This is a genomic window from Nocardia nepalensis (assembly GCF_048910785.1).
Lineage (GTDB): Bacteria > Actinomycetota > Actinomycetes > Mycobacteriales > Mycobacteriaceae > Nocardia > Nocardia nepalensis.
In genome coordinates this window covers 677637-904247 of record NZ_JBKBET010000020.1, presented here as the reverse complement: position 1 = coordinate 904247, position 226611 = coordinate 677637, and the positions used below count along the sequence as shown (strand labels likewise).

Below are 226611 nucleotides of genomic sequence, written 5' to 3'. Positions count from 1 at the left end.
GACGTGCCGTTCGAGCGGGTTGTGGAGGAGTTGAACCCGGAGCGATCGGCGGCGCGGCATCCGCTGTTCCAGGTGGCCCTGGCGTTCCAGAACGTGTCGACGGTCGATGTGGCGCTGCCCGACGTCCGGATCGCGCGGGCGGATGTGGATACCGGGGCGAGCCAGTTCGACCTGCAGCTGGTGTTATCCGATTCATTCGGCAATACCGGTGTGGCGCAAGGCATCTCGGGCATGATGAGTTATGCGCGGGATCTGTTCGACGAGGCGACCGCGGCGGGAATCGTGCGACGGCTGGTGCGGGTACTGGAAGCCGTCGCCGATGATCCGGCCGTAGTGGTCGGGGATATCGACTGGCTGGAAGCCGACGAGCGCGCGATGCTCACGTCGCGGGTGGGGGCACATGCCGTGGCGGCGCTGGAGCCGTCCGGATTGCTGCCGGAGGTGTTCGCCTCGGCCGTCCGGGACAACCGCGACGGTATCGCCGTGGTCTCGGGGGCTGCCACGTTGTCGTATGCACAGCTGGACGAGCGATCGAACCGGCTGGCGAGGTTGCTGATCCGCCGTGGCGCGGGACCGGAGTGTCCGGTGCTGGTGGCGGCGGCGCGGTCGATGGAGTCCGTCGTCGCGTGGTGGGCGGTGGTGAAGTCGGGTGCGGCGTACGTGCCGGTGGACCCCAGCTATCCCGAGGGCCGAATCGAGCAGATGGTGTCGGATTCGGGTGCGGCGCTGGGCGTGACGGTGTCGTCGGCGCGGGCCGAGATGCCCGATTCGGTGGAGTGGATCGTGCTCGACGACGCGGCCGTCGCCGCCCGGATCGACGGGTTGGCGAGCGGCCCGGTCGGTGATGACGAGCGGCTGCGACCGCTGCGGGCCTCGAACATTGCCTACGTGGTCTTCACCTCCGGATCCACCGGGGTGCCGAAGGGCGTCGCCGTCACACATTCCGGCATCGCCGACTTCGTCTCGGCGCTACGCGCCGACCCCGAGCTCCGGCACACGTCCAGGGTGTTGCATTTCGCGTCGCCGTCGTTCGACGCCGCCCTGCTGGAGACCCTGATGGCGGTCAGCCGGGCCGGTGCGCTGATCGTGGCGCCGACGCGGATCTACGGCGGCGGTGAGTTGGCCGAACTCCTGCGCGCGCAGCGGGTTACCCACGCCTTCATGACCCCGGCCGCGCTCGCGTCGGTGGATCCGGCCGGGCTGGACGACTTGCGGGTGGTGATGTCCGGTGGTGACGAGGTCCCGGCGGATCTGGTGAATCGGTGGGCGGGCACCGACTTCGCCGGCGCCCGGACGTTCCGGGAGCTGTACGGGCCGACCGAGGTCACGATGGTCGCGACGGCGACGGGTGAGCTGCGGCCTGGTGACCGGCCGACGATCGGTGCCCCGCTGCAGGGCGTACAGGCGCTGGTCTTGGATGCCCGGCTGCAGCCGGTGCCCGTCGGGGTGGCCGGAGAGTTGTATCTGGCGGGCCCGGCGCTGGCGCGCGGGTACCTCGACATGGCGGCTACGAGTGCGGCGCGGTTCGTGGCGCATCCGTTCGGGGAACCGGGACGCCGCATGTACCGCACCGGTGATGTGGTGCGCTGGAATACCGACGGTGCCCTGGAGTTCTTGGGGCGCAACGATTTCCAGGTGAAAATCCGTGGCTACCGGGTCGAGCTGGGCGAGATCGACGCGGTGCTGAGCGCGCGGGCGGAGGTGGCATACGCGGTCACGATGCCGTGGCATGCGGGCACGGGTCCGGCGCAGTTGGTGTCCTATGCGGTACCCGAAACCGGGGCGAGTCTCTCGGGCGAGGAGTTGCGGGCGGCGTTGGCCGAGATGCTGCCGTCGTACCTGGTGCCCGCCGCGGTGATGATCCTCGACGCCATCCCCCTGTCGCCGAATGGCAAGCTCGACCGCGCGGCCCTGCCCGCACCCGTCGTCCAGGCCAAGCGATTCCGGGCCCCGGGGTCACCGGTGGAGGAAATAGTGGCCGGTGTATTCGCCGACCTCCTCGGCATCGGCGGTCCGGTGGGCGCCGACGACGACTTTTTCGAACTCGGTGGCAACAGCCTGGTGGCCACCCGCGTGGCCGCGCGGATCGGTGCCGCGCTCGACGCGACCGTCCCGGTGTCGATGATCTTCGAGGCGCCGACGGTCGCGAGGTTGGCCGCGCGCGCCGAATCGCAGGCCGACACCGGTCGGGTGGCGCTGACCGCACAGCCACGGCCGCAGCGAATTCCGCTGTCGTACGCACAGCAGCGGATGTGGTTCCTGAACCGGCTCGAGCCCGACTCGGCCGCCTACAGCATTCCGATCGTGCTGCGGCTGTCCGGACAGCTGGATCTGGACGCGCTGCGCGCGGCCATCGAGGATGTGCTGAACCGGCACGAGGTGCTGCGGACCGTATACCCGTATGCCGAGGGCGAGCCGTCGCAAGTCGTCCTCCCCGCCGCCGAGGCGATCGCGCCGATCACCGTGACCCCGGTCGCGGAACCGGAACTGGCCGAGTCGTTGTCGGCGTTCGTCTCGACGGTGTTCGATGTGACGGTCGAGGCGCCGGTGCGGGTGCGGTTGTTCGAACTCGGGCAGGCCGAGTGGGTGCTGGCCGTGGTGGCGCACCACATTTCCTGCGACGGGTCGTCGCTGGGCCCGCTGGCACGGGACATGATGACGGCGTACACCGCACACCTGCTCGGGCAGCCACTGAGCTGGCCGCTGCTGCCGATCCAGTACGCCGACTACGCGATCTGGCAGCGCACCGTGCTGGGGACCGAAGACGATCCCGAATCGCTGCTGCGCGCCCAGATCGACTACTGGACACTCGAATTGGCGGAGCTCCCGGTTTTGCTGGAGCTGCCGACCGACCGACCGCGTCCGCCCATGCAGACCTATGCGGGCGCGAGCGTGCCGATAACCGTCGGTGCCGATCTGCACGCGGGATTGCAGCGGGTCGCGCGAGCGCACAACACGTCGCTGTTCATGGTCTTCCACGCTGCGCTGGCGGCCACGCTGGCCCGGCTGGCCGGTACCGACGATATAGCGATCGGCACTCCGTATGCCGGACGCGGCGAGCCCGAACTCGACGATCTGGTCGGGATGTTCGTCAATACCCTGGTGCTGCGGACCCGGTTGACCCCGGGGATGACGTTCACCCAGCTGCTCGAGCACGTGCGCGGGACCGATCTGGCCGCGTTCGGGCACGCCGATGTTCCGTTCGAGCGGCTGGTGCAGGAGCTGAACCCGGTGCGGTCGCACGCCCACCATCCACTGTTCCAGGTGATGCTGGCATTCCAGAACGTCGCCAGGGCCCAGTTCGAACTTCCGGGACTCTCGGTGTCGGCCGTGACGGCCGACACCGACACCGCACTGTTCGATCTGCAGATCGCGGTGTCGGATTCCTACGACTCCGCCGGTGCCCCGGCCGGCATCAGCGGCGCGGTGACCTACGCGAGCGACCTGTTCGACGCGCCGACAGTGACCGCGATCGTCGATCGCCTGCTGCGGCTGCTCGACGCGCTGGCGACCGATTCGGCACAGCCGGTGCACGAGGTGGATCTGCTCGCCGCCGATGAACGGAAAGCCGTTCTCACACAGTGGAATTCGACCGACCGCAGGCTCCCTCCCGGCGAGACGCTCGCCTCGCTCTTCGCCCACTCCGTGCGGGCGCATGCGGACCGGCCCGCGCTGATATCCGGCGAACAGTCGCTGACCTATGCGGAATTCGCGTCTCGCGTATACCGATTGGCGCGCTGGTTGATCTCCCGTGGAGTGGGTCCGGAGTCGTTGGTGGCGCTGCGCATGCGGCGTTCACTGGACCAGGTCACCGCCGTGTACGCGGTGCACGCCGCCGGCGGTGGGTATGTGCCGGTCGATCCGGACCTTCCGGACGACCGCATCGCGTACATGATCTCGATCGCCGCGCCGGTGCTGGAGCTGTCGACCCTCGATGGGCTGGAGCTGTCCGGATTCGATGACGCGCCGGTCACCGACGCCGATCGGCTCGCACCGCTGCGACCGCACAACATCGCGTACGTGCTCTTCACTTCGGGTTCGACCGGGCGGCCGAAAGGTGTTGCGGTATTGCATGGTTCGGTGGTGAACCAGGTGCGGTGGGTCAACGAGACCTACGCGCTGACACCGAATGACGTAGTGCTGCACAAGTCCCCGGCCACATTCGACATGTCGGTGTGGGAGCTGTTCGCGACACTGGCGATGGGGGCGCGGCTGGTGATCACCCGCGCCGACCGCCATACCGACCTGGCGTATCTCGCGGAAACCATTGCCACCCAGCGGGTTACGATCACCGCGTTCGTGCCGTCGATGATGGCGGTATTCGCGGACGCGGCGGACGCGGAATCGGTTGAGTCGGTGCGGACGCTCCTGGTGGGCGGTGAGGCATTCGGCCCCGAGGTGGTGGCCGCGGTGCGGCGAATAGCGCCCGAGGTCGAGTTGCACAATCTGTACGGGCCGACCGAGTTCACCGTGTGCGCGACCGCGCATCGGGTGACCGAGGCCGACAGCGGGGCCATGCCGATGGGCACACCGGTGTGGAACGCGCGGGCATACGTCCTCGACAACCGGTTACATCCGGTACCGCCCGGTGTCGCTGGGGAGCTGTACCTGGCGGGCGCCCAGCTCGCGCGCGGCTATCAGTCACGTCCGGGCCTCACCGCGGAACGGTTCGTGCCCGACCCGTACGCCGACGGCCGGCGCATGTACCGCACCGGCGACTTGGTGCGCTGGCGCCATACCGGCGAATTGGAATATCTGGGCCGCACCGATTTCCAGGTGAAGCTGCGCGGCCTGCGTATCGAACTCGGTGAAATCGAGGCGGTACTCGCCGAGCACCCGAGCGTCGCCCGGGCGATCGCCGTGGTGCGCTCCTCCGGTGCGGTGGACCATCTCGTCGGCTACCTGGTGCCCGCCGCGGGCGCCACGGTCGACACTGCGGCGGTCTTGGCGTACGCGGCCACCGAACTGCCCGACTACATGGTGCCCACCACGGTGATGGTGCTCGACACGGTGCCCCTCACCGCGTCGGGCAAGCTGGACCGCACGCGGCTACCGGAGCCGGTGCTCGCGATCGGGGAGTTCAGGGAGCCCTCGTCGTGGCTGGAAGGGGAGGTTGCGCGGGCCTTCGGGGCGGTACTCGGCGTGGATCGGGTGGGCGCGGACGACGACTTCTACGCATTGGGTGGTAATTCGCTGAAATCGGTGCAAGTGGTGAGCGAGTTGCGCAAGGAACTCGACTACGAGGTTCCGATCAGCTGGATGATGTCGGATCCCTGTCCGGCCGATCTGGCGAAGCGGATCGAATCCGGAATGCGCTCCGGTTCCGCCGTCGACGGGACCGATATCGGCTTCGACGTGCTGCTACCGATTCGGACCGGCGGTGAGCGACCACCACTGTTCTGTATCCACCCGGCCTTGGGGCTGTCGTGGTGTTACCAGACACTCGACCGGTACCTGTCCGACGGTCGACCGATCTACGGCATTCAGGCGCCACAAATCGGCGGCGAGGTCCCCGGTCCGACGTCGATCGAGGAAATGGCCGAACGCTACTTCGATGAGATTCGCGCGGTTCAGCCACACGGCCCCTATCACCTCCTCGGCTGGTCGCTGGGTGGTGCGATCGCCCACGCCATTGCCGTCGAGATGCGCGCCGCCGGTGAACAGGTCGGGCTACTGGCACTGTTGGATGCTGAGGTCGGCGGTGTCGACGAGTCGACGCTCTACGCCGTCACGGCCGGAGAACTGATCAGCAATCTCGGCCCGGTGATGGGTGTCGATTTCGTGAGCCCCGATGCGACCGCCGAGGAGGCCGCCGACCTGATCGAACGGCATCTGGGGGGCAGCCTCGGCATCGACGCCGCAAGGATCGAGCGCCTGACCGACGCCTACAACCTGGCGATCCGGGCAGCCAGTGGGTGGCGGCCGGCGGTCTTGGACAGCGACATGCTCTATTTCACCGCGACACGTGAAAGGCGAGCCGATGCCGTGGGTCACGAGGGATGGGCGCAGGTGGTCCGCGGGCAGATTTCGAATTTCGACATCGATGCGGCCCACCTCGGGATGACCGAACCGGGTGCGGTTGCTCAGATCGCCCGGATTCTCAATGCCCGACTGGAGCGTTGACCGCGTCGTATCGCGGCGACGGGGTGGCCGCGCCGGACCCATCGGTTCGGCCGTCCGCTTGCGGCGGGGGCGTGTTGATGCCCACTATTGCCCCGACCGACGCCCCGAGCGCCCCACCGAGCAGGGCGGCAGGTATGGCAACGACGGCGACGCCGACGGCCGCGCCGAGGAGCGGGCCCACAACCCAGCCGGTCGGCAGGAATGGCGTACCGACGACGAACCCGGCGGCCGCGCCGATCATGGCGGCGCCAATCGCGACGGGCGCGGCCACTCCCGCGCCGATGCCAGCGCCGATTGCCGCACCGACGCCCGCGTCGACGGCGGTGATGATGCACGTGGCGGGATCTACCGGGACCTGCGCGCAGAACGCCTGGATCGGCTGCTGATCCGCGGCCGGGGGTGAGTCCGGCGCGTCCACCATTCGGATCCAATTTCCGGCGGTGAGCGGATTCGTCGGGAACGGACGTTGCGCCTGCTGCGTGAGCGATAGCCAGTCCACTGTCGTAGCTGGCGTGGCAGGTGCCCGCGCCGTATCACTCGGGGATGCGCCAGCTACTCCGGTTCCGAGAACGACCGCAAGTGGCAACATGCTCGCAATCAATATCGGACGTGATCCGCGCCAACGACCGGCTTCCGGCATTCCGCACCTCCTGGACGTCTACCTCAGCACTTCCGACCTCGAATATTTGTCGCATATTGCGGCGCAGACAGCTTAAGCGGCCGACGCGGGCGGAGCAGGGAGAACCGTCGAATTCTGTGCGCGTCGAGCAAATCTATGGCTATGCCTAACGCGGGCGATGATGTCGCGGGTTCAGTCGCCGACCCGCTGCATTTCGACGATCCCGCGGCTGGTCCCGCGACACGGGTCGTTCTTGTCGAGGCCCCTGGTGCCGGTCAGGGATTTGATGAGACTGGGCGGCGGATCGGACTACAAACCGCTGCCACACAGGTGAATCCATAGTGGTGTTGTTGATCGGACTCGTGCAGTATGGCGCCGGCGGCAGCTCTCTGACCACGATCCATATGCCGTCGCGATAGTCCGCGACGGCCTGGCTCGCGGGTTCCTCCGGCTTGGACGGGTACGGCTCATCGGTAGCTGGAGCGGTTCGCAGGCCACTTCGGTCGATCGCCGTGTGCTTCCAAGCGGGCTCGGTGATTGCGGTGCGGCTGGCGTTGCCCGGACTCCAGGCGAAAGGTGCGGCGGTCAGGTGCGCCGCGATCTGTTGTTCGAGGCCGCGTCCAGCGCAGCCGCGGCTTGGCTGATCACCGCGACCGCCATCTGCGGCGACATCGCACCGTGGCGGGTGATCAGGGTTTTCGCGTCCATGCCGTCGATCATCCGCATATCCAGGTAGAGGCGGCCGCGGATTTCGCCGTAGTTGTGGATCGGGATCACATGTGGTTCGCGCAGCCGGGCGGTGGCGTGCGCCTCGCGTCGGAATCGTTCCCGGAAGGCGGGATCGGCGGCAAAGCTCACCGCGCGGGGACGGTGGTGGTGAGATCGCCGAATGTCGTTGTAGCGCTATCATTTACGAATTCGCGTTAGTTGAACCAATTGATCGAGAGTTGGTGGTTGCCGGGGCGGGGGGATATCCCAGGTCGCCAGCACATTTCTGCCGGATGGCAGGGAAGGCTTGTTACGATGATCGAGGATATCGAGGGAGGTGCGGTGTCGGACGTCAAGCGAGTACCGGCGGGCGTCGATCCCTCGAAGCCGAATTCGGCCCGGGTGTACAACTATTTGCTGGGCGGCAAGGACAACTACGAGGCGGACCAGATGCTGGCCCACCGCATGCTGCAGATAGCGCCGGATACCCGGACACTGGCCTGGCTGGTTCGCAAGTTCATGCTCCGGGGCGCCGAGATAGCGGCCGAGGCGGGAGTGCGCCAGTTCATCGATATCGGCGCCGGAATCCCGGCCTCACCCAGCCTGCACGAGTTGGTCCAGCAGATCGATGCGTCGTCGAAGGTGGTGGCCGTCGACTACGACGCGGTCGTGTTCGCGCATAACAACGCACTGCTGACCGGCCTGCCCGGGGTGACTCCGATGCAGGCCGACGCGCGTCGTCCGGACGACATCATCGAGCGGGTGCAAGCCGAGGCGCAGATCGATTTCTCGCAGCCGGTCGCGATCGTGCTGGTCGGCGTGCTGCACTACATCATGGACGATGAGCATCCGGCCGAGATCATCGCGCGCTTGTACGACGCGCTGGCGCCGGGCAGCTACTTCATCTTCACCCACGCGTCCGACGACAGTGATCCGGACTTCATCGCGCAGTCGACCGCGCAGGCCGCAGGTAGTACGGCTCAGGTCCTTTACCGATCTCGGGCCGAAGTGACCAAGTATTTCGACGGCTTCGAAATGCTAGAGCCCGGCTTGGTGGAGGTGCAGAACTGGCTCGACGGTGAAACGCCGAAGACCGGTTTGGTGCTCATGGGCGGCGTCGCCCGTAAGAACTAGGGCCGCAACGGTATTCGGGCGGCGGGATTACTCCGCCGCGGCGATGGTATCGGCACGCACCACCATCGCGTCGGCGATCTCCCGGGGCCTGCGGCCCAGCCCGCAGGCGCTGGCGACGCCGTCGACCGGTCGGCCCAGCGCACTTTCGACCATGCGCAACGTCTGCACCTGCTGCGACTCGGTCGGGATGTCGTGCACCAAACCGGCATAGAAGGCGGTGCCGCCGCCCAGCCGCAGATCACGCAGTGGCGCGTAGAATTCCGGCCGCCTCGACGGTGGCACATCACCCGCCGCCAGCGGTCCGTGCACGTATTCCAGCACGCGGCCCGACGGCCAGTGCCGCGCAATGGAATTGGCCAGATCAACCAGCGGCCGGGTATCGCGCATCCTGGCGCGGGACTTGTTGTTCATGCTGCCCAGGCACAGGTGCACCCCGAATCGGGTGCCCGCCGGTGCCGCGGCGACCAGCGCGGCGATGCCGCGTCCGAATCCGAGCGCCGCCTCCACCTGTCTATGTGCCGGTTGCATTTTCGCCAACAGCACCAATTCGGCGGTCGCCTCCAACTGGATGACGACGTCGTCGCCGACCAGTTCGCGGATCGCCGCGATATCGCGCGCGGAGGCGTCGGTGAACGCCTGCTTGTGTGACCGCAGGCCGGTCGGGCCCAAGGCGATGAACGTCATGGTGAAGTCCGTCGGCATGCCCATCTGCAGCGAGAGGCCGGGCAGATCGCGTGCCTCGCGCAGTTTCTGGAAGACCGGCAACGCCTCCCTGGCCTCCCGGAAATAGCCGAGATCCAGCATGTCGCCGGTGAGTTCGACGCCGCGGGGGATGCGGTGGATGATCCGTTCCTGACTGGTGCGCCAGCTGCCGGGCTTCTTCACTTCCAGCACACCCTGGGACACCAGGTCCGCGATGATCGGCTGAATGTAGAACTCGTAGCGGCTCGTCTCGCCGGTCGGCAATGTCCGTAGCCGCGATCCCGCCCCGTCCAGCATCGCCCGCATCGCATCGTCCGTGCTCTCAGCCGGGTAACTGCCAACAAAGTGCACAGCTCGCGCGCCCATAGTCCGGATTGTAGATCGCAACCTTCCCGCATTCGGTACTAGATACGGCTTTTCGCTGTGTCGGATATGCCGCCGAAGTCGGATCCGGGCCCGCAGCGCCATCGAAACACGTTGTGCGGCAGCGTGATTCGCTAGAAAGTGGCGCATCACCAGCTACGGCACCGAGGAAGACCTGGCCAACGCCATGCGCGACGCCGACAGCGAATATCGGTATGCCAGCCTTGTCGAGCCGGGGTGCGCGCCGCTGGATGCGCGGACCGTGGAGGTGGTTGCGGGAGCGGTCGATCCGGACGCGCCGGAGGTCGACTTCGCCCAGCTCATACCGCGTGCGGGCGCCTGAGAGGCGAAGTTGATCACGTATTGACCTGCTGTGCAGTCGGATTCGAGCCGACGGTCCATTTTCCATGACGCCTGCAGCAGTTCTTGCGCGGCGGTGATACCGCGCTATAGCCTGCCTCACTGAACGACTGATCAGGATGTCAGGCTGGCGATTCTCACACATAAGCAAAGGGAGCGCGTCCCGTGCGAAGCTCGGTTCGGTCCATTGCCGCACTCGCGGCCGCAGCACTGCTCTGCCTCGCGCCGGGAGTAGCCGACGCCGATGACAACGCGCCGTCGGACGGTTGCCAGGCGATCACTTTCCCAGTGCCGCAGGGGAATCTGGTCGGGACGTTGTGCCTGCCGCAGCAGTCGACCGATGTCGTCATGGTGCTGATGTCGGGCTCCAACTACAACGCCACCTATTGGGACTTCGCCTACCGGCCGGAGACCTACAGCTTCCGACGGGCAATGAACAGAGCCGGTTTCGCGACGCTGACTATGGACCGCCTCGGTAACGGCGACAGCACCCACCCCCCGGCCCTGACCCTGACGGCCACCGCCACCGCGGACGCCCTACATGAGATCGTGCAGTCACTGCGGCGCGGATTCGCTGGCGCGCAGCCCTTCGGCAAGATCGTCACCGTCGGTCACTCGCTGACCTCCGGGACCTCTGTCATCGAGGCGACCGAGCACAACGATGTCGACGGTGTACTGCTCACCGGCTATTCGCACACCCTCAACATTCCCGAGGTGCTCGGCGTCATCGCCACCTACTACCAGGCTGTCAACGATCCCGTATTCGCGGGTCGCGCACTGGATTCGGGCTATCTCACCACCCGGCCCGGCACCCGGGCCAAGGACTTCTTCGGTCCCGACGCCGACCCGAAGGTGGTCGAGTTGGACGAGAAGACCAAGGAGGTCTTCTCGCTCAGCGAATATCCGGACGGCCTGACCTCCACGCTGCCCGGGATGTCCAGCTTCATCAAGGCGCCCGTCATGATCGCCAATGGCAGCTTGGACCGATTGTCCTGCGGCCCCGCGTATTCGATCTGCCAGGACGCCCCCACTCTGCAGGCCGCGGAGGCGCCGTTCTTCGCCCCCGCCGCGCAGCTGCACACCTTCGTACTGCCCGGCAGTGGACATTCGGTGAATCTCGCCCCGAATACCGTTGCGTACCAGCGCGCTGTTGTCGATTGGGTGAATACGACCGTCAAGTGATGGCCCGAGGCAGGTCGTCACGCAGCGATCTTCGCGCGAACCGGACGCGCAGTCGCGATCATCCGAAGTGCGGTGCTCGGCTGTTTGCGCAGTCCCATGGCGGCGGCGGCAAGGGCAGCGCCGCATGCGGTGATGGCGCTGAGCGTCGCGCCGAGATCGAGACCGGCACTGGCGATTCGGTGCTCACCGGGCCCGAGGTTCGAGCTCATGCCGTTGCCGAAGAGCCAGCTGAAAAGTCCGGCGTGCGAGGCGGATTCGGTGAGTCCGCGCAGTTCCGGTGCCTTGCTGTTGAGATACAGCAGGGTGATGAGCACAAAGAGAGCGGCCGCGGCGCTGGTGCCCATGACCAGTCGGGACAGTGCCTGGCTGCGGACTCGGAAATACAGCACGACCGAGAAGACCGTGCCAGCGACTGCCATGGTGGTGAGGACGGCCCATGCGCCGCTGATGCTCACCACATTCGACCCGCCCGATTGCCAAGTGCTGCTGGTGAAGCCGTCGATCCGGCCGAAGGCATTGGCGCTGACCGTGCCGTTCGGTCCCGTCGCCGAAACCCAGGGTTGGAATAGCAGTAGGAATGTGAGCAGACTCAGGCCCGCCGCGCACAGGTAGCCCCAGTCGGATCGTAGATCGAAACGTTGCGCGGCGAGTTCGCGAATGCGATAACCACTGTTCTCGGACCGGCCGAGCTGAACTTCATTGACTTGCCAAGGCGTTGCGTATGCCATTTCTAACCACACCTGCTGCGCCACTTCCTGATTCGCGGAAAGCGGGCGCTGCGGGGCATGTCCTCCTGCGGGACCGAATAAAAGGAATTGGTCAGGACGACATCGTCCTGTTAACGGGATGTTACGTTAGGCCGTCGCGCTCCGAAGGGGCAACGTGATCCCATGCACAGACAATGGCGAAAAACCGGCGTCGACGGCCGCGGTCCGGTCTCCGCCCGGCAGAATGGTTTCGGTGAATTCCGCACTCTCGTAGGTGTTTTCGCGGCTGGTGTGCTGCTGCGACAACCGAGCCGACGCGGCGACGGTGACCAAGGTGTCGGCTCGCCGGTTGTGACCCGATCAACAGCTCCGGCAATGGAATTGAGCTACTGACTACCCAGTAGTAACTGGTATCGGCCCTCGAGTCCGTCCAGCAGCGATTCGAGGCCGACCTCGAATGCGACCTGATCGATTCGCTGCTGCCGGTCGGCGAGTAGGTGGGCCTGGTTCAGGTGTGGGTATTCGTCGGCGTAGACCTCGGCGTCGGCGGGGAAGCCCGCGGCGAATGAGCCGAGGGACGAGCCGGTGAGGAAGTAGCGCATGAGCGTGCCCACGGTCGTCGCCTCCCGGCGCGGCCAATTCGCCGCGACCAGGCCGCCGAAGACGGCATCGGCCATGCGCAGCGCATTGGCCCGGTGGCCCGGTCCGCTCGCCAGCGCCGGGACGATGTTCGGATGTGCGGCGACCGCGGTCCGATAGGAATGGGCCCAGCGCCGCAATGCCGACCGCCAATCCGGATTGTCGGCCGTCAGCTCGCCGAACATCGAGGTGTCCACCTCGCCGAGTACGGAATCGACCACGGCATCGATGAGTTCGTCCTTGGTGCCGACATGGTTGTACAGCGAGGGGCCCTGCACGCCGAGTTCGGCGGCGAGGCGGCGGGTCGATACGGCCGCCAGCCCTTCCGCGTCGACAAGGGCCAGTGCGGTCTCGACGATGCGCTCGCGGCTGAGCAGTGGTCGGCGGGGTCGGGCCATGTATCGCCTCCTCTCGATGACTCGCATTCTTACAGCAGGCCGAAAAAAACTTGCAACGCTAGTTTCAATGCCCTACCGTTAGATCGAAACTTGCGCTGCTAGTTTTTGGAGAGCGATGACGAGATTCACCAGGCAGGCCTCATGAACGCGACACTGTCGCTGGCGAGCATCCTGGCCGAACAAGCGAGAAGGCGACCGGACCGGATCGCGCTGATCGAGGGCGCACAGCGGTTCACCTTCGCCGAGCTGTGGGCACGGGCGCGTGGCCAGGCTGCCGCCCTGATCGAACACGGTGTGCGGCCCGGCGACCGGGTGGCGCTGATGTGCCCCAATACCGCCGAGTTCCCGGTGGTCTATTACGCGATTCTCGCCGCCGGGGCGGTGGTGGTTCCGGTGCATCTGCTGCTGACGGCGGGTGAGGCCGAGCATGTGCTGCGCGACAGCGAGGCTCGCCTGCTGGTATGCCATCCGTGGTTCGCGGAGGTGGGCCAAGCCGCCGCCGAGGCCGCTGAGGTGTCCTGTATCGATCCGAATTCCCTTGATGCACAACCCATTGCGAACTTCGTGTCGCGACAGCCGGGGGACCCGGCGGTGGTGTTCTACACCAGCGGGACCACCGGGCGGCCGAAGGGGGCCGAGCTCAGTCATCTCAACATGGTGATGAACGCGACGGTCAATGCCTTCGACGCCAACGACGTGCGCAGCGATGACGTCGCGCTCGGCGCCCTGCCGCTGTTCCACGTATTCGGCCAGACGGTTTCGATGAACGCGACCTGGCGCGCCGGCGCCACGCTGGTGCTGTTGCCTCGGTTCGATGCCGCCGAGGCCATTCGGCTGATGATCGCCCAGGGCGTCAATACTTTTCACGGCGTGCCGACGATGTATGTCGGTCTGATCGCCGCGGCTCGCGAGTTGCCGGAGCCGCCGCGGCTGCGGCTGTGCATCTCGGGTGGCGCATCGCTGCCGGAGCCGGTGCTCGAGGCGTTCGGGGCCGCGTTCGGTGCGACGATTCTGGAGGGTTACGGGCTGTCGGAGACCTCGCCGACGTCGGCGGTGAACCAGCCGGATTTCGGTGTCAAGCCGGGAACGGTCGGGCATTCGGTCTGGGGTGTCGACGTGGAGATCGCCGATCCGTATGTGTCCGAACGGATTACGCTGCTGCCCACCGGTGAACTCGGCGAGGTGGTCATCCGTGGCCACAATCTTTTCAACGGCTACCTCGGCAACCCGGAGGCCACGGCCGCTGCGGTCGTCGACGGCTGGTTCCGCACCGGGGACCTCGGTGTCAAGGATGCCGACGGCTACCTGACCATCGTCGACCGGATCAAGGACATGATCATCCGCGGTGGGTTCAACGTGTATCCGACCGAGGTCGAAGAGGCGCTATTGCGTCATCCGGATATCGCCGCGGTCGCGGTCATCGGCCTGCCCGATGACACCTACGGCGAAGAGGTCTGCGCGGTCGTCGTGCCCGCCGGGGCGGTGACCGCCGAAGCGGTGATCGATTACGGGCGTGCGCATCTGGCGAAGCACAAGTATCCGCGGCGCGTCGAATTCGTCACCGAACTTCCGCTCGGTCCCAGCCATAAGGTGCTCAAGCGCGAGCTCAGGAAGCAGTTCATCTGAGGGGCCATTTTTTCTTGTTTCGGCCAGCCGCCGTGAGGTGAGAATTTCTCGGCGATACATAATTGGATATGTGCCGAGCGGCTCGGCTGAATTCGCGATCTCTGCGATCGCGAATTCGATTTGTGCTGCCCCGATTCTGGTTATCGGTATTTCGTGTATTCCGTGACAGACGGTCGACCGTTTTCTTTGTTCCATAAGTGCAGTGACATCGACGGATCGGGCAGTGATGATGAGTTGGCCGCTTTATTACGATTCAATCACGGGGCGGCAGGAAAGGTTTTTGCAATGAAGCACGGAATTGCTCGAAGAGCGCTCGGTACCGCCATTGTTTCGGGCGTGACCGCGCTTGCCATGAGTTTGGGTGCCGGGGTATCGGCCGCGGATCCGGTACCGCAGTTCACCCAGCAGGAACTCACCGACTACCTCAACGCGGGCTTGCGCCCCGCGACCAATGGCGGCCAGCCACGGGCGATCGTCGATACCGGCAGCAGTTCCGGATCCGGCGCGCGCAGCCACGCCACCGCCGCCGTCGGCGAGGGCCCGGAAGTGTCCGCCTATTTGGCGGCCTTCGGTTACGGCCTCACCCATCCGGACGCGGCCCCACCCGGCGCGAACCAGGCGAACTGCACCCCTTCGGCCGCACATCCGCGGCCGGTCGTATTGGTACACGGCACCTGGCTCAATGCCTATGACACCTTCGCGTACCTCTCGCCGCAGCTCGCGCGCGCCGGATACTGCGTCTTCGCATTCAATTACGGTCGATCGAACCTGCTGGAGGGCGGCGGCATCGGCCCCATAATGCCGGGGCGCTATGGCGTCGGGCCGATGGAGGATTCCGCACGGCAATTGGGTGCCTTCGTCGATCGGGTGCGCTCGGCCACCGGCGCGGATCGGGTCGATATCGTCGCGCATTCCCAGGGCGGACCGGTATCGAGCCAGTACCTCAAATTCGAGGGCGGCGCGGATAAGGTCGACAAGGTCGTCACTTTCGGCGCTACCCATCACGGCACCTCGCTGATGGGCATGGCGACCCTGGGCCGGTTGATCACCAATCTCGGCGTGAATATCCTCGGCTTCTACGAACCGATCGTCGGCGTCGCCAATATTCAGCAGGCGGTGGGCTCGAGCTTCTACTCCATCCTCAACGAGCACGGTGACACTGTTCCCGGAATCGAATACACGGCCGTCGGCACCCGCCACGACGAAGTCTCCAACCCCTACGAATGGACCTTCCTGCAGCCCGGCCCGGACGCAACGGTGCACAACATCACCCTGCAGGACGGCTGCGCCCAGGACATGTCCGACCACCTGACGATCATGTACTCGCCGCGGTCGGCCTCGATCGCATTGCACGCACTCGACCCGGATTCCGCGCCGAACCTGGAGTGCACCTTCAATCCCTGGATGATCGGCGGCAGCGGAAAGCTCTAGCCCGCAACGGGGTTCGCCCGAACGCGGGGGCGGCGCGGCCGATACCGCGCCGCCCGCCTTTGAAAGGCGCTGCGCGGCAACGTCACACCTCGAGATCCTCTTCGATGCCCTTGAGGCGGTGTCGTGCCAGCGCGAGGTTCGCCCGGCCGCGGTCCAGGGCGATATAGAGGAACAGCCCCTTGGACTTTCGGCCGGTCATCGGGCGAATGATGTGGTACTGGCCGGTCAGCGTGATGAGAACATCCTCGATATCGTCCTTGAGCTGGAGCTGCTCGATGGTCCGCAGCTTGGCGCGCACCACCTCGGTATTGCCCGCCGCGGCAATCTGCAGGTCCATGGTCTTGGAACTGCCGAGCATGCCGAGCGCCATGCCGCTGCCGTAGTCGACGACGGCGGCGCCGATCGCCCCGTCTATCCCCATCATGTCCTTCAGCGCCAGATCCATATTGGTCATATTCGTTCCTTTCGATCGGTTTTCTAGGTCCGGTCTTTTCCGGAGTCGGTAGCCGTCAGGTGATCGGCGATGGCGCGGGCCACCGGGCGCGACTCCAGATGGAGGCGGCCGACATTCACCTCGGGTCCGGCGAGCACCATCAGCGACGACCAGCCCGCGGCGTAGATCACCACGTGTCCGCTGGTGCTGTGCACCACGACCTCATGGAATCCGCCGCCGTGCGCGGTGGCGGCCAGCTGATACGACAGCGACAGTTGGGCCGAGGCCAGCGCGGCCATCCTGGTGGGCTCGATGTCGGGTGGCAGATCGTGCGCGACGAGCAGTCCGTCGCTGGACGCGACCAGTGCGCCGGTCACTCGAGGGAGGCGATCGCGTAGCGCCTTCAACTCCGCCAGCACCACCGCATTCGGTTCGGGTCCGGACATCGCCACCTTGGTCAACCTTCCCATCAGTTCGCCGAGCAGTTTCTTCCGCGCGGTCACGCAAGCTCCTCCAACGCCGCACGCAGACGGATGAGCAGGTCGCGGTCGACGGGTTCCCAGCTGTCCGGGTCCGGGGCCGGGGCCGACACCGGCTGCCGCACCCGGCGGGGCAGGACCTGCGGTGGCTCGGTGACCGCGACGGCCCTCGGCCCGGACGGCATCGGTTCGGACCACCCGGCCGGGACCGGCACCAGGTCGGGCGGCTCGATCAGCCCGGCCGCGGTCAGCTCCCGCACCGCGACCAGCGCGCCGTAGCTGGTGCGGCCGAGGTCGCGGGCGATCCCGGCAACGCTGCGCCGACCATCGGCGGCGGCGAGCACTTCGGTCTGGCCGCCGGTGAGCGTGACGCGTCGGCGGCGGACGCGTCGTACCGGCACGACGGGAGCGCGGTCGACCAGGTCCGCGGGCCATGGTTCGATCTCCGGATCGCCCCGCCGCGCGCATTCGTGCAGGAGTATCCGCGGCGGGATATGGCAGACCGGGGCCAGCCAGTGCGGCGGCGCCGGTCGGAATTCGGGAACGACGGCCGTGGCGAGCAGGAAGTAGGCGGCGTCGAAGACCGACAGCAACGCCAGGGTTTCCAGCCGCGGCCGGACCAGCACATCGCGCGGATCCCCGGCCGCGGCCCGTCGTAATTCCTCCGCGGTGGCCACCCCTGCCGCGACAACGAGTAGGTCCATATTGGCTGTGCGCAGGCAGTCGGCGGCGGTTATCGCGCCGTCGGCGAGGTGAAATGCGCCATCGCCCGCGCACAGCACCCCGGTGCTCCTTTCCTTTTCCAGTCGCCGCAGTTCGGCCGCGACGTCAACGCCCATGAGCGCCCTCGGCCAATTCGGCGAGAATTGCGCGGAGCCGGAATCTCGCGATGGCGAGATTTCCGGTGTCGTCGTCGAATAGCACGTGGACGAAAAGTCGACCGTCGAAGTCGCCGTTCACCAGATTCAATAGGTGATAGCCGCGGGTGCCGCAGGCGATGATCTCGGTGAGGTCGTCGTCGCGGCCGGTGGCCAGCGCCGGGCAGCCGAGCACCGCGCGGACCACGTCGGTGGTGGTCGCGGCGTCCTCATGTTGGTCGACGAGGTCGTGCTTGCCCGCCGCGGCGATCGCGAGACCGCTCGCGCTGTCCACCATCGTCACGCTGCGTGCACCGGGAATGTCCATGATGCGTTTCAAGCAGTCGTCGATACCGATCACCGCGCCCGGCCTGTCATTCGGGGATTCCAGCGGTCCAGACGCTACACACTGCGGGCGGGTGATGGAAGGTGAATTGTGCCCGAATTCGGGCGAGCGACGCATTTCGCCCGGATACGTCGCTAAGAATACCTTTTGGTATCAATACCTTTCGGTATCGAACGCATCGTCCAACCTGAATGCCATTCGGAATCAGTACCTTTCGGCAGTGAACGATCGAATACCATTCGGTATTAATAGCGTTCGGTTCCGGATCAGGACGGGCGCTGCGGCCGTGCGAAACCGGCATTCGGGTCAGCAAACGGGTATATCCAGCATGGCTATCGACTGGCGAACGATTATGGTGCTGGAGTGAGGAATTGGCGACTATCCCCGAGCTGTGGGTCGGCGATCGGGAGGTCGCGGAACCGGCGCAGCGCTTCGAGGACCAGGTCGCCGGCCGCGCGTGGGGGCGCGCCGCGGCGGATGACAGCGGTGATCGTGCGGTTGACGGGGCCGCGCGCTGCGGGACGATCGCCCCACCCCTGACCGCCACCGAAGACGAACTCGCCCTCGGGCTGTTCATCCTCGATCAGGCGATCGGTGACGCCGTCGCCCGCGGGGTCAGTTGATGCCGGTCGCGAGCCGCACAACCACCCTGTCGCCGGTGATCTCCTGCACCGTCGCATTCAGACCGTCGGCGGGCTGGGTCTGCCCCGCCGGGATGCTGACCTCTTGACCGCCCACCTTCATGGTGACCGTATTGCCGTTGACCGCAACGAGTTCCGCATCGATGCCGAGCACGCTGGCCTTGGCATTGACGCCGCGGTCGAAGGTGACCGTGCAGCCCTTGACCTCGCAGTCGGACTTATAACCCGGCCCCTGAGACGAGCACGACGCCGCTGCGAGCGGTGTGAGCAGGGCGAACGCGGACAGAGCGAGCATCCGTGGCACAGGCATGCGGGCCAGTGTAGGGGCTAACGCCGTCGAGAGCCCGGCTCGAGTCCGTGCCGAGCGGGCTATCGTGGAGGTGTGGGTGTGATCGGTGAACTGTTCCCGGGTCAGAAGCTGGCCGACGAGGGGAGCGAGGACAGCGATGGGCAGACGCACCGGCCGCGTGTCGAGATCGATCTCGATGCCGGCGTTGTGCGTCTGGGTCCCGCCGCGCCCTCGTCCGCCGACAAACCGAGTGAATAGGACTGCGCCGCAGCTCAATTGCGCGCGGGCAGCGCACATCCGTCCGGACCGCAGACCTCGGCTCCGCCGATCGTCGCGATAGCGGGTTCGCGATCCGCCCAGGCCTTATCCAGAACTTGGGCGAACACCTCGGACGGCTGGGCGCCCGAGACGCCGTATTTGCGATCGAAGACGAAGAACGGAACGCCGGTTGCCCCGAGTTGTGCGGCTTCCCGCTCGTCGGCGCGTACCGCATCGGCGTAGGCATTCGGGTCGGCGAGCACGGCACGCACCGCCGATTCGTCGAAACCGGCCGCGACGGCGATCCGCACCAGGCGCTCGTGATCGGCGAACAGCGACTGCTCTTCGGCGAAATTCGCACGGTAGAGAGCATCGAGCAGGTCGTCCTGCCTGCCCTCGGCCAGCGCGAAGTGCAGTAGCCGGTGCATATCGAAGGAGTTGCCGTAGTCGCGGCCTTCGGTCAGATAGGGCAGTCCGATCGCGGCGGCCTGCGCGCCGATGCCGCGCTCATTCGCCGCCGCCTGCGCCTCGCTGATGCCGTATTTGCGGGCGATCTTCGCGATGACCGGACCGGATTCATCGGCGGGCAGGGTCGGATCCAATTCGAACGAGCGGTGCACCACCTCGACGTCGGCGCGGTGCGGGAAGTCGGTCAATGCCTGCTCGAACCGCTTCTTGCCCAGGTAGCAGAAGGGGCAGTTGATATCGGTCCAGATCTCGACCCGCACGGTCATCCTCGCTCTCGTCCTTACCCCCCGGATTCGGCAACAGCTCGGCTACCGGATCTGTTCCCAGTTCAGCGGGTCACCGGCGCCTGCCAGATGCCGACGATCGCATCGATGAGGCCGGTGCCGCAGTCGTACCAGTTCGCGCGCGGTCCGGTCTTGCCGTCGGCGAGGGTGCGCTCATACTCGGCGCAGACGTGCACCATGAGGTGACGTGCCATATCGCGGCGTTCTCGGCGGACGTCCGGTGGCAGATCCGGCAGGCAGCGGTCCATGCCCTCGACGGTCTCCTGCAGTGACGGTGCGGTCAGTGACTCCTCGGCCATGATGATGCGCAGCGTCGGATCGGTCATCACCTGCGCGCCGAATCGCGCGTACCAGGTGGGCGAGCCGAGGTCGGCGAAGTGTTCGGTGACCGGCCGGACCAGGCAGGAAATCCAGTCGCGCAGTCGGGTGGAGTCGCGATGCTCGGCCAGCAGCCGCATGCGGTGCGCCTCGATCGGCTCGGCATGTTTGCGCACGATCGCCCGCACCAGATCGGTTTTGGTGCCGAAGTGATAGCCGACGGCGGCATTATTGCCCTGGCCCGCAGCCTCGCTCACCTGACGGTTCGATATCGCGAAGACACCGTATTCGGCGAAGAGCCGTTCGGCCGCCGACAAGATGGCTTCCCTGGTGGTGGCGGTCCGATCCGGCCGCGTGATGTTGCCGCTCATGTCATCGCCCATGGTAGCGGGACTGTTAAGTCAGTTGCATTAAGTCAGTCGCTTGATTTAAAGTCGTGCGAATGGCTAACGTTCTCGCCCCGCCCGGTGTCTCCGCGCCGCCGCGCACCAATGTCATCGTCGGTGTGCTCGCCGCGGGCGGCATCGTGGTGTCGCTCATGCAGACGCTGGTGATTCCATTGCTCCCGCAGCTGCCGAAACTGCTGGGGGCCAGCGCATCCGATACCGCTTGGGCGATTACCGCCACGCTGCTCGCGGCGGCCGTGGCCACGCCGGTGATGGGTCGGCTCGGCGATATGTACGGCAAGCGGCGGATGCTGCTGGTCAGCCTGGCGCTACTGGTCGCAGGGTCGGCGCTGGGCGGGCTCAGCAATAGCCTCGCGCCTATGGTGTGCGCCCGCGCCCTGCAGGGTTTGGCCGCCGGCGTCATCCCCTTGGGTATCAGCATCATGCGCGACGAACTCCCGGCCGAACGGCTCGGCGCGGCGACCGCGTTGATGAGCGCATCGCTCGGAGTCGGCGGTGCGCTCGGCCTGCCCGCGGCCGCCTTCCTCGCCGAACACGCCGACTGGCATGTGCTGTTCTGGACCGCCGCGGGTGCGGGCGTGATCGTCACCGCATTGGTTTGCACGCTGGTGCCGGAGTCGTCGCAGCGCTCCGGCGGCAGCTTCGACCTCCCGGGGGCGGTGGGGCTGTCGGCGGCGCTGATCTGCCTGCTGCTCGCGGTGTCCAAGGGGGCGGGCTGGGGGTGGACCAGCGGTCTCACGCTGGGGCTGTTCGCGATAGGCGTGGTGGCGCTTCTGGTTTGGGGTTGGTGGGAGTTGCGGGCCACACAGCCGCTGGTGGATCTGCGCACCACGGCGCGGCATCAGGTGTTGCTCACCAATCTGGCGTCGGCGGCATTCGGGTTCGCCATGCTCGCGCAGTCGCTGGTCATCCCGCAGGTGCTGCAGTTGCCCGAGGCCACCGGGTACGGACTCGGCCGGTCGATGATGGCCGTCGGCCTGGTGATGGCGCCGTCGGGTCTGGTGATGATGCTGGTCGCGCCGCTGTCGGCCCGGATCAGCGCGGCCAGCGGACCGCGCATCACGCTGATCATCGGTGCGATCGTGGTGGCCGCCGGATACGGTCTCGGCGTCGAATTGATGTCTGCCCTCTGGGGATTGGTGGTCGTGTCGTGCGTTATCGGCGCGGGCATCGGCCTGGCCTACGGCGCGATGCCCGCGCTGATCATGTCGGCGGTTCCCGTCACCGAAACCGCCGCCGCCAATGCGCTCAATACGCTGATGCGTTCCATCGGAACCTCCATCGCCAGCGCGGTGACGGGCGTGGTGATCGCGCAGTTGACCATGTCGCTCGGCGGGGCCGAACTGCCGTCGCAGGACGCGTTCCGGGTGGTGCTGGTGATCGCGGCGGGTGCCGCGCTGGCCGCCGGTGCGCTCGCCGCCTTTTTGCCGCGGACCGCGACCGCTACCGAGTGAATGCCTTCCGCAGTGCGGTCGCGGCATCGAGTCGGGCTCGCTTGCTGGCGTCGAAGGGGTGCCGGACGAATTCGTGGATCATCCCCGGATAACGGGTGACGGTGACCGGGACCCCGGCCTCGTCGAGCCGCTGGCCGTACTGTTCGCCCTCGTCGCGCAGCGCGTCGTATTCGGCGGTGATGATGAGCGCCGCGGGAAGGTCGGCCAGGTCGGTGGCCAGCAACGGCGAGACCTTCGGGTCGAGTTTCTCCGCATCGCGGTTGAGGTAGTTGTCCATGAACCAGTACTGGGCGTCGCGGGAGATATTGCCGTATTTGCCCGCGTATTCGCGGATGCTGAAATTCGTTCTGCGGAAATCGAGGTCGGGGTAGATCAGCAGTTGGAAGACCAGTGCCAAGCCGCTGTCACGGGCCATCCGCGCGACGACGGCCGCCAGATTTCCCCCTGCGCTGTCACCGCCGACGGCGATTCGCGTGGCATCGACGCCGATGCTCGCCGCCTGTTCGGCGACCCATTGGGTCGCGCTGAAGCAGGCGTCGGGTGCCGCGGGGAACTTGTGTTCGGGCGCCCGCGGATAGTCGACAGAGACCACCACGCATTCGGCGCCATTGGCCAGACTGCGGCACAGGCCGTCGTGGGTGTCCAGATCGCCGAGCATGAAGCCGCCGCCGTGGAAGAACACCAATGCGGGGAATGGTCCCTCGCCGTCGGGGGTGTAGACGCGGATCGGTATCGGTCCGTCCGCGCTCGGGATCGTCCGGTCCTCGACCTGGGCAATGGGTTCCGGTTCGCCGAGTAGGGCGATCTGCCGCCGCCACCCTTCGCGCGCCTGCGCCAGGGTAAAGGTGTGCACCGAGCCGAAATCGGCGCGGGCGAGACGGTCCAAATAGGCCTGAACCTGGGGGTCCAAGGCGATCTGGTCTTCTTTTGTTTCGCTCATGCGTCTATCGTCTGACTTGAAGTCCGCTTCAAGTCAAGGAGTAGATTTGATGGAGCTCGATATCGCCGAAGTGGCCGCGCGATCCGGGTTGGCGCCGTCGGCGCTGCGGTACTACGAGAAGCGCGGTCTCATCGAATCCGCGGGCCGCAATGGTTTGCGGCGCACCTACCTGCCCGAGGTGCTCGACCGCTTGGCGCTCGTATCCTGCGCTCGCGCGGCCGGTTTCACGCTCGCGCAGATCGCGCGATTCGTCGTCGCCACGCCCGCGGACACCGAAGTCCGTGGTTACATGGCCGCGAAGGCGGATGAGTTGGATGCGGATATCGCCCGCCTCACCCGCATGCGCGACAGCCTCCGCCATGCCGCCACCTGCACCCATCGGCCATTGGTCGAGTGCCCCGACTTCAAGCAGACCTTCGGCGAAACCCGGTCGGAACGGGCAGCGGCCATGGCCAGCTGAAGGGGCGGGTCGTAACCCGATATTCGCTGACGGGTGGGTGACACTGGGTCCGTGGCCGCCGACCCATCCTCGGATTCCGTCGATGCGGGCCCACCCGGCGATCGTGAACGACGTGATCACATGCCGAGTTGGCTTCCGCGCGCAATGGTGTTGGCCTTTGTCCTTCTCGGCCTGTTCGAGCTCGGGAACTGGGCATTCCATCGGCTGATCGGGCTATTCGTCATCATGCTCGTCGCCTTCTTCGTCTCGCTGGCGATGGAGCCCGCCGTCAACAAGCTGGCCGCGCGCGGTATGCCGCGCGGTCTCGCCACCGGACTGGTCTTCGTTTTGCTGTTCGGTTGCGTGGCAGGCTTCAGCGCGGCGCTCGGCACATTGCTGGTGGAAACTGTCGGCAATGTCGTGCGCGAATTGCCCAGGCTGCTCAATGAACTGGTCGACTGGGCCAACCGGACCTTCCATCAGAACTTCACGTTGGGCCAACTGCGTGAACGGCTGCTGAAGGATACCGACGTCATCACCGGATATGCCGAGCGAGCCGCGAACAATGCGTGGGGATTGTCCAATACGATCCTGGGCGGACTGGTCCGGTTCCTCATGATCGCGCTGTTCAGCATCTACCTGACCGCGGACGGGCCGAAGATGCGACGTGCGGTGTGCTCGCTGCTGCCGCCGCGCCGACACGACACCGTATTGCGTGCTTGGGATCTGGCCATCGTGAAGACCGGCGGATATCTCTACAGTCGCGCGGTGCTCGCGGTGATTTCCGCGGTGGCACACGCGGTTTTCCTCGCTTTGCTGGGACTGCCCGATGCGATCGCGCTGGGCATCTGGTTCGGCGTGGTGGCCTCGTTCGTGCCGACCGTCGGCACATATATCGCGGGCGTGCTGCCGATTCTGGTCGCGCTCACCGTTCAACCGATCGATGCGCTGTGGATCCTCATCTTCGTGGTCGTCTATCAGCAGTTCCAGGACTACATCCTGCAGCCGCGCATCACCGCACGGACGGTGGATGTGAATCCGGCCGTCGCGCTGCTCGCGGTGCTGGCCGGCGGGGCGCTACTCGGCGCGGTTGGGGCGCTGCTCGCGATTCCCGCGACGGCGACGGTGCAGGCGTTCCTGAGCCTGTATGTGCGGCGATACGAGGTCGCCGAGGATCCGCGGATCGAGCGATCGACGCGAAAGCCGCGTTCCACCAGGCGCTTTCGGCGTTCCCGCGCATGAAAACAGGGCCCGGCGAGCGGAACTCGCCGGACCCTGCTTCGGCGCGACGTCAGGTGGCGCCGACCCCTCCGCGGCGCCAACTGCCGTTACGCGGCCGGTGTGGTCGGTATCGCGATGCGGCAGTTGGCTCCGGCCTGGCGCCGGTCGCGTTCGAGGATGCGGGCGTGCAGCAGCACGACCGCCTGGGCCAGTTCGAGGCCGAGATCGGCGGCGCGCATGGCGGCGATTTCCATTGCCAACACGTAATCTTCGGGATCCGGATCGCTCAGGGTCTCGTCGAGGATCATGCCGGTGATGGCCTGCTCCCGAGTGAGCAGTCGGCCGGGCAGCCAGCTGAGGACCCAGCCGTCGCCGGTGTAGCGGGCGGTCTCGGGGGTGATGTCACTGGTGATCAACCAGTCGGTCGGTTCGAGCGTCATGACCCCTCCCTTGGTCGATCGAAACCACCTGTCCCGGAAGCGGTCTCCGAATCATGTGGCGCTGACAACAATGCTATGGATCGCCACTTCGGGATGTCAACTAAGCATAGATGCTATCCATTGATATATTTCAGTCAATATTGCTTCGATTAAGGCAAATTCAGCGACTGGTATCCGAAATATCTACCACGAGAGCTAGGTTGAGTGGCGTAACGCTACGGAGTGTGGAACTGCGCCGACGAGCGTGGAGCTGCCGTACGCAATATCTCTCTGCGCGTGCGGTTTCCAGCGACCATCCAGAAAACTCTCATCGTCTCAATCGGCGTCCTGCCTCGTAACGTGACTATGATGACGACGGATGACACATCGTGAGCATTGAAATCCGAGCGCAGGAGGAGGCGCGCCATGGCTGGCTCAGGGCCGGACGGTGAACAGGTGGGGGATCTCGTCCGTCGGCTCCGCACCGAACGTGGGTTCACCCAGGCCGCGCTCGCGGCCAAGGCGGGTTGTTCACGCAGTCTGATCCAGCAGATCGAGAACGGAACTCGGGTTCCACCGCTACCGCTGCGTGAACGTCTGAGCCTCGCGCTGGGACAGGAATTGCCGACCGCCGACGGTGTCGCCGACGATCTCGCCGGCGGCGCGTATCACGACCTGCGCATGCGCTTCAATGTCCTGCTCGGCAAGGACCCTGAACTCGTCGAGCGGGCCCTCGGCATCGCGGGCAGCCTGATCGACGCGACCGGCGCGCGCGATGAGATCGAACCGCTGCGCATGATCGCGGATCGGCAGTTGGAGCGGGCCGAGGAGATCCTGGCGCAGATCCCCTCGCGCAGCGCGACAGTCTGGGAATGGAATACCGTCAGCGACTGGCTGATGATCCTCGAACAGGCCAAACAGTCCGTCCGCGCGATCCACACCGCCGATCTCGGCACCATCGGCGGCGACGTCGGCGACGACTATCACGCCGCGATCCTGCGCCTGGCCGACAACGCCCATCCGCCCCGAATCGATGTGAGACGAATGTATGTCCTCGACACGATCGACGATGTGTCGCCCTATGCCGACAAATTGTGGAAACAGGCGCGTTCCGGCGTGGAGAGCGTGTTGGTCAAGCGCGAGCACGCGCGCAACGCGCAGAGCATGCTGATCGTCGACGAAAAGTACGTTGCCGTAGGGGAATACGACTATTCCCGGCAGGCGCGCGTCGCGACGCGGTTCTCGGCCTTGAAGCACGATGTCGCGTTCGCGGTGCGCCGGTTCGAGCGGCTTTACGAACTCAAGGTCGCCGGTTCGGGCATCGTCGTCAATGACATCGTCGCCGCACCGGCGCTGGCCGGTTTCGATCGCCTGACCGAGGGTGAGTGCCGTGGTCTGTTCCGTGCGGCGCTGGAACAGAGTTGGCGCGAGATGACCGCGCCTGGGGAGCCGCCCGTCGAAGGTGAGGTGCCGTGACTCGGCAGGCTGTCATCGATCGGCTGCCCTGGCGGAATCCGGCGCCCAGTCTCGCCGCCCGCACCAATCGCTCCGAGGAGCGCAAGCGGGAAGTGCGTCGGCACCTGGGCGCGCGACCGCGGTTCGCGGGCACCGACCACCGGATGTATTCCGATGTGATCGATGCCTATCACGGCGAGACCGGACTGCCGCTGGCCGAGAGTGCCGTCGCCGCACTGGATCTGGCCTGGCGCGAGCTGTTGCACACCCAGCCGCCGGACGAGTACGCGGACGGCACGCTGTATCACAAGCGGCAGCCGCTGGTACTGCGCGAGTTGGCCGCGCACAAGCTGTTCGGGCGATTGTCCGAGCCCGTCGACGGCGTGCCCGGAGTTCGGGTGTCGCCCGAGGAGGTGATCGTCTGCGCGTACTCGAGCACCGTGCTGCTCGAGGAGGCCGTGGCGACCCTTGCCCGTCCAGGCGGTGTCATCGTGTATCCGGAAGGGCTGTACAAGAGTTCGGGCATTCATGTGGAGAAGTACGGTCTGCGCATGCAGGCGTGCCCGGTCGCGCCGGATGACTCCTTCAAGATCGACCCGGAGCTGCTGGCGTCGTGCCTCGACTACTTCGCCGAGCGTGACGAGCTGTGCGGGGTGCTGCTCACACTGCCCGGAAATCCGGTATTCACCGAGTATTCGGCCGAGGAGATGCTGGAGATCGGCCGGGTGCTGGTGACGCGCGGTGTTCCGGTCATCTGCGATATGGCCTTCGATTGCATGGTGGCACAGCACATTCCGATCGCATCGCTGGAGATTCCAACGGCTGAGGGCTCGCGGCGACTGTACGACCAGGTGCTGACGATTACCGGTAACTCGAAGGGCTACAACGCTTTCGGACCGTGCAAGTTGGGCGCGGCGTGCTCGGGGAATGCCGAATGGCTGGCCGAGGTTCGGGAGCGGCTGACCATATCCTTCCAGCGTGAGTCGACGCATTTGGCGCGAGCGATCGTCGAGCACACGCCCGAGGATTACTTCGCGGAGAACCGCCTGCGGATGCTCGACCAGCTGGGTCGCGCGCACGGGCACATCGACGCGATCAATGCTCGGATCGGTGCGAAAGCCATTCGGCCACTGGGCAGTCGGCAGGGCATGTTCCTCACTGTGGTCTTCGACGATGCGCTCCTCGACCAGGCGGGCGTCGGAACCAGCGCGGAGATCGAGGATCTGCTGCTCGCCGGTGCCGGGATCGACAGTGTCGCACTGGATCGGACCGGATCCGATCGACTCGGCGTGCGGTTCAATGTGCTCGCGCCGCGCAAGGCGCCGGGGCGCGAGTCGACCGACCTGGTCGATGAGCTCTTCGACCGGCTCGAGCAGTTGATTCGGGAGATCCGGGGTGGGCTGACACATTCGAAGGTGTTGGCAGAGAGAGGCTTACCGGTACTCGAACACGTCGCCGCGCAATGATTGTCGGCGTACTACGCGAGACCGCGGCCGAGGAACGACGCGTCGCGCTGATCCCCGGCGATGTGCGCGGCCTCGCGGGTATGGATGTGATCGTGGAGCGCGACGCGGGTCGCTCGATCGGCTTCGACGATGCGGACTACCGCGCGTCCGGCGCACGGATCGCCGAGCGTGCGGAGGTTTTCGCCCGCTCCGACATTGTGGTGTGGGTGAAACCTCCGGCATACCCACTGGATTCGGTACGCCCCGATACGACCCTCATCGGATTCCAGGACCCCCTGCATCGTCACGACGCGATCGCCCGACTGCGCGCCCGAGGCATCGAATCCATTGGCTACGAGACCGTTCCGCACTCGTGCCCCGATATCGATGCGCTGTCCGCGATGAGTCGGATAGCCGGTGAGGTCGCCTATGCGCAAGGGCGACAGCTGCTCTCGGCCCAGGGCCCGGTGCGTGCCCTGATCCTCGGCTGCGGACAGGCCGGACTCTCCGCCATCGCCGCGGCGCTCGCCCACGGCGACGAGCCGACCGCGATCGGCAACCGACCGGACCAGGGGTCGGCGGCAATCCTGCACGGTGCCAAGACATTCCTACCGAATGCTGCCGGACTCCTCGATCACCTCGCCGCCGAGCCGCCCGCCCTGATCGTCTGCGCCGCCGTACACCGTGGCACGCGCGGCCCTGTGCTGCTCGATAGCGCGGCGCTCGGCGCACTCCGTCCCGGCACGGTGATCGTCGATCTCGTCGCCAAATCGGGCGGCAATTGCATCGCCACCGTTGTGGACCGCACCGTAACCCTCCCGAATGGTGTCATCGTCACCCACCGCTCCAACTACCCGACGCTACGTCCCCTGGAAGCGAGTCGCGCCTATAGCGCGGCCACCGCAGCCCTGCTGCAGGCCCGTTTCACAAGCGGGCTATTTCTCGAATAGCTGTCGCAGGACATCGAGGTTGGCCCGTACCGCCGACTTGATCCGCGCGGTGACGACGGGACTCGTGAGTCGCATGGGCCCGTGGAATCCGAGCTCGATCGTATTCCGCAGCCGGGTGCCGCTGGGGGCGGGCTCGAGATCGTAGGACACCACCGCGGGGAATGGACCCAACCGACCACGGATCCGTAGACGCCGCGTCGGCTGGAATTCCGTGACCTCGAACTCCTCGACGGCTGGCTGGGGAATCGATCGGGTCTGCAGATAGGTCGTTCCCACGCCGACCGGCCCAACGGAGGTTTTGCGGGTCTCGGTAATGGCGTAGTTCCAACGCGGGATGTTCTCGAACTCCGCTAGGTAGGTGAAGACCTCGGCGATGGGGCGATCGATGGTCAGTGTGTTCTCGAAGATTGCCATATCGTTATATTACACGACATACATGTCGTGTAACGTATCTGGCATGACGAACACATCGAAGAACTCGACTCTGGTTTTCATCCCCTGCATGTCCGGCGCTCCGTGGGACATCAGCAGGTTCGACTCCTTGGCCGACCGGCCCGCGCGACTGCTGAAACTGCCCGAGGCCGTGGACGATATGGAGGTCTATGCCGACTTCGTCGCCGACGCTGTCGCCGATCTCGACGACTACGTTCTGGTCGGCGACTCCTTCGGCGCTCAGGTCGGGCTGGCCTTGGCGGTTCGCCGACCGAAAGGTCTACGCGGACTGGTGATGTCGGGAGGATTCGCCGCCAACCCGGTCACCTCGCGGTTCTGGCGGATCGCGATGCGGACAATGGGCAAGATGCGCGGCGGCGCCTACCGGCACATCGTGCTGCGGGCGCACGCCCACCGGCTGGCCTCCCCGTTCGACGGTGCCGGGGAGGTTCCCTGGAGCGAGGCCGAGAGCCGTCGGATATTTCGGGAGAACACTCCCGCGCAGTCCTATGGCGCCCGTATCACCGCGGCCCTGTCGGCCTACTACGTCGACAAACTCGACCAGGTCGACGTCCCCACCCTGATCCTGACCCCCGAACACGACGTCCTAGTCGGCGAAGCTCCCGCGAAGGTGATGCGTGCGGGCATCGCTGATGCGACCGAGGTGGTATTGGCGCGGACCGGGCACATGTTCCGGTTCTCGCATCCGGGCACGTACGCTGCCGCAGTGGCGAAATTCCTGACCGATCGCATCGATCACCCTGAGGTCGTCGGTGCACGACGCTGAAGAATTCCGGTACCTCGTCCTGGCGGCGCAACGTGAAGGGGCCCGGCTCATCGGCCAGGAACTCAAACCCCTCGGTGTCACCACCGCCCAGGGCGAGGTGCTCCGGGTCCTGCAGAACCATCAACCGCTGACCCTCAACGGGCTCGGCGAACTGCTCGTCTGTGAAACCGGGACGAGTCCCAGTCGCCTGGTCGACCGACTGTGCGCCGCTGGACTGGTCGACCGGCGACCCGCGGTACACGACCGCCGCCACATCGAACTCACCCTCACCGCCGAGGGGCGCGAGGTCGCCGATCGCATCGCCGATATCGAACAGCGCTTCTACCAACGCATTCGAGACAGTGCGCAAGGCGACGACCTGCACCTCGTCAACAGCTATCTACGCGCTTTCGTCGGCGACCTCCCGACCGGTCGAGCACTCGCACGTCGCATTCAACTCGAACAACCGTGACGGCCACGCGACGTCAGCGGGGCACGGCGTCGCTACCGCGGAGATCGAGTCGTCGCGCTGGCCGCGGTGAGCGCCGCCTCCGCGACGGTGGCGAAGTTGCGCAGGAGTGCGTCGCGGTCGAGGTTCAGCGACCCGTCGATCCAGCCGAGGATGGATTCCAATAGTCCACCCACCACCATGAACGCGGCCGTGGCGACGGCCTGCTCGTCCGGATCGCCGGGGGAGCGGGCGATGACGGCGGCGGCGAGCAGATGTGCGCAGTTGTGCAGGGTCTGGACGCGATGACGCATCAGGGCCTCGCTGTTCCACGCCTCGATGAAACCGATGCGCATGGCCCGCGGTTCGTCGACGGTCATTTCGATGAAGGCCGATCCGAGGCCCTCCAGCAGGGTGCGCAGTGAGCCGTCGGCCGATTCGAGTGCGGGCAGCATCCGTTCGACCGTGCGTTCCATGATCGCGTCAAAGACCGCGAGCAACAGCGCGTCGAGGCTGTCGAAACTTTCGTAGAAGTAGCGCGTGGACAGTCCGGCGCGCTGGCAGATGGCGCGCACGGTGGTGCCCGCCATGCCCTCGGTGCCGATCAGGTCGAGACCGGCGGCGATCAGTCGCTCGCGCCGGTCCGCCTGTCGCTCGGCGGCGAGCTTTCCCGCGTACGGCCGTTCGGTCACAACTGACACCTTGACACACCCGCCCGGTGACCCCATTCTGAATACCATCGTTTCTAGAAGAAACCACTGTTTCCAGATAGCGAGGTCGACGATGACCACCACCCAGCTGTCCACCGAACTCGGTTCGACTCTCTTCGCGAATGCCCGCGAGGTGTCCGAGGAGGTGCGGCTCGAAGTCACCGGCACGCTCCCGCAGGAACTGCGCGGCACGCTGTACCGCAATGGACCCGGTCGTTTCGAGGCGGGCGGATTCCGCGCCGCGCATCCGTTCGATGGCGATGGCCTCGTGTCGAAGTTCGTCATCGACAACGGGGCGGTGCGTTTCCAGAGCCGCTATGTGCGCACGCCGAAGTTCCTGGCCGAGGAGCGCGGGCGCGGCGCTACCGTGCGTGGTCTGTATTCCGACGCAAAACGATTGCGGCACAACGTCGGTCGGTATCCCGCCGATGTGGCCAATACCCATGCGGTGGCGCACGGCGGCCGGTTGCTCGCGCTCAGTGATGTCGGCAGGCCGTGGGAGATCGATCGCGATGATCTGCGCACCATCGGGCCATGCGCCTTCGACGGACGGCTGCCGCGGCTGACCCGCTTCTCGCCGCATCCGAAGATCGACCCGATCACCGGGGAACTGTTCAACTTCGGGCTCGATATCGATCCGCGCCTCGGCGCGAAAATCCCTGCGGCACTGCACTGTTACCGCGTCGACCGGACCGGGAAACTGAGCACCGTCGGGAAGGTGCCGCTCGATCACGTGATCGTGCAGCACGATTTCGCGATCACCGAGCACTACCTGGTATTCGCGCTCGCGCCGATCATTGTCGACCCGGTGCGCGCGGCGCTGGCGCTGGCCGGGTTCGGTACCACCGGTGACGCGGCCGAATTCCGTTCCGAGGTCGGGATGAAGATCGTGCTGCTGCCGCGCGACGGCGGCAAACCCCGAGTGCTCGAATGGGATCCGCTGGTGTACGTGCACGTCGACAATGCCTTCGAGGACGGCGACGATGTTGTGCTCGACGTGGTCCGGCACCCATCCTTCGACCTACTGGCCGAGAAGCTGAAGCTGTTTCGCACGGAGTTCTCGCTGCGCATCGGCGATGACTCCAGCGCGCCGGTCCGTTTGCGCATCAGCCGAACCGGCCGGGTGCTCCGCGAAGATATGGACCTACCCGATATCGAATTCCCAGTACACGATGAGCGGCGCACCGGCCGCGAGCACCGCTACACCTATTTCGCCGCATCCGCCGCCGACTGCGATGACAACGCCGTCATCAAACTCGACCGCCACACCGGCCGCCTGCACCGCCATCCGATGCCCAACGGTGAACTGCCCGGCGAGCCGATCTTCGTCCCACGCTCGAACACCGCCGCCGAAGACGACGGCTGGCTGCTGTCGGTCACCTACCTCCCCGCTGAACACCGCACGGCCCTGATGATCCTCGACGCCGCCGACATCGAACGCACCCCGATCGCGGTCGCCCGCCTGGACGGCGCGATGTTCCCCGGCTTCCACGGCAGCTTCACCGATCGCGTCGCGGTATCGCGCTGATGTGAGGGGAGTTCCGCGAACGGAGTCGAATGGTCGTCGCCCACAGCGCATTCGGCCGTCGTATGACTACGCTCGGCGAGCAGCCTTACGGATTACGTTCCACCGTGTGGTGATCCGTGGTCATGGTCGTGGCCGGTGTGGTCGTGCTCGGTGTCGGGGGTGCCGCCCATCATGCGCAGCATCGGAATTCCGCCGGTGCGCACGAAGATCGCGACCAGAAGGGCGGCGAGGATGAGGAAGGCGATATTGAGCCAGGTGGTGTAGTTCCACTTGATTCCTTCTTCCATCACCATGACGTTGCGTTCGGCCGGGATGAGACTTGTCGCACCGAAGAGGATTTCGACCAGATATCCGGCGCCGACCATCGCCGCGTAAAAGGTGCCGAGCAGGGTCAGCATCATGCGCGTGCCGTAGTACTTGCGGTAGATATTCAGGATCGGCAGGATCAGCAGGTCGGCGTAGATGAAGGCGATGACGCCGCCGAAGCTGATGCCGCCGTTCCACAGCACCGCGGCCAGCGGCACATTGCCGATCGAGCAGACGAACGACGCGATCGCCACCAGCGGGCCGACGATCGGGCCCCAAATGGCCGATAGCAGTGGATGATCGGTGAGGAAGAAGTTCTGCCAGAACGTCTCCGGCACCCATGCGCCGATCGCGCCCGCGATGAGCAGGCCGATGACGAGGTCGCGCAGAATCGCCGCCCACTCCATGACGAACACATGCGAGATCGCGGTCAGCCCCGACCGCGACAGCAGTCGGTGTGCGAAGGAGCCTTCGGCCGCTACCGACATGTCCATGGCGGCATGGCCTTCCATCGATCCGGCGAGACCGCGGTCGGCTTGCCGACGGGCCTGGTCAACCAGCTTGGACCGCACGAAGAGCCGGAACAGCACCGCGAGCAGCACGATCATGATGGGCCCGCCGACGAATTCGGCGGCGGTGAACTGCCAGCCCATGAGCAGTGCCAGGATGACGCCGAGTTCGATGACGAGATTGGTGGACCCGATCTCGAAGGCCATCGCGGCGGTGAAGTTCGCGCCCTTGCGGAATAGCGAACGCGCCAGCGCAACGGCCGCGTACGAGCACGACGAGGAGGCCGCGCCCAGCCCGGCGGCGATGGCGAGGGTGCGCGGGCGATCATCGCCCATCAGTCGCAGGATCGTCGACTTGCGCACCACCGCCTGCACGACGGCCGAGAGCGCGAAGCCGAGAATCAATGCCCAAAGGATCTCCCAGGTCATCGACCCGGCCAGCGACAGCGCATGCCCGATAGCGTTCACCACAACCTCGTCTCGGTGCAGATCCGGGCGAGACCGCCCTACGCGGCAAGCTATACCCCCATAGGGTAATGGGTCAAGCCGCCACTCGGGCTATCGCTATGAGTCGGGTGCGCGCCGGCCCGATGCGGCGTCGATTCAGGCGCTGCGCAATACGAGCACGGTGATTTCGCTGGGTGCGAAGACGCGCAGTTGCGGACCCCAGAAGCCGGTGCCGCGGCTGGTGTAGAGCTGGGTGTCGCCGTGGCGGGACAGGCCGGCGACGACGGGTTGTTCGAGGCGGACCAGGTAGTGGAACGGCCAGATCTGGCCGCCGTGGGTGTGGCCGGAGATCTGCAGGGCGACGCCCGCGGCGGCGGCCTCGGTGACCTGCCTGGGTTGATGGGCGAGCAGGACGATCGGCGCGTCCGGGTCCGCGCCCGCGAGGGCGGCGGGGAGGTCGGGGCCGTGACCGGGCAGGCCGACGCCGGTGGGGTCGTCGATGCCGGCCAGCACCAGCCGGTCATCGCCACGGGTGAGCATTTCGTGCTGGTTGTGCAGCGGCTGCCAGCCGATCGAGGTCATATGTTCGATCCAGCCCGGCGCGTCACCGAAGTATTCGTGGTTGCCGGTGATGTAGAACCGGCCGAGCGGGGCCTCGATCTTGCCGAGCGGGTCGACCTGCGCGTGCCGCTTCGCCACCGAGCCGTCCGCGAGATCGCCCGCGTGGCAGGCGATATCGGGCTGCTGGGCATTGACGACATCGACGACCTTCTCCGACCAGCGCAACCGATCGAGCGCGGCGTAGTGGGTATCGGTGATGACCACCATGCGCAGTCCGTCGAATGCGGGCCCGAGCCCACGGATCGCGACATCGAGGGTGCGGACCCGCGGCACGCGGCGCGCCTCGATCACACCCCACACCGTCATCGCGGCGGCGACCACGAGTACGCCGACGGCAACAATCCTGGAACGAGCCGGATCGTCCACTCCGCCAACGGCCAATCCGAGCCCGGCGATATTGCCGAGCACCGACCAGCTGAACAGCACCCACATCACACCGAGCAGCGTGTCGCCGACAATGGACGCCGCATCCGACTGCCTCGGCCCATGACCCAGAAACATCGATGCGGGCAAACAGGCGAATCCGGCCAGGAAAACCGCCGAGCCGAACCAGAACAGCGGGCCCTCGGCAGTGGCGCCGATCAAGGTCCACCAAGGCAGCAGGAACAGCACGGCGGGAATCGCCAGAAACAGGGCGATACGCGGAACGTATTTCACGGAAAGATCATTTCTCGCGGGATGCGGTGCGACGCCCGGTCCCACCACCCGGCGCCATGGGCGCTATCGACGATAACAGCGTTAACCCAACTGCGTCGGCGACGGCCATCCGCGCACGTCAGCCAGGGCAGGGCAGTCCGATATAGGACGGGTCGAGTGCCTTCTGCACGACGTAGCCGACGGTGGGCGATGCCGGGAGCGCGCCATGGTTGAAGTCGTCGTCGGGGCACAGATCCTGCACCCAGATGTTGTCGACCTCGGCCCCGAATCCGGCGGTGAGAAAGGTGGCCTCGGGCGGGGTGACCACTCGATCGACATGGCTGGCGATGACCGTGTATTTGATACCGGGTTCGGTATCGCCCGCGGCATTGAGGCTGCGCATGAATTCACTGTCGATGAGTTGTTGCAGCGCGGCCGTGCCGAGATATTTAGCGACCAGGCCGAGGATGGGCGCTTGCGCACTTCCGGTCGGCAGCAGATAGCCGAGCCCCTCCGCGGTGGTGCCGTGATTGGTCGCCGCGATGGTGACCAGGTGGTCCACCTTGTTGTCGATGGGATCACGATGGTTCGCCCCGCCCTCGAAGCGCAGGAATTGCCGCACCAGCGGACCGCCCTGCGAATGCGCGACAATATCGACCTTCGGCGCGCCGGTCGCCCCGCGCACCTGATCGACGAATATCCCGACTTCCCTGGCTGAACTGCGAATGTCCGCGGTGCCGTATACGCCCGGTTGCGCACCTCGGATGCTGGTCGCGGCGCGACCGTAGCTCAGCGAAAATACGCAGTAGCCTTGCTCTTTCAGCTGCGGTGCGAGCACGTCCCAGGAATTCTGATTACCCCAGGTGCCATGGACCAGGACAACGGGTTCCGGATGCGCCGCCGATGGTCGGCACCCCCAATCATTGGCCCCGGCCGGTGGCGTGGTCCCGTCCGGATAGCCGTCGTCGGCGTGGGCGGGAGCGATCACACCGGAGAATGCGCCGACGAGTAGGGCGGACATGATCAATGGCCGGGGAACGGGCGAACCTTTCGCAAACAGCGCAACGCTCCTTTCGCTCACAAATCAGGACCTGCAAACGAAACACGCCATCGGCCCGCCGATCCGGGCCGAAGAGGCTGTCGATCGCCTGGTTCATAACATGTCAGCGAATTCAGAGCAAATATGTTGGACGCAATGGCGAGTCGCGGAAACCATGTCTCGGTAGTGCCACGATGGAGGAGAGCGCCGCTGTCCGCCGGTCCGTGTGGTCATTCGAGAGGAACCCGAATTCATGCTCAGCACACCGCGTTCGGTCATCGCAGTGTTCGTCGCGGCACTGCTGCTTTCGGTGGTGAGCGCCTGCGGTTCGGATAACGAACCCGCCCCGGCGGTACCGCGCGGCGAGGTGGTTTCCAGCACCCCGGTCGAGCAGCTGTCGGCGGAACAGACCACCGCCTATCTGGCCCAGATGAATATCGGTACTCCGGCGCGAAATGGCGTAGACGCCTACCGCGTCGTCTATCGCACCATCACCCCGGAGGGTGGCCCGACAACGGCGAGCGGCCTTATCGTCTTGCCGCGCACGGATTCTCGGCGGCTGCGCGTCGTCACCTACGAGCACGGCACGCTGGTGCTGAAGAGCGACGCGCCCTCGGTCAACGGCACCCGCCCCGATCGGGCCCGCACCATCATGTTCGCCGCGGCGGGCTATGCGGCCGTCGCGCCGGACTACCTCGGCCTCGGCGAAGGCCCGGGCTTCCATCCCTATACGCACGCGCCCTCGGAGGTCAGCGCCTCGGTCGACCTATTGCGCGCCGCCCGCACGCTGGCCACCGAACAGCGGCACGACCTCGACCAGGACATCCTGGTCACCGGCTTCTCCCAGGGCGGCCAAGCCGCCACCGCACTGGGCAAGGCGCTACAGGCCGGTGACGCCCCCGGCTTCGGACTGGCCGCCCTGGCACCGATCAGCGGGCCCTACGACGTCCAGCACGTCGAGACGCCCGGCGCCATCGAGGGCCGGGTCGCCCCGGCGATCGCGGTCTTCTACCTCGCCTACTGGATCACCTCGATGAACCGGATCTACCACCTCTACGACCAGCCCGCCGCCGCATTCTCCGAACCGATCGCCGATCGCATCGAGCAGCTCTTCGACGGACAGCAGAACGAGATCACCATCGGCACCGCGCTACCCGTGCGCCCGGAACTGCTGCTGACACCGAAATTCATCGATCAGACCCAACATCCGACCGGCACCTCGCGGTCGGCGGTGGCCGCCAGCGATGGCACCTGCGACTGGACCCCACGCGTCCCGGTCCACCTCTACGCCGCCACCGGCGACCGAAATGTGCTCTACCCCAATGCCGAACACTGCCTGCAAGCCCTGGGCACCGACCGCGCTACCCTCACCGACCTCGGCGATATCGACCATTCCGCCACCGCTCGCGTCGCGCTACCGCAGATCCTCGACTGGTTCCAGCGCGAAATCCCGGCCACCTGAACAGGTTCAGCGGATGCCGGGAGTCGGGTCGGGGCCGACGCAGCCGACGATGAAGCAGCCCGGTGGCCAGTCCGCGAACGGTGCGGCCGGGGACTTGCCCAGGCAGAGCAGCGGGCCGCAGCCCGGATAGGCATTGGGGCCGATGCCGAGTGCGTCGAGGACGGCATCGGGGTTGGTGATCATCGGATCGTCCAGGCTGATGCCCTCTTGCGGCTCATAGGGTCCCGGATCCGGTAGTCGCGGCTCGCGGAAGGCCGCATTGATGGCGCGCAGCGCGTCGTTCTGGAACGTCACGCCACCGCCGGGGACCGTGACGCCGGTCCAACTGACCACCAGGTCCAGACTCGGCACAATGTAGCTGTCCTGGCGCATCATGCCCGACATCTTGACGGCATCCGCTGGCAGGCCAGGGAATTCGGCCGCGCAGTCCGGTCCGTTGACGACGAAGAGGAAGCCGTAACACGGGCTGGTCTGTGACGGCTGACTCGCCTGCCGGAGGTAGTCGCTCGAAATGACTTGGGTGCCATGCCAATTCCCGCGATTGGCGACGAGCAGTCCGAGTTTGACGAAATCGTCGGGCGGCAGCACGAGATGGGCGTAGCCGTAGGTGTTTCCGCTGCGGTCGCGGCCCCAGTAGTAGTCGGTGCGCCGAATGCCCAACGGGTCGAACAGCTTTTGCTGCGCGTACTCCTGGAAGTCCACGCCGACGGCCTGTTGGACGACATAGGCGATCAGATCGACGGCACGCTGACTGTAGCGCCAGACGGTGCCCTGCGGATGCTCGACCGGCCGCGCCATGGCCTGCGCCACCACATTCGGATCGAGTTGCGTCAGCCCCGTGATCCCCTCGGCGAGTACCGAGACCTCGAGGCCCGAGGATTCGGTGAGCAGATTGCGCAGGGTGATGGCGCGGTGCCCGGCATCGCCGACGCCAGGCGGCAGATAGGCGTCGATCGGATCGTCTATCCCCAGCCGTCCCTCATCGACCGCGATGCCGGTGACCATCGAGACCACGCTCTTGGTCGCGCTCCACAGATTCCACGGCACACCGCCGGTCTGTGCGTTGTTCGGCCCGGTCGCGATCAGGCAGTTGTTACGGAACACCTGGATATTGCGTCGCGTCGGATCCGAGGCGAATCCGATCGCCGCCCGCAGCGCCGTCGAATCGAGGCCGACCTCTTCGGGTGTCGCCGTTTGCGGCGTGCGCCCATCGGTGAGTTCACAATGCTTCAACTCTGCGGATTCGGCGTGGGCGACCGCACCCGACAGACCGGTCAGCAGCACAACGGCCATGGTGATAGCGGACACCACAACACTTTTCGAACAACGACGCACTCGACCCTCCACACTCACGGCTTCGGTGGTGAGATCGAGTGGTTTCGCGCCCCGTTACGGCATAGAACGCCCCAAATCCCATGGTCAAAGGGGTTGGGGGCAGGCTCACAGCAGACTGACAGCAAATGCAAAGGCGGCCCACCGCTACGGCTGTGATACTCCCCGGGTGACAGTGACCAGTGCCCCGTCCCGGCCCGATACGACCCCGCCGGATACGACCGCGCCGTTCTCGACGACGGCATTGCCGCCGATCCGGCGGTGGGAGCGTATCGGCTTGGCGGTGCTGCTGATCGGGACCGCGGCGGCCTATCTGTGGAATATCACCGTCAATGCCATGGGCAACGGCTTCTACGCCGCCGCGGCGTGGTCGGGCTCGCGGGATTGGAAGGCACTGCTGTTCGGCTCGCTCGATCCCGGGGATTTCATCACGGTCGACAAGCCGCCGGTATCGCAGTGGGTGATGGGGCTCTCGGGTCAGCTGTTCGGCTTCAGCAGTGCGAGCATGCTGATTCCGCAGGCGCTGATGGCGGTCGCGACGGTGGCGCTGATGTACGGGGCGGTGACCAGGGCGACCGCGAGCCGTGGCGCGGGACTGCTCGCCGGTGCCGTCTTCGCGGTGACGCCGGTGGTGGCGTTGATGTTCCGGTTCAACAACCCGGACGCGGTCATGGTGCTGCTGATGACGGCCGGTGCGTACTGCACCATCCGATCACTGCGGCAGGCGAGCGTGCGCTGGCTGATGCTGGCGGGCGTCGCGCTCGGGTTCGCATTCCTGGCGAAGATGCTCGAGGGGCTGATGGTGTTGCCCGCGTTGGGCATCGGCTATCTGATCGTCGCGCCCACCGCACTGCGGACGCGACTGCTGCACCTGCTCGCCGCGGCGGGCGCGCTGATCGTCTCGTCCGGTTGGTTCGTGCTGCTGACCCTGCTGTGGCCCGAATCCTCGCGGCCATATCTGGCCGGGTCGACGAACAACACCTTCATGGATCTGGTGCTGGGCTACAACGGGTTCGCGCGCTTTCTGGGCCGGAACCATAAGGGCGGCAACCGCTTCGAGCTGCCACCCGGTTACGAGATGCCGCACAGTGCCGGACCCGGACAGGGCTTCGGCGGTTTCGGCTCGGGACCGGATCGGTTGTTCACCGGCGAGATCGGATATGAGATCTCCTGGCTGCTGCCCGCCGCGATCCTCGCCTTCGGATTGGTGCTGGCGTCCCGGTGGCGTGCGCCGCGCACCGACCTGGTGCGTGGTGCGGCACTGACCTTCGGGCTGTGGCTGATCATCGACGGCGTCGCCTTCTCCACCATGAAGGGCGGCATGCACGCGTATTACACCTTGGCGATCGGACCCGCCGTGGCCGGGATGTTCGCGCTCGGCGTGCACGAAATGTGGCGTCGCCGCGGCGACGCCTTCGGCGGCATCGGCTCCGCCGCACTCATTCTGTCCGCGGGTATATGGGCCTTCGTCGTCCTGCAGCGGAACTCGGATTGGCAGCCCTGGCTGCGCTGGACCATCCTCGCGATAACGGTGCTCGCGGCGGTCGGTCTGCTGGCGGCTTCGCTTCCGGCGGCCGGGCGACGCCGGATGCGGGACCGGGTGACCTCGGTGCTGGTGATCGCGGGTGTGTTCGCCGGTCTCGGCGGCTCGACGGCTTATGCGGTGGCGACGCTACCGCAGTCGCATACCGGCGGCAGTCCCACGGTCGGCCCGGCCCGCGCGCAAAAGAGCGGTCCCGCCGACGATGCGCAATCCGAGATCCGCCGGTTCATGAGCGGCGACTTCGCGCAACCGCGCGTGGTGACCATGCTGAGCGAGACGACGACGCGATGGTCGGCCGCCGTGGACCGCTCCTCGGCCGCCGCCACGCTCGAATTGGCCAGTCGCACACCGGTTATCGCGATCGGCGGCTTCACCTCCGACGATCCGGTGCCGACACTCGACCAGTTCCAGCAACTGGTCCGCGGCCATCAGGTCACCTATTACCTCGCGCAGGAGGTGAAGCTGCCCGATTCCTGGCGCGTGAAGGATGCCCCGGCACCGGAGCCCGACGACGAGTTGTGGCGGCCGATCGGCCACAAGGACATCGGTGACTGGGTGGCCGCGCATTATGAACCGGTCCACATCGGCAATGTCGCGGTCTACGACCTGACCGCGTCGCCACGCTGAGGAAAGCGCTTCGCCCAGGGTTCGAGTTCGATGCGGGCACTGTTGATTACGGTGCTGAGCAGGCGATACCAGCCCGCGATGATGATCAGTTCCAGGATCTGGTCCGCGTCGTAGCGTTCGGCCAGCCGGGTCCAGATCGCATCGGAGATATCGCCGGTGTCGTGGAGTTCGTCGGCCATGCGCACCAGCACGACGTCCGCGGCGGTCCACGCCGGATCATCGGCCGGACCGACCGCGGCGGCGTCGATTTGGGCGGCGGTGAGGCCGACCCGCGGACCCTGGAACGCGGCGTGCACTCCCCACTCGTACTCGGCCCCCGCCCGCGCGCAGGTGCGATGGATGACGATCTCACGCTCGCGCGGCGGCACGCGGCCGTGGCCGAGAATGCCCGCGCCGAGTGGGCGCATGCGCGAGAAGAGTTCATCGTGCACGGCCAGCGTGCGGAATAGGGTGAGCGGTTCGATCGCGGTTTCCGGCGGCATCCACTTCTTCAGTTGGGCGTCGATATCGGGTGCGTACGGCGGGCACAGTGGGGCGATTCGGGGTGTGGATTCGGTGGTCATGGATCGAACCTCGTTAGACTGCCATAGTGCTTCGAAAAACAGAGCAAGGACGGTCTCGATGGTAGCTTCGGAATCCGAAGCAGACAAGCTTCCGGTGGTCGGAAAACCCGTCCGGGGATCACACACCGGCCGCCCGATCATGGCGCTGCTGGATCTCCTCGGCCGTCGCTGGACGCTGCGGGTGCTGTGGGAGTTGCGTGACGGTGCCAGCGTCACCTTCCGCGAATTGCAGAGTCTGACCGGCGGGGTGTCGGCCAGCGTCCTGAACGATCGGCTGCGCGAATTGCGCGATGTGCGGATCGTCGAGACCGATTCGAAGGGGTACCGCCTGACCGTCGACGGCCTCGAATTGGTCGCGGCCCTTGGGCCGCTACAGGTTTGGGTCGGGCGCTGGGACGACCGCGCCTAGGCGCGGTCAACTGCTCGACAAGGCGACGGACAGTGCGCGGGCCGCCCCGGCCAATCGGCTGGGACCGCCGCGTCGCAGCACCGCATCGAGTCCGGGTAGCTCACCCCGCGTGCCCGATTTACGGGCGCAGTCGGCCGCCTCCGCCACCACGTCGGGCAGGCCGGGTGTGGGGTTGCTGGCGAACAGCACGGGCAGGATGGCCGCGAGCACAGGCCAGGTGCGGTGTGCGCCCAGCGCGCGCCGGACATCGCGCAGCGAACTGGCGAGTCGGCCGGTGGGTGCGCGCACGGGCAGTGCCCGCGCCAGCAGATCCGGCCGGAGTTCGTCGGCGCAGGCGAGTGCGACCAGTGCGTCGACGCCCGTGGTGCGGTCGCGGGCGTCGTCGCTCACGAGTGCGTTCATGACCGCACGGTGTACCTGCGGCCCCTTCGTGCCCGGCAGATTCACGATGCGCAGCAACCGATCTCGGTCCACCCAGGGCATCCACGCGGCCTGCACTTCCGGGATCGGTAGCTCATGCTCGGCAATCGGGCTGGAATACCAGCGCTCGTTGGCAGGCGGGCCACGCAACGCCGCGCTCAGGTACTGCGGGAACGCATCGGTTTCCGACCCGGAGTGACCATTGCGCAGCCAGGCGGCCAGGCGTGCGCCTTCGGGGGACCGAAGTGCGTCTGCCAGCAACAAAACCTCGGGTCGCGAGGTCGGCGCAACCCGCACCAGTGCTTGGGCGAAGTCGACCGGGCCGGGCCGCAGCCCTGAGTCGGCGTATTCGCGCAGTCGCTCGACGAGGTCGGCGGCATCGATCCGGCCATCGTCGAAGCTGGGTGTGGCCAGCGAGAACGGCGGTGGCACAGCGCCTTCCAGCAGCAGAGTGCCCCACTCGGCCATGCGTTCGGTCAATGGCGTGGAGCGGGTAGACCCGCGCGGCGGATAGCGCAGTGCGCCCGTGGCGATCGCGGCGAGGGTGCGCACCGACCACGGTTGCTTCCCGCACCAGCTGCGTTGCTGTTGACGCTGCCACCACGACGGATCCTGTTGCGCCGCAGGGACTTCGTGATCGACGAGCGGGCCGAGAGCCGCCGCCAACCCGTCGCGATCCTGGTAGGTGAAGCGGATGACGCCATCGAGGAACTGTTCATCCAGCGACCAGTCGTCGTGACGTCGCGCGGTCACCCGGCGGTACAGATCCACCGTCCCGGTAACCGTGCTCGGCACATCGAATGGTGCGAGCGCAGCCCGCGGCGGCAGCGGAAACCGCTCCTCGATCTCCCACGTCCGCGCCGCGTCCGCGAACTCCGCCCGCGTCTGCCCATCCGCCACCCGCAGCTGCCGGGTGATCATCCGCGCCATCCGCTCGCGCAGTGCGATATCCGCGGTCGTCTCGATGGCTTCCGCCAGCACCCGCACCGATGTCGAGGCGCACCCCGGCTCGCTCCGAACCGCCCGCGCCAACCAGCTCAACTGCGCGCGGACCAGCTTCTTCTCCGTCCGCGCCAGCACCGCCCGCGAGAGCGCCACCACCTCATCGCCCGCGAGCACCCCCTCCGCGTGCAATTCGACAAGCACGCTCTGCGCATGTGCGGCGGTGGTAGAGCGCCCCTCGACCAACATTCGCGAGTAGAACTCCACCCGCCCGGCACATTCCGCGACGCTGGCGTTCATCTCGGTGAGTTCCACCAGCCGCCAACGAATCTCGGACGGTCGCGCATCCGCCCGCAGCAGGCCCGTGAGCAGCCGCCCATGCTCGACCGCGCGCTCGGTATCCGCCATGGGCACACGGTAGAGGCAGGGACCGACAATTCGGGGGTTGACCGAAGCGGGCAGAGTGAGTGTATAGTCACTCACATGAGCAGGCGCGGTGTCTTACTTTCTACGTCGGAGATCCGGCGCGAGGCGGTGGTCGATGCCGCGATCGCCGAATTCGCGCAGGCCGGGTATCACGGCACGCCGATCAATACCGTTGCGGCGCGGGCGAATATCTCGCCCGCTTACGTGTTCAAACTGTTTCCGGGCAAGGTCGCCCTGTTCGTCGCGGCCCTGGATCGGTGCTACGAACTGGTGGAACGGGCATTGTCGGCGGGTGCGGCGCGGGTCGACGGCGCGGCTCCCGATGCGATCCTGCACGAGATGGGCGCGGCGTACGCGGAACTGATCGCCGACCGAAACCTGTTGCTACTGCAGGTGCACGCGCAATCGGCGGTCGATATTCCGGAGATCGCCGAGGCGGTGCGGCGCGGGCTCGAACGCGTGACGACCTTCGCGAAGACGCGATCCGGCGCAGCCGACGACGCGGTGCAGCGCTTTATGGCCTACGGCCAACTGTGCCATCTGATCACGACACTCGGGCTGGAGGGTCTCGATAGCGATTGGGCGCGAATGCTGAGTGCCGGTATCCGTCACGTCGATCCGAAGCAGTGAGGGTGGGGACTTAGCAGACGCTATTGCAGCCCTTGGGATTTCGATCTCTTGCCCCTCAGGGGCACTCTTTTTGACCAACGAGTGACTGTCCAGTCACTCACTCTCTTTACCTCGTAAATCACCAACCGAAAGGCCACCATCATGAACACCCTGGCGACCCAGATTCTCCTGCCCGGCCCCGTCGAACCGGCGGGCCTGCGGATCACCCACCGCGAGCTGCCCGAACCGGCCGACGGTCAAGCCATGGTGGCGGTCGAAGCCACCGGCATCTCCTTCGCCGAACAGCAGATGCGCCGCGCGAAGTACTACGACCAGCCGCCGTTCCCGTTCGTCCCGGGTTACGACCTCGTCGGCACGGTGACGGCAATCGGGGCGAATGTCGATCCGGCGCTGCTCGGCCGCCGCGTCGCCGCCCTGACCAAGATCGGCGGCTGGTCCAGCCATATCGTCCTGGACGCCGCCGACCTGGTCCCGGTCCCCGCCGGCCTCGATGCCGCCGAAGCCGAAACCTTTGTCGTGAACGGCATCACCGCATGGCGGATGCTGCATCGCATCGCCGAAGTGCGCAGCGGCGCGACGATTCTCGTGCACGGCGCCAATGGCGGCGTGGGCTCGACCCTGGTCCAGCTCGCCCGCAACGCCGGAATCCGCGTGCTGGGCACGGCATCCGCCCGGCACGCCGAAGCCGTCACCGCACTGGGCGCCGAGGCCATCGACTACCGCGGCGATGTGTCGGCGCAGGTTCGCGCCCTGGCGCCGGGCGGGGTCGACGCCGTCTTCGATCACGTCGGTGGTCCCGGGATCGTCGATTCGTTCCGCCTGCTCGCACCGCACGGCACGCTGGTTTCCTACGGCACCGCGTCCACCAAGGATGATCCGGGCAACTCGCGCCTCCCGGTGCTCGCGCTGGTGGGCCGCCTGATCTGGTGGAACCTGTTGCCCAACAAGCGGAATGCGCACTTCTTCAACGTCTGGGCCGGTAAGCGCAACCGCGCCCGATTCCGTGCCGAGATCGCCGCGGCTCTCACCGCGGTCTTCGACCTGGCCGCGGCCGGAACCCTGCACGCGCAGGTGGCCGCTCGTATCCCGCTGGCCGAAGCCGCTCGCGCAATGGAACTCGCCGAGTCCGGAACTGTCACCGGCAAGGTCGTGCTCGTCCCCTGAGGTCGAGGTCATGCCCCGGTCGTCGAACCGGGGCGGACGATCATCAGCACGGTGACCACGGTCCAGATGAGGTTGAACAGGCCGGTGAACATGGCCAGCTGGGCGGTGGTGGGAACCGGCCGGGGTGGTGAACCGGAAAGGGCGGCGAGGATGCGGGATTGATCGGGCAGGATTACCAGGGCGAGGATTCCGGCGGCCACTCCGGTCAGCGCGATGGAGATGGTGAGCCAGATATCGGTCAGGACACCGAGACTGGCCGCGGTGGCCAGACCGAAGACCGGGACCGCGAGGCCGATGCCGGCATAGACCCGGCAGATGCGGTGCAGGGTGCGGGTGGTGGCCAGGTGATGTGGATCGGTCGCGGTGGTGAACGCGCGACGGGCGGTCGCGGGAAACATGCTGGCGGCCACCGTCACCGGGCCGATGGCAATGATCGCGGCCAGAACGTGCAGCGAGAGTAGAAGTTTCGTCACGGCCCGGAACTCAGAAGGCGACCGTGGGGATGCGGCCAGCGCTGCGCCAGCGCAATTCCGCCAGTTCCAGCGGGTCGAATCCGTCGAATAGTACGAACTGGGCGAGCACCCGAATCAGCTCCTTCTCGTTGTCGGTGCTGCCGACGCTAGCGATCGGGAAGGAGTCCGGGAACTGGCGGAATTGCCATATATCAACGGATTCTCGCCATGCGGGCTGAGCTGGATAAACGAAGAATCTTCCAGGTCAGCTCAGTTGGCTGGAATCCGCTGGTGGCCTACGGTATCGGCATGCACACCGTGGCCGTCCTCGCCTTGGACCAGGTCCTGCCCTTCGACCTCTCCACGCCGATCGAATCCTTCACCCGCTGTCGGCTGCCCGACGGCCGCCCGGCCTACCGGGTCCGCGTCTGTGCCGCCACACCGACCGTCGAGACCGAACTCTTCACCATCCGGGCCCGCTGGGGACTGGAGGCATTGGCCGAGGCGGACACCATCGTCCTACCCGGCTGCGCGGATCCCAGCGTCGCGGTTCCCGCCGATGTCGTGGAAGCTCTGCGCGTGGCCGCGGCGAACGGCACCCGCATCGCCTCGATCTGCGTCGGCGCGTTCATCCTCGCCGCCACCGGACTGCTCGACGGACTGCGTGCCACCACTCACTGGCTGGCCGCACCGACCCTCGCCGCCCGCTACCCTGCGATCGACGTCGACCCCGATGTGCTCTATGTCGATAACGGCCAGTTCCTCACCTCGGCGGGCGCCGCCGCCGGAATCGACCTGTGCCTGCATATGATTCGTCGCGACCATGGTTCTGCGGTGGCCGCCGATGCCGCCCGCCTCGCGGTCATGCCGCTGGAACGCGAAGGGGGACAGGCGCAGTTCATCGTGCACGACCAGCCGCCGACGCCACAGGGCGCGTCGATGGAACCGCTGCTGCGCTGGCTGGAGGAGAATGCCGCCAAGTCACTCACTGTGGAAGATGTTGCGAACCAAGCGGGTATGAGCCCACGGACGCTCAACCGCCGCTTCCGCGAGCAGACCGGCAGCACGCCGCTGCAGTGGCTGCACCGAGCCCGCATCCGTCAGGCTCAATACCTGCTCGAAGCCACCAACCATCCGGTCGATCGCATCGCCACCCAGGTCGGATTCGGTTCGCCCACCTCGTTCCGCGACCGCTTCAAACGAGTCGTCGGCACCAGCCCGCACGCCTACCGCACCGCCTTCCAGAGCCTCGCCCGCTGAATTGCCGCCGCGCCGAGCGGCAAAGGCGACCGCAGGCCAGGCGGGCGGCCCGAGGCCGGGCCGGCAAACATCGCCCCAGGTCAATCTCGCTCGGAATCATCCACCCGGGCGGCGATCCCGTCGAGTACACACTCGAGTCCGAAGTCGAAGCGCTGGTCGGCGTCCGCATCGGCGGCATCGCGCACGCGGCGGGCGAAGTGGGGGTAGTCGTTGCCGGCGATCACTTCTCGAATGTAGGGCGCGACGGTCTCGCGCCACTGGTCCTCGGTGAGTCCGGTGCGACGTTGCGCTTGTTCCTCGGCGAGCTGGGCGGCGGTGGCGCCGAAGACGTAGGCGTGCACGGTATCGACGATGGCGGCCGCGTTCGTGATGTCCGGCGTCAGTTCGGTCGCCGCGGCGAGTGAAGTGTCGTGCAGGCGAAGGGAATTCGCGCCCAGAGTGGGTCGGCCGGTCAGCTCGGAGGCCAGCCATGGGTGACGGATCATGGTCTCGCGCAGATGTCGCGCGACGGCGGTGAGGTCGGCTCGCCACTCGCCGACGAGTTCGGGCGGCGCCACCTCGCCGCGGACCGCATCGATCATCAGATCGAGCAGATCGTCGCGACTGGCGACGTAGCGGTAGAGCGATGCCGTGCCGGATTCGAGTTCGGTGGCAATGCGGCGCATGGAAACGGCGTCGGGGCCCTCGCTGTCGGCCAGGCCGATGGCGGTGCGGACGATCTGCTCCACACCGGGAGCCTGACGCCTGGGGGTGCGCCGTTCCTTGCTCCAGACCAGCGCGGGGGTCTTCGCCGAATTCGTCACTGCCTGCTCCTTGACTGGCCGCCGTTGCGAACATCGTAGCAGTATGGCTACGGTGTTTCCGTAGTGAGTACGATGTAGCCATAAGGAGAGTTGTCATGCTGCCCACGAAGGTTCTGATCGCCGGAGGCGGCTCGGTCGGCCTGTTCATGGCGTTATTTCTGGCCCGGCACGGGGTCGAGGCGCTGGTCGTCGAGGCGCAGCCGGAGCCGTCGGCGCACCCACGTGCGACCGGCCTGGGCCCGCGCACCCTGGAATTCCTGCGCGAGGCCGGTGTGCTCGACGCGGTCGATGCCGTGGCCGTCGACATGTCGGTGGGCAATCTGGGCAAGCTCGCCGCGGTGACCCTCGCCGCGGCGAATCTGGCGGGACTGCCCGATGCCGCGCCCGCGCGTTCGGGGTGGCGCTCGGAACTGGTCACGCCGGCCGCGATTCGCGGCACCTGCCCGCAGCACCGGCTCGATTCGGTCCTGCTGCCCGCGGCCACCCAACTCGGCGCCACCGTGCGCTACGGGACCCGATTGCTGTCGTTCGAACAGGATGCCGATGGCATCACCGCACACCTCGATGACGGGCAGACCATCCGCGCCGAATACCTCGTCGCCGCCGACGGTGCGCGCAGCGGGGTGCGCGCGGCGCTCGGCGTCGGCACGACCGGTCCTGGGGCGCTCGGCAATCCGAAGATGAACATTCTCTTCCGCGCCGACCTGCGTCCGTATACCCAAGGGCGGCAGTTCGTCGCATGCGATATCACCACCCCCCGGGCGCCGGGCATCCTGATGACCATCGACGGTGCGAAAGAGTGGGTATTCCATAGTGATTACGACCCGGATCGCGGAGAATCCGCCGACGACTTCACCATCGAACGATGCGTCGAACTGATCCGTGCCGCGATCGGCGATCCGGATCTGGATGTGCAGGTGATCAGCAGATTGCCATGGCGCGCAAGGGGTTTGGTCGCCGAACGATTCCGCGAGGGGCGCGTATTCCTGGTCGGTGACGCGGCGCACGCGGTACCCCCGCTCGGCGCGTTCGGGTTGAACACCGGCGCGGCCGACGCGCACAACCTGGCATGGAAACTGGGCGCGGTGCTGGCCGGACACGCCGGTCCGGCGCTGCTCGACAGCTATGACGCCGAGCGTCGGCCGGTCGCGACGACCACCTTGACGCAAGCGCTGCTCCGCTTGAACGCCCCACGACTGCACTGGGATTCCAGCCCGGCCGCCGCCGCGGAGCGGGCGGTGCTCGGCATCATCAACGCCCCCGTCGTGCATTTGGGCTATCGCTATGACTCCGCGGCGGTGCTCGAACCACAGCCCGCGCTGCCCTCGACCGAGGATATCGACCTCGTTCTCGACGGCGCACCGGGATCGCGCCTCCCGCACGCCTGGGTGCAGCGGAACGAAACCCGGGTCTCCACACTCGATCTGGTGGCCTCCCGTTTCACGCTGCTGGTCGGACCGGACGGCGAATCGTGGCTGCGCGCCGCACAGGAGGTTGCCGACCGTCTGCTCGTACCCTTCCAGGCGGTAGTGATCGATGCGCCGGAGTGGCTACGGCAGGTCGGATTCACCGAGCGAGCCGCGCTGCTCGTGCGACCCGATCAGATCATCGCCTGGCGTGCGCCGATCACTCCGGATGATCCGGCCGACGCGCTCGCCCGAGCGCTCGCGCACATCCTCGCCCGTGCTGGTGCATAGCCCACCTGGCTGTTTCGGATCGGCGAGATGGGGGCACCCCACAGGCATCAGGCATCGAGGATCCAGCCTGACACCGAAATGTGAGGTACCACCATGACAGCGGAAGGGCCGTGGGAAATTCCCCCGCTCGACGACGCTCCGGATATCGCCCGGGCAACCGAGCCGCCGCCGGGAATCACGTTGGCGGACGCCAGAAATTGGCCCGGATTCGTCCTGCTGATCATCGGCGGACTGGTCGCGATCGCCGCCGCGGTGATCGGGGCGGTCGGCTTCCCCGGCGCGGCGTTCATTTTCGCGCTCCTGGCCATCGCCGCATCGCTGAGCGGCGTGGCGCTCGTATTGATCGAGCGCCGCGGCCACCGCCCGCAGCAGCGCGAGCCGGAGCAGTCATCGTCCTGGCAGCCGACCGTCCCGCCCGGCGCCTGATCGACCCTCGGTATTCGCCCATCAGTTCCTCGGCAACCATTGCCGTCGTCGGCGTCCGCCGGATCTCAGTGCTCAGCGCCGCGGCACCGAGGCGGGCGGCCGCGAGTCCGTCCAGGGTCGGAGTGAACAGCGCGGGCTGATCGAAGATCGGCACGGTGCCCACGGAGACGTAAACCGTTGGGTGGCCGCCGAGTTCGTCGATCGGGGGAGCGGATCGTCGGCGACATGCGGCTGAATCGGCCATGCGCAGCCTGACGCCGGTGCGCCCAGAAGGACGCGAAATGAGCTGTGTCAGTGACCTTTACAGGCGTCCTCGGCAATGTTCTTGGTGGCGTTGAACTTATCGATCGCGGCATTGAGGGTATCGGTCGGCGCGCGCCGATCGAGGGTGTCGGCAAGGGCGTTGGTGTCGTCGCGGTAGCTGCGCAGCGGGGTCGCCACGGCCAGGGGCACGTCAGAGGTCACCTTCGAATCGATGGTGCGTGCGTTATTGCGCAGCGTGGTGACGGCGTCATTGGCCTTGGTATTGGTCTCCGGGTCGTTGTTGCCCTTGCTATTGCTCGCGTCGATGTAATCGTTGAAGCTATGGATCGAGCTGCTGTTCGCGGTGGTGAAGGTGTCGCACGCGGTTCCGGTCGCCCGTTCGGCGGCGGCCGCGCGCGAGGAGGATGCGGCCACCGACGATGCCGTGACCTCGGAGGTGTACGCGGCGAGTTCGGTCTGGTTGACCTGCGCATTGCCGGTGATCTGCTTCGAGCACGCGCCGACGGTAAGGACACCCACCGCGGTCGCGGCCGCGGCGGCGACGAGGCCCGCACGTTCTAGACGTCGCATGTCGGTTTCCCCTCTCCTCCGAATACCCGGCCGCTGGAGGCGCGAAGGAGGCCGGACGTAAAAACCGTACTTGTTCGCGACCCGGCACGTCAGCCGACCGGACCCAGATCGATGACCAACTGATATCCAGCGGTAGGCGAAGTCGCACCGGTTGGCCGCACTGATCGCTCCGGGACGGCACCGGGCCCGGAGCGATCAGTGGTAATGCGTCAGCCCTGGCCGAGCAGGCCACGCATGGTGGCGATTTCAGCCTGTTGGGCGGCGATGATGGACGTCGCGAGGGCCTTCGCATCGGGGTTCATGCCGCCGGCGAGTTCGGTGTTCGCCATGGTGATCGCGCCGTTGTGGTGCTCGATCATCATTTCCATCCACTGCCGGTCGAAATCGGCGCCGGAAGCCGCGGCCAGGGCGTTCATCTGTTCGGTGGACATCATGCCCGGCATATTCGAGGTGCCGGGCATCGTGGTCATGGGCATCGATGTCATGCCGGGCATATGCATGGTGCTGGTCATGCTCGGCATCTCCATACCGTGCCCGCCGTGCCCCGTGCTGCTCGGCGCTGGCTTACCGAAGCTCTCCAGCAACTCGGTGATCTGTTGCATCTCCGGTGACTGTGCATTTTCGATATTCGCCGCGAGCGTGCGCACCTGCTCGTTCTGGGTGCGGCTCGGGACCAGCCGCGCCATCTCGACCGCCTGCGCGTGGTGCGGGTACATCATCTGCAGGAAGTTCACGTCGGCGTCGTTGAAATCGCTTCGAGTGGCGGGCTTTGCGGAGGTCACCTGGCCGCTCGATGACGTGCCGGAGGTGGATCCCGAGTTGTCGTTGCTACAGCCCGCGGCGAAAAGCGCTGCGGCGGTGGTGGTTACCGCGATGGCGAGGGTGATCCGGCTACGAGTGATGAACATGTCTGTGCTCCTGAAGAATTGCGAATGACTGGATTTCGGACAGGCGAAGGCCGCGACCGTGGTGGGCTACGGGCGCGGTGGGCCTGTCAGATCCGCAGAATCGACAATTCGGCCAGGGACGGCACGGTCCACGGTGGTGCGCGTTCGCGCACCGGCCGCCACTGGCGCGGCTTCGACACACCGCCACCCGGTCGATCGAGAGTGATCCAGTAGAGCAGGACGAGCAGCACAGCCGATGCCACGGCCGTGAGGATGAAGACGCAGGCGTGCATGCCGCCGTGGCCGGTGCCGCAACCGTCGCCGGTGCAGTCCGATCCGGCATGCTGATCGGCCGGCATGGCCATGGTCGGCATGTCGTCATCGGCCCGCACGGTATGCGCTGCGTGCGCAGGTGGGATCGCGAAAACCCCGGCGTGCATCGCCGCGATCCCCGCGAGCAGCACCAGCACGCCGAGCGCCCGGACGAGTCCGGTGGCGCGCGGAGGCAGGTGCGGTTCGACCACGCCGTCATTCTAGAGCGGGTCCTGCGGTCGAGCTCGAGATACCCCCATGCCGTATCGACACGGGTTATGCGGTCGCGATATCGATGACCAGCCGGGTGGGATTGGTCAGCGTGCTGACCGCGAAGGCCGGGCGATCGGCGTTCACCCCGATGAACGACTGGGTGGTGCCCTCGAAGACGCTGGTCCGGTAGACGCCCGCGATCATGGGCGCGCTCGGATCGGTCGCCGGGTCGGGACCGGAGTACGGCGTCACGCCGCTGTCGAACGGATAGGCCGAACCGGTGATCTGAACTGCCAGAATCGAGCGGCCCGCCACATCGACGACCTTTCCGCTGCCGTCTTGAATGGCCTGCTCGGTGTACTGCACGAGCCAGCCGGGCGTGCCGGCGCCGCCGAATTCGTAGACCACGCGGTCGAATCCGGGATGATGGCCGATTCGCAGGCCGGTCACGGTCACGCCCGCGGCACGGGATGGGGTCCCGCGCTTGGGCAGCGCATCGCGCGGGACATTGTCCGGCGCATCGGTCAGTGTGCCGGTCGTGGTGGTCGGGGTGGTCGTGGGGTTCGAGCTGGATCCGCCGTCGCCGCAGCCAACGAGCACCATCGCCGCGGCGGCGACCATCAGCACCATCCTGGTACGCATGTGGCTGATGGTATTGGCCAGCGAGCGCCCCGCCGGGGATTTGCGCCGACCCGGTGTTTGCCGCCGGAATGTCGCCGACACGCCGGGGCGCGCGCGATGTGTCGGCAACGATCTAGCACACTTGAGGTGTGGGAGATGTCGAGGACGTACTTGGCCGGCTGCGGCGGTATCCGGATGTAGAGGCGCTGAACCTCTACGCCGTCGATGCCGCCGACCGGCTGATTCTCGACGTGGCCGCGGATGCCATCGATGCCGCTGGCAGCGGGCGGATCGCGGTGATCGGCGACGCCTATGGTGCGTTGACTCTTGGCGCGATCGCCGGGCACGACCTGCGCGATATCCGGGTCCATCAGGACCTGCTCACCGGCGAACTCGCACTGGCCAATAATGCCCGCGCGCTCGGTCTCGCGGATCGCTATGCCGCGCATACGCTTTCCGAAGAGTTGCTCGCCGACGCCGAGGTCGTCCTGCTGCGATTGCCGCGCATGCTCGCCGGGCTGACCGAGGTCGCCGATGCCATCGCCCGCTACGCCGACCCGGCGGTGGCGGTTTTCGCGGGCGGCCGCGACAAATACCTGACCAAATCCATGAACGACGTACTGGCCGAATCGTTCGCGCAGGTGCGCGCGAGCCGGGGTCGGCAGAAGTCCCGCACGCTCTTGGTCAGCGGACCAAAACCCGTTGCCGCGCCGCCATTTCCGGTGCGTGAACGGATCGACGATATCGGCATCGAGGTGGTCGCGCACGGTGCCGCGTTCTCCGGCGCCAAATTGGATATCGGAACCCGATTCCTGCTGCAGCACTTCAAGTGGATGAAACCCGACGCCCGCGACGCCATCGATCTCGGTTGCGGCACCGGCATTCTGGCCGTGGCACTGGCCAAGGCGCGGCCCGGCATCCGCGTCATCGGCACCGATCAGTCGGCGGCCGCGGTGGCATCGGCGCGGGCCACCGCCGAGGTCAACCAGGTCGCCGATCGGGTGACGGTGGTGCGTGACGACGCCATGTCCTCGGCCGCCGACAACAGCGCCGATCTGGTGCTCTGCAATCCGCCGTTCCATGTCGGCGCGGCCGTGCACACCGGATCGGCGATCAAGATGTTCGCCGAGACCGGCCGGGTGTTGCGGCCGGGCGGTGAGCTATGGACCGTGTACAACTCACATTTGAACTATCGCGGCGTGGTTCAGCGGATGGTCGGCCAGACCGAGGTGATCGGCCGCAATCGGAAATTCACGGTCACGCGATCCGTGCGTGGGCTGCGTGACGTCCAGCGGTAGTAGAGTCCGATTTGTCCGTACCGAAGGGTTGCTCGGGAACTCGACCGGACCGACACACGTTGGACAACCTAGTTGGATATCGAGCGACCGGCTCGAACGGAACGGCTCGGCCACGGCGACGTGGATCACGACTCCAGAAAGGCATTCACGGTGCGCACCACTAGCAATCCGGTATTCCGTCAGCTTCCTCGGCAAGAGGGCGGTGGCTATGCCAACTTCGGATCAGGGGTGACGGGCGCGGGCCAGATGGGCCAGCAGTACGGCCAGTACCCCCAGTACCAGCCGTATCAGCAGGCCCCGACCACCCGTGCCATGACCATCGACGATGTGGTGACCAAGACCGCCATCACGCTCGGTGTGCTCGCGGTGTCGGCGATCGTCTCCTATGGCCTGACCAACGCCAACACCGCGCTCGCCCCGCTGTTCGCCGTCGGCGGTGGGCTGATCGGCTTCGTGCTGCTGATGGTCGCGGTCTTCACCAGGAAGATGGACAACCCCGTCGTGGTGCTCTCGTACGCGGTCTTCGAGGGTCTGTTCGTCGGCGCGCTGTCGTTCATGTTCACCAACATCGAATTCGGCGGCGTGGGCGGCAAACCGCTGATCGCGCAAGCCGTACTCGGCACATTCGGCGTCTTCGCAGGCATGCTCGTGGTCTACAAGACGGGCGCGATCCGCGTCACGCCGCGCTTCACCCGCGTTATCGTCGGCGGCATCTTCGGCATTGTGGTCCTGGGCCTCGGCAATGCGATCGCCAGCTTCTTCATCGACGGCGGCCTCGGCCTGCGCGACGGCGGCCCGCTGGCCATCGTCTTCAGCCTGGTCGCGATCGGTTTCGCGGCATTCAGCTTCCTGATCGACTTCGACGCCGCCGACCAGCTCATCCGCGCCCAGGCGCCGGAGAAGGCCGCCTGGGGCGTCGCCCTCGGCCTGACCGTCACCCTGGTCTGGCTCTACACCGAGATCCTGCGCCTGCTGACCTATTTCAACAACGACTGATCCGGCCAGCACAAAGGCGGTCACCGGTACTCCGGTGACCGCCTTCGTCTTTCGTGCGCACGGGGTGCGAATCCGCGCAGGAGCGCGGTTCAGTCGTGCACGGGCAACGCGCCGAGCACATCGGTGGCGAGGTGGTCGTCGTCGCAACGCTCGACCAGCAAGGTGGCACCTGGAGCGTTCCTGGTGCGCAGCGGCAGGATCTGCTGTGAACGACGAAGGCGGCCACCGGAATCCCGGTGGCCGCCTCGTTGTCCAGCGAACGCGGTGACTAGCTCAGGCGCTCGATGACCATCGCCATGCCCTGGCCGCCGCCGACGCACATGGTCTCCACACCGAACTGCTTGTCGTAGGTCTGCAGGTTGTTGAGCAGCGTGGTGGTGATGCGGGCGCCGGTCATGCCGAACGGGTGGCCGAGCGCGATCGCGCCGCCGGAGACGTTCAGCTTGTCCTCGTCGATCTTCAGCGCGCGAGCCGAGCCGAGCACCTGTACCGCGAAGGCCTCGTTGATCTCGAACAGGTCGATATCGTCGACGGTCTTACCCGCGAGCGCGAGCGCGCGCTTGACGGCCTCGATCGGGCCCAGGCCCATGATCTCGGGGGACAGGCCGGAGACGCCGGTGGACACGATGCGGGCCAGCGGGGTCAGGCCGAGTTCCTTGGCCTTGGTGTCGCTCATGATGACCAGCGCGGCCGCGCCGTCGTTGAGCGGGCAGCAGTTACCCGCGGTGACGGTGCCGTCCGGACGGAATACCGGCTTCAGCTGGCTGACCGCCTCGTAGGTGACACCGGCGCGCGGGCCGTCGTCCTTGGAGACGACGGTGCCGTCGGGCAGCGTGATCGGGGTGATCTCGCGCTCGAAGAAGCCCGCCTTGATGGCCTCCTCCGCGCGGTTCTGCGAGCGCACGCCCCAGCGGTCCTGCTCCTCGCGGGTGATGCCGGTGAACGAGGCGACATTCTCGGCGGTCTGGCCCATGGCGATGTAGGCGTCCGGGATCAGGCCGTCCTCGCGCGGGTCGTGCCAGATGCCGGCGCCGCCCTCGGCGGTCTTCGCGGTGCGCGCCTCGGCGTCGGCGAACAGCGGGTTCTTGGTGTTCGGCCAGCTGTCGGCGGAGCCGTTCTTGTAGCGGGACACGGTCTCCACACCGGCGGAGATGAAGACATCGCCCTCGCCGGCCTTGATGGCGTGGAAGGCCATCCGGGTGGACTGCAGCGACGAGGCGCAGTAGCGGTGCACGGTGGTGCCGGGCACGAAGTCGTAGCCCAGCTGCACGGCGACGATGCGGGCGATATTGAAGCCGCTCTCGCCGCCGGGGGAGCCGCAGCCGAGGATCAGGTCGTCGATCTGGGCCGGGTCCAGGGCGGGCACCTTGTCGAGCGCCGCGCGCACGATCTGGGTGGTCAGATCGTCGGGCCGCATATCGACCAGCGAACCTTTGGCGGCCCGTCCGATCGGGGAGCGGGCGGTCGAAACGATGACGGCCTCGGGCATGAGGACTCCTTTGTTGGACGGTCGGTGTGGCGCGGCCGGACGGTGTCCGAAACGCGGTCTTCGAACCGTTTGTTACTTGTGCGTTCTCATCGAATCTACGTCGCGTCCTAGTGGGCGGGAAGGCGGGGTCGCCTCGGCGAGCGCGTCGATCAGGACCGGGAGCAGCAGTGCGGCCGCGAGTTCGTAACCCGCCGCCGAGGGGTGGAATCCGTCATCGGAGAACAGCAGCTCCGGTGCCGCCCGGAACTCCGGAGCCAGCCGATCACCCATCGGCACCGGGATGCCACCGGCCACGGTGGTGGCGACGGCCTGGGCCCGGGCCAGGCGGATGCTCCAGTTCCGCACCACGGTCCGCAGCGGCTGCGGAATGGCCGCGACGGTGCCGAGATTCGGGCAGGTGCCGACCACCACGATGCTGTCGGCGCGGCGCAGCCGGGCCACCGCGGCGGCGAGCCTGCGCGCGGAGGCGCGGATGGAGTGCTTCTTGGTGATGTCGTTGGCGCCGATCAGGATGACCGCGGCATCCGGCGGCGGTCCGGCGATGAACATGGCATCGACCTGTCCGGCCAGGCCTTTCGAGGTCGCGCCGGAGATCGCCTTGGTACTCAACCGGATTCGCTGTCCGGTGGCCTCGGCAAGCCCGCGTGCGATCCGCACGCCGGGGACATCCTCGGCGGACAAGCAGCCGACCCCGCCCGCGGTCGAGTCGCCGAAGATCATCAGATGCACGTCGGCGTGCAAGCCGGTGCGCCACGGCTGCGGTGCCGAACGGCCCGCGGTGTAGACGCCGTCGGCCTCCGGCGGTTTCGAGGTGTCGCGCCCGATCACGCCGCGCGCGACACCGGCTTGCGCCATGAGCAGTCGATAGGTTGCCCACCATGCGGTTCCGGCTCCGGAACCGGCCAATACGGTCGCGGCCCCAGTAACCGCCGCAGTCTTCCACCCGATGCGAGGAGCGCTCACTCGAATGAATTTACCGACTTCACACGGCTACGGCAGCCGAGCCGGGCAGGTCTCGACGGTTCAGGCGGGCGGGCCGACCGGGCCGGGGACGTCGAACCAGCCGTGCGCCGGGACACTCGCCGTGTCGGTGGTGACGGTCACCTCGATGCGACCCGGTCCGGTGTCCTGGAACAGGGCGTATTGAATGCTGCCGTAGAGGCCGGTGACCACGTTGTTCTCGTAGGCGCCCGTCGCGCCGGTATTCAGGTTGCGCCACGCGACGGTGGTGCGGACCTCGCACAGCGGGGCCAGCGGATAGTCGCCGGGGCCGATGCCGGCCGCCGGATCCGCGCGCACATTGAGTATCGCCCGGCCCGGCCACTGCGGACCGGTATCGGCCCAGGTGCGGATGCTGGTCCAGCACAGGCCACCGTGGGCCAGCGTCGGCACCCTCGGGAATTCGACGGTGCCGGCATTGGCGGGGCCGGCCCCGACGAATCCGGCGGCCACTGCCGCCCCGGCCAGAACTGTCGCGGCGCGAGCGATGTTCGGCTGCTTCATGTTTGCGATCCTAGGCAAGTGATCGGCCGCAGGTGCGGTTTGCCGCGCAAGACGCTCCAGGGCGACGTGCGCGAACTCACACTGGGTACTTCTGCAACGATGGGGGCATGCGCATCGCTGATCACGTCGTTGACCTCATCGGCAATACGCCGCTGGTTCGGTTGAACTCGGTGGTGGGGCCCAACGCTGGCGTCGTCGCGGCCAAGATCGAATATCTGAATCCGGGCGGCAGTGCCAAGGACCGCATCGCGGTGAAGATGATCGAGGCCGCGGAGGTGTCGGGCGCCCTGCGGCCCGGCGGCACCATCGTCGAGCCGACCTCCGGCAATACCGGTGTCGGGCTCGCGCTGGTCGCGCAGCAGCGCGGCTATAAGTGCGTATTCGTCTGCCCGGACAAGGTCAGCGAGGACAAGCGCAACGTGCTGCGCGCGTACGGCGCCGAGGTCGTGGTGTGCCCGACCGCGGTGCCGCCGGACCACCCGGACAGCTACTACAGCGTCTCCGACCGGCTGGTCCGCGAGATCGACGGCGCGTGGAAGCCGGATCAGTACTCCAATCCGGGCGGCCCGGACAGCCACTACGAGACCACCGGCCCGGAGGTCTGGCGCGATACCGACGGCAAGGTCACCCACTTCGTCGCCGGCGTCGGCACCGGCGGAACGATCACCGGCACCGGCCGGTATCTGAAGGAGGTCTCCGGCGGCAAGGTCAAGATCATCGGCGCGGATCCGGAGGGTTCGGTGTACTCCGGCGGCACCGGTCGGCCGTACCTGGTCGAGGGCGTCGGCGAGGACTTCTGGCCCTCGGCCTACGACCCGGCCGTCCCGGACGAGATCATCGCCGTCTCCGACGCCGACTCCTTCGATATGACCCGTCGGCTCGCGCGCGAGGAGGGGCTGCTGGTCGGCGGCTCCTGCGGGATGGCGGTGGTCGCGGCCATCGAGATCGCGCGCCGCGATCCCGACGCGCTGGTGGTCGTGCTGCTGCCCGACGGCGGCCGCGGCTATCTGTCGAAGATCTTCAACGACCAGTGGATGAGCTCCTACGGCTTCCTGCGCGACCGTCTCGACGGCACCGCGGAGCCGCTGGTCGGTGACGTGCTGCGCGGCAAGTCGGGCGCGCTGCCCGATCTGGTCCACACCCATCCGTCCGAGACCCTGCGCGATGCGATCGAGATCCTGCGCGAGTACGGCGTCTCGCAGATGCCCGTCGTCGGCGCCGAACCCCCGGTGATGGCAGGTGAAGTTGCCGGCAGCGTCACCGAACGCGACCTCCTCTCCGCAGTCTTCGAAGGCCGAGCCCACCTAACGGATCCCGTAGCCCAGCATATGAGCCCCTCATTCCCATTGATCGGCTCAGGCGAACCCATCTCATCCGCAACCAAGGCCCTCTCCGAAGCCGACGCCCTAATGGTCGTAGAAGACGGCAAACCCGTAGGCGTAATCACCCGCCACGACCTCCTGGGCTTCCTCAGCACCTGATCAAGATCAGGTGGAATCTGTGGCGGCATCGGTCGAGAGGCCACCGCAACCAGTGCCACCTGATCTTGATTACTACGCGGAGCGCCGCGCGCGCGAGTTGTCTTGGGTGGCGCCGGTGATGAGGTCGGTCCACTGGTCGGCGAGGAGGGCTAGGCGGTACCAGGCGGCGTGGACGCGGTCGTCGGAGACCCGCTCGGCGGTGTGCAGCAGGTGGCTGGCGTGGGTGTACGCCGCGGCCATTCGATCCATGGTCGCGCCAATGGATTCGGCTCGGATATGCGCCGTTGATTGTCGCTGTGGCACTCGGGTGACGACCCAGGTGTCGATCGCTGAGACGAGCTCTGCTCGGCGGCAATCTATTCCGGCGGTGGCGAGTGGATCGTCGTGCCGCTTCCTGTGCAGTTCCGCGAGTACTCGCGCCAGCGGAATAAGCGGATGTTCCGGATCGGACTCGGGCGGATGGCCGCCAAAGGCGGCGACCAATTCTCGTTGGTCCGGCAGAGCTCTTGCGCCCTCGATGATCGGCGCGCGATTACGCACGAACATGATCAACCCCGAGATCGATCGAGCGACGGCATGTACATGGTGCACCTCCGAATAAGCGGTCGGTGCACTCGGATTCGCCGCGTTGATCCGGGACGCTGTAATGCCTCCCCTGTGAGGCCTTCCCGAAACCGAGTGCGATTACAGCTTGCGCATCTGCTTTGGCGAATCGGTGACATGAAGGTGGCACAGCGATGACAGGCAGTAACAATATTCTCCACCCGACGCGAACCGCGTTGTGAAATAGGGCGACCAGTTTGGGTCATCCGAATATGCCAGTCGCCCAGCATAATTCGACGGATCAGGGCTCGAACGCCGCCAGCATGGATTCCAGCGCCTGCTGATCCGGTCCGACGAAGGCGGGCGCGGTCGGCGCGGCCGAGATCGTCTCGAACATGCGGTCGTTCATGTCGATCGCGGGCGGCAGATGTGTGCTGAAGATGCCGGACGGATCGAGTTTCCGAATCGGATCCACAGTGGCCGAATATTTTTCGGGATCCACAGTGTGCACCCACGGACTGTCCACCGTTGCCCACAGTAATTGCGCCTGCGCCAGTTCCGCTCCGGCGGCGCGGACATCGGCCCCGGTGGCGATATCCGGGGTCGGCATGGGTGCGCCGAAGCAGTCCGAGCTGAACAGCGCGCCGGAACGAATGTCGAATACGCCGACGGTGGCGGGGTTGTCGAAAAGCGGCGGCCGGAAGCCGACCAGCGTGCGATCGCCGACGTCCAGGCGCTGGCCCGGATTGAGCAGATAGACCCGGTCGAGTGGAATCGTCCACTCGCAGGACATGATTCCGACACCGATGAAGGTGGTCACGATGCGAGCCCGCGGTGCGGCCTCGAGCAGCCGCCACAGTCCGCCGGTGTGATCGCGGTCCGGATGGGTCAGCCAGATCCAGCGCACCTCGGCTGGATCGAGGACGCGTGCGAGTTCGGCGAGAAAGTCCTTGTCGGAGTTGGCCAATCCGGTGTCGATGACGACCGGCTCGGCGGCGTGCAGGACGAAGGCGTTGACCGGGATGAACCCGAGACCGGGTACCTCGATGCAGTCGCTGAGCGCGGTGACATCGGCGCAGAGCTTGGGGATGTTCATGGTGTTCCTGCGCTTTGCTAGCGAGAAGTGTTGGTCCGCAGCGGGATTCGAACCACAGCGGTGCGGTCAGAACGGAACCTGCGTGCCGAGCAGGCCCGTTCCGCAACCGCGGCCGGACAGCGTCCGGCAGAACTCGATCGCGTCGAGTTCGAGCGAATCGCCCATGCCCTCCGGCGAGGACCAGGTGCCACCTGCGGGGCCGGTCAGCGTCAGTCGATACGACTTGCCGTGCCGCCCCGCCCATTCGCGCACCACATCGTCGACGAGCACGCCGTCGTGATCGGCGGTGAGCACCAGGTCCTGCCCGGTGGCCCGGCACAGGTCGATGCGGTGCATCCACGGGTCGCGGGTCAGGATGATGTCGATCAGATAGCCGAGGCTCCACTTTTCGGCGATGCCGTTGACCACCTGCTCGCCCGGCATCGGTCGCCGACGGATCAGCCCAGGTGTGCGCCGTCGTCCCGCTGCGGCGCGCGGACCGATTTCGGCGAGCATTTCGGTGAGTTCGGCGGGAGAGTGGGTCCCGAACTTGCGGACCTGCAGCGCGGTCAGCGCATCGATCATCAGCTCCGCACCGCCCGGCCGCTTCTTCGCGATGCGGTTCTGCCGCAGGTTCTCCAGCGGTGATGCCGCCATCGCGGCCATGCCGACCACGTGCGCGATCATCTGGTGCACGGTCCATTCCGTGCAGTCGGTCGGCTTCGCCCAATCGTCGGTGCCCAGTCGGTCCACCGCTTGCGCCATGCGTGTGTATTCCGCTGCCGCGAGCCGCATGGCCTCGGCTCGGTCCAGCGCGGGTTGTCGGAGGTCGGTCCGTGCACGGGTGCTCATCATGGTCATGGTCTTTTCCTTGTTCCGGTGTCATTCGGTTGTTTCGCTGTCGTCGGCCAGGCCGACGCCGTCGCACCACATGTCGACCGCGCGATCCAGCAGCCTGCGTCTGCTGTCGCCACCGGGATCGTTGGCCAATTGCTGATCGACCAGACCGCCGATCAGGGCAAACCAGATCTCGACGTCGCCGCGGTCGGTCACGCCGAGCTCGGCAAGCAGGGCGAGACCGTGTTGCAGCACCCGCACCGCGTGGGCATACGACTCTTCGGATGGTTCGAAGCCGGGGATGGTCCGCTGGTTCATCAACTGGTAGCGCGACAGGTCGGCGACCGCGAAGTCGAAGAAGACCCGCGCCAGCGCCCGCATCCGCGCGCGCGGGGCGGTGGGCAGTTCGGCCCGCTGGGTCACTCGCTCGTACTCCTGCCACGCGTGCCCGAACATCGCGTCGTAGATGGCGTTCTTCGAGGCGAAATGCGTATACAGCGACGGCGCCCGCATGCCGACCCGGTTTGCGATCTCGCGCAGCGTGATCTGGGGGAGCCCACGCTCGCGCGCCACATCCCAGGCGACCTCCAGGATCTCCTGCCGCGTCGCCTCACGCCGTTCGGCCTGCCTATTGCGAGTAGATTCACCTAACACAGTTAGGAGTGTGAGCTGGATCACGTCAATTGTCAATGGCTCGGACGTCAAATGTGATTGCCGGAGATCGGCAAATTCTTCGCAAATATCAAATTCGGGTGTTCGGAGCGGGTATAACCGGGCTGGAAGCCGCTTCGGCAAACCCGCCTCGGCGTAATCGAATAGCGAAGGGAAGGCCATGCACACCTCCAGTTCGGCTATCGATTTCCAGAAAGGGCTCTCGGACGCGTGGAGTTCGATCGCCACGTTCGTACCAAAGTTGGCCGGATTCCTGGCCATCATGCTCATCGGCTGGATCATCGCGAAGATGGCCGCCGCGATCGTGGTTCGAGTGCTCGATCGGGTCGGCTTCGACCGGCTCGTCGAGCGCGGCGGCATCCGGCAATTGCTTTCGCGCAGCCGCTATGACGCCGCGGATCTGCTGGCGAAGCTCGCCTATTACGCGATCCTGCTGATCGCACTGCAGCTCGGATTCGGGGTGTTCGGTCCGAATCCGGTGAGCGTGATGCTGAACGGCATCGTCTCCTGGCTGCCCAAGGCCGCCGTCGCGATCGTCATCGTGGTGGTCGCGGGCGCCATCGCGCATGCCGTGCGTGACGTGGTCGGCAATGCGCTCGGCGGCCTGTCCTACGGTCCGATGCTCGGTCGGCTGGCCGCGGTATTCATCTGGGGCGTAGGCATTGTCGCCGCGCTCGATCAGGTCGCAGTGGCGACCTCGGTCACCATGACGATCCTCATTGCCGTGTTGGCCACCATCGGCGGCATCCTGGTGGTCGGCGTCGGCGGCGGCATGATCCGCCCGATGCAGCAGCGCTGGGCGGGCTGGATGAGCGATCTCGAGGACGAGATGCCTGCGGTCAAGGGCCATGCGCAGGCCTACCGGCGGGGCCGTGCGGACGCGGCGCGCGAACGGTTGTGGATGGATCAGCAGGCGGCCCGCGGGCAGGGCTGGCCGCCGGAGCAGCCGATGCCGGACGGATATCCGGAGCGGGGCGGCTTCACGCAGTCGGGTGAATATATGCAGTACGGTGATCCGCGCGATATGCGCTGAGCACTACCGAAATGCGTTCGCGTCCGTGAGCACCTTTCCGAGCACCAACTGGTGCACCTCCGCCGTGCCCTCGTAGGTGAGCACCGACTCGAGATTGTTCGCATGCCGCAGCACCGGATAGTCCAGGGTGATGCCGTTGGCGCCCAGAATGGTCCGGCACTCGCGGGCGATCGCGATGGCCTCCCGGGTGCTGTTGAGCTTGCCCGCACTGATCTGCTCCGCCAGCGCCTCGCCACGATCCTTCAGCCGGCCGATCTGCAGCGCGAGCAGTTGTCCCTTGCCGTATTCGAGCGCCATATCGGCCAGCTTCGCCTGGGTCAGCTGGTAGGCGGCCAGCGGCTTATCGAAGACCTCCCTGGTCCGCGCGTACTCGATCGTCGCGGTCAGGCAGTCGCGGGCCGCGCCGAGCGCGCCGAAAATAATGCCGAAACGCGCCTCGCTCAGACAGGCGAGCGGGGAGCTCAGTCCGCGCGACCGCGGCAGCACCGCGTCCGCGGGCAGTCGCACATCGTCGAAGTCCAGTTCCGCGGTCACCGAGGCGCGCAGCGACAGCTTGTGATGCATCTCGCGGGCGGTGAATCCGGGCGTGCCCGCCGGTACCAGGAATCCGCGCACCACCTGTTTGCCCTCGTCCTCGGTCTGCGCCCAGACCACCGCGATATCGGCCACCGACCCATTGGTGATCCACATCTTCGACCCGTTGAGCACCCAGTCGGCGCCATCGCGCTTGGCCCTGGTCCGCATGCCGCCCGGATTGGAGCCGAAGTCCGGTTCGGTCAGGCCGAAACAGCCGAGCGCGCGCCCCGCCGCCATATCCGGCAGCCAGCGCTGCTTCTGCTCCTCGGAGCCGAACTTGTGGATCGCGGTCATGGCCAGCGAGCCCTGCACCGAGACCATGCTGCGCACGCCCGAATCGACCGCCTCGAGCTCCTGGCAGGCCAGACCGTATGCGGTCGCCGAAAGGCCAGCGCACCCGTAGCCCTCCAGGTGCATGCCGAGCAACCCGACATTGCCGAGTTCCGGGGCGATCTCGCGGGCCGGGAAGGTCCCCGCCTCGAACCACTGCGCGATATGCGGCCGCAACCGGTGGTTCGCGAACGTGCGGACGGTATCGCGGATCTCGCGCTCGTCCTCGGTCAACAGGCCATCGATCGCGAACAGTTCATCAACGCTCAGCATGAGCTCAACCTACCGCCGCTGGCGTGGCGATAGCGGTGATCGGGGCACAACCGATGATCCGCACCGCACCGGCCGATAGCCCGCCGATCGCCCGGGTTTAGGCTGACCCCCATGAGTGAGCTGGGATTCTCCACCAGAGCCGTGCACGCCGGATACGACCCCGAAGCGCGGACCGGTGCGGTGAACGTGCCCATCTACGCGAGTTCGACGTTCGCCCAGGACGGGGTGGGCGGGCTGCGCGACGGCTACGAATACGGCCGCACCGGCAACCCGACCAGGACCGCGCTGGAGGCGAACCTCGCCGCGCTCGAATCGGGCCGTTACGGAAGGGCGTTCGCCTCCGGCATGGCCGCCACCGACTGTGCCCTGCGGGCGACGCTGCGCCCCGGCGACCACATCGTCATCCCGGATGACGCCTACGGCGGCACCTTCCGGCTGATCGATAAGGTCTTCAGCCAGTGGGGCATCGAGCACTCGCCCGCCCACGTATTCAACGTCGACGAGATGCGCGCCGCGATCCGGCCCAATACCAAGCTGATCTGGATCGAGACCCCGACCAACCCGCTGCTGAGCATCGGCGACATTCCCGCACTCGCCGACGTCGCGCACACCGCGGGCGCGAAACTGGTGGTGGACAACACCTTTGCCACGCCGTACCTGCAGCAGCCGCTGCTGCTCGGCGCCGATATCGTGACCCATTCGACCACCAAGTACCTGGGCGGACACTCCGATGTCGTCGGCGGCGCATTGATCACCAACGATCCGGAGCTCGACGCCGCATTCGCCTTCCTACAGAACGGTGCGGGCGCGGTCCCCGGTCCGTTCGACGCTTTCCTCACCCTGCGCGGCACCAAAACCCTCGCGGTGCGGATGGATCGGCACTGCGACAACGCCGAGACCATCGCCGAATACCTGACCCGGCATCCGGCGATCTCGCAGGTCATCTACCCCGGCCTGGCCGAGCATCCGGGCCACCTCGTCGCCGATAAGCAGATGAAGCGCTTCGGCGGCATGATCTCGGTGCGGCTCAACGGCGGCAAGGACGCGGCGCACGACTTCTGCTCGCGCACCAAGATCTTCACCCTCGCCGAATCGCTCGGCGGCGTGGAATCGCTGATCGAGCATCCGGCCGCGATGACACACGCCTCCACCGCCGGCTCGCAGCTCGAGGTGCCCGACGATCTGGTGCGGCTCTCGGTCGGCATCGAGGACGTCAGCGATCTGCTCGCCGATGTCGAACAGGCACTGGCCAACTAGTCATGAACCGAACGAGCGGCCGCATCCGGGAGATCCGGATGCGGCCGCTCGTTTCGTATCGGAGATCAGCTGTGGTAGGGCTCCGCGCTGACCAGCGTCACCTTCATGGTCTTGCCGTTGGGCAGCGTGTACTCACGGGTGTCGCCGACCTTCGCGTCGATGAGCGCGCCACCGAGCGGCGAATTCGGCGAGTAGGTCTCGAGCTTGGAATCGTTGAGGCCCTCTTCGCGGGTCGCGATGAGGAAGGTCTCGGTGTCGGACTCGTCGCCGTCGTAGTAGACCTTGACGACCGAACCCGGCAGTGCGACGCCGGACTTGGTGGGCGCAACGCCGACCTTGGCGTTGTTCAGCAGCTCTTGCAGCTGGCGAATGCGCGCCTCCTGCTGACCCTGCTCCTCACGGGCGGCGTGGTATCCGCCGTTTTCCTTGAGGTCGCCCTCTTCGCGGCGCTCGTTGATCTCGGCGGCGATGACCGGACGATTGGCGATGAGCGCGTCGAGTTCACCCTTGAGCCTGTCGTGCGACTCCGGGGTCAGCCAAGTCACTTGCGTCTCAGTCATCTCGATCACTCCCTAGTAGTTGTTCCCGGCCAGGCCGGGTTCCCTGATCCGCTGCAGTGCCCACAGGGGGCGGGCACGCACCAGCCGACGGCTAGTGCCATCCTGGGGAAGTTCGTCGAACCCCGACAGGCTTCAGATCCGGCAAACTCGTAAACCCGGAACTGACAGCGCTGACCGCCAATGCAGCAAACACGGCTCCGAGCCCCGGAACCGTGTATCACGCCATTTTAGCATGAATCACAAACATGCAGGTCGGCGTTCGTTTTGTAGACGCCTCGGTGCGGTATTGCCGGGAATCAACCCGCCCGCAGGTACTTCGGCACGTCATCGCTGCAGCCGTAAATGCTGCTCGAGACCGGCCGGGCGGAGGCGCGCACGATGGTCGTCAGCTCGATGGTGCCACTGCTGGACGGCTCGATCAGCACCTCGCGGCGGCCCAATTCGGATCCGTCCCTGGCCATCGCGCGCACGAAACACACCACCGGCTGCTCCGGATCCTTGCGGGTGACCTTGAGATGTACCGAGATGGTGGAATCGTCGACGACGGTGTAGCCCAGCTGTTCGGCGTCGATATCGTCCGGGCCGTATTTCTGGAATCCGATATAGGCGACCCCGAGACCCGCGGCGAGCACCACCGCGCCGAGTGCGAGGGGAATCCAGCGGCGTGTCGGGCGTGGCGCCGTACCGTACCGGTCGGTATGTCGAGCGGCGGGCGCCGAAGCGGCGGCACCGGGCGTATCACTCATGGTGCATCACTCCCGGGGGGTACGTCGGAACAAAAGTCTGTCGAATGGAACTATAGGGACAGGCAGATCGGACCCCGGCGGCGGAGAGTACGAGGTATGACGGTGAGTTCTGAGGTGGACGAGACGTGAGTGGCTTTCGCCTCATGGCGGTTCACGCACACCCCGACGACGAGTCCAGCAAGGGTGCCGCGACGACCGCACGCTATGCCGATGAGGGGCACGATGTCCTCGTCGTGACGCTGACCGGCGGTGAACGCGGCAGCATCCTCAATCCCGCGATGGACACGCCGGGCGTGCTGGAGCGGATCGACGAGATCCGGCGCGAGGAGATGGACGCCGCGGCCGCCGCGCTCGGTGTGCGCCAGACCTGGCTCGGTTTCGTCGACTCCGGCCTGCCCGAGGGTGATCCGCTGCCGCCGCTGCCGGAGGGCTGCTTCGCACTGGTCCCGCTGGAGGAGGCCGTCGAGGCGCTGGTCCGGGTGGTGCGCGAATTCAAGCCGCATGTGATGACGACCTATGACGAGAACGGCGGCTACCCGCATCCGGATCACATCCGCTGCCATGAGGTGTCGATGGCCGCATTCGCGGCGGCGGGCGACCCGGAGCGGTTCCCGGACGCGGGCGAGCCGTGGCAGCCGCTGAAGATCTACTACGACCACGGTTTCACCATGGCGCGCCTGGATGTCTTCGCCGGGGAGTACGAGCGGATCGGTGAGCCGTTCCCGCTGCAGGAGTGGCTGGAGCGGATGCGGACCTACCGCCAGGGCCGCCCGGACGGGATGACCCGGGTGACCACACAGGTCGAATGCGCCAAATACTTCCCCCAGCGCGACGACGCCCTGCGCGCACACGCCACCCAGATCGATCCCAACGGCGCGTTCTTCGCGATTCCGATGGAGATGCAGCAGCGGCTGTGGCCGACCGAGGAGTTCGAACTGGCTCAGTCGCGGGTGCCGACCACGCTCCCGGAGACCGACCTGTTCGCCGGCATCGAAGACGGGCACCGATGATGCTCGCGCTGCTCGCCCAGGCACCCGGCACACCCACCGGACCCGAGTTCGGCAAGGCGTCGCCGCTCGGTCTGGTGATCATTCTGGTGCTGCTCGCCGGGACCGTGCTGTTGGTGCGGTCGATGAACCGGCATATCAAGGGTCTGCCCGCGACCTTCGAGCCCGAACATCCGGAGCCGGATCAGGAGGCCGACGAGGGCACCGAACCGGGCATCACCCGGCTCGACGAGAAGGGGGCCGAGCCCGACGATCGGCCCGATAAAACCTGATAGCGCACGCTGTGACAACGGCCACCCGATAACTTCGGGTGGCCGTTGTTACGTTTGCCGGTCGTATTTCGTCAATGGATCAGTCGCGGCCCGATCCACGGGCCGCGGGTGCTTTCGGGCACAGCCGCGAAGTGAGGAAATACCAATGGCATTCGAGGATCTGCGCGCCGAGCTGCCCGGCCGCGTGCTGGTACCGGGCGACGAAGGCTTCGAAGCGGCGGCGCGGCCGTGGTCCACCGCGGTCACCCAGCCGGTCGCCGCGGTCGTGCGGGCGGCCGACGCGGATGACGTGGCCGCCGTGGTGGCGCACGCGCGCCGGGCCGGGGTGTCGGTGGTCGCACAGCCGACCGGGCACGGAGCCTCGGGCGGCATCGAGGAAGCGATCCTGCTGCGCACCGGGGCTCTGGACAGCGTCGAGATCGATGCCGAGCGGCGGGTGGCGAAGGTCGGTGCCGGCGCGAACTGGGGTGCGGTGCAGGCCGCGGCCGCAGTGCACGGGTTGACCGCCCTGGCGGGCAGCAACCCGGTGGTCGGTGTGACCGGGTACACCCTCGGCGGCGGGCTCAGCTGGTTCAGCCGCAAATACGGCTGGGCTTCGGATGCGGTGCGCGCCTTCGAGATCGTCGATGCCGAGGGCGCGCCGGCGCGGGTGACCGCCGCGAACGATCCGGAGCTGTTCTGGGCATTGCGCGGCGGCGGTGGCGATTTCGCGGTGGTGACCGCGCTCGAATTCGACCTCTTCCCGGCTCCGGGGCTATATGGCGGTCGCGTGATGTGGCACGGTGCGCGCACGGCGGCGGTCTTCGAGGCGTTCCAGGAGATCACCGCCGAGGCGCCCGACGAACTGTCGGTGTGGTTGCACCGGTTCCAGTTCCCCGACGCGCCGCCGATGGTCGCGCTCGACGTCGCCTACCTCGGCGATCCGGAGGCGGGTCGGTCCCTGCTGGCCCGTTTGGACGCGATCGACGGGCCGATCGCCGACAAGCGTGGTGCGCTGTCGGTGGCGAACCTCGGCGATATCACCGCCGAGCCGACCGATCCGAGCCCGTCCGTCTCGCGCGGTGAACTGCTCACCGATCTCGGCGACGCGGTCGTGAAGACCCTGCTCGACGAACCCGTCCCACCACTGGCCGATATCCAGATCCGCCACCTGGGTGGCGCACTGGCCAGGGCGGCTGCCGACGGCGGCGCGCGCGGCCCGGTCACCGAGCCCTACCTGCTCTACGCACTCGGCCTCGGACTGCCGCACCTGATGGCCGCCGTCACCGCCCGACGGGCCGAAATCGTGGACGCGATCGGCGCGCACATCAGCGGCCGCAAGCCGTACACATTCCTCACCCCGGACGAGACGGCCGCGGCTGCATTCGACGAGACCACACTCGCGCGGTTGCGGGATATCAAGCGGGCCAGGGATCCGCGGTCGGTGATCCGGTCCAACTATCCCGTTCTCGGATAACGCATTTCGGCCGCTGTCGACCGCCGGTCGGCCGCGGCATGTCCGAAACCCTTGTCGGTGATCGCGTGGACAGCGAGAGCGGTAGGTCCGAATTCTTGTCCAGGATCGCGCGGATGTCGCGGCATCCGGAACTCGGCACGGCCGGTTGAGATTTCGGTTTCGGAGATCGTGGGTTTCGCCGGAACGGCGGCAGCGCAACCCTTTTGGGTCCTCACCGTGCTGGATTCCGTGATCCGGGCGGCGTTGGATCGAGTTTGGTTGTCACTTGGTTGTGCTACCTATTCTGCGAACTCTTCGAGCGAAGGATGCCCATGGACAAACTGATCGGACAGATCGACCGCGCCCTGGATATGACGGGCGCGATCGTGGTCGCCGCCGTCGACAGCGACCGGCTCGCGGCGCCGACGCCGTGTCGGGAGTGGGATGTGCACGCCGTGCTCAACCACGCCGTGGGCGGTATGCACCTGTTCGCCGCCGAGCTCAGCGGGACCGACGCGGGCGCCGGACACGATGACGACTGGCTCGGCATCGATCCGCAGGGCGCCTTCGCCGCGGCCTCCGAGGTCGACCGCGCCGCCTGGCATCGTCCCGACGCCCTGACCGGCACCGTCCACTTCGCGCTCGGCGACCTGCCCGGTCCGGCCGCCGCCATGGTTCATCTCACCGAGGTCGTCGCGCACGGTGTCGATATCGCGGTGGCGATCGACCGCCCCGACCTCGCCGACGATGAGCTGTGCGCCGAACTGCTGACCACCATGCACGCCATGGGCGGTCTCGACGGGTTCCGCAAGCCGGGCATGTTCGATGCGGAGGTCGCCGTGCCCGCCGACGCGCCAGCACACCGGCGGTTGCTCGGCTATCTCGGGCGGGCGTGCTGATCGCGTAACTGGCTGCCGCGCAGCCGATCTCGTCGCGAGGAAGTCGCCGTGCCCCGCGGACGCGCCAGTATGCCGCCGGTTGCCCGGTCATCTCGGGCGTTGCGCTGATTGTGTAACTGCGTGCCGCGCAGCCGATCTCGTACTGTGGAGCGGTCGGTGGCCGGCCGAACCTCGCGCCTCCCGGTCGGTCGATCGGCGCGAGGATCAGGCGCGGCGGACCGGATGACGCAGGATGGTGCGGGTATTCGCGGAGGGGGATTTGCGCGGATCCGAGAGGTAGATCTCGTGATGGCGGCCGTTCATGACCAAACCCTCCGCGTCCATGAACGCCTCCATCCGGGCCAGCGTCTCCGGTTCGGTCGCATACGGTCCGATGTGCATGATCTGGATCGCCGTACCCTCGGTCAGCAGCTCGAACCTCGCGCCGGAGACCATTTCGGCGGTGACGACATCGGGCATTCGGATCATCAGCTTCCACTGCCACTGTTCGCGCGGCACCGACAGCGGCGGCTCATCGGAGTCCACCCACCACTGGCCCTCCAGCTTCGGTACCACGAAATCCCGTCCGTCCGCCTTGGCGATCTTCTTGGCGCCGTAGGCGGTTCGATACAGCGTCTGCACCGCATCGGTGTACGCATCGCCCCCGGGTGCGCCGGAGCCGGTGACCGTCAGGTAGCCGTAGGCGTCGAAGGTGCGCAGCTGTGGTTGCGGGGTGGCGTCGTAATAGTGCCTATCGCTCCTGGCCAGGTCGAGTTTCATCGCGGGACCTTCCTGTCGGAATAGTGGACGCTGACGAGCGTGAACCCTCCACCGGCGGGAGAGTCAAGATGACTCGGATCGATCCCGTATGGAAGTTTGGCTGGTGTGGAGGAGATCTTTCGTAAGGTCGGCGTGCGCGGCTGGGTGCACGCCCGATGTTTCGATTGCGATGGTGCGGCGGGGCTCGGTGCCGACGATGCGGTGGTGCTGGCGTCGGTGGTGAAGGTGCCGTTGGTGTTGGAGTTCGCCCGTCAGGTCGTGGCCGGTCAGCTGGACCCGACCGATCGGGTGCGGGCGAGGGCGTCGGACCGGCTCGGTGGCGTCGGTACCGCGGGCTGTCTGGACGATGTCGAGTTCAGCCTGCGCGACGCCGCGTTCTTCGCGCTGTCGGTGAGCGATAACACCGCCGCCGACCTGCTGTTCGACCGCGTCGGACTGGACAATGTGCGCTCGCTGGTCCGCGAATTGGGTCTCACCGGCACCCGGATCGTCGGCTCGCCCAGGTACGTCGTCCAGACCATGGCCGAGGATATCGGCGCACCCGACACCACCGAATTCGCGCGCCGCTTCCCGACCCTGAGCGTGTCGGAAGTGCTCGGCACCCGCGCGATGGACCCGCATCGCACCACAGCGAGCACGCCGCGCGATATGACCCGCCTGCTCACCCTGCTCGGCCAGGACCGTGCGGGCGCCGCCGAGGCCTGCCGGTGGGTGCGCGAACTCATGGCGCAGCAGGTCAACTGGCATCGGCTGGCCGCCGCCTTCCCGCCGGAGGTGTCGGTGTGGGGCAAGACCGGTTCACTGCCCGCGATTCGCAATGAGATCGGCGTGGTGCGCTATCCCGGCGGAAGTCGCTATGCCGTCGCGGTATTCACCAGGGCCGATACCCTCGTGCAGCGATTGCCCGACGTCGATCACGCGATCGGCGAGGCGGCGCGGCTGGCGATTCAGCGCATCCGTCACGACCTGCCGAATACGACATTCCACGGCCGCTGCGCCACCTCCTGAGCGGGTGCGGGCCGGGACGCGCCGTCGCCCTGGATGACCGCGACGATGAGGTCGGCGAGCTCGCGCACCAGCGGATGCGGTGCCGCGGCGGGCCAGGCCAGCGAGAGTCGCCAGCTCAAGGCGTCGGTCAGTGGACGCCACACGACCCGCGGTTCCTTCTGTGCCACCATGCCCTGGTCGAAGGCGACGCCGCGGCCGGAAAGCACCATGCCGAGCACGAATTCGGGGTTGCGGGCGTGCTGGACCCGAGTGGGACGGAACCCGTGCTCCCAGCAGGTGCGCAGGGTCGCGTCGTAGAGTCCGGGCGCGGCGGCCCGCGGAAAGATCACCAGACCGAGTCCGGCCAGGTCGGCGAGGCTGAGCGCGGACCGAACGGCCAGCGGCGAGTCGCGCGGCAGCACCACGCCGAGCGGCGTCTCGACCTCGGGTCCCAGCTCGAGGCCGACGACATCGACCGGATGCTGCAGCAGTCCGGCGTCGAGCTGACGGTCGGCGAGCAGCCGGATCTGCTCGGCGGTGGTGAGTTCCTGCAGGTCGACGCGAATGTCGCGACTTTCGAACGCCGTCAGGATCGCGGCCAGCACCCGCCCGGCCAACTCGGGTGGGACCCCGACCCGCAGCGCGTCGATCTCGCCCCGATGCGCCTTGCCGACCAGCCGTTGCGCCCGATCCCACCGGGCCAGCAGATCGCGGGATTCGGCGAGCAGGATCTGACCCGCCTCGGTGAGTTCCACGCGTCGGCTGTCCCGGTCGAACAGGCGCGCGCCGAGATCGCGCTCGAGTTCGCGAATGCGCTGGCTCAGCGGCGGCTGCGCGATGCCGAGCCGCTGGGCCGCCCGTCCGAAATGCAGCTCTTCGGCAACGGCGATGAAGTACCGCAGCGGGCGCAAGGAATCCACGCTGCGACGATAGCGAGTTGTCAGCTCGCCGCCTTCTTGACGAGTTCTCCGATCATCTTCTCGTCGGCGGCGGTCAGTCCCGTAAGTGCCAGGGAGGTCGGCCATACGGTGCCGTCGTCGAGGTTCGCCTTGTCCTCGAAACCGAGTGTCGCGTACCGCGATTTGAACTTCTCCGCACTGCGGAAGAAGCATACGACCTTGCCGTCCTTGGCGTAGGAGGGCATGCCGTACCAGAGCTTCGGCGACAGGCCTGGTGCGCACTCCTCGACGATGGCGTGGATGCGTTCGGCCAGGGCGCGATCCGAGTCCGACATTTCGGCGATCTTGGCGAGCACGTCGGCTTCGCCCGCGGCCTTCGAGCCGCGGCGCGCGGCCATTTTCAGTTCCTGCGCATGCTCCTTCATGGCGGCGCGTTCCTCGTTCGAGAAGCCGACGGTGGACTTGGTCTTGGTACGAGTGGTGGTCATATCGGTTTCCTTCGTGTGGGTTTCGAGGGCGTTGATGGTCGGGTCGCTCGTCGTGCTCACTGGTCCTGAAGCAGTCCCAGGACATTGCCGTCGGGGTCGATGACAGTGGCCACTCGGCGGCCCTGGCCGACGTCGCGTACGGGTTCCCGCACGGTGGCGCCGGCGGCGGTCACCTCGGCCAGCTTCGCCTCGATGTCGGTCACCTCCCAGTAGGTGACCGGGGCGGTCATGCCCTGCGGCCCGCCGCCCGGCACCAGCCCGATGTGCTGGCCGCCGACCTCGAAGCCGACGTAGTAGGTGCCCTCGATCTGCGGTGGCACGCCGAGCAGAGCGGCGTACACGGTCTTCGCCTTGTCCAGGTCGGAGACCGGGTGCAGCACGGTCTGGATGCCGAGTGCGGCGGTCATGAGCGCTCCCTTTGTCGTTGGTTTGTGCTGGTCGGTATGGCAATTACGGTATTTCCGGCGCGGCGGCCGCACATCCGTGCTGACTACGGAACGTTCCACGGATAGGCGTACGTAGGTGGTTGCGCGCGATGGAACCGGTCCGTACACGAGAATGGGCGCGTGTCGAAGTTGAAGGCCGCCGCCGGGATTTCGGGCCGGGAGGCCGAGGTCCTCGCCCTGATCGGGAAACACCGCAGCAATGCCGAGATTGCCGCGCAGCTGTTCATCTCGGTGCGCACTGTGGAGACCCACGTGTCCTCGCTGCTGCGCAAGGTCGGCGTCGCCGACCGGCGGGCGCTGGCCGACCGTGCGGCCGAATTCGACCGAGACGAGAGGACTGGCGAAGCGACCGCGGTCCTGCCCGCGCCGTTGACCTCGTTCGTCGGCCGCGCCAGGGAACGCGCCGCGCTGCGCGAGGCCGTCCGAGCGCATCGCCACGTGACCGCGCTGGGTCCCGGCGGCGTCGGCAAGACCCGGCTGGCCCTGGCCGTCGCCGCGGACTTGGCGGGCGAATTCACCGGCGGCGCGTGGTTTGTGGACCTGGTGCCGGTGACCGATCCGCAGATGGCAGGAGCCGCGGTGGCCCGCGCGCTCGGCATCGGTGAGCAGCAGGGGCGCAGTCTCGACGATTCGGTGCTGGCCGCTCTCGGTGATCGTCACATGTTGCTCGTTCTCGACAACTGCGAGCACCTGCGCGCCGCTGCGGCACCGTTCATCGAGCGCCTGCTCGCGACCTGCCCGCGGGTGCGGGTGCTGGCTACCAGCCGGGCCCGGCTCATGGTGCCGTTCGAGCAGGTCTATACCGTGCCACCGCTATCGCTCGGCGACGATGCCGAGGACGCCATCGCGCTGTTCCTGGATCGGGCCGCCGGGCTGGGCTGGTCCGCGGATCTGATGCAGATGGATCGGGTGAGCGAGATCTGTCAGCGGGTCGACGGGCTGGCATTGGCGATCGAGCTCGCTGCCGCCCGGCTGCCCACCCTCGGTCTGGACGGGCTCACCGCGAGCCTCGCGGATCCGTTGCGGCTTTTGGTCGGTGGCCGTCGCGCCGACGAGCGCCATCAGTCCGTGCGGGCCATGCTCGACTGGAGCCAGGCGCTGCTGACCGCCGAGGACCGGTGCGTGCTGCGCCGGGTGTCGGTGTTCGCCGCACCGTTCACCGCCGTCGACGCCGGCGCGGTGGCCGGTTACCCGCCGCTGGATGCGATCGCGGTCGCCGACGGGCTGGCCCGGCTCACCGAACAGAGCCTGCTGACCGTCGTGACCTCCGCGCGCGGCACCCGGTACCGGGCCTTGGAGACCATTCGCCAGTACGAGCGCGAGCAACTCGTGCGGACCGGTGAACTCGCCGAAGTGCTTGCCCGCCATCTGCATTGGTGTTCGGGGACCGCCGTCGCGCTGGCCGGGGAATCGTCGCCCGCGACCGGCGAGTGGCGTTCTGCCTTCGACTCGACGGCCGACGACATGCGGGCGGCGCTGGCCTGGGCGGCGGAACAGCCGGATCACCGTGCCGAAGCGCACGAACTGGCATTGTCCTTGGCGCAGTTGACATTCACGCGGAATCTGGTCGGTGAGTCCCAGCAACGCTACGAGCAGGCGGCGGCGCTCACGGACGATCCGGCCGCGGCGGCGTCGGCCCTGCGGCGCGCGGCCGAGGTGGCCGGATGCCGCGTGCGCGGCGAGGATATGTACCGCCTGTACCGCGCGGCCGCGGACCTCGCACGCGCTGCAGGGGACCCGGCTACTGCCGCCCGCGATCTGGCCACGGCCGCGATCACCGTCTATCGCATGGCCGACACGTTCTCCCAGCCGCCGTCGGGTTCTGCCGCGGCACTGCTGTCGCAGGCACGGGACCTGGTCGGCGATGACTCGGTCGCCCGGGCCGCGGTTGCCCTGGCCGAGTGCGGGGTTCTCGCCGACGGAATCGGTTCGAACTCGGAAACAGTTGTGCTCGATGCGATCTCGCTGGCACAGCGGGCGGTCGTCCTGGCTGACAAGACTGGTGATCCGCTGGCACGCAGCGCGGCCCTCGACGCGCTCGCCGCGGCTCAGTGCTGGGGCGGGGACATCTTCGCCGCCGCCGAAACCGCTCATCGGAGAGTCGAACTGGTGATCTCGGTCCCGCTGACACCGGCCAGCGCGCTCGAACGAGTCAACGCACTGTCCGAAGCGGCTGAAATCTGCATCGGAGTCGGCGACCTGCGCGGGGCGCGACGCTGGGGTGAACAGCTGCGCGACCTGCCGCTACTGGCCGAGCGGGGTGACTTCGCCACGTCCCCCTTGCTGGTGGCGGCGGCGCTCGCGGGCCAGATCGACAAAGTGCTCACCGGCAGCGGACGTTTCATCGACGCATGGGACCTGTCCGGTCGCCCGTACGCCCCGAATCTCGCCCCGGCCGCGGCCGCGGTGGCCCTGGTCCACGGCCTGCGCGGCGACGACGAAGCGAGAACCGAGTGGCTGGCCATCATCGACGCCCTCGGCGTGACACCCGAATACCGGGCCGCCTACAGTGCGGTCTTCAACGCCATAATCGAGCTGCACCACGGACACCCCGATCGCGCCATGGCCGAACTGGGCACCGAGCCCGACGAAATGGACGAGCGCACCATGTGGGTCTGGCGGCACTGGTACGTGGCTCTGCGCGCCGAAGCCGCCGTCCTGACCGGCCATCCGGATGCTCGCGGCTACCTTGCCGCCGCTCGAACCACAGTGTCCCGCAACCCGGTCGCCGGTCCGATCGTCGAGCGAGCCACCGCCTTGCTCGACGCGGACCACGCCCGCCTGCTCGCTATCGCGGCCGCCTTCGAATCCGCCGACTGCCCTTATCAGCAAGCTCGAACCCTGACCCTCGCTGGGGGTGACTCGACCACAGTCGGTCACGCCGCCTTCACCGACCTCGGAATTGCTCTCCGCGACGCCGTCACCGATCGCCCGCCCGCACCACCTCGCCGGTGAGCGTGGCGGCAGCCGCAAATTCGAGTGATCTGCTTCACAGGCTGTCAGAAATCCCGTCGATCCGGTGTCTTGTTCTCAGCCCCTCGGAGCGAAGGAGACACCATGAACAAGAACACCGATGTGATCGTGATCGGCGGCGGATACGCCGGGGTGATGGCGGCCAATCGCTTGACGCAGCGCGAAGACATGACAGTGACCGTGATCAATCCGCGGTCTGTCTTCGTCCCGCGGCTGCGTCTGCACCAGTTGGTGGGTGGCACCCACGACGCGGTCGTCGACTACACCGAAGTCCTGGCCGAAGGTGTCCGGCTGGTCGTCGACAGCGTGACGCGGATCGACGCGACCGGGCGCAACGTGACACTGGCCGAGGGCGGCACGATCGGCTACGACTACCTGATCTACGCGGTCGGCAGCGGCAGCGCCGGGCCGCAGGTGCCGGGCGCGAGCGAATTCGCTTATCCAATAGCCACATTGGAGTCGGCGCGGCGGTTGCGGTCGGTGCTCGACGACACGCCCACTACGGCCGCGGTGACGGTCGTCGGGGGCGGCCCGACCGGCATCGAGACCGCTGCGGAGCTGGCCGAGCAGGGCCGCATCGTCACCCTGGTCTGCGGCGATGCGCTCGGTCCGTACCTGCACCCGAAGGCCCGGCGCACCGCCCGCAAGTACCTCACCGAGTTGGGTGTCGGCATCCTCGAAGGTCCCCTTGCAACGGTCACAGCCGTGACCCGCGACGGCGTGGAACTCGGTGACGGACGCACCCTGTCGAGCCAGATCACCATCTGGACAGTGGGCTTCGGTGTGCCCGATCTGGCCGACCGCAGCGGACTGCGCACCGACCCCTCCGGGCGACTGCTCACCGACGAAACACTGACCAGCCTCGACGACCAGCGCATCGTCGCGGCGGGCGACTCGTCGGCGCCGTCGGACCTGCCGTTCCGGATGAGCGCCTATGCCGCCGGCTGCCTGGGCGCCCATGCCGCCGACACCGTGCTGGACCGGATCGCGGGTAAGCAACCCGCGCCGATCGACCTGTCCTTCCCCGCCATGTGCATCAGCTTCGGCCGCCGCACCGGGATCTTCCAGCTCGGACGCAAGGACGACACCGCGATGCCGCTCTACTTCAGCGGATTCGCGGGCAGGAAGCTCAAGGAATTCGCCTGCGAAGCCAGCGTCGAGCACCTGGTGACCGAAGCGCGCAAGCCCGGCTCGCACCACTGGCCCAAGGACGGCAAGCATCGGCCCGCGCTGCTGCGGGCCCACGGCGACGACACCGCCGCATCGGTCGCGTAGGACATCGCTTTCACTGTCGTCGCGTTGGGAACCGACAGAAGAGGACTCCATGGATCACACCACCGTCGAGGCGACGGAAACATTTGTCGCGCACCGCAAGCTGCTGTTCACCGTCGCCTACGAGATGCTCGGTTCGGTGGCCGACGCCGACGACGTCCTGCAGGAAACCTGGCTGCGCTGGGTCGGCGTCGATGCGGCGCACATCGACGACCCGCGCGCCTACCTGGTTCGGATCACCACCCGGCAGGCGCTCAACCGACTGCGCTCGATGAAACGCCGCCGGGAGTCGTACGTGGGCTCGTGGTTGCCGGAACCGCTGCTCACCGCGCCGGATGTGGCCGCCGACGTCGAACTCTCCGAGAGCGTGTCGATGGCGTTGATGCTTGTCCTCGAGACACTGACTCCGACCGAACGGGCGGTGTTCGTGCTGCGTGAAGCCTTCGGGATCGGCTACGACGAGATCGCGGCGGCGGTCGACAAGACTCCCGCCGCCGTGCACCAGATCGCCCACCGGGCCCGCCGCCACGTCGAGGCGCGCCGCCCGCGCCGCACGGTGACCGCGCGACAGGCCGAAGTGGCTCTCGAAGCCTTTCGGCAGGCTCTGGAGACCCGGGATCTGCAGGGCTTGCTCGACGTGCTCGCCTCCGACGTGGTGGCCATCAGCGACGGCGGCGGCATCAAACAGGCCACGCCCCGGCCGATCATCGGCGCCGACAAGGTGGCCCGCTTCATCGTCGGCGGCCTCACCAGGAAGGGCGTCGCGCTCACCGTCGAGCCGACCGCGGTCAACGGTGGTCCGGGCCTGGCTCTGCACGTCGACGGGGAACTCGACGGCGTCATCGTGATCCGCGTCGAGGACACCCTGATCGCCGGCCTCTACTACGTCCGCAACCCGCAGAAGCTGACCCACATCGACACCGAGACCCCGCTCACCCTGCGATGAGCCGGTCCGGGCCCACTGTTCGAGGAGTAGACATGAATACCCCGGCGTCGCTCGTAACCGACACACCTGCGTCCCGATGGTCGGTGGTGGCAGGAACAGTCGTCCTGCTCACGGCGATCGTCGGCGTCCTGCTCGTCGCCTTCGCCTGGCCGTCGGTGCGGTCGTCGGTGCACGGTGTGCCGATCGCCGTCGCCGGGCCGCCCGCTGCGGTCGCCCAGATCCGAGCCGCACTGCAACAGCGACTGCCGGGCGGATTCGAGATCACGGAAGTCGACGACACTGCGGCTGCCGAACAGCTCATCAGCGACCGGCAGGTGTACGGCGCCGTCGACCTCAGTTCCGGTGCCCCACACGTCATTGTCGCCTCCGCCGCGAGCACTGCGATCGCCCAGACGCTGCAGGCCATGGCGACCGGCCTCGGCCAGGCGGGCGGCACCGGCGCGCCGGTCGCTGTCCGCGATCTCGCGGCCCTGCCCAGCAACGATCCACGTGGCGCCGGGCTGTCCGCGGGTGCGCTGCCTCTGGTCATGGGCGGTCTGCTGGCCGCGGTGCTGTTGACCAGGTTCGTGCACGGCACCGTCCGACGGGTCATCGGCGCACTTGCCTTCGCCGTCACCGGCGGCCTGACGGTGGCGGGGATTCTGCAGTTCTGGCTGGGCTCACTGAGCGGGTCCTATCCGGCCAATGTCGGTGCCGTCGGCCTGACCGTCGCGGCCACCTCACTGACCGTTCTCGGCCTGGAATCGCTGCTCGGATACGTCGGAATCGGGATCGGCGCGGTGGTCATGATGCTCGTCGGCAACCCCCTCTCGGGTACGGCGACCGCACCCGAGATGCTGCCCGGATGGTCCGGCGCATTCGGCCAATTGCTGCCGCCCGGGGCCGGTGGCCGATTGCTGCGGTCGACCGCCTTCTTCGACGGCCGCGGCGCCGTCCACGCCGTCATCGTGCTGGCCGCCTGGGTCACGCTCGGCGCAATGCTGTGTCTGGTCGGCAGCCTGCGCTCTGTCCGCGCAGGTCACGGCGCGAATGCCAGGGTTGACCGGCAACCCGCGACGAATCGCTGACGATTCACCTGCCATTGCCGAGTCGAGTGTGTCCGGTGGTGAAGCGGCTCACACGCCATCACGTCCGCGGATGCTGTCTCGTCCTTGATCGAAGACGTTCACACACCATGGAGTACCTCATGCGTTTTGGAATCCGGTTCCGCCGCGTGGCCCTCGGGCTCGCCGGCACCCTGAGCACGCTTTTCTCGCCGGCTATTTCGGTCGCCGATGCTTGGGAGCCGCCGAGCGGCGACCTCCCGTCGCACTACCTGACAAGCGTCGAATCCCGTTATGTCGAAACGGGTCTCGCTCGCTTCCATTACACGGTGTCCGGGAGCGGATCGCCGGTCGTTCTGATCGCCGGTGGTGGCCTGTGGGGCTACTCCTGGCGGGAGGTGGCTCCCGCGCTGGCGCGGCAGCACACCGTCTACGCGGTCGATCTGCCCAGTCAGGGCTACACCGAACTACGCAGCGCCGACTTCGCCTACGACCTACCCGCCATGGCCGAGGCCATCGCGACCTTCCTCGACGCCATCGGTGTGGGCCACACAACGCTGGTGGGGCATTCCTGGGGCGGGGCGTGGAGTCTGTACTTCGCCGAAGAGCATCCGGAGCGGGTCGACCGGCTCGTGCTGCTGGATTCCCCCGGCCTGGACGCCGAAAAAGCCCCCGTTACACCGATTTTCAAGACGCCAGTGGTCGGTGAACTGGCCACCGAATTCACGAACCGCTCGTTGTACACCGACAATATCCGAGGCACCTTCGCGCACCAGGAACTCGTCACCGACGAGTTGATAGACGAGCTCTACCCGCCGTTCTCCCGTCCGGCGAACCGCGACGGTTTCCTGGGCCTGTGGCGGAACCTGGACTACCGGCTGACCGATACTGGGTTGCCGCGGGTGAGCGCACCCACCCTGGTGCTCTGGGGCGGTGATGATCAGTGGCTGCCGTCGTCCCAGGCGGCCCGACTGGTCGAACGCATGTCCAACGCCGAGGCCGTCGTGCTGCCCGGCTGCGGGCACACCGTGCACGAGGACTGCCCTGCTGCCACGATCCCGCGAATCACGGCTTTCCTGAACTGACGGATTCGGCTGCCCGGATGGTCTGGATCGTTTGGTGCGTCGGGCCGGTGTGGGAGGCTGGAAGCATGAACCAATTGGGCAGTGCCACGTCGCCTTATCTGCGTCAGCACGCCGACAATCCGGTGGATTGGCGGGAGTGGGATGCCCAGGCGTTGGCGGAGGCGACGGCGCGGGATGTGCCGATCCTGCTGTCCATCGGATACGCGAGTTGCCACTGGTGTCATGTGATGGCGCACGAATCGTTCGAGGATGCGCAGACGGCCGCGCTGATGAATGACAACTTCGTGTGCATCAAGGTGGATCGTGAGGAACGTCCGGATCTGGACGCGGTCTATATGAATGCCACGGTTGCGATGACCGGTCAGGGTGGCTGGCCGATGACCTGCTTCCTGACGCCGGGCGGCGAACCGTTCTATTGCGGCACCTATTACCCGAAGCTGCCGCGCGGCGGGATGCCGTCGTTCACCCAGTTGCTGACCGCCATCACCGATACGTGGAACAACCGGCGCGACGACGTGGACCAGGCTTCCGCCCAGGTGGCCGACGCACTGCGTGCGCAGGCCGCCGGACTGCCCGATGCCGATGTGACGATCTCGGCCGAACTGCTCGATCACGCGGTCGCCGCGGTCGTGCGTGATGAGGACCCGAAGCACGGCGGATTCGGCGGCGCACCGAAGTTTCCGCCGTCGGCGCTGCTGGAGGGTCTGCTGCGCAGTTGGGAGCGCACGGGCGATCCGGCCGTCTTCGACGTGGTCGACCGCGCCGCCGAGGCGATGGCTCGCGGTGGCATCTACGACCAGTTGCGCGGCGGTTTCGCGCGCTACTCGGTGGATGCCGCGTGGGTGGTGCCGCATTTCGAGAAGATGCTCTACGACAATGCCCAATTGCTGCGCGCCTATGCGCATCTCGCCCGCCGTACCCCGTCGGGTGACCGGGAGTCATTGGCGCGCAGGGTTACTCGCGAGACGGTGCGGTTCATCCTCGATGACCTCGGTACCGACCATGGCGGATTCGCCTCCGCGCTGGACGCCGACACGCACCTGGAATCCGGTGGTCCCGGCGTCGAGGGGGCGACCTACGTCTGGACGCCCGCCGAGCTGGTCGGCGCACTCGGCGCCATCGATGGCGCTTGGGCCGCCGAGGTTTTCGGGGTGACCACCGCCGGCAACTTCGAACAGGGAACCTCGGTCCTCACCCGATACGCCGACCCCGACGCCCTATCCGACTCGGCCACCGCGACTGCCGCGTGCGAGCGCTTCGAGCGGATTCGCGCGACGCTGTGTGCGGCCCGTGATCGACGCCCACAGCCGGACCGCGACGACAAGGTCGTGACCGCATGGAACGGTATCGCCATCACCGCCCTCGCCGAAGCGGGTTCCGCACTGCGGCAGGATGATTGGGTGGACGCCGCCGCTCGCTGCGCCCGCTTCCTGCTGGCCGAGCATGTGGTCGACGGCCGAGTGCGCCGCGCCTCGCTCGGCGGTGCCGTCGGTGCGTCCCCCGGCGTCTTGGAGGACTACGCCTGGCTGGTCACCGGCCTGCTCGCCCTGCATCAGGCCACCGGCCAGCTGGATTGGCTCGAACACGCACAACGCCTGCTGGACAAGGCGATCCAGCACTTCGCCGACCCCGCCGCGCCCGGCAGCTGGTTCGACACCGCCGACGACGCGGAAACCCTGGTCACCCGCCCCCGCGACCCCATCGACGGCGCCACCCCTGCGGGCGCCTCCGCCTTGGCCGAAGCCCTGCTCACGGCCGCGGCCGCCAGCGCCCCGGAATCCGCGGTGCGCTACCGCGAACTGGCCGACCAGACGCTGCAGCGCGGTGCCGTGGTCCTCGCCCGCGCCCCCCGCTCGGCGGGCCAATGGCTCACGGTCGCCGAGGCGGCCCGGCGCGGCCCCCTGCAAGTCGCCATCGCCTTGCCCGCCACGGCCCAAGCCCCGACCACCCCGCCAGCGTCTGACGCGACCATCCAGCCCGCGTCGATCGCAGACGATAGCTCGACCGCGGCAAGGGAATTGATCGCCACCGCCCGCGCCGAAGCCCCGGGCGGCACGGTCATAATCGCCGCGCCCGCCAATTCGGTTCCCCTGCTGTCCGACCGGTCCCCGGTAAACGGCGCACCGGCCGCCTACGTCTGCCGCGGCTCGGTCTGCGACCTCCCGGTGACGACTCCCGCCGACCTGCACACTTCCCTCGGCCGTCACTAGCGCGTGCGCACTCAGGCTCTGTTCATCGGCGGTAGGTCCGGAGTCGGGAAGACGACCGTGGCATTCGAGGTTCATGCGCGGCTGTCGGCGGCTCGGGTGCGGCACTGTTTGATCGAGGGTGACAATCTGGATCAGGCCTATCCGGCGCCGTGGGAGCACGGGCTCGCGGAGCGGAATCTCGCGGCGATGTGGGCGAATTATCGCGCGCTCGGGTATCGGCGGATGGTGTACACGAATACCGCGAGTGTGTTCGAGGATGTGCTGGGTGAGCTCGTCGCGGCGATGGGGGAGCAGCCGGAGGTCACCGCGGTCCTGTTGACGTGCGCGGATGCGGCGGCCGCCGAGCGGCTCGCGGGTCGGGAGATCGGCAGCGCGCTGGGCGAGCATGTCGAACGCGGCAGGGTCATGGCCGCGAAGCTGGATGCCGAGGCTCCGGACTGGGTGCATCGGGTCGGCACCGATGGCCGCGGCATAGCGGATATCGCGGCGGAGGTCGTCGATCTGACGCGCTGGTTGCCCTGACCCGGCGAGTCCGAACAGTCGCATCCATCGAGCGGTACGAGGGCACACCAACTCAATTCTGGGACGGGGATTCGGTTGTCGCGGCGCGTACTTCGGTGATGGCGCTGACGGCCGTCTCGTCATCGGCGGGGACGGTATCGGGCGAGGTCCCATTGGATGCCTCGGTATCGGAGGTCTCGACATCGGTCCAGCAGGCGGTCGGTTCGGGCATGCCGCGCAGCAGAATATGGTCGTAGAGAGTCCATTTGGCGCGCTCGGGCTCGGCCGCCGCCTCGATGACCGCAGCGCTCACCAGAATTCGGCGCGGCACCTCCTTCGCCTCGGTGGTCAACCGCGCCGCCTCGTTGACGGCATCGCCGATCACCGTGTACTCCAGGCGCGTATCGGAGCCGACATCACCCGCGAACACCAGACCGCGCGCCACGCCGATGCCGATATCGACTTCGCCGGTGGCGGTGACCTCGTCCCGAATGCGCCGGGCCGCCCGCAGCGCGGGTGTCGCGTTGTCCAGCAGGGCGATCGGCGCGCCGAAGATGCACAGCGCCGCATCGCCCTCGAACTTATTGACCAGCCCGTTGTTCTCCTCGGTCGCCGCGACGACGATCGCGAGCAGTCGATTGAGCTTGGCGACGAATTCCTGCGGCTTCAGACCGCTGGACAATTCGACGGATCCGGTGACATCGACGAACAGTGCCGATACCTCGCGCACATCGCCGGTCAGGTCGACCCCGCCGGCCAGCGCCCGCTCGGCCACCTCCGCGCCGACATGGCGGCCGAATACGTACCGCATCCGCTCGCGCTCCCGCAGATTGGCGGCGAGTTCGTTGACCGAGTGCTCCAGCCGGCCGATCTCGCTGGTGCTGCCCACCGGCACCCGGACACCCAACTCGCCCTTGGTGATCAGATCCAGCGCCCGCCGCAGTGTGCGCATCGGCATGGCGACCGAACGGGCCAGGAAGGCGGTGGCCAGCGCGCCGACGCCGAATCCGACACCGGAGAGGTAGATGGCGGTGCGAATGCGGTCCGGTGCGCCGGCGGCCGGATCGGCGAGCACCACGATCAGCATGAGCAGCGGCCACGCGCCCGCCACCGCCCAGGTCATCACGACCCGGACCAGCACCGAGGAACTCCAGTGCATGGTGCCGCCGAGCACACCGGCGACTATGGGGATGGTCGGGCGGATCAGCCGGTCGACGATCAGGAAGGTGAACCCGGCGGATTCGAGGGCGCCGAGGGTGAACAGCGCCACGGTCACCGCCGGACTGTTGTGCGCGGTGAGATGGGAGAACATCGAGGACGCGATGATCACGCCGGGCAGCCATAGGGCCAGTGCCCGGGTGGAGACCGCGACCGGCAGGCGCAGCAGCCGCCGTGCCTCGTCGAGGCTCGGCTTGCGCCCGGCATCGAGCCAGCCGAAGACCACCCGCCGATCGCGCACGGCGAGCCCGACCCCGATCAGCAATCCCAGCACCGGATAGATCGCCACCAGCCCGATGACGTGCCGCCAGTCATCGCCGATCCGGCCGAGGAATCCGCTGAGCCACAGCTCCGTCGCGATCACCGCGAGTCCGCTGAGGTTCGCGGTGATCACCACCGCCGCCAGACCCCATCGCGCCTTCAGCGCCCAGACGACCAGCTTGGTGATCACGGTGCCGCTGCGTCCTTATGCAGCGAAACCCGCACGGGCACACCCGATCGGATCGAACCCGGCAGCCACCAGTTCCACGTTCCGAACAGCTTCATCAGCGCGGGCACCAGCACCAACCGCACCAGTGCCGCATCGATCGCGACGGCCACCGCCAGCGCCAGCCCGATCTGCTTCAGCTCCAGCACGCTCGCGCTCAGGAAGCTGCCGAAGATCACCACCATGATCGCCGCCGCGGCGCTGATCGGGCGGGCGGTGTGCTGGAGTCCCGCCGCCACCGCGTACTCGTTATCGGATGTGGTGCGCGCGGAACCCTCCCAGAACTCCTTGATCCGCCGGATCAGGAAGACCTCATAGTCCATCGAAAGCCCGAACAGGATGGCGAAGACCATCGTCGGCAGGAATACCTGGATGAATCCGGTGCTGTGGAAGCCGAGCAGCGACTCGCCGACGCCCCATTGGAATACCGCGACGGTGATGCCGAGGGCCGCGCCGGTGGCCAGCAGATTCATCACTATTGCCTTGATCGGCAGCGCGATGCTGCGGAAGGCAGCGATGAGGAACACGAACGAGCAGCATAGAACCAGCGCGACCACCAGTGGCAGTTTCCCGGTGATCTCGTCGGACATATCCGCGAATTCGGCCGTCACGCCGCCGACCAGCACCTGCGCCGCGGGCAGTGTGGCGGCCCGGTCCCGGATCTCCCGGACGAGTTCATCGGCCTCGGTGGAATCGAATGAGGTCTTCGCCACCACCATCGCGAAGATCCGTCCGTCCCGTTGGATCGGGAGCACCTGTTCGATGCGCTCGTCCGAGCGCAGCGCGCTCAGGAAATTCTGTACCTCTGCGGCCGAGGTGGAATTCAGCTGGGAATCGTTGGGACCGGTCGCGACCAGCGTGATCGGCGCGAGCAGCCCGGGCGCGAAATTCTCCGAGGCGACCTTGCCCGCCTTGCCCGATGCGGTATCGGTCATCGCCGCGGTGCCCATATCCATGCCGTAGCGCACTCCGGTCAGCGGCGCGGCCGCGACCAGCAACACCAGGATGGCGGCGATGCCGAACACTGCGGGCCGAGCCATCACGATCCGGCTCCACCGCGCCCATCGCCCGCTCGCCGGATCGGCGGCGTCGGCGCCCGGTCGGGTCTCCAACGGCTGCCATCGCGCGGGCAGCGCACCGCGATTCACCCGTGGCCCGAGCATTGCCAGTACTGCGGGCAGCAGTGTCAGCGCCACCAGCAGCGTGGCGAGCACCGCGACCGCCACGCCGACCGCGATCCCGCGGAACACCGGCGCGCGCACCACGACCAGCGAGCACAGCGAGATCATCACGATGAAGCCCGAGGCGATGATCGTCTTACCGGCCGTGGCGATCGCGATCCCGCAGGCATGGGCGACACCGGCCGGGGAACTGCCGCCCGGCTTGGCCAGTTCCTCCCGGAACCGGCTGACCACGAACATCGCATAGTCCAGACCGATACCGGTGCCGATCATGGTCGCGACGGCCAGCAATAGCGAACTGGTGCCCATCACATGCGACAGCAGGAAAAGTCCACCGAACGCCAGCAACAGCCCGCTCAACGCGACCATCACTGGCACCAATGCGGCGACCACCGTGCCCAGCGCGAGGATGAGCAGCGCGAACGCCACCGGCAGACCCAATGCCTCGGCCTGTCCCGAATCGGCGACTTCGATCTGCATCAGGTCGTGCAGTACCGGTGAGAATCCGGCGATGCCGACCGTCACCTCGTCGCCGGAGTATCGGCCCGCGCGTTCCTGCAGCTCACCGGCCAGTTGCGCCCGAGCGGGAATCGCGCCGTCGATCCCGATGACCGCCATCGCCGCATGTCGGCTCGCCGAGATCTGCGATTTCTGATCCCCCTGGAATGGCCCGACCGCGACCCGCACCCCGGGCACGCCGCGCAATTCCGCGACCGCCCGCTCCACGACGGCCCGGTAAGCCGGATCATCGACGGTCCGTTCGCGCGAATCGAAGACCAGTGCGAGCTGTTCGGCGCCCAGATCGGGGTAGTGCGCGGCGAGCAGTTCGGTGATCCGCGTCGATTCCGCCCTGTCGGCGTGGAATTCCATGGCCTCCAGGCGACCGTTGAGCTGTGGGTAGGCGACCGCACACGCGGCGATCAGCACCAACCACACCGCGACGACGATCCGCCGGTGCTGTGCCATCGCAACGCCCCAGCGGTAGCCGATCGCCCGAGCACTGTCCGCCTGCTGTCTATCGGTCTCGATCGTCTGCTGTGCCATATCGCCCCACCGTCTTCCGGAACCCGCATCCGTCCCCAACTCTATTGCCGCAACCGGCAATTCGGCACACCCAGGATGTTCGGGGGCCCGACTCGTGCGCGTCGGGCACCCCGTGTCAGCGCCCGGCACCCGTGTTCGGGGTGCCCGGGGCTACTCGGACTCAGCGCAGGACGACCAGCCAGATCGCGGCGTAGTGGCACAGCGCGGCCAGGACGGTCGCGGCGTGGAAGAACTCGTGGTGGCCGAAGACCGTGGGCCAGGGATTCGGCCATTTGGTCGCGTAGAGGATCGCGCCGCCGCTGTAGACCAGGCCGCCGATGAGCAGCAGGATCAGCGGGGCGATTCCGATATTTGTATTCAGCTGCCCGGCCACCGGCACGATCGCCCAGCCGAGCAGCAGATACAGCGGCACCCCGACCCAGCGCGGCGCGGCGGGCCACAGCAGTTTCAATGCCACACCGGCGAGCGCACCGATCCACACCACCAGCAGCAGGGTCTGCCCGGTCCGGCCCGGCAGCCCGAGTAGGGCGAACGGGGTATAGCTGCCGGCGATGAACAGGAAGATCATCGAATGGTCGGCGCGCTTCATCTGGATGCGCGCCTTCGCGGTCGCCCAGGTCACCCGGTGGTAGACGGCGCTGATGCCGAACAACCCGCAGACGGTGAGTCCGTAGACCAGGGTGGACCAGCTCGCCGTCGCCGAGACTGTGGTGGCTTCGGCGACCAATGCGATCACCGCGACCGCCGCGACGCCGACCGCCCAGGTGTGGATCCAGCCGCGCAGGCGCGGCTTGATCAGGGTCGCCGTGCCCGGGATCGCGACCGGTGTCGCATCGGCTGTGCCGATCATTTCGGACACGAGTTACCTCCTAGTGATACCCGCCAGTAACCTACGGTACCGTAAGTTTTCGGCCCTCGGCCACTGTACTGGGTAACGCGCGGTGTCGGCTACGGGCACGGATGCGGTAGTGCAGCGTAACCGTGGAGGGCACCGCGAACGTCGCAAATCCAACACAGCCGGTGCCGGGATCGGGCCGCTGGGGCGTAGGGTTGGTCGCCGTGGAGCTTCCGAGTCAGGTGCGTGGTTTGCCCTACCGCATCTACGAGGCCCGGCTGTCCAAGCAGCTGGCGGGCAAACAACATCCCCGGCACGTCGCGGTGATGTGCGATGGCAATCGGCGCTGGGCGAGAGAGAACGGCTTCACCGATGTGAGCCACGGGCATCGGGTCGGCGCGCTGAAAATCGCCGAACTCGTCGGCTGGTGCGCGGACGAGGGCATCGAGATGGTGACCGTCTATCTGCTCTCCACCGAGAACCTGCAGCGCGATCCCGAGGAGTTGGAGACGCTGTTCGAGGTGATCACCGATGTCGTCGAGGAGCTGTCCGCGCCGGAACAGAACTGGAGCGTGCGCATCGTCGGCTCGCTCGACGGCTTCCCGGAACTGGTCGCCAAGCGGCTGCGCACCGCGGCCGAACGCACCAGCGGACGCGACGGCGTCCACGTGAACGTGGCGGTCGGCTACGGCGGTCGGCAGGAGATCGCGGACGCGGTCCGCAAACTGGTCCGCCAGGAGATGGCGGCGGGGGAGACCGGCGAGGATCTGGTCCAGTCGATCACCGTGAACTCCATCGGCCAGCACCTCTACACCTCCGGCCAGCCCGATCCGGACCTGGTCATCCGAACCTCCGGTGAGCAGCGACTTTCCGGATTCCTGCTGTGGCAGAGCGCATACTCGGAAATATGGTTCACCGAGGCGTACTGGCCGGAATTCCGACGAGTGGACTTCCTGCGCGCGTTGCGCGACTTCGCCGCCCGCCATCGCCGTTTCGGTATCTGACGCAACGACATTCGCGTACCGTCCGGTTTGTGGACGAGTCGACGATGGCCGCTGTGCCCGCGCCGAAGGGGGAGCGGATGCCCTACATCGACTACGAGCAGTTCGGTCGGCGCTTCCTGGAATACGCGGCCTCGCAGCAGCGCATTTCCGGTGCCTTCGCCCAGTTGACCGGCGCTGCTTTCGATTTCGGTCCGATCGGTGTCGGACCGGGCAAGTTGGCGAAGGTCGCCGCGCAGGTGCGACTCGGCGAGCCGAAGCTGCACCGGTATGTCGAGGACGTCATCTCCTTCGAGCTGATCATCCCGCTCGATGTCGATCTGCTGCTCGATCTCGCCGTGGACCGGCATCGCTTCCGGGTCGACGGCAATATCCACCTGCACTTGACCGTTCGCACCGCTGAACCGCTGCGGGTCGTCATCGATATCGCCGAGCCGCGCCCGAGCGACGTTCGTATCAATGTGGCCACCGCCACCAAGCGCGGGCAACTGCTGCGCGTCCTCGCCAGCGTCGACCACGAGATCCGGCGCTTCGTGGCACGCTATATCGCCACCGAAATCCGCAAACCGCATATCGCGGCGGTCCGTGATATCGATGTGGCGGCCCGGCTGGACGCGGCCTGGAAGCTGTGACCCCTTTCGAGCCGACCGTTTCGAGCTGACCGTTTCGAGCTGACCGTTTCGAGCGACCTGCAAGCAGTCGCTACGGCCTGCAAGCAGTCGCTACGGCCTGCAAGCAGTCGCTACGGCTAGAGCTTGCGCAACCGCAGCCGGTTGATGCTGTGGTCGGCGTCCTTGCGCAGCACCAGTGTGGCGCGCGGCCGGGTCGGCAGAATGTTGTCCACCAGGTTGGGTCGGTTGGTGGAGTTCCAGATCTCCTGCGCGGCGGCGGTGGCCTGGTCGTCGGTGAATCCGGAGTAGTGGTGGAAATGCGCGTTCGGGTCGGCGAAGGCGGTCTCGCGCAGGGTGAGAAACCGTTGCACATACCACTTCTCGATGTCCTCGATGCGCGCGTCGACGTAGATCGAGAAGTCGAACAGGTCCGAGACCATCAACCGCGGACCGGTCTGCAGCACATTGAGACCTTCCACGATGAGAATGTCGGGTTGAGTCACGCAGTGGAACTTGCCCGGCACGATGTCGTAGGAGATATGCGAATACACCGGCGCGCATACTTCGGCCGCACCGGATTTCACCTCGGTGACGAAGCGCAACAGTTTGCGGCGATCGTAGCTTTCCGGAAAACCCTTGCGGTGCATGATGCCGCGCCGAGTGAGTTCCGCGGTCGGATAAAGGAATCCGTCGGTTGTGACCAAATCCACACGCGGATGATGGTCCCATCGCGCCAGCAGGGCCTGCAGAACGCGGGCGGTGGTGGATTTTCCGACCGCGACACTGCCCGCGACGCCGATCACGAATGGCACCTGCTGATCGGGATGGGTCTCCCCGAGAAAGGTCGCGGTCGCGGCGAACAGCCGTTGACGTGCGGCGACCTGCAGGTGAATGAGGCGAGCGAGCGGGAGATAGACCTCGGCGACCTCTTCCAGATCGATCTGTTCGCCGAGGCCGCGAAGGCCGATCAGTTCTTCCTCGGTGAGCACCAGGGGAGTTGATTTACGCAGGGTGCGCCACTGTTTCCGGTCGAATTCCACATAGGGACTCGGCTCGCTCATTCGTGCCACTTACCCGACACTCCGTTCAAGCAAACACGCAAACGTCGCGCGTCGACTGTGTGAGATTCGGTCCAGCTCTCGCATAGCCGAATTCTGCTCTGCGTCAACATCGTGTGAAACGCGGGGTGCCATACCGGTTGGTAACCGGTCGATGCGCCGGCCCTTACCGGCTAATGTCGGCGGTCATGGAAGCGCATCCCCTGGTGGCCGAGTACCTGCGGCTCGGCTTGGCATTCGACCGTCTGGAGGAAGGATTCGTCGACGCGTATACCGGCGATCCGACGCTGCGTCGCGAGGTCGAGAACGCGCCGGCGCCGCAGCCGCGCGAGCTGGCTCGGCGCGCCGCGTGGTTGCGTGCGGAACTGCCCACGGCCGGGTTGGCGCCGCAGCGGGCGGAATTCCTGGACGCGCACCTGCGGGCGCTGGAATGCTCCGGCCGCAAGTTCGCCGGGGACGATATCGGCTTCGTCGACGAGGTGCGGGCCTACTTCGATGTCGAGATCGCACCCGGGGATGTCGAGGACTACCGCGACGCGCACCGGCAGATGGACGAGGTGCTGACCGGTGACGGTCCGCTCGCCGAGCGAGTGACCGCGTTCCGCAAGGCCGATGAGATTCCGCCGGAGCGGTTGAGCGTGTGCGTCGAGGCGTTCTCGAGTGCGCTGCGGGAGCTGGTGCGCGAGCGTTATCCGCTGCCCGACCACGAGCACGTCACCTATGAGGTGGTGGGGGATAAACCCTGGTCCGGCTTCAATTACTACCTGGGCAACTATCACTCCCGGGTGGCGATCAACTCCGATCTGAAGCAGCATATGGCGCAGCTGCCCACCCTCATCGCGCACGAGTCCTATCCCGGACATCACACCGAGCACTGCCGCAAGGAGGCCGGGCTGGTCGCGAACGGGCAGGCCGAGCAGACGTTGTTCCTGGTGAACACCCCGCAGTGCCTGATGGCGGAGGGGCTGGCGGATCTGGCGCTGCGCTCGATCGTCGGACCCGGCTGGGGCAAATGGGCGCAGGAGATCTACGCGGATCTGGGGTTGCGCTTCGAAGGTGAACGCGCTGAACAGCTTTCGAACGCCTCGGCGAAATTGCTCGGGGTCAGGCAGGACGCCGCGCTGCTGCTGCACGATCAGCATCGCGACGCGGACGAGGTCGCCGGATTCCTGCAGCGCTGGAGCCTGACCACACCCGAACGCGCCCGCCAATCGCTGCGCTTCCTGTCCTCACCCCTGTGGCGCGCCTACATCAGCACCTACGTCGAGGGCTACCGTCTGCTCGGCGGCTGGCTGGACCGTGCGGACGACGCCGACGATCGCGCCGACCGCTTTCGCCGCCTCCTCGACGAACCCCTCACCCCCGGGGGCCTACGCACCATGTAAGCCTCACGCGGCGAAGGTGATGCGGACCGAGATCGGATCGGACTCCAGTGCCTTGATCGTCCACGCGGTGGCGGATTCGGCGACTCGGCCCCTGGCGAAGCTGCGTGCGCGGGCGACCACGTCGTCATCGGGGACGAAGGCCGCGGTGCCGGTGTACCAGCGCTTGCCGTGGCGCAGCCGGACACTGGGGTTCGCGGCGATATTGCGGGCCCAGCCCGCGCGGTGGCCGTGCTGTGAGATGACCCATGCGCCGTCGCCGTCGATCGATACGGTGACCGGAACACGGCGCGGCGTACCGGATTTGGCTCCGATGGTCTCCAATTCGGCGATCATCGCGGAGCGGATGCCGATCCGATCCAGCAGTCCGACAGCGGGATTGGCCAGATAGCGGCCGATGAACCGCTCCCGGCGGAACTTGCGCGCGGCTGCCTCGGTGGTGCGTCGATTCATGGTCGGTTCTCCTTCATATCTCAGCGGAAGATGACGCAGGTCGTGGAGCCGTGCGCGACCAGTTTTCCCTGGTCGTCGACCACGCGCCCCTCGGCGGTCGCGGTGCTGCGGCCGACGTGGATGGTGGAGCCGGTCGCGATCAGGCGGCGGCCGTCGGTGGGCACGGCGCGGATGTAGTTGATCTTCAGTTCCAGCGTGGTGTAGCCCACACCGGCGTCGAGGGTGGTGTGCACGGCACAACCCATCACCGAATCGAGCAGGGTCGCGCAGATCCCGCCGTGGGTGGTGCCGAGCGGATTGGCGAAATCGGGGCGGGTCCGCAGTCCGAAGACCACCTTGCCGTGCTCGAGCAGATCGACCTCCATGCCGAGCAGATCGCCGATGAACGGCGGCCGTGATCGCGTCGTCATCGTGGTACGCAGCAGTTCGAGTCCGGACAGCTGGGCCACGTCGGTCGGCGTACTCATGAATCCGTCCTTTCGGTGAACCGATCGGTCCACATCTGTCATGATTGGAGCATGGACCGATCGGTTCACGCAACCATGAGTCGAGGAGGATCGCGATGACCGCGGGTCCGCGCGAGCGACTGATCGATAGCGCCATCGAGTTGATTCGCGAGCAAGGTGTGCACGCCGCCGGGCTTTCCGCCCTGCTCGAGCGCGGCCACGCCTCCCGGAATTCGCTCTACCAGCACTTTCCCTCCGGCAAGAGCGAGCTTGTCGAGGTAGCGACCAAGACGGCGGGCGAGCGGCTGGCCGCCGTCATGGACAAGGTCACCGCGAAGGGTGCGCCGGTGCAATGGGCGACCGCGCTCACCGATTGGTGGCAGCGCGCCCTCGCGCGCAGTTCGTTCACCATGGGATGCCCCATCGTCGGCGCCGCACTCGCCGAATCCGAACCGGGCGTGCAGGCGGCCGCAGGCGCCGTCTTCACCGACTGGGCCGACCGGCTCGCGGACGCACTGGGCGACAACGGGTTATCGGCCGAGGAGGCGCGGTCGCTGGCCGGATTCGTGATCAGCGCGCTGGAGGGCGCCATCATCCAATCTCGGGCGTTGAAATCCACTCGGCCGCTCGACGACGCGCAGATCCACCTCACCGCATTGTTGCGATCCGCCGTACCCGATGCTTGACGCGCGGGCCAACACAGGCATATCGGGCCGTCGCCGACCGCCGGATAAGATGATCGGACCGCGACTGGCGCACTCGAGGTGGAAGCAACCACCGGGAAGCACCCTCGCCCCGCACCGCGCGCCTGGGTGCCGGGCTCATGGGCCTTGGGGTGCGCACTCCGGGGCACCCGGACCACGGAGGTTGCGATGCATTCCGAGACACAGAACCCCCTGATCGGCGCGGCGCAGACGGCCAATAGACTCGATCGGGTGACGCAGACGACCGCCTCTGTCAATACCCAATCCCTCGGTGAACTCGATCCGGAGGTCGCCGCCGCGATGGCAGGCGAACTCGCCCGCGAACGCGACACCCTCGAGATGATCGCCTCGGAGAACTTCGTGCCGCGCGCGGTGCTGCAGGCGCAGGGCAGCGTGCTCACCAATAAGTACGCCGAGGGCTATCCGGGCCGTCGCTACTACGGTGGCTGCGAGCACGTCGACGTCGTCGAAACCCTCGCCCGCAATCGCGCCAAGGAACTCTTCGGCGCCGACTTCGCCAATGTGCAGCCGCATTCCGGCGCACAGGCGAACGCCGCGGTGCTGATGGCGCTGATGGAGCCGGGCGACCGGCTGCTCGGCCTGGACCTCGCGCACGGCGGTCACCTCACGCACGGCATGCGACTGAACTTCTCCGGCAAGCTCTACGAGGTGCACTCCTACGGGGTCAGCAAGGAAGACCACCGCATCGATATGGAGGAGCTGCGCAAGACCGCGCTCTCCGCCCGGCCGAAGGTGATCGTCGCCGGCTGGTCGGCCTATCCGCGGCATCAGGACTTCGCCGCGTTCCGCGAGATCGCCGACGAGGTCGGCGCCAAGCTGTGGGTCGATATGGCGCACTTCGCCGGTCTGGTCGCCGCCGGACTGCACCCCTCGCCGGTGCCCTACGCCGATGTGGTCTCCTCCACCGTGCACAAGACCCTCGGCGGTCCGCGCTCCGGCCTGATCCTGGCCAAGCAGGAGTACGCCAAGAAGCTCAACAGCTCGGTGTTCCCCGGTCAGCAGGGCGGTCCGCTCATGCACGTGATCGCCGCGAAGGCCGTCGCGTTCAAGATCGCGGCGAGCGCCGAATTCAAGGAGCGTCAGGAGCGCACCCTCTCCGGTGCGAAGATCCTGGCCGAGCGGCTCGGCGGTGCCGACGTCAAGGACAAGGGCATCAGCGTCCTCACCGGCGGTACCGACGTGCACCTGGTGCTGGTCGACCTGCGCAACTCCCAGATCGATGGTCAGCAGGGTGAGGATCTGCTGCACGAAATCGGAATCACCGTGAACCGCAATGCCGTTCCGTTCGACCCGCGCCCGCCGATGGTCACCTCCGGCCTGCGCATCGGCACCGCGGCCCTGGCCACCCGCGGCTTCGGCGACACCGAGTTCACCGAGGTCGCCGACATCATCGCCACCGCGCTCGCGGGTGGCTCCGATGTCGACGCGCTGCGCGCCCGGGTCACCAAGCTGGCGCGGGACCTGCCGCTCTACAACGGTCTCGAGGACTGGCACCTGCTCGGCTGATCACTGTTCGTCCCGATTCGCCCGGGAATTCGGCTCCGCGCCAACAGCAACCATTCGGTTGCCCGCGCGATGGCCGGGTTCTCGGGCGAATTCGTTTCGTCCTACCGTGCCGAATGTTGCAGCGGTTGTGTCAAGGGCGGGTTGCGCTTACCTTTATCGGTGAATATCCGGCAATGGGGTGAATGGTGCAGCGTCAGTACGTATTCGGTATGGGTATCGCGGTGTTCTCGGCGGCGATGATCGGTGTCGGTGCCCCGGTGGCAAGCGCCAAGGAGGTAGCACCGGGCGTCAGCTGCAGTGCCGATCTGTGCGTCAACGACACCGACGAGGTGTACCGCGTGACCGGCTACGGCTATTGCGATGGCGAGTTCGGCGCACTGACCCAGGCGATCCAGCCGCACACCAGCGAACAAATCACCTGCGTCGATGGTGACCCGGCGGAAGGCATCTCGGTCACCAACGCCTACGTCTCCAGTCTCCCCAGCTGACACCGGGTTCTCGCCAAGCCCGACGCAAGCCGCGTTGTTCTCGTGAAAACCGGATCGGCGCTACAAACCCAGCGTGCGACCGGGTTCGAGAATGTGGACGGTGGTGTCGGGGGCGAGGTCGGCGGTGGCGTCGCGGTAGAGGTCCGGACGGTTTCGGGTGGACTTCGTTAGAAGGCGGTCGCCGAGGGCTCCGCTGGTGAACGCGTAGTGGATCGGGACGGCGAGGCGGGGGCGCAGGACGCGGGTGAGGTCGGCGGCCTCGGTGGCGTCCATGACGACCTGGTGGTTGAACGCGGGGCGGATGCGCAGGCCGTTGATGGGCAGTAGCGCCAGGTCCAAATCCTTGAAGCGGTGGGCGATTTCGTCGAGTTCGGTGATGCGGAGGGTGTCGGCGCCGAAGAAAACGCTGTGGCCGTCGGCGCGCAATACGAAGGTGACCTCGGGGACGCCGTGGCTGGCGGGTGTGGCGGTCACCTCGACCGAGCCGAGATATGTCTGCTGCCAGGGATCCAATTCGACGACATTGCGAAATCCGGCGGCCCGCACCTGTTTTGCGAGGCCGCGCACGACGGCGAAGGGCACACTCTTATCCGGATAACTCCGCAGCGCGTCCAGGTCGCAATGGTCGTAGTGGGCGTGGCTGATCACGATCCCGGCCAGTTCCGGTAGGTCGGCGGCGGTGGCGATGCTGCGCGGCTCGCCCTGGTAGTAGAAGCGGCGTTCGGACAGCCACGGATCGGTGAGGATGCGGGCGCCGCCGAAATCGAGCAGAACGCTGGCGTGGACGACACGAGTCGCGGTGACGGACATGGTCTTTCCTAACAAGACGGGTGTCTACTGATGATTGTCAGTTGACACCCGTCTTGTTAACCTGTCAAGGTGACGGCGAAAAACAGCACCGCAAGGGATCGCAACCGCCGCGGCGAAGGCGGCCGACTGCGCGCGGAACTGGTCGCGGCGGCAAGTCGCCTGCTGGAAACGTTGGACGGTCAGGAATCGCTGTCGCTGCGCGCGGTCGCCCGGGCCGCGGGTATCGCGCCGCAGAGTGTGTACCTGCACTTCGCCGATCGGCGAGAACTGCTGACCGCGGTGTACGAGGTTCGCTTCGCCGAACTGCGAACTGCCCTGTCGGCCGCCACGTCGGCGGACGGCCCGACCCGCCTCACCGAAATATGCCGCGCCTATTGCGAATACGGTCTACAGAATCCGGGCCACTACCGGGTGCTTTTCGGCACAGCGGGCACACCGGGTTGGGAACCGACCGATGCGCAAATGCCCGGCCTGCCAGTCTTCCGACTGCTGGCCGACGCGGCCGAAGCGTGTGGCAGCGCGGATCCGACCGCCACCGCCTCGTGCCTGTGGGCGGCGATGCACGGCCTGATCACCCTGCGTCAGGACCGGCCCAGCTTCCCGTGGCTCGACCTGGACGTTCTCATCGACACACTGGTGTCGGCACATCTGGCCGCTGCCCGAAAATAGCAAGGTGCCGTCGAACCGGATTCGATTCGACGGCAACCGGATTCAGAGCTGGATACCCTTTTCGGCGGCCAACTTCGCGATCTTCTCCATCTCGTCGATGGCGACCGCGACATAGGCGCGCAGTTGTCCGTCGTCATCGCGGCGCAGCAGGTACTCGTAGTCGCTGTCGGTGAGCAGATTGCCCTCGACATCGTAGAAGTGCCAGCGGACGTGGATGCGGGTGATGCGGTCGCTCAGGTCGACGTGCTCGAGCACGGTGTGGTCGACGCTGGCGAGACCCAGCGACCGATAGAGCGGGTAGGACTGCTCGAGGCCCTTCGCCATCTCGGCGGTGGTAGCGACGGTTCCCACGAAGGCGTCGCTGACCATAGTCCCCGGCGCACCCCACTGCGCGACCGAGCGCTGCGCATCGAACGCCCCCAACGCCTCCTGATACTCAACTAGATAGGACTCGATCTCTTCCCGCGACGTCATACCACCAAACCTATCGATAACACCGAATTCACATAAACCACATGGCCATTTCCAGCGACCAAGATCAGGTGGCACTGGTGGCGGGTGCTTCTCGGGCGATGCCGCCACAGATTCCCCCTGATCTTGATCCACCTCGGTGCGCGCTCCGTCTCGCCCCCTGCGCGAGTCCTAAATGCGCGCCTTGGCCCGAACGATGGACTCGTCCAGGTACCGCGTGAGGTCGGCGCTGGTACCCGGCCGGATCATCAGGGCGCGGTTGGCTGGGACCTCGTAGTAACGTCCCTCCTTCGTATCGATCCAGCGCAGCTTGCCGGTGCGCAGGGGTTCGGCATTGCGGGGGCCGACCAGGACCGTCGCGGTGCCGCTGGTATCGCAGGGTTGGCGCCAGAAGCGGCGGTAGCGGTCCTGGATGGCGCGGGCGGGCGCAGTGCCGAAGGGGTCGGGGCGGTCGTCGTTGAGATCGTCGAGTAGGTAGCTCTTTTCGGCCGCGGTGCCGGGCGGGCGATCGGGGAGCAGACGGATCAGTTCGGTGGCGAGTTGGTCGACCCGGACTCGGCGCAACCGCACCTTGCCGCCGTCCGGTGCGGGTGCTTGCAGCGCGATCACGCCGGGGCCGTTGCGGGTGGCGCAGCCGATGGCGCGCACCTCGATCGCGCCGCGCGTGTTATCGATACCGAACAGTTCGATGCGCCACTCGGGTTGGGCGAGCACTTGCAGGGCGCGCTGCAGCGGCGCATGGTCTTCGCGGGCCAGCTCCGCCCGGAATTGCCGCTGATAGGCGCGATATTCGTGGAGCCCTGGGAAGCGGCTGGTGAAGCGAAACGGAAAGGGCATGCGATCCAGACCGGTACCGAACCAGGCCGCCGCGAATTGTTCGGCGGACAAGGTCCACTGCGTCATCATTGCGCCCCGAGTACGGGCGGCACGGTCTTGTCCACCTCGCCGATGAGCTCTTCGCCGTGCTCCTCGGTGCGCAGGTAGGCCGCCGCCTTGTGCTCGCCGTCCTCCCCGCGTCGGCCGCGGGCCCTGGGCGGCAACATCCCGGAGTACCCGGCGGCCCCGGCCGTGCCCATCCGACTCGGCGTACCGGTGGCGGGCTGTGCCGCGGCTGCTCCCGGTGTGGTGGTTCCCGGCACCGACTTCCCAGGACTCGGCGTCGTACCGGGTGCGCCGCCGGGGCTCGGTCCGGTGGCAGTACGGCTCGGGCTCGAGGTACCCGGCGTAATCCCGGCCGATGTGACGGTGGTCGGCGCGGTCGACTGCACACCGGCGGTCGACGGGATGGTCGAAGTTGTGGAGGTATGCGTGGCGGAGGTCGGTACGGTCGACGTACTGCTGCTCTGCGTCGGCGAAACAGATTGTGGGGCAGCGGCTTCGGTCTTGCCCGGCGCATCCGTCCCGCCAGCGTCGGTGTTCTTGCCCTGACCAGTGTCCCCGGTCTTGCCCTGATCTGCGGACTCGCTCGGATCTCCGGTCTTGTCCGAGTCCGTGGTTTTGCTCGGAGCTTCCGTCTGCGAAGATTTGCCCGGCCGACCCGACCCGGTATCGGTCGGCGACGTCCCCGGAACAGCCCCGGGCGACACCCCGGGCACGGAGATCGGATTGACCGGTGGCGGCAGCGTCGGAATCGCCGGAGCGGTATTCCCATACGGCTGGATATACAAGGTGCTCATATCGTCCCGAGCCTGCTCTTCCTGCGTATTCCGCAGCTCCGGGCCGCGCGAATTGCTCGAGGTCTCCACCACCGGCGGGACCGCCACCTTGAACCGCGCCGCGGCACTCGCGGCCGACGATAGCGGCGTCGACTGCTGATCCAGCGACTCACCCAGCTCACCCACCCGCGTGGCGTAGTCCCGGATGCCGCGCACCGCCTGGTCCGCCGCAGCGCCCTCCCAGTGTTGTTCCACCGCTTGCTGAATCGCGGTCTCGAACTGCTGCCCCGCCTTGGTCACCGCCGCCGCGATGGCCGACCAGGCATCGAACGCACCGTCCAGTCCGCCCGGATTCATCTGGTCGGCGGCCTGTTTGATCTCCGCGTGCGAAAAGTTCTGCGCGTTCTCGGGATTGGTGATCGCGCGGCCGTCTGTCTGTGCTGTCATGGCCGACCCGGCCCCTTCCGTCAGTGCCGTCTGACCCTATAGACGCACCCGACCCCACCCCGGTTCCATCGAAACACAGCCGATCCCGCCGCGCCAGACCATGCGGTCCGCTCCGGTGCGGCGGTCTCCGGCCCACACCTGCCCCTTAATGCGCATCGGCGGCCGCGATCAGCGCCGGGTAGTCCGGCAGTTCGATGGTCTTGACGTTCTCGGTCATCTTCACCATCTTGTCGAACATCCACGAGTGCAGGAACCAGTTGCGGAACTTGATGCCCAGCGCGGTTTTCGGCGCGAAGAAGCGGCCCGCATTGCTGTAGTCCGCGAGTTTGCCGAGGGCGTGCATGAGCTCGTCGTAGCGCGCGAAGGCCTTGGAGTAATCGCCGTCGGCGAGCGCGAGTTCACCGGCGATGATGTAGGCGCCCTGCACCGCGAGTCCGGTTCCGAAGCCGCCCATGGTGTTTCCGTAGCCCGAATCGCCGACCAGCGCGACCCGCCCTCGGCTGTAGCTGTTCATCTTGCGCACCATGCTGATCGAGTCCAGGAAGAAGTCGTCGAACTCCGCCAGTTCGGCGAGCATGCGCGGCGCCTCCCAGCCGACGTCGGCGAAGGTTTCGGCGATGATGCGCCGCTGCGCCGCGGTGTCGTCACGGGCGTAGTCGAGTTCGGGCGAGGCGAAGATGTACAGCTGCTGTGCCTTCGAGCCACCGGTGATGACGCATTTGCCCGGCTCGTTGTAGCCGTAGGCCGTCAGCCGCTCAGGGGTGCTCTCGGACTTGATCGCCCACGGGCTCGCACCCGCGACGCAGTAGTAATGGCCGAGGTGCTTGACGAACTCCTGCTCCGGTCCGAACGCCAGACGCCGTACCCGCGAATGGATTCCGTCGGCGCCGAAGACCAGATCGAAACCGCGCGGCGCGCCCTTCTCGAATTCGACCCACACACCGTTGTCGGTCTCGGTCAGTGCGCTGATCGAGTCGCCGAATATGTATTCGCAATCCTGGTGGGTCTTTTCGTACATGATCCGCGCCAGATCCCCGCGCAGGATCTCCACGTCGCCGCCGGTGAAATCGCCGGAGATGAGGGCCTGCTGCTCGCCCTTGCCGTCGACGATCGCGATATCGGTGGTGCCGGTTCGATGCGCGTAGATCTCGTCCAGGATGCCCATCTGCTCGAGCACCTTGTGGTGCGTTTCGCCGGTGAAGTCGACGGCTTGGCCGCCGGGCCGCAGTGCCGAAGCGCGCTCGACCACGGTGACCTCGAACCCGTAGCGGTTCAGCCAGTAGGCGAGGGCGGGGCCCGCGATGCTCGCGCCGGAGATGAGAACGGACTTGTTACGCATGATGTCTCCCGATGTCAGTATCTGCGTCCGATGGAATCTGTATCCGCCGGACACGAATTAGAGTATGGTAGACACAGTTAGTTGTCAACGCGCTTTCCGGAAGGATGTGTAGATGCCGTCACCGACCACCGTCGAACTGCTCTGGGGCACCCAGCAGCGGCCCAAACGCGGACCCAAGCCAGCACTCTCACTGGAGGGGATCGTCGCCGAGGCCATCGCCCTCGCCGATGCCGAAGGCCTGGCGAATCTGTCGATGCAGCGCCTGGCCGAACGCCTCGGCTTCACCAAGATGTCGCTGTACCGCTATGTCCCGGGCAAGGAGCAGCTCACCGCGCTGATGTTCGACAGCGCCATGGGGACGCCGCCGGATATGGCCGCGGCGCAGGCGGATTCGACCGAAGAACCGTGGCGCGCCGCGCTGCGCGGCTGGGCCCAGACGATTTTCGAGCGCTACACCGCCCATCCCTGGGCGATCGAGCTCGCCACCGGACTGCGCCCCATCGGGCCGAATGAGATGGGCTGGACCGAGGCCGCGCTGGTGGCCCTCAAGGACACCGGGCTGAACGGATCCGAGCGGCTGGACACCATCGTGCTGCTCAACGGGCACGTCCGCAGCTTGGCCCAGCAGGTCAACTCCACCGGCGGCGGCGCGGCGGCGGCGCAGTTCACCGCGCAGTTCACGGCGATGATGACCGCGGCGGGCGACCGTTATCCCGAGGTCGTCGCGGCCTTCGCCGAGGAGGCGTCCGCGACGTCCGCACCGCCCTACGCCGGGGGCCCCGACGACGCGTTGAACTTCGGTATCGCCCGTGTGCTCGACGGCCTGGCCGTGCTCATCGATCAGCGCCGAGGCGAATCGCGGTGAGCTGCGGCGGCACTGTCGAGCGGTGCGGCGGCGGCCTACGCTCGGACTATGAGCGAAGAACTCGAGCTGGAGCAGGACGCGATCACCACCGTGCGGGAGTTCTTCGCCGCGCTGGAACTCGGGGCCGTCGAGGAGGCGCTCGACCTGCTGCACCCCGACGTCGTCTGGAAGAACACCTCACTGCCGACCGTCGGCGGCGGGCTGACGCGCCGAATTCTGCGCGGCCTGAATCGCGACACCATCGGCTTCGCCGCCCAGATGCGTCACATCGCCGCCGACGGTGACATCGTGCTCACCGACCGCACCGACATCCTGCGCGTCGGTCCGCTGCGGATCGCATTCTGGGTATGCGGCACCTTCGAGCTGCGCGATGGCCGAATCATCCTGTGGGACGACCACTTCAGCTGGGAGAACTTCCTGCGCGGGACCGTCGTCGGACTGGTCCGCGCCGCGCTGCCCAACCGCTGAGGGTCGTCGACCGGCAGCCCCGAGCGCGACCATTCGATTCGCCTCGAGGTGCGCGGTCAGGAATGCTTGGCCAGATAGTCGAGGTAGTACGGACGCAGCACCTCGGCGATCTTGCCGTCGCCCGCATGGATGTAGTCGTCGATCATCGGCAGCACGTACTTGATGTCGGCCTCGCTCTCGCCGAGATTGCCCGCCGCGGCCTCGGCGGCCGGAATCGATTTCAGCAGCCGCCACAGGTACTTGATGTCTCCGCGTCGCGCCGCGAGCCGGACCGCACGGTCGTGCAGCTCCTTGGACGACAGCTTCTCCAACTCCTCGTTACCGGCCATACCTGTGACTCTATCCGCTGCACCGATGCGGGGTTAACGACAAATTCACGGACACGCCTACCAGTGCCCGAGCGGAGATCGGGTAGTCGACGGTAGCGTCGGTGGTGCGGGCCGCGTCGGTGTGGCTCGCACGGGAGGTCCTGAACCGTGACTGAGCTATTCAGTACGAGAGGGCTGGCACCCGGCCCTCGTGGCATTTGACGCAAGTCGGATCCCATCAGGACGGACCGGTCCAGCGAGATCGTTCGTGCGGGTGCCGCGCGAACACAAAAGGAGCCCACCGTGACTGCTGCACGCTCCGTTCCCGCTCCCTCGGCGCACTCCAGCTCCGCGAAAGGCGAAGCCGCCGCGAAGGGGGCCCGCCCCTCGCATTCCCAGAAAATCGGTGCCAAGTCCTTCGTCATCGACACCTCGGTTCTACTGTCCGATCCCTGGGCTTTCACCAGGTTCGGCGAACACGACGTCGTACTACCGCTGGTCGTGATCAGCGAACTCGAAGGCAAGCGCCACCACCACGAATTGGGCTGGTTCGCGCGGGAAGCCCTGCGCAACCTCGATGATCTTCGCCTGCAGCACGGCAGGCTGGATCAGCAGGTGCCGATCGGCACCGAGGGCGGAACGCTGCAGGTGGAACTCAATCACACCGACCCCGCGGTACTTCCGGTCGGATTCCGCACCGACACCAATGATTCCCGCATCCTGGCCTGTGCGCTCAACCTGGCGGCCGAGGGCCGCGAGGTACTGCTGGTGTCCAAGGACATTCCCTTGCGCGTCAAGGCGAGTGCGGTGGGTTTGCACGCCGACGAATACCACGCCCAGGACGTGGTGACCTCCGGCTGGTCCGGAATGGTGGAGGTCGATGTCTCCAAAACCCAGATCGATCAGCTCTACGCCGAGAGCGTGATCGATCTGGACGAGGCGCGGGAGTTGCCGTGCCACACCGGGATCCGGTTGCTCGGCTCCAGTTCCAGCGCCTTGGGCCGGATCACGCCGGACAAGCGGGTGCAGTTGGTGCGCGAACGCGAGGCGTTCGGACTACACGGCCGCTCGGCCGAACAGCGCATCGCGCTGGATCTGCTATTGGACGAGAGTGTCGGCATCGTCTCGCTCGGCGGCCGGGCCGGTACCGGCAAGTCGGCGCTGGCGTTGACGGCCGGATTGGAGGCGGTGCTCGAGCGCCGCACGCAACGCAAGGTGGTGGTGTTCCGTCCGCTGTACGCGGTCGGTGGGCAGGATCTCGGCTATCTGCCGGGCTCGGAGAGCGAGAAGATGGGCCCCTGGGCGCAGGCGGTCTTCGACACGCTCGACGGGTTGGCCAGTCGCGAGGTGATGGAGGAGGTGCTCAGCCGCGATATGTTGGAAGTCTTGCCGCTCACCCACATTCGCGGTCGCTCGCTGCACGATTCGTTCGTGATCGTGGACGAGGCGCAGTCGCTGGAACGCAATGTGCTGCTGACGGTGCTCAGCCGACTGGGCACCGGATCGCGGGTCGTGCTCACCCATGACGTGGCCCAGCGCGACAACTTGCGGGTCGGTCGGCACGACGGTGTCGCCGCGGTGATCGAAAAGCTCAAGGGGCACCCGCTTTTCGCGCACATCACGCTGACCCGTAGCGAGCGGTCGCCGATCGCGGCGCTGGTGACCGAGATGTTGGAGGAGTACGGCCCGAATTCATAGTCCATCGGGGCAACTCTCCAGCGTGTGTTTCACCTCACAATCGGGCGGGTAATATCCGCGCGATACCTGTTCAGCACCGGCCCGGCGAGTCTTATGCGGATTCGCCGGGCCGTTGCCGGACATCGGCCTAGGCTACGCGCGACGTCACCGCGGCCGCGGTGGCATCGGTAGCCACTTTCGAGAGGATGGAAATGCACCACTTCGCTCGACGAACGGCTGGATTCGCCGCGGTCATCGCGGCCGCGGCGCTGCTGCTGGCCGCAGGCTGCGGCAAAGACGACGACAAGGACAAGAACTCCGCCGCGTCGATGACGACTTCTTCGGCCGCCGTCGGCCACGGCGAGGAGCATTTGTCCGCCGCGGCGGGGGAAACCAAGATCGCCACCCAGGGCGGCGATCTCGCCGTCACCGGCCTGATCTTCGACAAGTACGTGCAGTCCGGCGGCCCGACTGGTCCGCTCGGCGCGCCGCTCGAAGCGCAGCAGGAAGGTCCGAACGACGGCAGGTGGCAGGACTTCACCGGCGGCGCGATCGTCTGGAGCAAGGACACCGGCGCGCACATCGTCTGGGGCGAAATCCGCAAGGCGTGGGAAGACAACGGCGGCCCCGACGGCCAGCTCGGCTACCCCACCAGCGACGAGAAGGATATTCCCGGCGGCAAGCAGAGCGATTTCGCCACCGGCACCATCACCTGGGTGGACGGCAATACGACCGTCGCGCCGAAGTCCTGACCGGCACGGCGTCCGGGCACTCGCGTGCCACCGCTGGTGAAGGCCGGCGGCTCGCTCGAAAGGCCCAGCGCTTGTACGCTCGGACGCCGAAAACCGATTCCTATTCGTAGATCCCCGCATCGCGGGCCCAGCCGCTAGGTTGTGCTAGTGCAAACTCTGTTGACCGATCGAGAACTGCTCGAGTCCCTCGCCGATGAGGTGGAGCTGAACCTGCGCCGCCACATCGCCGCCGCCGACCACTGGCAGCCGCACGACTACGTGCCGTGGGACGATGGCCGCAACTTCGGCTTCCTCGGGGGAATCGATTGGGAGCCGGAGCAATCCGAGCTGAGCGAGACCGCCAAGCTGGCGCTGACGGTCAGCGTGCTCATCGCGGACAACCTTCCCTCGTATCACCGCGAGATCGGCAAGTACCTGCGCATCGGATCGTGGTGGCGCTGGGTCGGCCGGTGGACGGCGGAGGAGAACCGCCACGAGATCATGATCCGCAACTACCTGATGGTCACCCGGTCGGTCGACCCGGTGCAGCTGGAGCGGTTGCGGATGGAACATATGACCAAGGGGTTCCGGCGTCCCGCGCTGCACCTGCTCGATGTGCTCGCCACCTGCGCGTTCGAGGAGGCTGCCGCCGCCATCCGGCATCGCAATACCGCCGCGTTCGGGGAGAACAAGATGGTCACCGCCATCGCCCAGCGCATCGCGGCCGACGATGAGCTGCAGTCGGTGTTCTTCGCCGAGCTGATCACGGCGGCATTTCGCGTCGCGCCGGATCAGACGATGCGTGCCATCGCGGACAGCGTGGCGAACTTCCACGTGCCGTCGGTGACCTTGGCCGACGGGCGCAGCAGCGACGAAGTGCTCGCCGAGGCGGGCATCTACGACCGGGCCAAGGAAGGCGAGTTGGTTTTCGCGCCGCTGCTGCAGCGGTGGCAGTTCTTCACTCGGACCGATATCGGTGAAGACGGCGAGAAGGCGCGCGCCGAACTCGGACATCTGCGGTCCGATTCGCCGTCCTGATTCGGCGGGCAGCTACGCACTCGAACGTCACGATGGATCTGGTATCAGCATGTCCAACGTGACGCTCGAGTGCGTATTCGCCTAGTTTCGGTTATTTCTCATCCTCGACCTTTGCCATAGACAGCACATCCAAACGACGGTCGAGTTCTTCCAGCGTCAGCTTCTCGTCGACCAATCCGCGATCGATCACGGTCTGGCGGATGGTTTTCCTCTGCTTCAGGGCCTCTTTCGCCACCGCGGCCGCTTCTTCGTAGCCGATGGCGGAATTCAGCGGGGTCACGATGGACGGTGACGATTCCGCCAGGGTGCGCAGGTGATCCTCGTTGGCGACCAGACCGCGAATGCACTTATCGGCGAACAGTCGAGCGACATTGGCCAGCAGCCGAATCGACTCCAGCAGATTGCGTGCCATGACCGGGATGTAGACGTTCAACTCGAACGCGCCACTCGCACCGGCGAACGCGACGGTCGCGTCATTACCGATCACCTGCGCCGCGACCTGCGTAACCGCCTCGGGCAGAACGGGATTCACCTTGCCTGGCATGATCGAACTGCCGGGCTGCAGATCGGGCAGCCGCAATTCGCCGAGACCGGTCAGCGGGCCCGAACCCATCCAGCGAATGTCGTTGGCAATCTTGGTGAGGCTGACGGCGACGGTGCGCAGCGCACCGGATGCCTCCACCAGACCGTCACGCGCGGCCTGTGCCTCGAAGTGATCCCGCGCCTCCGACAGCTCATCGATATCGGTCGACAGCACCAGTTCGGCAACGACTTTCGCGCCGAAACCCTCCGGCGCGTTGAGGCCCGTGCCGACCGCGGTGCCGCCGATCGGCAGCTCGCCGAGCCGCGGCAGCGCCGCCATGATCCGCTCGATACCCGCCGTGACCTGGCGGGTATAGCCGCCGAACTCCTGGCCGAGGGTCACCGGCACCGCGTCCATCAAATGCGTGCGGCCCGACTTCACCACGGTGCGCCATTCGGTCGACTTGTCCAGCAATGCCAGCCGCAGATGGTCCAGCGCCGGAATCAGCTCCTTGATAGCGGCCTCGGTGGCGGCGAGATGGGTTGCGGTAGGGAAGGTGTCATTGGACGACTGCGACATATTCACGTCGTCGTTCGGGTGCACGTTCACACCGTTCGCCTTGGCGATCGAGGCGATGACCTCGTTGGCGTTCATATTCGAGCTGGTGCCCGAGCCGGTCTGGAAGACATCGATCGGGAACTGGTCGTCGTGCAGGCCCTCGGCGATTTCATTGGCGGCGGTGATGATCGCATCCGCCTTCGCCGGATCGAGCAATCCGAGATCCTTGTTCACCTTCGCGCACGCGGCCTTCAACAGCCCCAGCGCGCGGATCTGCGCCCGCTCCAGCCCGCGCCCGCTGATCGGAAAGTTCTCCACGGCTCGCTGGGTCTGCGCCCGCCACAACGCGTGCACCGGTACCCGGACCTCGCCCATAGTGTCGTGTTCGATGCGGTACTGGGTCTCCTCGGTCGTCATGATTTCGACCCTATGCCCGACGCGGCCGCGGTGGGGCTGCCACGCCTGAGGCGATTCGCACAGCGCCGCACGAACCGTGGCGGGAATATGCCGGGATCCGCTCGGCCGATGGCACGCCGTTCGCCTGCGTTTCGTCATTATCGATATGACTGCAAGCGTCGGCGCATAGGCGTCACCTTGGTGGTGATCTGCTCCACCTTGGGGGACCGAGCCCAGTACTCGGGGGCCTGATATCGGCGGCGGATTCGGCGCAAAGTTGGACAGGTCACCGCAACCGAACCGGAGCCCCCAATGTCGATCTCGAGCACCATCGCCACCTCGGCGGAACGTCGTGCCACGATCTCGACCGAAGACGGTGTGGCGCTCGCGGTTCGCGAATACGGCCCGCGAGATGCGGACCTCACGGTCGTCCTCCTGCACGGACATTGCCTGCGCACCGCGTCCTGGACCTACGTCCGCGACGCGCTGGTTCGCCAATATCCGGGCGCCCGGGTCGTCTGCTACGACCACCGCGGCCACGGCGAGTCCGCTACGGCGTCGCGCCGCACCTATAACCTCGAGCAGCTCGGGTACGACCTGCGCGATGTCCTGGACGCTGTCGCCCCCACCGGACCTGTCATCCTGGTCGGCCACTCGATGGGCGGCATGACCGCATTGACCTACGCCAGCCAGAACCCGCACGAGATCGGCACCCGAATCGTCGGTGTCGCCCTAATCGCGACCGCTGCCAGCGGGCTCGCCGACGCCGGATTCGGTCGTCTGCTGCGTAACCCGGTCGTTTCGGTGTTCCAGGCCGCCGTGCGGCGTGCTCCGCGCCTGATGCATCATGCGAAGCTGCTGGCCTGCAAGGTTTTCGCCCCCATCATCCGTACCGCCGAATTCGGCGATCGCAAGGTCAGTCCCCGGGTGCTCACTCTTGCCAACGCGATGCACAACCAGACGCCGATCGTCACGATGGCGAGCTTCTTGAGCGCCTTCATGGTCTTCGACCGAACCGATGCGCTGCCGGTGCTGTCGAAGATCCCGACGTTGGTGCTGTGCGGCACCGCCGACCTGATGACCCCGCCCGCGCATTCGGTCGCGATGGCCGCCGCGGTCGACTACTCCGACTTCGTGCTGGTCGAGAGCGCCGGACATTCGGTGATCCTCGAACAACCCCGACAGGTTGCCGAGGCCATCGGCCGCCTGATGACGCGCGCAGGCCGAACCCGCAAGGTCGAGCGGGCTCACCTCGCACTCGCCGCGTAATCACTGCGGAGTGAATCGGATCAGCCGTATTCCTGGTCGGTTCGCGTACCGGTGATCGGTAATCGGCACGCGCGAAAGGGTCGAGCCCGATCCGAATCGTTCGGATCGGGCTCGACCTATCAGGGCCGTATCGCTCAGGGCAGCGGCGGCACCGCGTGCTCGTCGCCGATGAAATCGACGGAGGAGTACTCGCGGAGCTTGGTGAGGCGGTGGTAGGCGTCGATCATGCGGACGGTGCCGGACTTGGAGCGCATGACGATCGACTGGGTCGACGCGCCGCCGCCGTAGTAGCGGACGCCGCGTAGTAGGTCGCCGTCGGTGACGCCGGTCGCGCAGAAGAAGACATTGTCGCCGGCCACCAGATCCTCGGTGGTGAGTACGCGGCTCAGGTCGTGGCCCGCGTCGATCGCCTTCTGGCGTTCCTCATCGTCCTTCGGTGCGAGCATGCCCTGCAGCTCGCCGCCCATGCAGCGCATCGCGGCGGCGGCGATGATGCCCTCGGGGGTGCCACCGATGCCGACCAGGATGTCGGTGCCGGAGTCGGGCCGGGCGCAGGCGATGGCGCCGGCGACGTCGCCGTCGGAGATCAGCCGGATACGGGCGCCCGCGTCGCGCACCTGCTGGATCAGCTCGGCGTGCCGGGGCCGGTCCAGGATGCAGATGGTGAGATCGGACTTCGAGAGGTTCTTGGCCTTGGCCACCCGGCTGATGTTCTCGGCGATCGGCGCGGAGATATCGATCACACCCGCAGCGTCGGGGCCGACCGCGATCTTGTGCATGTAGAACACCGCGGACGGATCGAACATCGCGCCGCGCTCGGCGACCGCGAGCACCGCGATGGCGCCGGGCGAACCCTTCGACATCAGCGTGGTTCCGTCGATCGGGTCGACCGCGAAGTCGACCTCGGGACCGGTGCCGTCGCCGACCAGCTCACCGTTGTAGAGCATGGGCGCTTCGTCCTTCTCGCCCTCACCGATGACCACGATGCCGCGCATGGAAACCGAGCTGACCAGCTGCCGCATGGCGTCGACGGCCGCACCGTCGCCACCTTCCTTATCGCCGCGGCCGACCCAGCGGCCCGCGGCCATCGCACCGGCCTCGGTGACCCGGACCAGTTCGAGCGCGAGGTTGCGGTCCGGTGCCTCGCGGCGGCTGGGTGCGGGCGAAGATGCCGTCATTACGGTGTGCCTCCTACGGTCGTTGCTACCTGTGATTCTCTCAGAAGCGTGACCGTTCCCGATCAGGTACTGGCCGTAGCGACTGCTTGCAGGTCGCTCGAAAGGGTCAGCAGCGACTGCTTGCAGGTCGCTCGAAAAGGCCAGCCCAGCGGACTACCTCCGGCGGAGCGTGCCGGACCGGACGTGGATACTGGGAGCGTGTCGTACCAAAAACCGCGCATTCTCAACGACTATCGGGATCTGTTCTGGTCGCTGATCCCGTTGGTGCTGATCGCCGTGGTCTTCGCCGGGCTCGCCAGCCAGTGCAGCTTCGCCGCGAAGGGCCCGACCCAGGGCCAGATTCCGCACTTCGATGTGACGGCCGCACTGGCCAACGACGCGAAGACGATGCCGTTCCCGGTCCGTAATCCCAGCCTGCCCGAACACTGGACGCCGAATTCCGGTAGCCGCGACACGATCACCACCACCGGCGGCGGGCCTGTCAGCACTGTCGGTTACATCACACCGCAGGGCACCTATATGCGGATGAGTCAGAGCAGCGCGACCGAAGAGGCGCTGTCGCGCTTCGTCCTCGGCTCCCGCTACGGCACCGGCACCGAACAGGTCGGCGACCAGAAGTGGGTCGTGTACGCCGAACAAGGCTCCGAAACCGCCTGGATCGGCGACTTCGGCCAGTCTCGGGTGCTCATCACCGGCGCGGGCAACCACGCCGCCTTCACCACCCTCGCCGCCGCCATCACGGCCGCCCAGCCGCTACGGAAGTAGCGCCGGTCAGCGGTGGGCCGACCACTGTCCGGGTGGGGTTATTCGTCGGTCTCGAGATCGGTGCGCGAGAGCGCGTTCTCGACCCGTTGACGCGCACCCGCGAGATGTTCCTCGCAGCGGGTGGCCAGTGCTTCGCCGCGCTCCCACAGCGCCAGGGATTCGTCCAGGTCGAGGCCGCCCTGTTCGAGCATCTTCACGACGTTGACCAGTTCGTCGCGGGCGCGTTCGTAGCCGAAGGTGGAGATCTCGGCCAGCTCGTCATCCTTGCCGGAGTCGGCCAAGGTCAGTTCCTCCCGGTCTCGGTCCTGTTCGGTATCGGATTGCCCAACGCCTGGGTGCCGAGCGCGGCGGCCGATATGGCGCCGTCGGCGACCCGGATCCGCAGTTGACTACCCGCGGGCGCGTCCTCGATCGAGCGGACCACATGCCGCTCCTTACCGCTGACGCGCTGCACGACAGCGTAGCCGCGGGCCAGGGTGGCGGCCGGGCCCACCGCGGTGAGTTTTTCGCGCAGGTGCCTGGTGGCCGTGGTTTCGGTGCGGATCAGATGGTCGGCGGTGCGGCGGGCGGCGACGCGCAGGCGCTCGATCTCGTCGTAGCGGCGGTCGAGTTCGCGCAGCGGGTCGGCCAGCACCGGCCGGGAACGCAGCTGTGCCAAGGCCCTGGTCTCGCGGTCGACCCAGCCGCGCAGCGCGGCGGCGGCACGGGCGCGCATATCGCGGACCCCGGCCAGTTCGGCGGCCGCGTCGGGCACGATGCGCTTGGCGGCATCGGTCGGGGTGGCGGCGCGCAGGTCGGCGACGAGATCGCAGAGCGGGTTATCGGGTTCGTGACCGATCGCACTGACGATCGGAGTGGTCGCCGCGACGATCGCGCGGCACAGCGCCTCATCGGAGAACGGCAGCAGATCCTCGACGCTGCCACCGCCGCGGGCCAGCACGATGACCTCGACCGCCGGATCGCGATCGAGTCCGGACAGTGCGGCCAGCATCTGCGGCACCGCGGTCGGTCCCTGCACGGCCGTATTGCGGATCTCGAAACGCACTGCGGGCCAACGGTTTCGAGATACGGTCAGGACGTCGCGTTCGGCGGCGCTGGCGCGACCGGTGATCAGGCCAATTGTCTTGGGCAGGAACGGGATCGGCCGCTTCAGCCGGGGATCGAATAGTCCCTCCGCGGCGAGCAGCGCCTTCAACCGTTCGATGCGGGCCAGCAGTTCGCCGATGCCGACCGGGCGAATCTCCATGGCGCGCAATGAAATCGTGCCGCGACCGGTGAAGAACGCGAGTTTGCCGTAGACCACCACCCGGCTGCCTTCCTGCAGCGGTACGGCGGATCGGCGGATGAGATCCGGATGACAGGTCACCGACAGCGACATATCGGCGGAGGTATCGCGCAGCACCAGGAATGCGGTGCTGGTGCCCGGACGCAGATTGATCTGGGTGATCTGCCCCTCCACCCAGATGCTGCCGAGCCGATCGATCCATTGCGCGACCTTGATGGACACCGAACGCACCGGCATCGGGTGTTCGGCGGAGTTGGCGGGCGCGGCCGGTCGGTCCGGTTGGCCGGAAGGTTCCCGGCCAACCATCGACGATGACGCGGGTTCAGGCCCACCCGTCGCCCGGCCGCCACCCCCCATCGAATCGCTGCGCGATGCTGAATTCACTGGGCCCGCACGGTGGCGATCCGATTCGTCAGCATGGTCACGAACGGCGCCCGGGCACGCGTGCGCTGTTCGTATTCCAGCAGGGCGGTCAGGTCCTCGACGGTCAGCATGCGCAGGCGGGCGCGCAACTGGGCCAGGGTCATGTTGGCGTAGTCGTAGCGGGTGGCCACCTCGGGCTCGACGACCTCGGGCTCGGGTTCGACCTCGGGCTCGGGCGCCGCGACCTCGGTCTCGGGCTGGATGATGGTCTGCACCGAGGCCACGTGACCATTGCGCTCACCGGCGCGGGCGGCGGCTTCGGCGGGCAGGGTGTCGTGCGGGGCGGCGGCTTCGTCGGGGGCGTACAGGTCGAAGCGGCTGGTGCGAGCGGGCGCGCCGAACTCGGGCTCGCTGTCTTCGTCGAAGGTCGCCCACTCGGGCTGTTCGACGGGGGAGTTGGTGAGACGGTCGAAGACGCCGTCGCCCTTGAGCGCGAGGCTGGTCACGAACTGCTGGACGTGCATGGTGGTTTGCAGCATCTGGCTGATCGCGGTGATCGGGAAATTCATTGCCGCCGTGGGTAGCCGACGGGTTTCTTCGATGGCGTATACGGCGGCTCCGGCAGCGACCCGGGCGAGGAACGGTGGTCGAAACATGCTCCTAGCCTGCCCGATACGGGATGTTATGCAAAGCACTAGTGTCACAGACACATTGTTCTGCATCATCGGGCCGCTTTTCGCCCCGGTGTGAGTGTGTCGAAAATGACCTGGCCGAGGCGGTGACCGGCCGTCCGGCCGACACTGGGCGCACGTAAGCTGAGTGGCATGTCTTCGGCCATCCCCTTGAATGTCGGAATCGCCCGCTCGGTCGGTTCCGGATCCGCCGATGCCGATGGCGGTAAGCGCGTGCTGCTAGCCGAGCCGCGCGGGTACTGCGCCGGTGTGGACCGCGCCGTGGAGACGGTGGAGAAGGCGCTCGAGAAGCACGGTGCGCCGATCTACGTGCGCAAGGAGATCGTGCACAACCGCCACGTGGTGGAGACGCTGCGCGAGCAGGGCGTCATCTTCGTCGACGAGACCGACGAGGTGCCCGAGGGTGCGCTGGTCGTGTTCTCCGCGCACGGTGTCTCACCCGCGGTGCACGAGTCGGCGGCCGCGCGCAATCTGCGCACCATCGACGCGACCTGCCCGCTGGTCACCAAGGTGCATCAGGAGGCCAAGCGCTTCGCCCGTGACGACTACGACATTCTGCTGATCGGTCACGAGGGGCACGAGGAGGTCGAGGGCACCGCGGGGGAGGCGCCCGAGCATGTGCAGCTCGTGGACGGTCCGGATGCGGTCGACCGGGTCACCGTGCGCGACGAGTCCAAGGTGATCTGGCTCTCGCAGACCACGCTCAGCGTCGACGAGACCATGGAGACGGTGCAGCGGCTGCGTGAGCGCTTCCCGGCGCTGCAGGATCCGCCGAGCGATGACATCTGCTACGCGACCTCGAACCGGCAGGTGGCGGTGAAGGCGATGGCACCCGAATGCGATCTGGTGATCGTGGTCGGCTCGCGCAACTCGTCCAACTCGGTGCGGCTGGTCGAGGTCGCACTTGGTGCGGGCGCCAAGGCTGCCCACTTGGTCGACTTCGCCCGCGAGGTGGACCTGGCGTGGTTGGACGGGGTACGCACGATCGGCATCACCTCCGGTGCATCGGTGCCCGACATCCTGGTGCGCGGTGTGCTGGATCTGCTGGCCGAGCACGGATTCGGGGATGTGCAGCCGGTAACGACGGCCAACGAGACGCTCGTTTTCGCACTGCCTAGGGAATTGCGCACGTCGCGTCGCTGAGCTGTGCCAGCCGGCATGGGCTGAGCTGTGCCAGCCGGCGTGAGCTGAGGCGCGCCGAGCGCTTTTGGCCGAGGTGCCGACAAGGCTTTTGGGCCGAGCCGAGCTAACGGCTTTCGGTCGAGGCGCAGCAGAGGCATTCGGGCTGCGGTTGAGCCATCGGAGTTTCGGGCTGCGGGCTTTGACGCCCCGCGCAGGCGCTGCAGACGAGAAACCGTCGGCTAGAGGTTTTCCGGCCGCCGTCGCTCGGTCCGGCTCGAATCGCGTTCGCGATAGCGGACATTGGGCTGTGGATGCGGCGGCGGTACCTCGCCGCGTCGTCTGGCCGTGGCGGCTCGGCTCGAATCTCCCTCTGCCCGAGGGGTCGCCGCCGCCGGGCGTGCGGCTCGGTTCGGGTCGCCCTCGGCTCGAGTTGCTGCTGCGGCTGGTCGTGCGGGGCGGTTGACGTCACCCTCACTCCGGGTCGCTGCAGCCGGTCGGGTAGCACGGGTGCCCGGTCGGCGCTCGCGGGCAGGCCGTTCCTCGCCCCGACCGCTCTTCGCGGTGCTGCCGACGCGCGGCGGCGTGTCCGCCACTTCCGAAGCGGCCCGCCGATTCGGTCGCGGCAGATGCAGATCGGTATCGAGGTCGTCGGGATCGACCTGCGGACGGCGGGTGCGGCGGCGCGCGGCATCGGCGAGCGAGCCGCCGCCGGCGCGCTCCGGCCTCGCGCGTTTGGGTGCGCTGCTGCGGCCCCAGCTGGTGCCCCGACGGGATTCGTCGGCGCGTCCGGCGGCCTCTTCGCGCCGGTGTAGCAGGATCCGCCCGGCACCGATGGCCAGCACCAGCACGGTGGCCACTGCCATCACGGGGAACCGATTCACCAATGGGATCGCCAGATTCAGCAGGATGTCCTTGACCCCGGTCGAGACGCGACCGGTCAGCTGCTGATAAGCCAGCGGCACCGCGATGAACAGCAACAGCGGCGGCAGCACCATTGTGGTGAAGATGCCGCGATAGCGAACGGCGAGCACCGCCGCGACGCAGCCAATGACGTACAACGTGTTGAACGTCCCGGTCAGCTCGTTATTTTCGCCGTGGGCATCGATCAGGAACCCCAGAAACGTGCACGCCACCGCGATCAGGACCGCTGCCCCGGCCGGGATTCCCGGCACCGAGGGCAGGATCGAACGATGCGGCGCGGGCACCCGGGTTCGCACACGTTGGGAAGCAGCCACACTATGAACACTAACCGCCGCCGCGTTGGGCGGCGTTACGGCACGGCGGTCACCCGGGCTAATCGTCGGCGTCGGCGAAGCCGACCGCCCGCGGCCACGAATCGACGCGCTGGATTGCTGGCACCTCCTGTTCGGCTATTTCCAGGTCGTGGAGTTTGCGCGCGGTGACCATCACCCGCGACTCCACCGATGCGACGGTGTAGTTGAAAGCGTCTACGGCCTTGCCGAGTTGCGCGCCGAGGCGGTCCAGATGTCGACCGGTCATGCCGAGCCGGTTATAGAGCTCGCGACCCAATTGCTGAACGGTTGCCATATCGCGCGACAGTGCCTCCTGTCGCCAGCCGAAGGCGACCGTGCGCAGCAGCGCGATCAATGTCGTCGGGGTAGCGAGGATCACGTTGCGGCCGAAGGCGTACTCGAGTAGGCCCGAATCGGTGGTCAGTGCGGCGTCGAGGAATGGGTCGCCGGGGACGAACAGCACCACGAACTCCGGCGCCGGATCGAAGGCCAGCCAATAGGCCTTATCTGCCAGCTGATCGATATGGGCACGCAGATGTTTGGCGTGGCGGCCGAGCAGTTCGGCGCGCACGTCCGGGTCGTCGGCCATGGTGGCGTCCAGATATGCGGTGAACGGCACCTTGGCATCCACCACGATCTGCCTGCCGCCCGCCAGGTTGACCACCAGATCCGGCCGCACCATGCTGGTGCGTTCGGTGCTGCCGTCGCCGCGCGCCGCCCTGGTCACCTGGGTGTCGAAATCGCAGTGCCTGGTCATACCCGCCAGCTCCACCACACGCTCCAACTGGATCTCGCCCCAGCGCCCGCGCACCTGCGGCGCGCGCAGCGCGGCGACCAGCTGACCGGTCTGACTGGTGAGCTGATGTGAGGTGCGCTGCATGCCCGCGACCTGTTCGCGCAGACTCGAATAGGCGTTGATGCGATGGTGTTCGACCTGCTGGATGTGCTGGTTCAGCGCGCCGACGGCCTCGCGCAGCGGATCGACCATGGCGCCGATAGCATGCGAATGTCGGCGTGCCGCATCCTCATTCGCCGCGGTGAGCGATTGTCGCAGTAATCGCTCGTTATCGGTGGCGGCGGCGAGTCGCGCCTCCGCGGCCGTCGCGCGATGCCCGGCGCGCGCGGCATGTCCGAGCCAGCCGAGCCCTGCCCCAGCGGCGAACACCAGCATCAGTGCGACGAGCATCGGTGCGGTCATAGCGCAGATAGTGCCGCACGGCACCGACAAGTTCGAAACCCGTGAGCTATCTGGCAGCAGCGCGTCGGAAAATGCGTATACCAATGGGAACAGACCGCGAAGTCCGTTGGGTGGGCCGACCAGCAAATGCTAGCGACTGGTCGCAGGTCGCTCGAAAGGGGCGCTAGCGACTGGTTGCAGGTCGCTCGAAAGGGGCCGCTAGCGAGGGCTTGCAGGTCGCTCGAAAGGGTCAGCCGCGAGGCCCACCCGTCGCCCGACCATCACCCCTCATCGAATCGCTACGCGATGTTGACATTCGGGGCCGCGAACACGCCGCGCCGAGGGCGCGGCCGAAATAATTGAGTCTGTCGGTGCGATCGCCTACGGTTTCGCGGCATGCGGATGCTGCACACCTCGGACTGGCACATCGGGCGCACATTCCATGGAGTCGATCTGCTCGCCGATCAGGCTGCCGCGCTCGCGGCCATTGCTGACCTGGTGGTCGCGGAATCCGTCGATGTGGTCGTGCTGCCGGGAGACGTGTACGACCGATCCATTCCCAGTGCCGACGCGATCGCGGTGTGTATCCAGGGTTTCGAGGCCATTCGCGCGGCCGGGGCGCAGATCATCGCGACCTCCGGTAATCACGACTCACCCGCGCGGCTCGGGGCCGGCGCGAGTTTCGCGGCGGCGGGTGGTCTGCATCTGCGTACCACCGTCGCCGATGCCGATCGGCCGGTGCTGTTGTCCGACGAGCACGGCGACATCGCCTTTTACGGCATCCCCTATCTGGAGCCGGAGATCACCCGCGCCGAACTCGGTGTGCCACAAGCGCGTTCGCATGCGGAGATTCTGGATGCGGCGATGAGCCGGATCCGGGCCGATATCGCCGGGCGCCCCGACGCCCGAACCGTGGTGCTCGCACACGCCTTCGTCGTCGGCGGCGAGGCGACCGGTTCGGAGCGCTCGATTTCTGTCGGCGGCGTGGAGACGGTGCCGATGTCCGCATTCGCGGGCATCGACTACGTCGCGCTCGGGCATCTGCATTCACCGCAGACGCTCTCGGAATCGGTGCGCTATTCCGGTTCCCCGCTGCCGTATTCGTTCGCCGAGACCTCACACCGCAAGGCGGTGTGGCTGGTCGATCTGGATGCCAGTGGCCTGCGCTCGGTGCGCCGCCGCGATCTGCCGGTGGTGCGCGGCCTGAGCCGGCTCACCGGCACTCTCGACGAATTGCTCAGTGACGCCGCCTATTCCGACGCGGAGGAACACTACATCTCGGCGACGCTGACCGACCACGCCCGGCCCGTGGACGCCATGCGCAAACTGCGCGAACGGTTTCCGCATGCCGTACACGTGGAATGGTCACGCCCGGAAGGCAACCCGGAACTGCGCTACCGTGAACGCGTGCACGGCCGCCGCGATGCCGAAGTAGCGCAGAGCTTCCTCACCGACGTCCGCGGCGAACCGACCTCGGGCGAAATGGCGTGGCTGGAACGGGCGCTCGCCGCCGCGGTCGCCGAACCCGACCGAGTTTCGGCAACGGTCACCCTCGCTGGGGAACTGTCCGCATGAGCGACCGTCATTCGACGCGACCCACTCGAACCGAAGACCGATGCTCAACGCTTGGTTTTCGCAGCACCGACTGCGCTCGCGGGGGCGCTGAATGAGGCTGCACAGGCTGGAGATGACCGCGTTCGGGCCATTCGCCGAGACCACGGTTGTCGACTTCGACGCGCTCGGGGCGGATGGGCTGTTCCTGCTGCATGGGCAGACCGGGGCGGGCAAGACGACGGTGCTGGATGCGATCGCGTTCGCACTCTATGGCCGGGTGCCGGGCGCCCGTGGCGAGAGTAAGCGGCTGCATTCGGATCACGCGGCGGAGCAGACACCACCGCAGGTCGTGCTGGAGGCGACGCTGGGTGGGCGGCGGGTGCGGTTGACCAGGATTCCGGAGTTCGAGCGGCCCAAGCTGCGGGGCACCGGAATGCGCACCGATCCGGCGAAGGCGACGTTGGAGTGGCTCGACGGGCGCGGCGAGAACCTTTCGCGCATACCGGATATCGGTGAGGAGATCATCCGGCTGCTCGGCATGAGCGCGGATCAGTTCTTCCAGGTCGTGCTGCTGCCGCAGGGTGATTTCGCGCGGTTCCTGCGCGCGGAGAACGAGGAGCGCGAGAAGCTGCTCGAAAAGCTCTTCGACACCGAGCGATTCGGTAGCGCCGAACAGTGGCTGGCCGATAAGCGCCGTGCCTCGGCGGCCGATGTCGAATCACGCAAGCAGGGCATCGATCGGCTGATCGCGCAGGTGGCGGTGGCCGCGGGGGCGGCGGCGGCCGAATCCGTCGGACCTTTGGAGGCCCTCGGCTGGTCACAGGATCTGCTCGCGACCGCGCGTGCCGCCCTCACCGGGACGGCCGCGGAAACCGAACGCTGCCAACAGGAATCGGCCCGCGCCCGATCCCTCGCTGAGGAACAACGCCGCCTACACGAACTGCGCCGCCGGATGACCGCCGCCCGCGAACGGCTCGACGAATACACCGCCACCGCCGACTACCGGGCCGACCTGCAGGCCGAACTCGAACTGGCGCGCCGCGCCGCGCCGGTCGCCGAGGCGATCGACGAGGCCCGCGCGGCGGTAATGCACGCCAGGCGCAAGACCGACGAAACCCACCGCATCGCAGCACGATTGGCCGCGCTGCTCGCCGAACCCGCGGGCGCGGATGTCGCGGGCATCGAGCTGATCAGGATCGAGTCCGGTCCGGATGATGCGCCGACCGTCGCCGCGGACGCGGATGTCGACGCGGCCATTCGACGGTGGAGCGCCCAGATCGGCGCGCTCGACGAGGTGAGCGCCGACGCGACCACCGCGACCCGGCTCACCTCCGAACTCGCCGCCCTGCGCGACGAGGACACCGCGCTGACCGGTCGCGTGGACAAGCTGACCCGGCTGCGTCGGCAACTGCCCGAATCGATCGCAACCATCGACGCCCGGCTGCGCGAAACCACCGAGGCCGCCGCCAAACTGCCCACCCTGACCGCCGAATGCGAACGCCTGCAAACGGCAGCGGCGGCCGCGGTCGAACTCGCCGGTCGCAGAACAACTCTCGACCACGCCCGCGTCGAATTCGAATCGGCCCGCGCCGCACACCTCGACGCCAAGGAACGCGTGCTCGAACTGCGCGAGCGCAGGCTGGCCGGGATGGCCGCCGAACTCGCCGGACAGTTGACCGACGGACTGCCCTGCACGGTATGCGGATCCGCCGAGCACCCCGCGCCCGCCCGCCCCGCGCCGAGCGCGGTATCGAAGGATGTCGAGGACGCGGCCGCCGCCAGCGAACGCGCCGCCGAAGACGCCCGCGACCGGGTGCTGGCCCGCATCACCGGCCTGGAACGCGAAATCGAAGCGCTCATCGCCCGCGGCGGCGACGCCGACCGCGTCGAACTCGCCGCCGCCCTGCGCACCGCCACCGACCGCTACGAAGACGCCGCCGAACTGGCCGCCCTCTCCGACAGCCTCACCGCCGAACTGACCCGCCTGCGCGCCGACGAAACCCGCCTGCACGACGAACTGCGCGAATCCGATACCCGCCGCAGCACCGTCACCACCCGCATAGCCGCCGCGACCACCCGCCTCGGCGAACTCACCGACCGGCTGCGCGCCGCCGCGGGTGCCGACGAAACCATCGACCGCCGCCGCACCCGACTCGACACATTGATCGGCGACGCGACCGCCCTGCGCGACGCCCGCAACGATGCGTCGGCCGCGGCGGAGCGTGTCACGGCAATCGCCGACCGCGTCGAAAGTCTCGCGTTAGCAGCGGGTTTCATCGTCGAACGGGCCGACAACGCGGAAACTGGCAGATCACCGCGCGACGACGTCGCCATGCTCACTGCCTACGCCCGGGTGGTCACCGCCGCATCGCGAACACCACAGCGGCAGAACGAGATCGAGGCGGAATTGGTAGCCGCCGACCGAGCCCGCGCCCATGCCGAGGCCGTCCTCGCCGAGCCGGAGATCCAGGCGGCCGCAGCGACCGAACCCGGCGATCTCGAGGAGCTGGAAGCGGCGGTGGCCGCCGCGCAAACCCAGCTGAATACCGCGGTCGCCGCGCACGCCGAGGCGACTCGCCGGGTAAACCTCCTGGAGGACTTGGGCGGTCAGCTGTGGGCCGCGGTCGACCGCATCGCCCCTGTTCAGCGCGCCCATGAGGAACTGGCCGGGCTCGCCGAGGTGGTCGCGGGGCGCGGTGCGAACAACCGCCGAATGTCGCTGCGCTCCTATGTGCTCGCCGCCCGGCTGGAGGAAGTGGCGCTCGCGGGTTCGGTTCGCCTGCGTCGAATGTCGGGCGGCCGCTACGAATTCGTGCACTCGGACAAGGCCGGCCCACGCGGCCGACGCGGGGGTCTCGGCATCGATATCCGCGACGACTACACCGGCGCCGTCCGCCCCGCCAAAACCCTCTCCGGCGGCGAAACCTTCATGGCCGCACTGTCATTGGCCCTCGGCCTTGCCGACACCGTGGCGGCCGAATCCGGCGGCGTAGTCCTCGACACCATCTTCATCGACGAGGGTTTCGGCGGCCTGGACGCCGACACGCTCGACGCGGTCATGGGCGTCCTGGACGAACTCCGCGCGGGCGGCCGCGTGGTCGGCGTGGTCAGCCATGTCGACGAAATGCGCCAGCGCATCCCGAGCCGCCTGCACGTCATCCGCGGCCGGGCGGGTTCCCAACTCCGCACCACCGTCGCCTGACGGCCGCCACCGTAGGGGTTTGTGGCGGATTTCCGCTAGCGTTAGCTGCGGGTTGCTGCCATTGTGGATGAGGTGACGATCACGGCTTTGGATTTCGAGCGCTGCTATCGGGCGGTGTCGACCCGGGATTCCCGATTCGACGGCCAGTTCTTCACTGCGGTGCGCACCACCGGAATCTATTGCCGCCCTTCATGTCCGGCCATCACGCCGAAGCCGACGAATGTGACGTTCCTGCCGACGGCCGCGGCCGCGCAGCAGGCCGGATACCGGGCCTGCCGCCGCTGCCTGCCCGATGCCGCACCCGGTTCGCCGCTCTGGAACACCCGCGCCGATCTGGCCGCGCGGGCGATGCGGCTGATCGGCGACGGTGTCATCGAGCGCGGCGGCGTGCCCGCACTGGCCGCCACGCTGGGCTATTCGCAGCGCCAGTTGACCAGGGTGCTCACCACCGAACTCGGAGCCGGTCCGCTGGCGCTGGCCAGGGCGCATCGCGCGCACACCGCGCGGCTGCTCATCCAGACGACGAATATGCCCATGTCCGATATCGCCTTCGCGGCCGGATTCGCCAGCATTCGCCAGTTCAACGACACCGTCCGCGAGGTGTTCGCGGTCAGCCCGACCACCATGCGCACCGAGGCGCAGCGGGTGACCCGCTCCGGAAATCACGCAGTGCCCGCCACCAACGGTTCGCTGGCGCTGCGACTACCGTTTCGGGAACCGCTGGACCGAGGCTGGCTGGAATGGTTTCTCTCCTCGCACGTGTCGCCGGGTATGGAGTTGTGGGAGGACCGCGCGTACACCCGCAGCCTGCGCACGCCACACGGGCATGCGACGACGCGGCTGAGTTTCCAGCGCGATCACGTGCGCGCCGAACTGTCCCTGCACGATATGCGCGATCTCGCACCAACCGTCGCGCGTCTGCGGCATCTGCTGGATCTGGACGCGGACCCGGTCGGCATCGATGAGGCACTCGGCGTGGTGCCGGCCGGCACCGATGTCGACCGGACACCTACGCGAGATCTGCCGGATGCCGGTGCGGCGCCGGCCGACCATCCCTTCAATGTCGGCGCGAGCAGCACACGCCGTGCCCCCGCACGACCGCCGTTCACTCCCGGTATCCGGGTGCCGGGATGCCTCGATGGCCCAGAGTTGTTGCTGCGCACCATGATCGGCCAGCAGATTTCGGTATCCGCCGCCGCGACCCATACCGCCCGGCTGGTCCAGGCACTGGGCGAACCCATCGACGGACCGGTATCGCGCCTGTTCCCCACTGCGGCCGCGATCGCCGAACGCGGGGCCGAGGTGCTGACCGGTCCGGCGCGGCGGATCCGCTCGATCCTCGGCGCCGCCTCGGCCCTGGCCTCCGGTGATCTGGTGCTGCACCAGGGCCGCACCGCCGCCGACCTGCGTCGCGAACTGCTGGCCCTGGACGGCGTCGGACCGTGGACGGCCGATTACGTGACCATGCGGCTGCTGGCGGATCCGGATGTCCTGCTCGACACCGATCTCGTGGTCCGCCAAGGCGCGACACTTCTCGGCGTCGACCTTTCCGATACCGCGCGCTGGGCGCCGTGGCGTTCGTACCTATCCATGCACCTGTGGAAGGCCGCGCTCGCCGGTCGCAAGGTCGTCCCGCCGAAGTCACCCGCGACGAAGTCTGTCGCCGCAGCGAAAGCGAAGACCGAATTGTGACAACCGATTTCGCGACCTCCGACACTCCGATCGGCCCTTTCACCGCGCTGGTCGACGCCGAGGGCGCCGTGCTGGCCTCCGGCTGGACCGCCGACGTCGAGACCCTGCGCCAGCTGATTCACCCCAGCCTGCGACCGGACCGGGTGCGCCGGCGAGACGAACTCGGCGAGGTAACCCGCGCGGTCGCCGCCTACCATCGCGGCGAACTGACCGCGATCGACGCGATCGAGGTGCGCCAGCGATCCGGCGAATTCCTCATGCACGCATGGGAAGTGCTGCGCAAGATCCCGGCGGGCGACCCGGTCACCTACACCGAATACGCCGCCATCTCCGGACGTCCCGATGCCACCCGCGCCGCCGCCAATGCCTGCGCCCGCAATGCCGCAGCGCTTTTCGTGCCATGCCACCGAGTGCTGCGCATCGGTGGCGCACTAGGCGGCTTCCGCTGGGGGCTGCCGGTCAAACGCTGGCTTTTGGACCATGAAGGCGGCAAAGCCCAGTTGACCGTCGAATAGTCACGCGCAGACCACTCAGCAGCAGCGATTCTGCGGATTGTTATCCGCATCGGCATGCCGTCGACGCCAGTACTCGCGTTCGGACGGAATCTCACATCCGGGATGGTTGCGCCGCAGATGATCCACATATCGCTGGTAGTCCTGCCCGCCGAGAACCGCGTTGAACCACGATCCGAACGCGCGAACCCTTCCGACACAGGCACTTCCGGCGGCCTGCAGACGCCGAATAACGGCCGGTCGAGGCGACCGGCCGTCATTCCGCTGCGTTGCTGCGGTCAATGTGGCGCTGATTCCGTCGCTGCGCCCTTGGCATGTGCCGCGCCCGGTGCCCGGACCTGCCCCGATTCGATCAGGGCATCCCATTCCTTCTGTACCGCCTTCTCTTCCGAGGTGGCGATGAATCCGCGCGGTGCGAAGATCTTCGACGGGTGGTCCGGCGTTTCGCTGCTCGGTCCGCCGCCGGCCCGCCAGGCGCGCAAGCAGACCACGGCGCCGACCACCGCGACGACCAGCACCAGCACCGCGAAGATGACCGAGAGGCTGCCCTGGATGAACGTGTTGCGCACGATCTTGTCCATATCGTCGGCATTCTTGGCGGGCGCCAACAACTTTCCGGCATCGCGGGCGGCACTGTAGTTACTGTGCTGCTTCCAGTAGCCCAGCTTCGGATCGGCGGAGAAGATCTTCTGCCAGGACGCGGTCATCGTCACCGTCAGATCCCAGATCAGCGGCAGCGCCGGAATCCACGCCCACTTCACCAGGCCCTTCTTGATCAGAATGGTCAGCACGACGGTGAGCGCGATCGCGGCCAGCAGCTGGTTGGAGATGCCGAACAGCGGGTAGAGCGTGTAGATGCCGCCCAGCGGATCGGTGACGCCCATCAGCAGCACCGAACCCCAGGCCGCGACCACGATGGCCGAGCACAGCCAGGCGCCGGGCCGCCACGACGGATCCTTGAACTTCTTGGCCGGACCACCGAGGTTGCCGAGCGAATCCGAGAGCATGAAGCGCGCGACGCGGGTGCCGGCGTCGATGGTGGTGAGGATGAACAGCGCCTCGAACATGATCGCGAAGTGATACCAGAACGCCTTCAGTCCCGACCCGCCCAGGAATTGGGACATGACCTGGGACATGCCGACCGCCAGCGTCGGTGCGCCGCCGGTACGCGAGATGATGCTGGTCTCGCCGACATCCTTCGCGGTCTGGGTCAACTCACCCGCGGTGATCGGATCACCGCTCAGACCAAGGGAATTGGTGTAGGCAGCGGCCTTCTCCGCGGTGCCCCCGGTGAGCCCGGCGCCCGCGTTCATGGCGAAGTACAGGTGCTGGTCGATGATGCTCGCGGTAATGATCGCCATCACCGCGACAAACGACTCCATCAGCATGCCGCCGTAGCCGATCATCCGCGCATGCGACTGCTTCTCCAGCAGTTTCGGCGTGGTGCCGGAGGAGACCAGGGAGTGGAATCCCGACAGCGCGCCACACGCGATGGTGATGAACAGGAACGGGAACAGGCTGCCCGCGAAGGACGGACCGTTGCTGTTGTTCGCGAACTGCGATACGGCGGGCGCCTTCAGCACCGGCATGGTGATCACGACGCCGAGGGCCAGCAGCCCGATGGTGCCGATCTTCATGAAGGTCGACAGGTAGTCCCGTGGTGCGAGCAGCAACCACACCGGCAGCACCGAGGCGATGAAACCGTAGATGATCAGCAGCCAGGCGATGGTGGTGCCGGACAGCGTGAACAGGTCGCGGCCCCAACCGGATTCGGAAACCCAGCGCCCGGAGATGATGACGAACAGCAGCAGCGCGAAGCCGACCACCGAAACCTCGCCGACCCGGCCCGGCCGCAAGAAGCGCAGGTACAGGCCCATGAACAGCGCGATCGGGATGGTCATGCCGATGGAGAACACACCCCAGGGGCTGCCGCCGTGCAGCGCTCCGTCCGGCCCCTTGACCGCGGCCAGCGCCTGCACGACCACGATGCCGAGCACCGCGAGCAGGATCATCATGATCACCAGCACGGCGACGATCGCGGCGACGCCGCCGATCGGGCCCAGTTCGTCGCGGGCCATCTGCCCGAGGCTGCGACCACGACGCTTGGTCGAGGCCCACAGCACGAGGTAGTCCTGCACCGCGCCCGCGAGGACAACGCCGACGATGATCCAGATGGTGCCCGGCAGATAGCCCATCTGCGCGGCCAGAACCGGGCCGACCAGCGGACCGGCGCCCGCGATGGCGGCGAAGTGGTGCCCGAAGAGCACCCGTCGGTCCATCGGCATGTAGTCCTTGCCGTTTTCCAATTCCTCGGCGGGTGTGGCCACATCGTCGCGCGGCTTGGTGATCTTGTATTCGATCAGCCTGGCGTAGAACTGATAGGCGGTCACATATGTACAGACCGCCGCGACGACGATCCAAACCGCGTTGACGTTCTCACCACGAGCGATGGCGAGGATGGCCCAGGCGATCGCGCCGACGACCGCGATGGCCCCGAAGATCGCCTTCTTCCGTGGCGTGATCGGGGACCGGTCGACCACCCCGACGGGCGGCAGATCGGGATCCGTCCGCAAATATTCGATTGTCGCCATCCGTCTACTCTCCTGTAAAACGCGCAGGATCCTGCTCAAACACGTGACAACGTATCCGATTGGTGACGACGACCGGGGTTGTTTTCCCCCGGCTTTGGACAACGTTAAGTTTTGTTCGTGTGTCGGCGGTCACCTCGGTGTTGCCGAACGTATGCTGCCATGCGATTCCGCCAAGCTCCACAACCGCCTGGAGGAGGGCCTCGTTGCGCAGGCGCACGCTGCTCGGCTCGGTGCTGGCCGCGCCGCTGCTCGCCGCCACCGGCTGTGCATCCGATGACGACGCGCTCACCTTCTTCTTTCAGGCCAGGCCGGAGGAGGCGCGGGTCCGGCTGAAGATCATCGACGAGTTCCAGAAGCTGCACCCGGACATCCGGATTCGCACCATCATGTCCGGGCCGGATCCGCTGCAGCAGATGCTGACCTACTGCGCGGGCGGTAAATGTCCCGACGTCATGATGGCGTGGGAGTTGCTTTACGCCGGACTCGCCGATCGCGGGGTGCTGCTCGACCTGCGCACGCTGCTCGATCGGGAGCCCGAATACGCTGCCGCACTGCGCGCCGACAGTTACCCGACGCTGTATGACACCTTCACCTATGCCGGTGGGCAGTATGCGCTGCCGGAACAGTGGTCCGGGGTGTTCCTCTACTACAACAGGAAGCTGTTCGCCGAGGCCGGATTGACTGCGCCGGCTCGGTGGAGCAAGGCCTGGTCCTTCGCCGAATTCCTCGATGCCGCACGGGCGCTCACCCACCGTGATCCTGCTGGCCGGACCCGGCAGTGGGGCTTCGCCGACGCATGGGTGCCGTATTTCTCAGCCGCCTGCTTCGGCATGAACAACGGGGCGCAGTGGTTCACGCCGTCGGTGGATCCGACCAGGACCAATCTCGGCGATCCAAGGTTCGCCGAGGGATTCCAGTTCTATGCCGATCTCGCGGTGCGCCATCGGGTTGCGCCGAAAGTCGCTGACCAGCAGTCGGTTTCGGCGCCGGATCTGTTCCGGCGGGGGCGGGCGGGTATGGCGATGGGCGGGCACTGGCTGTATTCCGAATTCGCCGGGCAAGATGAGTTGCCCATTGATGTCACGGTGCTGCCGGTCGGTCCGCACGGCGGTCCCGGCGCGATCACCGATGTCGGCAGCACCGGGCTGTCGATCGCCGCGGATAGTCCACGCATCGAACAGGCCTGGGAATTCGTCAAATTCGCGACCGGGCCGGTGGGGCAGGCCATTATCGCGTCCTCGGGTCTGTTCGTGCCGGTATTGAAATCCGCGATGGGCTCACCCGGATTCGCGGCCGCGCATCGCGAGATCCGCAATCTCGAGGTGTTCACCGAGGGACCGGCCAATTCGCGAGCGCTGCCGGTTACTCCGGTGTGGGGCAAGGTTTCCGCGCTGCTGGAGCGCGGCGGGAATCGGGTGCTGCGCGGGGCCGCCACCGCCGACTCGATGAGCGCCGCACTGACCGCCGACATCAATACCCTCCTGGAGACCCGATGAAAGGCCGGCTGGCGCGGCGACGCGAGCGGGCGGGTTGGGCGTTCGTGACGCCGAATATGGCCGCCGTTCTGGTGTTCTTGCTGTTTCCGCTGGCGGTTTCGCTGTATCTGAGTCTGCACTCGTGGGATCTGTTCAGCGCACCGCGGTTCGTGGGGCTGGCGAACTATCGGCGGTTGCTCGCATCGGATCCGTTGTTCCTCATCGCATTACGCAACACCGCCGTGTTCACCGTGCTGACGCTGGTACCGACAGTGGTGATCGGACTGGCGGTCGCGGCGGTGCTCGATCGTAAGTTGGCCGGTATCGGCATCTTTCGGACCATCGCGTTCCTGCCACTGGTCGCTTCGACCGTCGCCATGGCGGTGGTGTGGCGCTTCATCTTCACCACCGATGACGGACTGCTCAACATCATGCTCGGCTGGGTCGGCATCGATGCGGTGCCGTGGCTGACCGATCCGGATTGGGCGCTGGTCGCACTGAGCATCGTGACCGTGTGGAAGAGCGTCCCTTTCGCGACCGTCATCCTGCTGGCCGCGATGCAGGGGGTGCCCGAGACGCTGTACGAGGCGGCGCGCATCGATGGGGCGGGGGCGCTGCGGCGGTTCTGGTCGGTCACGCTGCCGTTGATTCGCGGGCCGCTGTCGTTCGTCTTCGTCATCACCATCATCAACTCGGTGCAGGCCTTCGACCAGGCCTATGCGCTGACCGGCGGCAATGGTGGGCCGGAGACCGGTACCTATTTGCTCGGAATCATGTTGTTCCAGAACGCCTTCGGGTTCTACGAGGTCGGCTATGCGGCGGCGCTGGCCTGGGTGATCTTCGCGATTCTGCTGGTGCTGACGCTGTTGCAGTTGCGGTTCGCGCGGCGGGCGGAGGTGGAGTTGTGAATGCGTATGAGGTGGTGCGGCGGTCGCTTCCGGTGCTGCGGCGAACCGCGCTCGTTGGTGCCGTTGTCGGTGGTCGGGTCGAGCGGGCGATTGTGCGCCGGACAGTGCGCGGTGTCCTGATCTACGTGGCGCTCATCGGCGTCGCCTGGTGCGCGCTGGTGCCGATCCTGTGGGCGTTGGCGGGGTCGCTGAAGCGCGAGGGGGAGATCACCGAGCCGACACTCGTTCCGGCGCGACCGCAGTGGTCGAACTACGGAAAGGTCTTCGAACTGCTGCCGCTGGGACGGATGCTTGCCAATACCGCGTTCTACGCACTGTGCGTCACGGCGGGGCAGGTGTTCTTCTGCGCACTGGCGGGATATGCATTCGCGCGCTTGCGATTCCGCGGGCGCGACGTACTGTTCCTCGCCTACCTCGGCACGCTGATGGTGCCGCTGACCGTCACCGTGATCCCGCAATTCCTGCTCATGCGTGCCTTCGGCTGGGTGGACACACCATGGGCGATGATCGTCCCCGGCCTGTTCGGCAGCGCGTTCGGCACCTACCTGATGCGCCAGTTCTTCCGGACACTGCCCGCCGAGCTGGAGGAGGCGGCGATCGTCGACGGGTGCACCACCTGGCAGGTGTTCTGGCGAGTGCTGTTACCGCACACCCGTCCTGCGCTCATGGTGCTGGGTGTGCTCACCTGGACCACCGTCTGGAACGACTTCCTCTGGCCGCTGATCATGATCCAGCGCAACGACATCGCCACCGCCACATTGGGTTTGGTTCGGCTACAGGGTCAGTACCACACGCAATGGCCCATCCTGATGGCGGCCGCGGTGGTCATTGTGCTGCCGTTGGTGGTGGTCTATGCGATCGCTCAGCGCGCTTTTATTCGCGGCATCGCGGTATCGGGCTTGGGCGGTCGCTGATCGGTGTCCAGCACGATGCGCGGGTGGGCTGCCCGCGCACCGGCTGCTCTCCCGGATTATTCGCCCCAGTATGTGCCGAAGCTCCAGAGGTTGCCCTCGGGGTCGCGGACGGTGAAGCCGCGCGAACCGTAGTCCTCGTCGCGCAGGCCGCGCACCACCTCCGCGCCCGCGGCGACGGCGCGCTCGTGCAGGGCGTCGGGGTCCTCGCAGACGAGGTAGATCGAGTCGGTGCCCGGACCCCGCTCGCAGAACGGGTTATCGCCCTTGCCGATCGAGCTGAACATGATTCCGCCGCCCAGCGGCCAGCGCAGCTGACCGTGCTCGATGAACGACGGGTCGCCCTCCCTGGCGTAGAGCGCGCTCTCTTCGAAGCCGAATGCGCTGGTCAGGAAGGCAACCGCCGCACGGGCGTCGGTGAAGTTGAGGCATGGCCAGACGGCGGTGCGGGTCGCGGTGGCCTGTGGTGAATTCGTTGGTGTCGTCATGGACCCAGCCTCACTCGCCGGACCCCTCCGGGTCTTGGACGGATGGAATCTCCTCCGCCAGCCATACCGTTGGACTGCAACCGGCCAGTTCCGCGAAGTCGCGGTTGAGGTGGGCCTGGTCGTAATACCCGCAGGTCGCGGCCACCTGAGCGATTGTCACGTAGGGCGGCGTGTGCCCGATCATCCGCCTGGCGCGCTCGAATCGGGCGATCCGGGCGGCGAGCTTCGGGCTGAGACCGAACTCCGCGCCGAAGCGCCGGGCCAGATGTTGGCGGCTCCAGCCGATATCCTCGGCGAGCGCGCCGATCTGCGCCGCACCGTCGGTTTCGACCAAAGTCCGCCAGGCCCAAGTCAATTCGGGCGTCACCAAGCGGTCGTGGCAGGCCAGTGCGGTGAGTATCCGGTCGCAGGCGGCGAAGCGATCGCGCCAGGTGGTCAGCTCCTGCAATTGCTCCCACAGCTGACGCCCGACCGGCCCCGTCACCTCGGCGCACTCCACCGAGGTGTTCCAGAGCGCACTCGCGGGCATCCCGAACAGGGCCCGGCTGCCGAGCGGTGTCAGCTCTATGCCGATGCCCTCCTGATACCCGTTGTGCGAAATGACCGCCGAACTGGCCTGCAAACCGCTCAACACACACCGGTAATCCTCCGGCGACTGCCGCGAATCGGTCTGTGCGACAACGTCGATGCTCGGCCCGATGGACACGATGAACGTCATATGCCGCGACGGCAGCCCCCGATGCAGTCCGGGCGCGAACCCGCACAGTCGATACCCGACGTACCCATCGATGAACGCCGCGAGCGCCGGTGCCGGACGTGCCGTCACCACTTCGGTGGTCGGCTCCATCTGTGGAACGCTACGCCGCCCGCCCGCTGTCGCAAGGCGAGTCAGCCGGCGACGTTGATATGCCGCTGGATCGACCCCGGGTCGGCCGCCAGATCGAGCAGGCAGCTGGCCAGGTCATCGCGGCTGATCCGGATGCCGAATGTCACGTTGCGCTCGACCGCGGTTCGGTAGGACCCCTTCGCCGGACGGTCGGTGAGTTGCGGTGCTCGGACGATGGTCCAATTCAGTGCGGTGTCCCGCGTGGCCTGCTCGGCCCCGGCCATATCGTCGAGGCTGTGCCGCAACAGCGGACGCAGAATGAGCGGCTTCACCACGAAGCGGGTGAACCAATCATCGCCCGGCCCAGCGATTCTCGCGCTATTGCTGATCAGAATCAGCCGCCGAACGCCGACCGATGCCATGGCCTTGGTGATGGCGAGTGCGGCGTCGGTTGCGACCGATGTCGGGCCCTTGTCCCGCGATCCGATGGTGTCGAGCACCGTGTCGGCGCCGCGGATGGCCGTCGCGATGTCGTTGGGATTCATGACGTCGGCCGTGACCACCCGCAGTCGGGAATGTTCCGTGAGTGCGTGCTGCCCGCGAACAACCGCGGTCACCTCGTGTCCCGCGGCGAGTGCCTGGCGCACGACGAGTCCACCGGTACGGCCGGTCGCTCCGAAGATCGTGAGTCGCATATCGAGTCCTTCTGGTTGGTGAGTATTTACTAACCTAGGATGGGTGAGTACTTACTAACCTGTCAACCGGGAGGCTGCGTGGGCACGCGCGACCAGATCCTCGACGCCGCCGCGGAGATCATGCGCAAACGGGGCGTCGTCGAGGCGACGACCAAGGAGATCGCCAAGGCTGCGGGCTACTCCGAAGCCGCGCTCTACAAGCACTTCAGCGATAAAGAGGACCTCATCCTCAATGTCCTTCAACACCGCATGCCCGGCCCCGCCGCCACCCGTCCCGAGCCGGGGTCCGCCACGGTCGAAGCCAACCTCACCGCCTTCGCGCGCGCCGCGCTGACCTTCTATCAGCAGTCACTGCCGCTCCTCGGCGGATTGCTGGCGCAGCCCAAACGTATGGCGGCACATCGTGATTCGATGCGACGGCACGGCGGGGGCCCAGGCCACGCCATCGCCGGAATCGCCGGTTATCTGCGCGCTGAACAGCAACTCGGACGCATCGACCTCGAAGCCGACGTCGACACCGCAGCCGCCCTCCTCGACGGCACCTGCTTCCATCAGGCCTTTCTGCGGTTCTATGAGGCAGGTCCCGACGCGACGGCCGCCCCGGACGAACTCGCGCGCAGCCTGGCGCGAACGCTCTTTCGCGGGCTCGGATCGTCGAGGGTTGCTGGTGGTCGGCCAGAGCAGTAGTCACCAAGCGGGGACGCATCACCAGGCGGCGAAGAATCTGCTTTTGGTGCGCGGAGTCGGTGGATCACAGGGGAGTGCGATATGCCAGGCCAGATAGGTGGGGTCGGTTGACTTGCCTTCGTGACGACCGCTTCCTCGGGACGGTGAGATATCGCACTCGAGTCGCGGACGCGCTGTGAGACGGCGTCGGATCCGGTTACCGTTACCGCTTCTAACGTTCTTGGAGGTGTTATGCGGCGGGTGCAATACCAGCGCAGCGGTGGTCCGGAGGTACTCGAGCTCGTGTCGGCCGAGGTGCCGACGCCCGGCCCGGGTGAACTGCTGGTCCGGGTCGAGGCGGTTGGTGTGACCCTGCCGGTGGTCCGCAAGGTGCGCGAGCAGCGCGAGCCGATCGCGCTGGGCGGTGAGATCGCGGGCGAGGTGATCGCGGTCGGTGAGGGCGTCACCAGCTGTATGCCCGGCTACCGCGTGACCGGTCTGGTCTTCGGCCACGGATATGCCGATTACGCACTGCTGTCCGCGGCGATGGCCTCGCCGATTCCGGACGGCGCCTCGGCCGTCGACGCCGTCACGCTGGTCCGCAGCGGCTTGGTCGCGCTGGGCGCGCTCGACGCCGCGAACCCGAAGCCGGGCGAATCGGCCCTGATCACCGCCGCCGCCAGCGGTGTCGGCCACCTCGCCCTGCAGTTGGCGCGCGTACGCGGCGCGGCGCGTGTGGTCGCCGCGGTCTCGGACCTCGCCAAGGCCGACTTCCTGCGCGAGCGCGGTGCCGACGAAGTGGTTGCCTATAGCGACGAATCCTGGGGCGATCCAGTCGATTACGGCCTCGACGCGGTTGGCGGCGATCTGCTCACCCCGGCCATCGCGGCCCTGGCCCCCGGCGGCCGACTCGTCGCCTACAGCTCCGGCGGCGGCGCCATCCAGGCCTACGACCTGCTCGTCGGCGCCAAATCGGTCATCGGCTTCCAAATGGCCCGCATCGCCCGCAACTCCCCGGACCTGTACGAACACTGGCGTCAGGAACTCTGGCAATACTTCGCCTCCGGCCAACTGCGCCCCGCCGTCCACGCGGAGTTCCCGCTGGAAGACGCCGCCGAGGCGCACGCCGTCATCGAGGACCGCTCGAACCTCGGCAAAGTAGTCCTGATCCCCTGAGGCCGGCACGGCCGATGCACTCGGACCTCAGCAACGCCTGACGCCCAGCGACCGCGCACACATTTTGTGTGACGACCCGCCGGTGTGCAGGTCACACCAAGCCACGCACATCTTGTGAACGCACGCGGCCAGCGGGTTCGGTGCCGACCCGGCAGTTGGGAGGCGACGGCCTGCGGGAGGCCGACCGGGTGCGCCGCGTAGACTCTGTTCCTCGTGAGTCTCACCCTCGGAATCGTCGGCCTGCCCAACGTCGGAAAGTCGACGCTGTTCAATGCGCTGACCAAGAACGACGTGCTGGCGGCGAACTACCCGTTCGCGACCATCGAGCCGAACGTCGGGGTGGTTCCGCTGCCCGACCCACGCCTGGACAAGCTGGCCGAGATCTTCGGCTCCCAGCGCATCCTGCCCGCGGTGGTGTCGTTCGTCGACATCGCGGGCATCGTCAAGGGCGCCTCCGAGGGCGCCGGGCTCGGCAACAAATTCCTCGCCAATATCCGCGAAGCCGACGCCATCTGTCAGGTGGTGCGGGTCTTCGCCGACGATGACGTGGTGCACGTCGACGGTCGGGTCGACCCGCTCGCCGATATCGAGGTGATCGAGACCGAGCTGATCATCGCCGATATGCAGACCCTGGAGAAGGCGATCCCGCGCCTGGAAAAGGAAGCCAAGGTCAAGAAGGACCGCAAGCCGCTGCTCGACGCGGCCAAGGCCGCTCAGGAAGTCCTCGACAGCGGCAAGACCCTCTTCTCCGCCCGTGCCCAGCTGGACGGCGATCTGCTGAAAGAACTTTCGCTGCTCACCACCAAGCCCTTCCTATACGTCTTCAACGCCGACGAGTCGGTGCTCACCGATGAAGCGAAGGTCGCCGAACTGAAAGCCGCTGTCGCACCGGCGGATTCGGTCTTCCTCGACGCCAAGGTCGAGGCCGAACTGCTCGAACTCGACGACGAATCCGCCCTCGAACTCCTGGAATCCATCGGCCAATCCGAGCCCGGCCTACACGCCTTGGCCCGCACCGGCTTCCACACCCTGGGCCTGCAGACCTACCTCACCGCCGGTCCAAAAGAAGCCCGCGCCTGGACGATCCACCAGGGCGACACCGCTCCCAAGGCCGCCGGTGTAATCCACACCGACTTCGAACGCGGCTTCATCAAGGCCGAAGTAGTCGCCTACAACGACCTCGTCGCCGCAGGCTCCATGGCCGCCGCCAAAGCCGCCGGCAAGGTACGCATGGAAGGCAAGGACTACGTCATGAGCGACGGCGACGTAGTCGAATTCCGCTTCAACGTGTAGCGCTGCGAAGAAGTAAGGCAGCGCATGTATCGCTGCTGGTAGAGACTCTGCTGAGTCCCCGTCCGGTATCCGGGCGGGGGCTCAGTCGCTCCGTCAGCACCGTCCGCTGGCCGGTTCGGTCCGCGCGGTATGCGGCATGTCAGGACGTTCGATCCTGGTCGAACCACTGGCTGTGAACAGGTATGAGGATCCGTCCCCCTGCGGCAGTCCTCAATTGTGACTATTCGAGCATTTACTAGAACAGTATTGACTAGCGAAGTTTGATCCCGCGATGCTCGACTCATGCGAACGACCGATACCGACCTCACCGTCGAGCAGGTCGCCGCGCGGGCCGGAGTGCCGACCAGCACCGTGCGCATGTATCAGTCGAAGGGGTTGCTGCATGCACCACGCCGAGTCGGCCGCACCGCGCGCTACGACAGCTCACACCTGCAACGTCTCGAATTAGTGCAGCGCCTGCAGGACCGCGGCTTCTCACTCACCTCGATCGCCGAACTGTTGACCGCACGCGAGCAGGGGGCGACAGTCGCCGATCTGCTCGCGTTGCCTGGCGGGCCCGAAGATTGGGTACCGCTCGGCTTGGGCGATATCCGACTGATGATCAAGCCCAAAGGTCTGCGACCCAGCTTGCTGCGCAAGGCAACTCAGCTCGGATTGATCCGGTGGAGGCGGGGCCGGCCGCAGACGCGACGCTGGGCGCTCACCAGCGGCCTGCGGGCCGCCGAACTCGATTTACCGCCGAGTGAGGTGCTCGACCAGATCGTCCAGTTACGTGCACACACCGACCAGATCGCAGCCGACTTCGGCGACATCTTCGAGCGCACGCTGTGGCCTCGCATCCAGGCCGCCAGCTCCGAGACCGACCAACTCGACCGGATCCGGGCACTCCTGCAGGAATTGACCGGCCTGGCCGAAGGAGTAGTCGTCAGCGCCTTGCGAGAATCGGTCCGTCACCTAGCCGAACAATTCGTCAAACGACACGAACTGCTGCCCGCGAACGGCGAACGCCCTGCCTGGCTGGACGGCTCGATACCGATCCTCAACGAGCGCCTGCTCGAAACCGGCGACGACGACATCGAAGCGGTAGACCGGTTCCTGGCTGCCGATCGCACCCAGGAGTAGTGATGAACGCACACTTCGACTCCCCTGTCACGAACACTGACCTAGATTGGGGCAAACGAGCACCACGGAATCAGGCGGGTGCGCGAGGAACCGTCTTGACCTGGATCGGGTACTGCTGGGGCGTGATCCTCGGTGTCGTGTCGGGTTTCGCATTGGTTTTCTTCTTCACCCTGGCGTTGGTCGGCGTCCTGTACTTCTGGGCCCTACCGGTGGGATCGATTCTCGCGCTTGCCATCTGGGCAGTGACCGCGATCGTCAGCACCGTACGCATGCACTTTCGAGGCTGGAACTGCGCCACGATGCGATTCCTGGCCGGGTTCGGGATCATTCCCTGCTCCATCGGCGCAGCGGTGATCATCGCCGCATTCGGCGACGGCTGGGGTAATCCCTTCATCGGCTGATTCCGCTTGTCACAGCAGATCAACAACGACCGCAAAGACAAGCAGGGATCCCGAAACAGTCACAATCGGGCCGGTACCGTCGAGCCGAGAGGGCGTAGCGGCCAGTGCACGGCATTCGGCATAGAAAGACGTTCTGCGTGTCGGTGCGTGGCATGGGAACGCCCTCCTGATGCGCTTGTCGGGCTTGGTGTCCCATCGCAGGAAGGAGGACGTTCGTGGGTAACGGTAGTGGCTTGTCGCGGGGTGATCGCAACCGAAACGCCCGCCTGGCGCGGTTGCGTGCCTTGGTTCCGGCCGACAACGCCATAGTCGGGATCGATCTGGCCGACCGGAAGCAGATGGTCGTGGTGACCGATCACGACTCGAAAGTGTTGGCCCGCAAGATATTCCGATGCCGCGCCGGGGATCTGGGAACAGCGTTGGACTGGGCAGTCGCTGCGGGGTTCGTCGGGGTGACGGTGGCGTGTGAGCCGACTGGGCATCGGTGGCGGGTGTTGGGACAGTTGGTCGCTGACCGCGGTATGGCGTTCGTGTGTGTCCAACCGTCGATGACCTCGTGGTCGCGCCGCGCCGAGGATCAGTGCGGTGGACCGGGCGTTCATGACGAATTCGCCGTCGGAGAGCCAGGCGGGGATCTTGTCGCCGATCGATGATCAGGGTCCGTGTATATCGCCGCCGTCGGCCCGCTGGATGTACATCTTTTGCATGAGTTCGTCTGCGCGCGGAAAGGTCCAAATGGAACTGCAGCAGATCCATTTGGAGTTGTTCAAGGTATCGAGTCGTCGGTCGCCGCGGCGGGCGTTCCGCACAATGCAGACCACATCGACTTGGTCGATCGCGCAGTGAGCCGCGGCGTCCCGCGGCGGCGGAGTTGCATCGCTGTGGCGAGCAGATCGCCGCACAGGCTGCCCGTGTCGGATTCGTCGAACCGCGCCCGCCGCATGGCATAGTTCACCGGCATGTACGACTCCGAGGTTCGACAGTCCCCGGGCGTCGCGTGGCGTCGCCTGCCGATATCGTTGGCCGCCACCGCTGCGCTCGTCGCTGCGGCCACCGGGTCCGCCGCCGCCGATCCGGTGCTGCCGAGTGTGCCGTTCGGCGGGCTGGCCTACACGGTGAACGTGGAGCGGCCGGGAGTGAGTGACGGATATCTGTACTACACGGCCGGGGTGAGTGCGGCGGCGCTGGTGCCGGGCCTGGGGACGGTGGCGCGGGCACTGCCGAGCGGGAAGCCGGCGAACATCATCGCCGATCGGTCCGGCAAGGAAATCAAGCGGTACGAACCGCCTGCGGGACAGGATGTTTCGAACTTCCGTACCCAGACCTACCAAGGCCGCAAGGTGCTCACCTGGTGGCAGGGGAGCACGGTGGTCGGGCACGGTGCCGGCGTCGGGATCATCGCGGACGAGAACTTCGACGTGCGGACCACGGTCGATCCGGGTGGTGCGGGCGCGGATGTGCACGAGTTCCGGCTGACCCCGGACGGCCACGCGCTACTCACCTCGTACCCGCAGGTGGACGCCGATCTCACCGCCATCGGGGGGCCGAAGAACGGCAAGATGTTCGACTCCGTCGCGGTGGTGATGGATGTGGCCTCGGGCAAGGAATTGTTCCGCTGGAGCGCGGCCGAGCATGTGCCGCTGGCCGATTCACAGACCTCCGGCAATCTGAACAGTGACGTGTACGACCCGTACCATATGAACTCGATCAGCCTCGATCCGTCGGGCAATTTGGTTGTGTCCCTGCGCAATACGGCCGCTGTCTACGACGTTGACCCATACACCGGGGATATCCGCTGGCAGTTGGGCGGCAAGCACCCGACCCTGGCCGCCGATCCGGGCGTCGAGTTCGCCTTCCAACACGACGCCGAATTCACCGACGCCACAACCTTGCGGCTGTTCAACAACAACTCCGACGGCCAGGAATCCCGTGGTCACTCGAGCGCCGAATGGATCAACATCGACCTGGCCGCGAACCGCGCTACCCTGCTCCGCAACCAAGAACACCCGGAGGGCCTGGTCTCCTTCGCCATGGGCAACGTCGAAGCACTCCCCAACGGCAACACGCTGGTCTGCTGGGGCATGGCCCCCCACATCTCCGAATTCACCCCCACCGGCGACCTCGTCTACGACGCCACTCTCCCCTTCGGTACCTACCGCGCCTACCTCGACACCTACCCCTCCTGATCGGGTGCGGGAACCCGTGGCGGCCAGCGTTGAGTCCAAAGAGCCGGAACTCATTCCGGGACGGTGAAGGCCACAGTGATGCCGCCATCGAGCGGCACCTGTGATGAAGCCGGCATCGTCGCTGGCAAGGAATGCGATGGTTCCGGCGGCCTCGTCCAGGGTGCCGAAGCGTCCCATCCGCAGAACCGATGACCGCCAGGAACGACGCGGAGTTGATCACCGAGCCGCCCGCGGGTTTGGTGTTCAGCGGGTGAGGGATCCCGTGCGTGTGCTCTAATGGCCTTCCAACGCCTCGACCCGGCGTTTGAGCAGGCAGAATTCGTTCCCCTCCGGGTCGGCCAGCACATGCCACGATGCGGTGGTGGTCTGGCCTATGTCGACCCGGCGCGCACCGGCGGCGAGCAGCCGTTCCAGTTCGGCGTCCTGATCGCGGTCGGTGGGGTTCACGTCGAAGTGCAGCGGCAGTTTCCCGTGCTTCGGCTCGGTGCTGGGAATGAACACCAATGTGGGCTGCGGCCCGCCGAAGCCGGTTCCGGGCGGACCGATCTCCAAAGCGTCGCCCTCCCAGCCGAGCTCGACGTAGTCGAGGACTTCGCACCAGAAGTCCGCCAGCCGTTGCGGGTCGGCACAGTCGATGACGAGTTCGGTGATCCTGCAAGCCATGCACGCGACACTACGCGTGCAAGCCAGTTTCGAACGGCGGTTCGTCGGTCGCTTATCGGCACATCATCATCCCCACCTCAGCCGTTTCGGGCAGTCCGATCAGCGGCATCTGCGGACGTTGGTTGGGCGGGATGCCCGTCGCAACGGCTCTGGCGGGACTGGTCGGGCGATTCCGGCCGCCCTGGGGAGGTGTTCAAGAACCTTATTTTCTCGAACCCGACATCACCGACGATGGCGACATCATCTACGAGTGGGCGTTCTACCAGCTGCAAGACACTGATACCGGTTTCTTCGTCAACTTCACCTCCGAGGACAAGGGTCTGGCGAGCACGGTTCCCGTTCCCCGGCATCCCGTCGTTACCGAGCGAACGCTCGCTGTCCTTCATGCCCAGCCGGAGAACCTGGGATGGACTCAACCAGCTCGGGACTGGCCTGATGCGGCTGCGGAATGGCAGACCGGATGGCGCTACTTCCACGGCGACCCGGCCATCGCCACGTCGGTCGTGGCCGTCATGCGCGACGGGCTGGGCATGAACCCTGCCCGGCTTCGGTGCCGCGCCTGGGATAACAAAGGCCCCAACAGATTTCACACTCACCCGGTGACCCACGACCAGCCGACGGATCGAGGTCTGCCAGCCCGATGCACCGACTGGCACGAGTTCGCCGAACGTCTCGACTGGGTCCTGCATACCCTCCCGCGTCACTCGACGGTCGTGCTCGGTGAACACGATCGCGAGCAGGGGTGTTTCATCCAGTTCGCGCTCAGCGGATACACGTTGTTCTCCGAGGCCCGTGATCTGGACCGCGCGGGGCTCGGCACTGCAGAATTCCGTCGCCGAATGGTTGAACTGGGTTGGGGATACGACACCTCCACGATGCCTGGTATCTCGATCTGGTCGGGCCCTGAAGCGCGATCATGCTACAAACCCTGGCTACGCGATGCTCCCCGGCGGGCGGTCGATACCTTCCGGACGGTGTTCAGGCTCGACAGTCCACATGAGTTGGCCGTCCATGCCTTCTGCGATCGCGCCGAGGTCTCTATGTCCTACGTGGCCAGACAACTCGGCATCACACAGCATGTGCCCGAAACCGCAAAGCACTCGACATGACCCGTCCGCGACCGGCCAGACGATCGAGATCAGGCCACCACCCTCGACATATCCCCGCTGCTGACCGACGGAATACGGATCAGATCGTCACGACTCGGTCGAAATTGGCACCGGTCATGTCGGTGCACAGCGCGCGGCAGGGCCCGTAGCGCGCGGCGAATTCGGGCTTGCCGCGCCATGCGTCGCGCGACGCCTCGTCCGCCCATTCGGCGAACGAAACGTAATGTCCGGCCGCGGCACGGTCTCGTAGCAGATGCGCGGCCAACATCGAGGGAAATTCCTTGCGTGTCCACTGGAGGAATTCGGTCCAGCGGTCGACGAATTCTTGGTCGCATCCCGGCTTGACGTACCAGGTGCCGGATGCGTAATACTCGGCCATCACTACTCCTCAATTCGGATGAACTCGATGAGGGCGACGGTAATCGTGGGCTGTTCCCCGGCTGTTCCTCGAATTACGGTGAAGATGTGACGGTCTGCGTGGTTGGGCTGCTGGGCGGATTCACGGTCGGTGTCGATGGCCGAACCGTCCCCGATCACGAATGGCGGCGGACTCGGGCGGCCGAGTTGGTGAAGCTGCTCGCGCTGGCCGAGCGGCACCGGATGAACCGCGAGCAGCTGATCGATCAGCTGTGGCCGGATCTGGACTCGGCCGCTGGAGCGGCCAATTTGCGCAAGGCGATGCACTTCGCGCGCCGCGCGCTTGGCTCGCCCGACGCGATCGCGAGCACCAACGACATGCTCGAACTCTTCCCGGCGGGCTCGGTGATCGTCGATGCGGAGGTTTTCGAGAACGCCGCCCGACACGCCTTGGCGACCGGCGCCGGATACGACGTGGCGGACTCGTACTCCGGCGATCTCCTGCCCGAAGATCGGTACGCGTCCTGGGCCGAGGAACCCCGTGACCGGCTGCGGGGGCTGCAGTGCGATGTGCTCAGGGCCGCGCGACAGTGGGAGCGCGTGCTCGCCATTGATCCCACCGACGAACAGGCCCACCGCGGTCTGATGCGGCAGGCGCTCGATGCCGGTGATCGGGCCGCGGTCGTGCGACAGTTTTCGCTATTGCGCCGCAGGTTGCGGGCGGATCTGGGCATCGGGCCGGACCGGCACTCGATCGCGCTCTACGAAAAGGCGCTGGCGATGAGTACGGCGACGCCACCGAGCGCCTGCGAGATCACGCAGAGCCTGCTGGCCAGGGCGCTGGTCCAACTCAATTCCGGCGATTACGGCGCCTGCGAGCTGACGGCGGCGCGGGCGCGGGCCCTGGCCATCGAGTCCGGTTTGGGGCGTGAGACCGGCGAGGCCAGCGCGGTACTCGGCATTCTGGCGAATATGCGAGGCGAATGGCCGAGCCGTTTCCTCGCCGAATTCGCCGATTCGGTGGGGCGCGATCGGCAGCTGGCTGCCTACATTTTCGACGCGCAATTGTGCCTCGCGGAATTCACCCTTTTCGGTCCGGCCGGACACGAATGGATCGCCGAGTACGCCGTGAATCTTCGCTCGGCCGCCGAGCAGTCCAACTCGCTTCAGGGCCAAGCCGTCGCCGAACTGCTCCTCGGTGAAATCGCGTTGTTCTCGGCCCGATTGGACGAGGCGGTGACGCGGTTGGCGACGGCGGCGGCTCTACACAAACAGGGCGGCACCGCATCGGGCCAAGTGCTGTCGAGATTGCGGCTGGCCGAGGCGATGCTCGCGTCGGATCAGCGTCGAGCCGCCGCGCACGAGCTGGCCGACTTGCTTCCGCTCGCCGAAAGCGATTGGCTCGAACCACATCTCGTGGTGCGGACGTATACGGCCCTGGTCGAGGTGGCCGAGGGCGAGCGCGCGACGCTGCGCCAGCTCGAGCAGGCCGACCGCGCCCTGCGCAACCGGAACGTCTGCCGAACCTGCTCGGTCGGATTCCATCTGGTCGCGGCGAAGGCCCTTGCCGCCGCGGGGCAACACGATCGAGCCAGGCGCCGTCTGGCCGAAACCGAACGGCTCGTCGGAATGTGGCCGGGGGGAGCGTGGCACGCCTCCCTGTGGGAAGCGCGCGCCGTGCTGCACCAGTCCGTCGGCGACCTCGAGCGTGCGCGTTCGTTCTATTTGGAGGCCGCCGACCGCTTCGGTGAGGTCGGTCGGCCGCTCGATCGGATGCGCTGTGCGCGCAATGCAGATGCTGCGCGCTTGGCGCCGTCTGGATAGCCGGACCGATGTCGAAGAGGGGAACACTGCGGGAATGCGACCGGCCCACACCGCGCGCATCGACTGCTACGAGGCGTGGGCGGCTTCGAACACTGACAGGAGGCGGCAATGCCCCAATTCGTCGACCCCGAGCAGGCATGCGAGCAGGCGATCGAGGCCGGACTCGTCGTGCACCGGGCGCACCCACTCAATTGTGAGACACCGACTCCAGCGCTCATCGGTGGCGCTGTCGTGCCGAACGCACATTTCTACGTGCGCAACCACTTTCACATGCCCGTTTTGGATCGATCGACATACCGCCTGCGGGTCGCGGGCAAGGTCGAACGCCCGCTGAGCCTGAGTTTGCGCGATCTCCAGGCGATGCCATCGCAGACCGAGTTCGTGACATTGGAGTGCGCCGGAAATAACCGGGCCGGACTGAATCCCGCTGTGGCAGGCGAACAATGGCGCTTGGGAGCAGTCGGTAGCGCAGACTGGACCGGCGTGCCGCTGGCCGAGGTGCTGGACCGAGCCGGGATCGATGCGGGGGCCTGCGAGCTGGTATTTCGAGGGGCCGATACCGGACAGGTGGCGGGCCGGTCCGGCACGGTTGCCTTCGAGCGCAGCCTCAGCGTGTCCGCTGCGCGGGATTCGGACGTGCTGCTGGCATATGCCATGAACGGTGAGCCACTGCCCATTTGGCACGGGTATCCGGTGCGTCTGGTTGTACCCGGGTGGTATGGCGTGGCATCGGTGAAATGGCTGACCGAGATCGAGGTGATGGACAGACCTTTCACCGGGTACTTCCAGGCGGACCGCTACATCTACGAGGTGACTCGCGACGGACGGCGGGTGCGCGAACCGGTCACGCTGCAGCGGGTGCGCGCGCTTATCACCGAGCCGAGCCGAGATGCGGAAATCGCAGTCGGCGAGCTGACCGTTCGAGGCCTGGCTTGGTCGGGGGCGGCGCCGATCGACCGTGTCGAGGTCGGCGTGGACAACGGGCCGCTGCGGGTCGCCCGCCTGCTCGGCGGTCGCTGTCACTATGGATGGCAACGGTGGGAATCGGTCGCCGTGCTCGACGGGGCCGGCCCGCACACCATACGCGCGCGGGCTACCGACTCGGCCGGGCGCACGCAGCCAGCTGAGCCGGAGTGGAACCGACTCGGCTACGGCAGCAATGCAATTCAGGAAGTAAGGGTGTTCGCTGTGCCCGCGAAAACGGCATGAGTGATCCGTGCGCGCCGGCGTCCTGTATTCCGGTGCGCACGGCTCACGAGTAGGATTGTGCTGGTCAGGCGGGTTTTACTCGGTGCTGTCCCTTGGGCGATCGGACGGTGTGGATAGGGAATATTGCAGTTTGGAGGACCTATCATGTTTCGTTTTCCGCTGTTTGTTGTAGCTGTTTCCGCAGGACTTGCCGCGGCGCTGTCACCGGTGAGTGCGCAGGCTGATCCGGATGTTCCGGGTACACGGTGTGGGGAGAATATGGTTGTGAACACGCATAGTGAGTGTGTTCCCATCGGCAGCTTTTGTACCTTGTCGGACGGCATGATCATCGGGACCATCGGGCTCGATGGGCGGTGTGTCATTCCGGGGCCAGGGACGAATATGTGACGGAGAATTCCGCGGTTGACGCCTATTTCGAGGTGGGCGTGGGGATTTCGCGGGCGCGTCACCGTCCCCTGGGGTACATCGTCACTACGGTGCCGTCGGTGTTGGCTGCCAGGTATGCGCCGCCGTAGTCGTCGGTCAGGTAGACCATGACGGTCGGCTGTTCATTGTTGAAGGTCCAGGACGGATCGACGATCACGTAGCGGAGGGTGGGGGCGGGGATGCCGAGGCTTTCGTCGGCGGTGCGGAGTAGGTCGGGGAGGATGTCCCAGTTGATCGAGCTCAACTTCACGGTGGGCTTGTTCGCGAGTGGGCCACCTGCGCCCTTTCGGGTGGCTGTTCCGTCGCGGTAGACGAAGAGGTCGAAGAGGGTGGGTTTGGTTTTGACCGGGGCGCCGACGTTGGCGTAGGTCGGGTAGAACGTCGCTTCGTTGAATTCTTCGCTGCCGGAGACCTTTTCGAGTGCGGTGATGGCCTGTCGGATGCCGGTGGGGGTCAGGAGGTCGACGGGTTTGCCGTTCACGGGAGCGCCGGATGTCGGGCTTGCGGATCGGCTTGTGGCGGGGAACTCGTTGGTGGTGGGTGGATTGCTCGCAGTGGCCCGGTTGTCGGCCGAATCGGGGCGTAGTGCCACTATCGCGATAGTGGCGACGACGGCAGCGATGACAGCGGCCGCCGCGAGGCCGATGCCGACCCCACGTGAGAGTGGTTTGCGTGCAGGTGGATTCGTGGATCCATACAGTTGCGGCGGGGGAGTCGAGCCGGATGCGGTGCCGCTGGATCTGTGGGGCTTGCCGACTGAGCCGGGTGTGATAGCTGCGTTGGGTGTATTGAACGCACCTGGTGTGTTGCCCGCACCCGGCGCATCGAATACCCCTGGCGCACCGCCGAACCCGCCCGCCCCAACCGCCTGCGCAAGCATCCGATCCAGCTGCTCGGCAGTCGCCCGATGGTTCGGATCAGGCACCAACAGCGCCGTTAAAACCGCAGTCAACACCCCCGCCCGCTGCGGCGGCGGCACCTCGCCTCTGATCACAGCCGCCAGCGTGGCAACAGTCGACTCGCGGCGCAGCGGGTGAAACCCCTCCACCGCGACATACAGCAGCAGACCGAGCGACCACAGATCAGAGGCGGTGTGCCCCTCCTGACCGCTGAGTCGTTCCGGCGCAACATAATCCAGCGAGCCGACCACACTGCCCGTGGAGGTCAACCCGTTCATGCCGTTGATCGCAGCGATGCCGAAGTCGGTCAATACCGGCGAACCGTCTTCGCGCAGCAGCACATTCGCGGGCTTGATATCGCGATGCAGAACACCGACCTGGTGTGCGGCACGCAGGGCGGCGAGTATGCCGCGGCCGAGGTGCGCCACTTGGGCAGGGGGCATCGGGCCACGCGCCAGGTGGTCGGCGAGACTCTGCCCGCGAACCAGTTCCATGACGATCCACGGATGCGCCACTTCGGGTGAATCCACGATGTGGTGGATGGCAACGACATTCGGATGACCGATCCGAGCCAGCGCCCTGGCCTCCCGCAGGACTCGCTCCCGGTGCACGCCGGGCGAACTGCCCGCGTCATCCGCTTCCGCCCGCACCTCCTTGAGCGCGACCTCGCGATGCAGCGCCAGGTCATACGCGCGCCATACCGTCCCCATGCCGCCGCTGCCGAGCGGCTCGAGCAACTCGAAACGCCCGTCGACCACTGTCCGCCCGGAAATCACGGCGCAAGCCTATGTGCATTGCCGCACCAACGCGACATGCGTGTTTCACATCATCGATCGGCCGTGGCGAGGCGGTCCAATCCGGCCAAGATATTGTCGCGCAGGTTGGGCCAGGCAGGGGCGAAGGCGGCGCCGCCGGGGAGGGCGGTCACCGCCACCGCACCGCACATCGACGACACGGTGATGCGCAGCCAGTCGCGGGAACCGGTGGTGGCGGCCAGTGTGGGGGCGATTTCGGTGACGATGGAGAAGGCCAGGGTGTCGATTTGTTCGATGAGGTCGACCACGGCGTCGGCGATTTCCGGATCGGTGCGGGCGGCGGCGACGAATTCCATGAGGGCCGCGGTGAGTGGTTGGTTGGCCGCCATCCAGAGCACGTCGACGAGTAGGGCGGCGCGTTCGCGTTCGGTGTCTGCCGCGGGCGGGGCGGCGCGCAACGCGTCGACGAAGACCTCCGCGAGATGGATGGTCGCGGCCTTCACCAACTCGCCCTTGGTGGGGTAGTGGTGTTGCTGCGCGCCCTGGCTCACACCGGCGATCTCGGCGACGCCGCGGGTGGTGGTCGCGGCGTAGCCATGGGTGATCAGGCTCTGAATCGTCGCGTTCAGCAGTGCGATTCGGGTTTCTTCCCGGCGTGCCGCGCGGGTCTGCCTTGGGCCCTTCGCGGTGGTCGAGGACGGCGTCACGGTTCGACACTACCGAAGCCGGATCGCGGCCGTTTTGGTAAGTCAAACGACTTGTCAAGTCGGCCGACTTGCCTTAGCGTGAAGGCAGCGGCAGTGCCGATCAGGCGCTGCGAACGGAGGTTTGGTCAATGACGACCGATACAGCTCAGCTCCACCCGGACCAGCGGGCGTTGGTGGAGGACGTTCGATGGTTCATCGGCTCCATCATCCCCGGCCTGTTCGGCAGATTGGCCTACGACCAGGTGGCCTATCGCGAAATCGCCGCCGCCGTGGACCGCAGCGGACGATTCGCACAGAACTTCACCGATCGCGCCGTCCGTAGCCTGGCGCACGTCGACCTCATGACCTTCGGTGATTCGGCCGACGCGCAGGCCGAGATCGAACTGCTGAAGCAGCTACATCGCGACGTGCGCGGCACGGGCACAAAGGATTTCGTTGACACCAGATACAGCGCACTGAATCCCGATGCCTGGAAGTGGGTCGCGGTCAGCGGTCTCAATGTGATCTATCAGGCGTATATGCACACCGCGGGCCGTCGACTCGATGCGCCGGAGCGGGAACTCGTCTACCAGACGATCCGTGCGAGCGTCGAGCCACTGGAGTTGCCCGGCAGGGGTACCAGACTTCCGGCGACACTGGCCGAAATGACCGAGTACTACGACGACGTCGCGCGAAACAAGTTGGCGGACAATGAATTCCTGCAGTTCGCCCGGCGCAGCCTGAGTACCCTTCCGCTACCGACGCTGCTGCTACCCGCGATCGTGCGAGTGCTGGCCCAACCACTTTGGCGTGCCATGCTGCCCGTCGCGACGCGCCCGGTCCTGATCTGCTCGGCAGGCGCGGCGCATCCGAAAATGCGCGAACTACTCGGCCCGGATCTGCAGGCCCGCCACCGCCTCGAATTCGCCTTGTACACAACGGTTGCCACACTCGCCTGGCAACACCTGCCACGTCGGCTCACCCTGACGCCATTGGCCCACAACCGATTCCGATACGAAAAGATCCGCGCTCGATACAAGAGCCTATAACTGGACTCCTTCGCCGCCTCGGCCTGAACCGCGCTATTTCGCGGTGCCGACCAACCGGTCGAAGAAGGCGTGGTAGCTGCGCAGCGTCAGTCGCAGATCCTCGGTCTCGCCGTCCTCCTCGCGCGACCACAGCCGTTCCAGCGACTGCTTGCGCTCGGCCAGCGTGCTGGACAACTGCTGAACGGTCGCGGCGACCAGATCGTCGGCCTGCGTCACCGCCTCGTGCGGGTTGTCCACGAAACCGCTCTGCAACTGCCGCCATGCGGCGCGCAGGCGCTCGACATCGGCGTCGCCGAAGAGCGGCTGATCTCCGATTTCCCGCTGGCCTGCGGCTGTGCTCTTGTCAGCCGCTGTGAGCTCGTCTGCTGCTGTGGTCTCGCCCGCTGCCGTGCTTTCGCCTGCTGCTGTGGTCTGGCCCGTTGCCGTGGTCTCGCCTGCTGCTGTGGTCTCGCCTGTTGCTGTGCTTTCGCCCGCCGCCGCGCTCTGGCCCGCCGACGCTCCCTCACCCTCAGCCTCGCTGGCGGCCGACGCGGCAGCGGACTCCTGCGCCTCGGCTTCCGATATCGGCGCCGACCCATACGAGGCGGCCGAATCGGTCTCGGTTCCGGTGCGGGTTGCCTTCGGCGAAACCCCCTCCGGCACTTCGGCTTCCAGATTCCGCTCCCGGTCCTGTTCCGTGCTCATTGCTTCGCATCCTTCTTGTCCTCCGGCGCGCCGTCGAGCAGGTCCTCGAACAGCTCGCGGTACTGCACCACCGCGAATCGCATGTCCTCGGTGGATCGGGTACCGGAGCGCCGGGTCGCGATCTCGTGCGCCGCGCGATAGTGGCCCACCGTCGCGGCGTGCTCGACCGACAGATCGGCGAGCTGCTGGTCATACCCTTCGGTGGGATAGCCGCGCTCGGCCATGATGTCGGCCACCAGCTGATCGGCCTCCGTCACCGCATCCGCCGGAGCATCGACGAAGCGCTCCTGCATATGGGCCCACTCCGTGCGGTACCGCTGCTTCTGCTCCTCCGACAGCTCCCGGATATCGAATTCGGCGTGTCGGCGCTCGCGCTCGGTCAGCTCACGTTCGGCGGCCTTACGGCTTTCCATCTCTTCCATGGTCCGGTCGTATTCCGGCCCGAACTTCTTGTGCAGGCGTCGTCTCCGCAGCATCGACCAGGCCCCGATCAGCAACCCGGCCGCGACCAACACCACCACGACGACAACTATTGCCACCACTACTGCAGAAGACACCCGATCCTCCTAACCCAGATGGTCGTGTCGTCCACGTAATGCCTCGTCAGCGGCCATCCAAACCTCCATGACAGCTAGGAATTCACCTCCACCCGCCGCGGCGTGGAAGACGTCTTCTCGCTGCGAGCGTTCAGCCGGGCGCCCACGAACATCAGCGCGGCGATCGAGAGCCTGGATGAGCGAGATCGACTCCCCGAGACCGAAGGCGGGCACCAGCAACATCGCCGCGTCGCATTGTCGCTCACACCGCCAGCGGCACCGCACGCCAACGGCGCGGCTTACGAGGCCACGGTCCCTTGCGTCGCGAACCACCGGTTTGGAGTAGCGCCCTACTGCTGAACGCAAAGCAGCGATTTTGCGAACGCCGGGCTAGTTCGAACGCGCTTCGCTGACGGTCATCTGGCCGAGGTAACCGAGTGCGGCAGATTCGCGCTCTACCGAGGTCAGAACCCAACGGGTTCGAGCGTCGCACCTGTGAACGTCACGAAATCCGGTCCCTCGGTGAAGCTTTCGGAGGTCTCCTCGCCGACGTAGACGTCCAGATGCCGTGGCCCGCCGAGACCCGGCGTGAATTCGTCGCCGATCGTCCAAGTGGCGGCGCTGAATCTGCTGCACACGCTTTCGGATTCGAAATCGACGGTCCCACAACCGATGAGCCGCAACCGAGTTCCCGGTTCGAGCTCGTCCGCCGCCGCACTCTCGAACGGGTGCAGGGGCTCGCCGCGGGTATCGCGCGGCTCGGTGTCGAGCCAGAAGCCGACATCGTAGGACCAGTTGAGATATTCGCCCGCATGGTCGCCGCTGGTGATCCGCCCGGTGCCCTCCTCGCGCACCACATCGACGAAAGTCTGTGGCAGCACGCCGATTTCGATATTGGCGTCGGTGCATTCGAGGTCGCCGCAGCCGCGTACGGTTTCGGTCGGCCCGGAGTGATAGGACTCGACCGCGGTGTAATAGACCGTCACCGTCCAGCCGTTCCATTCGTCGTACTCGGTGTTCAGCCCGCAGCCGGAGGCGAGCGGCGACGCCATGAGCAGCGTTGTCGCGATCATCCCGAACCCGAACCTCACTGCAGCGATATTGCCCGACCGCCCGGGCGGCGCGCTACCCGGCACGGGGCGGACGCGGCCACGGGTTGTCTTCGATGTGCTCGATCGACTTGTTGAAGCGGGAGACGAGCTGGCTCAGCTGCGCGATATCGGCGGCATTCCAGTCGGCGACCACCGCACCGATGCCCTCGTGGCTCTGCTCTCGATCGGCGGCGACCAATTCCAGGCCCTTGGCACTGGCCTGGATCTTGCGGGCGATGCCGCCCTCCGGATCGGGGACGCGCTCGACCAGGCCCTGCTTCAACATGGCGGCGACCTGCCGGTTGATGGTGGAGATATCGAGCTGGAAGGCCTCCGACAGCTCGCGCAGGCTGAGCGGGGCGTCCATTTCCAGCCTGGTCAGGATCAGATACGCCGACCGGTCGAGCTGGAATCCGGGCCGCCGCAGCAGCGAGGCGGGGAACTGCCGGGACAGCAGGGTCAACTCGAAGACGAGGCGGGTGAGCGCGTCGTTATCCGTGGGACCTGGTTCTGGCATGGCCCACACTATGTCGGCTGAATCACGTCGATAGCAAATTGTGCACGATGCATACGATGTGTACCGTACACATTCATGACTGTTGCAGCCGACGCGTCCCCGACCGTCACCGCGGACGACGCCCGGCGCCGTCCCGCATCCGGCCTGCTCATCGCGACCCTCGGCATGGTCGGTGTCGTCGTATCGCTGATGCAGACACTGGTAATCCCGATCATTCCCACGCTGCCGACGCTGCTGGACACCTCGGCGTCCAACGCCTCCTGGGTGATCACCGCGACCCTGCTGGCCGGTGCGGTGGCGACCCCGATCAGCGGCCGACTCGGCGATATGTTCGGCAAGCGCCGGGTGCTGTTCGCCAATCTGGTGTCGCTGGTCGCCGGTTCGGTGGTGTGCGCGCTGTTCTCCTCGCTGGTGCCCGAGATCGTCGGGCGCTCGCTGCAGGGCGCGGCCGTCGGTGCCATCCCGCTCGGCATCAGCATCATGCGCGACGAATTGCCCGCCGAGAAGGTTGGTTCCGCGATGGCGATCATGAGCGCCACGCTCGGTGTCGGCGGTGCGCTCGGCCTGCCGTTGGCGGCGGCGATCGCGCAGAACGCGGACTGGCACATGCTGTTCTGGACCGCAGCCGGACTCGGCGTCGTCTGTGCCGCACTGGTTTTCGTCTTCGTGCCGGAGTCGCCGGTGCGCACACCCGCGCGCTTCGACTTCGGTGGTGCGGTGGGCCTGTCGATTGCGTTGCTGGCGTTGCTGATTCCGATCACCAAGGGTGCGGACTGGGGTTGGGCCAGTGCGAGCACGCTCGGCCTGTTCGGGCTGTCGGCGGTGGTGTTCCTCGTTTGGGGCTTCTTCGAACTGAAGCAGCGATCGCCGCTGGTCGACCTGCGGGTCTCGGCGCGCCCGCGCGTGCTGTTCACCAACTTCGCTTCCATCGCGGTCGGATTCGCCCTCTACGGCATCTCGTTGACCTTCCCGCAGTTGATGATGGCGCCGGAGCAGACCGGATACGGCTTCGGCCTGTCCATGGTCAATGCCGGATTGGCGCTGGCCCCAACGGGATTCGTGATGATTCTGCTGTCGCCGGTCTCCGCGCGGCTCTCGGCCGCCCGCGGCCCGAAGGTCACGCTGGCGCTCGGCTCGGCCGTGATCGCGATCGGCTACCTGTGCGCCGTGGTGCTGATGAACAGCGTCTGGGAACTCATGGTGGCGGCGATGATCGTCGCGGGTGGTGTCGGTCTGGCCTACGCCGCGATGCCCGCGCTGATCATGGGTGCGGTCCCGCTCACCGAAACCGCCGCGGCCAATGGCCTCAACTCGCTGATGCGCTCCATCGGCACCTCCACCTCCTCGGCGGTGATGAGCGTGGTGCTGGCGCATATGACGATGCAGCTCGGCCCGCACGTGCTCCCCTCGCGCGACGGCTTCCACACCACATTCCTGATCGCGACGGCCGCGGCCCTGGTCGCCATCGTGTTCACGCTGGCCATTCCGAAGCGCAAGGCCGCCGATGCCGCCGATAAGGCCGGGCACGCCTGATCATCGGGCGAGTGCGCCCGAACGGCCTCGGGGCCGATCCTCAACGGCGAGGATCGGTCCCGTTGTCGGTTCAGTCGATCGGCACCAGCGTGTACATCCACCACGGACGTCGCGGAAATTCGAACATGAAGACGTTCAACGTCATTCGGCGCAGTTCGCGCCGCGCCGGGTCGCGCACGTGAATCCAGGGCCTGGCGATATCGGCCGGTGCGACATCGGTGAGCCACAGCCGCTCCCACTCCGGCGCCGAGCGACAGGCGGAGATGATCTTGTCCATCCGCTCGTGCGACACCAGCCCCGGCGCCATCATCCGCAGCGCGTAGACCATCAGATGCGCTTCCTTATGCCATTCGTGCACCGCCTGTTTGGCCCGCGGATCCAGCATCGTCCACTCGAGGATATTGCCGCCGGGCTCCAGGCCCGGGAAAAGGCGCAGGTAGGCCGCGTTCGCGGCGACCAGGTCGAAGGTCGGCACGATCTGGAACCAGGCCGGCTGGGAGATGCTGTGCAACGTGCGCAGATCGGTGGGCAGCGGCACAGTTGGGATGGGGCCGAAGCTGTCCGGAAACTGGCTCGCCTGGGTGAGGCTGACGATGTGGTCGCGAAAGAACACCGGCACGTCCAGCGCGTCGAACAGCTGGCCCAGCGCTTCCGATGTCGGTGCGACCACGCCGCGCTCGAAATCCTGGATCACCGGCTGCGGTATTCCGGTCTTCGCGGCCATCGCGGGCTGCGTCAATCCGGCGGCTTCTCGACGTTCGCGCAAGTAGCGGGCGATCGATGGGCGGGTATCCGCCACAGTGGCATGCCTCCTGATTCCCATGGGATCAAGCGGTGCACCGGCTGATCTCCCCCGTTTCAGATTGGCGCCAAGCCTAACTTCGGCGCGATCGGGCTGCGGCGCCGTTCGATAACGCTACGGTGCCATTTCCACCGCCTCGGCATAACGGCGCGCGAGCGTGCGCAGATGCGCGACCAACTCCGGCGGACCGTCGACCCGGAAGTCCATCATGAGCATGCTCAGGTAGATGGCAATGGTCTCCAGGGCATCCGCACCGGTCAGCAGTACGCAGGTGTCGGCATCGACGGCCTCCACCACGCCGACGGCCGGGTTGATGCGGGCGATCACGGTTTCGGCGGGGGCCAGCACCGTGACCCGCGCATGCACCTTCCAACCAGTCGTGGCGATATGGCGCATGACGAAGGCCACCAAGTCCTCGTCGGGCAGTGACCGTGCGGCGAAGCGGCGCGAGCCCGTCGCCGCGCGCCGCACCTGGGCGACGGGAATCGCGCGCCAGGAATGGGTTTCGAGATCGTAGGCGACCAGATACCAGCGGCGCTGCCAGTTGATCAGCCGGTAGGGCTCGAATTCCTTGTCCGCGTTGGCATCCAGGCCGATCAGCACGGTGGCGCCGTCGCGGATGGCGCCCGCGAGGGTGGTGAGCACGGCGGCCGGGACCGGCGCATCCGGTTCGCGCGAACCGGTGGTCGCGGGGCCGACGGCGGTGGCGTTGCGCAGCGCGGTTACTTTGCGCTGCAAGCGTTTCGGCAAGATCTGTTCGAGTTTCGCCAGCGCCCGGGACGCGTTGTCGGTGATATCGGCGATGCCGGTGGAGCCGTCCTCGGCCAGGCCGATCGCCACGGCCACCGCGACCGCCTCATCGTCATCGAGCAGCAGCGGCGGCATGGTGCTGCCGCGGCCGAGCCGGTAGCCGCCGATCGCGCCCCGCTCGGCATGCACCGGATAGCCGAGTTCGCGCAGTCGCTGGATGTCGTTGCGCAGCGTGCGGTCGGTGATGTCCAGGCGTTCGGCCAGCTCACGGCCGGTATGCGCGCGGTCCTGCAGCAGAGACAGCAAGCGAAGGACTCGCGTCGTGGTGGCAGCCACCGTCGCCTCCCGAAATCTTTTTTGACCGAAGCCGATGTATTAGGAACGAAACTAGCCTAATGGCCGCATAGGCTTGGTGACATCAGTACGAAGCAAACAAAACAGTCCGAAAGGCTCGCCATGTTCATCACCACCGCCGCCGACGCCACCGCCACCCTGCGCCCCGTCTGGCGCGATGTCCTCGCCACCTCCTACCGCGCGCTGACCGATGTCGTCGCCGGTATCGGCGACGATCAGTGGCAGCTGCCGACCCCGTGCTCGGAATGGGATGTCACGCAGGTGATTCAGCACGCCGCGGGTGATCAGCTCGCCTTTGCCAAGGCGCTCGGCATCGGAAACGGGCCCGCGGACAACCCCTTCGCCCCGTCCGGCGACCTCGACGGCACGGCCGCCGAGTTGGTGCGCGAGGCGGTCGAGCAGGCCTCGGCGGCTTGGGCCACGGTTTCCGATGAGTCCGAGACCGTTCCGACCCCGCTGCCGCACGGCGCGCTGCCGACCCCGGTGGCCGCGGTCATGTGCGCGCTGGACGCCGCCGTGCACGCCTGGGATATCGCGATCGCCACCGGACAGGAATCCCCGTTGAACGACGAGCTCGCTGGACATCTGCTGACCGCGGCGCGCACCGCGAACCCCGCGCCGGGTGGCGGTCCGGAAGCGGAAATCGTTGAGCCGCTGCGTCAGTGGGGCGCCTATGCCGCGATCGTCGAGGGCGAGGCGAAAGGCACGGTAGAAGACGAGTTGCTGCGTTACCTGGGGCGCGACCCGCAGGCGTGATCCGGACGGGCGCCCTGGCCGCCGCGACAGATCAGAATGAGTCTGAGCGTGCACTCTCTCGCCGAATCCGGCAACTTCCGCCATATTCACGCGAAAAGTGCACGCTCAGACCCATTCCCGTCAGCGAGCAGTGACGAAACCTTCCGCAACCATCCAATCCCGTGCCACCTCGGCAGGTTCGCGGCCATCCACGTCGACTTGGCGATTCAATTCCGTGATCGCCTCGTTGGTCAGCTTCTTGGATATCGGTGCCATGATGTCGGCGACCTGCGGGTGGGCGTCGGCGAAGGACTTGCGCATCACCAGCGCCGCATTGTATTTCGGAAAGAATCCGAGGTCGTCCTTCAACAAGACGAGCCCGAGGGCCGGAATCCGGCCATCGGTGGCGGCGACCGAACCGAACCGGCACTGCTTGGCGTCGGCGGTGGCCTGGTAGACCACCGCATCCTGCACGATCTGCTTGTGCACCTTGCCGACATCGATCCCGTACTTGCGCGCCATGCCCGGATAACCATCTTGGCGCACATTGAATTCGGTGCCGACACACGTCGCGGCGGCAGCGGGATCGGTGCTGATCAGCCGGGCATAGTCGGACAGCGTGACGACGCCGGTCTCCTTCGCGGTGCCCGCGCTCATCACCAGCGCATAGGTGTTGTTCATCGGCGCCATATCCGCCCACAAGATGCCGTGTGCGGCCAGATCGGCGTCGCGGACCGCCTCGAACTGGCCGACCTCATCCGGGACCGGTTTCTCGTTGCCGAGATAGTTGATCCAGCCGGTGCCGGTGTACTCGTAGGAGATATCGATCTGACCGTGTAACTGGGCATCGCGAACACTGTTGGAGCCCTGGATATTCGTCAGATCGCGGACCTGCGCGCCCGCCGCCGACAGCGCGAACTCGATGAGGTAGCCGAGGATGTTCTGCTCGGTGAAATCCTTGGAGCCCACCGTGATCGCCACGCCGTCGAGTTCCGGTACGGGACGGATACTTCCCGGACCGACTCGCAACGGCACCGCGCTGCCGGACTGTAATCCACAGGCGCCCAAGGCGAATACGGCCGCGATGCCGAGTATCCACGCCCTCACTTCAACCCCCTCGGGCCCAGATACTCTTCGGCCAGCGCACCCAGCCAATCGACGAGCAGCGCCAGCGCGACCGCGAGGACGGCACCGACCACCAGCGTGACGTTATCGCGCAGCTTGTATCCGGTATCGATCAGAATGCCGAGACCACCCGCGCTTACCAGGAACGACAGCGTCGCGGTGCCGACGGCCAGCACGAGTGAGGTGCGCAGCCCGGCCAGAATGTAGGGAACGGCGAGCGGAAATTCGATGCGACGCAGTACGGTCAGCGCCGACATGCCCTGGCCGCGTCCGGCATCGATCACGGCGCTGTCCACCTGCTGGTAGCCCAGAATCGTATTGCGCAGCACCGGAAGCAGTGAATAGAACGCGATCGGCGCGACGCCGATCCAGAACCCGGTGGTGTGGGTGGCGAGGTAGAACAGCACGATCAGGCCGATGGCGGGCGCGGCCGCACCGATATTGGCGATACCCACGAAAAGCGGTGCCAGACGGCGGTATCCGGGCCGAGTGAGCAGCGTGCCCAGCGGTACCGCCACAGCGATAACGATCACCACGACCGTCGCGGTGATCAGCACATGCCGCCAGGTGACGGTCGCGATATTGGAGACGCTGATGCTGGCCTGCTGGGTGGCCGTGAGATCGCGCCGGAACGCCCACACCAGCACTCCCGCGGTGAGCGCGAGTACGAGCGCGGGTTGAACGAGCAGCCGAATCCGCTCGGCCCGGCGCAGTGTCGTCGGCGAGGCGGTGGCCGGTGCGGTGGTGGCCGTGGTCATGTCGGCGCGTCCGTCTCCGCGCCCGCGTGCGTGGCGCGCATGGCCGACAGATGACCGACGAGCGTATCGATCGTGATCAACCCCGCGTACTCGCCGCGGCGACCGGTGACCACCGCCGTCGCGGTCTGCTCGGCGAGCAAGGCCTCCAACGCATCCTGCAGCGTCGACTGCAACGACAGCTGCTCGCCGACCGGTGATCCGCTCTCATGCAGCGAATTCGCCTGCGCCAGTTGCTCGCTCGACACCCAGCGCAGCGGCCGTTGATGCGCGTCGAGAATCAGTGCCCATGGCCAGTCGCGTCCGGCCAGCGCGGCGCGGACGCTGTCGACCGAATCGGTCTCGACTGCCGTTGGGCAACTGCCGAGCTCGACATCGCGGACCCGGGTGAGGGTGAGCTGTTTGAGTGAGGCGTCCGCGCCGACGAAGCCGGCCACGGTCTCGTCCGCGGGATCGGCCAGGATCGCCGCCGGGGTGTCGTATTGCAGAATGCGGGATTGGTTGCCCAGCACCGCGATTCGGTCACCGAGCTTTACCGCCTCATTGAAATCGTGGGTGACGAAGACGATGGTCTTGCCCAGTTCGGATTGCAAGCGCAAGAGCTCGTCCTGCAACAGTCCGCGGGTGATCGGATCGACCGCGCCGAACGGCTCGTCCATCAACAGCACCGGCGGATCGGCCGCCAGCGCGCGGGCCACGCCGACGCGTTGCTGCTGACCGCCCGAGAGCTGCCTGGGGTAGCGATGGCGGTAGGTGTCGGGATCCAGGCCGACCAGATCGAGCATTTCATCGGTCCGCGCGGCGACCTTCTTGCGGTCCCAGCCGATCAGACCCGGCACTGTCGCAACGTTCTTCGCGACCGTCATATGCGGAAATAATCCGGCCTGCTGGATCGAATAGCCGATGCCCCTGCGCAATTGGTCCGGATCCACGCCCGTGACATCGCGACCGCCGATCGTGATGGTGCCCGACGTCGGCTCGATGAGTCGGTTGATCATCCGCATGGTGGTCGTCTTGCCGCAGCCGGACGGCCCCACGAGCACGACGATTTCGCCCGCCGGAATGGTCAGCGATACGCGGTCGACCGCCGGATCACGTTGGCCCGGATAGTTTTTGGTGACCGCGTCGAGCACGATCTCGACGCCGGAAACCGCCGATGCCATACTGTCGCCGCGGGTTTCGGTATCAGTCACGAATTCCCCTAGAGGTGGTGAGTCGGCCGACGATGACGAAGATGCCGTCGAGGATCAGCGCGAGCACCACGATCAGGATCGTGCCGACCAGCGCCTGCGGCACCGCATTCGGGCTGCCCAGTCGGGCCAGGCCGGAGAAGATCAGATTGCCCAGTCCGGGGCCCTTCGCATAGGCGGCGATGGCGAGGATGCCCATGATCATCTGGGTGCTGACGCGCATTCCGGTCAGGATCGATGGCCAGGCCAGCGGCAATTCGATGCGCGCGAGCACCCGCAGCCGGTTCATGCCGACCCCGCGCGCGGCATCGACGATGGCCGGATCCACCGAGGCCAGCCCGATAATGGTGTTGCGCAGAATCGGCAGCAGGGCATAGAGCACCAGCGCGGTGATGGTCGGTCCGACACCGAGCCCAAGGAACGGAATCAGCAGCCCGAGCAGCGCGAACGACGGCACGGTGAGGATGGCGCTGGCCAGCGCGGTCGCCACCGACGAGCCGAATGGGCTGCGATAGACCAGTACCCCGATCAGCACGGCGACGATGGTCGCGAGCAGCAATGACTGCACTACCGCCGAGACGTGCAAATACGAGTCGGTGATCAGCTGTGTGCGCCGATGCACCACGAACGTCCACAGTGTGTGCAGGGCCGTACCTCCCCGTCGCCCGGTGTCATCCGACACTATCGCGTTGTCCGCTCGATCGGACGAGAATCGGGCGGTACGGCGCCGACGGCAATGACCAACTGCCGCTACGCCTTCGACGAGACTGCCCCGCACTCAGCAGGTTGAAACCGACCATCCGGCGCGGCGCACGCTCGATCCGATCGTTCGAAAATCGATCGGCCTCGCGCACATTGTCCGGCCGGAATTTCAGGGAACCGGGAGGCATCTTCGTTCGTCCTATTGATCAAGGGCCGAGAGTCGGCGCGACCATCGGGGAGCGGGGGAGCATGTCGGAGCAGAACGTCGCGACGCGGTCGCGCTATTGGTGGCCGGTGCTCGGCGTGGTGGTGACTCTCGTCGCGGCGGGTGTCATCGGAATCCGCTGGTGGCAGGACCATTCGTCCAGCCCGGCCATCATCGGCGAGAGGTTGACGACATTTCCCGCCATCGACAGGTCGGCGCTGGATCCGACCCAGGTCCGCATCCTGACGGTGCTCGAGCGGGAATTCGACGCACAGGACGACGGCCGCAAATACGCCGAGGGGGTCGACGAGCCGTGGTGCGCTGATTTCGTCAGCTGGGTGATGCGGGAGGCGGGTGTGCCATTGGCCAACCCGAATTCCGGATCGTGGCGGATTCCGGGCGTGTACACCCTGCAGGAGTACTACCAGGGCGCGGATCGTTTCGTGCCGATCGGTTCGTTATATCCGCTACACAGCGGTGACGTGCTGTTTTACAGTGAGAAGAGCCCCTTCAGCCAGCACACGAATATCGTCCTCGCGGCCGATGGAGCAATGGTGACGACGATCGGCGGCAACGAGTTCGGCGAGGTCGCGATCCACCGCTTCCCGCTGGTGGAGGCGCCCGGGGTACTCGGGTTCGGTCGTTTGTGAATAGTGTTGTGGCTGAGCCGGTCTACCTAACGCGTGTGCACTGTCGGCGGGTCCCGCAGCAGCACTTAACATTGACTTGGCGGCGCCCGGCAGCGCCGTCGCTCGGTCCCTGTCCTGCTACCCCCTCATCAGCAGGACAGGGACCCCTGGATCGGCCCCACCCCTGGCGAAATGTGCGTCGCGTACCGTGTCGGGTGTCCGTTGAGAGGGTGAGGGTTTCGGAAACTCTGATGCTGCCGACCGAGGAAACGACCGATGATCCCGTGTGGATCGACTATGCCGATTTCGGGGAACGATTCGTCACCCACGCGGTGACGGCGGAGCGGATCGAGGCGGCGGTATCCGGGATGACCGGACGTGGCGTGACGATCGGCCCGTTCTCCATCGGACCAGTGGGTTTGGCCGGATTCGTGGCCGAGGGCAAGGTGGGCAAACCGGTCATTCTGCGCAACGGCCCGCATGTCACGTTCGAGGTCACCGTGCCGCTGTCGATGGCGGTGAAGGTCATGCTCGGCGGCCGGAAACTACGCCTGGAGGCGGTCGCCGAAATCGACCTCACACTGCATGCGCGCACCGCCGACCCGCTGCTCGTGGTCATCGATATCCCGCCGATCACCGCCCGTGATGTCAGCTTCGTACTGCGGGCCAAGACCATCGAGACCGCCTGGGAGTGGCTGCTCGACCCGATCGCCGGGGTGGTGCAGCGCGAGGTCGCCAATCGGGTGAATGCCATGCTGGCCGATCCGCAGGCGCGGCGGAGCCGAGTCTTCGATGTCGAGGCCATGATCAACGGCGTCCGCTCCGAGCACGCGACGCAGGCCGAATTCGACTGGATCGGCTACGACGAATTCGGGCACCAATTCTTTTCGCGTATCGTGACCCGCGATCGGGTCTTCGAATTCATCGAGCAGATAGCGGGCCGCCCGATCGAGATCGGACCGCTGCGCACCGGCCCGCGCAACTCCGCGACGGTGACGGTGCAGGGGAATGTTCGGCTGCCGAAGCTGGCGGATCGGTCGGACGAGCCGGTGGCCTTCGATCTGACACTGCCGGTGAGCCTGGACATCACCGTGGAAGTGCTCAAGGCCAACCGCTATCGCGCGGATGTGGAGATCCCGCTGGTGCTGACGGCGCGGGCGGCCGATCCGCTGCTGATCGTCATTGATGTGCCGCCGCCCGCACCCGATGACCTGCGGCTGGAATTCAAGGCGCACGGGATGCGGGCCGCGACGCTCGGTGCGCTAGCGGGCATCAAGAAGCAGGTCATCGCGCAGGTGGCGGACGTGGTGCGCCAGGAGCTCGCGGACAGTTCGGGCCGGACCATCGACGTGGCCGCGCGGATCGACGGCATCGCCTGAATCAGCTCATTAACCGGCTCACATTACGCGTGTGGCGAGTGTGAATCATGTTTCCGGTGGGTCTAGCGGTTCCAATGTGAATATGGTGAAATTAGTGCACGTTCGAGGCTCCCGGCGCGCGAGTGAACCTTGGGGAAGGTGCGCCGGGCACGCTACCTGTCCATGTCGGGGTTGCGCGAAGGAGTCCTGCGATGCGTTCCATATCTGTGTCTCGCCGCCAGTTGTTCGCCTATACGGCCGCGGCCGCAACCGTCGGAATCGCCGCGCCCCGGGCCGCGGCAACCGGTGTGCTCGGCACCCTCGTCGACTATGCGGGCGGTGTCCCCGCCGCGAGCGCGATCCGCGACGAAGGCCACCTCGGTGTCATCCGCTACGTCTCGGATCGACGCCCCGGCGCGGAATGGATGGCGGGTAAGCCCTTGCGGGCCAACGAGGTCGACCAGCTGCACGCCGCCGGTCTGACGATCGTGTCGAACTACCAGTTCGGCAAGGGCCCGACCGCCGACTGGCGCGGTGGTATGGAGGCGGGTAAGAAGCATGCGGCGCGCGGCCTGGAACTGCACCTCGCCGCGGGCGGCCCGGAGAACCGTCCGATCTACGCCTCCATCGATGACAATCCGACACCGGTCGATTTCGCCAGCATGATCGCGCCGTACATCCTGGGCTGGGAATCGGTGATCGGCAAGCAGAACGTCGGCATCTACGCGAACGCGCCGACCATCGACCTGGCGCGCGCCGCGGACCTGGGTTCCTGGTACTGGCAGCACAATTGGGGCACGCCGAAGGGTTTCGTACACCCCGCCGCACATCTGCACCAGATCGAAATCGACAAACGCGCCATCGATGGCATCGGCGTCGATGTCAATAACGTCCTCGCCGCCGAATACGGTCAGTGGTGACCTAAGTTTGGCAGTGGCAGGTGGTGGCGAGGCGGAGTTCGGGTTCGTCGTCGGGGACCACTCGCAGGGTGGGGCGGTTATCGGGGGCCTCGTGGTCGCCGTGCCAGGAGAACAGCGACCAGCGGGAGATGCCGGAGAAGGCCGAGCCGAGGCTGCCGATCGAGAACGACGAGATCACCGAGCCGAAGGACCCGACGGCGCCGATGGATAGCACCGAGCCCACGCTGCCGATCGAGAGTATCGAGTAGGCGGAACCGATGGACAGGATCGAGCCTTCCGAGCGGAAGGACAGGATCGATCGGTGCGAACGCCTACTCCGGATCGAACGACCCGGGTGGTTCGCGGAGCGGGACCGAAGCGAATTATCGACAGTCGCCATGGCTTTGGTCTACCACAGTCCTTCCCTGATGGCGCGCTATCGCGACGATTCATACGACGTGTCGACAGCAGCGAAGCCCGGTGGCCTGGACCAGGCCACCGGGCTTCGCAGCGAGACTCAAGCGACGGTGAAGAAGCCGAGCGTCGGTAGGAACGAGCAGGTCCGCGGGTCGGCGTCCTCGGCCTTGGTGGTCAGCGAACCCGAGACGACCGCGACGACCCGGCCCGAGCCGGTATTGACGATCGCCGAGAGGGTGGCCGGACCATCCGGGTTGATCTTCGCCTCGTCGGTCAGCGGCTGGATGCCGGACTGACGGGTGTCGAGGTTCAGCCACTGGACCGTCATCGGCGGATTCTGGTCCGGCGTCGGACCCTTGGTGCCGAGCGCGGTGAAGACGAATCCGGTCTGACCGGCCTGCGGTCCCGGCGGCGGCAGGGTGGCCGGGCCGGGGACGGCGAGTGCGGTGCCGACGGAATCGGCGCCGGGGCCGATGCAGCCCTTGCCGATGGTCGGGTAGAGGAACTGGGCGATGACCGGGCCACCCTGCGGGACCTCCGGGCCGCCGCCGCCACTGCCATCCAGGAAGGTGATGATCCGTTCCAGCGTGGACTTGATCTGCGGCGGCAGATTCAGCGTCGCCAGCAGTGCCCGCGCCTGATCGAGGATGGCGCTCTTCGGCGAATCCGCGGTCGGCTTGGCATCGGCGACCGGCTTGGCATCGGCCGGACCGGCGATGGCACCGACGATGGCCGGGGCCAATGCGGCGATCGTATCGATCGGGACGCCCTCGGGAACCATGGGAATGGTGTTCCTCGGTGCAACGGGCGCGGGGGCCGGTGCCGCGACTGCCGTCGACGGCGCGGCGAGCGAAGCGCTCGCTGCGATGGCGAGTGCGGACAACATGATCCGCGATCCTCGGGTGCGAAGCACTGGTCTAGCCGTCCTTAACCTCGGGTACATCACAGGAGCGATGCAAAAAGCCATCGTTTCGGGGTCACTCTAGGGACATGATCGCCATGTGTACAGCCGACGTGCCCCTAGTTCTGTTGTGGACGATCAGTGAATCAGACGCTAGCGCCGACTTGTGTTACCAGAGTGAAAGGTGATGCAAATGTTATCAGTGATTACTGGTAGGTAGGGGGCGCTGTGGCTACGCAAACTACCGCATCCCGGCCCCGTTGCGCGCGCGGTGTACCTGAGGCGCGGGTCGGCCCGGCCGCTCGCGCCGGAGTCCTGGGGATTGGTGGGATCTATCGAAACGGCGGTTAATGTAGTCACAGCCTCCAGCTCTCTGTCGCCGAATGCCCGAACCTCGCGGGATCAGGCCGACGACCCGGAACCGACTCGAAAGCCTGCGAATTGAACCGAAGCCTCCGATTGGCTGTACCGGTGCTCGGTCTGTCCGTGTTGGCCAGGCTGTTGTGGATGCTGCTGTCGAAGAACGGGATGAATCTCGTCGATCTGCACGTCTATGTCGATGGTTCGGCGGACCTGCTGACCGACCGGCTCTACGACTTCACCTACGCCGAGAAGACCCCGGACTTCCCGCTGCCGTTCACCTATCCGCCGTTCGCGGCGCTGGTGTTCTTCCCACTGCACTATCTGCCGTTCACGGTGATCGCGGTGCTCTGGCTGCTGGCCATCGTGGCCGCGCTCTATGTCGTGGTGTGGATCGCCTTCGAGTTGATCCTCGGCAAGGAGCGGATGCGCGATCCGCGCTGGCGCACCGCCGCCGTCTGGTGGACCGCGATCGGCATCTGGATGGAGCCGGTGCGGACCACGATCGACTACGGCCAGGTCAATGTGTTCCTGGTGCTCGGGGCCATGCTCGCGGTGCGCAGCTCGCGCTGGTGGCTATCCGGCGGGCTGATCGGCGTGATCGCGGGAATCAAACTGACGCCGGCTATTTCGGGTCTGTACTTCGTGGCCCGGCGGCGCTGGGGCGCCGCGCTCTGGTCGGCGGTGGTGTTCGGCGCGACGGTCGGGGTCAGCTTCCTGATCAACCACAAGGAGGCCAAGCGGTACTTCGGCACGCTGCTCGGCGACGCGGACCGGATCGGTCCGGTGGGTTCGGTCTGGAACCAATCGCTGCGCGGTGCGCTGAGCCGTCTGCTCGGCTATGACGTCCAATCCGGCCCGTGGTGGATGGCGGGCGTCGTGGTGGTCGCCGTCCTGGCCTTCTTCGCTTGGCGCGCACTGGGTCCCGACGACCGGCTGGGCACCCTGATCATCGTGCAGCTGTTCGGGCTGATGGTCTCGCCCATCTCGTGGTCGCATCACTTCGTGTGGCTACTGCCCACGGTGATGTGGCTGGTGTACGGGCCGCTGCGGCAGGCGCCCGGCGCGCGGATACTCGCTGGCTATTGGCTGGTCATTACGTTGGTCGGCGTGCCGTGGGTGCTGTCGTTCGCCCAGCCGTCGATCTGGGACATCTCGCGGCCCGGTGTGCTGTCCTGGCTCGGCACGGTCGACGTGCTCGGCGTGCTGGTGTTCTATGCCTGGGTGATCTGGTCCGGGCGCCTGGTCAATCGGATTGCGCCGCAAGCCGATCTATCTCGCGAGCCAGCGACACGTCCAGCGCGGTGAGTCCGCCCGAGTCGTGGGTCGACAGGGTGAAGCTCACCCGGCGCCAGCGGATATCGATATCGGGATGATGGTTCGCGGCCTCGGCGACTTCGGCGACCTGCCGCACGAGTTCGATGCCCGCCGGGAAGGTCTTGGCCTCGATGGTGCGGGTGATGGTGTCGCCGGAGTGGGTCCAGTCCGACAGCTGCGTCAAAGCTTCGGTGAGTTCTGCCTCAGTTAGTTTGGGAGCGCTCATAACCGAGTTGTACCCCGAGCACAGCGATTGCATCGCCGAATCGGCGAGGGTGCGGCGAAATCGTCGATTCAGGCGGCGCGGGCCTTCTTGAGCCCCTTCTTCAGTTCCTTACCGCAGCAACCGGCCGCTTCCAGGCGTTTCATCCGCATGATGACCACGGGGCACTTCAAGCAGCGCGTCTTCTTACGACAGCACTTCTTCTTCGGTTTCAGGCGCGCAACCTGCTTAGCCTTGACCTTGCCCATGGTTGGTTAGCATACCCTTAGCGGAACTCCTGGTCTGCGGTGCAACGGGATACCGGTACTGTGTAACTGGCCGCAATGCCCGGTGAGTATCGATTCTCCACCTGTTTGCAGGGTGCCTGGCGAGATCTTCAGGACCCGGAGGAGGAAGCCTGCGTAACCACGCAGGGTCTCGATCACGCCGAAATCGGATGCAGCCGGCATCTATACCAACAGCAGGAGGATTGAGGCGTGTCGTCTGCACGCGATTTTCGCAACGTCGCCATCGTGGCCCACGTCGACCACGGTAAGACGACGCTGGTCGACGCCATGCTGCGCCAGTCGGGCGCATTCGCCGAGCGAGCCGAGCTGGTCGACCGGGTGATGGACTCCGGTGACCTGGAGCGCGAGAAGGGCATCACCATTCTCGCCAAGAACACCGCGGTGCACCGGCACCACTCGGACGGTTCGGTCACCGTGATCAATGTCATCGACACCCCCGGCCACGCCGATTTCGGTGGTGAGGTCGAGCGCGGCCTGTCCATGGTCGACGGTGTCGTGCTGCTGGTCGACGCGTCCGAGGGGCCGCTGCCACAGACCCGTTTCGTGCTGCGCAAGGCGCTGGCCGCGAAGTTGCCGGTCATCCTGGTGGTGAACAAGACCGACCGCCCCGACGCCCGCATCGAAGAGGTCGTCGAGGAGAGCCACGATCTGCTGCTCGACCTCGCCTCCGACCTGGACGACGAGGCCGCCGAGGCCGCCGAACTCGCGCTGGACCTGCCGGTGCTCTACGCCTCGGGTCGCGAGGGCAAGGCCTCCAAGGAGCGTCCCGAGAACGGCAGCGCGCCGGACGCGGAGAACCTGGACGCGCTGTTCGACGTGCTGATGGAGAACATCCCGGCGCCCAAGGGCGATCCGACCGCACCGCTGCAGGCGCACGTCACCAACCTCGACGCCTCGGCCTTCCTCGGTCGTCTCGCGCTGGTCCGCATCTACAGCGGTGAGCTGCGCAAGGGACAGAACGTCTCGTGGATGCACGCCGACGGCATCAAGCAGGTCAAGATCACCGAGCTGTTGCAGACCATCGGCGTCGAGCGTCAGCCCGGTGAGGTCGCGGTCGCCGGTGACATCGTCGCCATCGCGGGCATTCCGGACATCATGATCGGTGACACACTCGCCGATCTCGACAATCCCGTCGCACTGCCGCGCATCACCGTCGACGAGCCCGCCATTTCGGTCACCATCGGCACCAACACCTCACCGCTGGTCGGCCGGGTGCAGGGCCACAAGCTGACCGCGCGCATGGTGAAGTCGCGCCTGGATTCCGAACTGGTCGGCAATGTGTCGCTGCGTGTGCTCGACATCGGCCGCCCGGACGCCTGGGAGGTGCAGGGCCGCGGTGAGCTGGCGCTGGCCATCCTGGTCGAGCAGATGCGCCGCGAGGGCTTCGAGCTGACCGTCGGCAAGCCGCAGGTGGTCACCAAGCAGGTCGACGGCAAGGTGCACGAGCCGTATGAAGAGCTGACCATCGACTGCCCCGACGAATACCTCGGCGCGATCACCCAGTTGCTGGCCGCCCGCAAGGGCAAGATGGTGCAGATGAACAACCACGCCGCCGGGTGGGTGCGGATGGAGTTCATCGTCCCGTCGCGCGGCCTGATCGGCTTCCGCACCGACTTCCTCACCGAAACCCGTGGCACCGGCATCGCCAACGCGGTCTCGCACGGCTACGCGCCGTGGGCCGGTGAGATCCGGGCCCGCCACACCGGGTCGCTGGTCTCCGACCGCGCCGGTTCGGTGACTCCGTTCGCGATGATCCAGCTGGCCGACCGCGGTCAGTTCTTCGTGGAGCCGGGTGCGGACACCTACGAGGGTCATGTCGTCGGCATCAACCCGCGCGCCGAGGATCTCGATATCAACGTCACCCGCGAGAAGAAGCTGACCAATATGCGCAGCTCGACCGCCGACGTGATGGAGACGCTGGCCAAGCCGCTGCAGCTCGACCTGGAGGCGGCGATGGAATTCTGCGCCGCCGACGAATGTGTCGAGGTCACACCGGAGATCGTCCGGGTGCGCAAGGTCATCCTCGGCGCCACCGAACGTGGGCGCGAGCTGTCGAGGCGGAAGGCTCGGGACCGGGCAGCGCTGTAAGGGCATGGGCCTCAACGGGCGCGGGCGTGGGGGAGCGCGGCGAGCGAACCGAATACACAGCGTTCAAGGTGGTCTACTCGGCCGAGCGACAGCGCGGCCAAGTAGAGTGCCGTTCGTGAGCTCGGGGGCGATACGACGCGCGACGATGCGCGCGATGCTGATCATGATGGCGGCCTCGACCACGGTGCTCGCCAGCTGCACCGCGAATCCGCCACCGCCGATCGAGAGCACCGACAGCCCCAAGACGACACCGGCCAAACCGGGTAAGAACACCGTCGTGGTGGCCATCGATGACATCGGAATCGGGTTCAATCCGCACCTGCGTTCCGATCAGTCACCGGCCACCGCTGCGGTGAGTTCGATGGTGTTGCCGAGCCCGTTCCGGCCGATACCGAATCCGGCATTGCCAGGCGCCACCGAGTGGGTGCCGGATACCGCGCTGGTGGTGTCGGCCGATGTCACGGCGCAGGAACCATTCACCATCACCTACACGCTGCGTAACCAGGCGAACTGGTCCGACGGCGCGCCGATCGCCGCGGAGGACTTCCGGTTCCTGTGGCAGCAGATGATCACTCAGCCGGGTGTCGTCGATCCGGCGGGCTATCGGCGCATTGCCGATGTCAGCTCCTCCGGCGGCGGTAAGACGGTCACCGTCACGATGACCGAGCCGTATCCGGCCTGGCGCGAGTTGTTCACGAATCTGCTGCCCTCGCATCTGATCAAGGACCAGCCGGGCGGTTTCGCCACCGGTCTGGTCGAGGGAGTTCAGGTGTCGGGCGGCAACTTCCGCATCAAGTCGACCGATCGCGGGCGCGACGAGATCCTGCTCGAACGCAACGATCGGTACTGGGGTACCCCCGCCGCACCGGATCAGATCCTGTTGCGCCGCGGCGGAACTCCCGCGCAGCTGGCTGATTCGCTGCGCACCGGTGATGCCCAGATGGCGCTGGTGCACGGCGGTGTCGCGACGCAGGCGCAGTTGGCGGCGATTCCTTCGGTGCGCACCGCGATCATGCCGCAATCGCGTGAGCTGCAGTTCGTCATCAACGCGCGTAGTGGCGATCTCAGCGATCCGCGGGTGCGGCGCGGGGTGACCGCGCTGATCGATCCGACCCTGCTCGCCACCGTCGCCGGGCAGACCGGCGGCTGGGTGGAGCCGGTGCGTGCGCAGATCCTGACGCCGTCGGATCCGGGTTACGCACCGACGGCGCCGCCGCGACCGTCCGCCGAGGAGGCGTTCGCGTTGCTCGGCGAGGCCGGTTACGGCCGTGCACCGGAGACGCCGCCGGTTCAGTCGCCGACCTCACCCGCGCCTCGGCCCCGTTCGATCGCGAAAAACGGTAAGGCGCTGGCGATTCGGATCGGCGCGGTGCAGGGCGATGCCACCGCGCTCGCGGTCGCCAATACCGCGGCGGACCAATTGCGCAGTGCCGGAGTCGATGCCAGCGTGCGCAGTCTGGCCGCGGATACGCTCTTCGGTAAGGAACTCACCGACGGCGGCGTCGACGCCATCGTCGGCTGGGAGGTCGCCGGATCGGATCCGGCCACCGTGCTCGCGTCTCGCTACGGCTGCCCGCCGGTGGAAGCCGGTACCAGCAACGGGAATTCGCAGACCGCCATCGAGGCGGCCAAGAAGGCGCCGAGCAATTTGTCGGGCGTCTGCGATCCCGGACTGCAGCCCTCGATCGATGCGGCATTGCGCGGTGTCGAGGTCGGCCGGGGGCTGGCCGACGCCGAGCCGCGGCTGTGGGCGCTGGCAACGGTGCTGCCGATCGTGCAGGACAACGTTGTCGCCGCATCCGGCCCGCGCGTCGACGGTGCGTCATTGAGCGGGGCCATCCAGGTGGGCATTTTCGGCGACGCGGCGATGTGGCGCAGGATTCCATGACGGGCGGACTACTACTGGTGCACGCTCACCCGGACGACGAGTCCATCACCACCGGGGGCACCATCGCGCACTATCGCCGCCGTGGCGTGCCGGTGACGGTGGTGACCTGCACCCTCGGCGAAGAGGGGGAGGTCATCGGCGACGAGTGGGCGCTGCTGACCGCCGAGCACGCCGATCAGCTGGGCGGATACCGGATATCGGAGCTGACCAAGGCGCTGGCCGCGCTGAAGGCCGGACCGCCGCGGTTCCTCGGCGGTGCGGGGCGCTGGCGCGATTCCGGCATGGCCGGCACCCCGGCAGCCGAGCATCCGCGAGCCTTCGTGCATTCCGGCGCCGCCGCGGTGGACGCGCTCACCGCGATCCTGCTGGAACTGCGGCCCGCGGTGGTGGTCGGCTACGACCCGCGCGGCGGCTACGGGCATCCGGACCATATTCGGGCGCACTGGGTTACCTCGGCGGCGGTGACCGCGGCGGCAGAGCAGGGCTGGGACACCCCGAAGTTCTATTGGACGGTCACCGACGCCGATATGCTGCGCCTGCACACCGAGGCGCTGGCCCGGCGGACCGTGGAGGGGCTGCCAGGGGCCTTGCCGCGCGGTTGGCGGCTGCCGGCCGCGGGGGAACTCGCGAGCGTGCCGAGTCATACGGTGACGACCACCATCGATGTGTCCGATTCGCTGGCCGCCAAGCGGGCGGCGCTGCGTGCGCATGCGACACAGGTGACCGTCGCGCAGTCGGGGCGTGAGTTCGCGCTGTCCAATAACGTTGCGCAGCCGGTACTTCCGGAGGAGCACTTCGTGCTGGTTCGTGGCACGCGCGGTCCGGTCGGGCCGGACGGACGCGAACACGACCTGTTCGCGGGCCTGTAGGACCTGAGCGTTCCTGGCCGTTGCCTGAGGGTTGCTGTCATGGCTGTTTCTGACGCCGGGTACCGTCTTTGTGATTTCGGACATCAATGTGGAGGCACAACGGTTTCATGACAGCGGTCGGCGACAGAGCTCACCTCAGCATCGAGGATCATGGGTACCACAAGAGTCTCAAACCGCGTCAGCTCCAGATGATCGCCATGGGCGGCGCCATCGGAACCGGTCTGTTCCTCGGTGCGGGCGGTCGTCTCGCGAGTGCGGGACCAGGACTTTTCCTGGTCTACGCGGTCTGCGGTGTATTCGTCTTCTTCATTCTGCGCGCGCTCGGCGAGCTGGTGCTGCACCGGCCGTCCTCCGGTTCGTTCGTCTCCTACGCTCGCGAATTCTTCGGTGAGAAGGCCGCATTCGTCGCCGGTTGGATGTACTTCCTGAACTGGTCGATGACCGGAATCGCCGACACCACCGCGATTGCTCAGTATTTCCACTACTGGGCCGGATTCACCCATATTCCGCAGTGGCTGCTCGCGCTCATCGCGCTGGTGATCGTGCTCGGGGTCAATCTGGTCTCGGTCAAATGGTTCGGCGAGATGGAGTTCTGGGCCGCGCTGGTGAAGGTGGCCGCGCTGAGCGCGTTCCTGATCATCGGTGCCGTATTCCTGATCGGCCGATTCACCGTTGCGGGCGCGGCGACCGGTCCGAGCGTCGTCGCCGATCACGGCGGACTGTTCCCGACCGGAATTCTGCCGCTGGTCGTGGTCACCTCCGGTGTCGTATTCGCCTATGCCGCCGTCGAATTGGTCGGCACCGCGGCGGGGGAGACGGAGAATCCGGCCAAGATCATGCCGCGCGCGATCAATTCGGTCATCCTGCGGATCGCGGTCTTCTACGTCGGCTCACTGGTACTGCTCGGACTGCTGCTGCCCTACACCAGCTACAAGTCCGGCGAGAGCCCGTTCGTCACCTTCTTCACCATGCTAGGCCTGCCGGGTATCGGCAGCATCATGAACGTCGTCGTGCTCACCGCCGCCTTCTCCAGCCTGAATGCCGGCCTGTACTCCACCGGGCGCATCCTGCGGTCGATGTCGATGAACGGCAGCGCGCCCAAGTTCACCGGGGTCATGGGCGGCAACGGCGTGCCGTATGGCGGCATCATGCTCACCAGCCTGATCGCGCTCTGCGGTATCGCGCTCAACGGCATCGTGCCCGAACGCGCCTTCGAGATCGTGTTGAATATGGCCTCGCTCGGCATCATCGCCTCCTGGGCCACCATCGTGCTGTGCCAGTTGCAGCTGTGGCGCTGGTGGAAGCGGGGCAAGCTGAAGCGACCGGAGTTCCGCATGTGGGGCGCGCCGTGGACCGGCCTGGTCACGCTGGCCTTCCTGTTCTTCGTGGTGGTGCTCACCGGCGTCGACTATCCGGTCGGCACCTGGACCGTCGCCTCGCTCGTGGTGATCATCCCGGCGCTGATCATCGGCTGGTTCGCCGCCCGCAAACGGGTCCTCGCGATCGCCCGGACGCGCAAGGGCTATACGGGGGAATTCCCCGTAGTCGCGAATATCCCCGTTGAAGGCGAGTGATCTCGGAATAGGGGGAATTCCCCGTAGTCACGAACATCCCCATTGAAGGTGAGTGATCTCGGAATAGACTCCGATCATGTACAACTGGGACCTGCAGAACGCCATCGCTGCCTTCGTGGACAGCCTGCGCCCTGGCGCGCAACAACAGCACGATCTCTATATGTCGGTGCTGTACGCGTTCGTCGATATGCAGAGCCATCTGCTCACCCTCCTCGGCTTCCCGCCGGTCGCGTGAGGATCGACTTCGAGAAGGCTGTGGACCGCACCTACGGCGCGCCCGAGACCCTCCCGTTGGGCCCGGTGATCATCGGTGTCCTCGTCCTGGACGCCCTGATCACCCTGGCCCTGGAAGTCCTCTACCTCCCGACCTACATCGGCACGGTCGCCTTCCCGCTGTCCGCGGTGCTGGCCGGTGTGGTGAACGTCCTGCTGGTCATGGGCGTCCGCTCGATAACCCATCGGGTAAGCGCCGCGCTGTTCCCCTTGGCCGCGTGGACCCTCGGCTTCCTCACCTGCTCGGTCTCCGGACCCGGCGGCGACATCATGCTCGGAAGCGATTGGCGCACCCTGCTTCTACTGTTCTGCGGACTGGTACCTCCGCTGCTCTACATCTATTTCCGAGCAAACGCAGGCTTGTTCAGCACCCGCTGAGTTTCAGCATCCGCGTCGGTCGAGGCGCATGGCGAGGCGATGACACCTTCGGTTGCCGCCGGGCCGGGCTGGTCGCAGCCGCGTGCCGATCAGCCCGGCCACAGCTGATTCAGCGTCTGCCGAGGCGGCCCGGCGTCGCTGATTCGATGAGGGCCCAGGCCTGTTCGAGCGGAATGTCGACAACGTGGTAGCGCTTCTTACCGGCCGCGGTGGCGGCCACCACGGTGGCGACACCGGAACGGCGCTGCCAAAACGATTGCCGGACAGTCCAGCCGATAATGCCGGGAGCCTCCAGGCAGTCGCGATCGCGGTCCAGCGAGCCGGAACGGGTGATCAGCCAGGCCGGGCTGGTTTCGGTCGCGGGGAGGACGGCGTGGCCGAGTCCGCGGTAGCGGTCCGCGGCCAGCGCGACGGCGATCGGCGTCACGATCGCGGGCAGCAGCCACCACCATGGTGAAAAGTCCGCTCCGGCAAGGGAAAAGATCAGCATTACGGCCGCGACAATGAGGATCGGGCTCAGCGCACGGGTGTATCGGCGGCGGCGCGCGACCGGACCGTGCGCGATCAACGGTGCGGTGCTCACCGTCGCGCTCTCCTGCTGCGCGCGCTCCGGCACACCGACGGGTCCGCGGTCCAGCGGTGCGGCCGCGGAAGAACTGACACCTCGGGGCACGAGCAATTCCGCGAGGGTGCGTTCGATGGCGGGGCGCGGTGCCTGCGGAAGGATCTTCTGACGGGGACTCTGCCCGGTCATAATGGCTTCCAGCTCGGCGGCGCCGGCCAAGCGCAGCAGCAGCGGCTCGTTGACGGTCGCGCCGCGCAAACGCGCCAGATCCAGGGTGATCTGCCGGGTCGTGAACAGGCCGTGGCGCAGGTGCAGCGTGCGATCGTCATCGAGCACCCGCAGCCCGAAATAGGTTGTCAGATAGCGGGTGCAGGCCGCGAGGCTGACGATCACCACGATCGCGATGAGCAGCAACGCGATGGCAACGGCGATCAAGGCGGCGCTGCCGTCCTCGATATTGTGTACGGCGTTCGAGCTGAACAGGACCTGGCCGACCCCGTACTGGAACGCGACACCGACAATGGGTGCGATGATCGCGAAACCGGTCAGCGACAGCGGCGCGTAACGGACCCAGCTCGCCTGCCAGTGGCCGATCTCACGGGCGTTCCCGAACGCATACTCCGGCAGACCTTTTCGGAGCGGATCCACTGCGGTTGGCAGCTGTTGTCCAGCGGGCGACACCTCGGCCGCGGTATGCGCGAGCAGGACCGCTCGCAACCGCGGCACCACATCGGCGTCCAACGCGTCCAACTTGAACTTCTCACCCGAATCCGCGTGCTGCCCAGTGCCTATCGCCAGCACCGCGAGTCCCAGCACCCGGTGCAGCAGATCGGCTTCGATATCCACCGACCGGATGCGCGACCGTGGCACCGAGAGTTTCTTGCGCTGAATCAACCCGGTCCGCAACTCCACATGCGTCGGCCCGACCCGGTAGGCGGTGGTGAACCAGCGCGTCAGCGCGAAGCCGACGATCAGCGCGAGCGCGATCAGACTCCACAGCGGGTTACCGGTATTGGTCCCCAGGATCACCGACCCGATCAGCACCGGGATGAACCTCACCACCTCGGTAATGGGGTGTACCAGCAACATTCGCTTATCCAGCCGCAACCACGGCTGATCCGCCTCCGGCGCGAGCTCACCGGCGCTCGGCTCCGGCGCGAGCTCGCTCATGCCTCCACCTCGCCGGCGCTCGGCTCCGGCACGAGCGAGTGCTCGGCTGTGTTGATTGTTCGCTCGCTGCGCTCACTCATGTCGCATCCCCCCGGTGCTGCGCGGCGATCCCGGTCAACCGCGTGACCGTCTGCTCGGCGACCGGCAGATCGAGTGCTGGGATTCGCACCGCTCCGGCCGACGATGCTGTCGTCACGGTCACCGTCGCCAGTCCGAGCAACCGCTCCAACGGTCCGCGCTCGGTATCGACGGTCTGCACCCTGGAGATCGGCGCCACCCGGCTCTCCACCGCCAACCACCCGACCCGGGTGTACACCGCCTCATCGGTCACCTCCCACCGATGCACCGCGTACCGCCACAGCGGCACCACCCCGATGCTCAGCACCGCGAGCACCACCGCAACCGCGAGCACGACCGACTGCGCACCCCGATGCCCGGTGTCGACGACAGCCCAGACGATCAGCGCCACGAAGGGAACCACCCACCCCACCGCGGCCTGGATAGTCCACAACAGCTTGGCCTTGGTGCTCGGACGCCAGGCCGGATCGGCCATGATCGAGCGCGACTGCGTCATGTCTGCCATCGTCGCACGCGCCGAATGACGCGACCAGGAACCATCGAATCGCCACCGCCTGGCGGACCGCTGCCGAGGCGATCATCGAGCGCCGCGAAAACGCCCCGGCCTGCGCGGGAATACTTTGACCCGCGAAGTCGGAATAGTGCGCGCGAGCCCGGAGTTGGCAACGGTCACAAGCACTGGAGGGAGACAGCCCAGGATGTGTAGCGCATGATCGAGGGCGTGACCGAGCTAGCGACCCCGAGCGTCCCGCCTGCACCGCCAACGCCATCGGCTATGCGCCGTGCGCTGCGGCGGGCCCGCGACGGCGTGACACTGAACGTGGACGAGGCGGCCGTACTGCTGCACGCGCGCGGCGACGACCTCGTCGACCTGTCGCGCAGCGCCGCCCGGGTGCGTGATGCCGGACTGGAATCGGCCGGACGGCCGAAGACCATCAGTTATTCGCGCAATGTCTTCATCCCGCTGACCAAGCTGTGCCGGGACAAATGCCACTACTGCACCTTCGTCACGGTGCCCGGCAAGTTGCGCGCCGAGGGCAAGGGCATGTTCCTGGAGCCCGACGAGGTCCTCGATATCGCGCGTCGCGGTGCGGCGCTCGGCTGCAAGGAGGCGCTGTTCACCCTCGGTGACCGGCCCGAGGACCGCTGGCCCGAGGCCGCGCAGTGGCTCGACGAACGCGGCTACGACTCCACACTGGACTACCTGCGCGCCGTCTCGATCATGGTGCTCGAGGAGACCGGCCTGCTGCCGCATCTGAATCCGGGCGTCATGAGCTGGGAGGAGATCTCCCGGCTCAAGCCGGTGGCGCAGTCCATGGGCATGATGCTCGAGACCACCGCCACCCGGCTGTTCACCGAGAAGGGCAACTGCCACTACGGAAGTCCGGACAAGGATCCGGCGGTCCGGCTGCGCGCCATCACCGACGCGGGTCGGCTTTCGGTGCCCTACACCACCGGCATTCTGGTCGGCATCGGCGAGACGCTGACCGAACGCGCCGAGTCGATCATGGCGATCCGCAAGCAGCACAAGGCATTCGGGCATATCCAGGAAGTGATCATCCAGAACTTCCGCGCCAAGGACGACACCGCCATGCGCGATGTCCCCGACGCCGGCATGGCGGAGTTCCGTGCCACCATCGCGGTCACCCGGCTGCTGCTCGGACCCGATGTGCCGGTGCAGGCGCCGCCGAATCTGGTGTCGCACGAGGAATGTCGCGCGCTGATCGATGCGGGCATCGATGACTGGGGCGGCGTGTCGCCGGTCACCCCCGACCATGTGAATCCGGAACGGCCCTGGCCGAACCTGGATACGCTGCGCGAGATCACCGAGGCCGCGGGCTATCGGCTCGTCGAACGCACCTCCGCGCACCCGAAATACGTGCGCGCGGGCAACCCGTGGGTCGATCCGCGCATCGGCGCGCACGTCGCGGCGCTCACCGATCCGAAGACCGGTCTGGCGAATCCGGATGCGATTCCGGTGGGTCTGCCGTGGCAGGAACCGGACGAGTCGTGGGAGTCGGCGGGGCGCGTCGACCTGAACACCTCGATCGATACCGAGGGCCGAAATACCGAGAGCCGCAGTGATTCCGCGCTCGGCCAGGATGTCGTCGGGGCCTTCGGCGATTGGGACACCATTCGCGAGCAGGCCCGCGATCTCGCCGTCGCGGCGCCCGAGCGACTCGATTCCGATGTGCTCGCCGCGCTGCGGGCCGCCGAGAACGATCCGGCCGGCCTCACCGACGCCGAATACCTCGCACTGGCAACGGCCGAGGGGCCCGCGCTGGAAGCGTTGGCCGCGCTCGCCGATCAGCTGCGCCGCGATGTCAATGGCGACGACGTCACCTACGTGGTGAACCGCAATATCAACTTCACCAATATCTGCTACACCGGCTGCCGCTTCTGCGCCTTCGCCCAGCGCAAGGGCGATGCCGACGCATTCACCCTGAGCATGGACGAGGTCGCCGACCGCGCCTGGGAGGCGCACGTCGACGGCGCGACCGAAATCTGCATGCAGGGCGGCATCGACCCGGACCTGCCGGTCACCGGTTACGCCGATCTGGTGCGCGCGATCAAGCAGCGGGTGCCGTCGATGCATGTGCACGCGTTCAGCCCGATGGAGATCGTGAACGGCGCCTCGCGCGGCGGGCAGAGTATCCGCGACTGGCTGGTCGCGTTGAAGGAAGCCGGGCTGGACACGATTCCCGGCACGGCCGCGGAGATCCTCGACGACGAGGTCCGCTGGGTGCTCACCAAGGGCAAACTGCCGACCTCCGCGTGGGTCGAGGTGATCACCACCGCACATCAGGTCGGCCTGCGTTCGAGTTCCACGATGATGTACGGCCACGTCGACAACCCGAAGCACTGGGTCGGCCATCTGCGGGTGCTGCGCGGAATCCAGGACGAGACAGGCGGTTTCACCGAATTCGTGCTGCTGCCGTTCGTCCATCAGAGCGCACCGCTGTACCTGGCGGGCGCGGCGCGACCCGGCCCGACCATCCGGGACAACCGCGCGGCCCACGCCCTCGCGCGGATCATGTTGCACGGCCGCATCGATAACATCCAGACCAGCTGGGTGAAACTCGGCACGGCGGGCACCCGCATGATGCTCAACGGCGGCGCCAACGACCTCGGCGGTACCTTGATGGAAGAGACCATCTCCCGCATGGCCGGATCGCAGCACGGCTCCGCCAAGACCGTCGCGGAACTCGCCGAGATCGCCGAGGGCATCGGCCGTCCGGTGCGCGAACGCACCACCGCCTACGGGGTACCACCTCGGAGGATTTCCGCGGCCTTGCCACTGTCGGTAGGTTAGCGGTATCGGATGGGTACCAGACTCCCGGTCGTCGCGCTCGGACTATTTGTAATGACGCGGATGCCAGGGGTGTTTCGTATCCACCGAGGGGCATGCGGGACAAAGTTAGTTAGGGCAGGCTGACCCGGAGTAACCTGGGCTGCCGGGATAGTGTGACGCTGGGCGGACTATCCCCGTGAGGACAGACTAGGAGAGCGGCAGTGCCGTACATCATCGCTGAACCGTGCGTTGACGTGAAGGACAAGGCATGCATCGAAGAATGCCCCGTGGACTGCATCTACGAGGGTGGTCGCATGCTGTACATCCATCCCGACGAGTGCGTGGACTGTGGTGCATGTGAGCCGGTGTGCCCGGTAGAGGCGATCTTCTACGAAGACGACACCCCGGACCAGTGGAGCGGATACGTGAACGCCAATGTCGACTTCTTCGACGAGCTGGGTTCGCCCGGCGGTGCGACGAAGGTCGGCAAGGTGGATTACGACCCGCCGTTCATCAAAGAGCTTCCGCCGATGGCGACTGAATGAGTTCTGTGTCACCGCGTCGCCGGGTCAGCGCGCTGCTGCCCGATTTCCCCTGGGACACCATTTCGGCGGTGAAAGCAAAGGCCGCCGCGCACCCGGACGGGATCGTCGACCTTTCGGTCGGCACCCCGGTCGATCCGGTGGACCCGCTGATCCGCGCGGCGTTGAGCTCGGTCGCTGATGTGCCCGGTTATCCGACCACACACGGCACGCCCGAGTTGCGGATCGCGGCGGTCGACGCGCTGAAGCGGCGCTACGGGATCACGGGTCTGGATCCGGCCGCGGCATTGCCGGTGATCGGCACCAAGGAGCTGATCGCCGGCCTGCCCCGGCTGCTCGGGCTCGGCGCGGATGATCTGGTCGTCATCCCGGAGGTCGCCTACCCGACCTACGAGGTGGGTGCGCTGCTGGCCGGTGCGAAGGTGGCGCGGGCGGACGGGTTGACTCAGCTGGGTCCGCAATCGCCTGCCCTTATCTATGTGAACTCACCGTCGAACCCGACGGGCAAGGTGCTCGGTGTCGAGCATCTGCGCAAGGTGGTGCAGTTCGCGCGTGAGCGCGGCGCGATCGTCGCCTCCGATGAGTGCTACCTGGGCCTCTCCTGGGAGGGGCGCGCCGTCTCCATCCTCGATCCCGAGGTATGCGACGGCGACCACACAAACCTGCTCGCGGTGCACTCGCTGTCGAAGACCTCCAACCTGGCCAGCTACAGAGCCGGTTTCGTAGTGGGCGATGCGGAGCTCGTCGCCGAGCTCCTCGAGGTGCGCAAGCACTCCGGAATGATGGTTCCGTTCCCGATCCAGGCCGCGATGACCGCCGCACTCGGAGATGACGCCCACGAGGCGCAGCAGAAGGAGCGCTACCGCGCGCGGCGCGAGGTGCTGCGAAAGGCCTTGCAGCACGCCGGTTTCAGCATCGATCACTCCGAAGCCGGCCTCTACTTGTGGTCCACTCGGGGCGAGTCGTGCCGCACCACCCTGGACTGGCTGGCCGAACGCGGAATTCTCGCAGCACCCGGCGACTTCTACGGTCCAGGCTCGGGCGAGCACGTGCGTATCGCACTCACCGCCACCGACGAGCGCGTCGCGGCCGCGGCGCAACGCCTGAGCTGAGTCCCGCCGACACGGCTCGGGTCGCGCCCGGCGATCCGGAAACGGCGTTAGCCTTGGAGTATGGACTCTGTCACGGTAGTCCCTATCCCCGGAAATGAGCCGGTGCATTCCTACGCACCGGGTAGTCGTGAGCGGGAACTGCTAATAGCCAAGCTCAATGAGCTCGCCGCCGAATCCATCGACATTCCGCTTGTCATCGGCGGTAAACACCGGCCGGGCATCGGGGCTCGCCACGATATCGTCGCGCCGCATCGGCATCGGCACGTGCTCGGCACCTACACCGATACCACCCACTCGGAGGCCCACGGCGCCATCGAGGCCGCGATCGCGGCCGCGCCCGGCTGGCGGACCATGCCCTTCGACGAGCGCGCGGCCATCTTCCTCCGTGCGGCCGATCTGCTGGCCGGACCTTGGCGCGAGACCGTCGCCGCCGCCACCATGCTCGGCCAATCCAAGACGGTCCAGCAGGCCGAGATCGACGCACCATGCGAATTGGTCGACTTCTGGCGCTTCAATGTGGCATTCGCGTGCCAGATCCTGGAGCAGCAGCCGCGGTCGAGCGCCGGGGTGTGGAACCAGATGGACTACCGCCCACTGGAGGGGTTCGTCTATGCGATCACGCCGTTCAACTTCACCGCGATCGCCGGCAATCTGCCCACCGCGCCCGCACTGATGGGCAATACCGTGGTGTGGAAACCCTCTCCCACCCAGACGCTCTCGGCGTTCTTCACGATGCGGCTGCTGGAGGCGGCCGGACTGCCGCCCGGTGTCATCAATATGGTGACCGGCGATGGAGTCGAACTGTCGGAGGTCGCGCTCGTCGATCCGCGATTGGCGGGTATCCATTTCACCGGATCCACCAAGACATTTCAGTTCCTGTGGTCCCAGGTGGGCGCGAATATCGGCCGATACCATTCGTATCCGCGGTTAGTCGGTGAGACCGGCGGCAAGGACTTCATCGTCGCACATCCCTCCGCCGATCCGGATGCCTTGCGCACCGCGCTGATTCGCGGCGCCTACGAATATCAGGGTCAGAAGTGCTCGGCGGCTTCGCGCGCCTATATCGCGCGCTCGGTATGGCGCACTATCGGTGACGATTTCCTCCAGTTGACCAGGGAACTCAGCTACGGCGATATCGCCGATCTGACGAATTTCGGTGGGGCGCTGATCGATCGGCGCGCCTACGACAAGAACGTGGCCGCGATCGAACGGGCCAGGTCGGCGGGTATCGCCATTCCGGCGGGCGGCGAATACGACGACAGCGAGGGCTGGTTCGTGCGGCCGACGGTGCTGGTGGTGGACGATCCGCACGACGACGCCTTCGCCACCGAGTACTTCGGCCCCATCCTCGCGGTGCACGTCTACGACGATGCCGAACCCGGCTCCTACGCAGCGGTGTTGGCCGAGGTGGAATCGGCCGCGCCGTACGCACTGACCGGCGCGGTCTTCGCCCAGGATCGCAAGGCCATCGAACAGGCCTCGGCCGCACTGCGATTCGCCGCGGGCAACTTCTACGTCAACGATAAGCCGACCGGCGCGGTGGTCGGACAGCAGCCCTTCGGCGGTGCGCGTGCCTCGGGCACCGACGACAAGGCGGGCTCACCGCTGAACCTGCTGCGCTGGGTCGCGCCACGCACGATCAAGGAGACCTTCGTGCCGCCGGGTGATCACCGGTATCCGCACATGGAGTCGGAATGAATCCACTGCGGCCGGTCATTCTGGCGGCGGCCGATTCACCGCGGCTGAAGCGGATGATCACCGGAACTCCGATCACCGCCGATATCGTCCGGCGCTTCGTGGCCGGGGAGGACCGGGACGAGTTGATCCCGGTAGTGCGGGAACTACTGGCGAGCCGTCGGCTGATCAGCGTCGACTTTCTCGGGGAGAACACCACCGACCGAGCGCAAGCCGATGCCACGGTGGCCGAATACCTTTCGCTGATCAACGATTTGGCGGCATTGGGCGGATCCGCCGATGCCGCGGCGCGCACCGAGGTGTCGGTGAAACTGTCCGCGCTCGGTCAGGCGCTGCCCGCGGACGGTCCCGCGATCGCCACCGAGAACCTGCACATCCTGTGCACCAAGGCGGGCCAGGCCGGGGTGTGGGTCACCGTCGACGCCGAGGACCACAGCACCACCGATGCCACGCTGGCCACGATTCGCCAGCTGCGCGCCGAATTCCCTTGGCTCGGTGCGGTATTGCAGGCCTATCTGCATCGCACCGTGGCGGACTGCGGGGAGCTGTCCGGTGCCGGATCCCGAATCCGCCTGTGCAAGGGCGCCTATCGGGAACCGCACACCGTCGCCTACCAGCGCTCCGCCGAGGTGACCGACTCCTACCTGCGCTGTCTCGAGACCTTGATGCGCGGCGACGGCTACCCGATGGTGGCCACCCACGATCCGGTGCTCATCCGCGCCGCCGAGCAGCTGGCCGTCGAAACCGGCCGTGGCCCAGGGCAATTCGAACACCAGATGCTCTACGGTATCCGCGATGCCGAACAGTTGCGGCTGGCCGCGGGCAGCACCATGCGGGTGTATGTGCCCTATGGCGGCCAGTGGTACGGCTACCTCACCCGCCGTTTGGCCGAGCGCCCGGCCAACCTCACGTTCTTTCTGCGCGCACTGGTCAGCAAGTCCTAGGGGGATGGCAGCCGGCGGAGCCGGCGGGGTGGGTGAGCTCAGACCAGCGGCTTGCCGAGCCGATGCCGCCTGCGCATATCCCACAGGCAGAGATTCATCGGAAATAGCCTGGCCTGCTTCGGAAGTCGGCGGTGCACAGCGCCGATCGCGCGCAGCATTCCGTTCGCGAAGCGCTCCTGACGCGCGCTCCAGCTCATGCGCATCTCGGCGCGCAGGTGCGGCGGCAGCAGGCTGGTCACGAGGAACCGCTGCAGCGGGGCGAGTACGCGCACCGGCAGGGCGACCATCTTCAGGTCGATGAGATCGTTGAAGTACTCGCGGGTGCGGGCGTCGACGGTCTTGGTGGCCAGAGTGGTATTCCAGTACTCCTGGAAGGCCTTTCGGTCGGCGGGCCACATCTCCGGACGCATCTGCAGGGTGGTGCCGAGCCGTGCGGCGTACTGGTAGAGCACGTCCGCGGTGTCCTCGTCCATCGGACCGTGCAGCCGCTCCTCCAAATCGACTAAGCCCCAATACAAGCAGGCGGCAACCCACAGTTGCAGCTTCGGGTCGAAGGCGTTGTACTTGACCGGGCTGCCCGGCTCGGAATGCACCGCGCGATGCGAGCCGTTGACGGCCTCGCGGTAGATCGCGCGGTCCTGCTCGGTGCCCATCAGCGCCACCGCGAGATAGGTCAGCGTGGTGCGCGTCCGCTTCCACGGGTGCACATCGATCCGGCCGGATTCGACGGTGCTGTCCATGACACCGTAGGCGACGGGCCGCAGGCTCAGCTGCATGATGACGTTCGCCGTCCCGCCGAGGAAGGCCGCGACGCCGCTCCAGAACTCGTCCATGGCGAAGTCGTCGACGGTGCCGTATCGGCAGGTCGGTACCGGTTCGTGCGGCTCTGCGGGTAGCGGCAAGGTCATCGTTGGCCTCGTCTTTCAGGGTTATCAGCGTCGAACGAAAAGGTGATGAGAAGAATTTATATCAACCTTCTCATCACCTCGATAGCGTGTCAAACGATCCCCTTACACGAGCGGTTTACCCAAACGGATGCGCCGACGAACCTCGAACAAGTAGGCGTTCAGCGGGAACATCCGCGCAGGCTTCGGCAGCCGGGTGTGCACTGCCGAGATCACCCGCAACAGCCGATCGAAGCGGCGCTGATCGTATTCGGTCCAGGTCAACCGCATCTCGTCGCGCAAATGTTGTGGCAGTAGGCCGGTCACGACGAAGCGCTGGAGGCGGGCGAAGGTCAATTGGATCGGACGCGGCATCATCTTCAGGTCGATGAGGTCGTTGAAGTAGTCGCGCAGAGCGGGCTCGACGCCGCGCTCCGGCAGGTTTTCGTCCCAATACCGTTGGAACTCGGCACGATTGGCGGGCCACATCTCCGGTCGCATCTGCAAGGTGGTGCCGAGTCGGGCGCAGTAGCGGTAAAAGGCCTCGGCCACATCGGGTTCCATCGGTCCGTGCATACGGGTGTAGAGGTCGTCGATGCCCCAGTAGAGGCAGGCGGCAACCCAGAGTTGCAGTGTCGGATCGAAAGCGTTGTATTTGACCGGGCTCGCCGAGGTCGAGCGGACCGGTCGATGCGACTCGTTGACCGCGTCCCGGTAGAGCCTGCGCTCCTGCTCCGAGCCCATCAGCGCGACCGCGAGATAGGTCAGCGTGGTGCGCAGCCGCTTGATCGGATGCAGCATGACCTTGCCGCTGTCGACGGTGCTCTCCAGCACGCCGCGCCCGACAGGGCGCAGGCTCAGCTGCATGATCACGTTGGCGGTTCCGCCCAGGAAGGCCGCGACTCCGTCGATGTACTGTTCGACGGTTTCCGGGGTAATGGGCTCGACGGCGGCGGGTCCGACCCGGTCGGGAATCGACACGTAATCGGCGCTGCGGAGTGGTTCGGTCATCGTTGACCTCGCCTTTCTATGGCCATCCGCTGCGGAGCGGAGGATGAGAAGGTTCTACATCAACCTTCTCATTGCCTCGGAGTGGTGTCAATCACGCTTTCGGGGGCGTTCGGAAGTGGCGCGGCTGATGGCATGCAATGCTAGTGGTGTCATCGTGTCATCGGATCGGAAATAGGGGCGGAAGTTATGGCGACGCTGACCAGACTGCTGGCCCTGGTGCGCAGCACGGGCCCGGAAGACCGCAATCAGACGCGGGTGTTGGACGCCGCCCTGCTGGCGTTCCTGGATTTCGGCATCAAGCGGACCAGCATGGTGGAGGTCGCACGGCGGTGCGGACTGTCGCTGGCCACGCTCTATCGGCGCTTCGCGAGCAAGTCCGATCTCATCCAGGCGGTCGGGATGCGGCAGGCGCGCCAGTTCGTCGAGGAGGTGGACGCGGCCCTGCAGCGGCAGGTCGATCGCGACGCCAGTGCCGAGGACCAGATCGTGGAGCTGTTCGTCGCGTTTCTGAACGGTTTGCGCGGCAATAAGCTGCTCGACCGATTGTTGAAGACCGAGCCGGAGATCGTGCTGCCGTATCTCACGGTCAAGGGCGCACCGGTCATCGAGCTCGGACGCGACTACCTGGCCGAATTCATTACCCGGCTGCAAGACGAGCGCAAGTTGCCCGAGTACGACCCGGAGCCGGTCGCCGAGATGATCGCCCGGACGGCGCTGTCATTGGCACTTACTCCGCAAACGGTGCTCCCGCTCGACGACGACGCCGCGATCCGGAAGTTCGCGCGCGAGCATGTGGCCGTTTCGTTCCGGCTGTAGCGCTGCGCCGACTGCCATCCGTCGAATCACACCAGGCGCAGGCCGAACCGCCTGCGGACGCGCATGTCCCACAGGTAGGCATTGATCGGAAACATCCTGGCCTGCTTGGGCATTCGCGCCGTCACCGAACCCAGGGCGTGCAGGATCGCGTCGAGGATTCGATCGTCGCGGGCGGTCCAGGTCATGCCCATCTGGTCGCGCAGATGTTCGGGCAGCAGGCCGGTGACCACGAAACGGTGGAACCGAGCGAAAGGCAGCCGGGCGGGGAGCGGGAGCATCTTCAGATCGATCAGGTCGTTGAAGTAGTCGCGGATCGGCGGATCGATCCTGGTCTTCGCGAGATTCTCGGTCCAGTACTTGTCGAAGGCGGCACGATCGGCGGGCCACATCTGCGGACCCATCTGCAGGGTGGTGCCCAGTCGGGCCCCGTAGTAGTAGAAGGCCTCCGCCTCGGTGTCGTGCATCGGGCCGTGCATGCGCTCGTAGAGGTCGCGGGCGCCCCAATACAGGCAGGCCGCGACCCATAGCTGCAGCCCCGGATCGAAGGCGTTGTACTTCACCGGGCTCGCCGCGGTCGACTTGACCGGGCGATGCGACACATTGACGGCGTCGCGGTAGATCGCGCGTTCATCGTCGGTGCCGAGCAAGGCGACCGAGAGGTAGGTCAGCGTGGTGCGCAGCCGCTTGATCGGATGCAGCATGACCTTGCCGCTGTCGACGGTGCTCTCCAGCACGCCGTAGCCGACCGGCGGTGTACTGAGCTGCATGATGACATTCGCCGTGCCGCCGAAGAAGGCGGCGACGCCATCGAGGTACTGCTCGATGTCGAAGGTGTCCTCGGCGTCGGGCGTTGGCTTTCGAAGCGGGTTGGTCATCAGCGACCCCGTTCTCATCGTTGAGAAGGATATGGGTCAACATTCTCACTGCCTCAGGGGCGTGTCAACCGCCACGGCGCTGTCAAGGGGGAGTGTGGAGGTGCGGTGCCGCGCCGAAGTAGCGTGAGCGAATGTCGTTCGATCCGCCACCGCTGCTGCTTCGTTCGCTCAACCCGCTCGCCGTCGCGGCTGGAGCGGATATCCCTGATGCCGTGACGATCGACGGGGTGATTTTGTCGCGCAGCGATCTACTCGGCGCCGCTACGTCGGTGGCCGAGCGCATCGCGCGCGCGGATCGGGTGGCGGTGCTGGCCCGGCCGACCGTGACCACGGTGCTCGCGGTCGTCGGCTGCCTCATCGCGGGCGTAACCGTGGTGCCGGTGCCGCCGGACTCGGGCACCGCCGAACTGGCGCATATCCTCACCGATTCGGGCGCGCAGGCCTGGTTGGGAGAGGCGCCGGAGGGCACGGAGCTGCCGGTGGTGCCGGTGCGCGTACATGCCCGCTCCTGGCACACCTATCCCGAACCCGACCCTGCCACACCGGCATTCGTGCTCTACACCTCGGGGACCACCGGTCTGCCCAAGGGAGTCGTGCTCAACCGCGGTGCCATTGCCGCCGGGCTGGACGCACTCGCCGACGCGTGGGCTTGGACGCCGAATGACGTACTGGTGCACGGACTTCCGCTGTTCCATGTGCACGGGCTCATCCTCGGCGTGCTCGGGCCGCTGCGGGTGGGCAGCCCGCTGATCCACACCGGCAAGCCGACGCCGCAGGCGTACGCGGCCGCCCGTGGCACGCTCTATTTCGGTGTGCCGACCGTATGGTCGCGCATTGTCGAAGACCCCGATGCGGCAAGGCAATTGGGTGATGCGCGGTTGCTCGTATCGGGTAGTGCGCCGCTGCCCGTGCCGGTGTTCGAGCGTCTTCGTGAACTCACCGGGCACCCGCCGATCGAGCGCTATGGCATGAGCGAAACGATGATCACGCTATCGACTCGCGCCGACGGGGAACGCCGCCCCGGTTGGGTCGGTACTCCCGTCGCGGGCGTCGAGACCCGGCTCCGGGACGAGGCGGGCGCGGACGTCCCGCACGACGGCGAGAGCATCGGTGGGCTACAGATCCGCGGCCCGATGCTATTCGACGGCTATTACAACCGGGCCGAGGCAACCGCCGAATGCTGGAGCGACGACGGGTGGTTCAAGACCGGTGATGTCGCGGCCATCGATGCAAATGGTTTCCATCGCATCGTGGGCCGGGAATCGGTCGACCTCATCAAGTCCGGCGGGTACAGAATCGGCGCGGGTGAGGTCGAGACCGTGCTGCTCGGACATCCGGAGGTCGCCGAGGTCGCAGTGGTCGGACTCCCCGACGCCGATCTGGGACAGCGCATCGTGGCCTATGTCGTACTGCGCGGTGCCGCACCGGATTCCATCGAGAAGCACCTCATCGAGCATGTGGCCGAGCAGCTTTCGGTGCACAAGCGCCCACGCGAGGTCCGCGTCGTGGACTCGCTCCCCCGCAACGCCATGGGGAAGGTACAGAAGAAGCTGCTGGGGTGAACACAACGGCCTGCGCGCGCACTTTCCGCTGAATCCGGCGATTTTTGCCACATCTGCGCGAGAGGTGCACGCTCAGGCCGACTGACCGCCGCGGACTGCTTGACCTCAACTTAAGTTCAGGTTCTACGGTCGCGGATATGAGCGCAGCACTGACCCCCGAACAGATCGACTACCTGCACACCCAACGCCTCGGCCGACTGGCGACCGTGCGCCCCGACGGCTCACCCCAGAACAGCCCCGTCGGCTTCCGCTACAACGCCGAACTCGGCACCATCGATATCGCGGGCTGGAATATGGGCACATCCTGGAAGTTCCGCAATATCGCCACCAACAACCACGTCGCCTTCGTCGTCGACGACATCGCCTCGATCCAACCCTGGCGCGTGCGCTGCCTCGAAATCCGCGGCACCGCCGAACAACTGACCGACGTAGAGCCCTACATCCCCGGCGTCTCCCGGGAAATGATCCGCATCCATCCCACGCGGATCATCGCCTTCGGCCTGGAGGCCGGAGTCAGCCACGCGTAATGCCGATTCGGCTGTGATATCGATTACTAGCGTTGGCGCGTGCGAGTGTCGTTGGTCGACGTCAGTCATTAAATGGCGGGATTGATGACAAGCGGGCGACGGCTGACCAGCAACCACCCAGGAGCTGCGACCCCCAGCTATAGATGGCGGTTCCCAAATTTTGTCGCCGGTTGGGTCACACACGGCGGCGGCGATTGGACTCAGGGAACGCGAGGTAATAGCCAAGAAGCGCGCGACCTGAGAACGCACGCTTCAGCTGAAGCCAATTTGTGGCATCGCGTGACACGAAGGTCTGGCGGGATCGTCCAATCGCGATCTAGTGCCTCGTCCAGGTAGGTCGTGTTGGTAAGGGTGTCGACTTGGTGGTGTCGTGGCTCGGAAACCGGAAGTGTTCGTGCGCGCGGTGACTCCCGAGGAGGGGCGACGGTTGCAGAAGGTTGCCAAGACCTACTCGAGCTGGTTGAACTGGATTGAGTCCGAGTTCACCGCACTGAGGTACTTCGCGCTCAACGGCGCCGACCACCGCAGCCACGGCGAGCAGGACGACGCGATCGCCGCCTACATCCGCTGGCGCAACCAGCACGCCGAACCCAAACGCGACTTCGCCGTCGACTCCAAGATCCGGCTACCGCATTACCTGCCGTACGTTGCTTGACGAGGCATTAGCTCACTCTGCCGAAATGGACGCGAAAACCGTTGGTCGGGAACGTAATTCGATTGACGAGTGGGGGAGGATGATGCCGTGACAGAGAACGGGTCTGCCCCGTGGGCGATCGAGCCCGCCGAGCCGGGTTCGCCCGAGGCCGCCACCATCCTCCGGCTGTACCTGGCCGAGATGATCAGCCGCTACTACGGCCGTCCCACCGATGACGCGGAGATCGACCGGCATCTTGCCGATGGCCACGACAGCGAAGACCTGACCCCGCCCACCGGCCTTCTGCTGCTCGCGCGCCGAAGCGGCGAGGCCGTCGGCTGCGTCGGCCTGCGCCGCCTCGACGCGCAGACACTCGAGCTGACGCGCATGTTCGTCCGCCTCGATGCACGCGGCGACGGCGGCGGCGCCGCACTGCTCGGCTCGGCCGAGGTCGCCGCCCGCGAACTCGACGCCCGCACGATCCGCCTGACCACACGCAAGGATCTCGTGGAGGCCCGCCCTCTACGCGAAGCACGGATACGCCGAGATCCCGCCGTACGGCGACGACCCGCTGGTAGACCACTGCTTCGAAAAGAGGCTGGACTGAACGAGGGCATTGCACTGCTCGGGAGTCGGAGTCTCGTCAAGCAACATACCCTTACCAACACGAGCTACCTGGACGGGGCGCTAGATGCCTTGGAAGGACTGGACGGCGATCATCGAGGAGTTGTTCAGCGTGAATGATGTCTCGAACGGACGAGCATCCGGAGCTCCGTCCAGCATGAGATGTCCAGTCACCCGAAGAAGCGTAGTGGCATCGGTGTCCGACTGGACATCAATCGCGTTGACGTTGTACCCAGCCTGCGGGAATCGGACGAGCTGCTCGAAGATCGCCGTCGTGCCCACATACGGTGTGTCCCCGACTGTGAGTTGCGCATCCTCGGCATACCAAAGCTCCAGTGTGCTCTGTCGGGCCGTGAGCTGGGCGAAATAGAGGGTGGTGAAAGCCTTGGCATTCTCTTGGGTGAAGTATTGCTTGACGGTGTCGTCGACCATGACAGTCCTCCTGATCAATTCCAGGAAGTGATTCGCGGAGATGTCGGGCCGGTTCTCCGCAGTTGTCGCCAGCGTCGCCACTAGGGCATGCAGGTCCTGCATCGCAACCACCTGAGCGGCCAGACAATCGCGATGCGCGGCCAACACCCGCGCCATTGCCGCGGTGCCCGCGAGCACGTTCGCGATCTGGTCCAATCCCAGACCCAGCTGACGCAATGCCAAAACCTGATACACGCGCTGGACATCGGCTGCGGTGTAGAGGCGGTGACCGGTATTGGTGCGCCGGGCGGGACGCACCAACCCGATGCGGTCGTAATGATGCAACGTCCGAACCGTCAATCCGGCCTCGGTCGCGAGCTCACCGACCTTCCACACCTGCTCAATTCCCGTCTCGCCCATCCGCTTCCATCTCACTTCCACCAGCGCACCTTGCGCTGGTACCGCCGACGCTAGGACCTGACGTTACGTCAGGAGCAAGCCGAAACCTCCTCCTGAATCTCGCGACAACAACGCTACGGAAACATGCTGTATTGCCGAGTCGGCCGGTAGGCCACCCATCATGGACACGGACGCGCAAAGTGCCGCTCAGACAGACCTCAGCCAGAATGCTCGGTATGAGTGCGGCTTACGCGGGCAGTCGGAAGTTGCCGAAGAGGGTGTCGAGCGGTTTCACGAGGTACTGGCCCGTGTGATGTTCGAGGGGGAACAGGAACTCGCCCGTGAGCAGCCAGCGTATCCCGGTGCGTTTGATTCCATTGCCTCGCTGCACGAACACGGGTTCGTGCAGACGGTCTTGACCGGAAATCTGCGTAGACCTCGAGGGTTTCAATCCTCTCCCGAAGTTCCCGAACCGATGTTTCAGCGGCGAGCAAGATTCAGCGGTTGACTCTGATTCACTTCGGCCGATTACGTACTGCCGCAACAGCATCCGTATAGAGTTCGGTGGTCAGCTGGTCTTCTGACACACCGAGTTCGGCCAGCACCGTCCGCAGATCGGCCAGTGCCGCGTGGAGGTCCTCCTCGGTAGCCTGCGTCTCCAGCTCGAGGAACGTGCCGTCGATCTCAGGGACCGTCACGACGGTTGCCAGCAGCTCATGGCCGGTACTGGTGAACCGGAAGTTCTCACAGTGTTTTGTCAGTTCGATCATGGGTATATACCCGAGCTGCGCGATGATCTCTTCCAGTGCTTCTCGCTCACCGACGACGGTCTCGAACTCGGGCTTGGAACCTGTTGCGGCGTCGACCGCAGAATCCTTGAACGTCAGCAGGTGGCGCGTCTCGCCCGCGCCGGTGATGGTTCGGAGGCGAAATTCTCGATCAGCTCGTCCAAGTTCATTGTCCTCGGTGTCGAAATAAACATCCCGATAGGACACGTTCTCAGCGTCGGCCCGTTCCTTCAGTCTCGCTCGAACCGAATCCGGGTTAGTGAGCTTCGCCTTGTATTCTGCTTCGATCATCTTCGGCTCCAATTGTTTCAGACGATTCGGGTCGCGCTCGACACGGCTCGTTCCACGGTGGTAACGAACGCATGATGCAGAACACCTTGGTTATTCGGATCGACACGGTGTGTGGGCGATGTATGGCCCTCGCGATTCGTAGTGAAAGCGGATACGAAGAGGACCTCGTCTATCTTGATGATCCGCCACACCGGAACCTCGCTATAGGTGTAAATCTCCACGGGTCTACCTGCATCCGCCAGTTCTTTGATGCGTGCGATCGACAAATGTATGCCCACTGCGAAAGATTCGGCAGACTCTCCGATCGCCTCGGCTCGCGTGGCTACTGCGTCGGATTCGGGGTCCAGCAATAGAACTCGAAGTCGTGCTTGTGCAGGGAGTAAATCACGCAGCAGTGAATCATTGAGACCCAGGATGCCGAGTCCCCTGACCGCCATGACGTCGATCCTGCTGGCGGCGGCCGTCAGGTCTCGGATCTCTTTGGTGGCTTCGGCTTGTGATGGATAGGTCGTGCTGATTTCGGCCCGTTGGCGGGATCCAGCCGTGGCGCGTAGCGCCACCAATTCACCACCTGCGTGGAGAGCGGTGTCGATGGCACAGATCAACTCTGCTGAGGGAAGATCACTGTTCTCCCACTCGGCCATGGAGACATACTGACGCGAGTATCCGATCTTGGCTGCCAGCGCGCGCTGACTCAGGCCGGAACTGAGTCTGAGTCTCTTGATTTCGCGCGCCAGCTCGTCGGCAATGGTCGCTGGCTGCCGTTCCGGTTGGCTGGTCGGGTCGGTCGTCAGCCCCCTGTTCATGGGTTCATTCTGGCTTATCGCGTGGGGGTGGCAAATCGGGTTTCGGTCGATTTGCCACCTTCCTTGCCTTGGGTATGCGGCGGTCTGCTCGTTGTAGGCACCGCAAAACCGGTGGCCTGGAATCGAGTTGGAGGCGCAGGCCATGAGAACGACGACCCGCCACGGTGTTCCGCTGCTGGACGTGGCACAGCGAGCGAGAATGCGGCCGGAACTACTGGATGTGATCGAGTACCGCAAGTCCGGACTCAGTCTGAACTGGATTGTGGGGTGCCCGCTGGATTGCGGGTATTGCGTGCGGCATTTGTTCGACAACTTCGAGATGAAGGTTCCGCGAGCGCTGATGGACGACCAGGAGGCCGCCGACCTGCTGACCGGTCATCGGTACTTCCGGCCGCACGTGACACCGATCCAGCTGCTGAACCGGGCTACCGACCCGATGTTGCCCAGGGTCAAGCAGCACACCTTCACCATGTTGAAACTGCTGGATGCGCGCGGGTTGACCAACCACGTTCTGGTGATCACTCGGTGGCGGATCGAGCCGGAGGACTGCGCGGTCCTGAACTCGATCAGGAATCTGAAAGTCACTGTGCTGGTGACGCATTCGGGTATCGATGACCCTCGGGTCGAACCTGTGGACTCTGCGATCGCGGCGCGGTCGCTGGTGACGGCGTTCGAGCGTGCGGACCGCTATCGGGTGGTGTTGTACTGGCGGCCGATCGTGCCGGGTCTCAACGACTCGGATGAGCATCTACGCCGTGCGCTCACGCTGAGCCAGCACGCGCACGCGACGGTGTTCACTGGACTGTTCTTCAAAGACCAGATCCGCGACTACTACCGGGCGAACGGACTGCCCGAACCCTATCCGGACGGTGCCCGGCGCAAGGTGTTCCCCGAGGCGCTGGAACGACGGATTCTCAATGCTGCCGACACCAGTCGGCCCGGTTCCCCATTGTTCCGCAAGACCAGTTGCGCGGTCGCCTACGCGCACGGAATCGCCGACTACAACGGCCATTACAGCATCAGCGAACTGTGCGACATCTGCCCGGTCGCACAGCTACAGCGGTGTGCTCGGGCATGGCGACGCCCCGACGAACGGCATGTCGCCGATCAGGCCGCCGACCTGGGCGGCACCCTCGTAGAGGTCAACGACCGCGCTGTGGTCGTGTCCGGGCTGGACGAACAGCGCCGCTACTGCCTCCAGCACGGTCACGGGTACCAGGTCCACGACATCGACAAACCACACCACCACAACCGTCACGGCCGCGCCGACCTGGGCTGGCCCGCCACGAGGGAGAACACGCCATCATGACGACACCGATTCCGTTCCCGAACACCCTGCACGAGCGGCAATTGGCCGTGGTCGACGTGGAGGGCAACGGGCAGAACCCACCCGAGATCATCGAGATCGCGGTGTTGCTGGTGGACGGGCCGACGACCCCGGATGCGTTGCGGTCGTGGCTGATCCAGCCGCAACAGCCGGTGACACCGATCGTCACGCGCAAGGTCCACGGAATCACCAACGCCGATCTGTCCGACTGCTCGCCCTGGCGAGAGGTCGCCGACGAGATCGACGAAGCCCTGTGCGGGCGGGTGCTGGTCGCCCACAACGCCACCGTCGAGCGCAAGGTCCTCACAGCGCATCTGCCGGACTGGAACCCGCCGTTGATTCTGGACACGCTGCGCCTGGCAAAGACGGTTTGGCAGGGGCTGGATTCGTATGCGCTGGACAAACTCATCGAACGTGGCCAACTCGACACCAGCACCGTTGCCGGGCAGCGCTACCACCGCGCCGGATACGACACCTGGGCAGCGTGGCAGTTGCTGTGCGCATTGATCACCGATGGCGAACTGGACTGGCCCGAGTTGGTCACTGCGGCTGGCCTTCCCGAGTTTCTGCCTGTCCCAGAACCCGAAGGAGGTTTGTGGTGAATTCCCTCGATCAGCCGGTCACCATCGCGGTGGTCGGCACCCATTCCACCGGCAAGAGCACCTTCCTTGCCCGGCTGGCTCACGAGCTACGCCGGACGGGCCTGCAAGTCTCCACGGTCGCGGACCTGGGCGAACAAGCGCAACGCTTGGGGTTGCCGATCCTGTGGAATCACACGTGGACCTCCACGTTGTGGATCATGACGCGCGGGATCAGCAACGAACTCGAGGCATGGCTGCACGGCGATGTGGTGCTGGTCGACCGCGCGGTCCCCGACGCGCTGGGCTACTACCGGGCCGCTCTGGACTATCGGGGCGAGACCCCGGACCCGGATGGATGGGCATATCTGGAAACGCTGGCTCGCGCCCATAGCGACCGCTATCACCTCGTCTTCCGCACGCAGCTCGACCCGGATATTCCGTTGGGCACCAACAAGACCCGCGACGGCAACCAGAAATTCCGGACACTGGCCGACCACCACGTCGGGGCGGTGCTGAATGAGTTGGCGCTGCCATGGCTGCCTCTGGCCGCCGACGGCCATGAGGCTGCGCTGGCACTGGCGACTGGTTTCGTCGCCGAACAACTCGGTGACGACGCGATCCCCGGCCCCGTCAGTGCCACCGCGTGAGCGGCCTGATCCTCCCTAATCCCCTTCACTCACAATGCAACTGACAGTTACTGGTGGTGAGAGCATGCAACCCGCAGAACCTGACATCCCAGATGGCGACCGCCGACCGAAAGCGATCGGACTCGTGCGCGGGGCCGTCTCCGGACTCGACGCGCCTCGACACGCGGTCGCGGTCGAGCGGCACGCCCGATCGCTGGGCTTGCGATACCTCTACACGGTGCGGCCCCCACAAGGCACTACCGACCCGATCGGCTACGCGCTGGGTATCGCGGCGGGGCTGGGCGTGGTGGCGATCGTGGTGTACGACCTGGCCCACGTCGATAACCAGCCAGCGCGGGTCTGCGAAGATTTCGACCTGGAAACCGTGTGCCCGGCAGAGACTTGGGCGCGGGTCATGTACCCGGCACCGATCGAAACGGGGGCGTGATGAACAGGACCGTGATCGTGACGCCCTCGCAGGTCTGCGAACGAGCCGATGTCGAACTGGCACACAAGCAGATGCAACGTCATCTCGCCTGCCGGGTCGCCTGCTGCCTATGGAAAGCCGCAGCGTACCGCACATTGGTGGATGCGGGCCGACTCGCACCGCAGACTTCGAGCCCGCGCGAGCGCGCCGCCGCACGAGGGATCACTTTCCCGCCACTGGACAGTGAACTGTGCGCACACGGCGGGCCGACGATACAGACGATTCGCGAAGTGCTGAGCAAGCTTTCGGAGTTGGCACCACCTCCCCCGAGCGCGAACCCTCCCGGCAGCGAAAGCAATCAATAAGAGAATTCGCGCGGAACGATCTAGGGAGAGGCGGACGAACGCTCAGTCGTTGGCGTGGAGGTCGGCGTTGAGTTCGATGCCGGTGCCCTTGCGGGGGACGACCTCGACGGCGCCGGTGGTGGAGTTGCGGCGGAACAGGAGGTTGTTCTGGCCGCTGAGGGCGGCGGCCTTGACGACCGTGCCGTCGGGGGTGCTGACCTTGGTGCCAGCGGTCAGGTAGAGCCCTGCCTCGAGCACGCAGTCGTCGCCGAGCGGGATGCCGAGGCCGGAGTTGGCGCCGAGCAGGGAGCGCTCGCCGATGGAGATGATGGTGGTACCGCCGCCGGACAGCGTGCCCATGGTGGAGGCGCCGCCGCCGATATCGGAGCCGTCGCCGACCACCACGCCCGCGGAGATGCGGCCCTCGACCATCGAGGCGCCGAGGGTGCCCGCGTTGAAGTTCACGAAGCCCTCGTGCATCACGGTGGTGCCCGAGGCGAGATGCGCGCCGAGGCGAACCCGGTCGGCGTCGCCGATGCGCACGCCCGACGGCACGACGTAGTCGACCATCCGGGGGAACTTGTCGATGCTGTACACCGTGACCGGCCCGCGCGCGCGCAGCTTGGCGCGCGTCGCCTCGAAGCCCTCCACCGCGGCCGGACCGTGGTTGGTCCACACCACATTGCTGAGCAGCCCGAACTGCCCCTCCAGGCTCACCTGGTGCGGCTTGACCAGCCGGTGCGAGAGCAGGTGCAGCCGCAGGTACACATCGTGCGCGTCGACCGGGGCCGCGGACAGATCGGCGATGGTGGTCCGCACCGCGATCACATCGACCCCGCGCGCCTCGTCGAACCCGAGCAGCGCCGCGAATTCCGCGGGCGCTTCATCCAGGCGCTTCGTGCCGGTGTCACCGAATGCGCCCAACTCCGGATTCGGGTACCACGTATCCAATACGGTCCCGTCCGCGGTCACATTGGCGATACCGACTGCTGCTGCTCCCTGAATGCTCACGTCATCAGAGGTTACCCACCCATCGATGACGGTGGTCAGCCACGTCGACCAGTGCGCGCCGATAGCGACCGCGCGGTGCCGAGCTCCGCTCACTCGGCCCGATGCAGGTGGGCTGACCATTGATGTCGCCGACGATCCGACCAGCCGTGTAGGTGGTGTCGTGGCACCGCACGGCTGATTCCTGTCGGTCGTCGAACCACCGTTGTGACGATGGCGATGGGCGCAACCGCCGGGCCGATGTCGCGGCCGTAGGCTGGCAGCCGTGACCATCGACTTGCGCGCCGACCCCATCACGCTGACCGCGGCTCTCGTCGACATCCCCAGCGTTTCTCGGGACGAGGCGACCATTGCCGACATTGTCGAGCGGGCGCTGCGCGAGCAGACCACGGGTTTCGAGGTACTGCGGCACGGAAATGTGGTGCTCGCGCGCACCAACATGGGGCGGCCGACTCGGGTCATCCTCGCCGGTCATCTGGACACCGTGCCCATCGCCGACAATGTCCCGAGCATGTTCGTGGACGAGGCGGGGGAGCGCCGGCTCTACGGCTGCGGCACCGTCGATATGAAATCCGGGGACGCGGTATTCCTGCATCTGGCCGCGACCGTCGCCGAACCCGTGCACGATTTGACGCTGATCTTCTACGACTGCGAGGAGATCGCCGCTAGGCACAACGGCCTCAACCACATCGAGCGCGAGCTGCCGGATTGGCTCGTCGGTGATCTGGCAATCCTCGGTGAACCGTCCGGCGGCGTCATCGAGGCGGGTTGCCAGGGCACCCTTCGCGTCCGGCTCACGACGAAGGGCGTGCGCGCGCATTCGGCGCGATCCTGGAGGGGCGACAATGCGATTCACCGGCTGGCCCCGGTATTGCAGCGGCTCGCCGACTACAAGGCCCGCGATGTCGATATCGACGGCTGCGTCTATCGCGAGGGCCTTTCCGCGGTCCGCATCGGGGGCGGGGTGGCGGGCAATGTGATTCCGGACGAGGCCGAGGTCGAGGTGAACTTCCGCTTCGCCCCGGACCGCACCGTCGAGCAGGCCACCGAACATGTGCGCGCGGTATTCGACGGACTCGAGCTCGGTTTCGAGCTCATCGACTCCGCCGCGGGCGCGTTGCCCGGCCTGACCGCCCCCGCCGCCAAGGACCTGATCACCGTGGTCGGCGCCGACAGTGTGCGCGCCAAGTACGGCTGGACCGATGTCGCGCGCTTCGCCGCCCGCGGCATCCCGGCGGTGAACTTCGGTCCCGGCGACCCCAACCTCGCCCACAAGCGCGACGAACACGTCCCGGTCGCCCAGATCACCACCGTCGCGGCGACCCTGCGCACCTACCTGACCGAACGAGTCTCGGATTCTGTCGAACTAGCCCGCTGATTTCGTAAGAACATGGGTAACTCGCCGGGGACGGGCTAACTTGCCCGCAACTCAACCGCCGCCCGCCAACGTCACAATCGCCGCGCCTGAGTCCGGCGCCTAAAGATTCGGGGAGGCGGGGGAGCCCGGTAGCGTGTGCGCCATGTCCACCGAAGCCGCCGATAACGAGACCGTAAGCACGCCGAAGTCGACACCCAAATTCCGCGGACCGATCATGTTCCGCCGCGATCGCAAGCCGGGCGGCACCGCTGACCAGAACCTCTTGGACCGGCACGGCCCGAGCGATTGGGTGCATACCGATCCGTGGCGGGTGCTGCGCATCCAGGCCGAATTCGTCGAGGGCTTCGGTGCGCTCGCCGAACTGCCGCGCGCGGTCACCGTCTTCGGCTCGGCCCGTACTCCGGCGGATCATCCGGAGTATCGGGCCGCCGTGGCGATCGGCGGCGCGCTGGCGCAGGCCGGGTTCGCGGTCATCACCGGCGGCGGTCCGGGCGTAATGGAGGCCGCGAACCGCGGCGCCTCGGAGGCGGGCGGCTACTCGATCGGACTCGGCATCGAGCTGCCCTTCGAGCAGAGCCTCAACGAGTGGGTCGATCTGGGCATCAACTTCCGCTACTTCTTCGCGCGCAAAACCATGTTCGTGAAGTACTCGCAGGCATTTATCTGTCTGCCAGGCGGGTTCGGCACCCTGGACGAGCTGTTCGAGGCGCTGACCCTGGTGCAGACCCACAAGATCACCCGCTTCCCGATCATCCTGTTCGGCAGCAAATACTGGGCCGGACTCGTCGACTGGATGCGCGATTCGCTCGGCGGCTCGGGCAAGATCTCACCCGGCGACCTCGGTCTACTGCATGTGACCGACAGCGTCGAGGAGCTCGTGCAGATCATCCTGTCGACCGCAGCAGCGAATAATGGCACCGACACCATCGGTACGGAGGACCAGTGGTGAGCGAGCGCGGGTACGCGGTGTGTGTCTACTGCTCGGCCAGCACCGGCGAACCCGAACTGCTCGCGCTCGCGGCCCGAGTCGGTACCGAGATCGCCAGGCGCGGTTGGCAATTGGTCTCCGGCGGCGGTCACGTCTCGATGATGGGCGCGGTGGCCACCGGCGCCCGCGCCGGCGGCGCGCACACCATCGGCGTGATCCCGAAACATTTGGTGCACAAGGAAGTGGCCGATGTCGATGCCGACGAGCTGATCGTCACCGACACCATGCGCCAGCGCAAACAGGTCATGGAGGATCGCGCCGACGCCTTCCTCACCCTGCCCGGCGGCATCGGCACCCTCGAGGAATTCTTCGAGACCTGGACCGGCGGGTATCTGGGCCAACACAACAAGCCGGTGGTTGTGCTCGATCCCAATGGTTTCTATCGAGGTCTATTCGACTGGCTGGGCCAGCTCTACGATCGGAAGTTCGTATCCGAGTGGGCCATGGCCAGGGTCACCGTGGTCGAGGATCTGGCCGCCGCCTTCGCGGCGCTGAAACCCGGTGCGGTGCAAGAACCCTCGGTGACGGATGAGCCCGGCACCACTCTCGACGAGGAGATGTGACCCAGTGAGCATCGACGCCCGCCCCGCCGTCAGCCTGTTCGATATCGCAAAGCAGTTGCCGCGCATGGCATTAGACGCGCCGTCCATGCTGCGTGGCGCGCTCGGCATGCTGGTGCGGCCGGAAGATGAATCCTCGGTCGGCCTGTACTTCCAACGCAACGCACACCGCCATCCCGACCGGCCGTTCCTGAAGTACGAGGGCCGGTCCTTCAGCTACGGCGCGGCTAACGCCGAGGTCAACCGGTATGCGGCCGTGCTCGCCGACCGGGGTGTGCGACGCGGTGACGTGGTCGGCGTGCTGATGACCAACCGTCCCGAAACCCTGTTCGTGGTGCTGGCCACCGTGAAACTCGGTGCGACAGTCGGCCTGCTGAACCACAACCAGCGCGATCAGGTGCTCGCCCACAGCTTCGGATTGCTCGACAGCGTGCTCAACGTGGTCGGCGAGGAATGCCGCGCGGCATTGGACTCGCTCGCCGAACCCCTTGCCAACGTGCTCTTTTCGCAAGACTTGGACAAGGCCGCCCGGGACGCGGACGCCACCGACCCGCCGAGCTGTGCGCAGGTCACCGCGAAGGAGCGCGCCTTCCTGATCTTCACCTCCGGCACCACCGGACTGCCGAAGGCCAGCGTGATGACACATCTGCGCTGGACCAAGAGCATGGCCGGACTCGGCGGACTCGGAATTCGCTTGCGCGGCAATGACACTCTGTACTGCTGCCTGCCGCTCTACCACAACAACGCACTGACGGTCGCGCTGTCGTCGGTGCTCGCCGCGGGCGCCACCTTCGCGCTCGGCAGGCAGTTCTCGGCCTCCCGGTTCTGGGACGAGATCATCCGCGAGCAGGCGAGCGCATTCATCTACATCGGTGAACTCTGCCGCTACCTGCTCAATCAGCCGGTCAAGCCGACCGACCGGCAGCATCGGGTCCGGCTCGCCGTCGGCAATGGGCTGCGCCCGGAGCTGTGGGATGAGTTCAAGTCCCGTTTCGGCATCGGCCGGATCGTCGAGTTCTACGGCGCCAGCGAGGTGAATATCGCCTTCGTCAACGCCTTCGGGGTGGATCGCACGGCCGGTTTCGGGCCGCTGCCCTACGCCATCGTCGAATACGACGACGCGACCGGAAAGGCCAAGCGCGACAAGGACGGTCGGCTGCGCCGTGTGCCTAGCGGCGGCGTCGGCCTGCTGCTGGCCAAGGTGACCAGCCGTTCGCCCGCCGACGGTTACACCGATAGGGCCGCCTCCGAGGCGAAGCTGGTGCGCGACGGCTTCACCGACGGCGACGTCTGGTTCGATACCGGCGATCTGGTCCGCGATCAGGGCTGGCATCACATCGCCTTCGTCGATCGGCTCGGCGATACCTTCCGCTGGAAGGGTGAGAACGTGGCCACCACCGAGGTCGAGGGCGCGCTGGCCGAATCCGATGCGATCTCGCAGGCCGTCGTCTTCGGCGTCGATATCCCGGGCACGGACGGTAAGGCGGGCATGGCGGCGGTGACGCTGTTCCCGGGCGCCGAGTTCGACGGCCACGCGCTCGCCGAACTGGCCTACTCGCGGCTGCCCGGCTACGCGGTACCGCTGTTCATCCGGGTCGTCGCCGAACTCGAACAGACCTCCACCTTCAAGAGCCGCAAGGTCGAACTCCGCAAACAGGGCTACACCCCCGACGCCGACAGCCAGCTGTATGTACTGGCCGGTCGCACCGAGGGCTATATCCCCGCCTACGACGAATACGCCGCCGACGTCGCCGCGGCCCGCGCCCCGAAGCAATAGTTCCCGGGAAGCTACAGTCGGAACCATGTTCAGCCCCACCGCAGCGCCGCTTCCCACCCTGTGCGGCAAGCCGGTGGCGACGGATCGGGCGTTGGTGATGGCCATCGTCAACCGCACCCCCGACTCCTTCTACGACCGAGGCGCCACATTCACCGACGCGGCCGCCATGGACGCGGTCGCGCGGGCCGTTGACGAGGGCGCCGACCTGGTCGACATCGGCGGTGTGAAGGCCGGGCCCGGCACCCTGGTGGACGCGGTGGAAGAGGCCCGCCGCGTGGTCCCGTTCGTCGCGGCCATCCGAGAAAAGTATCCCGAGCTACTGATCAGCATCGATACCTGGCGTGCCGGGGTGGCCGATGCCGCGGTGACCGCCGGCGCGGATCTGATCAATGACACCTGGGCGGGCGCCGACCCGGATCTGGTCCGGGTGGCCGCCGATCGCGGCGTCGGCATCGTGTGCAGCCACACCGGCGGGGCGGTCCCGCGCACCCGTCCGCATCGGGTGCGCTATGCCGATGTGGTGGCAGAAGTTACGCAAACCGTGGTGCGCGCCGCAGAAGATGCGGCCGCGGCCGGGGTTCGCAAGGATTCGATTCTGATCGATCCGACCCATGATTTCGGCAAAAACACTTACCACGGGCTCGAGTTGTTGCGGGGAATCGACGTTCTTGTAAATACCGGATGGCCAGTCTTGATGGCGCTGAGCAACAAGGATTTTATCGGGGAGACTTTAGGTGTCGAGCTATCCGAACGGTTGGAGGGCACATTGGCAGCAACAGCATGGTCGGCGGCCGTCGGCGCCCGAGTCTTCCGAGTTCACGAGGTTGCCGAAACGCGGCGCGTCGTGGACATGATCGCCGCGATACAGGGCATCCGGCCCCCCGCACGAACCCTGCGAGGTCTGGTATGAATTTCCACCACCACGACAGCCCCGGCTGGGCGACGACGAATACCTGGGACATCCCGGATTGGACGGTCGACGAACTCGTCGCCGCCAAGCGCGGCCGCACCGTTTCGGTGGTGCTGCCCGCATTGAACGAAGAAAACACCGTCGCCGATGTGGTGGCCAGCATTCGGCCGCTGCTCGGCACTCTCGTCGATGAGCTGATCGTGCTCGATTCCGGTTCGACGGACGCCACCGCCGAACGCGCGCTCGCCGCGGGCGCCGAGGTGATCAGTCGCGAACAGGCCGTGCCCGAACTGGATCCGATGCCGGGCAAGGGCGAGGTGCTGTGGCGGTCGCTGGCCGTGACCAGTGGCGATGTCATCGCCTTCGTCGACTCCGATCTCATCGACCCGGATCCGGCCTTCGTGCCGAAGCTGCTCGGCCCGCTGCTGCTGGTCGACGATATGCATTTGGTGAAGGCCTACTACCGCAGGCCGCTGCGGCAGGCGGGTGCGGTGGACGCGCACGGTGGCGGTCGCGTCACCGAACTCGTCGCCCGTCCGCTGCTGGCCGCATTGCGACCGGAACTCTCGCAGGTGCTGCAGCCGCTCGGCGGCGAATACGCGGGCACCCGTGAACTGCTGACCTCGGTGCCGTTCGCCCCCGGCTACGGCGTGGAGATCGGCCTGCTCCTCGACACCTACGATCGCCTGGGCCTGTCCGCGATCGGTCAGGTGAATCTGGGCGTGCGCACGCACCGCAACCGCCCGCTCGCCGATCTCGGCGTGATGAGCCGTCAGATCCTCGGCACCGTGCTCGGTCGCAGCGGGGTGCAGGATTCCGGTGCGGCGCTGACCCAGTTCCCGCTGATCGGCGATGCCTTCACCGCACACAGCACGCAGGTCTCGCTCGTCGATCGCCCGCCGATGAATACCCTGCGCCCGGCCTGCGCCGCGGCCTGACCTGCACAAACCGATCCGATACGAACCCCGGGCGCGCGCCGCGTCCGGGGTTCGTGCGTTCTCGGTTACTCCTACGCGTTTGCTGGCCGGAAGCTAGGATTTTCTTCAAATCCGAGATTGCTTTTCCGTCGTTCGAAGCTATTGCGCTACGTGCACACTCGATGAGCAGGAGTGACGAGTCGATGACCATTCGCGAACTACCGAAGCACGATATTCGAAGCCCTGAATTTGCCGGTCCAGGTTATACATTGGCGACATTGCGGGTGAACGGCCATACCTTCCCGGTCGCCATCGAACCGCGAGTGAGCCTGCTCGACGCCTTGCGCGAGTATCTGCATCTCAGCGGCACCAAGAAGGGCTGTGATCAGGGCGCGTGCGGCGCGTGCACGGTCTTGGTCGACGGCAAGCCGGAATTGTCCTGCCTCACCCTGGCCCTCAGCATGGAGGGCCGCGATATCACCACGATCGAGGGAGTCGCCGAGGGCGAGGAGCTGCATCCGGTGCAGCAGGCCTTCATCACCCACGATGGATTCCAATGCGGCTACTGCACACCGGGACAGATCATGTCGGCCATCGCGTGTATCGAGGAGGGGCACGCGGGCAGCGACGAGGAGATCGCGGAATGGATGAGCGGCAATATCTGCCGCTGCGCCGCCTACCAGAACATTCGCGAGGCGATAAAGAGCGCCCGCGACGAGATGTCGGGCGGTGCGTCGAAATGAAGCCGATATCCTTCGCCCGGGCCGAGACCGTTGACGAGGCCATCGCCGCGGTGACCGCCCGCCCGAATACCGTATTCCTCGCTGGTGGAACCACGTTGGTCGATATGCTGCGCATCGGCGCGATGGAGCCGGACAACGTGGTCGATATCAACCGGCTACCGCTCACCGATCTCGAACACACCGCCGACGGTGGTCTGCGCATCGGCGCGATGGTGCGGATGAGTGAGGTGGCCGCCGATCCCGGTGTGATCCAACGGTATCCGTTCCTGTCGACCGCCCTGTGGAAGGGCGCCTCGGCGCAGATCCGCAATATGGCCTCGATGGGCGGCAATCTGATGCAGCGGGTGCGCTGTCCCGGATTCCGCGATACCGCCTACGCGTGCAATAAACGCGATCCGGGCAGCGGCTGCGGTGTGCTGGAGGGATTGCATCGCGGGAATGCGGTGCTCGGCACCAGTGCCCACTGCTTCGCCATGCACCCCTCCGATGTCGCCATCGCGCTGACCGCATTGGACGCGGTCGTACATGTGCAGGGGCCCAAGGGCACGCGCGCCATCGCATTCGACGACTTCTTCCTGCTGCCCGGGGATACCCCGCATCTCGAGCATCCGATCGCCCAGGACGAACTCATCGTCCGCATCGATGTGCCGGCCCTGCCGTACGCCGTGAACTCGCACTACATGAAGGTGCGCGATCGCGAATCCTATGAATTCGCGGCCGCATCGGCGGCGGTGGCGCTTGATCTACAGCACGGTGCCGTGCACGACGTCCGCATCGGCCTCGGCGGCATTGCCACCAAACCGTGGCGCGCCCGGATCGCCGAAGCGGCGCTCATCGGCAAGCCCGCGACCAAGGACAACTTCGCGGCCGCCGCCGGCGTCGAGCTGGCGGCCGCCGATGCCACCCATCCGATGAATCGGTTCAAAATCGCACTGGCGCAACGCACCCTGGTGCGCACGCTGACGACCGTCACCGACCGAATCGTCGCGAAGGAGGGCTGGGAATGAGCGAGCGAAGCGAGCGAACAATGAACACAGCCGCCCACGCGGTCATGCCGGAACCGAGCGCCAGCGAGGTGGAGGCATGAGCGCACCAGCCGCGGCCCAGCTGGTCGGTCGGGGGATAGACCGCGTCGACGGTCGCGCCAAGGTCACCGGCTCGGCCCGCTACACCGCCGAGATTCCGATGCCCAATGCCGCCTACTGCGTCCTCGTCGGTGCCGAAATCGGCAGCGGCACCGTGACCTCGATCGATACCTCGGCCGCGCTGAAGTCCGGTGCCGTCGCGGTATTCACACACGAGAACCTGCCCAAGGTCGCCAAGGTACCGATATTTCCTTCGGCATACGGCGGACCCGCGCCCGGGCAGAGCTTCTTTCCCATGCAGGGCACCACGATTCACTACTTCGGACAGCCGATCGCGGTGGTCGTCGCCGATACCTTCGAGGTCGCGCAGCAGGCCGCCCGGCTGATCGAGGCGACCTACCTGGCCGAGCCCGCCATGGTCCGGCTCGACGACGGACGCGATCGGCAATACCAGCCGGACAAGGTCTTCTGCGGTCTGGTGCCCGCCACCCAGTCCCGCGGCGATTTCCAGGCGGCCGCGACGCAGGCGGTCCATACCGTCGACACCACTTACCATTTCGCCGCGAATCACCACAATCCGATCGAATGCTCGGCCACCGCCGCCATGTGGGACGGCGATTCGGTCACCGTCTACGACTCGACCCAGGGCATCGTGGCCTCGCAGCTGACAATCGCCGCGTATCTGGGCATTTCGCCGGGCAAGGTGCGGGTAGTCGCCGATTACGTCGGCGGCGGATTCGGCGGTAAGGCCATGATGTGGCCGCACGTCACCCTCGCGCCGCTGATCGCCAGGGAGCTGGGCAGACCGGTGCGGGTCGTCCTGAACCGTGAGCAGATGTTCTACGGCACCGGGTTGCGCGAGGAACAGGAGCAGCGCATCACGTTGGCCGCCGATGCCGACGGCCGCATCCGCGGCCTGCGCCACCACAAGCTTTCCGTGACCTCACAATTCGACGATTGGGCCGAGCTGTCCCTCGAGGTCGCGGGCAAGGCATACGGAATTCCCAACTGGGACGGGCGATATCGGCTGATCAAGGGCAACATCATGACGCCGACTTTCATGCGCGGTCCCGGCGAGACCTCCGGCATGGTCGCGCTGGAGTGCGCGATCGATGAGCTGGCCGACGAAATCGGGCTCGACCCGGTCGAATTGCGCCGCCGCAATCACGCGGCCGTCGATCCGCAGACCGGTAACCCGTGGACCTCCGACGGCTACCTGGAATGTCTGAAACAGGCCGCCGAGCGCTTCGGCTGGACCGGCGAACGACCGAAAACTCCACGTGTCGACGGCAATTGGCGGATCGGCTGGGGCGTCGGCACTGCGGGCTATCCGGTCTATCTGCCCGGCCAGCCGCAGCGAGCCCATGCTCGGCTGTTCGCGGACGGCTCGCTGGTCGTGCAGGCCGCGACCCAGGACTTCGGCACCGGCATCGCCACCGCCATGACCCAGGTCGCGGGCGATGCCGTGGGGGTGCCGTTCGACCGGATCCGCATCGATATCGGCACCACCGAATATCCGAATATCGCCGCGGCCGTCGGCTCGATGGGTGCGGGCATGATCAGCGCGGCGGTGCACACCGCGTGTATCGAACTGCTGGCCCAGGTTATCGACCTCGCCATCGCGGATGACAAGTCGCCGCTGCACGGCTACGACCCGCACCTGCTCGAAGGCGTCGACGGTCGGCTGCGCCCGAAAGCCGAACCGACGCTGGTCGATTCCTACGCCGACGTGCTCGGCCGCCGCGGCCTCACCGATATCGAGGCGATCGGCAGCTGGCGGCCGAGCGCCGATCCGACCCGGCACGGGATGATGAGCTTCGGCGCCCAGTTCGCCGAGGTCGCCGTCGATCCCGAACTCGGCCTGATCCGCGTGCGCCGCATGGTCGGCGCCTTCGCCCCCGGCCGCGTCCTCAACGCCAAGCTGGCCCGCAGCCAAGTGCTCGGCGGCCTGAACTGGGGCCTGTCCCAAGCCCTCATGGAAGGCACCATCGCCGACCCTCGTGACGGCCGCTGGTCCAATTCCTCACTCCTGGAATACCTGGTTCCCGTCAACGCCGACGCCCCCGAGGTCGACATCTCCTTCATCGAAGTCGACGACCCCTTCATCAACCCCCTGGGCGTCAAGGGCCTGGGCGAACTGGGCATGGTCGGCGCCGCCGCCGCCGTCATCAACGCCGTCCACCACGCCACCGGCCACCGCATCCGCGAAATCCCCCTCCGCCTCGAACACCTGCTCTGACCAGCACAGATCATGCCGGATTCAGCCGGGATACCGATTGCGTGGATCCGGCGGCGCTGTCGAGCGGCGGGCCGGTTGCTCTATCCGGATCCGGGTGCCATCGCGGGGCGTTCAGTGGTGGATCGGTCCATCCGTTCGTACGAGCGGCCGGGCCGACGCGCCGCCGCGTTCGGCGAGGATCTGGGCGGCGATGGAGATGGCGGTCTCGTCGGGGGTGTGCGCGTTGAGGTCTAGGCCGAGTGGACTTTTCAGGCGTGCCAGTTGATCGTCGGTGACACCGGACGCGCGGAGGCGTTCGATGCGTTCGTTGTGGGTGCGCCGGGAGCCCAGCGCGCCGACGAAACCGATTTCCTGGATTCCCAACGCCGCCACGATCATCGGTACATCGAATTTGGTGTCGTGGGTGAGCACGCAGACCACGGTGCGCTCGTCGATGCGTCCGGCGGCGTGCTCGGCGGCCAGATAGCGATGCGGCCAGTCGACGACCACCTCGTGTGCGGACGGGAATCGGGCTGGGGTGGCGAAGGTTTCGCGGGCGTCGACGACCGTAATCCGGTAGCCGAGCTGACGGCCGGTGCGGGCGAGGGCGCGGACGAAATCGTTGGCGCCCGCCAGGATCATGCGGGCCGGGGCGGCGAAGGTCTGCACGAACACGCGGGGCCGCGGGGCCTGGACCGTCTCGCATTCGTCCGAGCCGACCACGCCGCTGTGTCCGGCGACGAGCAGCGCTCGCGCGTCGCGGTCGACGCCGCGCCACGGCTCGGAATCGCCGGGCCGCAAGAGTTTCCAATCCGGGGCCGCGTCCAGGGTGGTGGCCAGCGCAACCGGCTCGCCCGCCTGGATCGCCGACCGCAATGCGCACAGCACCGGCAGCCGTGCGCGGTCGATGCGTTCGACGAAGACCTCGATCTCACCCCCGCACGTCAAACCCACCGCGAAACCGTCGGTCTCGGCATATCCGAACCGATCCGATACCGCGTGCCCGCTGGCCAGCACCTCCCGCGCCGACTCGACCACCGCGGCCTCGACACAACCGCCCGATAACGACCCCAGCACCTCGCCCTGCGCGGTAACCATCATTGCCGCGCCGGGCTCGCGCGGTCCGGGCCCGGTCGCGTCCACGATCCGGGCCAGGGCCACCGGCCCCCGATCGGCCAGCGCCACCAACTGTTCGAGCATTGTGCGCACGGCCACGATCCTTTCCCTGGCGGATCCCTACCGAATGCGGAGTCGACCTGAACGACAGCACTGCCATCCAGCCTAGCTACCGACCAGTTGCTATGCGATGCGGCCGAGGTCCTGCGGTGCGGCGGTCTGCGCGCTCTCGGTGGATTCGTCCGCCGGACCTTCCGAAAGCAATCGCTCGGCCTCCTCGGCCAGACGCGCCTGCAAATCGGCCACGGTCAGGTGGGTGGGCTCGGTGCGTGGCCGCAGCATCGTGGTGACCACGGCGGCGATCACGATGACGACCAGCACGACACTCACGATCACGATCACGTTCATCGCCGTACCCTCCGGTGGTTGCCAGTGCTGTTGTGGGTGACCGTCATTCGACGACCTCGCGAAGTTGGAAGCCCGACGGGATATCGCCGGTGTGGAAGTAGGTCGCGAATATCTCCGCGGCATGTTCGGCGTCGAAGACCTCGTCGGGGTAGACGCGCAGCAGTTCGGGCCCATTCGGCACGTCGACGCCCGGATAACCGAGGCGCTCCCCGGGCAGCCCGAGAATGTAGCGGCGGGGCGTCCCGTCGACCGTGGTGCGCAGTTCGATGGCCAGCACATCGGCCGAGCCGACGCAATGCACGGAGTTCGTACCCGGTGCGGCGCCGATCGTCGCGGTGATCTCGGCGGCGGGCATAGGGTGCGGCAGCCGGGTGAGGTTCACCGAATAGGAGGTGTAGCCGTCCAGCCTGCGCAGCGGACGCAGGAAACTGACCACGGAGTCGCCGGGCCCGATGAAGACCTTCAGTCGATCGCTGTAGGTCACGCAGTGGGTGGTGATCACCGGTTGCACCGTCGGGCCGCCCTCGTCCAGATCGAAGCCCAACCCGAGTTCGGGCCGAGCGGCCGTGCACGCGGAACGCGCCCGTATCGGACTCGGAACATTCATCTGGACCCACCTACCGCCATTGGTTATCAACTAGCTAATCCAGCATTACTGTAACCGGGCGTACATGGAAGGTCTTGGTGATGTGTGACGCATCACGGTTTCGTAGCGAACTTCTGTGGCCTACCTGGCTTCTTTGGGTACGAGCGAATAAATGGTGGCTCAGCCGAACTGGGACCTGCGCGTCGATCGCCGATATCTATCGATTGCCAAAAAGTGTCCGGTAGTCGAACAACTCAGCGTCTCAGGCCGGAGATCGATCTGGGTTCGGCGTCGTGCCGATACACCGGCGTGAGCAGATCGGCATCGACCGGTTCTCCGGTGGCGCGGTCGTAGCGCACCGCGACGAGCACCGAAAACAGATGTGTGGCAGCGCGTTCGTGCAGCGTGGCCAATCTGGTTGCGAGCAAACGGATCGCGCCGAGCGAGCCCGGCGGATGCAGCCCGTCGATGATCAGGGCGGTGCCGCGGCCGTCGGGGCGCGGGAGGCGGGCGATGTAGGCGATGTCGTGCGGTTCCGGGCCGCCCGGCCGGTAAACCCGTCTGGCCGCGCGATCCTCGATGCCACGACGGGCGTCCCCGGCCCGGGCCACCGCGCGCCGCAGCCGCGGATCCGCCGCGATCAGCTGACGCACGCTGGGGGAGAGTTCGGGCCCGCCTAGCACGATCAGCCCGTCGCGATTCAGATCGACGGGTCGGCCCGGCAGGAAGTGCTCGACCGACGCCGTGAAGCCGAGTTCGCGCAGCAGCTCGACGAGTCGCTGTGCCGCACTCGGATCCGGAGCGCCTAGCACCCGACCACCACGAACCTCGGGGGCGATCACCGTGAGCGACCCGTGCCCGAAAAACAGACCTTCCGGTGCGGGACCCTGCGTACTCACCTGGTGGATCCGCGCGCGGGAAAGTCCCGCCGCCGCACCGATTCTGGCGAAGGTCCAGCCTTCGGCATGAAGTTCCCTGATCACCGCTCTGCGGATGCGGGTTAGTTCGTTGATGGTCTGTTGGGCCGCCGCCACCCCATCGGTGGCCGCCTTGAGTCGCTCGACTTTATCTTCGATCGCGAAAACGCGCGCCACGTCATCGGCCGACATGTGCGAAGTCTAGACAGCTCGACACGATCAAGCGTCTAGTCTTCTTGACACGACAGACCCGTTGCAGCCCTTGGCAACCACCACGGAGCGGGTCTCGACGGTGCCGCAAGCGACTGCTTGCAGGCCACTCGAAAGGGTCAGCCGCGAGGCCAGGGGGTCGCGAGCACGCGCGCCGAAGGCGCGGCCGATGTCAGGTCGCGTCGGTGTCGATCGGCGGACGTTCGTTGCGCTCCAACGGCTTTTCGAGCTTGGGCATCGGGTAGTCCGGCATGCCACTGCTGGTGCCGAGCAGGTCCTGCTTATCCGGGATCGCCTTCTCGAAGTCGCGGAAAACCGAATCGTCGCCATTCAGAAGATGTTTGGTGACCATCTGGCGCGGCGACATCTGGCGCAGCTCGTTCAGATCCGCCAGCGGCTTACGCAGATCCTCGAATTCGGGGCCGAGTTCCTGCTGCAGTTGCTGGGTCGCACCGCTGGCGTAGTCGCGAACCTTGCGCAGGCTCTGCGTGGTCCAGCGAATCGCCCCGGGCAGTCGCTCCGGGCCGAGGATCACGAGGGCGGCGACGAGAAGGATCACCATCTCGCCCCAGCTGATGTTGCTGAACACGAGTCCAGGCTACCTGGGCATAGGCGCCGCAGCCCCGCCGGATTCCCCCCGCGCGCTCAGTCCGATTCCAGCGTGACCGGCACGTCCACCTGCCTGCCATCGCGGATCAACTGCACGTTCACCGTATCGCCGATCTTGCGCTGCTGTACGGCGACCACCAGCTCATCCGGACCGGTCACCTCGCGGTCGCCGATCTTCACGATGACGTCGTTCTCCACGATTCCGGCCTTGGCCGCCGGACCGCCGGCTTCCACGTCGGCGACGGCGGCGCCGCTCATCACCTCGTTGGCGACCTGCTTGCTGCGCGCGCTGAGGCCGATCTTGGGGTGGTGCACCTGGCCCTCGTGAATGATCGTCTGCGCGATCGAGGTCACCATATCGACCGGAATCGCGAAGCCGAGGCCGACCGAGCCGCCGGTCTCACTGCGGATCGCGGTATTGATGCCGATGACCCGGCCCTCCATGTCCACCAGCGCGCCACCGGAGTTACCCGGGTTGATCGAGGCGTCGGTCTGCACCGCGTCGATGACGGCCTTGGTATCGCTGCCCTCGCCGGAGAGCGCGACCGGGCGATGCAGCGCGCTGACGATGCCGGAGGTGACGGTCTTGCTCAGGCCGAGCGGCGAACCGATCGCCAGCACATCGTCACCGACCTGAACGTCCTTGGACTGGCCCAGATTGGCGACCGTGAGATTCTTCACATCGACCTTCAGCACCGCGAGGTCGGTCTTCGGATCGCGTCCGACGATGTGCGCGGGCACCCGGCTGCCGTCGGAGAAGGTCACTTGAATGGCGGCCCGGTTCGACTTGTCCTGTGCCGCCATCGAAATCACGTGGTTGTTGGTCGCGATGTAACCCTGGCCGTCGATGACGACACCGGAACCGGTCGCGCCGTTGTCGCCGACCGTGACCCGGATCGAAACCACCGCGGGCAGTACGGCATTGGCGACCTTGGCGATCAGGCCGTGCGGGCGCTCGATTTCGCCGGTCTGCGATAGGGCGACCTTGCGCGAGGTCAACGGGGACGTCGCTTCCGCGGTCAGCCGGCCGACCAGGCCGCCGAGCACACCGATGGCCAGCGCGACGACGGCGAGCAGGGCCAGCGCCTTGGGCGCCACCCGGGAGCCGAACAGCACCTCCCTGGCCGAGAGCTTCTGCGCCTGCGGCAGCGGGGCGGCCCGCGGCGTCGGTACGGCGGGCGTGCCCAGGCGCGCGGTGGCATCGGGATCGCGCCATGGATCGCCCGGACCGGCGACCGGCGCGGACTGATCGGCGGCGTCCGGATCACGCTGCAGGAGTTCGATGGAGCCCGCCGGACGGCCGAAGGCCTCGGCCAGTACGGCGTCGGGCGGGCTGTTGTGCAGTTCCGGGCCTGCCTGCTGGACCGGCGAACCGGTCGCGGACTTCGGCTGTTCGGAGAATGAACCGGCCTGACCGGACGGGCGGCGGAATGCGCGCGCCGTGTGACTGTCCACATGCGGCCGGACGACCGGGCGCGGTCCGAGCACGGGCGCGTCCGACGGCCTCAGGGGGCTACCGGTCGGCGAAGCCGACGGGGTGGGTGAACCCAGCTTCCCCCTACTGGCCGCCGAATCGGTGGCGTCGCCTGTGGTGGGCCGCGATTCCGACGGCCCGGAATTCGTCGATTCGGTGGTCACTCGGCAAACTCTACTTGCGCCACCAGGTGGTCCACCGGGTCGCGGTGAACGAATCGGTCAGAAAACCGAAAACCGCCTCGTTGCGGGGGCTTCCGTTGGTTGGCTGCGAGGTCGCGCTCGTCGCACCGCCGGGCAGTTCGGCGAGCGGAATGCGGGTGAGGCTGTCGTGCAGGTCGGTGGGAATCGAGACCTGACCGGCCCGGCGCAGCGCGATCCGCGCCTGCTGCTGTGCCTCGACCTCCGCCGCGCACTCCGGGCACACGGACAGATGCTGGGCGGCACGCAGATAGGCATTCATCCGCAGTTCGCCGTCCACGTAGGCCGCGATCGCCTCGCTGGCCAGATGTTCGGTGGGACGGAAACGGGGACGACCTGACGTGCTGGCGTCGCCACTCATTCGGTGCTCACCCTTCCAACCCGACAACATCCATAGCGCGCGGCCGGACGGATATCCGGCCGCCGGGTGAAGTTCGGCTCCCGCCGGATCACCCTATGTTCGCGTCAGCGGTGAACCGCTGCTCACTTCCATTATGCGCAAGGTAGTCGCGCAGTGCCTGACGGCCGCGGTGGATGCGGCTGCGCACGGTGCCGAGTTTGACACCGAGCGTCGCGCCGATCTCCTCATAGGACAGACCCTCGATATCACAGAGGACGACCGCGGCGCGGAACTCCGGGGCCAGCGAATCCAGTGCGGACTGCAGGTCCGGATCCAGCCGGGCGTCGTGATAGGCCTGTTCCGGGCTCGGTCCATCGGCGGGCACCCGGTCGTAATCCTCGGGCAGCGCCTCCATCCGGATCCGGTTGCGGCGGCGCACCATGTCCAGGAACAGGTTCGTGGTGATGCGGTGCAGCCAGCCCTCGAAGGTGCCCGGCTGGTAATTCGACAGCGAGCGGAACACCCGGATGAAGGTCTCCTGCGTCAGATCATCGGCGTCCTGCGCGTCGCCGGAAAGACGGTAGGCCAGCCGGTATACCCGGTCGGCGTGTTCGCGGACCAACTCGTCCCAGGACGGCATCGCCGAACGGTCGCCCGTCGCGTCGAAGGCCGCGGTGCCGGTCAGCTCGACATCGATGATGTCGTCGTTCATATCGGCCTCCATCGGGGCTTGCGCAGCTTCCATCGGCAGGGCTTGCGCTGGCAGGGTGGCGTGCTCGCGCGCCGCATCGACCATGTGGATGGTGATACCTCCTACTCGGGACCGTGGTTGCGGACCTGATAGCGATCCGGGTCTCGGATCGTCACGTACGGATACAACCGACGAACGGTATGTCGTTGTTCCCGTATCCCCGCACCGGGCGGTCAGCTGGTCTTGCTTGCCCATACTCTTTCTTGCCTCGATATGCCCGGGGTATGGAGATCCTGAGGGACACCTGAGAATCTTTGCCCGCCCCCAACCAATCAATTAATCGCTCGAGCACGGGATAACGCTTCACCGATGAACCAAACTTGCGACTTCGTGCCCTAGCCTCATAGGCGTGGCATCGAATCTGGAGCGAAATCTCTCCTACGTGGAGGAATCCGTCGTGGAAGACGAGGTCCTCATCGGCGCGCGCGAGCGGGCCACCGAACTCGGTGCGGTACCCGTACCACCCTCGGTCGGCGCCCTGCTGAGCATGTATGCCCAGCTCCTCGGCGCCCGAGCGGTGGTCGAGGTGGGGACGGGCGCGGGGATCAGCGGCCTGTGGCTACTGGATGGCATGCGCGAGGACGGCACCCTGACCACCATCGATTCCGAGCCGGAGCATCAGCGAGCGGCCAAGGAGGCATTCCGCACCGCGGACATCCCGCCCGCGCGCACCCGGCTGATCAACGGCCGTGCCCTGGATGTGCTGCCCAGGCTCGCCGACGGTGCCTATGACCTGGTCTTCATCGATGCGGCCCCGCTCGAGCATCCGCAATATGTCGAGCAGGCCGTGCGGCTGCTGCGCGCCGGTGGCGCGATCCTGCTGCACAATGCTCTGCTCGGCGGCCGGGTTCCGGATCCGGCGCAGCGCGATCCGGCGACCCAGGCTGTGCGCGCGGCCACCAGGGCGATCGCCGAGGATCCCGAACTCACCAGCGTGCTGATTCCGGTCGGCGACGGTCTGCTCTGCGCGTCGCGCGGCTAGTAACCGACCGGCTACCGATAAACGTTGGGAGCGTGCGGATTTCGTTCGCCGCATGCTGATTCCGCCGCCGTGCGCCGGGTATTCGAACCGATGCCAGAGTTCGACGACGGCAAGGTACGCCCATGATGTGGGAGCGCGGATTCCAGATCCTCGAAGTCGGCCATATGCGCCACACGATCAGAGAGGGACGATCACGCGGTTGTCTGCTGCCCGCACTCGGCTTTCTGATTTTCGTCATGGTGCTGGCCGTAATGGTCCTGGTGTGGGTCAGCAATGCCGATTTCGGCACCGACCGGACAAAAGTCCCGCCGACTCCCGGGCCCTGCGAACCGTTCTGCACGGCCACCGTCGCGCCACCGCAACCCGGCCCGCGATAACCGTCGGAAATATTCCGCGCAAAACCGCTGCCGACTGGGTATAAGGAGTAGAGGATGTCCCGGGTGGACACCGGGGAAGGGTTCGGGGATGTTCGGCGGCGACGACGATTATCGAGAACCGCGCCCGATCAATTGGGGGCGGTCCGCAATCGTGCTGATGCTCGTGCTCGGTCTCGCCGTGATCCTGATGCTGCTGGTTGTCACCGCCGATTTCGGCGATAAGTCGCCGAAGACGACCGTGCCGAAAACTCCCGGCGCTTGCGCGCCGTTCTGCCCGACGAATGCCCCGTAGCGAGAATTAGACCCAGACGCCCTTGCCGACGGTGACCACGCCGCCGTTGCTGACCGCGAAGCGATCCCGATCCCGGTCCAGATCCACGCCGATGATCTCGCCCTCACCGACGACCACGTTCTTGTCCAGGATCGCGCGCCGCACCACCGCGCCGCGCCCGATCCGCACGCCCGGCATGAGCACACTGCCCTCGACGGTCGCGCCGTCGTCGACCATGACATTGGAGCTGAGCACCGAATTGCGCACGGTCGCGGCCGAGAGAATGCAGCCGGCTCCGACCACGCATTCCTGAGCGAGCCCGCCCTGCGCGAACTTCGCGGGCGGCAGATTCTCCGCCGCGCCCCGAATGGGCCAGTGCTTGTTATAGAGGTTGAACACCGGGTGCACCGAGACGAGATCCATATGGGCCGCATAGAAGGCGTCGATGGTGCCGACGTCACGCCAGTAGCCGCGGTCGCGTTCGGTCGCGCCGGGCACCTCGTTGTCGGCGAAGTCGTACACCGCGGCCTCACCCGCGGCGACCAGCGCCGGGATGATGTCGCCGCCCATATCGTGATCGGAATCGGAGTTGTCGGAGTCGGCGCGGATCGAATCGACCAGCACCTTGGTGGTGAAGACGTAGTTGCCCATGGAGGCGAAGGTGACGTTCGGATCGTCCGGTGTGCCCGGCGGATGCGCGGGCTTCTCCAGGAACTGGATGATCCGCCCGGACTCGTCGGAGTCGATGCAGCCGAATGCGCTCGCCTCGCTGCGCGGCACCCGGATACCGGCGACGGTGACGCCCGCACCGGAGTTGATGTGATGCTGGACCATCTGCTCCGGATCCATCCGGTACACGTGATCCGCGCCGAAGACCACGATGTAATCGGGATCCTCGTCGTAGATCAGATTCAGCGACTGCATGATCGCGTCGGCGCTGCCGGTGTACCAGCGCGGGCCGAGCCGCTGCTGTGCGGGCACCGGAGTGATGTATTCACCGGCGAAACCCGATAACCGCCACGTCTGCGAGATATGCCGGTCCAGCGAATGCGACTTGTACTGGGTGAGCACACACAGCCGCAGATAGCCCGCATTGACCAGATTGCTGAGTACGAAGTCGATCAGGCGGTAGGCACCGCCGAAGGGGACCGCTGGCTTGGCTCGATCCGCGGTGAGTGGGAACAAGCGCTTACCCTCGCCACCGGCGAGCACGATCCCGAGTACGTGCGGCTGGCTCCTCACATCTGCCAAACTACCGCGCCACCCGGGTACAGGTGGCCCATGCCAAAGTGAACGTCTAGTTTGAAGCCGTGAGTTTCGGCACGGGCGGCGCGGGTGCGGGGGCGGGAGCCGGTGATCACGACCGGCTTCGCGTGGCGATGTTGACGCGGGAATTTCCCCCCGAGGTATACGGCGGGGCGGGCGTGCACGTCACTCAGTTGGCTGCGCAGTTGCGGCAGTTGTGCGAGGTGACGGTGCACTGCATGGGTGTGCCGCGCACGGATGCCATAGTGCACCAACCGGATCCGATGCTCTACGCCGCCAACGCCGCGGTACAGATGATGTCGGCCCAGCTACGGATGGCCGATGCCGCGGGTCAGGTGGATGTGGTGCACTCCCATACCTGGTACACCGGGCTGGCCGGACATCTCGCCGCGATGCTGTACGGGATCCCGCATGTGCTCACCGCGCATTCGCTGGAGCCGCGGCGCCCGTGGAAGGCCGAACAGCTCGGCGGCGGCTACCGCCTGTCCTCGTGGTCGGAGCGCAATGCCGTCGAATACGCCGACGCGATCATCGCGGTGAGCGAGGGTATGCGCCACGATGTGCTCGATGCCTATCCGACCATCGATCCGGACCGGGTCCACGTGGTGCACAACGGCATCGACGCGGCCGCCTGGCATCCGGGACCACCCGTCGAGGGATCTCGCCCGATCCTGAGCGAATTGGGGGTGCGCACCGATCGCCCGATTGTGGCCTTCGTCGGTCGCATCACCCGGCAGAAGGGTGTCGGGCACCTGCTCGCGGCGGCCCGCGACTTCGATCCGGATATCCAGTTGGTGCTGTGCGCTGGCGCGCCGGACACCCGCGAGCTGGAGGCCGAGGTTTCCGCCGCGGTCGCCGAATTGAGCCGCGCGCGCGGCAATGTGTTCTGGGTGCGCGAGATGCTGCCGACCGAGCAGATCCGCCAGATCCTCGCCGCTGCCGCAATCTTCGTCTGCCCCTCGGTCTACGAGCCGCTCGGGATCGTGAATCTGGAGGCGATGGCGTGCGCGACCGCGGTGGTCGCCTCCGACGTCGGCGGCATTCCCGAGGTGGTCGTGGACGGGCAGACCGGTCGCCTGGTGCACTACGACGCGAATGCGGTGCGGCAGTACGAACAGGACCTGGCCGCGGCCGTCAACGAGGTCGCCGGTGACCGGGCGCTCGCCGCCGAATTCGGCGCCGCCGGACGCCATCGCGCCATCGCCGAATTCGACTGGCTCCAGATCGCGGCCCAAACGGTCGCGATCTACGACCGCGTCCGCAAGCACTGACCCGCTGTCAGCGGTGGGGGCGGTAGGTCGCGATCAGGACCGAGGCGGTTACCTCGACGGCGTCCGGGAGGGCGTCGAGGTGGGTCGCATGGTGGGCGGAGGGACCCATCGCGACGACATTGCGGACGTCGCTGGGGGTGAGTTTCATGGAGTACTCGACGAGGGTGCGGTCGATGGGGGCGAAGTGGCCCGACATGGCCTCGGTGAGTCGTCGGTCCTTGTCCGGGTCGACCGTCACCATCCCGAGTGGATCGATCAGCTCGGTCAGGTGCCGTGGGGTAGGGGTGGCGACGACGAATCGGCCGTCGGCGGTGAGGGCCCTGGCGACCTCGCTCGGATTGCGCGGTGCGAATACCGAGACCACGCGTCGCAGCGCACCGTCGCGAACCGGCAGACCGCGCCAAGCGTCGGCGAGTACCGAGGCGGCACGCGGATGTGCGCGGGCACAGCGTCTGGCCGCGGGCTTGGCCACGTCCAACGCTATCCCGCGAGCCGGGACGGCATCGAGGGCGGCGGACAGGTAATAACCGGTCCCGGCGCCGACCTCCAGCACCGCATCCTCGTCGAGCACCGGGCCGGATGAATCGTCGGCCGCGACGGCCGCGGCCACCGCGTCGGCGATCGGCGCGAAATGCCCCCCAACCTGGAACGCGGCGCGCGCGTCCAGCATCGCCGCGGTATCGCCGGTCATCTTCGTCGACGCGCCGGTCAACAGACTGACGTAACCCTGCTTGGCGATGTCGAAACTATGCCCGAGTCCGCAGCGCAGCGCCCGATCGCGCGACTCCATACCGGAGCCGCATTCCGGACAGGCCAGCAGACCGGCCACCTCAGCGAGTGGGGGATTAGCTGGTGACACTCTTCAGTTCGTCACCGAGCGCTGCCGCTTCATCCGGCGTGAGCTCAACGACCAGACGCCCGCCACCCTCGAGTGGAACCCGCATCACGATTCCACGCCCTTCCTTGGTTGCCTCGAGGGGACCGTCCCCGGTGCGGGGCTTCATGGCCGCCATCCTCTGCTCCCTCCAGATCTGCGCGATATGCTGCGCACTTTCTTGGAACTCCAGTTGTCACCAACCAGTGAGCTCGCCGGCATTTGGCGAGCTACACCCGTCCCATTCTTCCCTATCGCCGGAGTGGACGGATACCTGAGTTCGAAATGTGACCGCTCGGCCTGTGTTGAGCGGATCACGTTAGACCCAACAATCGGCTAGGTGGTCGTCGACCATTCCGGTCGCCTGCATCAGCGCGTAGGCGGTGGTCGGGCCGACGAAGCGGAACCCGCGTCGCTTCAATTCTTTTGCCAGAGCTGCGGATTCGGGAGTGGTCGCGGGCACGTCGGCAATCGCGCGCGGGCGTGGCCGCGGGGCCGGGGCAAAGGACCAGATCAACTCGTCGAGTCCGATATCGAGGCCCGCGGCGACGCGCGCGTTGGCGATCGCCGCATCGATTTTGGCCCGGTTGCGGACGATGCCGGAATCGGCGAGCAGCCGCGCCACATCTTCGTCACCGAAGGCGGCCACCCGCTCGATCGCGAACCCGGCAAATGCGCTACGGAAGGCCGGACGCTTGCGCAGGATGGTGATCCACGCCAGACCCGACTGGAACGCCTCGAGACACATGCGCTCGAACATCGCGTCGTCCCCGTGCAGCGGCCTACCCCACTCGTGATCGTGATAGTCCCGATAGAGCTGAGACCCCTCCGACCACGGACAGCGAATCTTGCCATCGGACTCGATGTCCACCGCGCTTCCAACGATCTCGGCAGTCACTTCGTCTCCAACCCCATCGGCGCGTGCAGCTGCGCGCTCGGCGGCTGGGTAACCGGGCCGTTCGGCGCGGCCTGCTCGCCGACGTTCGGCACTTGCGGCCGGGCAACCGATGGTTGTGCCGTCGGTGCCTGCGGCCGGGCAGTCGGCGTCTGCGGCGGAGCCGCGGACGGCTGGGCGGTGGGCGGCTGGGCCTGGGCGGTCGTGCCGTTCGGCGGTGTGGCCGTGGCCTGCTGTTGGGCAGTCGGTGGCTGGGGCTGGCCGCTCGGTGTCGGCGGGACACTCGAGCCGTTCGGTTGGGCAAGGGTGCCGTTCGGCGGGGCGGTCGTCGCCGGTGGCTGGGCGAGCGGGCCGTTCGGCAGGGCTGTCGCGGCCTGTGGTTGGGCGGTTGGTGGCTGCGGGGGTTGCGTGGTCGGGTGTTGGGGCGGAAGTTGGACGTTCGGGGTTTGGGCGGCGCGTGCTTCGGCCAGTTGGAGTTGCAGTTCGTCGATTCTGGCCGCGAGTCGGGTCAGCGCCCAGTCCACTTCGCCCGCCTTATAGCCGCGGACCACCTGCTGGAATCGCAGTGCGCGCACATCGGCGCCGCTGATGCCCTCGGCGGGCAGGACGGTCGCCGTCGTTCCCTCGGGCAGCGGTCCGAGTTCTTCGGCCCGCCCGAACACCGCACTGGCGAGCAAGAACAACACCGCGGCGACCAAGCCGACAATCAGCACGTACAACAGCAGCGTGAGCATGCCCCGAGCTTATTGGCCGACACCGATACCTGGCATCGCCCGCCCTGCGGAAATTGGACGTCGAATTGCCGGTGCTGTGTGCTCAGCCGACCGAGCTGTGCCATCGCCTAGTAGATCCCTGGCCGGCGTGGTGCTGGTCGCAGCCCCAAAAACCGGGTCCGATCGCGGTGCCGCCGCAGGGCGGCCACGCCGTACACCAAGCGATGTGGCGAGCCGACCGGTGCTCAGAGGTGGCGGGTCGTATCGATGCCGAGTGACATGCCCGCGAGACCGCGACGGCGCACCGCGAGTTTGTCGGCGACCTCGAGCAGCGCCTTGGCGGCCGGATTCTCCGGATCCCGCAACACGATCGGGGTGCCCTCGTCACCGGCCTCGCGCAATGCCTGTTCGATCGGAATCTGACCGAGCAGCGGCACATTGGCGCCCACCGCGCGGGTCAGGCGTTCGGCGACGGACTCGCCGCCACCGGAGCCATAGAGGTCCATCCGGCTGCCATCGGGCAGATCGAGCCAGGACATGTTCTCGATGACGCCGGCGATGCGCTGTCGGGTCTGCAGCGCGATCGCACCGGCGCGCTCGGCGACCTCGGCGGCCGCGGGCTGCGGGGTCGTGACGACCAGGATCTCCGCATTCGGAATCAGCTGCGCGATGGAGATCGCGACATCGCCGGTGCCGGGCGGCAGATCGAGCAGCAGCACGTCGAGGTCGCCCCAGAACACGTCGGCGAGGAACTGCTGCAGTGCCCGGTGCAGCATCGGGCCGCGCCACACCACCGGGGTATTGCCCTGGGTGAACTGCGCGATGGAGATCAGCTTCACGTTGTGCGACTGCGGCGGCATGATCATCCGCTCGACCTGAGTCGGGCGTGCGTCGGTGCCGAGCATCCGGGGGATCGAGTGTCCGTAGATATCCGCGTCCAGCACACCGACCGACAGCCCGCGCGCGGCCATGGCGGCGGCCAGATTGACTGTGACACTGGACTTTCCGACGCCGCCCTTACCGGAGGCCACCGCGTAGACGCGGGTCAGCGAACCGGGCTGGGCGAACGGGATCACCGGATCGGCGGAGTCGCCGCGCAACTGCTTGCGCAGATTGGTGCGCTGCTCGTCGTTCATCACGTCGAGTTCGACCGTGATGGCGCCGACGCCCGCGACATCGGCCACCGCCTTGGTGACCCGCTGCGTGATCTCGGTGCGCAGCGGGCAGCCCGCCGTCGTCAGGTAGACCTCGATATGGACATTGCTATCGGCACCGATCGCGATGCTCTTCACCATGCCCAGTTCGGTGATCGGTTTACGGATCTCCGGGTCGTCGACCTTCGCGAGGGCTCCCCGCACATCCGCTTCCGTAACCACTGGCATGGCAGCAATTTTACGTTGTGTCAGATTCGCGGCAGGTCACCGGGCTTGGGCGCGATGCCGGAGGCGTAGGAACCGGCCCACGCCATCACGTTCGCGACATAGGCCATGGAGTTGTTGTAGCGCAGGATCGCCCGCGTCTGCTGGGCGAGATCGCGCATATTCAACCCGCCGTCGCACAGGTACTTGCCCGCGGTCAGCGCCGCGTCGAACAGGTTCTGTGGATCGGCGATGCCGTCGCCATTGCCGTCGGCGCCGTAGCGCTTCCAGGTCTCCGGCAGGAACTGCATCGGGCCGATGGCGCGGTCGTATCCGCTGAGTCCGTCCAGCGCGCCGCCGTCGGTATCGCGAATGACGTGGTTGCCCGCCAGGCTGCCGTCGAGTACCGGACCGTAGACCGGTGTCAGCGGATTGCCGTCCGCGTCGGCCTTGCCGCCGAAGGCGTGCGTCGATTCGACCCGGCCGATGCCAGCGAGCAGATACCACGGGATCCCGCAGGCCGGATTCTCGGCGGCGAGGGTGCGTTCGGCGTTCTGGTAGGCCGCGACGGCGACGCCAGGAACGCCGAGCGGGCCGGCCGGGAGCGCGGCCGGCTGCCTACCATCGGGCAGCGCAACGGTTTTCACGATCGGCGGCGCACTCGGCGCCTGCTTTGCCATTGCGTTAGCGACGAATTCGGCCGTCGCTGCTGGTTCGGCGACGGCCGCGGGTCTGGGCCCCTGATCGTCTTGATCGTCCCCCGGAATATGTTGCAAGACAGACGATGCGGTCTGATCGGTAGTGCCCGCGGACGCGGCGACTGCCACGAGCCCAGCGGGAACCAGTCCGGTCAATGCGATAACGGAGCTGCGCTTGATTGTCGCAGGCGACTGTTTTCGGTGACGCCCCACTGTGCGGTGACCCTCCAGTTGGCTCGGCAACGAGCCCTTCGTCATGGACGAAGTAGAGGCTACTCCATTCGAGACCTTTTTGTTACTGCTTCGTTATCGGGTCCGAGCGTGGCGTCACGGGCAGGGAATCAGTCCTGGTATCAGCCTTGCGGGGCCGGTGCGGGCAGCGGGATAACGATGCCGAACGGCAATGTGATGCCCGGCGCGGGCGGCGTCGCGGCTTGTGTCTGTGTCGGCTCCGCCGCATCGGGCAGGCCGGGCTCCGGCGTCTTCTCCGGCGTGGTCTGCATTGCTTCACCCGGCGATTGCGCGGGAACATGCGGATTGGGCATGGGCGCGGGCTGGGCCGCACCCGGCTGGGCCGCACCCGGCTGGGCCGGGGTGCAGTTGGCGGCTTGTGGCTGCGGCTGCGGCTGATCCGGGTGCTCGGGATCCTTCGGCTCGCCATTGCCCGCACCGAAGGTCTGCGCCGGTGCGACCGGCGACTGGGCCGGATCGCCGGGCGCGGGCTGCTGCGCCGGGACCACCTGCTGCGGATCGCACGGCGGCTTGGGTGCCGCGGGCGGCGGGCAGAAGATGCCGCACGGGATCGGCGGCAGACCGGGGATGGTGATCATCACCTCGGTCGGCGTCGGCGTGGTGACCGTATTCGGCGGCAGTTCGGTGGTCGTGGTGGTCGGTGTCGTGGTGGACACGGCCAGCATGTCCGCGCCCGCGGTGATCGGCGCGGTGCCCGGCGGGATTAGATCGGGGGAGATGGCCACCTGGCTCGGGGTGCCGCCGGTGCGGTAGGCCGCCGACCAGCTCAGCACGTTGGCGGCGTAGGCGAGCGAGTTGTTGTAGCGCAGCACCGCGCGTAGTTCCTGTTGTGGATCGCGCAGGTCCAGCCCGCCCGAGCAGAGGTATTTGCCCGCGGCGAGCGCGGCGTCGAAGACATTGTGCGGATCGGCCACACCGTCACCGTTGCCGTCGGCGGCGTAGAGGCTCCAGGTGCCCGGGAGGAACTGCATCGGGCCGATGGCGCGCACCGCGGTGCCGTCGGCGGCCTTGATCACCTGGTTGCCCGGCAGGTGGCCGTCGAGGGCCGGGCCGAAGATCGGGGTCACCGTGGTGCCCGCGGCGTCGGTGCGGCCGCTGCCCGCGTGTCCCGATTCGATCCGGCCGATACCGGCGAGCAGGCTCCACGACAGGCCGCAGCCGGGCATCGAGGATTCCAGCGCGAGTTCGGCATTGCGATATGCCGCGAGCACGATTTCCGGGATGCCGAGCGCGCCGCCGGTGGCCGGAAGCGAGATCTCCTGCAACGGCACCGAACCCGCGAACAATGGTGTGCCATCGGCAAGCGGAGTCATTGCTCGAAGTTTGCGGGGAGCCTCCGGTGTGACCGAAAGGAGACCAACTGTCCGAGACAATGGCACGTCTGTCGCGTTGCCGGATGTTCCATCGGCGGCGGCCGAGCCGGTCGACGCGGCGAGCATGGCCTCCGGAGCCTTGTCCGGAGTGCTGGACTGAGTAGCGTTGGTGGCTGATCCTGTGGCGACCAAACCGGCGACGACCAGGGCCGAGACGGTTATCGGAGCAGAGATTCGCATTCGGCCACACCATTCCTCGACGTCGTGGGAGCTTCTGTCCGGGACATCCCCTGCCCGGTGGCTCGGGACAACGTCGTCCAGGTTACCCGTGGGTCAGAATGTTATTGAGCATTTCCTGTCAATCGTCAGCAACTGGCGGTGAAACCTGCACTGCACCGGGCTTTCCGCCGGAGCTTTTCTTGCGATGCGCCTTTGTGGGTTTATCCGAGTGTGACACGGCATCCGTGGATCCGGCGGCCTCGATCCGGTCCAGCACCTCCCGCATTTCCTCCAGTTCGCGGCGCAAATAGTCGCGGGTAGCAACCTCACCGATCGCGATCCGCAGCGAGGCGAGTTCGCGAGCGAGGAACTCGGTGTCGGCCTTGGTCTGCGCGGCCCTGGTCCGGTCCTCCTCCAGCGACACGCGGTCGCGGTTGTCCTGTCGGTTCTGCGCCAACAGGATCAGCGGCGCCGCGTAGGCGGCCTGGGTGGAGAAGGCGAGGTTGAGCAGGATGAACGGGTACGGGTCCCAGCGCAGCGTGATCACGGAGACGTTCAGCACGATCCAGACGATCACCACGATGGTCTGGATCGCCAGGTAGCGGCCGGTGCCGAGGAATCTGGCGACCCGCTCGCTGGAGCGGGCCAGCGCCTCGGCGTCGTAGTCGAAGCGGAACCGGGATTCCATCGGCGTCTCGAGGCGCTGGCGCGCCGGAGTCTTCTCACTCACCGTCGGCTACCCCCTTGTGCCCAGCGGCCGCCTCGTGCGCCATATCGTGCGCCGTATCCTCTTGCTCACGCCAATCCTCGGGCAGCAGATGGTCGAGCACATCGTCCACACTGACCGCACCGAGCAGGTGGTTCTCCTCGTCCACGACCGGCCCGCAGACCAGGTTGTAGGTCGCGAAGTAGCGCGTCACCGCACCCAGCGGGAGATCGGGGCGCAATGGGGCCAGATCGGTGTCGAGGATGCCGCCGACCAGATGTGCCGGAGGTTCGCGCAAAAGTCGCTGCAAGTGGACCGAACCGAGAAACCGGCCGGTCGGTGTGGCGGTCGGTGGACGCACCACGAACACCATCGAGGCCAGTGCGGGTGTCAGATCCGGGTTGCGTACCCGGGCCAGCGCCTCGGCGACGGTGGTGGCCGGGGTCAGGATCACCGGTTTCGGGGTCATCAGACCACCCGCGGTATCGGGTGAGTGCTGCAGCAGTCGGCGGACCGGTTCGGACTCCTCCGGATCCATCAGTGCCAGCAGCGATTCCCGCTCGCCCGTCGGCAGTTCACCGAGCAGGTCGGCCGCGTCGTCGGGATCCATCGCCTCGAGCACGTCGGCGGCCCGGCGCACCTCGAGGTGGCCGAGCAGATCGACCTGATCGTCATCGGGCAGCTCCTGCACCACGTCGGCGAGTCGCTCGTCGTCGAGCGCGATCGCCACCTCGATGCGCCGCTTCTCCGGCAGTTCGCGTAGTAGATGTGCGACGTCGGCGGGGCGCAGGCCCTCGAACTGTTCGAGCAATTGGGTGACGTCCTGGCCC

The 226611-nt window shown here is 66.6% G+C and carries 225 protein-coding genes, 1 pseudogene and 1 riboswitch (2 of these 227 running past the window's edge); of the genes and pseudogenes, 115 read left to right on the top strand and 111 right to left on the bottom strand.

From position 1 onward, the window contains the following. On the top strand, nt 1-6123 hold the final stretch of the coding sequence (locus tag ACHQ4I_RS15405; RefSeq protein ID WP_420772385.1) for an amino acid adenylation domain-containing protein. It extends 12090 nt beyond the left edge of the window; 6123 of the gene's 18213 nt are visible here — the last part of the coding sequence; its start codon lies off the left edge, out of view; the stop codon is at nt 6121-6123. On the opposite strand, the gene ACHQ4I_RS15400 is transcribed toward ACHQ4I_RS15405, so the two are convergent. After that, on the bottom strand, nt 6101-6622 hold the full coding sequence (locus ACHQ4I_RS15400; protein WP_420772384.1) for a hypothetical protein: 522 nt from the start codon (nt 6620-6622) through the stop codon (nt 6101-6103). The two genes, ACHQ4I_RS15405 and ACHQ4I_RS15400, sit on opposite strands and share 23 nt — an antisense overlap. A 705-nt stretch (nt 6623-7327) precedes the next feature. Next, nucleotides 7328-7600, bottom strand: a complete 273-nt coding sequence (locus tag ACHQ4I_RS15395) for a protein kinase family protein (RefSeq protein ID WP_420772383.1) — start codon at nt 7598-7600, stop codon at nt 7328-7330. 165 nt (nt 7601-7765) lie between these two features. Between ACHQ4I_RS15395 and ACHQ4I_RS15390 the strand changes: the two genes are divergently transcribed. Further along, a complete protein-coding gene (locus ACHQ4I_RS15390) occupies nt 7766-8584 on the top strand; it encodes an SAM-dependent methyltransferase (RefSeq protein ID WP_420772382.1) in 819 nt (272 codons plus the stop codon). 27 nt (nt 8585-8611) lie between these two features. On the opposite strand, the gene ACHQ4I_RS15385 is transcribed toward ACHQ4I_RS15390, so the two are convergent. Continuing rightward, entirely contained in the window at nt 8612-9652 is a 1041-nt protein-coding gene (locus tag ACHQ4I_RS15385) for a hypothetical protein (RefSeq protein WP_420772381.1), read from the bottom strand. Nucleotides 9653-9836: 184 nt separating this feature from the next. Between ACHQ4I_RS15385 and ACHQ4I_RS15380 the strand changes: the two genes are divergently transcribed. Together ACHQ4I_RS15380 and ACHQ4I_RS15375 are read left to right on the top strand one after the other, a co-directional pair. Next, nucleotides 9837-9992, top strand: a complete 156-nt coding sequence (locus ACHQ4I_RS15380; protein ID WP_420772380.1) for a hypothetical protein — start codon at nt 9837-9839, stop codon at nt 9990-9992. Nucleotides 9993-10174: 182 nt separating this feature from the next. Further along, complete coding sequence (locus tag ACHQ4I_RS15375) at nt 10175-11191, top strand: alpha/beta hydrolase (RefSeq protein WP_420772379.1); 1017 nt, start codon at nt 10175-10177, stop codon at nt 11189-11191. A 17-nt stretch (nt 11192-11208) separates the two neighbouring features. Here ACHQ4I_RS15375 and ACHQ4I_RS15370 read toward each other — a convergent pair whose 3' ends face one another. Continuing rightward, nucleotides 11209-11919, bottom strand: a complete 711-nt coding sequence (locus ACHQ4I_RS15370) for a hypothetical protein (RefSeq protein ID WP_420772378.1) — start codon at nt 11917-11919, stop codon at nt 11209-11211. Nucleotides 11920-12284: 365 nt separating this feature from the next. Next, a complete protein-coding gene (locus ACHQ4I_RS15365) occupies nt 12285-12935 on the bottom strand; it encodes a TetR/AcrR family transcriptional regulator (RefSeq protein WP_420772377.1) in 651 nt (216 codons plus the stop codon). Between the two features lie 141 nt (nt 12936-13076). Here ACHQ4I_RS15365 and ACHQ4I_RS15360 point away from each other — a divergent pair, with 141 nt between their 5' ends. Continuing rightward, entirely contained in the window at nt 13077-14561 is a 1485-nt protein-coding gene (locus tag ACHQ4I_RS15360) for a long-chain-fatty-acid--CoA ligase (RefSeq protein WP_420772376.1), read from the top strand. Nucleotides 14562-14846: 285 nt separating this feature from the next. Then, entirely contained in the window at nt 14847-15992 is a 1146-nt protein-coding gene (locus tag ACHQ4I_RS15355; RefSeq protein ID WP_420772375.1) for an esterase/lipase family protein, read from the top strand. An 82-nt stretch (nt 15993-16074) separates the two neighbouring features. Here the strand turns inward: ACHQ4I_RS15355 and ACHQ4I_RS15350 are convergent, their stop codons facing one another. Genes ACHQ4I_RS15350 through ACHQ4I_RS15335 form a run of 4 tightly spaced genes read right to left on the bottom strand, consistent with a single transcriptional unit; the run spans nt 16075 to nt 18101 of the window. Continuing rightward, nucleotides 16075-16446 carry a hypothetical protein gene (locus ACHQ4I_RS15350; RefSeq protein ID WP_420772374.1) on the bottom strand — a complete coding sequence of 124 codons (372 nt, stop codon included), beginning with the start codon at nt 16444-16446 and terminating at the stop codon, nt 16075-16077. A 23-nt stretch (nt 16447-16469) separates the two neighbouring features. Further along, nucleotides 16470-16928: a roadblock/LC7 domain-containing protein gene (locus ACHQ4I_RS15345; protein WP_420772373.1), complete on the bottom strand. Its 459-nt coding sequence runs from the start codon at nt 16926-16928 to the stop codon at nt 16470-16472. Then, nucleotides 16925-17743: a hypothetical protein gene (locus ACHQ4I_RS15340; protein WP_420772372.1), complete on the bottom strand. Its 819-nt coding sequence runs from the start codon at nt 17741-17743 to the stop codon at nt 16925-16927. The genes ACHQ4I_RS15345 and ACHQ4I_RS15340 overlap by 4 nt, the downstream gene beginning before the upstream one ends. Then, nucleotides 17733-18101 carry a hypothetical protein gene (locus ACHQ4I_RS15335; protein ID WP_420772371.1) on the bottom strand — a complete coding sequence of 123 codons (369 nt, stop codon included), beginning with the start codon at nt 18099-18101 and terminating at the stop codon, nt 17733-17735. The genes ACHQ4I_RS15340 and ACHQ4I_RS15335 overlap by 11 nt, the downstream gene beginning before the upstream one ends. Nucleotides 18102-18478: 377 nt before the next feature. On the opposite strand from ACHQ4I_RS15335, the gene ACHQ4I_RS15330 reads away from it, so the two are divergent. Continuing rightward, nucleotides 18479-18730, top strand: a complete 252-nt coding sequence (locus ACHQ4I_RS15330) for a hypothetical protein (protein WP_420772370.1) — start codon at nt 18479-18481, stop codon at nt 18728-18730. On the opposite strand, the gene ACHQ4I_RS15325 is transcribed toward ACHQ4I_RS15330, so the two are convergent. Next, entirely contained in the window at nt 18723-19058 is a 336-nt protein-coding gene (locus tag ACHQ4I_RS15325; RefSeq protein ID WP_420772369.1) for a hypothetical protein, read from the bottom strand. The genes ACHQ4I_RS15330 and ACHQ4I_RS15325 overlap by 8 nt on opposite strands. Before the next feature lie 78 nt (nt 19059-19136). Between ACHQ4I_RS15325 and ACHQ4I_RS15320 the strand changes: the two genes are divergently transcribed. Then, complete coding sequence (locus ACHQ4I_RS15320) at nt 19137-19295, top strand: hypothetical protein (protein ID WP_420772368.1); 159 nt, start codon at nt 19137-19139, stop codon at nt 19293-19295. Between the two features lie 14 nt (nt 19296-19309). Here the strand turns inward: ACHQ4I_RS15320 and ACHQ4I_RS15315 are convergent, their stop codons facing one another. Further along, complete coding sequence (locus ACHQ4I_RS15315; RefSeq protein ID WP_420772367.1) at nt 19310-20029, bottom strand: DsbA family oxidoreductase; 720 nt, start codon at nt 20027-20029, stop codon at nt 19310-19312. A 62-nt stretch (nt 20030-20091) separates the two neighbouring features. Then, nucleotides 20092-20736: a TetR/AcrR family transcriptional regulator gene (locus ACHQ4I_RS15310; protein WP_420772366.1), complete on the bottom strand. Its 645-nt coding sequence runs from the start codon at nt 20734-20736 to the stop codon at nt 20092-20094. Between the two features lie 71 nt (nt 20737-20807). Here ACHQ4I_RS15310 and ACHQ4I_RS15305 point away from each other — a divergent pair, with 71 nt between their 5' ends. Next, nucleotides 20808-22226: an MFS transporter gene (locus ACHQ4I_RS15305; protein WP_420772365.1), complete on the top strand. Its 1419-nt coding sequence runs from the start codon at nt 20808-20810 to the stop codon at nt 22224-22226. Here the strand turns inward: ACHQ4I_RS15305 and ACHQ4I_RS15300 are convergent. Beyond that, complete coding sequence (locus tag ACHQ4I_RS15300; protein WP_420772364.1) at nt 22216-23166, bottom strand: alpha/beta hydrolase; 951 nt, start codon at nt 23164-23166, stop codon at nt 22216-22218. The genes ACHQ4I_RS15305 and ACHQ4I_RS15300 overlap by 11 nt on opposite strands. 49 nt (nt 23167-23215) lie before the next feature. Here ACHQ4I_RS15300 and ACHQ4I_RS15295 point away from each other — a divergent pair, with 49 nt between their 5' ends. Both ACHQ4I_RS15295 and ACHQ4I_RS15290 read left to right on the top strand, forming a co-directional pair. Further along, on the top strand, nt 23216-23626 hold the full coding sequence (locus tag ACHQ4I_RS15295; protein ID WP_420772363.1) for a MerR family transcriptional regulator: 411 nt from the start codon (nt 23216-23218) through the stop codon (nt 23624-23626). A 51-nt stretch (nt 23627-23677) separates the two neighbouring features. Further along, nucleotides 23678-24847 carry an AI-2E family transporter gene (locus ACHQ4I_RS15290; RefSeq protein ID WP_420772362.1) on the top strand — a complete coding sequence of 390 codons (1170 nt, stop codon included), beginning with the start codon at nt 23678-23680 and terminating at the stop codon, nt 24845-24847. 86 nt (nt 24848-24933) lie between these two features. Here the strand turns inward: ACHQ4I_RS15290 and ACHQ4I_RS15285 are convergent, their stop codons facing one another. Continuing rightward, the gene (locus tag ACHQ4I_RS15285; protein ID WP_420772361.1) at nt 24934-25266 is read right to left on the bottom strand and encodes a hypothetical protein; all 333 of its coding nucleotides are present in this window, start codon (nt 25264-25266) and stop codon (nt 24934-24936) included. Nucleotides 25267-25671: 405 nt separating this feature from the next. On the opposite strand from ACHQ4I_RS15285, the gene ACHQ4I_RS15280 reads away from it, so the two are divergent. The 3 genes from ACHQ4I_RS15280 to ACHQ4I_RS15270 are packed head-to-tail and all read left to right on the top strand — an operon-like array spanning nt 25672 to nt 29095. Beyond that, complete coding sequence (locus ACHQ4I_RS15280; protein WP_420772360.1) at nt 25672-26721, top strand: helix-turn-helix domain-containing protein; 1050 nt, start codon at nt 25672-25674, stop codon at nt 26719-26721. Beyond that, nucleotides 26718-28166 carry an aminotransferase class I/II-fold pyridoxal phosphate-dependent enzyme gene (locus ACHQ4I_RS15275; protein WP_420772359.1) on the top strand — a complete coding sequence of 483 codons (1449 nt, stop codon included), beginning with the start codon at nt 26718-26720 and terminating at the stop codon, nt 28164-28166. Before ACHQ4I_RS15280 ends, ACHQ4I_RS15275 begins: the two co-directional genes overlap by 4 nt. Continuing rightward, nucleotides 28163-29095, top strand: a complete 933-nt coding sequence (locus ACHQ4I_RS15270; protein WP_420772358.1) for a Rossmann-fold NAD(P)-binding domain-containing protein — start codon at nt 28163-28165, stop codon at nt 29093-29095. The genes ACHQ4I_RS15275 and ACHQ4I_RS15270 overlap by 4 nt, the downstream gene beginning before the upstream one ends. Here the strand turns inward: ACHQ4I_RS15270 and ACHQ4I_RS15265 are convergent. Next, a complete protein-coding gene (locus ACHQ4I_RS15265) occupies nt 29081-29509 on the bottom strand; it encodes an SRPBCC family protein (RefSeq protein ID WP_420772357.1) in 429 nt (142 codons plus the stop codon). The genes ACHQ4I_RS15270 and ACHQ4I_RS15265 overlap by 15 nt on opposite strands. A 43-nt stretch (nt 29510-29552) precedes the next feature. On the opposite strand from ACHQ4I_RS15265, the gene ACHQ4I_RS15260 reads away from it, so the two are divergent. Together ACHQ4I_RS15260 and ACHQ4I_RS15255 are read left to right on the top strand one after the other, a co-directional pair. Then, nucleotides 29553-30314 (top strand): alpha/beta fold hydrolase, encoded by a 762-nt coding sequence (locus tag ACHQ4I_RS15260; protein ID WP_420772356.1) that lies wholly within the window; start codon nt 29553-29555, stop codon nt 30312-30314. Then, nucleotides 30301-30765, top strand: coding sequence for a MarR family winged helix-turn-helix transcriptional regulator (locus tag ACHQ4I_RS15255; protein WP_420772355.1), 465 nt, complete (start codon nt 30301-30303; stop codon nt 30763-30765). The genes ACHQ4I_RS15260 and ACHQ4I_RS15255 overlap by 14 nt, the downstream gene beginning before the upstream one ends. A 32-nt stretch (nt 30766-30797) precedes the next feature. Here the strand turns inward: ACHQ4I_RS15255 and ACHQ4I_RS15250 are convergent, their stop codons facing one another. Next, nucleotides 30798-31433 (bottom strand): TetR/AcrR family transcriptional regulator, encoded by a 636-nt coding sequence (locus tag ACHQ4I_RS15250; RefSeq protein WP_420772354.1) that lies wholly within the window; start codon nt 31431-31433, stop codon nt 30798-30800. 91 nt (nt 31434-31524) lie between these two features. Between ACHQ4I_RS15250 and ACHQ4I_RS15245 the strand changes: the two genes are divergently transcribed. Then, entirely contained in the window at nt 31525-32979 is a 1455-nt protein-coding gene (locus ACHQ4I_RS15245; protein ID WP_420772353.1) for a carotenoid oxygenase family protein, read from the top strand. Nucleotides 32980-33071: 92 nt separating this feature from the next. Here the strand turns inward: ACHQ4I_RS15245 and ACHQ4I_RS15240 are convergent, their stop codons facing one another. From ACHQ4I_RS15240 to ACHQ4I_RS15230, 3 genes are all read right to left on the bottom strand, one after another. After that, a complete protein-coding gene (locus ACHQ4I_RS15240; RefSeq protein ID WP_420772713.1) occupies nt 33072-34283 on the bottom strand; it encodes a permease in 1212 nt (403 codons plus the stop codon). Between the two features lie 114 nt (nt 34284-34397). Then, a complete protein-coding gene (locus ACHQ4I_RS15235; RefSeq protein ID WP_420772352.1) occupies nt 34398-35519 on the bottom strand; it encodes a metallophosphoesterase in 1122 nt (373 codons plus the stop codon). Nucleotides 35520-35637: 118 nt separating this feature from the next. Next, nucleotides 35638-36519 carry an esterase/lipase family protein gene (locus tag ACHQ4I_RS15230; protein ID WP_420772351.1) on the bottom strand — a complete coding sequence of 294 codons (882 nt, stop codon included), beginning with the start codon at nt 36517-36519 and terminating at the stop codon, nt 35638-35640. 271 nt (nt 36520-36790) lie between these two features. Here ACHQ4I_RS15230 and ACHQ4I_RS15225 point away from each other — a divergent pair, with 271 nt between their 5' ends. Beyond that, nucleotides 36791-37999: a hypothetical protein gene (locus tag ACHQ4I_RS15225; protein ID WP_420772350.1), complete on the top strand. Its 1209-nt coding sequence runs from the start codon at nt 36791-36793 to the stop codon at nt 37997-37999. Nucleotides 38000-38005: 6 nt separating this feature from the next. Here ACHQ4I_RS15225 and ACHQ4I_RS15220 read toward each other — a convergent pair whose 3' ends face one another. Beyond that, nucleotides 38006-39307: a serine hydrolase domain-containing protein gene (locus ACHQ4I_RS15220; protein ID WP_420772349.1), complete on the bottom strand. Its 1302-nt coding sequence runs from the start codon at nt 39305-39307 to the stop codon at nt 38006-38008. A 193-nt stretch (nt 39308-39500) separates the two neighbouring features. Between ACHQ4I_RS15220 and ACHQ4I_RS15215 the strand changes: the two genes are divergently transcribed. Continuing rightward, on the top strand, nt 39501-41501 hold the full coding sequence (locus ACHQ4I_RS15215; protein ID WP_420772348.1) for an ArnT family glycosyltransferase: 2001 nt from the start codon (nt 39501-39503) through the stop codon (nt 41499-41501). Here ACHQ4I_RS15215 and ACHQ4I_RS15210 read toward each other — a convergent pair. Beyond that, a complete protein-coding gene (locus ACHQ4I_RS15210) occupies nt 41474-42064 on the bottom strand; it encodes a carboxymuconolactone decarboxylase family protein (RefSeq protein ID WP_420772347.1) in 591 nt (196 codons plus the stop codon). The two genes, ACHQ4I_RS15215 and ACHQ4I_RS15210, sit on opposite strands and share 28 nt — an antisense overlap. A gap of 58 nt (nt 42065-42122) precedes the next feature. Here ACHQ4I_RS15210 and ACHQ4I_RS15205 point away from each other — a divergent pair, with 58 nt between their 5' ends. Continuing rightward, nucleotides 42123-42473, top strand: coding sequence for a winged helix-turn-helix transcriptional regulator (locus ACHQ4I_RS15205; protein ID WP_420772346.1), 351 nt, complete (start codon nt 42123-42125; stop codon nt 42471-42473). Between the two features lie 6 nt (nt 42474-42479). Here the strand turns inward: ACHQ4I_RS15205 and ACHQ4I_RS15200 are convergent, their stop codons facing one another. Next, the gene (locus ACHQ4I_RS15200; RefSeq protein WP_420772345.1) at nt 42480-44243 is read right to left on the bottom strand and encodes a hypothetical protein; all 1764 of its coding nucleotides are present in this window, start codon (nt 44241-44243) and stop codon (nt 42480-42482) included. A gap of 75 nt (nt 44244-44318) precedes the next feature. Between ACHQ4I_RS15200 and ACHQ4I_RS15195 the strand changes: the two genes are divergently transcribed. Both ACHQ4I_RS15195 and ACHQ4I_RS15190 read left to right on the top strand, forming a co-directional pair. After that, nucleotides 44319-44891, top strand: coding sequence for a TetR/AcrR family transcriptional regulator (locus ACHQ4I_RS15195; protein WP_420772344.1), 573 nt, complete (start codon nt 44319-44321; stop codon nt 44889-44891). Nucleotides 44892-45032: 141 nt separating this feature from the next. After that, nucleotides 45033-46055 carry a medium chain dehydrogenase/reductase family protein gene (locus ACHQ4I_RS15190; RefSeq protein ID WP_420772343.1) on the top strand — a complete coding sequence of 341 codons (1023 nt, stop codon included), beginning with the start codon at nt 45033-45035 and terminating at the stop codon, nt 46053-46055. Between the two features lie 8 nt (nt 46056-46063). Here the strand turns inward: ACHQ4I_RS15190 and ACHQ4I_RS15185 are convergent, their stop codons facing one another. Continuing rightward, the gene (locus ACHQ4I_RS15185; RefSeq protein ID WP_420772342.1) at nt 46064-46528 is read right to left on the bottom strand and encodes a hypothetical protein; all 465 of its coding nucleotides are present in this window, start codon (nt 46526-46528) and stop codon (nt 46064-46066) included. A 288-nt stretch (nt 46529-46816) separates the two neighbouring features. Between ACHQ4I_RS15185 and ACHQ4I_RS15180 the strand changes: the two genes are divergently transcribed. Next, nucleotides 46817-47767, top strand: coding sequence for a GlxA family transcriptional regulator (locus tag ACHQ4I_RS15180; RefSeq protein WP_420772712.1), 951 nt, complete (start codon nt 46817-46819; stop codon nt 47765-47767). A gap of 80 nt (nt 47768-47847) precedes the next feature. Here the strand turns inward: ACHQ4I_RS15180 and ACHQ4I_RS15175 are convergent, their stop codons facing one another. Then, a complete protein-coding gene (locus tag ACHQ4I_RS15175; RefSeq protein ID WP_420772341.1) occupies nt 47848-48570 on the bottom strand; it encodes a TetR/AcrR family transcriptional regulator in 723 nt (240 codons plus the stop codon). Nucleotides 48571-48665: 95 nt separating this feature from the next. Here ACHQ4I_RS15175 and ACHQ4I_RS15170 point away from each other — a divergent pair, with 95 nt between their 5' ends. Both ACHQ4I_RS15170 and ACHQ4I_RS15165 read left to right on the top strand, forming a co-directional pair. After that, the gene (locus ACHQ4I_RS15170) at nt 48666-50267 is read left to right on the top strand and encodes an FAD-dependent monooxygenase (protein WP_420772340.1); all 1602 of its coding nucleotides are present in this window, start codon (nt 48666-48668) and stop codon (nt 50265-50267) included. Nucleotides 50268-50360: 93 nt separating this feature from the next. After that, entirely contained in the window at nt 50361-50693 is a 333-nt protein-coding gene (locus tag ACHQ4I_RS15165) for a hypothetical protein (protein WP_420772339.1), read from the top strand. Between the two features lie 291 nt (nt 50694-50984). Here the strand turns inward: ACHQ4I_RS15165 and ACHQ4I_RS15160 are convergent, their stop codons facing one another. The 4 genes from ACHQ4I_RS15160 to ACHQ4I_RS15145 all read right to left on the bottom strand — a co-directional run bounded on the left by ACHQ4I_RS15160 (nt 50985) and on the right by ACHQ4I_RS15145 (nt 53581). Then, the gene (locus tag ACHQ4I_RS15160; protein ID WP_420772338.1) at nt 50985-51527 is read right to left on the bottom strand and encodes a hypothetical protein; all 543 of its coding nucleotides are present in this window, start codon (nt 51525-51527) and stop codon (nt 50985-50987) included. 209 nt (nt 51528-51736) lie between these two features. Further along, nucleotides 51737-52435 (bottom strand): DUF305 domain-containing protein, encoded by a 699-nt coding sequence (locus tag ACHQ4I_RS15155; protein WP_420772337.1) that lies wholly within the window; start codon nt 52433-52435, stop codon nt 51737-51739. 86 nt (nt 52436-52521) lie between these two features. Continuing rightward, nucleotides 52522-52938, bottom strand: a complete 417-nt coding sequence (locus ACHQ4I_RS15150; RefSeq protein ID WP_420772336.1) for a DUF6153 family protein — start codon at nt 52936-52938, stop codon at nt 52522-52524. A 64-nt stretch (nt 52939-53002) separates the two neighbouring features. Next, nucleotides 53003-53581, bottom strand: a complete 579-nt coding sequence (locus tag ACHQ4I_RS15145; RefSeq protein WP_420772335.1) for an AMIN-like domain-containing (lipo)protein — start codon at nt 53579-53581, stop codon at nt 53003-53005. A gap of 128 nt (nt 53582-53709) precedes the next feature. Here ACHQ4I_RS15145 and ACHQ4I_RS15140 point away from each other — a divergent pair, with 128 nt between their 5' ends. Beyond that, nucleotides 53710-54858, top strand: a complete 1149-nt coding sequence (locus ACHQ4I_RS15140; protein WP_420772334.1) for a class I SAM-dependent methyltransferase — start codon at nt 53710-53712, stop codon at nt 54856-54858. A 150-nt stretch (nt 54859-55008) separates the two neighbouring features. Further along, nucleotides 55009-55854, top strand: a complete 846-nt coding sequence (locus ACHQ4I_RS15135; protein WP_420772333.1) for a Bax inhibitor-1/YccA family protein — start codon at nt 55009-55011, stop codon at nt 55852-55854. Between the two features lie 268 nt (nt 55855-56122). Here ACHQ4I_RS15135 and ACHQ4I_RS15130 read toward each other — a convergent pair whose 3' ends face one another. The 3 genes from ACHQ4I_RS15130 to ACHQ4I_RS15120 form a co-directional block, all read right to left on the bottom strand. Continuing rightward, the gene (locus ACHQ4I_RS15130) at nt 56123-57343 is read right to left on the bottom strand and encodes an acetyl-CoA C-acetyltransferase (protein WP_420772332.1); all 1221 of its coding nucleotides are present in this window, start codon (nt 57341-57343) and stop codon (nt 56123-56125) included. A 72-nt stretch (nt 57344-57415) separates the two neighbouring features. Further along, complete coding sequence (locus tag ACHQ4I_RS15125; RefSeq protein ID WP_420772331.1) at nt 57416-58306, bottom strand: SGNH/GDSL hydrolase family protein; 891 nt, start codon at nt 58304-58306, stop codon at nt 57416-57418. A gap of 60 nt (nt 58307-58366) precedes the next feature. Beyond that, nucleotides 58367-58846 carry a hypothetical protein gene (locus ACHQ4I_RS15120; RefSeq protein WP_420772330.1) on the bottom strand — a complete coding sequence of 160 codons (480 nt, stop codon included), beginning with the start codon at nt 58844-58846 and terminating at the stop codon, nt 58367-58369. Nucleotides 58847-58953: 107 nt separating this feature from the next. Here ACHQ4I_RS15120 and ACHQ4I_RS15115 point away from each other — a divergent pair, with 107 nt between their 5' ends. Next, nucleotides 58954-60327: a cystathionine beta-synthase gene (locus tag ACHQ4I_RS15115; protein WP_420772329.1), complete on the top strand. Its 1374-nt coding sequence runs from the start codon at nt 58954-58956 to the stop codon at nt 60325-60327. 72 nt (nt 60328-60399) lie between these two features. Here ACHQ4I_RS15115 and ACHQ4I_RS15110 read toward each other — a convergent pair whose 3' ends face one another. From ACHQ4I_RS15110 to ACHQ4I_RS15095, 4 genes are all read right to left on the bottom strand, one after another. Further along, nucleotides 60400-60873, bottom strand: a complete 474-nt coding sequence (locus ACHQ4I_RS15110) for a DUF4254 domain-containing protein (protein ID WP_420772328.1) — start codon at nt 60871-60873, stop codon at nt 60400-60402. Nucleotides 60874-61171: 298 nt separating this feature from the next. Beyond that, the gene (locus ACHQ4I_RS15105) at nt 61172-61966 is read right to left on the bottom strand and encodes an MBL fold metallo-hydrolase (RefSeq protein ID WP_420772327.1); all 795 of its coding nucleotides are present in this window, start codon (nt 61964-61966) and stop codon (nt 61172-61174) included. A gap of 66 nt (nt 61967-62032) precedes the next feature. Next, the gene (locus ACHQ4I_RS15100) at nt 62033-62806 is read right to left on the bottom strand and encodes a maleylpyruvate isomerase family mycothiol-dependent enzyme (protein WP_420772326.1); all 774 of its coding nucleotides are present in this window, start codon (nt 62804-62806) and stop codon (nt 62033-62035) included. 21 nt (nt 62807-62827) lie between these two features. Next, nucleotides 62828-63724, bottom strand: a complete 897-nt coding sequence (locus ACHQ4I_RS15095) for a TetR/AcrR family transcriptional regulator (RefSeq protein ID WP_420772325.1) — start codon at nt 63722-63724, stop codon at nt 62828-62830. Here ACHQ4I_RS15095 and ACHQ4I_RS15090 point away from each other — a divergent pair. Next, the gene (locus ACHQ4I_RS15090; RefSeq protein WP_420772324.1) at nt 63696-64487 is read left to right on the top strand and encodes a mechanosensitive ion channel family protein; all 792 of its coding nucleotides are present in this window, start codon (nt 63696-63698) and stop codon (nt 64485-64487) included. The genes ACHQ4I_RS15095 and ACHQ4I_RS15090 overlap by 29 nt on opposite strands. Before the next feature lie 3 nt (nt 64488-64490). Here the strand turns inward: ACHQ4I_RS15090 and ACHQ4I_RS15085 are convergent, their stop codons facing one another. Then, entirely contained in the window at nt 64491-65666 is a 1176-nt protein-coding gene (locus tag ACHQ4I_RS15085) for an acyl-CoA dehydrogenase family protein (RefSeq protein ID WP_420772323.1), read from the bottom strand. Between the two features lie 111 nt (nt 65667-65777). Between ACHQ4I_RS15085 and ACHQ4I_RS15080 the strand changes: the two genes are divergently transcribed. Next, on the top strand, nt 65778-66923 hold the full coding sequence (locus ACHQ4I_RS15080) for a cystathionine gamma-synthase (protein ID WP_420772322.1): 1146 nt from the start codon (nt 65778-65780) through the stop codon (nt 66921-66923). A 65-nt stretch (nt 66924-66988) separates the two neighbouring features. Here the strand turns inward: ACHQ4I_RS15080 and greA are convergent, their stop codons facing one another. Both greA and ACHQ4I_RS15070 read right to left on the bottom strand, forming a co-directional pair. Further along, nucleotides 66989-67483, bottom strand: a complete 495-nt coding sequence (greA, locus tag ACHQ4I_RS15075; RefSeq protein ID WP_040695247.1) for a transcription elongation factor GreA — start codon at nt 67481-67483, stop codon at nt 66989-66991. Nucleotides 67484-67779: 296 nt separating this feature from the next. Then, a complete protein-coding gene (locus ACHQ4I_RS15070; protein WP_420772321.1) occupies nt 67780-68229 on the bottom strand; it encodes a DUF4307 domain-containing protein in 450 nt (149 codons plus the stop codon). A gap of 143 nt (nt 68230-68372) precedes the next feature. On the opposite strand from ACHQ4I_RS15070, the gene mca reads away from it, so the two are divergent. The 4 genes from mca to ACHQ4I_RS15050 all read left to right on the top strand — a co-directional run bounded on the left by mca (nt 68373) and on the right by ACHQ4I_RS15050 (nt 71842). After that, the gene (gene mca / locus ACHQ4I_RS15065; RefSeq protein WP_420772711.1) at nt 68373-69239 is read left to right on the top strand and encodes a mycothiol conjugate amidase Mca; all 867 of its coding nucleotides are present in this window, start codon (nt 68373-68375) and stop codon (nt 69237-69239) included. Further along, nucleotides 69239-69508: a hypothetical protein gene (locus ACHQ4I_RS15060; RefSeq protein ID WP_420772710.1), complete on the top strand. Its 270-nt coding sequence runs from the start codon at nt 69239-69241 to the stop codon at nt 69506-69508. The genes mca and ACHQ4I_RS15060 overlap by 1 nt, the downstream gene beginning before the upstream one ends. 145 nt (nt 69509-69653) lie before the next feature. Next, nucleotides 69654-70964 carry an FAD-binding oxidoreductase gene (locus tag ACHQ4I_RS15055; RefSeq protein WP_420772320.1) on the top strand — a complete coding sequence of 437 codons (1311 nt, stop codon included), beginning with the start codon at nt 69654-69656 and terminating at the stop codon, nt 70962-70964. Between the two features lie 311 nt (nt 70965-71275). Next, nucleotides 71276-71842: a TIGR03086 family metal-binding protein gene (locus ACHQ4I_RS15050; RefSeq protein WP_420772319.1), complete on the top strand. Its 567-nt coding sequence runs from the start codon at nt 71276-71278 to the stop codon at nt 71840-71842. Between the two features lie 204 nt (nt 71843-72046). Here ACHQ4I_RS15050 and ACHQ4I_RS15045 read toward each other — a convergent pair whose 3' ends face one another. Further along, a complete protein-coding gene (locus tag ACHQ4I_RS15045; RefSeq protein WP_420772318.1) occupies nt 72047-72601 on the bottom strand; it encodes a GyrI-like domain-containing protein in 555 nt (184 codons plus the stop codon). Between the two features lie 105 nt (nt 72602-72706). Between ACHQ4I_RS15045 and ACHQ4I_RS15040 the strand changes: the two genes are divergently transcribed. After that, nucleotides 72707-73609 carry a serine hydrolase gene (locus ACHQ4I_RS15040; protein ID WP_420772317.1) on the top strand — a complete coding sequence of 301 codons (903 nt, stop codon included), beginning with the start codon at nt 72707-72709 and terminating at the stop codon, nt 73607-73609. Here ACHQ4I_RS15040 and ACHQ4I_RS15035 read toward each other — a convergent pair. Genes ACHQ4I_RS15035 through ACHQ4I_RS15025 form a run of 3 tightly spaced genes read right to left on the bottom strand, consistent with a single transcriptional unit; the run spans nt 73561 to nt 75382 of the window. Further along, nucleotides 73561-74508 carry a LysR substrate-binding domain-containing protein gene (locus ACHQ4I_RS15035; protein WP_420772316.1) on the bottom strand — a complete coding sequence of 316 codons (948 nt, stop codon included), beginning with the start codon at nt 74506-74508 and terminating at the stop codon, nt 73561-73563. The genes ACHQ4I_RS15040 and ACHQ4I_RS15035 overlap by 49 nt on opposite strands. Before the next feature lie 20 nt (nt 74509-74528). Beyond that, complete coding sequence (locus tag ACHQ4I_RS15030) at nt 74529-74975, bottom strand: iron chaperone (RefSeq protein ID WP_420772315.1); 447 nt, start codon at nt 74973-74975, stop codon at nt 74529-74531. A gap of 56 nt (nt 74976-75031) precedes the next feature. After that, a complete protein-coding gene (locus ACHQ4I_RS15025) occupies nt 75032-75382 on the bottom strand; it encodes a VOC family protein (protein WP_420772314.1) in 351 nt (116 codons plus the stop codon). A 159-nt stretch (nt 75383-75541) separates the two neighbouring features. Here ACHQ4I_RS15025 and ACHQ4I_RS15020 point away from each other — a divergent pair, with 159 nt between their 5' ends. The 7 genes from ACHQ4I_RS15020 (at nt 75542) to ACHQ4I_RS14990 (ending at nt 85472) form a co-directional block, all read left to right on the top strand. Continuing rightward, the gene (locus ACHQ4I_RS15020; RefSeq protein ID WP_420772313.1) at nt 75542-78376 is read left to right on the top strand and encodes an ATP-binding protein; all 2835 of its coding nucleotides are present in this window, start codon (nt 75542-75544) and stop codon (nt 78374-78376) included. Between the two features lie 102 nt (nt 78377-78478). Further along, nucleotides 78479-79669 carry an NAD(P)/FAD-dependent oxidoreductase gene (locus tag ACHQ4I_RS15015; protein WP_420772312.1) on the top strand — a complete coding sequence of 397 codons (1191 nt, stop codon included), beginning with the start codon at nt 78479-78481 and terminating at the stop codon, nt 79667-79669. Between the two features lie 49 nt (nt 79670-79718). Further along, nucleotides 79719-80612, top strand: coding sequence for an RNA polymerase sigma-70 factor (locus ACHQ4I_RS15010; RefSeq protein ID WP_420772311.1), 894 nt, complete (start codon nt 79719-79721; stop codon nt 80610-80612). Between the two features lie 32 nt (nt 80613-80644). Beyond that, entirely contained in the window at nt 80645-81679 is a 1035-nt protein-coding gene (locus tag ACHQ4I_RS15005) for a hypothetical protein (RefSeq protein ID WP_420772310.1), read from the top strand. A 119-nt stretch (nt 81680-81798) separates the two neighbouring features. Next, entirely contained in the window at nt 81799-82740 is a 942-nt protein-coding gene (locus ACHQ4I_RS15000) for an alpha/beta fold hydrolase (protein WP_420772309.1), read from the top strand. 65 nt (nt 82741-82805) lie between these two features. Then, nucleotides 82806-84950, top strand: a complete 2145-nt coding sequence (locus ACHQ4I_RS14995) for a thioredoxin domain-containing protein (protein ID WP_420772308.1) — start codon at nt 82806-82808, stop codon at nt 84948-84950. Nucleotides 84951-84953: 3 nt separating this feature from the next. Next, nucleotides 84954-85472 carry an adenylyl-sulfate kinase gene (locus tag ACHQ4I_RS14990; protein ID WP_420772307.1) on the top strand — a complete coding sequence of 173 codons (519 nt, stop codon included), beginning with the start codon at nt 84954-84956 and terminating at the stop codon, nt 85470-85472. Nucleotides 85473-85524: 52 nt separating this feature from the next. Here the strand turns inward: ACHQ4I_RS14990 and ACHQ4I_RS14985 are convergent, their stop codons facing one another. From ACHQ4I_RS14985 to trhA, 3 genes are all read right to left on the bottom strand, one after another. Then, complete coding sequence (locus ACHQ4I_RS14985) at nt 85525-87120, bottom strand: adenylate/guanylate cyclase domain-containing protein (RefSeq protein ID WP_420772306.1); 1596 nt, start codon at nt 87118-87120, stop codon at nt 85525-85527. Continuing rightward, nucleotides 87117-89381: an MMPL family transporter gene (locus ACHQ4I_RS14980; protein WP_420772305.1), complete on the bottom strand. Its 2265-nt coding sequence runs from the start codon at nt 89379-89381 to the stop codon at nt 87117-87119. Before ACHQ4I_RS14980 ends, ACHQ4I_RS14985 begins: the two co-directional genes overlap by 4 nt. 160 nt (nt 89382-89541) lie before the next feature. After that, entirely contained in the window at nt 89542-90231 is a 690-nt protein-coding gene (gene trhA, locus ACHQ4I_RS14975; protein ID WP_420772709.1) for a PAQR family membrane homeostasis protein TrhA, read from the bottom strand. Between the two features lie 200 nt (nt 90232-90431). On the opposite strand from trhA, the gene ACHQ4I_RS14970 reads away from it, so the two are divergent. Both ACHQ4I_RS14970 and ACHQ4I_RS14965 read left to right on the top strand, forming a co-directional pair. Further along, nucleotides 90432-91220, top strand: a complete 789-nt coding sequence (locus tag ACHQ4I_RS14970; protein ID WP_420772708.1) for an isoprenyl transferase — start codon at nt 90432-90434, stop codon at nt 91218-91220. Nucleotides 91221-91297: 77 nt separating this feature from the next. Next, a complete protein-coding gene (locus ACHQ4I_RS14965; RefSeq protein WP_420772707.1) occupies nt 91298-91849 on the top strand; it encodes a hypothetical protein in 552 nt (183 codons plus the stop codon). Between the two features lie 116 nt (nt 91850-91965). On the opposite strand, the gene coaA is transcribed toward ACHQ4I_RS14965, so the two are convergent. Beyond that, entirely contained in the window at nt 91966-92898 is a 933-nt protein-coding gene (gene coaA / locus ACHQ4I_RS14960) for a type I pantothenate kinase (protein WP_420772304.1), read from the bottom strand. A gap of 176 nt (nt 92899-93074) precedes the next feature. Here coaA and ACHQ4I_RS14955 point away from each other — a divergent pair, with 176 nt between their 5' ends. Continuing rightward, the gene (locus ACHQ4I_RS14955; RefSeq protein ID WP_420772303.1) at nt 93075-94271 is read left to right on the top strand and encodes a DUF885 domain-containing protein; all 1197 of its coding nucleotides are present in this window, start codon (nt 93075-93077) and stop codon (nt 94269-94271) included. A 3-nt stretch (nt 94272-94274) separates the two neighbouring features. Here the strand turns inward: ACHQ4I_RS14955 and ACHQ4I_RS14950 are convergent, their stop codons facing one another. Both ACHQ4I_RS14950 and ACHQ4I_RS14945 read right to left on the bottom strand, forming a co-directional pair. Beyond that, entirely contained in the window at nt 94275-94721 is a 447-nt protein-coding gene (locus tag ACHQ4I_RS14950; protein ID WP_420772302.1) for a nitroreductase family deazaflavin-dependent oxidoreductase, read from the bottom strand. Nucleotides 94722-94741: 20 nt separating this feature from the next. Next, nucleotides 94742-95188 (bottom strand): PaaI family thioesterase, encoded by a 447-nt coding sequence (locus ACHQ4I_RS14945; protein ID WP_420772301.1) that lies wholly within the window; start codon nt 95186-95188, stop codon nt 94742-94744. 95 nt (nt 95189-95283) lie between these two features. On the opposite strand from ACHQ4I_RS14945, the gene ACHQ4I_RS14940 reads away from it, so the two are divergent. From ACHQ4I_RS14940 to ACHQ4I_RS14930, 3 genes are all read left to right on the top strand, one after another. Beyond that, nucleotides 95284-95853, top strand: a complete 570-nt coding sequence (locus tag ACHQ4I_RS14940; protein ID WP_420772300.1) for a TetR/AcrR family transcriptional regulator — start codon at nt 95284-95286, stop codon at nt 95851-95853. Between the two features lie 50 nt (nt 95854-95903). After that, nucleotides 95904-95988, top strand: a riboswitch (ZMP/ZTP riboswitch). Nucleotides 95989-96102: 114 nt separating this feature from the next. Then, the gene (gene glyA, locus ACHQ4I_RS14935) at nt 96103-97398 is read left to right on the top strand and encodes a serine hydroxymethyltransferase (RefSeq protein WP_420772706.1); all 1296 of its coding nucleotides are present in this window, start codon (nt 96103-96105) and stop codon (nt 97396-97398) included. 182 nt (nt 97399-97580) lie between these two features. Then, complete coding sequence (locus tag ACHQ4I_RS14930; RefSeq protein ID WP_420772299.1) at nt 97581-97886, top strand: hypothetical protein; 306 nt, start codon at nt 97581-97583, stop codon at nt 97884-97886. Between the two features lie 60 nt (nt 97887-97946). On the opposite strand, the gene ACHQ4I_RS14925 is transcribed toward ACHQ4I_RS14930, so the two are convergent. Then, nucleotides 97947-98696, bottom strand: coding sequence for an MBL fold metallo-hydrolase (locus ACHQ4I_RS14925; protein ID WP_420772298.1), 750 nt, complete (start codon nt 98694-98696; stop codon nt 97947-97949). 69 nt (nt 98697-98765) lie between these two features. Here ACHQ4I_RS14925 and ACHQ4I_RS14920 point away from each other — a divergent pair, with 69 nt between their 5' ends. Then, entirely contained in the window at nt 98766-99365 is a 600-nt protein-coding gene (locus tag ACHQ4I_RS14920) for a TetR/AcrR family transcriptional regulator (protein WP_420772297.1), read from the top strand. A 42-nt stretch (nt 99366-99407) separates the two neighbouring features. On the opposite strand, the gene ACHQ4I_RS14915 is transcribed toward ACHQ4I_RS14920, so the two are convergent. The 4 genes from ACHQ4I_RS14915 to ACHQ4I_RS14900 form a co-directional block, all read right to left on the bottom strand. Further along, the gene (locus ACHQ4I_RS14915) at nt 99408-99839 is read right to left on the bottom strand and encodes a hypothetical protein (RefSeq protein ID WP_420772296.1); all 432 of its coding nucleotides are present in this window, start codon (nt 99837-99839) and stop codon (nt 99408-99410) included. 168 nt (nt 99840-100007) lie between these two features. Further along, nucleotides 100008-100739, bottom strand: coding sequence for an ESX secretion-associated protein EspG (locus ACHQ4I_RS14910; RefSeq protein ID WP_420772295.1), 732 nt, complete (start codon nt 100737-100739; stop codon nt 100008-100010). Further along, the gene (locus ACHQ4I_RS14905; RefSeq protein WP_420772294.1) at nt 100739-101938 is read right to left on the bottom strand and encodes a PPE domain-containing protein; all 1200 of its coding nucleotides are present in this window, start codon (nt 101936-101938) and stop codon (nt 100739-100741) included. Before ACHQ4I_RS14905 ends, ACHQ4I_RS14910 begins: the two co-directional genes overlap by 1 nt. Nucleotides 101939-102083: 145 nt before the next feature. Beyond that, the gene (locus ACHQ4I_RS14900; protein ID WP_420772293.1) at nt 102084-103277 is read right to left on the bottom strand and encodes an FAD-dependent monooxygenase; all 1194 of its coding nucleotides are present in this window, start codon (nt 103275-103277) and stop codon (nt 102084-102086) included. Between the two features lie 112 nt (nt 103278-103389). On the opposite strand from ACHQ4I_RS14900, the gene ACHQ4I_RS14895 reads away from it, so the two are divergent. After that, entirely contained in the window at nt 103390-104142 is a 753-nt protein-coding gene (locus ACHQ4I_RS14895) for a TetR/AcrR family transcriptional regulator (protein WP_420772292.1), read from the top strand. Between the two features lie 48 nt (nt 104143-104190). Next, nucleotides 104191-104610 (top strand): limonene-1,2-epoxide hydrolase family protein, encoded by a 420-nt coding sequence (locus ACHQ4I_RS14890; protein WP_420772291.1) that lies wholly within the window; start codon nt 104191-104193, stop codon nt 104608-104610. A gap of 56 nt (nt 104611-104666) precedes the next feature. Here ACHQ4I_RS14890 and ACHQ4I_RS14885 read toward each other — a convergent pair whose 3' ends face one another. Next, nucleotides 104667-104939: a hypothetical protein gene (locus ACHQ4I_RS14885; RefSeq protein ID WP_420772290.1), complete on the bottom strand. Its 273-nt coding sequence runs from the start codon at nt 104937-104939 to the stop codon at nt 104667-104669. Nucleotides 104940-105320: 381 nt separating this feature from the next. Here ACHQ4I_RS14885 and ACHQ4I_RS14880 point away from each other — a divergent pair, with 381 nt between their 5' ends. The 3 genes from ACHQ4I_RS14880 (at nt 105321) to ACHQ4I_RS14870 (ending at nt 108364) form a co-directional block, all read left to right on the top strand. Further along, nucleotides 105321-106616, top strand: a complete 1296-nt coding sequence (locus ACHQ4I_RS14880) for a PhoH family protein (protein ID WP_420772705.1) — start codon at nt 105321-105323, stop codon at nt 106614-106616. Between the two features lie 191 nt (nt 106617-106807). Beyond that, entirely contained in the window at nt 106808-107347 is a 540-nt protein-coding gene (locus ACHQ4I_RS14875) for an LGFP repeat-containing protein (protein WP_420772289.1), read from the top strand. A gap of 147 nt (nt 107348-107494) precedes the next feature. Further along, a complete protein-coding gene (locus ACHQ4I_RS14870) occupies nt 107495-108364 on the top strand; it encodes an acyl-ACP desaturase (RefSeq protein ID WP_420772288.1) in 870 nt (289 codons plus the stop codon). 91 nt (nt 108365-108455) lie between these two features. On the opposite strand, the gene ACHQ4I_RS14865 is transcribed toward ACHQ4I_RS14870, so the two are convergent. After that, a complete protein-coding gene (locus tag ACHQ4I_RS14865; protein ID WP_420772287.1) occupies nt 108456-109862 on the bottom strand; it encodes a class II fumarate hydratase in 1407 nt (468 codons plus the stop codon). A 291-nt stretch (nt 109863-110153) separates the two neighbouring features. Between ACHQ4I_RS14865 and ACHQ4I_RS14860 the strand changes: the two genes are divergently transcribed. Next, the gene (locus ACHQ4I_RS14860; RefSeq protein ID WP_420772286.1) at nt 110154-111110 is read left to right on the top strand and encodes an alpha/beta fold hydrolase; all 957 of its coding nucleotides are present in this window, start codon (nt 110154-110156) and stop codon (nt 111108-111110) included. A gap of 134 nt (nt 111111-111244) precedes the next feature. On the opposite strand, the gene glpX is transcribed toward ACHQ4I_RS14860, so the two are convergent. After that, complete coding sequence (glpX, locus tag ACHQ4I_RS14855) at nt 111245-112288, bottom strand: class II fructose-bisphosphatase (RefSeq protein WP_420772285.1); 1044 nt, start codon at nt 112286-112288, stop codon at nt 111245-111247. 198 nt (nt 112289-112486) lie between these two features. On the opposite strand from glpX, the gene ACHQ4I_RS14850 reads away from it, so the two are divergent. Continuing rightward, nucleotides 112487-113053 carry a DUF4245 domain-containing protein gene (locus tag ACHQ4I_RS14850; protein ID WP_420772284.1) on the top strand — a complete coding sequence of 189 codons (567 nt, stop codon included), beginning with the start codon at nt 112487-112489 and terminating at the stop codon, nt 113051-113053. A 38-nt stretch (nt 113054-113091) separates the two neighbouring features. Here the strand turns inward: ACHQ4I_RS14850 and ACHQ4I_RS14845 are convergent, their stop codons facing one another. The 3 genes from ACHQ4I_RS14845 to ACHQ4I_RS14835 form a co-directional block, all read right to left on the bottom strand. Next, a complete protein-coding gene (locus tag ACHQ4I_RS14845; protein ID WP_420772283.1) occupies nt 113092-113334 on the bottom strand; it encodes an exodeoxyribonuclease VII small subunit in 243 nt (80 codons plus the stop codon). Nucleotides 113335-113336: 2 nt separating this feature from the next. Continuing rightward, the gene (gene xseA / locus ACHQ4I_RS14840; RefSeq protein WP_420772282.1) at nt 113337-114644 is read right to left on the bottom strand and encodes an exodeoxyribonuclease VII large subunit; all 1308 of its coding nucleotides are present in this window, start codon (nt 114642-114644) and stop codon (nt 113337-113339) included. 74 nt (nt 114645-114718) lie between these two features. Continuing rightward, on the bottom strand, nt 114719-115357 hold the full coding sequence (locus ACHQ4I_RS14835; protein ID WP_420772281.1) for a lipid droplet-associated protein: 639 nt from the start codon (nt 115355-115357) through the stop codon (nt 114719-114721). A 168-nt stretch (nt 115358-115525) separates the two neighbouring features. Between ACHQ4I_RS14835 and ACHQ4I_RS14830 the strand changes: the two genes are divergently transcribed. Then, complete coding sequence (locus ACHQ4I_RS14830; RefSeq protein ID WP_420772280.1) at nt 115526-116536, top strand: 4-hydroxy-3-methylbut-2-enyl diphosphate reductase; 1011 nt, start codon at nt 115526-115528, stop codon at nt 116534-116536. Between the two features lie 218 nt (nt 116537-116754). Here the strand turns inward: ACHQ4I_RS14830 and ACHQ4I_RS14825 are convergent, their stop codons facing one another. Then, complete coding sequence (locus tag ACHQ4I_RS14825) at nt 116755-117750, bottom strand: DUF6542 domain-containing protein (RefSeq protein WP_420772279.1); 996 nt, start codon at nt 117748-117750, stop codon at nt 116755-116757. 58 nt (nt 117751-117808) lie between these two features. Then, nucleotides 117809-118966 carry a DNA recombination protein RmuC gene (locus ACHQ4I_RS14820; protein WP_420772278.1) on the bottom strand — a complete coding sequence of 386 codons (1158 nt, stop codon included), beginning with the start codon at nt 118964-118966 and terminating at the stop codon, nt 117809-117811. A 375-nt stretch (nt 118967-119341) separates the two neighbouring features. Between ACHQ4I_RS14820 and ACHQ4I_RS14815 the strand changes: the two genes are divergently transcribed. From ACHQ4I_RS14815 to ACHQ4I_RS14800, 4 genes are all read left to right on the top strand, one after another. Then, complete coding sequence (locus ACHQ4I_RS14815; protein WP_420772277.1) at nt 119342-120520, top strand: exonuclease SbcCD subunit D; 1179 nt, start codon at nt 119342-119344, stop codon at nt 120518-120520. 91 nt (nt 120521-120611) lie between these two features. Continuing rightward, nucleotides 120612-123701, top strand: a complete 3090-nt coding sequence (locus tag ACHQ4I_RS14810; protein WP_420772276.1) for an AAA family ATPase — start codon at nt 120612-120614, stop codon at nt 123699-123701. 63 nt (nt 123702-123764) lie between these two features. Next, nucleotides 123765-125393 carry a DNA-3-methyladenine glycosylase 2 family protein gene (locus ACHQ4I_RS14805; RefSeq protein WP_420772275.1) on the top strand — a complete coding sequence of 543 codons (1629 nt, stop codon included), beginning with the start codon at nt 123765-123767 and terminating at the stop codon, nt 125391-125393. Beyond that, nucleotides 125390-125908, top strand: coding sequence for a methylated-DNA--[protein]-cysteine S-methyltransferase (locus ACHQ4I_RS14800; protein ID WP_420772274.1), 519 nt, complete (start codon nt 125390-125392; stop codon nt 125906-125908). The genes ACHQ4I_RS14805 and ACHQ4I_RS14800 overlap by 4 nt, the downstream gene beginning before the upstream one ends. 15 nt (nt 125909-125923) lie before the next feature. On the opposite strand, the gene ACHQ4I_RS14795 is transcribed toward ACHQ4I_RS14800, so the two are convergent. Together ACHQ4I_RS14795 and ACHQ4I_RS14790 are read right to left on the bottom strand one after the other, a co-directional pair. Continuing rightward, a complete protein-coding gene (locus tag ACHQ4I_RS14795; RefSeq protein ID WP_420772704.1) occupies nt 125924-126127 on the bottom strand; it encodes a YbdD/YjiX family protein in 204 nt (67 codons plus the stop codon). Nucleotides 126128-126183: 56 nt separating this feature from the next. Further along, nucleotides 126184-128496, bottom strand: a complete 2313-nt coding sequence (locus tag ACHQ4I_RS14790) for a carbon starvation CstA family protein (protein ID WP_420772273.1) — start codon at nt 128494-128496, stop codon at nt 126184-126186. Between the two features lie 203 nt (nt 128497-128699). Between ACHQ4I_RS14790 and ACHQ4I_RS14785 the strand changes: the two genes are divergently transcribed. The 3 genes from ACHQ4I_RS14785 to ACHQ4I_RS14775 all read left to right on the top strand — a co-directional run bounded on the left by ACHQ4I_RS14785 (nt 128700) and on the right by ACHQ4I_RS14775 (nt 131793). Beyond that, nucleotides 128700-129992, top strand: a complete 1293-nt coding sequence (locus tag ACHQ4I_RS14785) for an ABC transporter substrate-binding protein (RefSeq protein WP_420772272.1) — start codon at nt 128700-128702, stop codon at nt 129990-129992. A gap of 8 nt (nt 129993-130000) precedes the next feature. After that, entirely contained in the window at nt 130001-130879 is an 879-nt protein-coding gene (locus tag ACHQ4I_RS14780; RefSeq protein WP_420772703.1) for a carbohydrate ABC transporter permease, read from the top strand. Nucleotides 130880-130968: 89 nt separating this feature from the next. Beyond that, entirely contained in the window at nt 130969-131793 is an 825-nt protein-coding gene (locus tag ACHQ4I_RS14775; RefSeq protein ID WP_420772702.1) for a carbohydrate ABC transporter permease, read from the top strand. Between the two features lie 56 nt (nt 131794-131849). On the opposite strand, the gene ACHQ4I_RS14770 is transcribed toward ACHQ4I_RS14775, so the two are convergent. From ACHQ4I_RS14770 to ACHQ4I_RS14760, 3 genes are read right to left on the bottom strand one after another with little or no spacing between them, the layout of a single operon-like run. Next, on the bottom strand, nt 131850-132278 hold the full coding sequence (locus ACHQ4I_RS14770) for a VOC family protein (protein ID WP_420772271.1): 429 nt from the start codon (nt 132276-132278) through the stop codon (nt 131850-131852). A gap of 10 nt (nt 132279-132288) precedes the next feature. Further along, nucleotides 132289-133125 (bottom strand): AraC family transcriptional regulator, encoded by an 837-nt coding sequence (locus ACHQ4I_RS14765; RefSeq protein ID WP_420772270.1) that lies wholly within the window; start codon nt 133123-133125, stop codon nt 132289-132291. A 41-nt stretch (nt 133126-133166) separates the two neighbouring features. Next, entirely contained in the window at nt 133167-133799 is a 633-nt protein-coding gene (locus ACHQ4I_RS14760) for an NAD(P)-dependent oxidoreductase (protein WP_420772269.1), read from the bottom strand. Between the two features lie 78 nt (nt 133800-133877). Between ACHQ4I_RS14760 and ACHQ4I_RS14755 the strand changes: the two genes are divergently transcribed. From ACHQ4I_RS14755 to ACHQ4I_RS14725, 7 genes are all read left to right on the top strand, one after another. Next, nucleotides 133878-134486, top strand: a complete 609-nt coding sequence (locus tag ACHQ4I_RS14755; RefSeq protein ID WP_420772268.1) for a TetR/AcrR family transcriptional regulator — start codon at nt 133878-133880, stop codon at nt 134484-134486. A 231-nt stretch (nt 134487-134717) separates the two neighbouring features. Then, nucleotides 134718-135641, top strand: coding sequence for a quinone oxidoreductase family protein (locus ACHQ4I_RS14750; RefSeq protein ID WP_420772267.1), 924 nt, complete (start codon nt 134718-134720; stop codon nt 135639-135641). Between the two features lie 213 nt (nt 135642-135854). Further along, a complete protein-coding gene (gene ychF / locus ACHQ4I_RS14745) occupies nt 135855-136934 on the top strand; it encodes a redox-regulated ATPase YchF (protein WP_420772266.1) in 1080 nt (359 codons plus the stop codon). Between the two features lie 282 nt (nt 136935-137216). Next, nucleotides 137217-138056 carry a MerR family transcriptional regulator gene (locus ACHQ4I_RS14740; RefSeq protein WP_420772265.1) on the top strand — a complete coding sequence of 280 codons (840 nt, stop codon included), beginning with the start codon at nt 137217-137219 and terminating at the stop codon, nt 138054-138056. Between the two features lie 95 nt (nt 138057-138151). Continuing rightward, nucleotides 138152-138457, top strand: a complete 306-nt coding sequence (locus ACHQ4I_RS14735) for a hypothetical protein (RefSeq protein WP_420772264.1) — start codon at nt 138152-138154, stop codon at nt 138455-138457. A gap of 215 nt (nt 138458-138672) precedes the next feature. Then, nucleotides 138673-139110 carry an IS110 family transposase gene (locus ACHQ4I_RS14730; RefSeq protein WP_420772263.1) on the top strand — a complete coding sequence of 146 codons (438 nt, stop codon included), beginning with the start codon at nt 138673-138675 and terminating at the stop codon, nt 139108-139110. A gap of 306 nt (nt 139111-139416) precedes the next feature. Further along, complete coding sequence (locus tag ACHQ4I_RS14725) at nt 139417-140643, top strand: arylsulfotransferase family protein (protein WP_420772262.1); 1227 nt, start codon at nt 139417-139419, stop codon at nt 140641-140643. A 273-nt stretch (nt 140644-140916) separates the two neighbouring features. On the opposite strand, the gene ACHQ4I_RS14720 is transcribed toward ACHQ4I_RS14725, so the two are convergent. Next, a complete protein-coding gene (locus tag ACHQ4I_RS14720) occupies nt 140917-141306 on the bottom strand; it encodes a VOC family protein (protein ID WP_420772261.1) in 390 nt (129 codons plus the stop codon). A gap of 131 nt (nt 141307-141437) precedes the next feature. Here ACHQ4I_RS14720 and ACHQ4I_RS14715 point away from each other — a divergent pair, with 131 nt between their 5' ends. Next, nucleotides 141438-142415, top strand: coding sequence for a TY-Chap domain-containing protein (locus tag ACHQ4I_RS14715; protein ID WP_420772260.1), 978 nt, complete (start codon nt 141438-141440; stop codon nt 142413-142415). 79 nt (nt 142416-142494) lie between these two features. Here the strand turns inward: ACHQ4I_RS14715 and ACHQ4I_RS14710 are convergent, their stop codons facing one another. After that, on the bottom strand, nt 142495-142794 hold the full coding sequence (locus ACHQ4I_RS14710; protein WP_420772259.1) for an antibiotic biosynthesis monooxygenase family protein: 300 nt from the start codon (nt 142792-142794) through the stop codon (nt 142495-142497). An 86-nt stretch (nt 142795-142880) separates the two neighbouring features. Here ACHQ4I_RS14710 and ACHQ4I_RS14705 point away from each other — a divergent pair, with 86 nt between their 5' ends. Then, nucleotides 142881-144596 carry an AfsR/SARP family transcriptional regulator gene (locus ACHQ4I_RS14705; protein WP_420772258.1) on the top strand — a complete coding sequence of 572 codons (1716 nt, stop codon included), beginning with the start codon at nt 142881-142883 and terminating at the stop codon, nt 144594-144596. Between the two features lie 108 nt (nt 144597-144704). Continuing rightward, entirely contained in the window at nt 144705-145805 is a 1101-nt protein-coding gene (locus ACHQ4I_RS14700) for a sulfite oxidase (protein ID WP_420772257.1), read from the top strand. Nucleotides 145806-146250: 445 nt separating this feature from the next. Here the strand turns inward: ACHQ4I_RS14700 and ACHQ4I_RS14695 are convergent, their stop codons facing one another. Together ACHQ4I_RS14695 and ACHQ4I_RS14690 are read right to left on the bottom strand one after the other, a co-directional pair. After that, nucleotides 146251-147906 carry a serine/threonine-protein kinase gene (locus ACHQ4I_RS14695; protein ID WP_420772256.1) on the bottom strand — a complete coding sequence of 552 codons (1656 nt, stop codon included), beginning with the start codon at nt 147904-147906 and terminating at the stop codon, nt 146251-146253. Nucleotides 147907-147956: 50 nt separating this feature from the next. Next, nucleotides 147957-148592 carry a TetR/AcrR family transcriptional regulator gene (locus ACHQ4I_RS14690; RefSeq protein WP_420772255.1) on the bottom strand — a complete coding sequence of 212 codons (636 nt, stop codon included), beginning with the start codon at nt 148590-148592 and terminating at the stop codon, nt 147957-147959. A 128-nt stretch (nt 148593-148720) separates the two neighbouring features. Here ACHQ4I_RS14690 and ACHQ4I_RS14685 point away from each other — a divergent pair, with 128 nt between their 5' ends. Continuing rightward, nucleotides 148721-149620, top strand: coding sequence for an oxygenase MpaB family protein (locus ACHQ4I_RS14685; RefSeq protein ID WP_420772254.1), 900 nt, complete (start codon nt 148721-148723; stop codon nt 149618-149620). Nucleotides 149621-149653: 33 nt separating this feature from the next. Here ACHQ4I_RS14685 and ACHQ4I_RS14680 read toward each other — a convergent pair whose 3' ends face one another. The 4 genes from ACHQ4I_RS14680 to ACHQ4I_RS14665 all read right to left on the bottom strand — a co-directional run bounded on the left by ACHQ4I_RS14680 (nt 149654) and on the right by ACHQ4I_RS14665 (nt 152448). Beyond that, entirely contained in the window at nt 149654-150304 is a 651-nt protein-coding gene (locus ACHQ4I_RS14680) for a hypothetical protein (RefSeq protein ID WP_420772253.1), read from the bottom strand. Continuing rightward, nucleotides 150301-150861, bottom strand: a complete 561-nt coding sequence (locus ACHQ4I_RS14675; protein WP_420772252.1) for a hypothetical protein — start codon at nt 150859-150861, stop codon at nt 150301-150303. The genes ACHQ4I_RS14680 and ACHQ4I_RS14675 overlap by 4 nt, the downstream gene beginning before the upstream one ends. Nucleotides 150862-151304: 443 nt before the next feature. Beyond that, complete coding sequence (locus ACHQ4I_RS14670) at nt 151305-151931, bottom strand: hypothetical protein (RefSeq protein ID WP_420772251.1); 627 nt, start codon at nt 151929-151931, stop codon at nt 151305-151307. Nucleotides 151932-151965: 34 nt separating this feature from the next. Continuing rightward, nucleotides 151966-152448 carry a MarR family winged helix-turn-helix transcriptional regulator gene (locus ACHQ4I_RS14665; protein ID WP_420772250.1) on the bottom strand — a complete coding sequence of 161 codons (483 nt, stop codon included), beginning with the start codon at nt 152446-152448 and terminating at the stop codon, nt 151966-151968. 75 nt (nt 152449-152523) lie between these two features. Here ACHQ4I_RS14665 and ACHQ4I_RS14660 point away from each other — a divergent pair, with 75 nt between their 5' ends. Beyond that, the gene (locus ACHQ4I_RS14660; protein WP_420772249.1) at nt 152524-153981 is read left to right on the top strand and encodes an MFS transporter; all 1458 of its coding nucleotides are present in this window, start codon (nt 152524-152526) and stop codon (nt 153979-153981) included. A gap of 70 nt (nt 153982-154051) precedes the next feature. On the opposite strand, the gene ACHQ4I_RS14655 is transcribed toward ACHQ4I_RS14660, so the two are convergent. Next, nucleotides 154052-154780 (bottom strand): helix-turn-helix domain-containing protein, encoded by a 729-nt coding sequence (locus ACHQ4I_RS14655; protein ID WP_420772248.1) that lies wholly within the window; start codon nt 154778-154780, stop codon nt 154052-154054. Between the two features lie 117 nt (nt 154781-154897). Then, a complete protein-coding gene (locus ACHQ4I_RS14650; protein ID WP_420772247.1) occupies nt 154898-155869 on the bottom strand; it encodes a helix-turn-helix transcriptional regulator in 972 nt (323 codons plus the stop codon). A gap of 120 nt (nt 155870-155989) precedes the next feature. Here ACHQ4I_RS14650 and ACHQ4I_RS14645 point away from each other — a divergent pair, with 120 nt between their 5' ends. Next, the gene (locus tag ACHQ4I_RS14645) at nt 155990-156643 is read left to right on the top strand and encodes a TIGR03086 family metal-binding protein (protein WP_420772246.1); all 654 of its coding nucleotides are present in this window, start codon (nt 155990-155992) and stop codon (nt 156641-156643) included. Between the two features lie 120 nt (nt 156644-156763). On the opposite strand, the gene ACHQ4I_RS14640 is transcribed toward ACHQ4I_RS14645, so the two are convergent. From ACHQ4I_RS14640 to ACHQ4I_RS14625, 4 genes are read right to left on the bottom strand one after another with little or no spacing between them, the layout of a single operon-like run. Further along, nucleotides 156764-157729, bottom strand: coding sequence for a glycine betaine ABC transporter substrate-binding protein (locus tag ACHQ4I_RS14640; protein ID WP_420772245.1), 966 nt, complete (start codon nt 157727-157729; stop codon nt 156764-156766). Then, complete coding sequence (locus tag ACHQ4I_RS14635; RefSeq protein WP_420772244.1) at nt 157726-158505, bottom strand: ABC transporter permease; 780 nt, start codon at nt 158503-158505, stop codon at nt 157726-157728. The genes ACHQ4I_RS14640 and ACHQ4I_RS14635 overlap by 4 nt, the downstream gene beginning before the upstream one ends. Further along, nucleotides 158502-159665, bottom strand: a complete 1164-nt coding sequence (locus ACHQ4I_RS14630) for an ABC transporter ATP-binding protein (RefSeq protein WP_420772701.1) — start codon at nt 159663-159665, stop codon at nt 158502-158504. Before ACHQ4I_RS14630 ends, ACHQ4I_RS14635 begins: the two co-directional genes overlap by 4 nt. 22 nt (nt 159666-159687) lie before the next feature. Then, nucleotides 159688-160338, bottom strand: coding sequence for an ABC transporter permease (locus tag ACHQ4I_RS14625; RefSeq protein WP_420772700.1), 651 nt, complete (start codon nt 160336-160338; stop codon nt 159688-159690). Nucleotides 160339-160643: 305 nt separating this feature from the next. Here ACHQ4I_RS14625 and ACHQ4I_RS14620 point away from each other — a divergent pair, with 305 nt between their 5' ends. The 3 genes from ACHQ4I_RS14620 (at nt 160644) to ACHQ4I_RS14610 (ending at nt 163506) form a co-directional block, all read left to right on the top strand. Next, on the top strand, nt 160644-161249 hold the full coding sequence (locus ACHQ4I_RS14620) for a CHAP domain-containing protein (RefSeq protein ID WP_420772243.1): 606 nt from the start codon (nt 160644-160646) through the stop codon (nt 161247-161249). Between the two features lie 230 nt (nt 161250-161479). Next, nucleotides 161480-162607, top strand: a complete 1128-nt coding sequence (locus ACHQ4I_RS14615) for a hypothetical protein (RefSeq protein ID WP_420772242.1) — start codon at nt 161480-161482, stop codon at nt 162605-162607. 191 nt (nt 162608-162798) lie between these two features. Next, the gene (locus ACHQ4I_RS14610) at nt 162799-163506 is read left to right on the top strand and encodes a DUF1906 domain-containing protein (protein WP_420772241.1); all 708 of its coding nucleotides are present in this window, start codon (nt 162799-162801) and stop codon (nt 163504-163506) included. A gap of 1 nt (nt 163507) precedes the next feature. Here the strand turns inward: ACHQ4I_RS14610 and ACHQ4I_RS14605 are convergent, their stop codons facing one another. Both ACHQ4I_RS14605 and ACHQ4I_RS14600 read right to left on the bottom strand, forming a co-directional pair. Beyond that, on the bottom strand, nt 163508-163885 hold the full coding sequence (locus tag ACHQ4I_RS14605; protein WP_420772240.1) for a hypothetical protein: 378 nt from the start codon (nt 163883-163885) through the stop codon (nt 163508-163510). A 117-nt stretch (nt 163886-164002) separates the two neighbouring features. After that, nucleotides 164003-164788: an Rv1157c family protein gene (locus ACHQ4I_RS14600; RefSeq protein ID WP_420772239.1), complete on the bottom strand. Its 786-nt coding sequence runs from the start codon at nt 164786-164788 to the stop codon at nt 164003-164005. Nucleotides 164789-165244: 456 nt separating this feature from the next. Between ACHQ4I_RS14600 and ACHQ4I_RS14595 the strand changes: the two genes are divergently transcribed. Further along, nucleotides 165245-166471, top strand: a complete 1227-nt coding sequence (locus ACHQ4I_RS14595; RefSeq protein WP_420772238.1) for a mannosyltransferase — start codon at nt 165245-165247, stop codon at nt 166469-166471. Here the strand turns inward: ACHQ4I_RS14595 and ACHQ4I_RS14590 are convergent. Together ACHQ4I_RS14590 and ACHQ4I_RS14585 are read right to left on the bottom strand one after the other, a co-directional pair. Beyond that, entirely contained in the window at nt 166410-166706 is a 297-nt protein-coding gene (locus ACHQ4I_RS14590; protein WP_420772237.1) for a 4a-hydroxytetrahydrobiopterin dehydratase, read from the bottom strand. The genes ACHQ4I_RS14595 and ACHQ4I_RS14590 overlap by 62 nt on opposite strands. 68 nt (nt 166707-166774) lie before the next feature. Next, the gene (locus ACHQ4I_RS14585) at nt 166775-166951 is read right to left on the bottom strand and encodes a hypothetical protein (protein ID WP_420772236.1); all 177 of its coding nucleotides are present in this window, start codon (nt 166949-166951) and stop codon (nt 166775-166777) included. Nucleotides 166952-167179: 228 nt separating this feature from the next. Here ACHQ4I_RS14585 and typA point away from each other — a divergent pair, with 228 nt between their 5' ends. The 6 genes from typA (at nt 167180) to ACHQ4I_RS14555 (ending at nt 174060) form a co-directional block, all read left to right on the top strand. Further along, nucleotides 167180-169078 carry a translational GTPase TypA gene (typA, locus tag ACHQ4I_RS14580; protein ID WP_420772235.1) on the top strand — a complete coding sequence of 633 codons (1899 nt, stop codon included), beginning with the start codon at nt 167180-167182 and terminating at the stop codon, nt 169076-169078. Nucleotides 169079-169223: 145 nt separating this feature from the next. Then, entirely contained in the window at nt 169224-170966 is a 1743-nt protein-coding gene (locus ACHQ4I_RS14575; RefSeq protein WP_420772699.1) for an ABC transporter family substrate-binding protein, read from the top strand. Then, complete coding sequence (mshB, locus tag ACHQ4I_RS14570; RefSeq protein ID WP_420772234.1) at nt 170963-171835, top strand: N-acetyl-1-D-myo-inositol-2-amino-2-deoxy-alpha-D-glucopyranoside deacetylase; 873 nt, start codon at nt 170963-170965, stop codon at nt 171833-171835. The genes ACHQ4I_RS14575 and mshB overlap by 4 nt, the downstream gene beginning before the upstream one ends. 107 nt (nt 171836-171942) lie before the next feature. After that, on the top strand, nt 171943-173409 hold the full coding sequence (locus ACHQ4I_RS14565) for an amino acid permease (protein ID WP_420772233.1): 1467 nt from the start codon (nt 171943-171945) through the stop codon (nt 173407-173409). Between the two features lie 76 nt (nt 173410-173485). After that, nucleotides 173486-173644 (top strand): hypothetical protein, encoded by a 159-nt coding sequence (locus ACHQ4I_RS14560; protein ID WP_169338103.1) that lies wholly within the window; start codon nt 173486-173488, stop codon nt 173642-173644. After that, nucleotides 173641-174060, top strand: coding sequence for a hypothetical protein (locus tag ACHQ4I_RS14555; protein ID WP_420772232.1), 420 nt, complete (start codon nt 173641-173643; stop codon nt 174058-174060). Before ACHQ4I_RS14560 ends, ACHQ4I_RS14555 begins: the two co-directional genes overlap by 4 nt. Before the next feature lie 109 nt (nt 174061-174169). On the opposite strand, the gene ACHQ4I_RS14550 is transcribed toward ACHQ4I_RS14555, so the two are convergent. Further along, entirely contained in the window at nt 174170-175795 is a 1626-nt protein-coding gene (locus tag ACHQ4I_RS14550; RefSeq protein WP_420772231.1) for a PH domain-containing protein, read from the bottom strand. A 76-nt stretch (nt 175796-175871) separates the two neighbouring features. Further along, a complete protein-coding gene (locus ACHQ4I_RS14545) occupies nt 175872-176369 on the bottom strand; it encodes a PH domain-containing protein (protein WP_420772230.1) in 498 nt (165 codons plus the stop codon). 213 nt (nt 176370-176582) lie between these two features. Between ACHQ4I_RS14545 and ACHQ4I_RS14540 the strand changes: the two genes are divergently transcribed. The 5 genes from ACHQ4I_RS14540 (at nt 176583) to ACHQ4I_RS14520 (ending at nt 183458) form a co-directional block, all read left to right on the top strand. Next, nucleotides 176583-179186, top strand: a complete 2604-nt coding sequence (locus tag ACHQ4I_RS14540; RefSeq protein ID WP_420772229.1) for a bifunctional FO biosynthesis protein CofGH — start codon at nt 176583-176585, stop codon at nt 179184-179186. A gap of 200 nt (nt 179187-179386) precedes the next feature. Continuing rightward, a complete protein-coding gene (gene fdxA, locus ACHQ4I_RS14535) occupies nt 179387-179710 on the top strand; it encodes a ferredoxin (RefSeq protein WP_040695137.1) in 324 nt (107 codons plus the stop codon). Continuing rightward, complete coding sequence (gene dapC / locus ACHQ4I_RS14530; protein WP_420772228.1) at nt 179707-180819, top strand: succinyldiaminopimelate transaminase; 1113 nt, start codon at nt 179707-179709, stop codon at nt 180817-180819. Before fdxA ends, dapC begins: the two co-directional genes overlap by 4 nt. A gap of 60 nt (nt 180820-180879) precedes the next feature. After that, nucleotides 180880-182517, top strand: a complete 1638-nt coding sequence (gene pruA, locus ACHQ4I_RS14525) for an L-glutamate gamma-semialdehyde dehydrogenase (protein WP_420772227.1) — start codon at nt 180880-180882, stop codon at nt 182515-182517. Then, the gene (locus ACHQ4I_RS14520) at nt 182514-183458 is read left to right on the top strand and encodes a proline dehydrogenase family protein (RefSeq protein ID WP_420772226.1); all 945 of its coding nucleotides are present in this window, start codon (nt 182514-182516) and stop codon (nt 183456-183458) included. Before pruA ends, ACHQ4I_RS14520 begins: the two co-directional genes overlap by 4 nt. A gap of 38 nt (nt 183459-183496) precedes the next feature. On the opposite strand, the gene ACHQ4I_RS14515 is transcribed toward ACHQ4I_RS14520, so the two are convergent. Both ACHQ4I_RS14515 and ACHQ4I_RS14510 read right to left on the bottom strand, forming a co-directional pair. Then, the gene (locus ACHQ4I_RS14515; protein ID WP_420772225.1) at nt 183497-184366 is read right to left on the bottom strand and encodes an oxygenase MpaB family protein; all 870 of its coding nucleotides are present in this window, start codon (nt 184364-184366) and stop codon (nt 183497-183499) included. Nucleotides 184367-184468: 102 nt separating this feature from the next. After that, nucleotides 184469-185353, bottom strand: a complete 885-nt coding sequence (locus ACHQ4I_RS14510) for an oxygenase MpaB family protein (RefSeq protein ID WP_420772224.1) — start codon at nt 185351-185353, stop codon at nt 184469-184471. 186 nt (nt 185354-185539) lie between these two features. Here ACHQ4I_RS14510 and ACHQ4I_RS14505 point away from each other — a divergent pair, with 186 nt between their 5' ends. After that, nucleotides 185540-186169, top strand: a complete 630-nt coding sequence (locus ACHQ4I_RS14505) for a TetR/AcrR family transcriptional regulator (protein WP_420772223.1) — start codon at nt 185540-185542, stop codon at nt 186167-186169. Between the two features lie 26 nt (nt 186170-186195). Here the strand turns inward: ACHQ4I_RS14505 and ACHQ4I_RS14500 are convergent, their stop codons facing one another. After that, complete coding sequence (locus tag ACHQ4I_RS14500; protein ID WP_420772698.1) at nt 186196-187044, bottom strand: oxygenase MpaB family protein; 849 nt, start codon at nt 187042-187044, stop codon at nt 186196-186198. A 131-nt stretch (nt 187045-187175) separates the two neighbouring features. On the opposite strand from ACHQ4I_RS14500, the gene ACHQ4I_RS14495 reads away from it, so the two are divergent. The 4 genes from ACHQ4I_RS14495 to ACHQ4I_RS14480 all read left to right on the top strand — a co-directional run bounded on the left by ACHQ4I_RS14495 (nt 187176) and on the right by ACHQ4I_RS14480 (nt 190511). After that, on the top strand, nt 187176-188606 hold the full coding sequence (locus ACHQ4I_RS14495) for an acyl-CoA synthetase (RefSeq protein ID WP_420772222.1): 1431 nt from the start codon (nt 187176-187178) through the stop codon (nt 188604-188606). A gap of 137 nt (nt 188607-188743) precedes the next feature. Continuing rightward, complete coding sequence (locus ACHQ4I_RS14490) at nt 188744-189133, top strand: PPOX class F420-dependent oxidoreductase (RefSeq protein WP_420772221.1); 390 nt, start codon at nt 188744-188746, stop codon at nt 189131-189133. Nucleotides 189134-189503: 370 nt separating this feature from the next. After that, on the top strand, nt 189504-189788 hold the full coding sequence (locus tag ACHQ4I_RS14485; RefSeq protein WP_420772220.1) for a hypothetical protein: 285 nt from the start codon (nt 189504-189506) through the stop codon (nt 189786-189788). Nucleotides 189789-189875: 87 nt separating this feature from the next. Next, nucleotides 189876-190511 (top strand): GNAT family N-acetyltransferase, encoded by a 636-nt coding sequence (locus ACHQ4I_RS14480; RefSeq protein WP_420772219.1) that lies wholly within the window; start codon nt 189876-189878, stop codon nt 190509-190511. Here ACHQ4I_RS14480 and ACHQ4I_RS14475 read toward each other — a convergent pair. After that, nucleotides 190455-191243: a MerR family transcriptional regulator gene (locus tag ACHQ4I_RS14475; RefSeq protein ID WP_420772218.1), complete on the bottom strand. Its 789-nt coding sequence runs from the start codon at nt 191241-191243 to the stop codon at nt 190455-190457. The two genes, ACHQ4I_RS14480 and ACHQ4I_RS14475, sit on opposite strands and share 57 nt — an antisense overlap. A gap of 139 nt (nt 191244-191382) precedes the next feature. On the opposite strand from ACHQ4I_RS14475, the gene ACHQ4I_RS14470 reads away from it, so the two are divergent. Beyond that, entirely contained in the window at nt 191383-191709 is a 327-nt protein-coding gene (locus ACHQ4I_RS14470; RefSeq protein WP_420772217.1) for an HAD family hydrolase, read from the top strand. A 7-nt stretch (nt 191710-191716) separates the two neighbouring features. Here ACHQ4I_RS14470 and cyaB read toward each other — a convergent pair whose 3' ends face one another. Together cyaB and ACHQ4I_RS14460 are read right to left on the bottom strand one after the other, a co-directional pair. Further along, nucleotides 191717-192280: a class IV adenylate cyclase gene (gene cyaB, locus ACHQ4I_RS14465; RefSeq protein WP_420772216.1), complete on the bottom strand. Its 564-nt coding sequence runs from the start codon at nt 192278-192280 to the stop codon at nt 191717-191719. A gap of 17 nt (nt 192281-192297) precedes the next feature. Further along, nucleotides 192298-193086: a helix-turn-helix transcriptional regulator gene (locus tag ACHQ4I_RS14460; RefSeq protein ID WP_420772215.1), complete on the bottom strand. Its 789-nt coding sequence runs from the start codon at nt 193084-193086 to the stop codon at nt 192298-192300. Between the two features lie 142 nt (nt 193087-193228). Here ACHQ4I_RS14460 and ACHQ4I_RS14455 point away from each other — a divergent pair, with 142 nt between their 5' ends. From ACHQ4I_RS14455 to ACHQ4I_RS14440, 4 genes are all read left to right on the top strand, one after another. Continuing rightward, complete coding sequence (locus ACHQ4I_RS14455; RefSeq protein WP_420772214.1) at nt 193229-194395, top strand: radical SAM protein; 1167 nt, start codon at nt 193229-193231, stop codon at nt 194393-194395. After that, entirely contained in the window at nt 194392-195015 is a 624-nt protein-coding gene (locus ACHQ4I_RS14450) for a 3'-5' exonuclease (RefSeq protein WP_420772213.1), read from the top strand. The genes ACHQ4I_RS14455 and ACHQ4I_RS14450 overlap by 4 nt, the downstream gene beginning before the upstream one ends. Further along, nucleotides 195012-195641 (top strand): AAA family ATPase, encoded by a 630-nt coding sequence (locus ACHQ4I_RS14445; protein WP_420772212.1) that lies wholly within the window; start codon nt 195012-195014, stop codon nt 195639-195641. Before ACHQ4I_RS14450 ends, ACHQ4I_RS14445 begins: the two co-directional genes overlap by 4 nt. 64 nt (nt 195642-195705) lie before the next feature. Further along, nucleotides 195706-196068: a hypothetical protein gene (locus tag ACHQ4I_RS14440; protein ID WP_420772211.1), complete on the top strand. Its 363-nt coding sequence runs from the start codon at nt 195706-195708 to the stop codon at nt 196066-196068. A gap of 386 nt (nt 196069-196454) precedes the next feature. Here the strand turns inward: ACHQ4I_RS14440 and dapD are convergent, their stop codons facing one another. Continuing rightward, nucleotides 196455-197402, bottom strand: coding sequence for a 2,3,4,5-tetrahydropyridine-2,6-dicarboxylate N-succinyltransferase (gene dapD / locus ACHQ4I_RS14435; protein ID WP_420772210.1), 948 nt, complete (start codon nt 197400-197402; stop codon nt 196455-196457). Between the two features lie 262 nt (nt 197403-197664). Between dapD and dapE the strand changes: the two genes are divergently transcribed. The 9 genes from dapE to ACHQ4I_RS14390 all read left to right on the top strand — a co-directional run bounded on the left by dapE (nt 197665) and on the right by ACHQ4I_RS14390 (nt 207996). Further along, nucleotides 197665-198777 carry a succinyl-diaminopimelate desuccinylase gene (dapE, locus tag ACHQ4I_RS14430; RefSeq protein ID WP_420772209.1) on the top strand — a complete coding sequence of 371 codons (1113 nt, stop codon included), beginning with the start codon at nt 197665-197667 and terminating at the stop codon, nt 198775-198777. Between the two features lie 142 nt (nt 198778-198919). Then, nucleotides 198920-199726, top strand: coding sequence for an LOG family protein (locus ACHQ4I_RS14425; RefSeq protein ID WP_420772208.1), 807 nt, complete (start codon nt 198920-198922; stop codon nt 199724-199726). Further along, on the top strand, nt 199720-200328 hold the full coding sequence (locus ACHQ4I_RS14420) for an LOG family protein (protein WP_420772207.1): 609 nt from the start codon (nt 199720-199722) through the stop codon (nt 200326-200328). Before ACHQ4I_RS14425 ends, ACHQ4I_RS14420 begins: the two co-directional genes overlap by 7 nt. Before the next feature lie 64 nt (nt 200329-200392). Then, nucleotides 200393-202102, top strand: a complete 1710-nt coding sequence (locus tag ACHQ4I_RS14415) for a long-chain-acyl-CoA synthetase (RefSeq protein WP_420772697.1) — start codon at nt 200393-200395, stop codon at nt 202100-202102. A 25-nt stretch (nt 202103-202127) separates the two neighbouring features. Next, entirely contained in the window at nt 202128-203012 is an 885-nt protein-coding gene (folP, locus tag ACHQ4I_RS14410) for a dihydropteroate synthase (protein ID WP_420772206.1), read from the top strand. After that, the gene (locus ACHQ4I_RS14405) at nt 203009-203950 is read left to right on the top strand and encodes a glucosyl-3-phosphoglycerate synthase (protein WP_420772205.1); all 942 of its coding nucleotides are present in this window, start codon (nt 203009-203011) and stop codon (nt 203948-203950) included. Before folP ends, ACHQ4I_RS14405 begins: the two co-directional genes overlap by 4 nt. A 248-nt stretch (nt 203951-204198) precedes the next feature. Beyond that, nucleotides 204199-204672: a (2Fe-2S)-binding protein gene (locus tag ACHQ4I_RS14400; RefSeq protein WP_420772204.1), complete on the top strand. Its 474-nt coding sequence runs from the start codon at nt 204199-204201 to the stop codon at nt 204670-204672. After that, nucleotides 204669-205679 (top strand): FAD binding domain-containing protein, encoded by a 1011-nt coding sequence (locus tag ACHQ4I_RS14395; RefSeq protein WP_420772203.1) that lies wholly within the window; start codon nt 204669-204671, stop codon nt 205677-205679. The genes ACHQ4I_RS14400 and ACHQ4I_RS14395 overlap by 4 nt, the downstream gene beginning before the upstream one ends. 76 nt (nt 205680-205755) lie before the next feature. Then, nucleotides 205756-207996 carry a xanthine dehydrogenase family protein molybdopterin-binding subunit gene (locus ACHQ4I_RS14390; protein WP_420772202.1) on the top strand — a complete coding sequence of 747 codons (2241 nt, stop codon included), beginning with the start codon at nt 205756-205758 and terminating at the stop codon, nt 207994-207996. Nucleotides 207997-208107: 111 nt separating this feature from the next. Here ACHQ4I_RS14390 and ACHQ4I_RS14385 read toward each other — a convergent pair whose 3' ends face one another. The 8 genes from ACHQ4I_RS14385 to sigE form a co-directional block, all read right to left on the bottom strand. Beyond that, entirely contained in the window at nt 208108-209184 is a 1077-nt protein-coding gene (locus ACHQ4I_RS14385) for an XdhC family protein (protein WP_420772696.1), read from the bottom strand. Between the two features lie 90 nt (nt 209185-209274). Continuing rightward, nucleotides 209275-209499 (bottom strand): hypothetical protein, encoded by a 225-nt coding sequence (locus ACHQ4I_RS14380; protein WP_420772201.1) that lies wholly within the window; start codon nt 209497-209499, stop codon nt 209275-209277. Between the two features lie 43 nt (nt 209500-209542). Next, nucleotides 209543-210106 carry a hypothetical protein gene (locus ACHQ4I_RS14375; protein WP_420772200.1) on the bottom strand — a complete coding sequence of 188 codons (564 nt, stop codon included), beginning with the start codon at nt 210104-210106 and terminating at the stop codon, nt 209543-209545. Between the two features lie 233 nt (nt 210107-210339). Continuing rightward, nucleotides 210340-211194 (bottom strand): hypothetical protein, encoded by an 855-nt coding sequence (locus ACHQ4I_RS14370; protein ID WP_420772199.1) that lies wholly within the window; start codon nt 211192-211194, stop codon nt 210340-210342. 190 nt (nt 211195-211384) lie between these two features. Continuing rightward, nucleotides 211385-211801: a Sec-independent protein translocase protein TatB gene (gene tatB, locus ACHQ4I_RS14365; protein ID WP_420772198.1), complete on the bottom strand. Its 417-nt coding sequence runs from the start codon at nt 211799-211801 to the stop codon at nt 211385-211387. Nucleotides 211802-211857: 56 nt separating this feature from the next. Continuing rightward, nucleotides 211858-213459 (bottom strand): S1C family serine protease, encoded by a 1602-nt coding sequence (locus ACHQ4I_RS14360; protein WP_420772197.1) that lies wholly within the window; start codon nt 213457-213459, stop codon nt 211858-211860. 10 nt (nt 213460-213469) lie between these two features. Continuing rightward, nucleotides 213470-213856 (bottom strand): zf-HC2 domain-containing protein, encoded by a 387-nt coding sequence (locus ACHQ4I_RS14355; RefSeq protein WP_420772196.1) that lies wholly within the window; start codon nt 213854-213856, stop codon nt 213470-213472. An 88-nt stretch (nt 213857-213944) separates the two neighbouring features. Continuing rightward, nucleotides 213945-214580: an RNA polymerase sigma factor SigE gene (sigE, locus tag ACHQ4I_RS14350; RefSeq protein ID WP_420772695.1), complete on the bottom strand. Its 636-nt coding sequence runs from the start codon at nt 214578-214580 to the stop codon at nt 213945-213947. Between the two features lie 355 nt (nt 214581-214935). On the opposite strand from sigE, the gene ACHQ4I_RS14345 reads away from it, so the two are divergent. The 3 genes from ACHQ4I_RS14345 to ACHQ4I_RS14335 all read left to right on the top strand — a co-directional run bounded on the left by ACHQ4I_RS14345 (nt 214936) and on the right by ACHQ4I_RS14335 (nt 216237). Further along, entirely contained in the window at nt 214936-215568 is a 633-nt protein-coding gene (locus ACHQ4I_RS14345; RefSeq protein WP_420772195.1) for an O-methyltransferase, read from the top strand. Between the two features lie 122 nt (nt 215569-215690). Next, nucleotides 215691-215945, top strand: a complete 255-nt coding sequence (locus ACHQ4I_RS14340; RefSeq protein WP_420772194.1) for a hypothetical protein — start codon at nt 215691-215693, stop codon at nt 215943-215945. Between the two features lie 88 nt (nt 215946-216033). Continuing rightward, the gene (locus ACHQ4I_RS14335; RefSeq protein ID WP_420772193.1) at nt 216034-216237 is read left to right on the top strand and encodes a hypothetical protein; all 204 of its coding nucleotides are present in this window, start codon (nt 216034-216036) and stop codon (nt 216235-216237) included. A gap of 6 nt (nt 216238-216243) precedes the next feature. Here the strand turns inward: ACHQ4I_RS14335 and glgC are convergent, their stop codons facing one another. Next, nucleotides 216244-217458: a glucose-1-phosphate adenylyltransferase gene (gene glgC, locus ACHQ4I_RS14330; RefSeq protein WP_420772192.1), complete on the bottom strand. Its 1215-nt coding sequence runs from the start codon at nt 217456-217458 to the stop codon at nt 216244-216246. 137 nt (nt 217459-217595) lie between these two features. Here glgC and glgA point away from each other — a divergent pair, with 137 nt between their 5' ends. Next, nucleotides 217596-218753 carry a glycogen synthase gene (glgA, locus tag ACHQ4I_RS14325; RefSeq protein ID WP_420772694.1) on the top strand — a complete coding sequence of 386 codons (1158 nt, stop codon included), beginning with the start codon at nt 217596-217598 and terminating at the stop codon, nt 218751-218753. 7 nt (nt 218754-218760) lie between these two features. Here the strand turns inward: glgA and ACHQ4I_RS14320 are convergent, their stop codons facing one another. From ACHQ4I_RS14320 to ACHQ4I_RS14280, 9 genes and pseudogenes are all read right to left on the bottom strand, one after another. Further along, nucleotides 218761-219612 (bottom strand): putative RNA methyltransferase, encoded by an 852-nt coding sequence (locus ACHQ4I_RS14320; protein ID WP_420772191.1) that lies wholly within the window; start codon nt 219610-219612, stop codon nt 218761-218763. Then, nucleotides 219599-219766 carry a DUF3117 domain-containing protein gene (locus ACHQ4I_RS14315; RefSeq protein WP_011211259.1) on the bottom strand — a complete coding sequence of 56 codons (168 nt, stop codon included), beginning with the start codon at nt 219764-219766 and terminating at the stop codon, nt 219599-219601. Before ACHQ4I_RS14315 ends, ACHQ4I_RS14320 begins: the two co-directional genes overlap by 14 nt. Before the next feature lie 180 nt (nt 219767-219946). Further along, on the bottom strand, nt 219947-220492 hold the full coding sequence (locus ACHQ4I_RS14310; protein ID WP_420772693.1) for a DNA-3-methyladenine glycosylase I: 546 nt from the start codon (nt 220490-220492) through the stop codon (nt 219947-219949). Nucleotides 220493-220971: 479 nt separating this feature from the next. Continuing rightward, nucleotides 220972-221256: pseudogene (locus tag ACHQ4I_RS14305) on the bottom strand (DivIVA domain-containing protein); the annotation flags it as partial. A gap of 224 nt (nt 221257-221480) precedes the next feature. Beyond that, entirely contained in the window at nt 221481-222617 is a 1137-nt protein-coding gene (locus tag ACHQ4I_RS14300; protein ID WP_420772190.1) for an Mrp/NBP35 family ATP-binding protein, read from the bottom strand. Nucleotides 222618-222637: 20 nt separating this feature from the next. After that, a complete protein-coding gene (locus ACHQ4I_RS14295; RefSeq protein WP_420772692.1) occupies nt 222638-223504 on the bottom strand; it encodes a lytic transglycosylase domain-containing protein in 867 nt (288 codons plus the stop codon). A gap of 140 nt (nt 223505-223644) precedes the next feature. Next, complete coding sequence (locus ACHQ4I_RS14290; protein WP_420772189.1) at nt 223645-225096, bottom strand: lytic transglycosylase domain-containing protein; 1452 nt, start codon at nt 225094-225096, stop codon at nt 223645-223647. Between the two features lie 118 nt (nt 225097-225214). Next, nucleotides 225215-225805 carry a DUF1003 domain-containing protein gene (locus ACHQ4I_RS14285; RefSeq protein WP_420772188.1) on the bottom strand — a complete coding sequence of 197 codons (591 nt, stop codon included), beginning with the start codon at nt 225803-225805 and terminating at the stop codon, nt 225215-225217. Beyond that, on the bottom strand, nt 225798-226611 hold the 3' portion of the coding sequence (locus ACHQ4I_RS14280) for a magnesium transporter MgtE N-terminal domain-containing protein (protein WP_420772187.1). Its footprint extends 506 nt past the window's final position; only the last 814 of its 1320 coding nucleotides appear in the window; its start codon lies beyond the right edge, outside the window; its stop codon occupies nt 225798-225800. Before ACHQ4I_RS14280 ends, ACHQ4I_RS14285 begins: the two co-directional genes overlap by 8 nt.

Coding starts and splice junctions, on each gene's coding strand:
- ACHQ4I_RS14995 (WP_420772308.1), top strand. CDS start 82,806: ATGAACCAATTGGGCAGTGCCACGTCGCCTTATCTGCGTCAGCACGCC.
- ACHQ4I_RS15270 (WP_420772358.1), top strand. CDS start 28,163: ATGATTGTCGGCGTACTACGCGAGACCGCGGCCGAGGAACGACGCGTC.
- ACHQ4I_RS14300 (WP_420772190.1), bottom strand. CDS start 222,617: ATGCCAGTGGTTACGGAAGCGGATGTGCGGGGAGCCCTCGCGAAGGTC.
- ACHQ4I_RS14470 (WP_420772217.1), top strand. CDS start 191,383: ATGGACACGGACGCGCAAAGTGCCGCTCAGACAGACCTCAGCCAGAAT.
- ACHQ4I_RS14910 (WP_420772295.1), bottom strand. CDS start 100,739: ATGACGCAGTGGACCTTGTCCGCCGAACAATTCGCGGCGGCCTGGTTC.
- ACHQ4I_RS14815 (WP_420772277.1), top strand. CDS start 119,342: ATGCGGATGCTGCACACCTCGGACTGGCACATCGGGCGCACATTCCAT.
- ACHQ4I_RS14685 (WP_420772254.1), top strand. CDS start 148,721: ATGACGACCGATACAGCTCAGCTCCACCCGGACCAGCGGGCGTTGGTG.
- ACHQ4I_RS15365 (WP_420772377.1), bottom strand. CDS start 12,935: ATGGCCCGACCCCGCCGACCACTGCTCAGCCGCGAGCGCATCGTCGAG.
- ACHQ4I_RS15340 (WP_420772372.1), bottom strand. CDS start 17,743: ATGGGCGTTGACGTCGCGGCCGAACTGCGGCGACTGGAAAAGGAAAGG.
- ACHQ4I_RS15190 (WP_420772343.1), top strand. CDS start 45,033: ATGAACACCCTGGCGACCCAGATTCTCCTGCCCGGCCCCGTCGAACCG.
- ACHQ4I_RS14905 (WP_420772294.1), bottom strand. CDS start 101,938: ATGACAGCACAGACAGACGGCCGCGCGATCACCAATCCCGAGAACGCG.
- ACHQ4I_RS15230 (WP_420772351.1), bottom strand. CDS start 36,519: ATGTCCGCCCTACTCGTCGGCGCATTCTCCGGTGTGATCGCTCCCGCC.
- ACHQ4I_RS14770 (WP_420772271.1), bottom strand. CDS start 132,278: ATGACGACACCAACGAATTCACCACAGGCCACCGCGACCCGCACCGCC.
- ACHQ4I_RS14610 (WP_420772241.1), top strand. CDS start 162,799: ATGCGTTCCATATCTGTGTCTCGCCGCCAGTTGTTCGCCTATACGGCC.
- ACHQ4I_RS15195 (WP_420772344.1), top strand. CDS start 44,319: ATGAGCAGGCGCGGTGTCTTACTTTCTACGTCGGAGATCCGGCGCGAG.
- ACHQ4I_RS15155 (WP_420772337.1), bottom strand. CDS start 52,435: ATGTTCATCACTCGTAGCCGGATCACCCTCGCCATCGCGGTAACCACC.
- ACHQ4I_RS14945 (WP_420772301.1), bottom strand. CDS start 95,188: ATGAGTACGCCGACCGACGTGGCCCAGCTGTCCGGACTCGAACTGCTG.
- greA (WP_040695247.1), bottom strand. CDS start 67,483: ATGACTGAGACGCAAGTGACTTGGCTGACCCCGGAGTCGCACGACAGG.
- ACHQ4I_RS15010 (WP_420772311.1), top strand. CDS start 79,719: ATGGATCACACCACCGTCGAGGCGACGGAAACATTTGTCGCGCACCGC.
- ACHQ4I_RS14865 (WP_420772287.1), bottom strand. CDS start 109,862: ATGACGACCGAGGAGACCCAGTACCGCATCGAACACGACACTATGGGC.
- ACHQ4I_RS14550 (WP_420772231.1), bottom strand. CDS start 175,795: ATGAGCGAGCTCGCGCCGGAGCCGAGCGCCGGTGAGCTCGCGCCGGAG.
- ACHQ4I_RS14750 (WP_420772267.1), top strand. CDS start 134,718: ATGCGGCGGGTGCAATACCAGCGCAGCGGTGGTCCGGAGGTACTCGAG.
- ACHQ4I_RS14720 (WP_420772261.1), bottom strand. CDS start 141,306: ATGGCTTGCAGGATCACCGAACTCGTCATCGACTGTGCCGACCCGCAA.
- ACHQ4I_RS15355 (WP_420772375.1), top strand. CDS start 14,847: ATGAAGCACGGAATTGCTCGAAGAGCGCTCGGTACCGCCATTGTTTCG.
- ACHQ4I_RS14490 (WP_420772221.1), top strand. CDS start 188,744: ATGAGCGCAGCACTGACCCCCGAACAGATCGACTACCTGCACACCCAA.
- ACHQ4I_RS15325 (WP_420772369.1), bottom strand. CDS start 19,058: ATGCCTGTGCCACGGATGCTCGCTCTGTCCGCGTTCGCCCTGCTCACA.
- ACHQ4I_RS15305 (WP_420772365.1), top strand. CDS start 20,808: ATGGCTAACGTTCTCGCCCCGCCCGGTGTCTCCGCGCCGCCGCGCACC.
- ACHQ4I_RS14460 (WP_420772215.1), bottom strand. CDS start 193,086: ATGAACAGGGGGCTGACGACCGACCCGACCAGCCAACCGGAACGGCAG.
- ACHQ4I_RS14575 (WP_420772699.1), top strand. CDS start 169,224: ATGCGCGCGATGCTGATCATGATGGCGGCCTCGACCACGGTGCTCGCC.
- dapC (WP_420772228.1), top strand. CDS start 179,707: ATGAGTTCTGTGTCACCGCGTCGCCGGGTCAGCGCGCTGCTGCCCGAT.
- ACHQ4I_RS15165 (WP_420772339.1), top strand. CDS start 50,361: ATGACAGCGGAAGGGCCGTGGGAAATTCCCCCGCTCGACGACGCTCCG.
- ACHQ4I_RS15350 (WP_420772374.1), bottom strand. CDS start 16,446: ATGACCAATATGGATCTGGCGCTGAAGGACATGATGGGGATAGACGGG.
- ACHQ4I_RS15145 (WP_420772335.1), bottom strand. CDS start 53,581: ATGCGTACCAGGATGGTGCTGATGGTCGCCGCCGCGGCGATGGTGCTC.
- ACHQ4I_RS15045 (WP_420772318.1), bottom strand. CDS start 72,601: ATGAAACTCGACCTGGCCAGGAGCGATAGGCACTATTACGACGCCACC.
- xseA (WP_420772282.1), bottom strand. CDS start 114,644: ATGGTTGGCCGGGAACCTTCCGGCCAACCGGACCGACCGGCCGCGCCC.
- ACHQ4I_RS14765 (WP_420772270.1), bottom strand. CDS start 133,125: ATGGAGCCGACCACCGAAGTGGTGACGGCACGTCCGGCACCGGCGCTC.
- ACHQ4I_RS14740 (WP_420772265.1), top strand. CDS start 137,217: ATGCGAACGACCGATACCGACCTCACCGTCGAGCAGGTCGCCGCGCGG.
- ACHQ4I_RS14405 (WP_420772205.1), top strand. CDS start 203,009: ATGAATTTCCACCACCACGACAGCCCCGGCTGGGCGACGACGAATACC.
- ACHQ4I_RS14505 (WP_420772223.1), top strand. CDS start 185,540: ATGGCGACGCTGACCAGACTGCTGGCCCTGGTGCGCAGCACGGGCCCG.
- ACHQ4I_RS15000 (WP_420772309.1), top strand. CDS start 81,799: ATGCGTTTTGGAATCCGGTTCCGCCGCGTGGCCCTCGGGCTCGCCGGC.
- ACHQ4I_RS14315 (WP_011211259.1), bottom strand. CDS start 219,766: ATGGCGGCCATGAAGCCCCGCACCGGGGACGGTCCCCTCGAGGCAACC.
- ACHQ4I_RS15360 (WP_420772376.1), top strand. CDS start 13,077: ATGAACGCGACACTGTCGCTGGCGAGCATCCTGGCCGAACAAGCGAGA.
- ACHQ4I_RS14820 (WP_420772278.1), bottom strand. CDS start 118,966: ATGACCGCACCGATGCTCGTCGCACTGATGCTGGTGTTCGCCGCTGGG.
- ACHQ4I_RS14455 (WP_420772214.1), top strand. CDS start 193,229: ATGAGAACGACGACCCGCCACGGTGTTCCGCTGCTGGACGTGGCACAG.
- ACHQ4I_RS15205 (WP_420772346.1), top strand. CDS start 42,123: ATGGTAGCTTCGGAATCCGAAGCAGACAAGCTTCCGGTGGTCGGAAAA.
- ACHQ4I_RS15170 (WP_420772340.1), top strand. CDS start 48,666: ATGCTGCCCACGAAGGTTCTGATCGCCGGAGGCGGCTCGGTCGGCCTG.
- ACHQ4I_RS14565 (WP_420772233.1), top strand. CDS start 171,943: ATGACAGCGGTCGGCGACAGAGCTCACCTCAGCATCGAGGATCATGGG.
- ACHQ4I_RS14760 (WP_420772269.1), bottom strand. CDS start 133,799: ATGCGACTCACGATCTTCGGAGCGACCGGCCGTACCGGTGGACTCGTC.
- ACHQ4I_RS15295 (WP_420772363.1), top strand. CDS start 23,216: ATGGAGCTCGATATCGCCGAAGTGGCCGCGCGATCCGGGTTGGCGCCG.
- ACHQ4I_RS14440 (WP_420772211.1), top strand. CDS start 195,706: ATGCAACCCGCAGAACCTGACATCCCAGATGGCGACCGCCGACCGAAA.
- mshB (WP_420772234.1), top strand. CDS start 170,963: ATGACGGGCGGACTACTACTGGTGCACGCTCACCCGGACGACGAGTCC.
- ACHQ4I_RS14900 (WP_420772293.1), bottom strand. CDS start 103,277: ATGCGTAACAAGTCCGTTCTCATCTCCGGCGCGAGCATCGCGGGCCCC.
- ACHQ4I_RS14895 (WP_420772292.1), top strand. CDS start 103,390: ATGCCGTCACCGACCACCGTCGAACTGCTCTGGGGCACCCAGCAGCGG.
- ACHQ4I_RS14965 (WP_420772707.1), top strand. CDS start 91,298: ATGCCCTACATCGACTACGAGCAGTTCGGTCGGCGCTTCCTGGAATAC.
- ACHQ4I_RS15225 (WP_420772350.1), top strand. CDS start 36,791: ATGCTCAGCACACCGCGTTCGGTCATCGCAGTGTTCGTCGCGGCACTG.
- ACHQ4I_RS14425 (WP_420772208.1), top strand. CDS start 198,920: ATGTCCACCGAAGCCGCCGATAACGAGACCGTAAGCACGCCGAAGTCG.
- ACHQ4I_RS14615 (WP_420772242.1), top strand. CDS start 161,480: ATGCTGCCGACCGAGGAAACGACCGATGATCCCGTGTGGATCGACTAT.
- ACHQ4I_RS15370 (WP_420772378.1), bottom strand. CDS start 11,919: ATGGCATACGCAACGCCTTGGCAAGTCAATGAAGTTCAGCTCGGCCGG.
- ACHQ4I_RS14590 (WP_420772237.1), bottom strand. CDS start 166,706: ATGAGCGCTCCCAAACTAACTGAGGCAGAACTCACCGAAGCTTTGACG.
- ACHQ4I_RS14940 (WP_420772300.1), top strand. CDS start 95,284: ATGACCGCGGGTCCGCGCGAGCGACTGATCGATAGCGCCATCGAGTTG.
- ACHQ4I_RS14835 (WP_420772281.1), bottom strand. CDS start 115,357: ATGTTTCGACCACCGTTCCTCGCCCGGGTCGCTGCCGGAGCCGCCGTA.
- ACHQ4I_RS14725 (WP_420772262.1), top strand. CDS start 139,417: ATGTACGACTCCGAGGTTCGACAGTCCCCGGGCGTCGCGTGGCGTCGC.
- ACHQ4I_RS14500 (WP_420772698.1), bottom strand. CDS start 187,044: ATGACCAACCCGCTTCGAAAGCCAACGCCCGACGCCGAGGACACCTTC.
- ACHQ4I_RS14290 (WP_420772189.1), bottom strand. CDS start 225,096: ATGCGAATCTCTGCTCCGATAACCGTCTCGGCCCTGGTCGTCGCCGGT.
- ACHQ4I_RS15210 (WP_420772347.1), bottom strand. CDS start 42,064: ATGACCACCGAATCCACACCCCGAATCGCCCCACTGTGCCCGCCGTAC.
- ACHQ4I_RS14545 (WP_420772230.1), bottom strand. CDS start 176,369: ATGACGCAGTCGCGCTCGATCATGGCCGATCCGGCCTGGCGTCCGAGC.
- ACHQ4I_RS15310 (WP_420772366.1), bottom strand. CDS start 20,736: ATGAGCGGCAACATCACGCGGCCGGATCGGACCGCCACCACCAGGGAA.
- ACHQ4I_RS14370 (WP_420772199.1), bottom strand. CDS start 211,194: ATGTCGGCCGATGACGTGGCGCGCGTTTTCGCGATCGAAGATAAAGTC.
- ACHQ4I_RS14930 (WP_420772299.1), top strand. CDS start 97,581: ATGGTGCAGCGTCAGTACGTATTCGGTATGGGTATCGCGGTGTTCTCG.
- ACHQ4I_RS14510 (WP_420772224.1), bottom strand. CDS start 185,353: ATGACCGAACCACTCCGCAGCGCCGATTACGTGTCGATTCCCGACCGG.
- ACHQ4I_RS15180 (WP_420772712.1), top strand. CDS start 46,817: ATGCACACCGTGGCCGTCCTCGCCTTGGACCAGGTCCTGCCCTTCGAC.
- ACHQ4I_RS14830 (WP_420772280.1), top strand. CDS start 115,526: ATGTCTTCGGCCATCCCCTTGAATGTCGGAATCGCCCGCTCGGTCGGT.
- ACHQ4I_RS15160 (WP_420772338.1), bottom strand. CDS start 51,527: ATGCGACGTCTAGAACGTGCGGGCCTCGTCGCCGCCGCGGCCGCGACC.
- ACHQ4I_RS14560 (WP_169338103.1), top strand. CDS start 173,486: ATGTACAACTGGGACCTGCAGAACGCCATCGCTGCCTTCGTGGACAGC.
- ACHQ4I_RS15120 (WP_420772330.1), bottom strand. CDS start 58,846: ATGAAGCAGCCGAACATCGCTCGCGCCGCGACAGTTCTGGCCGGGGCG.
- ACHQ4I_RS15015 (WP_420772312.1), top strand. CDS start 78,479: ATGAACAAGAACACCGATGTGATCGTGATCGGCGGCGGATACGCCGGG.
- ACHQ4I_RS14605 (WP_420772240.1), bottom strand. CDS start 163,885: ATGGCGACTGTCGATAATTCGCTTCGGTCCCGCTCCGCGAACCACCCG.
- ACHQ4I_RS14790 (WP_420772273.1), bottom strand. CDS start 128,496: ATGGCGACAATCGAATATTTGCGGACGGATCCCGATCTGCCGCCCGTC.
- ACHQ4I_RS15385 (WP_420772381.1), bottom strand. CDS start 9,652: ATGGGCGCGCGAGCTGTGCACTTTGTTGGCAGTTACCCGGCTGAGAGC.
- ACHQ4I_RS14660 (WP_420772249.1), top strand. CDS start 152,524: ATGACTGTTGCAGCCGACGCGTCCCCGACCGTCACCGCGGACGACGCC.
- ACHQ4I_RS14630 (WP_420772701.1), bottom strand. CDS start 159,665: ATGGCATCGGCGGTTTCCGGCGTCGAGATCGTGCTCGACGCGGTCACC.
- ACHQ4I_RS15060 (WP_420772710.1), top strand. CDS start 69,239: ATGCTCGCGCTGCTCGCCCAGGCACCCGGCACACCCACCGGACCCGAG.
- ACHQ4I_RS14925 (WP_420772298.1), bottom strand. CDS start 98,696: ATGTCCGTCACCGCGACTCGTGTCGTCCACGCCAGCGTTCTGCTCGAT.
- ACHQ4I_RS14645 (WP_420772246.1), top strand. CDS start 155,990: ATGTTCATCACCACCGCCGCCGACGCCACCGCCACCCTGCGCCCCGTC.
- ACHQ4I_RS14950 (WP_420772302.1), bottom strand. CDS start 94,721: ATGAATCGACGCACCACCGAGGCAGCCGCGCGCAAGTTCCGCCGGGAG.
- ACHQ4I_RS14355 (WP_420772196.1), bottom strand. CDS start 213,856: ATGAGTGGCGACGCCAGCACGTCAGGTCGTCCCCGTTTCCGTCCCACC.
- ACHQ4I_RS14955 (WP_420772303.1), top strand. CDS start 93,075: ATGGAAGCGCATCCCCTGGTGGCCGAGTACCTGCGGCTCGGCTTGGCA.
- ACHQ4I_RS14710 (WP_420772259.1), bottom strand. CDS start 142,794: ATGGCCGAGTATTACGCATCCGGCACCTGGTACGTCAAGCCGGGATGC.
- ACHQ4I_RS14680 (WP_420772253.1), bottom strand. CDS start 150,304: ATGAGCACGGAACAGGACCGGGAGCGGAATCTGGAAGCCGAAGTGCCG.
- ACHQ4I_RS15085 (WP_420772323.1), bottom strand. CDS start 65,666: ATGCTGAGCGTTGATGAACTGTTCGCGATCGATGGCCTGTTGACCGAG.
- ACHQ4I_RS14620 (WP_420772243.1), top strand. CDS start 160,644: ATGTCGGAGCAGAACGTCGCGACGCGGTCGCGCTATTGGTGGCCGGTG.
- ACHQ4I_RS15115 (WP_420772329.1), top strand. CDS start 58,954: ATGCGCATCGCTGATCACGTCGTTGACCTCATCGGCAATACGCCGCTG.
- ACHQ4I_RS15390 (WP_420772382.1), top strand. CDS start 7,766: ATGATCGAGGATATCGAGGGAGGTGCGGTGTCGGACGTCAAGCGAGTA.
- sigE (WP_420772695.1), bottom strand. CDS start 214,580: ATGGAAGCTGCGCAAGCCCCGATGGAGGCCGATATGAACGACGACATC.
- ACHQ4I_RS14885 (WP_420772290.1), bottom strand. CDS start 104,939: ATGGCCGGTAACGAGGAGTTGGAGAAGCTGTCGTCCAAGGAGCTGCAC.
- ACHQ4I_RS15050 (WP_420772319.1), top strand. CDS start 71,276: ATGGACAAACTGATCGGACAGATCGACCGCGCCCTGGATATGACGGGC.
- ACHQ4I_RS14860 (WP_420772286.1), top strand. CDS start 110,154: ATGTCGATCTCGAGCACCATCGCCACCTCGGCGGAACGTCGTGCCACG.
- cyaB (WP_420772216.1), bottom strand. CDS start 192,280: ATGATCGAAGCAGAATACAAGGCGAAGCTCACTAACCCGGATTCGGTT.
- ACHQ4I_RS15245 (WP_420772353.1), top strand. CDS start 31,525: ATGACCACCACCCAGCTGTCCACCGAACTCGGTTCGACTCTCTTCGCG.
- ACHQ4I_RS14635 (WP_420772244.1), bottom strand. CDS start 158,505: ATGACCACGGCCACCACCGCACCGGCCACCGCCTCGCCGACGACACTG.
- ACHQ4I_RS14450 (WP_420772213.1), top strand. CDS start 194,392: ATGACGACACCGATTCCGTTCCCGAACACCCTGCACGAGCGGCAATTG.
- ACHQ4I_RS14875 (WP_420772289.1), top strand. CDS start 106,808: ATGCACCACTTCGCTCGACGAACGGCTGGATTCGCCGCGGTCATCGCG.
- ACHQ4I_RS15080 (WP_420772322.1), top strand. CDS start 65,778: ATGAGTGAGCTGGGATTCTCCACCAGAGCCGTGCACGCCGGATACGAC.
- ACHQ4I_RS15315 (WP_420772367.1), bottom strand. CDS start 20,029: ATGACCGTGCGGGTCGAGATCTGGACCGATATCAACTGCCCCTTCTGC.
- ACHQ4I_RS15200 (WP_420772345.1), bottom strand. CDS start 44,243: ATGGCGGATACCGAGCGCGCGGTCGAGCATGGGCGGCTGCTCACGGGC.
- ACHQ4I_RS14335 (WP_420772193.1), top strand. CDS start 216,034: ATGTTCGGCGGCGACGACGATTATCGAGAACCGCGCCCGATCAATTGG.
- ACHQ4I_RS14540 (WP_420772229.1), top strand. CDS start 176,583: ATGATCGAGGGCGTGACCGAGCTAGCGACCCCGAGCGTCCCGCCTGCA.
- ACHQ4I_RS15055 (WP_420772320.1), top strand. CDS start 69,654: ATGGCATTCGAGGATCTGCGCGCCGAGCTGCCCGGCCGCGTGCTGGTA.
- ACHQ4I_RS14495 (WP_420772222.1), top strand. CDS start 187,176: ATGTCGTTCGATCCGCCACCGCTGCTGCTTCGTTCGCTCAACCCGCTC.
- ACHQ4I_RS14340 (WP_420772194.1), top strand. CDS start 215,691: ATGATGTGGGAGCGCGGATTCCAGATCCTCGAAGTCGGCCATATGCGC.
- ACHQ4I_RS15265 (WP_420772357.1), bottom strand. CDS start 29,509: ATGGCAATCTTCGAGAACACACTGACCATCGATCGCCCCATCGCCGAG.
- ACHQ4I_RS15130 (WP_420772332.1), bottom strand. CDS start 57,343: ATGCCCGAGGCCGTCATCGTTTCGACCGCCCGCTCCCCGATCGGACGG.
- ACHQ4I_RS14915 (WP_420772296.1), bottom strand. CDS start 99,839: ATGACGTCGCGGGAAGAGATCGAGTCCTATCTAGTTGAGTATCAGGAG.
- ACHQ4I_RS15105 (WP_420772327.1), bottom strand. CDS start 61,966: ATGAACATCCCCAAGCTCTGCGCCGATGTCACCGCGCTCAGCGACTGC.
- ACHQ4I_RS14415 (WP_420772697.1), top strand. CDS start 200,393: ATGGCATTAGACGCGCCGTCCATGCTGCGTGGCGCGCTCGGCATGCTG.
- ACHQ4I_RS14600 (WP_420772239.1), bottom strand. CDS start 164,788: ATGTTGTCCGCACTCGCCATCGCAGCGAGCGCTTCGCTCGCCGCGCCG.
- pruA (WP_420772227.1), top strand. CDS start 180,880: ATGGACTCTGTCACGGTAGTCCCTATCCCCGGAAATGAGCCGGTGCAT.
- ACHQ4I_RS14520 (WP_420772226.1), top strand. CDS start 182,514: ATGAATCCACTGCGGCCGGTCATTCTGGCGGCGGCCGATTCACCGCGG.
- ACHQ4I_RS15100 (WP_420772326.1), bottom strand. CDS start 62,806: ATGACCATGATGAGCACCCGTGCACGGACCGACCTCCGACAACCCGCG.
- mca (WP_420772711.1), top strand. CDS start 68,373: ATGGCGGTTCACGCACACCCCGACGACGAGTCCAGCAAGGGTGCCGCG.
- glpX (WP_420772285.1), bottom strand. CDS start 112,288: ATGACGGCATCTTCGCCCGCACCCAGCCGCCGCGAGGCACCGGACCGC.
- trhA (WP_420772709.1), bottom strand. CDS start 90,231: ATGATCGGCACAGCCGATGCGACACCGGTCGCGATCCCGGGCACGGCG.
- ACHQ4I_RS14980 (WP_420772305.1), bottom strand. CDS start 89,381: ATGGCACAGCAGACGATCGAGACCGATAGACAGCAGGCGGACAGTGCT.
- ACHQ4I_RS15095 (WP_420772325.1), bottom strand. CDS start 63,724: ATGAGCATGATGGCCAGGAATCCGGCCAACTTTGGTACGAACGTGGCG.
- ACHQ4I_RS14515 (WP_420772225.1), bottom strand. CDS start 184,366: ATGACCTTGCCGCTACCCGCAGAGCCGCACGAACCGGTACCGACCTGC.
- ACHQ4I_RS14380 (WP_420772201.1), bottom strand. CDS start 209,499: ATGAACGTGATCGTGATCGTGAGTGTCGTGCTGGTCGTCATCGTGATC.
- ACHQ4I_RS14375 (WP_420772200.1), bottom strand. CDS start 210,106: ATGAATGTTCCGAGTCCGATACGGGCGCGTTCCGCGTGCACGGCCGCT.
- ACHQ4I_RS15300 (WP_420772364.1), bottom strand. CDS start 23,166: ATGAGCGAAACAAAAGAAGACCAGATCGCCTTGGACCCCCAGGTTCAG.
- folP (WP_420772206.1), top strand. CDS start 202,128: ATGTTCAGCCCCACCGCAGCGCCGCTTCCCACCCTGTGCGGCAAGCCG.
- ACHQ4I_RS14585 (WP_420772236.1), bottom strand. CDS start 166,951: ATGGGCAAGGTCAAGGCTAAGCAGGTTGCGCGCCTGAAACCGAAGAAG.
- ACHQ4I_RS15380 (WP_420772380.1), top strand. CDS start 9,837: ATGCGCGACGCCGACAGCGAATATCGGTATGCCAGCCTTGTCGAGCCG.
- ACHQ4I_RS14810 (WP_420772276.1), top strand. CDS start 120,612: ATGAGGCTGCACAGGCTGGAGATGACCGCGTTCGGGCCATTCGCCGAG.
- ACHQ4I_RS14715 (WP_420772260.1), top strand. CDS start 141,438: ATGCCCGTCGCAACGGCTCTGGCGGGACTGGTCGGGCGATTCCGGCCG.
- ACHQ4I_RS15110 (WP_420772328.1), bottom strand. CDS start 60,873: ATGTTCGTGCGTAATCGCGCGCCGATCATCGAGGGCGCAAGAGCTCTG.
- ACHQ4I_RS15260 (WP_420772356.1), top strand. CDS start 29,553: ATGACGAACACATCGAAGAACTCGACTCTGGTTTTCATCCCCTGCATG.
- ACHQ4I_RS15005 (WP_420772310.1), top strand. CDS start 80,645: ATGAATACCCCGGCGTCGCTCGTAACCGACACACCTGCGTCCCGATGG.
- ACHQ4I_RS14700 (WP_420772257.1), top strand. CDS start 144,705: ATGCCCCAATTCGTCGACCCCGAGCAGGCATGCGAGCAGGCGATCGAG.
- ACHQ4I_RS15070 (WP_420772321.1), bottom strand. CDS start 68,229: ATGAGTGATACGCCCGGTGCCGCCGCTTCGGCGCCCGCCGCTCGACAT.
- ACHQ4I_RS15280 (WP_420772360.1), top strand. CDS start 25,672: ATGGCTGGCTCAGGGCCGGACGGTGAACAGGTGGGGGATCTCGTCCGT.
- ACHQ4I_RS15030 (WP_420772315.1), bottom strand. CDS start 74,975: ATGACCACCACTCGTACCAAGACCAAGTCCACCGTCGGCTTCTCGAAC.
- ACHQ4I_RS15285 (WP_420772361.1), bottom strand. CDS start 25,266: ATGACGCTCGAACCGACCGACTGGTTGATCACCAGTGACATCACCCCC.
- ACHQ4I_RS14395 (WP_420772203.1), top strand. CDS start 204,669: ATGAAGCCGATATCCTTCGCCCGGGCCGAGACCGTTGACGAGGCCATC.
- ACHQ4I_RS14390 (WP_420772202.1), top strand. CDS start 205,756: ATGAGCGCACCAGCCGCGGCCCAGCTGGTCGGTCGGGGGATAGACCGC.
- ACHQ4I_RS14890 (WP_420772291.1), top strand. CDS start 104,191: ATGAGCGAAGAACTCGAGCTGGAGCAGGACGCGATCACCACCGTGCGG.
- ACHQ4I_RS14665 (WP_420772250.1), bottom strand. CDS start 152,448: ATGCCAGAACCAGGTCCCACGGATAACGACGCGCTCACCCGCCTCGTC.
- glgA (WP_420772694.1), top strand. CDS start 217,596: ATGTTGACGCGGGAATTTCCCCCCGAGGTATACGGCGGGGCGGGCGTG.
- ACHQ4I_RS15025 (WP_420772314.1), bottom strand. CDS start 75,382: ATGACCGCCGCACTCGGCATCCAGACCGTGCTGCACCCGGTCTCCGAC.